A 224925-nucleotide genomic window follows, 5' to 3' on the forward strand; every position below is an offset into this window, starting at 1 on the left:
TTTAGGCGATGGGGAATTGGATGAGGGCCAAATTTGGGAAGCAGCAATGACTTCTTCGCATTACAAGCTTGACAATGTCATAGCAATTGTTGATAGGAATTTCAAGCAATTAACAGGGAAAACAGAGGAGATTATGTCAAAAGAACCCTTAGGGGAGAAGTGGAAATCCTTTGGCTGGGAAGTGTTTGAGGTTGAAAACAAAGCCGAGAAAATCCTCGAGTTGCTCTTTGAGCTCGACAAAGTAAAGGGAAAGCCGAAAGTGATAATAGCAAAGTGGGAGTGAAAAGTTATGAGTAAAATCATCGAAAGCTTTAGGGAAGCCTTTGGAAGAGCTTTAGTTGAGATAGGAAAGGAGAACGAAAACGTTGTAGTCCTCGATGCGGATGTAAAGGGCTCAACAAAAACGATTTATTTTGAAAAAGCTTTTCCTGATAGATTCTTCCAAATCGGCATAAGTGAGCAGGATTTAATTTCAACGGCAGCAGGCTTCGCGATAGCCGGCAAAATTCCAATAGCTTCTGCTTTTGCAGCTTTTATGATGAGAGCCTGGGAGCAGATAAGAAATACAGTAGCTAGGGATAACTTAAACGTCAAAATTGTTACGACTCATTCAGGTTTTTCCGATTTCATGGATGGTTCATCACATCAATGTTTAGAGGACATAGCTTTAATGAGGGTTTTGCCAAATATGAAAGTCCTTGTGCCAGCAGATGCTTATGCAACCAAAGTTCTCCTTAAACGGATGGTTGAAAGTGAAGGACCCTTTTACATGCGTTTGGGAAGGGATTACACGGTAAAGGTTTACGATGGAGAAGAGCTCGAAATTGGGAAAGCAGAAATCCTAAGGGAAGGGGAGGATGTTTTTTTGATTGCTTGTGGATTCATGGTTTCAGTGGCTTTAGAAGTTGCTGAAAAGCTTAAAGACCTGAGCGTTGGAGTAGCAGATTTTCACACAATAAAGCCCCTTGATGAGAATACTCTGCTCAAAATAGCTAAAAAAGCCAACTTAATAGTCACCCTAGAAGAGCACAGCATTTTTGGAGGACTTGGAGGGGCTGTGGCAGAAGTTCTCAGTGAAAGAATGCCAAAGAGGGTCATTAGAATTGGAACAACAGAGTTTGGCAAAAGCTCGAGGGACTACTTAGCGTTATTGGATCTCTATGGCTTAAGCGCTGATAAAATTGCAAAGAGAGTAGCTGAGGCAGTTGAGGGCTTTTAAATGCCGGGAGGTGATTTGATGTTTAAATTCAGCAAAGAATACAAAGCTAAGACCGTTATCAAAGTTGATGGAGTCAAATTTGGAGAAGGATTTACTATAATCGCTGGACCGTGTTCCGTTGAAACTGAAGAGCAGATAATGAAAACTGCGGAATTTTTGAGCAAGCTTGGAGTTAAAGTCCTAAGAGGGGGGGCGTTTAAGCCCAGAACTTCCCCCTACTCCTTCCAAGGGCATGGGGAAGAAGCTTTGAAGTGGCTCAAAAAAGCTGGAGAAGAGTTCGGCTTAGTTACGGTCAGCGAAGTTATGGATACAAGGAAAGTTGAACTTGTGTCTAAATACGTTGATATTCTGCAAATCGGGACAAGGAATGCTCAAAACTTTAACCTTCTGAAAGAGGTCGGCAAAACAGATAAGCCGGTCATTTTAAAGAGAGGCTTTGCCAATACGATTCAAGAGTGGCTCTATTCGGCAGAATACATCCTAGCTGGGGGAAATGAAAATGTTATTCTCTGCGAGAGAGGCATTAGAACATTTGAAACATCAACGCGTTTCACTTTGGATATCTCAGCGGTTCCAGTCGTTAAAGAGCTCAGCCACCTGCCGATAATAATTGACCCCTCCCACGCCGCTGGAAAGAGGAGCTTGGTTAAACCCTTAGCCAAAGCAGCGTTTGCCGTCGGAGCGGATGGAATTATGGTTGAAGTTCATCCTGAACCAGAGAGAGCACTATCAGATTCAAAGCAACAACTAGATTTCAATGATTTTAAAGAACTCTTGGAGGATTTAAGAAAATGGGGATTATAATCGAGGAAGGTGGCATTAAAAAGCTAAAAAGCATTGTTGATGAGCTTTCCCCTTACAAAACCATCGTAATAACAAACACAACCCTCGAAAAGCTTTGGTTAGATAAGATTTTGGATCAAATAAGCGCTATTCCAATCATTATTCCCGACGGAGAGGAGTTCAAAAGCCTCGAAACGGCTCAGCAGATATGGAAAAAGCTAATTGAGATCGGCTTCACAAGGAAATCCTTGATAATTGGACTTGGCGGTGGGGTTATAACAGATTTAGCTGCTTTTGTTGCTTCTACTTTTATGAGGGGAACCTATTTGGGCTTACTTCCAACGACGCTTTTAGCTCAAGTTGATGCCGCTATAGGGGGGAAGACAGGGATAAATTTTGAAGGCAAAAATATTATTGGAACTTTTTACCTGCCCAACTTTGTTCTAATTGATCCAGAAACTCTGAAAACGCTCCCCAAGGTTGAAATATTGAATGGCTTTGGTGAGGTTGTTAAGTACGGAATTCTTGATTCGGGAGTTTATGAGAAGCTCAGGTCTTTCAGGGAAATCGATGAAGAGCTAATTAGAGAATGCGTAAATGTAAAGCTCAGAATCGTTGAAGAAGACTTGAGGGAAAGTGGGAAGAGGAGGATTTTGAACCTAGGTCACACCGTTGGGCATGCAATAGAGAAAGTTTCAAATTACAAGATAAAGCATGGTCTTGCCGTCGCTATCGGCTTGATGGCGAGCGCACTAATAGCGGAAAAGATAAACGGTTTCGATTCTGGAAAAGTCGAGGAGTTATTAGATAGGTTTGGCCTCCCAAAGAGGCACAACTTTGAACCAAAAGAGCTTTTGAAAGCCATGAAAATAGATAAAAAAGCTTGGTACGGGAGATTAGTTTTCATACTTCCGGAGGACATTGGGAAAGTTTTCATAGAGGAAATTGACGAGAAAGTAGTTTTAGCTGTTCTCGAGGCGATGAGGGATGATAGCAGGGACAATTAAAGCTAAAACCGTCGATGAAGTAATTAGAATCATTGAAAAGGGTACAGCTGATCTCTATGAGCTTAGAGTTGATGCCATGGAAAGCCTTGATGGAATTGAAAAGCTGAAGCCCTTTGCTGGGAAGCTGATAATCACAGTGCGTTCTAAGGAGGAGGGGGGATTTAGAGAGACTAGTGATGAAGAGAGGCTTAAACTCTTCGAAGAGTTCATGAGGATTAACCCAGCGTTCGTTGATGTTGAATTCAAATCAAAGATCGCAAAAAATGTTATTGAGCTGGCAAGGGAGAAAAAAGTTAGGGTTATCATTTCATATCACGATTTTGAGAAAACGCCGAGCTTTGAAGAACTCAAAGCACTCTTGGAGGAAATGAAAAAGCTTGAGGCTGATGTCATAAAAATAGTCACCTTCGCTAAGCACTACATCGACAACGTGAGGATTGTAAGGCTCTATGAATACGAAAAAAATCTCATTGCTTTTTGCATGGGTGAAAAAGGGAAGATTTCAAGGGCTTTTAGCTTGATTTTAAGTCCATTCACCTATGCCTCCATAAGTGAAGCAGTTGCACCTGGACAGCTGAATGTTGAAGATATGAAGCTACTCTCAGCTATAGTTGGTGGTAGAAATGATTGACGCCAAAACGAAGCTTTATGGATTAATCGGGAAGCCTGTTGAACACTCACTAAGTCCAGCTATTCACAATGCTTTATTCAAAAAATACAACATCAACGCTGTTTATTTAGCTTTTGAAGTTGATGATTTGGAATCAGCGGTTAAAGGGATTAGAGGGCTTAAGATTTCTGGATTAAACGTTACGATGCCCTACAAAGAGCAAATTTTGGAGTTTTTAGATGGGCTTTCCGAAGAAGCTAACGCAATTGGAAGCGTGAATACAGTAGTAAACAGAGAGGGGAAACTCATTGGATACAACACTGACGGCATTGGTACATTAAAAGCTCTAAAGCGCTTTACGGAAGTTGAGGGGAAAAGGGTCTTGCTTTTGGGAGCTGGAGGTGCCGGGAAGGCAATAACCTACACTCTCTCCAGGTTAGCCAAAGTTGTTGTGCTTAACAGAACTGAGAAAAAAGCGAAAGAGCTTGAAAAGTTTGGTGTCAAAGGGGAGAAGCTGAGCAAAGAGAGTTTAGAGTATTACTTAAGCTGGGCTGACATCGTGATAAATGCCACATCCCTTGGCATGAACGAAGATAAAACCCCAATTCCAAAGGAGCTTTTGAAAGAAAAGTTGGTTGTTTTTGATATCGTTTACTCCCCCTTAGAAACCAAGCTCTTAAGAGAAACTAGGAAATTTGGTTGTTTGACTATTGACGGCTTGTGGATGCTCATATATCAAGGAGCCGAGAGCTTTAGGCTGTGGACTGGAGTCAAGCCAGACGTTGAGTTCATGCGTAAAGTTGCCTTGGAGGCGCTTAAAAGTGAAAGGCGAAGCATTTAGCGCGATAACGGTAATCAATGCCTTTGCCACTGGAAAGGGAGGAGCAATTGGAATATATTTGAAGGTTAGTGTTAGGGTTAAGCTAACTGATGAAGGGGTTAGTGGTGAAATCTCTGTCAGAGGGGAGGAGTTTGAAGATCTTTCATTAGTTAAAGCAGTTGTGGAGACAATCAAAGATAAATTCGGCTTAGATTTTGGCGTTAAAGTTGAGATAGACTCAGAGATTCCAGTTGGGAAGGGATTGAAGAGCAGTTCAGCTGTAGCTAACGCTTTAACAAAGGCAATCTTAAAAGAGCTTAAAATTGAGTTGTCCGATATTGAAGTTGTTAAGCTCGGCGTTGAAGCCGCTAAGAGGGCTGGTGTAACTTTAACGGGAGCATTTGATGATGCTTGTGCCTCCTACTTTGGAGGTCTATGCTTGACGGACAACCTGAAGCTTGAGCTCTTGAAGAGAGAGGAAGTGGAAAAAATTCCAGTAGTTTTGCTAATTCCCCAAGAAACTGTCCTGACGTCAAGTCTGAGAAGAAGGAACTTTAGAGTCCTCGCTCCATATGTCGAGGAAGCCTTTAAGTTAGCATTAAGAGGAGAGTGGAAAAAAGCTTTGGTTTTGAATGGGCTGATATATGGGTCTTTCTTAAGATACAACCTCGAGCCCATTGCTAAAGCTTTAGAAGTTAAAGCGATTGCTGGACTTTCTGGAAAAGGCCCTGCAATGTTCGCTATAACTGAAGAGCCTGAAAAAATTGTAGAAATTTGGAGAGACTATGGGGAAGTTTTGACAACGAGGCTGAGGTGAGCTGATGATAGAAATCACACCGATAAAAACTTTAGATGGAAAAATTAAAGCTCCTCCCTCAAAGAGCTATACGCATAGAGCATTATTTTTGGGATTACTTTCGGAAGGGAAAACGAAAATAGAGAACCCGCTAATCTGCACTGATACACTTGCAACGCTAAACGCTGTGAGAGCATTTGGAGCCAAAGCAGATTGGAATTTTGTCGAAAGTTCTGGAGAAGTTAAGCCAGCTAAAATTAACGCTTTTGAATCAGGAACAACCGCGAGGTTAGCCATAGGAATTAGTGCCTTAGCAGATGGAGAAAGCGTGATAGACGGAAAAGAATCTTTAAGGAAACGCCCCATGGAACCTCTACTTAAAGCTTTAAGTGATTTAGGGGTAAAAACTAAATCGAATGGATTTTTGCCAGTGCGAGTTTTTGGTGGGAAGATAAGAGAGGATTACGTGAGAGTTGATGGGAGTATTTCGTCACAGTTCATCACTGCCCTGCTTTTCTTGGGAGCTAAAGTTGGATTAAGCGTGGAAGTGCTGAACCCAGTTTCAAAGCCCTACCTTGAGATAACGCTTAGAACACTAAAGTGGGCTAATGTTAAGGTTGAAAGAGATGATGGTATTTTCCACGTTTATCAGGGTATAAAAGCTGAGCATTTCTCAATCCCCGGTGATTACTCTTCAGCTTCATTCTTTTTAGTAGCTGGAGCGATATTCGGTAAAGTTAGAGTTGAAGGATTGGATAAAGATGATGTTCAGGCCGATAAAGTGATAGTTGAGCTCTTGAGGGAGTTTGGAGCTAACGTAAAAGTTGGCAAAGACTACGTTGAAGTTGAGAGGGGTGAATTAGTAGGGCAAGAAGTTGACTGCAGGGACTTTCCTGATCTCTTCCCAGTTTTAGCTGTTTTAGGAGCCTACTCAGAAGGAAGAACTGTTTTGAGGGCAAAGCATTTGCGCTACAAAGAGAGCGACAGGATAAGGGCTATGGCTTTGAACTTGGCGAAGATGGGTGCAAAAGTAAAAGAGCTCGACGACGGTTTAATAATAAGCAAGAGCGAGCTTAGAGGCACTGTATTGAATCCGCAAAATGACCACAGGATTGCAATGGCATTAACAATTGCCGCTTTAGGTGCAAGAGGGAAAAGTGTCATCTTAAACGAGAGATGCGTCGAAAAGTCCTATCCGAACTTCTTTGGAGATTTAAGGGGGTTGGTCAGCCAATGATGGGAAGAATGCTTAGATTTTCGCTCTTCGGTGAGAGCCATGGAAGAGTTGTTGGAGTTCTAATTGAGGGAGTTCCACCAGGAATTAAAGTTAATCTAGAAAAGATGAAAGCTGAGCTTGAGAGGAGAAAGGGCATTAAGAGGTTCTCAACTAAAAGAAGAGAGAGCGACAAGCCAGTAATCCTCTCAGGGGTCTTCAACGGCTTTACGACTGGTTCTCCTATAGCTGTAATCATTGAGAACAAAGATGTTGATTCATCTTATTATGAGGAAATAAAAAACACCCCAAGACCCGGACACAGTGATTACACTGCTAAAATCAAGTATTTTGGATTCAACGATTACAGGGGTGGTGGATTTTTCTCTGGCAGGTTGACGGCTGGAATAGTAATAGCCGGCTACTTTGCGAAGGAGATTTTAGCAAAAGCTGGAATAGAAGTAAAAGCTTACATAAAATCCATTGGAAAAGTAAAAGCAAGGAATTTGAGCGTTGAAGAAATCTTTAGCTCAAAAAACAGCTTTTGCCCAGATGAGGAAGTTTTTCAAAAAATGCTCGAAGAGATGGAAAGAGCAAGGAAAGATGGGGACAGTGTTGGTGGCATTGTCGAAGTTATAGCCCTAAACGTTCCTCCCGGCTTTGGCGGTCCTTACGACGAAGATTTGGAAGGGGATTTAGCTAAAGCCTTCTTTGCAATTCCAGCTGTTAAGGGGGTTGAATTTGGTTTAGGTTTTAAGATAGCTGAGCTTAGAGGAAGTGAAGCAAACGATCCATTTGTTGTCAAAGATGGGAAAATTATGACAGAGACCAACAACTGCGGCGGCATTTTGGGAGGAATAAGCAATGGAATGCCAATAGTTGCGAGAATTGCATTTAAACCAACACCTTCAATTTACAAGCCACAAAGAACGGTTGACTTGGAGAAGATAGAAGAAACTGAGATAAAGCTCAGAGGCCGCTTTGATTCCTGCATAGTACCAAAAGCTCTGCCAGTTGTTGAATCCATGATGGCCTTGGTTTTGGCAGATCATTTGCTGAGGTGGTTGAGTTGGAAAGGCTTCATGAGCTTAGGAAAAGGATAGATGAGATTGATAAACAAATAATTGAGCTCTTGGAGAAGAGAGTTAGGATTGCTAAGGAGATTGGGGAAATAAAGAGAGAGTTAAACTTGCCCATAAGGGATGAAAAAAGAGAGGAAGAAGTCCTCAGGAGAGCTGGCAAGTTTAGGGAAGTCTTTGAGAAGATAGTGGAGGTTTGTAGGGATGTTCAACGTGTATGAGTTTTTTAACAAAATTTCATCGCTCAATCCCAAAATAAGATTAGATGCTGGACAACCGGATATAAATGTGGATGAGAGGATAATAGAAGAAGCTGTGAGCTCTTTAAAGAGGGGCGAAACAGGATATACCAAAACTCCTGGCTTAGATGAGCTTAGGGAGAAGATAGCAGAAGTTGAAGGAGTTGAAAAAGAGAATGTAATAGTTGGTAACGGCTCAAAGATTTTAATTGCTTCGCAGATTTTAAGGGCTAGGCGTATTGGAGTAATTTCTCCTTACTGGCAGGCTTATGAGAGCATAGCTAAGGCATTTGGGAAAGAAGTTAAAATCTTTAAGACTTCCCTTGAAGATGGCTGGAAGCCAAAAATAGAAAGATTAAATGTTGACTTACTCATCTTAAACTATCCAAACAATCCAACGGGAAAAATTCTGCCAAGAGAAAAGCTCAAAGAAATCCTTGAGATTGCTGAGGATGGAAATGTAAAAGTTTTAGCCGATGAAATTTACTCTGACATAACTTTTAAACCCTTCACACCAGCGAGGGAGCTTTATGACAACGTTGTGACCGTTAAAGGCTTCTCAAAGCTCTTCGCCATGACGGGATTTAGGTTAGGTTATGCAATAGCGCAAAGAGAAGATATTAAAGCTATGCAGAAGTTTTTAGAGGTAACAACAACTTGTGTTCCAATCTTCATTCAAAAGGCTGGAGTTAAAGCGTTAGAAATTAGAGAAGAGGTCAAAAAGAGGGTTGTCAAAATCTACGAGGAGAGAGCAAGACTTGCTTCAAGAATACTGAAAGACTTTGAATTTTACGAGCCAGATGGAGCGTTTTATCTCTTCGTTAGAATAGGAATTGATGGACTTAGTTTTGCCGAGAAGCTTTTAGAAAAGGGTGTTTCTGTTTTTCCAGGAATAGCCTTCGGAGATTATGGAGATTTTATCAGAATCTCATTGGTAAGTTCGAGGCTTGAAGAAGGACTCAAAATAATTAAGGAGGTTAAGCTATGCGCATCGGAATAATCGGCTATGGAAAAATGGGGAAGCTGTTTGCCAGAGAGTTCAGCACAAGGCATGAAGTTGGAATTTACTCAAACCATGCAGAAAAGAGTGAGTTTAAGCTGTTTAGCTCAATAGAGGAGCTTTTTAAATGGGCAGATTTGATTGTAATTGCTAAATCTCTTGAGGAGACACCCAAAGTTTTAGAGGAGCTTGCAAAGTTGAGTGAAAAAATTGAAGGAAAGGTCATCTTTGATATCTCGACATTCAAGAGAGATGTGATAGAGATTTACAAAAGATTTCCGGAGAGTGTTAAGGTTTGCAGTGTTCACCCGATGTTTGGTGCTGGAGCTAAGAGCTTCGAAGGAAGAAGATTCATAGTAATTCCAGTTGAGGGGAGAGAGGAAGATATAAATCCAGTGATAAATCTTTTCAAGGAATTTAAAGCTGAAGTTTTCGTTGCAGACGCAAAAACTCACGATGAAATGATGAAGATTGTCATTGGACTCCCATACTTCATTGGCATCTCATTCCTAAGCTTCCTCTCGGAATTTGAAGGAGTTGAAAACTTTGGAGGTACATCATTTGAGTATTTGACCACTTACGCAAAAGCTGTACTGAATGACTCACCAGAATTCATTGACGAGGTTTTGGAATTCTCAAAGGACAAAATCAAGGAATTCCTTAGATTCGTTGAAAAAGGAGAATTTAACGTTCAGGAGCTTAGAGAGAAGTTTGAACATGAAATTGAGGAGAGCTACAAAAGATTTTACATAGTGTTAAACAAAGAATGATTGGAATTGACAAATTTCGTCTAAATGACATTTTCTCTTTGAAAAACTTTTTATCGCCAAAGGATTTCAAAAAAGGGAGTGTCAAAAATGGAAAGGATAGCATTCATAGACATTGAAGGAACATTAACAGAATATGAATTCTGGAACGAAATAGCGAATTACGTTGAGAAAGGAAATGAAATACGTGAGTTACTTTATAATGGGCTTAGAGGAGAAATTGACTGGTTTGAAGGATTTATGAAGAGAATAGAGCTCATAAAGGGAGTTGACAAAAAGTTAATTTTAAAAGCATCTCAAAAGCTTGAGCTCCAACCCCAAGCGAGAGAATTAGTCGAGCTCTTGAAGAGTGAAGGCTTTTACGTAGTTTTGGTGAGTGGAGGTTTTAAGGAAGTTGTAAAAAAAGCCCTAACGTATACCAATGCAAACATGCTCATTGCGAATAAGTTGCTTTTCAAAGATGGAAAAGTCTGTGGAGTTTACCTATCTTTCAGGAGCAAGGATGAAATACTGGACAGATTTTCAGCAGAAAGAAGTTTTGTTTTAGCTATTGGGGATGGGAGTAACGACATTCCAATGTTTAAAAGGGCTAACGTAAGCATTGCAGTCGGAAACAACAAAAAGGCCATTGAACATGCTGACTTTAATGCTAATAACCTTGACGAGCTCATAAAACTCGTCAGTGAAGTGCTTGAAAATGGTGTAGAAATCAGAAGGGGATATGCTCTTCCTCAAGAAGGAACTCTAGAGACACCTTGAGACCATAGGAAGGTTCATAATTACATTTTTCTTTTGAAAGCCTCGCCCTTTAGGGCGGGGAGGAGGTCAGAAATTCCAGCGCAAAACTTATTATTCAAGCCTTAGATGTAGTTCTGGTGGGATTATGCAAAAAGATAAGCCGAGTATCACAAAAGTTGTTAAAGACCTTATCATGTCAAAACCAGCGATTAGGGAATGTATGATTCTGGATATTGTAAACTACAGTGCTCTGGCAAGACTCTTGTTGGAAGAATTAGAGAGTAGGGACATCAAAACCTCAGTTGGAGCTGTAAAGATGGCTTTGATAAGGCTTGGAGGCGAGCTTAAGAAAGAGAGGGAATCCCTTGAGAGACAAATTAAGAATGTTATCGCTGGAACAGTTATTGAACTCCAATCCGATTTAGTAGTTGTAACAGTCGAAAAAAGAATCCTTTTAAATAAAATTGAAAGGCTTTCGAAGGTCATGGAAAAAGCTCGTTTCTTCCAACTTACACAAGGTGTTGAGACATTTACAATTGTTGTCTCGAGTGAGGAGAAAGAAGAGATAATCAAGATTTTGGAAGAAAGCGTAGTCGATATTATCGAAGAACAAACGGCTATAATCCTCATAAGTCCCGAGGAAATAATTGAGACTCCGGGAATAGTGGCTTTCGTGACATCGGCACTCTCCTCAAATGGAGTAAACATAACCCAAGTAATCTCGTGTCATAAAGATACAATATTCGTTCTCGACAGAAGGGATGCTCCAAAAGCTTACCAAATCCTTGAAGAGTTGATTTTAAAGATGAGGAAGGCTTAAGTTTGTCAAAAATACAAAACACAAGGGGAAAAATTTATATCCATTAATGAACATAAGTGTGGGCCTAGGTGATAAAATGTTCTCTCAGAGAATACTTGACATCGATATGAGTGAAGTCAAACGAGTGGTCTCTTTAATAAAAGGTGGGAACGTAATTTCATTCGCCGGTGGAGTGCCAAGTAAGGAGCTTTTTCCTCTTAAAGAGCTGAGAGAAGCATTTCTAGAAGTTGGGGAAATTGCTGATGTGTTTCAATATGGTTCAACTTTGGGATTTGAAGGCCTCAGAGAGGAACTATTAAAGCACTTAAAGGAAAGTCAGGAAATTCATGCAAAACTCGAAGAGATAATGATAACTCACGGTTCTCAGCAGGGAATTGATATCATTGGAAGGGTTCTTGTTGATCCAGGAGATATAATTGTAGTCGAAGCACCAACGTACTTTGTCGCTCTAAACACCTTCCAAGTTTATGAAGCGAGATTTCTTCAAGTTGGGCTTGATGAAGAGGGTCTGAAGACTGAAGAACTTGAAAGCCTATTAAGAAAGGGTGAAAAGATAAAACTCGTCTATACAATTCCAACGTTCCAAAATCCTTCTGGAGTTACTATGGGCGAAGAGAGAAGGAAACACTTAGTGGAGCTTGCAGAGGATTTTGACTTCATAATAGTTGAGGACAATCCATATGGAGAGCTTCGCTATTCAGGAAGCCCTGTAAAAGCAATAAAGCACTTTGATAAGAGTGGAAGGGTAATAAACTTGGGAACGTTCTCAAAGATTTTCGTTCCGGGCTTTAGGTTGGCATGGCTTATAGCGAGTGAAGAACTCATGGAAAAGCTTGAAGTTGGAAAATTAACCACCGATGTTTGTTCAAACACAGTTGGACAGTACGTTACTTGGGCATTTATGAGGAAAGGGTTATTAAAGAAGCACATCCAAAGACTTATAGAGTTCTATAGGCCAAAACGGGATGCAATGCTTGAGGCCTTAGATGAGTTCATGCCTGAAAACGTCAGCTGGACAAAGCCGGATGGGGGAATGTTTATCTGGTTAACTATTGATGATAATGTTGATACCAAAGAAATGCTTGAGGATGCTGTTAAGAGAGGAGTTGCTTATGTTCCCGGAAAAGTGTTTTATACCTTAAGGGGTGGAGAAAACCAGATGAGGCTGAACTTCACATTTGAAAGTGTTGAACGGATAAGGGAAGGGGTAAAGATTCTAGCAAAACTTATTTCTATCTCTTAGGATTTTCGTTTTTTATTTCAAAAAGAATAAAGCTAGAAAGAGCTAAAGGGCATTTGTTCCCTTCTCTTCAGTCCTGATCCTTATAGCCTCTTCGATGGGTATTATGAATATCTTTCCGTCTCCAACTTCACCAGTCTTTGCAGCACTTATTATTGCCTTGACAACTCTGTCCACATCTTTGTCGTCAACGACTACCTCAATTTTTACTTTTGTTAGGAGCTCGACTTTCATCAGTCTTCCTCTAAATTGTATTGTCATTCCTCCTTCTTTTCCTCTTCCCATCACCGCAGTCACTGTCATTCCGAAGAATCCCTCATCTTCTAACGCTTTTATGACGTCCTTAAGCTTTTCCTCCCTGATTATTGCCTCAACCTTCTTCATTCTTTCTCACCTCCGTTCTTAACTGTTGGAAGTAATACTGCCTCAGTTGATACGAAGTTTGGATATGCTATTGTTGCATGCTCCACTATGTCCAGTCCAAGCATTTCTTTCTCTGGGCTTACCCTTATTCCGACTGTCTTCTTGAGGATGTAGAACAATATATAACCTGTTCCAAAGGCCCAGAGGAAGTTAACCACCGCTGAAATTAGTTGAGCAACGAAAAATCCAGCGTTTCCGTAAAGTAAACCTGTTACATAGGGTGGTTCAGTTGTGTAAACACCATAAGTTCCATCAGCGAACAGACCTAAGGCTATTAATCCCCAAGTTCCGTTGAACCCGTGGACAGGAACAGCACCAACGACGTCATCGATTCCTCTCTTCTCAAGGAACCAGTAGCCATAAACTGCTATGAATCCAGCGACTATCCCAATGATTATTGCAGCCCAAGGAGTAACCCACGCACATGGGGCTGTTATGGCAACTAATCCTCCAATGGCACCGTTACAGATCATTCCAACATCTGGCTTCCCAAGCTTTTTCCATGTTATTAGCATCGCTGTTATGGCACCTGCAGCTGCGGCTAAGTTAGTGTTAGCAGCGATGATTGAAATCCTAAGCTCGTGAGCTGAAAGCGTTGAACCTGGATTAAAGCCAAACCAGCCAAACCATAGGATGAGGGTTCCAATTACTGCATAAGCCATGTTATGACCAGGAATTGGTCTTGGGTTTCCATGTCTATCATATTTCCCAATCCTTGGCCCTAAGAGCATAGCGGCTGCTAAGGCTACATAACCACCTAAAGCGTGAACAACTCCACTTCCAGCGAAATCTAAAGCTCCATAACCCCCACCAAGCTTCGTCATAAATTCACTTGAGCTCAACCAACCACCGCCCCAGAGCCAATGGCCATAGATTGGATAAATTATTGCACTCACAACTGCACTGTAGATAAGATATGTTGAGAACTTTGGTCTCTCTGCTATTGCTCCACTGACTATTGTCGCTGCAGTAGCACAGAATACAAGCATGAAGAACCAAATCTCTATTGTTGAGACATCGTAGGCATCTCCAAGTAAAAACCATCCGCTCTTTCCTACTAAATCGTGCCAATCGTTGCCCATCATTAGAGCAAAGCCGACTGCAAAGAAGGCTAAGCTTCCAACTGCAAAATCCATCAAGTTTTTCATCATGACGTTTGCAACGTTTTTAGCCCTTGTAAAACCCGCTTCCAGCAGTGCAAATCCTGCCTGCATGAACATAACTAAGAATCCACATATTAAGACCCAAACGAAGTCCACTGGTGCTTCTGGAGTCTCCTTTAGGGTCTCTGCTCCCGTTGGGTCTCCTGCTAATACAAAGCTTCCACTAATTAATATTGCCACAAATATGGTAAACAAAATATTTGCTCCCCTCACTTTTTAGCACCCCCTTGAATTAACGTTCCCATCCTTGCAGCACTTCAAGTATAAGACATTTTTGCAAAAATTATTGAGATTTTGTCAAATTTGTTCAGATGGTCCCATATTTATTTGGATAATTATTCAAAAAAGTTGAGAAATTTTTGAAAACTATATCTCTATTGTTAGTTTTCACTAATTGTTATATTTGTAACAGAATTTTTCAATTTTGACACATTAGTTACAAAAAATATAAAAAGTGTTCCTTTTATTTTGGCCTAGGTGGTTTAGGTGAAGGTAGTTTTAGCATATTCAGGCGGTTTGGATACATCGGTTATCCTTAAACTAATGCAAGAGAAGCTGAACGCTGAAGTGATAACCGTCACAGTGGATGTTGGCCAGAAAGATGACTTCAAGAAAATTGAAGAGAAGGCTTTGAAGTTTGGAGCAGTAAAGCACTATACGATTGACGCAAAGGAGGAGTTTGCGAAGGAATATCTAGCTAAAGCCATTAAAGCCAATGCCCTTTATGAAGGGGCCTACCCTTTAGCCACTGCCTTGGCAAGGCCTTTGATAGCAAAGAAAATAGTGGAAATTGCTAAAAAAGAAAACGCCGATGCAATAGCTCATGGCTGTACCGGAAAAGGGAATGACCAAGTGAGGTTCGATTTGGCAGTTAAAGCACTCTATCCAGAAATTAAGATAATCGCTCCAGTAAGGGAGTGGGGTCTAACAAGGGATTGGGAGATGGAATACGCAAAGAAAAACGGCATTCCCGTTAAGGAAAAAATCTACAGCATTGACGAAAACCTTTGGGGGAGGAGCATAGAAGGGGGAATTTTAGAAGACCCCTCTGAAGAACCACCACAGGAAGTTTTTGAGTGGACGCTTTCACCAGAGAAAACTCCTGAAAAGCCTGAGTACGTAACAATAGAATTTGAGGAAGGAGTTCCAGTTGCCTTGAATGGGAAGGAAATGAACTTAGTTGAGCTTATAGAGACGCTGAACTTTATAGCTGGGAAGCACGGAGTTGGAAGGATAGACCACATTGAAGATAGGACCGTTGGAATAAAGAGCAGAGAAGTCTATGAAGCGCCAGCAGCAATAACTCTAATCAAAGCCCACAAAGACCTTGAAAAGTTTGTTCTCACAAAATGGGCTCTTGAGTTTAAGGAAATAGTTGATTCTAAGTGGTCATGGCTCGTTTATAATGGCCTCTGGTTCGAGCCACTCAGGGAAGCATTAGATGCGTTCATTAATACCGTTGAAGAAAAAGTCAGTGGGACTGTCAAAGTAAAGCTCTACAAAGGAAATGCCATTGTTGTTGGAAGGAAATCGCAGAATGCGCTCTATGACATAAATCTCGCAACATTCGAAAAGTCTGACTATGACCAAAAACTTGCCATAGGCTTCATCGAGCTCTTTGGAATGCAGAGCGTTTTGGCCTATAGCATGGCTAATAAGTCCAAACCGATGGAAGCCTTTGGAAGTAAAAAGTTGGAGGCTGAAAAGGTTATCAGTTAGGTGGTGTTATGTACAGGAAGAATCTGCTTGGTGATATAAACTCTGAAATTCTCTCCTATATTTCTTCAATGGAAGAAGATAAAGAGCTTGTTGAAGAGGTTATCGAGAGCTTAATATCTCATGTAAAAGTCCTAACATCCCAAAATCTTATCCCTAAAGAGAAGGGAGAGAAAATACTAGGGGAGTTAAAAAACCTCCTCAAAGACCCTTCTCCGCTATTTAAAATTGAGGCTGAAGATGTTCACGAGGCGATTGAGATTTACCTAAAAGACAAGCTTGGCGAAGATGAAGGATACTTGGCTTTAGGAAAAAGTAGAAACGAACACGTTGCCTCTGCTTTAAGGTTAAAAGCAAAGAAACTTTTAATCGAGCAGATAAAGGAAATGTTGGCTTTTAGGAGAATTCTCCTGGAGAAGGCTAAAAATTACCTCAATACAATAATGCCAGCATTTACTCATTTACAGCCGGCACAACCTTCAACCTTCGCTCACTATTTATGCTACATAGAGGAAACCTTAGCTACATACACGAAGGCTCTACTCTTTGCTCTTGAGATAGTTAATAACTCCCCTTTAGGCGCTGGAGCTGTAGGAGGAACAAGTGTGTCATTAGACAGGAAAAAGCTCGCTGGAGAGCTCTTCGATGGAATAATCTTTAACTCTATAAATGCAACGAGCAATAGGGACTTCTTAGGGATAGCCTGTTCAATCGATGTAAACCTATCCATCTTCCTCTCAAGGATAGCTGAAGATATAGTGGTTTTTTCGACACCACAGTTCAACTACCTTAAGCTTCCAAATGAGCATTTAGCAACGAGTAGTATGATGCCCCAAAAGAGAAATCCAGCAACAATGGAAATAGCAAGAGCTTGGGGTGCTGAGAGCATAGGGCATCTCGTTGCATTGCTGACAATTTTGAAGGGTCTTCCAACGGGTTACAATTTAGATATGCAGGAAGCCAACAAGCACGCTTTCAAAGTATTAAAAAGGACACTTGAAACGCTTAGGATTTTCACTGACCTCTTTGCCAAAATTGAGGTCAATGAAGAGAACCTGCTGAGAGATGCAAAAATTTTCCCCATTTTAGCAACGGACATTGCTGAGAAAGTCGCTTTGATGAGTGAAAGACCTTATAGGGAAGTTTACAGCGAGATAGCCAAACTCGTAAAAGAATCTGAAAGCGTTGAAGAATTTTACGCTAAGGCTCGGGAGAAGTACAACGTTAAGATCAGCTTAGATGATGGGATTAAAAAGCCCGTTATAGGCTCCCCAAATCCAGAAAAAGTCAGAGGATACATTGAAACGGCAGAAAAAGCTCTTGAAGAAGATTTCAACAAGCTCAAGCTTTTTGACATTAAATTGTTAATTTAAATATTACAAAAATGATTAATTGGACGGATTTATGTCTATAAAATATGAGGGCAAAATTAGTAGGTGGTTTAAGTGAAAGCTTATCTCTTATTGGCGGATGGAACAATTGTAGAAGGAAAGGGCTTTGGAGCCGAGGGAGTCAAGTTCGGAGAGGTGGTCTTTACAACAGCAATGGTGGGTTATCCAGAGTCACTAACAGATCCATCATACAAGGGGCAAATTCTAGTCATGACCTATCCACTAATTGGAAACTATGGCGTGCCAAGTAAAGAAATTAGGGAAAATGGCATTCCCATTCACTATGAGTCAGATAAAATTCAAGTTGAGGGTTACGTGATTTCAAAACTCATGCGACCAAGCCACTGGGCAAGCGAAATGAGCCTAGACGAATGGCTCAAGAAAGAAGGAATTCCAGGAATAGAGGGTGTTGATACAAGGGCGTTAGTTAAGAAGATAAGGGAAAAAGGAGTTATGATGGGAGCTTTGGCTGTAGGTGATTATGATAAGGAAGAGCTTGAAAAGATAATGGAAAATGTTAGAAAGCTAAGCTATGATGAAGCAAATTTTGTCGATAAGGTAACTCCAAAGGGGATAATTGTCCATTCTCCAAAGAAAGCAGATAAGACCGTTGTTGTGGTTGATTGCGGGGTTAAGTATGGCATTCTGCGAGAATTCTTAAAGAGAGGGTTTAAGGTCATAAGGATACCCTACACCTACGACCCAACAAATGCCTTCGAGGAATTTAACGCCGATGGGATATTCCTAAGCAACGGTCCAGGGAACCCTGCTTTGCTGAAAACACTGATAGAGAATGCCAAAGCCATAATTGAGTATAACGTCCCGACAATGGGGATATGCTTAGGCAGTCAAATACTAGCTTTAGCTGACGGTGCAGAGATTTACAAGCTTAAATACGGCCACAGAGGAATTAACAAGCCAGTCAAAGACCTAAAGACAGGAAAGGCCTTTGTAACGACGCAAAACCATGGCTACGCGGTAAAGCCCGAAAGCTTGAACGAATTTAAAGTCTGGATGATTAATCTCGACGATAAAAGCGTTGAGGGGATTTATCATCCAAACAAACCGATTATAGCGACCCAATTCCATCCTGAGGCTTCTCCCGGACCTTTAGATTCAACTTGGGTCTTTGATCTTTTTGCAAAACTAATCAAAGGTGATGCTCATGGTTTCTAAAGTCTTAATTTTGGGTTCTGGTGCAATAAAGATTGGTGAAGCTGCTGAATTCGACTACAGCGGAAGTCAGGCGTTAAAAGCCTTAAAAGAAGAAGGCATTGAAACTATCTTAGTAAACCCAAACGTTGCTACAATCCAGACTAGCCATGAGATGGCTGACAAAGTTTACCTCCTTCCTCTGGATGTCAAATTTGTTGAGGAAGTTATAAAGAAAGAGAGGCCAGATGGAATTTTATTAGGCTTTGGTGGGCAGAGTGCATTATCTTTGGGTGTGGCACTCTATGAAAGTGGGATTTTGGATAAATACGGTGTTAAAGTCCTTGGCACACCCATAGAAGGCATAAAGAAAGCCTTGGATAGAGAAAGGTTTAGGGAGACAATGATAAAAGCGGGACTCCCAATACCACCAAGCGGAGCAGCTAAAAGTGTTGAAGAAGCCATTGAAATAGCGGAGAAGATTGGCTTCCCTGTCATCGTTAGGGTGAGCTTCAACCTCGGCGGTAGAGGTTCTTTCGTTGCTTGGAACAGGGAGGAGTTTGAAAACTATATAATTAGGGCTTTCGCTCAGAGTGAGATTGGTGAGGTTTTGGTCGAGAAATACCTCTATCATTGGAAGGAAATAGAGTTTGAAGTTGTGAGGGATAAAAACGGAAATGCTGTTGCCGTTGCATGCTTAGAGAACTTTGACCCGATGGGAGTTCATACTGGAGATTCCATAGTTGTCGCTCCCTCTCAAACTCTCACCAATAGAGAGTATCAAATCCTAAGGAGCGCGGCAATAAAGGTTGCTGAAGCAATAGGTTTAGTTGGCGAGTGTAATGTTCAGCTAGCCTTAAATCCAAAATCAGAGGAATTCTATGTTATTGAAACAAATCCAAGGATGAGCCGCTCATCTGCGTTAGCGAGCAAGGTAACTGGTTATCCTTTAGCATATATAGCGGCAAAGCTTGCTTTGGGCTATACCTTAGATGAGCTATTAAACGGTGTGACTGGAGTTACCACAGCGGCTTTTGAGCCAAGCTTAGATTATGTTGTCGTTAAAGTTCCGAGATGGGACTTAGAGAAGTTTGAAAATGCAAACAAGAGGATAAATTCAGAGATGAAGAGTATTGGAGAAGTCATGGCAATAGGACGAAACTTGCATGAGGCATTCCAAAAGGCAATTAGAATGGTTGATATAGGAGATGAACTGATTGGTGAATATTATGAAAAGGAAGAACCCTTGGAAGAGGTCATGAAGAGGATAAGGAACTATGAACCCTACATGCCAATGCATATAGCTAAAGCATTAAAGCTTGGGGCAAGCATTGATGAGATTTATGAAATCACTGGGATAGACCGCTTTTATCTCTACATAATCGAAGACCTTGTTAGGGTGGCGGAAGAGCTAAAGAGGAACCCAACTGAGGAGCTTATTAGTGAAGCAAAGAAGCTCGGCTTCAGCGATAAGCAAATAGAGAGGTTAGTGGGTAAGAAGTTAAAGGAATTCAAGAAGCCAAAAATCTTCGTGAAGCAGATTGACACTCTGGCTGGGGAATTCCCTGCAAAGACAAATTATCTGTACATGACCTATGATGCCCAAGAAAACGCCATCCCTCACACGGAAAATCCGAAAGTTTTGGTTTTGGGTGCTGGAGTCTTTAGGATAGGTGTCAGCGTTGAGTTTGATTGGGCAGTTGTGAATTTCACAAATTCAGCAAAGAAGAGGGGCTATGAGGTTATCGTGCTTAATTATAACCCTGAAACAGTTTCAACAGACTGGGACATTAATGATAAGCTCTATTTCGAAGAGATAACCCTTGAGAGAGTTTTGGAAATCTACAAGTTTGAGAAACCTGAAGGTGTCGTTGCCTTTGCTGGCGGACAGTTAGCTAATTCCTTGGCTAAAAAGCTTGAGCAGAATGGAGTTAGGCTTTTGGGAACGAGAGGAACGAGTGTTGATGTAGCTGAAAACAGGGCGAAGTTCTCCAAACTCCTTGAAGATTTGGGAATAAAGCAGCCTCCCTGGACAGTTGCGAAAAGCCTTAGAGAGGTTTTAAAGTTCGCTGAGGAAGTTGGGTATCCGGTTATGATAAGGCCAAGCTACGTTTTGAGCGGAACTGCAATGAAAGTCGCCTACAATGAGAAAGAGCTGAGAGAATACCTCTCCTTAGCGGCAAAGGTATCTCCAGAACATCCTGTGGTGGTTTCAAAATTCTTAGATGCTATGGAAGCTGAGATTGATGCTGTGTCAGATGGAAGGAGGGTTGTTGGTGTTACTTTGGAGCACGTAGAAAAAGCTGGTGTTCACAGTGGAGACGCTACGATGGTGACACCTTACCGCTATCTAAAACCCAAGCAAGTTAAAAAGATGCAGGAAATCGCTTTAGAGCTTGCTTTGGCTTTAGGAATTAGGGGGCCGTTCAACATACAGTTCTTGGTAAACGATGACGTCTATGTCCTTGAACTAAACTTAAGAACGAGCAGATCAATGCCATTCTCAAGCAAAGCAAGAGGCGTAAATTTAATGGAGCTAGCGGCTCAGGCGGTATTTGATGGAAAGCTCTCAATTGGTGAGAAGTACAAATACTATGAGATACCTCCAAAGGCTTTCGCTGTGAAAAGTCCACAGTTCTCGTGGTCTCAGCTCCAAAACGCTTATCCCTTCTTAGGCCCGGAAATGCGTTCCACGGGAGAGGTAGCAGCTCTCGGTAGCGAATTCGAGGATTCACTGCTTAAGAGCTGGCTCTCAGTGAAACCGAACAAAATGCCCGAAAAGAGTATATTAGTCTACGGCTATGGAAGAGAAAAAGAGAAGCTAAGCGAAACAGCTAAGATTCTTGAATCTCTCGGCTACGAAGTATTTACGCTTGAAGATGCTTTAAGCATCGGAAACCCCATAAGCAAAGAGAAGGCAGTAGCGTTAATGAAAAGCAGTAAGATCGACTTGGTGATGACCTCTGGCTATGCAAAAGACAGGGATTACAAGGTAAGGAGAACTGCGGTAGACCTAAACGTCCCAATTGTTTTAGATGCAAACTTGGCTTATGAGCTTTCAAAAGCTCTCGCTTGGGCCAAGGAGAACGAGTTTGAAATTAAAGAGCTAAGCGAGTATTATGGAAAAATAAAGCTAAGAAATGTGCCCACACCTATAGAGGTGCTTATTCAAAGTCTCTGAAGCATTGACTTTTCTCACTTTATATCTTAGTTTTCTATAGCACTTCTTTTCTGAAAATTCTATGAAATATACTTTATATTTACCAAGCTTTTTCTTTTCATTTCTCAATTTCTTTCTCCAATGCTCAAAAATTTCTTCGGTAATTTTGAAGAAAAGTCGAAAAATTTTAATAAAAATCCGAATAGTCTAAAAATCTCTTCGAGAATTATCAAAGTTTTCCGAAATATTTATATACCCATTTATGAATGTTGGGAATGTTAAATCAGATGGGGGTGGTACTATTAAGAGCCATACAACTGCTGGACTCAACATTGAGGGAAGGAGAACAATCACCAGGGGTTAATTTTACCCCTGAGCAGAGATTGAGGATAGCAATAGAGCTAGATGAATTTGGAGTTGAGTTTATAGAAGTAGGGCACCCAGCAGTGAGCCAAGACGTAATGGAAGGTATAAAACTAATAACTAGCCAAGGATTGAAAGCAAACCTCCTAGCACACTCAAGAGCTTTGAGAAGGGACATAGATTTAGTTTTGAACACAAATGTAAACTGGATAGGAGTATTCTTCTGCCTCTCAAATGCCTGCCTTCAAAAGCGCTTCAACATAACCCTTGAGCAAGCTTTAGACAGGATTGAAAATGCTATCCTTTATGCCAAAGATCATGGCTTAAAAGTGCGCTTTACACCAGAAGACGCAACAAGAACGGAGTGGGAAAATCTCGAGAGGGCGTTAAGCTTAGCAAAGGAACTTAAAGTCGACAGAGTAAGCATAGCAGATACAACAGGAAGTGCTCACCCGCTCTACTTCTACGAGCTCGTTAGAAGAGTAGTTAGCTTCGGCATTCCAACTAACGTTCACTGCCACAACGATTTGGGCTTAGCCTTGGCAAATGCAATAATGGGCATTGAAGCTGGAGCAACGTTAGTGGATGCAACGATAAATGGCATAGGAGAAAGAGTGGGAATAGTGGATTTGGCTCAAATTTCAACGATTCTCTACTACCACTATGGAATCAAGCACTACAAACTTGAAAAGCTCTACGAGTTGAGCCAAATAATCCAAGAAATAACTGGAAGTAGAGTGCAGAGGAATTATCCAATAGTTGGGGAAAACGCCTTTATACACAAAGCTGGCTTGCATGTTTCCGCCGTGATAAAAGACCCCAGGTTTTACGAGTTCTTACCAGCAGAGATCTTTGGAAGAGAGAGGGTGATTTATTTGGACAAATATGCAGGAAGGGACTCGATAAGATTCTACTTGGAAAAAATGGGAATTAGAGATGAAGGAATTGCCGAAAAACTGCTCAGCATTGTGAAGAACTCTCAGGAAGTCTTCACTCCAGAAAGGCTTCTTGAAGAGGCAAGAAAAATGGGGGGAGTAGAATGACAATTGTTGAAGAGCTGTTGAATGCAAAAGCTGGAGAGGCCGTGATAAGGGAAGTTGATTTAATCTACGCTCATGACGGAACGGTGCCTCTAATCATTGAATCTTTTAGAAAGACATTCACAAGAGTAAGAAAACCAGATAAAGCTTTCATTTTCTTTGACCATGTTTATCCAGCACCAACTGTGAAAATAGCAAATTTGCAAAGAGAAATCAGGGAATTCGCAAGGGAACAGGGAATTAGAATATTCGAAGGCTACGGCATCTCCCATCAGGTTGTTCCAGAGGAAGGTCTCTTAGAGGGCGCAAAAATAATCATTGGAGCGGATTCACACACGCCAACTTTAGGTGCCTTTGGAGTGTTTGCCGTTGGGATGGGGGCAACAGACACTGCCATAGCTTTAGGGTTGGGCAAAACTTGGTTCAAAGTTCCGGAAAGCGTTAGAGTAAACCTCGAAGGAAGATTAGGCAAAAATGTTATGGCAATGGATTTAATGCTTCACTTGATTGGATTACTGAAAGATTTTGATATGAACTACAAGGCCCTAGAGTTCTTTGGAGGCCTTGACCTTTCAATTGACGAAAAAATGACAATAGCAAACTTCAGCGTTGAGACAAATGCAAAGACAGCTGTTTTAGACAACGGAACCTTCAGCGGAGACGGGGATTACTTGAGGGAAGTTACAATAGAGCTCGGCCAAATTGAGCCTCTAGTAGCTCTACCACATCACCCAAGCAACGTCGAGAGAGTTGAGAAGGTTAAAAGAAAGATTGATCAAGTTTTCATAGGCTCATGTACCAACGGAAGGCTTGAGCAACTTAGAAGAGTGGCAGAAATCCTTGAAGGCGAAGAGGTTAGTGTGAGAACCTTTGTAGGGCCGGCATCAAGAAGGATTTACCTTCAAATGATAAAAGAAGGGATTATGCAAAGGTTAATTGACGCAGGAGTTACTGTTCTTCCTCCCGGATGTGGGCCTTGCTTAGGAAGGCACATGGGAGTAGCTGGAGATGGGGAGATAATCTTGAGCACAACCAACAGGAACTTTAAAGGAAGGATGGGCTCTCCAAACGCTGAAATCTATCTTGCCAGCCCTGTTACTGCAGCGGTGAGTGCAATTTATGGAGAGATAACGAATCCGGAGGATGTCCTATGAGGGTGTGGAAATTTTGGGATAATGTTTCAACTGATGAAATAACTCCTGGAAGATACAACTTAACGAAAGATCCACAAGAATTAGCCAAAATAGCGTTCATAGAAGTTAGACCAGAGTTCTCTCAAAATGTAAAACCAGGAGATGTGATAGTTGGCGGAAGAAACTTTGGAATTGGTTCATCGAGAGAGTCAGCCGCTTTGGCATTGAAAGCATCTGGAATAAGTGGAATTATTGCAAAGTCCTTTGGAAGAATATTCTACAGGAATTGCATTAACTTGGGCATTCCTCTCTTAATTGGTGACACAGATTGGCTGAACGATGGGGATGAGATTGAGGTCGATTGGAAACGGGGAATTGTGAGAAAAGGTGATGAAGTAAGGAAGTTTAAGCCATTGGATGGATTCCTCTTTGAGATAGTTGAGAGCGGTGGAATAATTGAATACGTGAGACGGAGGGGAGACCTGTGTATAGAGTAGCGGTCATTAAGGGAGACGGCATTGGCATTGAAGTTACAGAAGCTGCAATTGAAGTTATAAACGCGGTAACTGATAGAATAGAGTTTATTGAGTTTGAAGGTGGCTTCGAGGTATTCAAAAGATATGGGGCCCCAATAAGAGAGGAGGACTTGGAAGAGATAAAGAAAATGGATGCAGTTTTATTTGGGGCAACATCAACACCTTTCGACGTTCCAAATTACAAAAGCTTAATCATAACGCTTAGAAAGGAACTTAACCTTTATGCTAACCTAAGAATAATCCCCGATTTGTGGAATGAGAGAGAAATCTATATTGTTAGGGAAAACAGCGAAGGCCTTTATTCTGGGCTTTACGATGTTGAAAAAGAGAAAGTTGTTGATTACAGGATAATAACAAGAAAAGGAGCTGAAAGAATAGCAAGATTCGCCATAAATTTGGCAAAAGAAAAAAGGGAAAAGGTTACTTTCGTCCATAAAGCAAATGTCCTAATGGGTGACAAGTTCTTTAGGAAAGTCGTCTTGAGTTTAGCCGAAAGGGAAGGAGTCGAGGTTAGAGAAAAAATTGTAGATTCCTTCACAATAGAACTCGTCAGGAATCCATGGAATCAGGAGATTATTTTAACGGAAAACCTCTTTGGTGACATTCTTTCGGACTTAGCAGCTATTCACGCAAGGAGTATTGGGATTGTTCCCTCTGGAAACTATGGTGATGATATAGCCCTATTTGAACCTATTCACGGAACTGCACCTGATATAGCTGGAAAGGGGATAGCCAATCCAATTGGGTCTATTTTGAGCGGTGCCATGCTTTTGGATTATCTCAACTTAAACGGTCAAATCATCTGGGAAGCTGTCAAATCCTACGTGAGGAAAGGCAACCTAACGCCCGATTTGGGGGGAACTGCAATGACGAAGGATGTTGTTGAAGGAATTATCGAGGAGATAGAATATCGAATTGACCCCTTGGAGTGGGACGAAGTTTGGGTTGATGAAATTAGGATCAACTTCATCCCAACACTTTTCATAAAGTAATGTTTCATTTGTAACAAAAGCCAAAAAACTTAGAAATAAATGCTACAAAAAAGATTTAAAGATTTCCAAATGTTGGAAAGAAGGAGGTGAATGAAATGGTGGAGTGTCCAGTCTGCGGAGCGGAGATTGAAGTCGGAGAGTTAGAATTACACCAAATAATTGAGTGCCCAGTCTGTGGAGCTGAGCTTGAGGTAGTTGACTTAGATCCAATAGTCTTGGAAGAAGTCCCAGAGGTAGAGGAGGACTGGGGAGAGTAACTCCCTAATTTTCTTTTTTTGGAGGCCAAACAATGAAAATCGGCATAACCTACACAATAATGCGTAAGGAGGAAATGATGCTCAAAGAGAGAGCAAAGGATTACGGAGAAGTAATTATGCTCCACGATAGCGACGTTGTTTTCCCCCAAAGCTACGACGTAGATGTTGTAATAATAAGGAATGTCAGTCACTTTAAGGCTCTATATTTAGCAAAGCTCTTCGAGAGTGAAGGCATTCCAACTGTGAACCCCTTCCATATAATACTTGAAGCAGGAGATAAACTCCTAGCAACCTTAAAGCTTAGTAAAAAGGTCAAGATTCCGAGATGGAGTGTTGCCTTTGATGAGAAAAGCGTCAAAAAAGTCGCTGAAACTCTTGGCTATCCTATAGTTTCAAAACCAGTCTTTGGAAGTTGGGGAAGGCTGATAACGAAAATAAACGATGATGATGCATTGGAAGGAATAATAGAGCACAAAAAGTGGCTGAGCAATCCACTTTACAAAATCTACTACTTCCAAGAATTTGTCAAAAAGCCAGGAAGGGACATTAGGAGCTACGTTATTGGAGGAGAATTTGTTACTGCTATTTACAGATATTCTGAGCATTGGATAACAAATACAGCTAGGGGCGGAAAGGCTGTCCCTTGTACTGACGAAGAAGTGAGGGAGATTTCCATTAAGGCTTGGGAAGCATTTGGGGAAGGTGCTTTGGCTATAGATATCTTCGAGAGTGAGGAAGGACTGCTGGTTAATGAGGTTAACCCAACTATGGAGTTCAAAAACACAGCTAAAGCTACTGGAGTTGATATAGCTAGGAAAATCGTTGAGTATGCAGTTGAGGTGGCTAAAAGATGATTAAAGCAGCTGTTGTTGGTGCAAGCGGTTATATTGGGGGAGAGTTGGTTAGGCTCTTAGCGATGCATCCTGAGGTTGAGATAACGGCAATAACATCAAGAAGATACGCTGGAAAAAAAGTTCACAAGGTTCATCCAAACTTGAGAGGGCTAAATTTGCGCTTTACAAATGATTATAACTTTGACGCTGATGTTATATTTTTAGCAGTCCCTCATGGAGAGTCAATGAAAATTATCGACGAATTCCTTGGCAGTGCAAAAATAATCGACCTCAGTGCTGATTTCAGGGTAAGCTTGGACCTCTACAAGAGATATTATGGAGAGCACGTAAAGCCAGAGCTCATTGATGAGTTCGTCTATGGATTGCCAGAAATTCACAGAGAGGAGATCAAAAAAGCCGAGCTAATAGCGAATCCTGGTTGTAATGCCACAGCAGTCATTTTAGCTCTGTATCCCTTCAAAGGAGATGTTAGCGAAGCAATAGTGGATTTAAAGGTTAGCTCAAGTGCTGGTGGAAGAAGAGAAAACGTGGCAAGTATTCATCCCGAGAGGTCCCATGTAGTTAGGGTCTATAAAGCATTCCACCACAGGCACGAAGCTGAGGTAATTCAAGAGACCAATGTAAAGGCTCAGTTCACAGTTCATTCTGTTGACTTGGTGAGAGGGTTACTGGCTACAATTTACTTCAAGATGGAAACGAGTGAGAAAGATCTCTATAAGATGTTTTTCCGCTACCTAAAAGAGCCATTCATAAGAATCGTCAAAGAGAAAGGTGGAATCCAGAGGCTCCCTGATCCAAAGTACGTAATAGGAAGCAACTTCGTTGATATAGGCTTTGCCTACGATGAGGAGAATCAGAGGGTTATACTCTTTTCCGCATTGGACAATCTAATTAAAGGTGGCGCTGGACAAGCGGTGCAAAACATGAACATAGCTTTTGGGTTAGATGAGACTCTAGGACTGAGCTACTTGCCAGTGTATCCAATTTGAAGGTGAGGAAGATGAGGGTCGTTAAAATTGGGGGGGCAGTTTTAGATAGGCTGGAAGAGTTTGATGGAATTTTAGAGGGGGATATAATAACTCACGGTGGCTCAGATTACGTTGATGAGCTTTCCAAAAGGTTAGGAATGGAGGTTAAAAGACTTAAAAGCCCCTCCGGTGTGGAGTTTAGGTACACCCCAAAAGAAGTGCTTGAGATTTACTTAATGGGTATAATGAAAGCCAACAAGAGGATAGTTTCTCTTCTCCAGAGCAGAGGGATTAATGCCATAGGATTGAGTGGGCTTGATTTAGGTCTCATAAAAGCCGAAAGGAAAAAGCTCATCAAAGCCGTAATCAATGGAAAAAAAGTTGCAATAAGAGATGACTACTCTGGTATTATAAGGGAAATCAACGTTAAAGCCTTAAAGGAACTCAGCAAGGTAGGAGTTCCTGTTATAGCGCCAATAGCAATGAGTGAAGCCTATGAGCCTTTGAACATTGATGGGGATAAGTTGGCTCATGCAATAGCTCTAAGCTTGAAAGCAGACGAGCTTGTCTTTTTAACGGACACTGCTTTTTTAGCTGATGGAGAAATAGTTGAAAAAATTAAGGTTAATCAAATGGAAAAGTTCTTGCCCTTCGCAAGAGGAGGAATGAAGAGAAAGCTGCTTATGGCTAAAAAATCCGTTGAAAGCGGTGTCAAAAAGGTGATTATCCAAGGACTCAACGGCAGGACGGTGATTGAATGAGGGAGGTAAGCGTTTACAAAAAGAGGCTCAAGCTCATCAAAGGAAAGGGCGTTTACGTCTGGGATGATAAAGGGAACAAATACCTTGATGCAATAGCTGGGATAGGCGTTGCAATCTTGGGACATGCAAACGAAGAGCTTGAGGAGACAATAAATGAACAGATGAGAAAGCTGGTAGTTGCTGGACCAATGTTCGAGCATGAGGAAAAGGAAGAATTTTTCGAGGAGCTATCTCACTTTGTCAATTTTGAATACGCCTTCATGGGGAACTCTGGGACTGAAGCTGTTGAAGCTGCTTTAAAGTTTGCCCGCCTTTATACTGGAAGGAAAGAGATAATAGCTATGACAAATGCTTTCCACGGAAGAACATTTGGCTCTCTAAGTGCAACTTGGAAGCCAAAGTACAGGCAGGGGTTTGAGCCTTTAGTTCCTGGGTTTAAGCATATTCCATTCAACAACGTCGAAGCGGCAAAAGATGCTATAACAAAAGAGACTGCTGCTGTAATACTTGAGCCAATTCAGGGAGAAGGTGGCATTGTTCCAGCTAAAGAAGAGTTTGTGAAAACATTGAGGGATTTAACTGAGGATGTTGGGGCTTTGCTCATAGTGGATGAGGTCCAAAGTGCCTTTAGAACTGGAAAGTTCTTAGCTATAGAGCACTATGGTGTTGAGCCGGATATAGTTACGATGGGAAAAGGGTTAGCTAATGGAGTGCCAATCGGATTAACATTAACGAACTTTGACGTCCCAAGGGGCAAGCACGGCTCAACCTTTGGAGGAAATCCTCTCGCTTGTAAAGCTGCATCTACAACGCTTAGAATTTTGAGAAGGGAAAGGCTAATAGGAAAAGCTAAGGAGAAGAGCATAACTGTCGAGGGAGAAAAGGTCGTGATGACAAGGGGCAAGGGATTGATGATTGGAATCGTCTTGAAAGAAAGCGCTGGAAAGTACGTTCAAGCACTGCAGGATAGAGGACTTTTAGTTGGAACTGCTGGAAATAGAGTGATTAGACTCCTACCGCCACTCATAATAACAAAGGAACAAATGCTTTGGGTCAAAGAGACCATTGAGGGTGTCCTAAATGAAAATCAGTGAAGAGGAGAAAATCGAATTTCTGAAGGAACTTGTGAGCATTTACAGCCCAAGCGGAGAAGAAGAAAAGGTTGCAAAATTTTTGGTCGAGAGCTTTGAGAGCTTTGGTGTTGAGGCATACATTGATGGAGTAGGAAATGTGATAGCTGGGAAAAGAGGAGATGGGAAGAGAATCCTCTTAGCTGGGCATATAGATACCGTTAAAGGCTACATCCCAGTTAGAATCGAAGACAATTACTTATGGGGAAGGGGGAGCGTTGATGCCAAAGGGCCTTTGGCAACTTTCTTTTTCGCTTTCCTTGAAAGCAGAGCAAATTTAATTTTCGCTGGCTTAGTTGACGAAGAAAGGTATTCCCTCGGAGCTAAAAATCTAAATGTTCCAAGACCAGACTTTATAATCATTGGGGAGCCAAGCGGCTTTGATAGCGTTACAATTGGCTATAAGGGAAGCTTAACGATGAAGTTTGTTGAAAAAGTTGAAAAGTTCCATGGAAGTTTAAGCTCAAAAGGTGCCGCAGAGCTTTTAATTGAAAAATGGCTCGAATTAAGCAGAGATTTTGGTGAAGGCTTTAATAAGCCAAGCGGAAGGATTTTGAGACTTGAAGCCTATGAGAGGGAATTCGATTTTTATGGGGAGATGATTGTAAACATTAGAACACCTCTCAATTATGAACCAGCAATTAAAGGAGAAATTTTGGATTTTGTTCCCGCTTACGAAGTTTCGCCAAGGAGTCCGTTGGTTAGGGCTTTTGTTAGGGCTATAAGAAAGAATGGAATAAAGCCAAGGTTGAAGAAAAAATCGGGCACAGCAGATATGAACATTCTGGCTCCTAAGTTTGGAGTTGATGCTGTTGCTTATGGCCCCGGTGATTCAAGACTTGACCATACTCCTTACGAGCGCTTAAACTTAGAGGAATATTTGAAAGCGATAGAAGTACTAAAAAAAGCTTTAGAGGAGTTAAAAAGTATCTAGAAGCTTTTCTATGGCTTCATTCACATCTTTGACATCTCTTCCCACCATGAGGAAACCAAAGTTCCTTCCATAATCCTTTTTATAGTTCTCTACTAAGAGTTCATCATTTACTGTATCACCGATGTATACTCCGTACTCTCCTTTCGTTAGATACCAAAGGGCTTTTGGATCAGGTTTTACATAGAGCTCTCTTGTTACAGCGTTTTCGAAATGAAAACCGAGTATTTTCCCCGCTAATTCAAGCTCTAAGGCACTTCTTCCTGTTATAACTCCAAGCTTGAACCTATCTTTAGTCTTTTCTAAAAGCTCTCTTCTTACTATTGGCTTTTCCTTCTTCCAGAGTCCATCAAAGTCGAAAGCCCTGTCTTCATAGTACTCACCAAGATAAAATGTGTTGAAAATCCTTTCAATACTCCTAGGCTCTATTGCCATTCCAAACTTTGCCCTCACCCATTCTATTCCTTCACCACTTGGGAAGTTCTCCACAAACTGCTGCACATCTCCGGCCATTGCAAAGAGTATCAATGCTTCGCTAACCTTAAAATCATCTCCAAAAGCTCCTTTCTGCCTCAGTTTTCTGATTAAATCTAGGCTAATTTCATCATCTTTGCCAAACTTTTTGAGGAAATGCTCTACAGTCATCTTTGTTGCTAAGTCGTAGCTCTCCCTCACGTCAATTAAAACGCCGTCAACATCAAATATCAGCCACATTTTCGACAAACTCCTTTAATACTTTAATAAGCTCATCATTTTCCTCCTTTTTGCCTATAGTAACTCTTATGTGTCCCTGCAATCTTCCGTCAAGTTTCCTCACCACAATCCCCCTTTCAAGCAAGAATTCGTAGGCATCAAGCTTCATTAGCAAGAAGTTAGCTTCACTGGGATATGCGTACTCCTTGAATTCTTGGTAAATCCTTTCGCGCTCTTTAATTATGTAATTAACTCTTTCCATAACTAAATCATAGTGGTTTAGCATCACCTTAGCAGTTATCATTGTAAGCACATTCAGACTAAAGGGGGATTTTATGCGATATAGTGCATCAACAATTTCCTCGCTTGCCAAAAGATATCCTGCTCTTACTCCAGCCAAGCTGAAAGCCTTTGAGAAAGTCCTCAAAATGATTAGATTCTCGTATTCATCAAGCAAATCAATGTAGCTTTTTTCTGAAAATTCAGCATAGGCTTCATCTATAACAACAGGAGCTCCAGTGTCGAGAACTTTGAGTATCTCTTCTCTTGGCTGAGTATTTCCAGTTGGGTTGTTTGGGGAAGTTATGAACACGATGCTTGCTTTTTGAGATTTTTCAGCAATTTCATCGCCGTTCATAATGAATCTTTCATTAAGGGGAACTTCTACAACAGGAATTCCATTTAGCTTTGCATAGAAATAGTACATGGCAAACGTTGGAGGCGTTGTAACTATGTAATCTCCATCAAAAAGCTTGATCAAATAGCTTAAAAGCTCATCTCCACCGTTGCCAACAGCAACGTTCTTTGGACTAACTCCATAGAACTCTGCAATTGCTTCTCTAAGAGGCATTGAAGTTATGTGAGGATAGCGGTTGAAGGGAGTTTTCCTAAGCTCTTCGAAGATTTCTTCCTTTATCTCTGGCGGCAGATCAAAGGGATTTTCGTTTTTATCGAGCCATATCTTGTAATCTCCCTCCAAAACTTTATAAGGCTGAAACGTTTTTATTAACTCCCTAATTTTCATCTCCTACGCCTCCTCAACTCGTTCATAACTTCACCGAGGCTTATGTCATTATAAGCCAGCAAAACTAACAAATGATAGAGTAAATCCGCAGTTTCGTAAATTATCCTCTCCCTGCCTTCTGCAACGAGAACTTCAACTGCCTCTTCCCCAAACTTCTTGTAAATCTTTTCTTTCCCTTCAGCGAAGAGCTTTGATGTGTATGAACCCTCAACAGGCTTTTCTTTTCTTTGTTTTATCAGCTCCTCTAGCTCTCTCAAAATTGTTAGTGAATAGTCTATTCCCCCTTCAACTTTCTCAGGTTCTCCAAGCTTACGATAGAAACATGAGTAATTTCCTGTATGGCAAGCTGGACCCTTAGGCTCAACAATTAAAAGCAAAGCGTCGCTGTCGCAGTCTATCTTTATCTCTTTGACTTTTTGAACGTTCCCGCTGACCTCACCTTTCATCCTAATTCTCTTTTGACTCCTTGAGTAGTAGTGAGCATATCCTGTCTCAAGTGTCTTTTTCAAAGCTTCTTTGTTCATGTAGGCTAATGTTAGGACTTCTCCTTTCGTGTCTTGAACAATTACTGGAACAATCCCATTATTCTTCTCCCAGTTGACTTTTTCAATAAGCTCTTCCATTTTCATCACTCCAATCTTATAGGAACGCCTTTCTTAGCGAGGTATTCTTTCAGCTCTCTAACCGTGTATTTTCCATAGTGGAAAATTGACGCCGCTAAAGCTGCTTCAGCTCCTATCTTGAAAGCTTCATAAAAGTGCTCTGGACTCCCTGCACCGCCTGAGGCAATAACTGGAATATCAACGGCTTCAACGATAGCCTTTGTCAGTGGAATATCAAAGCCTTGCTGTGTTCCATCAGTGTCCATGCTCGTGAGTAGAATCTCACCAGCTCCAAGTTTTTCAACTTCCTTTGCCCACTCTATAGCATCAATTCCTCTAGCTTTCCTTCCTCCGTGAGTATAAACCTCCCAATATTTTCCGTTCCACTTTGCATCAATTGCTATCACCAGATTTGCAGAGCCAACAACTTTTGCTGCTTCTCTCACAAGCTCAGGATTATCAACGGCCGCCGTATTGAGAAAAACTTTATCTGCTCCGCTCTTGATTATCTCCCTAATTTCCTCGACGCTCTTTATACCTCCACCGACTGTAAATGGGACATAAATTTCTTCAGCTATTCTCTTAACCAAATCGAAGAGAATTCTCCTCTTTTCAAACGATGCTGTGATGTCAAGAAAGACTATCTCGTCTATCCCTTCTTCCTCATACCTCTTAGCGAGCTCTATTGGATCTCCCGCATCTCTAATGTTCTTAAATTTTATTCCCTTAACAACTCTGCCTTCTTTTATATCCAAAGCCGCGATAATCCTCTTAGCTAACATTTTAAAGCCTCCAGAAGTTCTTCCAATCTAACTTTACCCTCATAGAGAGCTTTTCCAACGATTGCACCAGAAAATCCAATCTCTTTGAGCTTCAGCACATCACTTACGCTTGAAACTCCACCTGCATATATAAACTCCTCTTTATCCCAAAATCTCTCTATGCTTTCTATCCCAGTTAAAGTGCCGTCTTTTTCGATTGCCGTATAGATAAATCTGCTAACGTATTTTCTGAGCATTTCATAGGCTTCTTCAACTTTCAGCGAGCTTTCCTCAAGCCATCCCTTTACTGCTATTCTTCCACCTCTTGCATCCAAGCTGACAGTTATGCCATCAAAATCTTCTGTTATCTTTTCTAAAAACTCTAAATCAAAGGCTTTCGTACCAATTATGACATTTTCGACACCAATTTTATAGGCTTTTTCTACGCTCCCATAGTCTCTGAAGCCACCCCCAATCTGTACTTTAAGCTCTGTTTCTTCTATTATGCGCTGGGCAACATCGAGATTTTGTGGCTTTCCTGTGAAAGCTCCATCTAAGTCAACAATGTGGATTTTATCAACGTATTCGGCGAAACCCTTGGCTATCTCCACTGGGTCACCATAAACTTTCACTTTATCCTTTCTTCCTTTGTAGAGGCGAACTGCTTTGCCGCCCATTAAGTCAATAGCAGGATAAATCCTCATATTACAGCCTCCTGAAATTCGCTAAAAGCTTTAATCCAACTTTACTTGACTTCTCTGGGTGAAATTGAACGCCAAAGATGTTGTCCCTACAGACTGCCGATGCAAAGATCACTTCGTTTCCCTTCGATTGATAATCCGTAACTCCTGCAATTATGCTCTCATCCCTAGGATTCGCATAGTAGGAGTGGACAAAGTAGAAGTAAGCCCCGTCCCTTATTCCCTCAAACAGTGGACAGTCTTTTTTCTGCCATACTTGGTTCCAGCCAATGTGCGGCGTTCTAACTCCTCTAAATCTCACGACGTTGCCCTTGAATATCCCCAACCCTTTTCCTTCGCTCTCCTCGCTCCACTCAAAGAGTAGCTGAAGCCCAAGACATATCCCGAGAAATGGCTTCCCATCGTTTATGGCATCCAAGATAACTCCCCTCAAAGGCTCAAGCTTCTCCATCACAGCTCCAAAGTTTCCAACTCCTGGCAAGACTATTTTCTCAGCTTTTTCTATTTCATAGGGGTCGCTCGTAATGACTCCCCCTAAGGCTTTTTTCACGTTGGCTAAGTTACCAATTCCCAAATCAACTATCGCAATCACTACAACACCCCCTTGGTGCTCTCCAACCGCTTGCTTTCTCTCAAAGCCTGTCTCAAAGCAACACCGAGTCCCTTAAACGCAGCCTCAATTATGTGATGCGCATTCATTCCAGCTAATTGTTTCACGTGAATTGTAGCATTTAATGTCCTTGCTAAAGCCCAGAGAAATTCCCTAACTAACGTAACCTCAAATCCCTCTTCGCTCTCCTTCACATCAAGCTCAAGGTTCAGGTAAGGCCTTGAGATATCGACAGCTACCAGAACCAGTGCATCGTCCATCGGCATTATTGCACTTCCAAAGCGGGCTATCTTTCTGCCTTTAATTTTCTCTCTAAGCTCTTCACCCAGGACTATACCCAAGTCCTCCCACAGGTGGTGCCTTAAATCATAGCTCGCCTTGATGCTGACATTTTGTTGCATGTAAAAGAATAGAGCAGTAAGGAGGTGATCGAACACTCTATCTCCCGTTTCTATGCCTCCCTCAACGCCAATCTCTACAATAATATCAGTCTCTTTCGTTTTGCGCCTCATCTTCTAACCTCCATCGATTTCTTGTGCATCTCAAGTCCTTCAATTTCAGCCAAGCGAATCCCTAAATATCTCTCCGCCAAAAACTCCTCTCTGCTGACGTAGGCTAAGCTTATTCTCTTCATGAAGTCCATAACTGTTAAAACCCCGCTGAACTTCGCTGCTCCCCCCGTAGGCAAGACGTGGTTAACTCCAAGGAAATAGTCAGCAGCTGGCACTGGTGTGTATTCTCCCAAGTAGATAGCTCCAGCGTTTTCAATTAAATCCACAAGCTTCAGCGGTTCCTTCGTGATTATTTCCAAGTGTTCTGGAGCTATCTCGTTAGCCTTTTCGGCGCATTCCTCAAGGCTCTTACAGAGAACGACCTCGATCCCGTCCCTGCTGCAGTACTCTGCCAGCTCTCTTGAAGTCGTCAGGAGCCAGGCCTTGCTGTCCTTTCCGTGCTCAAGCTGGGAAAGTAAGTCGTAGAGGACGTATTCTTTGTTCGCGCTCTCATCTGCTATAACAGCTATCTCTGATGGCCCAGCTAAGCTGTCAATTCCCACAACACCGAAAACCTGCCTCTTTGCTTCATTCACGAACTTATTGCCTGGACCAAAGATTTTGTCCACTTTTTTCATACCTATACCATAAGCCATTGCTCCAATCGCTTGAATTCCTCCGAGCTTGTAGACCTCTTTAATGCCGAGGAGCTTTGCCACATAGAGGACGTAGGGGTTAACTTTGCCGTTTTTGGGCGGTGTTGTAACCGCTATCTCCTTAACGCCAGCTATCTTCGCTGGAACTCCAACCATCATGAGCGTCGAAGGCAGAGGCTTCCCTCCAGGGACATAGATACCGATCCTCCTTACCGGCTTGTATATTATGCCGTAAAGTGAAGCGTTCTTTATGTAGAGCTTATCGTTCTCAAGCTGTTTCTCGTGATACTCCCAGATTCTTTCTATTGTGCGCTTGATGATTTTCTTATCCTTCTCTGGAATCTGCCTCTCTGCTTCTTCAAACTCCTCTTCGCTGACAAGGAATTCCCCATCATAGCCGTCAAACTTCCTTGAGTATTCCTTCACAGCTTCAATGCCTTTTTCCCTTATGTCTTTCAAAATTTGAGCCACATAGCTTTCTAACTCAAAATTCATCTTTGACAACCTCCTTAATTTTTAAAACAAGCTCGTTAATCTCCTTAAACTTGGTCTTTTGGGAAATTCTATTCACCAAAAGCAGAGCGGAAACATCCATAATCTTCTCTACCTCAACTAAGCCGTTAGCCCTCAACGTGTTTCCAGTCTCGACTATATCAACGATGGCATCTGCAATCCCAATTTTTGGAGCAAGTTCGATGCTTCCGTGAAGCTTTATCACTTCAACCTCTACTCCTCTCCTTTCAAAGAACTTCCTTGCAAGGTTTGGGTATTTAGTAGCAATCCTAAACCCGTCCATCTCTTCAACGCTAACTACATTTTCTTTGGGCATCGCTAAGCTTAAGCGGCACTTTCCAAAAGGCAACTCAAGAGGAACAAGGACGTCACTTTCCCTTTCCTCAACGACATCACTTCCAGCTATGCCAACGTCAACGCCATACTCAACGTAAACCGGGACATCAAATGCTCTGGCAAGAAGAAGCTCATATTTACCATTTTGTACCATCAATTCCCTATTCTCTGGAGGTTTAAGCTCGATTCCAGCTTTTCTTAGAATTTCAAGTGAACCCTTGAATAATCGCCCTTTTGGGAGAACAAATCTCATTCTTCCACCTCCACCGGAATGCCAAGCTTTACGAGCTCTTTCGCAAGCTTGTATACTTCTTTTATCTCCCCTCTGATTCTCTTTCTGCTCTTCTCTATTTTGCCGTCGAAGAGCTTTGAGAGTGCATTTAAGTCAAAGGCGAATCCAAAAGCGCTGACCCCTTTAAATGTATACTCTCCACCGCCTCCGAGTGGCTTTCCAATCTTTGGAGAATAGACCTCAAAGATTACGTCACTGTAGTAAGGGAGAGGTCTTATTGTGCCGAAGTCTATGAAGACTCTCTCATCGTCAACTGCCTCGATAATCTTGTTGAGCTTCTCGTATCCACAGCTCTTTCCCCTGAAATTAAAGAGCTGCCAGAGCTCTTCTTTCTTCTCCTCGTTTATAGGCAGTCTCTCGATGATTTCAAAGTTTCTTCTCGTCAAGGCTCTGAAAATTTCTGCCTTGAATTCTTCGATCCCCTTAATAGCATTTTCCCAGACTTTTAAGCTGCCAACGTCAATGTAAAAGTCCTCAATGCCAAGTGCTTCGAGGGAAGTTATAACAGTTAAAAGAACCTCAACTTGCATTTTGATATCTTCTCCGCCAATAAACTCAACTCCAGCCTGCCATTTTCCTTTAATCCCTCCGTTCAGCACTTCGCTGATGTAGTAGAGCTTAAGTCTCCTAGGCTCCTTGAGGTTTGCAAGTATCTGAGATGTTAAGTCTGGTTTTATTACGTAAAATTCATTGTTGTAAGCAAATTTTGTTCCTTTTCTAAGCTGCTCGCTGAACTCTTCTATCGTTGGCAAAAATATCTCTCTATAACCCCAAAGCTCAAATGTTCGCCTTAAATACTTTGTAATATCTGCTAATCTCTCTGATTCGGAAAATAAATCCTTCTTCACAATAACCCCTCCAAGAACTTTTCGATAAAAATATCCCCTGCTAAATAGTGCCCAACTAAGCTAAGTACTTCAGAATAGTCAATGATGGTAGTAACTCACCAGAAAAGCGATTGAAGAGTTAATTTCTTCTCTAAAGTTTGTATTTCTTTTGTTGTCTATTCCTCCCCCTCTCATTTTTAAACACCCCAACTCCAAATGTCCTGTACTCTATATAAGTTTAACCTATTGGAAATTGTCAGTATGACAAAAGATTGCGAAAAATATTAGACCTAAAGGGAAGCCAGCTCAAAAATAAGCTCAGCTTTGGAACAGTATTTTTTCAACCTCTTCTTAACTTCTGTATGCTTCCCAAGAACGGGCCAGAGAATTGAGTCTATGTGAAGAGGAGGGATATTAACATCTTCTGCAATCCTCGACCAAAAGCTTGTGGGTAGCTCGTTTATGAATCTCTTTGTATAGGCATTTATTCTCACATCATCTGGAATTTCAATTTCCATTGGATAGGGAATGAACTCTTTAAATGCTATCCTGCCTGCATAGCCAAACATCTTCACAGCAAAGACTATTGTCTTGGCATTTCTTTTGGAATTTAGCACTTCTGCAAGGTCGTTTCTTAGGGACGTCATTGAATAGTAGTAATTCTTGAGATCTTTAAGTTTAAGCTTAATTAAAAAAGGCTCGAGCTTTTCAAGCCTTTTAATTTTTGCAGCTGTTAGCCTTCTGTTAGTTTGAGAGGCGGGTAAAAACCCTGAATAAGCATCAACAATCCCTTTTTCTGGAGGATTCGAAGAGAAATACTCGGCAAATTCCCACCACCACTCCTCTCCTGTGGCAGTCAGCTGATAGCTGACTATTGCGTTGGCAATTACGAGCTTTATGAATAGTTCATCGTTTTTGAGATTTTTGTGAAGATGCTCCAGAGCAGAGAATTGCAAATCAACTTTCTCCTCGATAGTTCTGGCACATTCTATGCCCAACTCTTTAAGGATTTCCTTTAATCTCTCGATCTTAGGCTTGTTCTCCTTGTGTTTGACTGCGATAAAGCGGTCAAGGGTCATCTTTATCCCTTCGCTACGCTGTTTATCAGCCTCAGCAGATAGGCATTTTCCATCACAATTTCTGCTCCTTTGTTCCTTGGAGTTCCAAGCTCTATCTTGGCTTTGAGGCCGTAATCCTTCAGAAAGTCATGCAGCTTTGCCTTCAGCATAGAGTATTCGCTCTTCCATATCAGCCCATAAACAGTTGGACCCCATGAACTCTGCCCGTATCCATAAGTGTTCTCCCTCAAAAACTCTAGAATTAGCTTTACATCCTCCCTAAATTCACCTCTTTGATAATCCTCAAAATGCTTTCCAACTAACCTTTGAATTTCACTCAAATGCTTTCCGAAGGTCTTAATGTCCCTTTCTTTTAGAGCTGGTAGAAGTCCAAGCAGAATTCTGTGGCTTATCTCCTTTGCAATTTCGGGCTTACCTCCAATGCTCGCCATTATAGGCTTTTCCTCCTCTTCGTCAAATCCTCTCTTAACTTGAGGAATCACTAAAAGAAAAGCCCAATTCTCAGGAAACTCTTCTCTAAGAATTAAAGGTGGGATTCCTTCCTTAACTCCTCCATCAATAACAAAGCCGCCGTATTTGAAGGTATAAATCCCAGCGCCACTGTTTTTTCCTCTCCCAAAAATTTCGGCCAGCTCTTCAATTTTAGCATTTATGTTGTTTAGCTTTGCTATTCCTACACCAACAGCTAAAGAGAGCTGAGTTGTTGAGCCCAAGCCGATATGCCTTGGGATTGCTCTTCTGACTTCAACAAGATAGTTGAAACCTGTGCTGAAATGTTTGTTCATCCTTCCAACAACAAATTCAATTGTTTTTTTATCTTCCTCATCAGCCCTAATTTCGAGCTTTTCATGGGGCATGAGCTTTATCTCGTATCCATCTTCAAGAGCAACACCAAGACTTCCAAATCTTCGCCCTAAAGAACCAGAGGGATCAATTAAACCCAAGTGCAGTCTTCTTGGTGTTTTGATTATCATGATCATCACCATTTTGGATTTGAAAGTTGCCTTTTTAATTTATTTGCATTCCATGACAAAAATGATTTAACAACAAAAATCAAAATGCAGTTTGGTGAAGATTACGCTTATCGGATAACAGATTTCTTTTGTTATACAAAGACTCTGAGGTGAACGAAAATGAAATTTGCTGGTGTCAATCTTGATGAACCGAAAATTATGGGAGTCATCAATGTTTCTCCAGAAAGCTTTTACAAAGGAAGTGTCAAGCAGAGTGAGGATGAGCTGATTAGAACGGCTTTGAAAATGATTGAAGATGGGGCTTCTTTCATCGACATTGGAGCTAAGTCTACAGCTCCTTATTTAGAAACTCAAATTCCAGTTGAGGAGGAAATTAGAAGGGCAGTCTGGGCGATATCAACGCTGAGGGATTACGTAGATGTTCCAATCAGCATAGACACGACAAATGCAAAGGTTGCTGAGGAAGCGGTAAAAGCTGGAGCGGATATAATCAACGATGTTTCTGGGCTTAAAAGTGATTCAGAAATGGTTAAAGTTGCAAAAGAGTATGATGTGCCGATAATAATCTGTGCTCATGGGGAAGTTAGGGATTTCATGGAGCCTATTCACACTGTAATTAACTTCCTTCAGGAGAGCTTGCAGATCGCTTACAAAAATGGAATTGAAAAAGAAAAGATTGCAATCGATCCAGCAATTGGCTTCTTGAGACCAAATTATCCGCCTTGGTATGAGTGGGATTCAAAGGTTATAGCAAACCTGAATATGCTTAAGATGTTTGGGCTTCCAATTTTAGTTGGAATCTCTAGGAAATCCTTCATTGGTGCAATAACAGGGAGAAAAGATCCAGATGAAAGATTATCTGGTTCATTGGCAGCGACAGCACTGGCTGTTTGGAATGGAGCCAACATAATAAGGACTCATGATGTCAAGGAGACACTCGATGCAGTTAAGGTCGCTTGGTTCATTAGAAAGTTTCAGGTATGAACTTGTCTTTTTGACTATTATTGCACCCTGAAGATTGCTCCTTGAGTGGGGAAAGGGGGCGAGTAGATATTGGGTCATGCTCTGAGACTTAAGCATGATTTAGTATCCTGTACATTAAAAATCACTAAAGGTTTTTAGGTTTTTATTGTTTATTGTATAAAGATTTGGGAAGTTTCAATGAAAGATTCTAACATTAAAAAGCTTTGAACCTTTCAGAGGCTTTAAGAAAGAAAATAGAAGGAAGTAAAAGCATTGAGGTGTCACGGAATGAATAGAATAGAGAGAGCTGTACTCGATGTCCTCAAAAAAGTGAGTGAGCACAGAGGACTGTATGAGAGAAATGAAGAAGCTGTAAAACAGCATTTAATTGGAGAAATATTCCAAGCCCTTGGCTGGGAATGGGATAATCCAAAAGAAGTACGTCCTGAGGAAAGGACTGAAGAGGGAAGGGCAGATTACGCGTTAATCCTTAATGACAGAGTTGTTGCATTTGTTGAAGCTAAAAATCTAAGCGTAAATGTTCTTAAAAAGGACAAACCATTGAGACAGCTCGGGAGATACTGCTTCAATCATGGGGTTAAGTATGGGATCTTAACAAATGGGATATTATGGGTGGTCATTAAAGCTTTTGAGGAAGGTTCTCGCTTAGAGGACAGGATTATTTTAAGTGTGGATGTGGAAAATGAGCCAATTGAGAGAACAGTCCTTAAATTAAGCCTTTTGTCAAAAAGTAAAATAGAAAAACTTGAAAGGTTTACAACCCTCTTAAGAGCTTTAGAATTCAGCTTTGATGAGCTTAAAAAAGAGGGAATCAGCGAGAGAAAGCTGATAGAGTTTTTAACAGCCTCAAAGAAGAGGTTGCTTACGTTGGATAAAATAAAAGGGAACGAGTTCCCAAAGGCCCTTTATGTGTATGATGATGGCTGGAAAATGGTTCCTCTTGTAGAAAGAAGCATTAAAGGAGTCTTGCTGTCTCTTCTTCTCTACCTTAGTGAAAGAAGTGAAGGAGAAGAAAAGGCTCAAATCAAAAAGGCTTATGCATATCTCAAAGAGATCCCAATTGATACGGAAAAGATTCTAAGGCTTCTGCGTGAGATAGAGAGAGATAAAGGGATAAGAGTTGGAATCGAGATTTAATTCTTCCAAGGAACCTCAGTTTTGATCTTCCAAATGCCTAAAAGCTTTCTTGAGCCCCATGTTGCCTGGATTTCAAAGGCAACAATTATATCCTCATAGATGTCAATTAAATTGAATGAATTTCCAAAGGGATTTCTATGTAGCTCCCAGCTTATTGAACCAGCGTTAATTACTGGGGTTCTTTCAATCCTAACTCCAAATGCATTACCGCCGTGTCCTGTCATTACAAGCTCTGTTCTTTCTTCAGTGAGTATCTTCAAAACATTACCGGCATCCTCTAGAAATCCAAGTTCTCTACTTCTTGGAATCGGCACTGGGTTGTGGTGCATTACAACAGCTGTGAATTTCTCTTTGTATTCTTCAAGCATTGACCTCAGAATTTTTTGACCAATTCTACCAACAACACCTATAGGTGTCTCGTATTGAGCAGTTAGTATGGGAATAAAAACGAAGTCTCCAATTTCCTTAACCTCAGGCTCTCCAAAGTACTCCTTAAACAAATCATATCCGAGATACGTTATGTCATTATGGCCCGGAACTATGATTTTTTCTGCCTTAAGCTTTGCATAGTAATCTGCTGCCATCTCGTAGTACCTCTCAATTCCTACATCCACAATGTCGCTGCAGTGGACTACCAAATCAGGCCTATACTTCTCGTTTATTGCCTTTATTGCATTCTCAAGAACACGTTTCCTGAAGTATATTCTATCGGAAACATTGCTCTCACTCATCTGGATTATCCTCAGGAGATGCTTTCCTTTTGGAATGAAAATCTTGGGCTTCACAGATTTGTAGCTTTTTTCAACTCATCCCCAGTCACTCTTCTTATGGTTACATCAATTTGCTCATCATCATTTAGTTTGATTATGTTATAGCTGTTCACGTCGCCTTTCCTTGTCTTTCTGCATGATGTACAGCCAGCATTCACAACGACCAAATCCTCAATATTGTAAACATTTGGAACGTGTTTGTGTCCACAAAGATACAGATTAACTTCATGCCTTAACAGCAAATCTAAAACATCTCCAGCATTGAATAAGACGTTCCTCTCCCTTCCCGTGTCTGGAAGAGGGACAAGATGATGATGAGCGGCTACAATTTTGAATCTCTTATGTGAATACTCCTCTAGCTTTTCCTTCAGCCAGCGAAACTTGTAGCCGCCGATTCTTCCATCACTTAAATCTGGTATTGTGGAATCAACCCAGATTATTACAAGATCATCTCGTTCATAAACTCCGTACAAAGGACCAATGTATCTCTCAAACAGCCCATATCCAACATTTCGAGCATCATGATTCCCAGGAATGGCTATAAGGGGTTTCTCTATCTTCCCAATCAGATAGCTGGCATGTTCGTATTCTTCTTTGAGCCCTTGATCTGTCACATCGCCAGTATGAACTACCAAGTCGAAATTGCTCTGATTTATCTCATTTACTATTAAGTCATAGGCGTAGGATTTGAATGCTGATTCTTGGGTTATGTGCGTATCACTTATGTGGGCTATTTTAATCATTAAACCTCACTCCGTTGATATCGACGTTTCAAGTTTTCTTCTTGTAGCTTCAAGTAAATCACTTAATGTGAAAATCCCAACTATTTTTCCGTTCCTCCATGAAGCTATGTTCTCATTTTTAAATAAAATTCTATAACTTGAAGCTCAAACTCACCGATTGTGAACCCACTTCCCTCTCTTCTTTCCATGTATACACATTCCCCCTTAAATAAAAGGAATCCTCCTAGTTCTAAGAGTGATAAAACCCAATTTTTGTCCTCTTCTTTTGCTTTTCTCACACTTTTTCCAATATCCATAGCAAGGCTGATTGCATTTCTTATTATGGTCCTTTTGAATATTTTTCCTCTAATTGGGTGTGAGGTTACGCCGACATTTGCTCCTGTAACTTTAACTATGCTCCTTACAAGTTTTTCGGCATGCAAATCATCTCTAGTTCTTGAAAATATTATTTTGTCCTCATATGCTGTAACAACAGAGAAGGGGCACATATTATAGCCACGTATGTAATAAACTGAGTGATGTAGCTCTGGAACCGCTCTCCCTGCCATGTCAGCATCTATAAGTGGCAATCCAAGTTCTGCTGCTGTTGTCAGTGCAGCTGCAGTGTTATGACCACCCATTTCTGTTGAAACAACTCCAAAAAATTTCTCTCCAATAAACTCTTCTAACAATATAAATGATTTAACTGCTAAGTTGTCTTTGGAATTTCCACCAAGAGAGCCAACGTAATAGGGACTTGCAACTATTTTATCATTAGGAACGTCATCAACATCAACGAGTCTAAATTTTCTACCTTTCTTCAATTCTCTTTTTATTAACTTCCAGCCCTCTTCTAAGCTACCCCCACCCCCACAGCCAAGAATCGTCGCCCCAACAAGAATATCCATGAGGTCTTCTTCTCTGAGCTTCATTTTTCTCCCTCAAAGTAAAAATTAATCAAAGGATAACCTTCTTTGTATGTTTGTCGAAAAAGTGTGCCTGCTTTAAGTCAAAACCTACTTCTATCTCTTCTCCTTCCTTAACTTTCGAATCTTTATGGAACTTTGCAACAAATTTAATGTTGCCCACGTTTAAATGGACGATTAGTTCACTTCCTAATGGTTCAACAACATCAACCTTTGCTTTGACTCCTGGATAATCTCCTTTTGTAAGTGAGATATCATAAATATCTTCGGGCCTTATTCCGAAAATAACTTCTTTTCCTGCATATCCAAGCTCTCTTAGAGCTTCGCTAATGTCGGCTGGAAGTGTTATTCTGAGGTCTCCTGCATCTAGCCATAAGTTGCCCTCAGCGTCTTCCAAGAGTGAAGCCTCGATGAAGTTCATTGGAGGGGAGCCTATAAATCCAGCCACGAACATGTTTGCTGGCTCACGGTAAACTTCTTCGGGAGTACCAACTTGTTGTAAGACTCCGTTCCTTAGAACAGCTATTCTATCACCCATTGTCATTGCTTCAACCTGATCGTGAGTTACATAAACAGTCGTGATTCCCAATTGTTTTTGAAGCTTCTTAAGCTCAGCACGCATTCTAACTCTGAGCTTTGCATCCAAGTTGCTCAACGGCTCATCCATGAGGAACGCCTTGGGCCTTCTTACTATCGCCCTTCCCAAAGCCACTCTCTGCCTTTGCCCACCACTGAGCTCCCTTGGCTTTCTGTTTAAAAGGTGGGAAATGCCAAGCATCTCAGCAACTTCTTTGACTCTCTTGTCGATTTCATTCTTTGGTAGTTTTTTGAGCTCCAAAGGGAAAGCGAGGTTTTGGTATACAGTCATATGAGGATAGAGGGCATAATCTTGGAAAACCATTGCTATGTCTCTATCTTTTGGAGGAACAAAGCGATAACTTTCTGCATCTGCGACGAGATTCTCTCCGATGTATATTTTTCCTTCAGTTGGCACCTCAAGACCGGCAATCATTCTAAGCGTTGTGGTTTTCCCACAACCACTTGGGCCAAGTAAGGTCATGAATTCGCCATCTTTTATGTGCAGATTTAGATTTTTAACAGCCTCTACTTCGTCAAATCTCTTTGTTACGTTAATAAGCTTAATCTCAGCCATTGGTAATCACCCCTTTATCGCTCCCAAAGTCAATCCTCCAATGATCCTCTTTTGCAAGACTAGGAAGTATATCAGCAATGGAAGCACGGCTATTGTCGAACCAGCCATTAAAGCACCCCATTCTGTATAGTATTGTCCTCTAAATAGGGCCAAACCAACTTCTATTGGGTATTTTTCCCACGAATTCAGCATTATTAATGGCCAAATGAAGGCTTTCCAGTAGGTTATAAAATTTAAAATTGCTATTGTTATCACAGCAGGCTTTGCCAATGGTAGTGCTATCTTGAGGAATATCTGAACCTCTGAAGCACCATCTATCCTTGCTGCTTCAATTAGTGAGTCAGGTATGGTTTCCATGTACTGCTTGAACATGAATATCCAGAAAGCGGAGACACTTCCTGGGATTATCAAGGCCCAAGAAGTATCGATTAGGCCAAGCTTTGTGTTTATGACGTAAACGGGTATTATCGTGAGTTCCCACGGTATCATTAGCATTCCTAAAATTACATAAAACACAATTCTATTCCCCGGAAATCTGATTTTTGCCAATGAATAACCAGCAAGTGAACAGAGTATGAGAACACCTAAGGTTCCACCTCCAGCGATTATTATTGTGTTGATTATCCATCTGAACACTGGTGCATAATTAAAGAGGGTTCTGTAGTTATCTAGAGTTATGCTGTGTGGTATCCAAGTTGGAGGAATTTGCCATATTTCACCTTCAGGCTTCAAAGATGATGCAATCATCCAATAAAGGGGGAAGAATGCAGCGAGTGTAGCGAAGATTAACAAAATGTGACCAATGACTGAGAGCCAAATCACGCTCCTATCCATTTCAAGTTTCATCCTTAATCACCTCAATAATAGTAGCCTTTTTCTCCAACAGCCTTCTTTTGGATTATAGCCAAAGCAAACAGCATTGCGGACATGAATACTGCCACAGCTGAAGCGTAGCCCATGTTGAAGAGTTGGAACCCCTGTTCATAGAGGTAGTACACTATTGTTGTCGTTGCTCTCATTGGTCCGCCTTCGGTAATCACATAAATTGGTGTGAACACCTGTATGGTACCAATTGTTGCGAGTATTAACACTAACAGTATAACTGGTCTCATCAATGGTAGCATTATTCTCCTGAAAATGGTCTTGGTGTCTGCCCCATCAACCATAGCTGCTTCAAAGAATGTTTGAGGAATCCCGGCTAGTCCCGCCAAGAACAATACTGTATAGTATCCAACACTTGACCAAACTCCATAGAGTATAATTGTTGGCATTGCCCACTTAGGATCGGCGTACCATTGAGGTGGATTTGAAATTATCTTCTCGAGAATGGCATTTACTAACCCATAAGTTGGATCAAAAATGTAGGCCCAGAGTATCATTATTGCAACGGAAGAAATAATATAAGGAGTAATTAGCGATGTTTTGAAAAACGAGGAAAATCTTACAATTTGCATATGAATGAGGAACGCGAAAATTAATGCTAAAGTTACAGAAATTAGCGTTGTTGCAACTCCATAATAGAATGTGTTTTTTAGGGCTATCCAAAATTCTGGGTCAGTAAACATGTTGTAATAGTTCTTAAGTCCAATAAACTCCGGCATCGTCATTCCATTCCAATCCGTAAAACTCGCAAAAACTGACCAAAATGCCGGGATTATATAATAAAACAGTAAATATTATCATCGCAGGGAGAACAAAGATGTATCCCCATTTATTCTCCTTCATTTCAACCTTTAGTATTTTCCAATTTATTTCCATTTGAGCCACCCCAAAAAGAAATAAGAGAGGAAAAAATCACTTCTTAGCTTTCTCAGTCCACCACTTGTCCACAGCCTTCTGGGCTTCTTCTTGAGCCTTCTTGAGAGCCTCGTCCAAGCTCTTCTTTCCAAGGTAGTATGCTTCAAGCTCTGGCTTGACCTTACCCCAAACTCCAGCAAATGACGCCACTGGTGGATACATCTTTCCGTACTTTGCGGATTCTGCAAAGATCTTCATGTATGGATCGTCACCAAATGGATTCTTGACTGAGTATCTTGATGGGAAGAATCTACTTACTTTACACCACTTTTCTTGAACCTCTGGGCTTACCATGTACTTGATGAATAACCATGCTTCCTCCGGATGCTTTGTGTTCTTGAATATCACCAGGCTGTCAGCACCTGCGAAGACGTATTTTCCAGCTGGTCCTTCTAAGGGTTCACTGACAATGAAGTTAATCTTTGTGTTTTCCTGTAAGTCTCCAATGAACCATGGACCATCATAGACCATCAAAACTTTCCCACTCTTGAACAGTCCCTCAACCTGCAGTCCTTTCCATGTTGGGCATGCTTTAGGAGCATATCCCTTGTCAATAAAGCTCTTGAGTAATCCAATTGCTTTCTTCCACTCTGGTGTGTCAATTGTTGCCTTTCTCTGATCTGGTGATACTAAATCACCGCCAGCCTGCCAGACCCATGGAAGCTGGTAGGAACTCCACTGTCCACCAAATGCGAAACAATATTCTTGTCCTCCGCTCTTTTCTTTAATGAGTTCACACACCTTCAAGAACTCATCCCAGGTCTTTGGAACTTCCTTAATGCCATATTTATCCATTAGGTCTTTGTTCCAGAAGGGTATTCTAACAGCAGTGAACCATGGGATGTTGTACTGCTTTCCATCGATTGGATTTATACCAGCCTTCCAAGGACCTTCATAGAAGTCTTTAACAAAGGCATCTCCCTCTTTCTTTATGAAGTCATCCAATGGCAGTAGGACTCCTTCAATTGCGAAGTTGTTTGGCAGTCCTAACTCGGCAACATCTGGGCCCTTTCCAGCTGCTACAGCTGCTTTGATCTTATCGTAATATCCTTTCCATGGGTAGATTTCATATTTAACCTTAATCATGGGTATTTCTCTTCAAAGCCTTTGATTATTTCATCCAAGAATGACTTCATATCTTGGGCAGGTAGAGACTGGGGGAACCATACAACCAATGTTACAGGCTCTTTTTTAGCTGTTGTCTCTACAGTTTTTGTCTGAGTTGGAGTTGCAGTTTTAGTAGGTTGTGTAGAGGAAGTTGTGGTGGTTTTTTCTCCAATACAACCAGCTGTTGCTACTACTAATATTCCAAGCACAAGAGCAAGAAGTTTCATATAACCCCTCTTCACTATCATCCCTCCTAAGGGGGATTCAAAAATTATAAAGTTTTTCAGGATATATAAAATTTTTGTTAAAAATGATTATATTTATTTAAAATAGTTGAATTTCAAATTAAAATTTAGTCACGAAGTCTCTTAAGATATGTCCAATAATTCGCATTATTTTGTTATTTAGAGTTTGACAAGAGGTGGAATAATTAAAAGAAAAGAGTCGTGACTATTTTGATTGTGAGTTCACGAGTTCTGAGAATATTTTTGGCGTATAAACATTTGCAAGGATTGTGTAGTGATCAACGACATTGCTTTCAATCATGAACTCCTCGATTTTCTCTTTTAATGTTCTAAAGTCCTTCTCAAAGAACCTGAACAGAAAATCATACTCACCTATGTATTCACTAACTTCGTATATCCTAGGCTCTTCCAAGGCTTTTGTTATAAAATCCTTTACTGCCTCGGCAGAACAGCCTGGTTTGAGCTTAATTAGAACATCTGCCGATGCTAGCTTTAATTTGTCGAATACTAAGAATCCCCTGACCCTTATTATGCCTTTTTCTTCTAGTGTTAATCTCCTTCTTCTCGCAGTTGGCACTGAGACATTAGCTATCTTTGCTAGATCTGTATCAGAGATTCTTCCGTCATCTCTCAAAGCCAACCAAATTAGAATATCAATTTCGTCAAGATAGTCCTTGAGAATCTCTTTGAAAAATTCAAGTTCTTTCTTATATCTTGCTTCATTTTTGTTTACCAAATTTTTCACCTCCATGAGAATAATTTGGATGTTTTTAGCACTCTGGTTATCAAATTTTAAACTATTTGGGGTTTAAAAATCTATTGGCAATTTGTCAGCAAAAATTGAAAAAGTTGAGAGATTAAATTGTTATTTGTCTATCGTTCTTTGAGGCTCTATACAATGCACTTACGGCCTTATGGACTTTCAGACCATCAACTTCATTGACAACCGGCTTTGTCCCATTTTCAATACATTCGATAAAATGCTTCAACTGTCTCAGATACATTTCTTCAACGGGTTCGCTAAAGTTGCCCTCTTCAAGGATTTGCATCTCTCTCTTTGAAATTCTGTAATTTCCCCCAAGATACCCATCAACCGTGACAGTTCCATTGGTAGCTTGAAGTCCCCATTTTCTCCATCTATGTTGAGCAGTCCATGTTTGCATTAACGTTGAAACGGCTCCATTCTTGTGAACAAACGTTGCTACGGCGTTGTCCTCTATTGTGGCATCCTCTTCAAGAGTCCAGCATCTTCCATAGACCTTCTTTATGTCTCCAGCGTACCAGAGGAAATAATAAATTACATGCACCGCGTTTTCATTTATCATTCCACCACTTTTTCCTTTATCCTTTATCCATTCATTTCTGGGTGTTCTTCCTAAAGCTACATGCCACTGGAAGAGAATATCCCCAAGTTCCTTGTCTAGATAATCCTTTATCTTCATGAAAAGTCCATGGAATCTAAGGCTGAAGGCCACCATGAGTTTATTTGTTCCCTTGGCTTTTCTGTAGATTGCTCTTGCGTCATAGATATCAGCACCCATGAGCTTTTCAAGGAGAACGTGGAATCCGTTTCTTAAGGCATATAGAGCTTGCTCCCTGTGTAGATGGGGGTGTTGCGATTATTACTCCGTCTGGGCTCTCATTTTCAAGCATTTTTTTATAGTTTGTATAAACTGGAACTTTGTATTCTGCTTTCACTTTTTCAAGGATTTCTGGCTTAATATCACAAACCCCTGCTATTTCCACATTTGCCATTTTCATGACTTTCAAATGCAACTGCCCCATGCTTCCGGCGCCGATGAGAGCAATTCTCATTCATATCACCCGAATATCTTTTTTAGAGAGGTGAATGAGTCTTCAGCGGCTTTAACTGGGTCTGCCAAGTAGGGCGGCACTTCTGGAAGGATGTATCCGTCATATTTCACTTCTTCAAGAGCTTTTCTAACTTCACTCCAGTTAACGCTTCCGCTGAGAGGAATTCCAAACTTGAGTTCGACTAAGTTGAAGTCCTTAACATGAACCTGAAGTATCTTGTCTTTGAGAACTCTTATCCAGTGCTCTGGCAGTGAGTGAGGTATTGTGTTGCCTACATCAAAATAAGCCCCAACATTCTCACAGTTTATTTCGTCTAAGAGTTGCTTGAACTCCAATGGTCCTGCAAAAACCCTGTTCCACACATTCTCCAGTCCTATCTTAACTCCACATTCTTCTGCAATTTTTGAAGCTTTCTTTACGAAGTCTGATGCCTTTTCAAAGTGCTTTTCATAAGCTAAGCTTGGAACTCCAACCCCAGGAACAACGAGTATAAGTTCCGCTCCTAAAAGTGATGCTGCCTCACATTCTGCTTTGACGACTTTCAAGGCGTTTTCTTTGTCTGTGATAGGATTGAAGCGCCAGAACAAGCCAGTTGCAACACTGGGTATTTCTATATCTATGCTTTCGGAAGTTTCTTTGATTGTTTTAAACTTGGTTTTGAATTCGTCTTTTCCAAAATGCTCAAGGTCCTCTAATGCTAGTCCGACTTCATACCCATCATATCCAATTTCTTTTGCAGCTTTGAGGGCTTCTTCTATCGGAAATGTTTTCGGGAAGCTCCAACAGTTAATTCCAAATTTCATATCTTCCACCTCTTAAAAAGCTCCTTTATTTTGAGGAAATTTTTCTCGGGAGTCCAGCCATATGAGTAAAAACTAACACCATCAATTGGAGAGTCTAAAGCTAATTTAAGCTGTTCTTCAATGTCTTCTGGAGTCGTTGGTGGCCATGATGCCAAACCAAGAATTAGGGGCTTATTTTTCAAGTATTTTCTCGCTATTCTCGTTTCATATGGTATTCTGCAGATGGATCTTCTAAAAGGTTTAACATAAATCATTATCTTCACTGCATCCAATATTTCTACGAGTTTTTTGTAATCTTGGCCTAGAAGCCAAGACCCAGAAGGAGGATATAAATCAGCACTTATCTGTGCTTTAGGATTGTTCTTTCTGATTATTTTCGAAAGCTCTTTTAAAATGATTCTTATTTGCTCTGCTCTGAACTCTAACCATTTCTTAATGAGCTCGTTTTCAATAATTTCCTTTGTAAACTCAAGATATATTGCTTCCAAGTAGTCCTCATCTTTACAGTAATATGAGTTTGGAAGGTATTCAACATGCCATTCAACAATCTCCCTAAAAGTTTCTCTAACTTCTCCTAAGTCGAGGCCATGTTTCAAGGCTTCAGCTTTGCAATGCTCACAGAAACAAGGGGAAAGAGCTAGATTTAACAAGGGAGTTCCATAGGTAGAGGGAATTTCTGGATATCTTATAAAATCGAACTCAAACTCATCAAACTCATACTTTTCTGAGAGTTCCTCCACCATAAGTGAAAGAGCATCTCTTACGAGTGGGTTTGAAGGACATAGGAACATCCTTTTATAACCTGGATGAGAGCCATAGACATCTTTAACTCCAAAATCTAAGCTGTCTCTAACAGCCTTTTCCCATCTAAGTGTGGGAAACCAGAGAACACTTTTAATTGAGTTCTCCTCACAAGCTTTGATGAATTTCTCTACAATGTCCTCCTTAATCTCTTTTGAAGGCTCAGGTCTTAGTTGGGGGGTAGGTGCGAATATCTTTCTTTGTTAGGTATCCAGTAAACTGCATTTTCTTCGGAGGTATATGTTCTCTTCTTAGAATTCTGGAAGATTATATTAGGTCCGGGCCAATTTTGTCTCTCTTCAATGTAGCGGATCGCTAGGCTTGCGTGGGTGAATCCATAATGAGAAATTTTTGATATTGCTTCTTCGTTAAAGTCCCAAGGATGAATCCAGGTGCCTTTGTACATCACACTCACCTATTTTATTTTCTGTGTCTTGCTTTAAAAATTTTTGTAATAATCACCAAATTTTAAGGTTCATAATAAAAAAGCGCATAATTTTAAATCAATATTGAAAAAGATTGAAAAACTTTAGGAGTTCTTCTCTCAAACCTTAATTTTCCTCTTTCCAAAACTTCTGAAACTTTGATCACAAGAGCTACGATACGCTTGCTTAATTGACAGATTAGATTCCTTGAATTTGGAGTCCCTTAATTATGTTAAACATAAGTATTTACCTAAACTATTTTGTTTGTCCGAAATGTTTAAATTACCCAAGGCTGGGTATTTTATGGTGGTACTATGAGAAGGCTGTTAGTTTTAATCACACTTGGAGTTCTGATTATAGGGATTGTTATTGCAAGTGGTTGCATAGGTGGAAATGAAGTCAAAGATACTGGAACAAGTGAAAAAGCCTCTCCATCAGCAACACAAACAGAGCTCAAAAAAGCAACTTTAAAGATTTTCCACGCTGGTTCTCTGAGTGAGCCACTTAAAGACGTCAGCGAAGCTTTCAAGGAATATGCTAAGGAACAGCTTGGCTATGATGTTGAAATTCAAGCAGAAGCAAGTGGAAGCGTCATGGCCGTTAGAAAAGTTACAGATCTGCACAAAACAGCTGATATAGTGGCCGTTGCTGATTATACACTGATACCTCAGCTCTTAGTTCCAAATTACACTGATTTTTACGTCCTCTTCGCAACAAATGAGATAGTCATTGCGTTCACAGACAAGAGTAAATATGCTGATGAAATCAACTCAGACAACTGGTACGAAATCTTGGCAAGGCCAGATGTTAAGTTTGGCTTCAGCGATCCCAACCAAGATCCCTGTGGATACAGAAGTGTAATGGTCATGAAATTGGCAGACCTCTATTATGGAAAGCCGATATTTGAAACGCTTGTTGAGAAGAACACAAACATCTACGCAGAAGGCAATCATGTAATTGCTCCCAAGGAAATACAGGTTAAGAATGATAAAGTTGTCATAAGACCAAAGGAGACTGATCTGACAGGTTTAGTTGAGTCCGGTTCTCTTGACTATTACTTCATCTACAAGAGTGTCGCAATGCAGCATCACCTTAAGTTCATTGAGTTGCCAAAGGAGATAAACCTGAAGGACTTCACTTTGGCTGACCATTATGGACAAGTCAGTATAACTTTAGGCTCAACAGGAAAGACCATTAAAGCGAAGCCAATTGTCTATGGTGTCACTGTTCTCAAAGATGCTCCCAACAGAGAGCTTGCACTGCAGTACCTCCGCTTCATGCTGAGCGAGAAAGGCAAGGAAATCTTCGCAGAGAATTATCAGGACTTCATATGGCCACCAGTGGCATTTGGAAATGTTCCTGATGAGATTAAAGATGAGGTGAAGATTGAAGGCTAACCTTTTTATTTTTCCTTTTCAGAGGTGAAGATATGAAGCGTGACTATGTAACAGCATTCTTTGCTCTGATTGGAACGTTCCTTGTGCTGTATATTCTTCTGCCATTAGTGGTTATCATAAGCAAGCAGCTCTTCGACTGGGGGATGCTTGTAAAAGCCCTCCACGATGAACTTGTTTTAGATTCTCTTAAAAACTCTCTCCTAACCTCAACGGCAACCATGCTGATTTCCCTTCTCTTCGGTGTCCCCCTCGGCTACATCCTTGCGAGAAAAGATTTCAGGGGCAAGAGCTTCGTTCAAGCTGTTGTTGATATTCCAATTGTAATTCCCCACTCTGTCGTTGGTATAATGCTCCTCGTGACTTTTTCAAATAGAATTCTCGACAGCTATTTAGGGATAATTATGGTGATGCTCTTTGTTTCTGCACCATTCACAATTAATGCTGCTCGTGATGGATTTTTAGCTGTTGATGAAAAACTGGAGCATGTAGCAAGAACTTTAGGGGCCTCAAAGCTTAAAGCATTCTTTACAGTTAGCTTGCCCCTAGCTTTGCCATCAATATTCAGCGGTGCCATAATGACATGGGCAAGGGCAATAAGCGAGGTTGGAGCTATTTTAATTGTTGCTTATTATCCAAAAACTGCTCAGGTTTTAGTTATGGAGTACTTTAACAACTATGGACTAAGAGCTTCAAGGCCAATTTCTGTGATTCTAATACTGCTGAGCCTAGGCATATTCGTTATTTTGAGATGGCTCGTGGGGAGGTCGAGAAATGCTTAGGGTTGAAAATGTAAGCAAAGACTGGAAAGAGTTTAAGCTCAGAAACATAAGCTTTGAAGTCAATAAAGGAGAGTATTTCATAATTCTGGGTCCAAGTGGTGCAGGAAAAACTCTTCTTCTTGAAGTTATCGCTGGAATTTTCATCCCAGATTCTGGGAGGATTTTCATGAACGATGAGGACATAACTTTCTTACCTCCAGAAAAGAGGGATCTTGCATATATTCCTCAAAATTATGCACTCTTCCCCCATATGAGAGTCTACGACAATATTGCTTACGGATTAAAACTAAGAAAAATTTCCAAAGTAGAGATTGAGAAAAAGGTTAAAGAAATTGCAGAAATCCTCGGAATTTCTCATCTTTTACATAGAAAGCCAAAAACACTAAGCGGCGGTGAGGCTCAGAGAGTTGCCATTGCAAGAGCTTTGGTTTTAGAGCCAAAGCTTCTTCTCTTAGATGAACCTTTTGCAAATCTCGATGTCCAAACCAGAGCTAAGCTCATTCAAGAGATGAAGCGCTGGCGTAAGGAGCTCAACTTTACAGCTCTACATGTGACTCATTCTTTTGAGGAAGCTGTGAGCTTAGGAGACAGAGTTGGAGTAATGCTGAATGGAAAGTTGATTCAAACAGGAGAAGTCAGAGAAGTGTTTGGAAAACCAAAGAATGAAGAAGTCGCGAGATTTCTTGGCTTTGAAAACATAATTGATGGTATTGCAGAGGGAAGAATTTTGAAAGCAAATGGAATTCTAATTGAACTGCCGACAGAGGCTAAAGGAAAGGTTAGAATTGGTATAAGGCCTGAGGACATAATCATATCTAATGAACCCATAAAGACCTCTGCAAGGAATGAATTTAAAGCAAAGGTTTTGGCAATTGAGGATCTGGGTTCTCTGATTAGATTAACCCTTGATATTGGTGGAATTGAGCTTAAAGCCTTTATAACCCGTTCTTCTTTGATTGAAATGGGGATTAAGGAAGGAAAAGAAGTTTATGTAAGCTTTAAAGCAACGGCAATCCATGTATTTTAATGCATCCATGTGTCTGTTGGTGCATTTCTTTGCCATTTGATGGCCTTAACTTTACATATAGCAAGATTTTAAAGGTGAATTTTTGTTCATGAATTTTGGTGGTGCTGAAATGAAGAAGCTGAGCTTGGCAGAGGCAAGTGCAATCTTGATCGGAACTCAAATTGGAGCAGGAGTTTTGGGTTTGCCTTATGCTCTAAAGGATACCGGACTTTTGGGGATTATCATTGTTATTGCAACGGGTTTGTTAACATTGCTTACAGCGCTGTTTGTTCTCGATTTAGCTGTTCACAACGATGGAACACTCTCCAAGATTGCAGAGGTTTATTTAGGAAAAGCTGGTGGATATTTAATGTTTCTAAGCATCTCTGTTCTGAGTTATGGAGCTTTGATAGCTTACATAGCTGGCAGTGGGGACATTCTCTCTTCTCTTGTCGGTATTAATGAAAAAGCTGGGGCTTTGATATTCTGGTTTGTAATGAGCTTAATAGTCTTTCTTGGCTTGAAAGCTTCAGGTGAAGCGGAGCTTTTACTGAATTTCCTTTTACTAGGTGCTCTAACCCTTGCGATAGCACTTGTTATTCCCAAAGCTAATGTCTCAAACTTAACGAAGATTGATTATTCAGCTATAACAAATGGCATTGGTGTTGCTGTATTTGCCTATGTGAGCCATATGGTTGTTCCGGAGATGCTAAAAGGTTTGGGAGATGTGAAGAAGACCACAAGGGCTGTTCTGATTGGATATGTTGTTCCAATGGTGTTTTATGCTTTCTTCGTGCTTGCATTTGTTGGTGCTTTTGGGCCAAAGACTCCAGAGTTAGCCACCTCAGCCCTTGAGCAGCTCTACGGTAGATTAGGCAAAGTTCTGGGCTTAGTTCTCCCATTAGCAGCAATAAGCACGAGCTACATTGGGATTGGTTTAGCTCAGATGGACAACATGAAAGAGATATTTGGCATTAAAAAGTCACATGCATGGCTTTTAACAGTTCTTCCACCTCTGTTCATATACTTTGCTGGGCTAAACAGCTTCGTCAACGCTCTCTGGATGGCTGGAACCTTTGGTGGCTTACTCTATGCGGGCATTCTGCCGACAATGATGTATATAAAAGCGAAAAAGATTCACAGAAAGCTGCATCTTCCAATACATCACGGGTTTGCTTATCTTTCAGGTTTGGTGTTCTTTTTGGTGTTCATTTACTCGATTTTGTCTGCTTAATCCTAATCTTTTTGTTTGCTTAATGATTCTCATGAGAATCATTCTTGCGAGAATTTTTTGTGAATTGGAAAATGTTCAAAGAAAAAAGGGAAACTTAAGCACTTAAGGAACTTTTGACTAAACTTTGCTGTGCAAAGTTTGCTTCACTTCAAAATTCCTAAGCTCTTGTTGGTCTTCTCTATGCTCTCCCACTTGTCTGCAAGCTCAAACATTGCTCTGATTGCGTCAATGTTCTCTGGCACAACGTCGCTCTCCTGATGAACTGCCTGAATGTAGAACAGCCTGTTGCCCTTGACATTTATGCTCTCCTTCCAAACGGCAATCTCATAGAGGTTGTTCCACTCTCTATGTAAGTCTCTTGCAAACTCTATCAGCTGGGCAGTGCTGTCAAATCCTTTCTCTTTCTCAAACAGCAGAACCCTCGTGGTGTTCTCAAAGATATCAATTACATCCTCCCTCATAATTGGTTTCTTCAGCTCGATCATTATTGAGTGGACATGCATTATTGTAGTTGGCACAACAAAAGCTGTTGTCTCAATGTTTATTGGAATAACTGTTTGGACATCGGGGCCGTGATGAGATGGAACTTCAACGGTTGGCTTTATTGCGTTGATTGGGCCTCTCTTAATGTCATTTGGATCAGCGGCTCTTCTGATCATCACAGCGTAAACATAGTCAATGTACTCTTGAATCGCACTTAGCGTCCTTGTTAATCCGGTTGTGTTGCACGAAACCACTCTAACGTAGCTCTTTCCAAGGGCTTTCTCATAATTTGCCTGAGCAACAAATGAAACTTCTGCAACATCAGCTTTTTCTCCGCCTTGAAACACTGCTTTAACTCCATACTTTTCATAAATTGGCCTATTCTTTGCTCCCATTCCCCCTGGAGTCGCATCAACGATAACGTCAACTTTCTGGAGCAAATCTTCTAAAGTTCCAGCAACTTCAAAACCAACCTTTTCAAATCTTGGCAGAAATTCCTCTGATGCTGCATATACTGGAATGCCGAGCTCCTCTGCCCTGTAAGCTTCGAAGTCTGGCTTTGTCTTTGTTACACCTATAAGTGTCATATCATCTTGCTTTGTGACAGCGTAAGCTACTCTTTTCCCTATTGTCCCGTAACCATTAATTCCCACCTTAACTTTCACAGAAACCACCTCCAGAGATTATTTTAACAAGTTGATACTTAAACATTGCTTTCACTGGAGGTGTTATGAAAAAACCGTTTGATATGTGGAACGAACATTCGGTCTATCAAATGATGGAAAACTCCAAAAAGACCGAGTACTAAAGAGGTCTATGGGTGATGCAAGTGTTTGCTGAAATTCTTACAATCGGAGACGAACTCTTAACTGGCCACACCGTTGACAGCAACTCCGCTTACATTGCTCAAAAATTAACAGAGAAAGGCTACTGGGTGAGGAGAAAAACGACTGTGGGAGATGATGTTGAGGAGATAAAAGCTGTAGTTAGAGAGATACTCTCAAGAAAGCCTTCTGTGTTGATTATTTCTGGGGGATTGGGGCCAACACATGATGATGTCACTATGCTTGCCGTGGCAGAAGCTTTAGGCAAAAAGCTCGTTTTGAGGGAAGACTGTTTAAAGAGAATTGAGGAATTCTACCGTGAGCTTTATGAGAAAGGTCTCATTGATGATCCAAACTTAAACGAGGCTAGAAAAAAGATGGCATACCTTCCGGAGGGTGTTGAACCTTTGAAAAATACAGTTGGTGCTGCCCCAGGAGCTTACATCGAACATGAGGGTGTTAAAATCTTTGTTCTCCCAGGAATGCCAAGGGAAATGAAGGCCATGCTTGAAAACGAAGTTCTTCCAAAGCTTGGTGAGAGAAAATTCGTTCAGAGAAAGCTATTGGCAGAAATCACAGATGAGTCAAAGCTCGCCCCAATTTTGAATGAAACCCTCGAGAAGTTTCCCGTGAGGATTCACTCTTCTCCAAAGGGCTTTGGAAAATATATTGGTATAATTCTCTTTGGGGAAGATGGAGAAATCATAGAAAAGGCTAAAAAGTTCATGGAGGAAAAAGGGATAAGATTTGAAGAGGGCTGGTGATTTCATGCTTCCCCAAGAAGTTCAAGCAATCATCGACGAGATGAAAGCCGAGCGAATTCGAGGGGCAAGCTACTTAGCCAAAAGAGGTGCCGAAGCTTACCTGAAGCTTGCTGAGCTTTTGACCGGAGAAGATCTTTTTGAGACTTTAAAGGAGATGAGAACTGAGATAATAGGGGTTAACCCGACCATGGCTTCTCTCTACAACTTGATTCGTTTTATTCCTTTGACAGACAATCCAGAGTTTGTTAAAGCAAAAGCCGAGGAGTTCATAAAGCTTAGTGAAGAAGCAAAAAGGGAAATCGGCAATATCGGAAGTGAACTGATTGATGAAAACGACATAATAATCACACACTCCTTCTCTTCAACAGTTTTTGAGATTTTAAAAGCAGCAAAGATGAAGGGTAAGCACTTTAAGGTAATTCTCACAGAGAGTGTTCCGGATTATGAGGGCTTGGCTTTAGCTAAAGAGCTTGAGAAACTTGAGGTTCCCTTTGAGGTCATCACTGATTCCCAGCTTGGACTCTTTGCAAAAAAGGCAACTTTGGCATTGGTCGGAGCTGATAACATAACTAGAGATGGTTGCGTGATAAACAAAGCCGGCACGTATCTTTTGGCATTAGCATGTCATGATAACGGCGTTCCTTTTTACGTTGCGGCTGAGAGCTTCAAGATCCATCCGGAGCTTAAGGCTGATGAAGTTGAAATTGTGGAAAGAAAATTCAAGAGAAACCACTTTCTGATAAGGAACTATCTCTTTGATGTAACCCCTTGGAAGTATGTGAGAGGGATTATTACCGAGCTTGGGATTTTGGTACCTCCCAAGGAAGTTTAAAAAGAGAAAAAATCACTCCAAAGCTTTTTCAATCAATGTCCTAACGTGAATTTCCGCGTATCGAGAACGTCAGCACTGATATCTCTCGGCTTTATAGTCAAAGGAAGCTCTGTGCATCCTAATACAACACCTTCGATCCCTTGTTCATTCGTATACTTTTCTATGACATCTAAGAAATAGGATTTGATTTTGAAGTTTCCAAATGTGAACTCTTCGAAGAGTATTCTGTTTATTTCCTCAATCTCATCTTCATTTGGCACTATTACATCGAAGCCCTTCTCTTTGAGAGCTTCCTTGTAGAACGGCATTGTCATTGTAGTTTTGGTTCCTAAAAGAAGAAGCTTTCTCAGCCCTCTTTTTTAGCTTCCTCAGCAACCGCATCAATTATGCTGACCATCTCAACGTTTACAGCTTTTTGAACATCAAGAAACACCATATGGGGAGTGTTTGCTCCAATCCCAATCACTTCAGCTCCAGCTCTCTCTAAAGCTTTTGCTGCGTTTATTAGGATTCTTTTCCTCCCTTCCCAGTCATCGGGATTGTCTTTGAACTCCTTGAAGTTGATGCTGTAAACAATCAGCTCTGGATAAAAATATGGCTCAAACTTTTCTCTTGAGATTTCAATGAACTTTTTATAATAGTAGAGTGTTGATTCTGGGCTCATTCCACCGATTATTCCTATCTTTTTCACACTTTCACCTCCAAGAAGAATTAGGAAAAGGAGTTTATGAGACTTTTTAATGAAAAAATCTTCACAAAACAAAAAGCTAAAGCATCTCGACAATCTTGTCCCAGATCTTTTCAGCTAGTTCTCTCTTGTTCATTCGTGGAAGTTTTTCAGCTTTGTCTTTTGTAACCCAGTAAACCTCATTCTCCTCACTGCCAAAAGCGATCTCACCCTTGTTGGCAATCACAACATCGCTTTTGGCTTTCTTAATCTGGTTTCTTGCTTGGGCAATAAGCTCTTCCTCACTAACGCCATATTCGGCCTTAAATCCAACCAAGAACACATCTGGCTGTATCTCCTTTACTCTTTGGATTATCTTTGGGGTTGGAACCAATTCCAAAATGAGTGTTTGTCCGCTTTTTATCTTCTTTTCAGCCTTTTCTTTTGGCTTGAAATCGCTGACAGCGGCAGCTAAAATTACGATATCATATTTTTTGCTCATCAGCTCATTTTCTATTGCATGTAACATTTCTTCAACGGTTTCAACTTCAATTTGATTTTCCACAAAGCTTGGCACACTTCCCTTGGTTTTGATTAAAGTCACCTCAGCTCCTCTGAAGTCAGCCTCTTCCGCCAGAGCAACACCCATTTTTCCGGAACTTTTGTTTGTGATGAACCTTATTGGGTCAATGTATTCTCTTGTAGCTCCTGCTGTTACCAAAACTCGCTTACCCTTCAAATCCTTCTTGTGAAGCTTTTTAATAACGCGGTAAACGATTTCGTCAATGCTGGCAACTTTTGCTTTGCCTTCTTCGAATTTTGGCCCTATAAACTCGACACCAAGCTTTTTGAGCTTCTCTATATTCTCCTTCACTATTGGATGTTCATACATGCTTGAATGCATAGCAGGGGCTATCATTATCGGTGTGTGGGCAAAAGCAGTTGTTACAACTGTTGTTACGGGAGTATCATCAATCCCACATGCTATCTTTGAAATTGTGTTTGCAGTTGCTGGACACACTAAGACCAAATCTGCTTTATTCTCATGCTCCCCCACCAATTCAACATGCTCTATAAACCCGGTAATCTCAGTAACTACAGGATTTCCAGTTGCAAACTCCATTGCATGGGGATGAATTATTTTCTGGGCACTTTCGCTCATAACAGCATGAACCTCTGCTCCATGCCTTATTAACTCTCTAGCGAGCTTAACACACTCAACTGCTGCTATGCTTCCGGGAATGGCAAGAACAATTTTCTTACCAACGAGTTTTCTGCTTTTGGTTGCATAAATAAGCTTAACATGATGGAGCATAACTTTCACCAAAGGGATATCATTCTTTGTGTTTATAACGTTAAGGTTCGTGGAAAAGTAAAGTAAAATCGTAAATTTTGCTTTTTTCTGATGTGAATAACCTTCTTCAGGGTAAAAAGGAGATTAAGATAATTGATTGTTTTTACTTGAGATCGTTTAATTATTGAGCATTTTAGTACTTCAGTGTTTTAAGACAGAGTCATCTTCGAGTTTTTTCATTTCTTCTTCAGTTCCAACCCATACAACTATGACGGGCTCAATGGTTATCATGCCGTCCTTAATCATAGGTTTTATTTCACAAATTGCTTTTTCTATTTTATGACCTCTATCCACGACTTCCACTATTATTGGCATGTCTGCTGAGAGCCTCAATACATCGGCAGAGTGTAGTTTGCTTTTCTTACCAAAACCCAGAATTCCCCTATAAACCGTTGCTCCAGCCATGCCCATCTCTCTTAGCTTCTCAACAATCGCTTTGTAGAGAGGCTTACCTTTGTAAGTATCGTTTTCTCCGATGTATATCTTCAATCTCAAGGTGTTCCAGTGCTCAACTTCAACCATAAAATCACCTCCTTGCAAGTATGAATCCTAAAAACACTAAGCTGATTGTAACAACAATATTTGCGGAGATATTAATCAGAGCTAAGATGTATTCTCTCTGTCTTAAGAGGACAAAAGTCTCATAGGAAAATGTTGAAAATGTGCTTAAAGAGCCGCAGAAACCCGTGCCAAAGAAGAGCCTTGTTGCTGATGAGACATCATAGCCAAAGAACATTAGTCCATAAAAGTAGCCGAGCAGAAAGCTCGCTATGCTGTTCACCAAAAGCGTTCCTACTGGGAAGTCTTTGTAGACTGGCAGAATTCCGGATATGTAGAATCTTGTCAACGCTCCCATTGCCCCTCCAAGGGCTATTGCAACTATAAGCTTAGCGTTCATTTTTCAACCCACCTTTAGGTAGTATTCCGCAATTTCCTCCACTCTCTTGCTGAGACCATTTCCTCCCAGCATTTTGTTCTCCGACGCATAGCCAAGTATTTTTATTGCAAGCAGTCTATTGGTTGTGTAGACTTCATAGTTCTCACATGTTTTACCCTCTCATTTACTCCTTTCCCTTTTTTCGAATTGGAGATAGCAGTGGATAAGCTTTTCAATTTCTCTGTAGTCTTTCTCTTTTTTCCCAAGCATCTTCCTAAGCCTTTTGTTTTCCGCAACAAGTCCAGAAAGCTGGATTGCCAAATTCTGATTGTCCATTGCTATTCCATAGGAAGCAAACTTCAGCGGAGACCACTTGCCCTCAATCTCATAGAGCTTTTCTTCAAGCTTTCTCACTTCCTCTCTCAGCTTTTTAACGTCCATGTTGGTGTTTTCATTCAAAAACTCTCCGAGAAGAATTATTTTGAGGGCTTCATCTAACCTAAACCCGTGCTTTTCAGCAATCTTCTTAATCTTCTCAAAAGTTTCGTCATCAATTTGGAATACGACTTTTCTCCAACCTACTTCAGGCTTTACTACAATTTTCATATTCTTTCATCTCTTCTCTCAGTTTTCTGTTTTCCAGGCTGAGTTGCAATCTAAGTTTTTTCATTTTTTCTTTATCTCGCTTGGCTTTTTTGTTGAACTCTAACAGCATTTTATAGTGAGCTTCAACTTCCTTGAGCTTCTTTTCCAGCCTCTCACGCTTTTCAGCTAGATACTTAATTTCGAGAAGCTCCAGAGTTCTCTCAAGCTCTTCAAGGGAATTGAACCTCTTCTGAATTTCTCGCTTTTCCTTCCTAATTTTGTGGAATTCCTCACAGCTGACTCTAATCTCTATTTCCAAGGAAAAACCTCCGTTGTTTTCGTTTCTTTACAAAATTAACCTCCAATGGGAGACCCTTAAGGCTCTCAATAGCTTTAAGCACTGATGTGGCTTCTCTTTCTGTCGGAGCTTCTTTTGACCGGTAGTCAAATTTTTCAATAAAAGCCCTCATTAGATCTTTAGTTCTCTCAAGCTTTTCTATTTGAATTTTTCTCAGCTCTTCAGCTAGTCCTGAATTTCTTTTTTTGAGGATAGATATCAGCTCTTCATAGTGCTTTTTGCATAGAATGGCTTCTGAGTCCTTATATTCTTCAATAAGCTCGCTGAGTCTGTCAGCTAGGGCTTCTATGGTATGCTGCTCCTTTATCTCGACTAAATCACAAAGGTAGCACTTCTTCTCTTCGAGATTTTTCCCGCTTTTGAGGGAATTAATGTAAATGGAAAGCATGTGCTCGTAAATAATCGCCACTCCAAGCCCACCGTAGAGAGGGTTTGAATATGCTATCTCCTTCATTTTCCATGCATGATAAGTGCATAAGCCTAAGCTCTCTGCAAACTTCTCTCTAACGCTGGGAGTGTTGACATGCTCATAAAGTATCTGGCCGATTATGTCCTCTTCGTACTTTTTGAGTATCCTGCACACTGGACAGCCGGACTCTTGAATAGCCTCTCTTAAATAAATCCCAATCAAATCCATAGCCATTCCTCAGAAGCTGAGCAAGTCGCTCAAAGCTCTCAATGCTCTGTATGTGTTCTGGAAGTTTGAGATTCCCATCTCTAATGATCTTCTAAATCCTCCGTTGGGGTTTTGGAGAGCTCTTATGAACTTGATGTGTTCTTTTATGTATCTTGGCTTTTTCCCAAGGAGCTTCAGACCTCTTATCGCATAAAACGTTGGTTCGAGATACGGTGGTAGAGATAGTGGCACCTCTGTAAAGCCCCCATAGACTTCACACTCTTCAAAGAACCTTGTTTTTGGGATTGGGTATCCCAGAGCGTTTAGAGAGTAGAGCGCTTGGTACGTCATTGTAACTGTTGGCTGGTTAACTCCATAGCCGTTACCTTTTCTAAAGCTTTCAATGAACTCTCTAATTTTTTCTTTCATCTCATTTTCTAGCTTGTAACCTAAGATTGAAACTGCTCTGAGAACCCAATAAGTTGATTCTAAAGGCGTTGCTGCTCCAAACTCTTCACTACCCCCTAGTCCAACAGAGAACTGTCCCTCAAGGGGGTTGTACTTCTTGAAGATGTAATGAAGCTTTTCCAATGCCAAATCCACTGCTCCTAAGATTGCAAGAGCTTCGCTTGCCATTGCAAGAGCAACTGTAGCTCTGTGAGCTTGTGCTGAATTGTTCAAGAATTCAATTGTCTTTTCTTTCTCGGGAATTTCAAGATTGAGCAGATCGTAAATTTTAACGGCATAATATGTGTCATTTATGTTGGTTTCATTTAGGAGTGAGACGAAGCAGTAGCCTCCATCCTCATGGCGTCTCTTTGAGATGTAATTAATGGCAGCATTAATATCCACATATCTCCCAAGTTCATAAAGCTTCGAGCCCATTCTACCGCCTCCCAGATGTTTTATAATAATTAGCGGTTAGAACAGGCGTCATCAGCCCTTTGCGGGCGGTTCGGGCTCGAAGCCCGGGCGGACGCCATCGCCCGAGTTAACGTGAGAGAGAAAACATTTAAAGATTTTGGTTCATTGTTTAAATTAAAACCAAAAATCGGTGAAATCATGAGGACGATATGGTTTGTCTACATTGGTAACAATGAGTATAGAGACATTGTTTTTAATGCATATAGTGAGGTTAATAGATATTTAGCCGAGAATAAACTTCCTATTCGTCTAATTTTTCACTTTCCGGTGGTTAAAATTGAAAATTCTAAAGTTATTGTTGAGAACGGAGAACAAATGACCAAAAAGCTGCCAGAGCAGAATTTTCACATAGGTGGGAATAAAGATAGGCTTATGGGAACAGTTAGAGACATTGTCTTGGAGTTAAAGCCCGGCTTTACAATCACGATTGAGACAGACCAAGGTAAGGTGATAGCATACCCCCTTGAAGGCATTATTGACATCCTTTATGGATGGCTTGTGAAAACTCGTCATGAGGTTTCAGAGATTTATGAGAAGTACTATAGAAAGAAGCTTTTGAAAGAAAGCAGGGAGAAAGAAAACAAACAAGAAGAAGGACAAGACAAAAGCTTGACAAAAGAAACTGCAGAGCTTAAAACTGGAGAAAGTGACACAAAAGAAACAGAAAGCTTGAACAAGGAACGTAAAGAAGAAATTTTTGAGCACTTTTATGAAGATGACATTCCAGACACCGTTATAGGCGTTGTGAGTTTACCTCTTGTTACAAGGAATCCCTATCTTGACTTCTATGAGAAATTTTTGGGAATCCAAAAACAAATTTCTGGACTGAATATTATTGTTGTTTCTGCAAGTCCCTTCTATCACGAAAACAAGCTGATTTTCTCTGAAAGGCTCTTTAAGGCTATTTTACATGAACTGGGTCATGCTTTTGGATTAAAGCACTGTTCTGAGAACTGTGTAATGAACTCCCCCTCAACTATTGAGGAATGGGATTCAAGAATTCCGGATTTCTGTCCAAAATGCTTTTTGGAGTTGAAAAGAAATGTTGAATGGAAAGCAAATAAGCGTGATAATACCAGCTTACAACGAAGAAAAGAGAATAGGGAAAGTCCTTCAGAGGATGCCTGAATTTGTTGATGAAGTCATTGTAGTTGATGACGGGAGCAAAGATAGAACTAGTGAAGTGGCAAGGAAATTTGGAGTAAAGGTCATTAGACTGGAGCAAAACCAAGGGAAGGGCAAAGCTATGAGCGAAGGCATTAAAGCGGCGAGTGGGGATATAATTGTATTTATTGATGCTGACGGACAGCACAGGCCTGAAGAGATTATAAAGCTCGTCGAACCCATTGTTAATGGTGAGGCAGATTTTGTCATTGGTTCTCGCTTAATAAAAGCTCAGGGAGAGAGACCACTGATAAGGAAGATAAGCAATTTCATAACAACTTCTCTCATTCGTTTAAAACTTGGGATAAATGTTAGAGACACTCAAAGTGGATTTAGAGCAATAAAAAGAGAGTTCTTACCTGAGATTGAGAGCAAGAGGTATGAAGTTGAGACTGAGGTTTTGATAAAAGCCGTGAAGAAGGGTGCGAGAGTGAAGGAAGTCCCAGTCTCAATGATTTACGGCGTTGAGACTGGTCATTTTAGGTTTGAAGATATTGTGAGATTTTTGAAAGCTCTAGTTAAGTACTAGATTTGGGTTTTGTCTTATTATTTGAATGGGTTCTAATTTTTAAACTATTGCCTAAGGAAAAATTTATATCGATTAAGTGACATATTTTATAAAAATTTTTGTGGTGGTAGGATGCGTTTTTTAATAAGACTCAAAAATGAGAATTTGGAATTTAAGGTGCCATATAACCATTTGTACTATCTGCAAGGCTTGATATACAGAAGGATTCAGCGTGCTAATCCTGACTTGAGTCTGTCTCTGCACAGACCAAAGGTTCCAAAACTTTTCACGTTTTCGCTCTTCATGACCAAAGAGCGGCATAAAATAAATAGCAACAGTGAATACTTCATTGGCAGAGGAGAGGCGTTTTTCTACTTTTCCACGGCTGTTCCGGAGATAGCCGAGGCTTTCATAGGAGGTCTTTTGCAGGAGCCGGAAGTCAGACTCTGGGATGAGAAGTTTTATGTTGAGACTGTTAAGGCCTTACCAGAGCCAGTTTCATTTAATGGAAAGAGATACTCAACGCTCTCTCCAATAGCAGTCACGACCTTAAAACCCCAGTTTGGGAAGCTGAAGCATTACGACTTAGGCCCAAAGGAGCCAAAGTTCTATGAGAATCTAAAAGAGAATCTCAAGCAGAAATACCTCCTGATTTATGGCAAAAAGCCTCCAGAGGATTTTGAAATTGAAGTACTGAATGCAAAGCCCAAGCGGTTTGAGGTTAAGCCCAGGATCTTCCAGAGAGCTTGGCACATGGTGTTCAGGGCATATGGGGATGATGAATTAATTAGAGCTGGTTATTTGGCTGGTTTTGGAGAGAAGAACTCCCTTGGCTTTGGGATGGTGAAGGTTGATGGGAGGCGGAGAAATGGATGAACCGCTTCGATTTACTGGAAATTGGTTCATTGATGCTGGGATTTTAGGATTTGTGAATTTGATGGAAGAAGTTTATGGCTGGGATTTGACAAAGCTTCAGGAAAAGCTCAGAGAAGATCCAGGGAAGGTTTATTATGGGTATTTTCCTTTTGCTTATTTTTATAAGTTGTCGGGATCCGAGAAAAGAAATCTAATAAAAAAAGCCCTCAAAGAAATAGAACAATCAAACGAGAAAGGCAAGAGATTATTAGAGAAGGTTTGGTGGAACTTTATTGTTGAGGCATTCAAAGACAAGTGGATAACTTGGAAGCTAGGAAAGATGCATGAGAAGGAAATATTAGACAAAAAAGGAAAGTTAAAGCCAGAGTACAATGACGAAAAGTATAGAGAACTCATCAGAAGACGAGAAGAGGCTCTTAATAAGCTTAAGAAATGCGAGAGCTACATCCAATCAATTTTTGGGAAACGGAAGAAATTTTTTGATGGGGAGAAACACAAGTTTACACTTGAAGATCTCGAATTCCTGAAGGATACAATATTGCAACGCCACGAAAAATCCGATGATTGCCTGAGATTGATAGAGGAAGCCTTAAAGATACACAAAGAACTCAAAGAGTACCTCAAAACCCTTTGGGAGAAGGTTAGAGTTGATCATGGTGTTCTGGCAGATAAATCTCGGTTCTTTAGAATACCTGTAGATAGTAGCTTCTATAAGAATTATCTGTTTTTTAATTACAGCAAGGGAATATTAGAGCAACTTGAAGACACATGGAATCTAATTGAGGGAAACGCTGAATACTCAGAGTACTTATCTAAGATTGACAAAACGCTCAGTAAGTTCCTACCATCGGATTCGGAGTTCCCAAATATCTCCTATACTCCCTTAAGAGTAGCGCCTTTGCTGAAGCAACTGCCACATCTGTTCGTCTACCTACTTAACTTCCTAAATGCATTCACCTCTATACCTTCTGTTGGACGCGTCTTTTTCTATAGTGGAGATCTTGAGTTTACGTACTATGTCAACAAAAGGCTCAAAACGTTTGTAGAACAGGCATCAAAAGAAGATAACAAAAACATCAACCTGTTCAAGATAACATGGCAAGCTGTTATTGACATTCTTGTGGAATACAAATCGAAATGGGCTCTGGAGAATATGTACCTTGTCCAGTATCGTAAGGTTCAACAACAGGACTTAATCGGAGTCGAATACATAGGCATTCCAAAGCTCCACGCATCAATACTTCTTGATGACACAATTAGGGATGCTCTGAACACATCTATAAGAGTCGGGGATGAGCGGAAATGGCTCCTCGAAGAATTTCTTAAACAAAAACCCTTGTATCCACTCGTTCAAATGCACCTCTGGACTAGTATAAAGACTGGCCCTATTGCAAGTTTGAGAACGCTCCTTTATGCTCTTGCTGTTGACGCAAAGCTGAAAGAACGGGCAAAGCCTGAACCAGTCTTCAAGCCTATCTTTGAGAACCCTGATAGAGTCGTTCAGGACATTCGAGAGTTTTATGAGGCAATGAATATTGCAAGGCTTAACATCTCTAGGGCTCTCGGCGAAGAGAGGAAGAGATACATTCATCCGCTCTTCTCGGCACTGAGGAAGCACAACAGGAACGCCTTTGTGAACATTCTTCTGAAAGCCTTAACTAAGGCAAAAGAGAAAGAAACTATCAAATATCTAACGGGCTATCTTATCAACAGAATTCTTCTAAACGATCCAGCTTGGGAGGATTTTGCCCTTGCACTCCTTGTTGGTCTTGTTGGAGGGGGTTCATATGCCGGTTCCAGAATGGAAAGTTCGGAAGATTAGGGATATTACTTCTGAGGTTTTGGGAAAGGCTGGTTCAGAAAACTACAGGCAGAAACTTGTTTTTGATCTACTGAATGCAATAAAGGCAAACGACCAGAGGAGGTTTTTCTGGATCCTCCTTAGAGCTCTAAACGCACACTCTAAGGACAGTCCCAAAGCAATGGAGCTGGCTAGGTTACTTGGTGAAACTTTTCCACTTTCTGAGTCTGATTTTGAAAAGGTTTCGTATTCCATCGTGCTCGGTATAATGGCAGGAGGTGGTGAATGATGGGAAGGTTCTTGGTTATGGACGTGGTCTTTTACGGGAGTTCTTTGAACTACGATCAAGGAAGTGGGAACTACCAAGAGCTCAAGAAGATAACCCGTTGGGACGGTAGGCAGTACACTCTCGTGAGTAGGTATGCGTTGAGGTACAGCCTTCTTGAAACTGGGCAGAAACTTGGACTTTGGGAGGTTGCTGATGGAGCTAAATTTGTAGAGAGTGGAACTGGTGATAAGACCGTTATCCAGCCTGCAGTGGACTTATTATTCAACGGAGACATCCTTTTATATCCTGAATTTGATCTCTTTGGATACTTAATAACCTCGCTGACTCCACAAGCATCACGAGTTTCTCCAACCAAGCTTAGCCATGCAATTTCGTTAACACCGTTTCAGTACGATACTCAATTTGCCGGAAATCTTGGACTCGCAAAGCGGAGACTCCCAATAAAGGGGAAAATGGACATTAACATTTTTACAATTGAAGAGCACTTCACATATTACATATACTCTATTGTTGTCGATGTGGATGCCCTCTGTAAGAATGAAGTCTACATAAGCGCTAAAGACAAGGATTGGACTGCAAAAGTCACCGAAAACAATGAAAGTTACATTCTAGAAATTTCAGGAAACAAGGCTAAGAAAGAAGGAATAAATAGCAAGTATGTTATTCCAAAAGAAAGAGTTGTGAGAATCAAAAATTCTCAAGGAAATCATGTTAACGCAATTATAAGAACCAGAGTAGAAAAAATCCTCGACAGAGACAACAAAACAGTACTTGTTTATCACTTAATCCAGGAGCTATCTTCCCCAGAGATCAATATTAGAGCAGAACGCCTTAAGAAACTCCTAAAGGCTGTTCTCCACCTCAAGCGCTCCATTAAGGGTAGAGAAGAAGATCTGAGACCAAGACTTCTTGTTCTCGGTGTATACAAGAACAAGCCTTATCAGACTTTCAAGGACAGAATTGAGCTTCTTGATGAATACACGGAAGAAGAATATGACGAAATCGAGGAAGTTGAGGAGAATGGCAAGAAAATACTCAGAGTGAAACATAGAGTCTCAAAGAGCAGAAAGCCAGTCTTTAGGATACATGGCATCAAGAACACTCCTCAAGAACTCAACGAAGAAGACATTCTTGATGCAGTAGAGAAGCTCTTCAATGAGGAAAAAGATTTCGCAGAGGTGAAGGTGTTCAAAGATCCAATGATAGAAGTCAAACTCGAGTGATGGCTTATGTCAGAGAAAACACTATTCATCGAACTTTTTCAGCCTTTTGCCCAGTATCGTAACCCTTTTACCTTTTACTATGCCCAGACTTACCCACTCCCACCGAAATCGACCATAATTGGTATGCTCCAGAATGCTCTTAACGACTGGTACGGAAATGAGAGAGGTTTAGATACATGGTGGAACTTAAAAGTCAGTATTCACGGAGGGTTTGAAAGTGTATTCTGGAACTATCAGCAATTAATCAAGGGCACAAAGGATGGTATAAGCCTTGTTAGATTCAAAGGACGGCCGATTCTCTGGAATCAAGACCGTCCACTATATTACTATCCAATAAAGTCTCAGCGTACTCCAGTCTATCAGCAGGAGCTCTTTAACGGCTGGCTCTATATTTTCCTCAGGGGATCAGTCAATTTGCTCGAAGAAATAAGGGAGGCTCTACTAGTTCCTGATAAAGTCCTCTCCCTTGGCAGGAGCGAAGATGTGATATTCGTGAGAAGGGCAGAATTTGTCGAGCCAGCCAAGCGATACAAAGCTAAGGAAATCATCTTTACTTATCCAACATACATCAGGCTTCCAAATGAGTTACTCAAGGTCAAGAGATTCCCAGCTTACTCAATTCCCGTTAGGGTGCTCTTCAGAAACGATGGCAGACCCATAATGCACAAAGCTGAAATCTCTTCAAGCACTGAAAGGGATGTCTATTTTGAGAGCGTTCTTTATGCAGGAGCTGACTATATAGTAACGTTGGCTGAGAAGGTTTGGGTTGAGAGATTTGAAGTTGATGGCTTAAGGCCATTCAAAATTCTCCTTAACTATGGGTGGTTGTGATGAGTCAGAGGACTCTCGATACCTACCTTTCAAGCAGAACGGATTCACCTTTCTTAGAATTAATAAGAGCTAAAAGTAGTGACGCTCCCGCTTATCTACTTAGAGACCACGTGATTGAGGCTCTTAAGAGATGTGCCACTCTTTATAAGTTTGTATCAGATATGAATAGCCTCTCCTATAAACCCCTAAAAGATGAAGATGGCAGAAGGGAATTCTTTAAGGCTCTAGCAAAAGCCGTGATACTCCATGACCTCGGCAAGATAAGTTATGACTTCCAGAAGAAGCTCTACGGTCACGAGGACTGGGAAGAACTGGGAGAATTCATGAAGGACACAAGAGGGATAAAGGTAAGGCATGAGATACTCTCGATCATTTGGACAGTTGGACTGCTCGGCAATTCTGAGTGGGATGCCAAGATACGGACGGCTATTCTCCTACACCACTACAATGAGTTCTTCTCGGAGGAGAAAAGCCTAGCCGATGTTGTGCTCTCCTACAAGACCGACGTGATGAAATATCTGAGATTTCTTGTGAATAAGCGGGAAGAGCTTGAAGTCTTTATCAGAGCTCTTTACACAGAACTGGGGAAGCAATTTGATGAGGACTTCATACAAAAGGCTCTAGAAGAGCTGAATGATGAAATGGACTTCTCAAGATTCTCGAAGCTACTTGATGCGATAGAGAACTGGGGAGACGACATCTCTGAATACGCTTTTATGCACGAGCCCGAACGCATGGAAGTAGACTTCCTTATTTTCCTCGGCATGCTAAGGAGATGTGATTACGCTTCAAGTGGCGATGTTAACATTGAAACTGCTGAGAATCTCGGAAAGATCTTCAGCGGAATCGAAGAGAGAATTAAGCAAGTGGTGAGAGAGAAGGCAAGTGTTGACAGACTCTGGCAGGAGGAAGTTTTAGCAAAGTACAATTATGACTATCTAATAGTTGTTGCACCAACAGGCTCCGGAAAGACAGAGCTGGCTGTGTTGTGGGCCAAGAACAGAGGAAAGCTCATCTATACTTTACCTCTACGCGTAGCCCTAAACGATCTTTATCTTCGCCTCTCTAGGGAGTACTTCGAGAAAGAGCACGTGAATTTGCTACACTCAACAGCCTTCATAGAGTACGTTAAGGGAACAGGGGACGATATAGATGTTGAGAAGAAAGTTACCTCTGCAAGACTTTTGGCGGCCCCAGTAATTCTCTCCACTCCTGATCAAGTGTTCCTAACGTCTCTCAATTACTACGGTTCCGACAAGGTTATATCGGTATATCCAGAGTCCGCTGTTGTTGTTGACGAGATTCAGGCTTACACACCCGAAATGGCGGCAGTTTTCATAAGGACGCTGAGGCTCCTTAAGGAAGCAGGGGCTAAGGTTCTCATAACAACTGCAACCCTGCCGCCATATTACCGGGAGTTCTTCGAGGAGCTCAGCTTTAGAACGGTTGATGTGCTCGAAAGTGGCGTTGATGTAAAGAATCTTCATAGGAAGAGGCACGTGATAAAGATTATCGATAAAGGCCTGTTTGAATACAATAAAGAGCTGGAGTTCACAGGAAAGGAGACAGTTCTTAGTGTTCTGGAGGAGTTCGAAAAGAACGGCTTTGGGAGTGTCATGATAGTTTTCAACAACGTTAAGAAAGCTATGAGAGCATTTGAGGAGCTAAAGGGAGACCTTGAAAATAGGGGCTACAGAGTATTCCTGCTCCATTCAAGGCTCATCGAGCTTGTAAAGGATAATAGAATCAGAGAAATCAAGGAGCTTATGAAGAATGGCAAGCGTGTTGTCTTAATCTGCACACAACTGGTTGAGGCCTCCGTTGACCTTGATTTCGACGCCATGATAACTGAGATTTCTCCTATAGACAGCCAGGTGCAGAGATGGGGACGAGTCTATAAACAGCCCGAGTTTCTTGCCCCTGAAAGAGGGGCTGGGCATTTGATAGGTCAATCCGCCTATGCACGGCTCTCAAGAATTAACCTTTTCTAGGAAGTTTTTAATTGCAAGATTTAATAGCTTCCAAAGTCATCTATTCCAAAACCAAGACCTTCTTTGTAGTTAACAAATGTTCACAATGATAACAGGTGAAAAAATCTTTAAATGAGAAAGAAGATAGGGAAGAACATGCCAGCAGTGAGAGTTCAGAAGCATGAAGCAGAGAAAGTTAAGAATATCTTGAAAAAACTTGGTCTATATGATGGGAAAAGAAGACCCAAGCGCGAAGAGACTTTTGTTCTTTTACCGGTTGTTAGCTCACCAAAACTCAAAGAACTTGGATTTGAAGTTGTGGATGTAGAACTGCCGTTTAGACCTGAGAGGCAGATATATAAAAATCTTGAGAGTGTTCTGGCTGAAAAATTTACAAAAGAAGATCTTGCATATTTAAGAAGATATGACATAATAGGAGACATAGCTGTTATTCAAATACCAAAGGAGCTTGAGCACAGACAAAAGGATATTATTGAGGCTCTTCTGATCGTTCACCCATTCATAAAGGTGATTGCTAAAAAAGGATTTCATGAGGGAAAGTTCAGAGTAAGGGAATATGAGATAATTTGGGGTGAGAAAAGGCTGACCACAGTTCATAAAGAGAATGGTGTTAAAATCAAAGTTGACTTGGGCAAAGTTTTCTTCAATCCACGAATGAAAGGCGAGCGATACAGATTAGCCCAGCTTGTTCAAGATGGGGAGAGAATTCTTTTGATGTTTGCTGGAGTCTTGCCCTATGCACTGGTTATTGCCCGCTTTAAGAACGTTGAAATTACTGCAATAGAGCTCAACAAAGATGCAGTAAGACTTGGATTGGAAAATATTCAGCTCAATAAGGATAAACTCAAGGGGAAAATTGAGGTAATTTATGGAGATGTTTTTAAAGTTGTTCCTAAGCTTGGGACTTTTGACAGGGTGATAAGCCCAACTCCAAAAGGAGTTGATGCTCTAAATTTAGCCTTGAGCAAGGCTGAGAAGTGGGTCCACTACTACGACTTTGTTCATGAAGATAAGTTTGATGAGTTTAAGAGACGGATTGAGGAAGAATGCCAAAAGCTCGGAAAACAGTGTGAAGTGAGGATAAAGAAAATAGCGGACTATAAACCGCATGTTTACAAGGTTTGTGCCGATATTAAGCTTTTTTAAAGCTCAGTAAGATGCCATACATGGCGAGGAAAAACAGCAGTGCATGGGCTGCAAAAGGTGTATATGGGATTCTTCCCTTTAACAACTCCTGAATGACAAGATAAAAGAACATACCCCCAATTAGCCCTGCAGTGCCGAGGATTACAAAAACAACAAACTTGCTATCATAGGCCGGTATAGAAAACAGCGTTAAAGCTCCTAAAAAGACCATCATCTGTCCCCAAGTGCCTCCAGCCTCATCAAAATCCTCTGGATTTTCTCTTGTATTAGTATAAGCACTATAAATGGTTACGGCTCCTAAAAGAATTTCGATGATTCCACAGATAAGGGAAATCTTTTGGAGCTTATTCATGAATTTCACCGTGAAGTAGAAATAAAAGAGGGCTCATTTCTTTAGAAAGTCAAACAGTGTCGCCTGCTTACCTTTCTTTTTAGCTTTGTCAATCTTTTCAACCTTTTCGTATTTTTCTTCTTTCTCCCATTCTGCCTCTTCTATTTCTTTCTCGATTTCTTCGCTTTCTTTCTCTTCCTCAGAAACTTCTTCCTTTGTAGTATCTACTTCTGCAGTTTTTTCCTCGGGTTCTTCTTCAATTTCTTCTTCGAGTTCTCTAGGTCCCGCTTTCTCCATTTTGGCCTTTATTTCAATCCCCGCTTTTTTGAGCTTTTTGTGAATTGAAAGAGTCTTACCTTTAATTTTTGCCGCTTTCTCTTTATCTCCAGCTAAGAACTCTATCTCTTTGTCACCTAAATCTAGGAAAACCGCTATATGCGCAGCAACGTCTAAGTTGTTTTCAAAGATTGTTTTGAATATCTGCATCGTTTCGATAGCTTCAAGCTTGCTCATATGCATTTGCTTCATGATTTTCTTAACTATTGAATCTCTAATTCCTCTCTCTTCTTTTGTATCCTTAAGCATTCTGAGGGTCTTTGGTGGATAGAATTTTGTGAATCCTTTCTTTTTTATTCCTGCTACTGCAACTCCTGCTGTCATCATATCTATGGCGTACTTCCAAAGCCCATAGTTCCCTGTTCTCTTGGCCCTTCCTAAGTAGATATCTGCTCTGCTTATGGCGTTGTAGGCCTCAGCAATGTCTTCGGGTTTGTAATAGATATATGGAATGTTCTCATCAACCCAAAGAAGCAACTCATCAGGTGTCATATCTAGGTTCCACATTGCCATCTTAGCTCTCTTTGCATTATCACTTCCAAAAATCAGCCCAAGGGCTTGAAATACAGTCTTTTCGACATCTCTGTAAGCAAGCACATCTCTTGCATCCTCTATTCCACCGGCAACTACGCTCTGCAAATCATTTATTGCAGCTCTTAAATCACCGCTTGCTCTTTTTGCTATCTCAGCAACTATTTCCTTCGGCACAAAGATGCCCTCTGCCTTAATAATTTTAAATAGGGCTTGCATGATATCTCTTTGGGTTAGTCGTTTGTATTCAACGACCTCAGCTTTATTCCTTATTTCCGCTGGCACTTCCCAGTACTTATTTGCTGCCATAATAATTGGATTCCTTGCTTTGTCTATGAGCTTTGCAATCTCATGGGCACCGCTTGGCTCTATGTTGTCGGCCTCATCAAGGAATATTAGCTTTCTTCTCTTTCCAAAGATATCCATTGTATATGCAGCATCAAGATAGCGTCTGATTTTCTCGAAAGTTCTTTCATCGCTTGCGTTAAGCTCAATAACCTCAAATTTGTACTCATTGGCTAGAGCATAAACCGTAGTTGTCTTTCCACTCCCTGGTGGACCAGCCAATAGCAAAGCTTTTTTCTTTGGTGTTCCGTGAAACCACTGCTTAATCCATGCCTCAACCTTTTCAATGGCCTGCTTTTGATTAACTATTTCTCTTAGCCTTTTTGGACGGTACTTTTCAACCCATGGGATGTCCATTGTGCTCACCTAATCATTTACCCAGCAGAGTGAACTGGGCAAGCAGAGCCTCAAGCTGAATCATTTCATTTGCTCCTTCAACCAGTCTAAAGTTATATTCTCCAATCTTATCTGCCAAAGCAACTTTCTTGGGCTCGCTTATTGGCAGGTTAAACACTTCTTTATGCATTTGAATGAGAACATCCTCTCCACTCAAACCTTGCTTGAGGAGAATTTCCCTTAGCTTTTCTCTAGCCTTGAGGAAATTGCCTTCCAATGCCATGAGCATCATTTCCCTAACATCCTCGGGTCTTGCTCTACTAGCAACCATGAAGACGTTCTCGTCTGTAATCTTTGTATCGAGTGCTGCAGCAGCCTGCAGAACGTTAATTGCCCTTCTTAGATCACCCTCGGCTACATAGAGAATTGCCTGTAATCCTTCCTCTGTTAATTCTAACCCTTCATTTTCTGCTATGAACTTAATCCTCTTTGCAATGTCGTCATCTTTAAGAGGTCTGAATCTAAAGATTGCACATCTCGATTGAATTGGCTCAATAATCTTTGATGAGTAATTACAGCTTAGAATGAACCTAACGTTATTTGAGAACATCTCCATCATTCTTCTTAATGCTTGCTGAGCATCTTGCGTTAAAGCATCAGCCTCGTCAAGGAAGATTATCTTAAAGCTTGCTCCCCCAATTGGTTTTGTCCTCGCGAATTCTTTGACTTTTTCTCTAATTACGTTAATTCCTCTTTCATCAGAAGCGTTTAGTTCGAGAAAGTTGTGCCTCCAGTGTTCTCCAAATAGTTCTCTTGTTAAACACAAAGCTGCTGTCGTCTTTCCGACACCAGGAGGGCCAGCAAATAAAAGATGGGGCATCGAACCTGTCTTAACATAATGCTTGAGTCTCTTAACTATGTGATCTTGTCCTACAATTTCATCCAGTCTCTGGGGTCTATATTTTTCAACCCATGGCTTTTCCAGAATTTTGACTTCTTTTACTTCTTTAACCTCTTCGCTCATAGCTATCACCTATCATCGTGAGCTAAAGGTTTATTATGCCTTGAGATATTAAAAACTTTGGGGAGAAAATGGACGTCCTAAAGCATGCTTCAATACCATTGCTTGCATTTTTGGCTCTAAGTAAAAATCCAAGTTTAATTTCAATTATTATCCTCGTATTTGGCTCGATATTTCCGGATTTTGATGTTTTCTTTAAGGAGCATAGGAGTTATTTCCATTCTCTTCTACTCTTGGCTCCTCTTTTTACTGTTTCGCTTTATGTTCAGAACATTTATCTCCGGCTGTTTGTCTTTGGAATTGGAATACATCTTTTCTTGGATTTCTTTTCTGGTGTTATCCCGTTTTTGTATCCGCTCAGAAAGAAGGGTTTTGGCCTAAAAGTATTGGGAGTTGTGGCTTTTGAGAGTTTACCAAGAATAAGTGTTAAGTATGAGATTCTTGTTGGATATCCTAGCAAGTCTAGAGGAAGTTATGTCGGATTTTCAAACGATAGTTTGGCAATAACTCTAATTGCACTTATTGTTCTACTTATACGGCTGAATATTTTGTCAATATGACAGTGCAAAACTTTTATACCCATGAAACTCTAATTCTATTTGGTGGTTTCTATGGGAAAGCTTGACTGGATTACTGAGGAATTAAACGAACTTAAAGAAAAAGGTCTTTACGTCAAAATTAGAGTTCTTCAAAGCGCCCAAGGGCCATGGGTTGTCGTTGATGGGAAGAAAGTTTTGAACATGTGTTCAAACAACTATCTTGGCTTGGCTGCACATCCAAAGATTAAGGAGGCAGCAATAAGAGCTATTCTCGACTATGGTGTTGGTGCTGGAGCAGTAAGAACCATTGCCGGAACCATGGAACTCCATGTTGAACTTGAGGAGAAGCTTGCAAAGTTCAAGAAGAGAGAAGCTGCAATCCTCTTCCAAAGCGGCTACAATGCTAACTTGGGTGCAATAAGTGCTCTCATCACAAAGAAGGATAATGGTGTCTTTATCAGTGAGGAACTCAACCATGCGAGCATAATTGATGGCATGCGCTTGAGCGGTGCACCAAAGGTTATCTATAAACACCTTGATATGGAGGACTTAAAGAAGAAACTTGAGGAGACAAAGAACTACAAGAAGAAGCTCATTGTTACCGACGGTGTCTTCTCAATGGATGGTGACCTTGCACCATTACCAGAGATTGTTGAGTTAGCCGAGCAGTATGATGCAATGGTTTACGTTGACGATGCTCACGGTGAAGGTGTCCTTGGAGATCATGGTAGAGGTATTGTTGATCACTACAAGCTTCACGACAGGGTTGACTTTGAAATGGGTACGCTGAGTAAAGCATTTGGTGTCATCGGTGGTTACGTTGCCGGTCCGGAGGAAGCTATAGAGTATTTAAGACAGAGAGGAAGACCATTCTTGTTCTCATCAGCACTTAACCCACCAGACGTTGCTGCTGCAATAGCTGCCGTTGAGATCCTTCAGCACAGTGATGAGCTCGTCAAGAAGCTCTGGGACAACACTCACTTCCTCCAGAAAGGTCTGAGAGACCTCGGCTATGACCTCGGAAACACTAAGCATCCAATTACTCCAGTTATGCTATATGATGAGAAACTAGCTCAGGAGTTCTCAAGGAGGTTATATGAGGAGTATAACATCTTTGCACAAGCAATCGTTTATCCAACAGTCCCATTAGGAACCGCTCGTATTAGACTTGAGCCATCAGCAGCTCACAGCAAGGAAGACTTGCAATATGTTATTGATGCCTTTGAAGATCTTGGAAAGAAAACTGGTTTCTTAAAGTAGCGTTTCTTATTTCCTCTATTTTTCTGCACTTTTCTGCACAGTAATCATCAGTTCTTTTCACGAAAACTATATATTCCCCTGAATGGTTTTATAAACTAGAGGTGAGAAAAATGAGAATAATCGCAATATCCCTTGTACTTGTTGTCGGCATTATAGCTAATATAATAGTTGCACTTAGCTTCAAGTATCGATCAGTTTTTATCCAGCATCATCCTAGGCTGAAGAAATTTTATGATTATATTCTCCTAGGTATTGTATTTTCTGTTGTGGCAAAGTTAGTATTCATACCTCTCGATTTAGATGATATGGGTTTAATCTCAATCCCTACCTCCCAGGGAGTTATACTAAACATGGCTGGAAATTTCCTCTTTATGGTTGGGGGTGTACTGTTCATTCTTGGATGGATGCATATTTTGAAAACATTGACCTCTAAATATGACCTCATTCCTATAGTTGAATTTGAAGGTAGTGATGACAATTATGAAGAAATACCCGCTGGAATTTATCTTTGTAAAGTTGATAAGTGCTACCATGCTTTTCTCAAGTTGTTGAAAGGAAGGGCTGGAGTCATAATTTCAAGAATTCCACCAGATACATTGTGCAAAAAATTCAAACTTGAAAAGACACCGATTTTGTGGCTCACAAAAGTTGAGGGTGATAAGAATATCCACCCCCACCGTCTTGAATTTTTAATGCATACATTGGTTGACTTCATGAGGCGATGCAAAAATCCAAAAGTTGTTATGCTCGATGGCATTGAGTATTTGATTTTAGAAAATGGGTTCACACCTGTTTTCAAGTTTTTAACTGCCCTAAAGGACTATGCAGTTATGAACAATACTATTATTGTAGTCCCAATTAAAGAAGAAATATTCGACACAAGAGAGCTGAGCATCCTCAAAAGAGAATTTGGAGAGCTCAAACTTTAACTTAAAACTTCACCCTCTCAATCTGGTAATATACAATGTCATTATCTTCATCAACAATCGCCATGATCATTTTCTTCCTCACTCCGTGTGCGACCCTTATTCTTGCCGTTAAATCATTTGGAAACATTTTTTGGCTCTCACTTACAACCCAAATGAGCCAATCTGAATGTTCCTCCATCCCTTTGCGATAAACTCTAAAGTGGGAGCCGTATTTGAGGGCAGTTTTTACAACGTATCCCCTATCTCTTAAATCTTTATACACTAAAAACTTCAGATCAAACTGCTCGTCTTTCTTCTTTCCTAAATCAAAAAGCTCTCCCAGGCTCAGCTCCCTATTCCCATCAAAGACTTTAATTTTCCCTTTATCCACCAAGTATGCGGCTTCAATCAGAGATAAGAAAAGCTTTCCGTTGATGACTTCTCCAAAATACCGCTTGTTGTAAAACTGATTTATTGCCTTCTCTCTTTCACTGAAAACCCTTTCTCCGCTTAGATAAAAAGCAATTGGTTCCTTCAATTCCCTCCCCTCCATTCATTCGCTGGCAAGACCATGTAATATGCATCTTCTCCATCTGAATAGTAGCCGATGATCCTCTTCACCTTTCTAAATCCAAGGGTTTCATAAAGCTTTATCGCCTTTTCATTGCTAACCCTAACCTCCAATCCTATGTATCTAGCTCCTTTTTCTATGAGTTTATTAATTACCGAAGTCATCAAGGCTTTACCTATGCCATTCCCCCTATAAAGAGGATCAACGGCTATGCTCATAACGTGTCCTTCTAAATCAGGCTTCAGATACGCCATAACATAACCCACAACTTTCCCGTTATACTCAGCAACCAAAAAAGTATCTGGATTGTTCTCTAGAAACATTATAAAAAGTCCTCTTGGATACTGTTCTCTGAATGACCGATGCTCTATCCTAACTATCTCTGGCAAATCAAAAAGCTTTGCAGGCCTAATGACAACCAAACTTAAAGGGATCCTTTTCATCTGTGGCAAGTCTCTTGAAGAGGCACTCATGTTTTAATTTACTCCCCAGGAACTTTTAACATTTTGGGAGCAAGATTTAAAAGATTCCATGGAGAGCTATGCTTAGTGATGAGTGCCCTTGATCCTGATGAAAAGATGATGAGCGGATTCCTGGCTGATTTCTCCTTTTGTTTATTGAACAAAGATTTATATTCACATCCAAGAGTAATTATGAAAAGGTGGTAACATGAAAATAACAGAAGAAGTCGTTGGTATAGTCAAAGGTGAGGCAACTGTCACAAACTACACATTCTCTGCTCAGCCTGATGCCGAATTACGATTTGGAGAATTTGTTGTTGCCCAAAATAGAGAGGGTGAGTGGGTCATTGGCAATATTAGAAAGCTTGAAAATATAAACTGGCTTCTCAGTGGAGGAAAAAGCACCTATCATGCCCTTCAACTGGATTTAGAACAATATGGAGACAGTATTGAAGCTAATGAAGAACTTATAGCAACTGTAAGAATTCTTGGTAAAATCAAAATTAACGGGGAAAAAGTTGAAGTTTTGCCAAATAGAGTTCCTATTCCCAATGGTAGGAAGGTGTATCGTCTAAGCGATGAAGTTCTCAAGGCAATATATAATCCCGGAGTTGGATATATAGAGATTGGAAATCTTCTTTTGAGAGAAAGTGTTCCAATTTATCTAAATGCTGATGAACTCGTTTCAAGGCATTTTGCAGTTTTAGCTGTTACAGGCGCTGGTAAATCAAATACTGTGGCTGTGATGATTAGTCAAATTGTTGAAAAGCTTAGGGGCACAGTTGTTGTTCTCGATCCTCATGGAGATTACATTAAGCTAAAGCTTCCAAATACTGGAAAAGAGTATGTCAAGATAATTGAAGCTAAAATAAGACCAGAGGAGATGGACAGTGAGGAATTGGCTGATTTGATTGAGGTTGCCAAAAATGCAACAATTCAGAGAGAATTCTTGGCCAAAGCTTGGGAAACCGTTAAGCATGAGTATCCGAACCTAGGTGGCAGAGAGATTATCGAAAAGCTCATGGAAACAATAAGTGATTGGATAAGGCATAAGGAGGCGAGATACTGGGACGGGGCAAAGCAGAGCTATCTAACTGAGGAGCTCAAGTCAGAGAGAGTTGATACTTTGAGGGGAGTTGTTCTGAGAATCAGAAGATTCCTAAGAAACTATGGAGCATTATTGACGAGTGAGGATTTAATTTCCCAGATTGAGCCAGGTAAAGCTAATGTCATTGATTTAGGTCCTTTAGATGAAGGGCAAATGAAAGTTGTCGTTGGTAAGCTTTTGCATGCTATATTTGAGGCGAGAGTGGATTATGAAAAAGCAAGGAAGAAGCTTGAACGCATAAAAGAAGAATTGAGAGAAAGTAAGGTTGCCAGAACTTCAAAGCTTGAGGAAGAAATGAGAGAGCTTGAGAAAACTATGAGGGATATTGAAGCTAAAAGCAAAGCTCTCGCTGAACCAATCCTTCTGATTGTGGAAGAAGCTCACATCTTCGCTCCACAAGGAGAGCACAATGACGCTGTGAGAATTTTAAGCAGAATTGCGAGAGAAGGTAGAAAATTTGGAGTTGGTTTGGGAATAGTATCTCAAAGACCAAATAAGCTGAATGAAGATGTCTTGAGCCAAACAAACACGAAGATAATTTTAAGGATTGTGAACCCAAAAGACCAAGATTATGTTCTTAAAGCGAGTGAGCAACTGAGTTCAGATTTGCTCTCAGATATTGCCTCTCTCGGTAAAGGTGAGGCTGTAATAGTTGGTCAAGCAATTACTCTACCTGCTTTGGTCAAAATACACAACTTCAAATCTAAAGGCGGAGATTACGGTGGTGAAGATATAGGAGTTGTCTCAAGATGGCTCAAGAGGGCTGAGGAAGAAGAAAAGGAGAGGGAAATTCAGCAGATTTATGAGGATGAGGGGATAGAGTATGACCTTTAAATTTGCTCACATTGCTGACGTCCATCTTGGATTTGAGCAGTACCGCTTGCCCTATAGAGCTGAAGAGTTCAGAGAAGCTTTTGAAACTGCGATAAAAAAAGCAGTTGAGGAGAAAGTTGATTTTATCTTGATAGCTGGAGATTTGTTCCACAGGAGTAATCCAAGCCCTCAGACTATTAAAGATGCTATTGATATTTTGTCGATTCCGAAAGAAGCCAACATTCCGGTTTTTGCCGTTGAAGGAAATCATGACAGAACTCAGAAAAGAATCTCCGCCTATCATCTCCTTGAGTCTTTGGGGTTGATTTATCTCCTTGGATTCAGCGAGGAGAAAAAGGAGAATAAATATCAAACTACGGAAAAAGTCAATGGAAAATTAATTGTCAAGGGAGTTTTTGAGAAAGGGAATAAGAGCATTGAGATTTACGGAATGAAGTTCATGAGTGCCGCATGGTTTGAGAGAAATAAGCTCGGCGATTATTTCAAACCGAGTGGAGATGCCATATTGATGCTCCATCAAGGAATAAAGGAGATGATGGACAAGCTTTATCTTGAAACCCAGAGAGATTACTTTGAGATAAGCCTTGAAGACTTGCCAGATGGATTTCTCTATTACGCAATGGGTCATATACACAAGAGGTGGCAGACGAGCAAGGCTCTTGGGATCGTAGCTTATCCCGGTTCACTGCAAAGGTGGGACTTTGGGGATTATGAGGTAAGATATAGATGGGATGGAAATAAGTTCTTGCCTCAAGCTGGAGAAGATAAGGGTTTTTTGATAGTTGAAGACTTTAAGCCCCAGTTCATTAAATTAGATGTCAGACCTTTCTATGATATCAGGATAAAGGCAAATGAAAGTGTTGCAAGAAGGGAACTAAAAAGGTTAGTGGCAAAGATACCGAGTGAGGCATTCTTAAGAGTTCATATTGAATGGGAAAAGCCTTTTGACGTTTCTTTCCTTCATGATGTTTTCAATGTTAAATATCTTTACATAAGGACAAAGTTCGGTAAAGTTTCTCTCTTGAAGGCAAAAGGGACAACTGCAAGCGAGTTTTTTACACCTATGGAACTTAAGGTAATTGAGAGAGTTGGAGAGAAGGACTTTGAGGAGTTTGATGAGATAATAAAGCTCATTTTAGAAGGCATGAATGATTCTATTAATGCTGTTGAGAAAGTCGTTGAGAAGGAAAAGACAGAAGAAAAGCTCCAAAAGACAGAGCTACAAGTGGAAAGAGAGGTAAAGGTTCAAAAAACTGAGAAAAAAGTGAAAAAAGTTCCTCCAAAGAAGAAATCTGACATTTTGGCTTGGTTGAAGGGGTGAGAAAATGAGAATTGAAAAAATCATTGTGAGGGACTTTCGCTCTCATGAATTTACTAAAGTAACTTTTACGTCTGGAATAAATCTGATAATAGGTCAAAACGGTTCTGGAAAAAGCTCTCTGCTTGATGCAATTCTCATCGGCTTATACTGGCCTACAAAACCAAAAGACCTCAAAAAAGACAGCTTTCTTCGTGTTAATGGAAAAAGCACAGAGATAACGATATTCTTCGAAAAAGATGGAGTGAAATATCAAGTTCACCGCAACATAACGAGAAGTATTGCCTTTGCTAAGTACTACGACGGCACTTGGCACTATGTAACCGAGGCTAATCAAAAAGCTGTGAGAGACTGGATGGAAAAGCTTATTCCTTATGACATTTTTGTCAATGCAATTTACATAAGACAGGGGGAAATTGATGCAATACTCGAGAGTGATGAAAGTAGAGAAAAAGTTGTGAGAAAAGTATTAGGCCTTGATAAATACGAAAACGCATATAAAAATCTCCTCGAGGTCAGAAAAGTAATAGACTCCAAAATTAAAGGGATTGAGGAATATCTGAACGCAATGAAGAACATAGATGATATGATTAAAGAGGCTGAGAAAGAACTAAGTAGTGTTATTAAGCAGATAAATGAGCTTTCTCCTCAAATTCCAAAACTTAGAAGGGAAGTTGAGGAGTTTGAGAAAAAGTTAGACGAGCTTGACAAGCTTGCCGAAGAGCTTGAGAAGTTAAAAGAAAACAAGTCTAGGATTGAGAAATCTCTTGAAGGAATAAACGCAAAGATGAATTCCCTTGCTACTTCTATAGCTGAGAGAGAGTCAAAGGTTAAAGAACTTGAAGAGAAATTCAAAGAGTTCGAGAAAATTAAGCCCGAAGCAGAAAGATACAAAGAGCTTGAAGAATTTTATAGAGAGTACAGCGATGTGAAAGCCAAGGCAGAAAGAGAGATTAAAGGTTATGGGGGCCAGATAGCTCAGATTGAGGAAAGACTTAAGGAGCTGAAGAGAAAAGCAGAGGAACTTGAGGAATTACAAGAGAAAATATCCCAAATTGACGAACAGCTTGGAGAACTAGAGGAATATGCCAAGCAGTATGATGAAGCCTTAAGAATTAAAAAGACAATTGAATCCCTCAGAAAAAGGCTTAGCTTAAGTGAAGATGAACTCAAAAAGCTCAAAGCTGAAATTGAAAACGCCAAGCAGAGAAAAGAGGAAATTCTTAGGGAAATTGAAGAAATTGGAGAGAAAAAGGGAGAGTTAAAAAATGCCACAAGTGAGAAGAACAAGGCTATTTTGGAGCTTAGGAAAGCTAGGGGCAAATGTCCAGTTTGTGGAACTGAACTAACGGAAAAGCACAGGGAAGATTTAATCAAAAAATACACTCTGGAAATTGAGGGCTATGCAAAAGAAATGGAGCAGCTTATGAGGAGAGAAAAGGAACTTAGGGCTGAGCTTGTAAACATTGAGAAGATACTAAAAAAGGAGAAGGATGTTATAACTAACGAGGAGATTCTCAATCAAATACGAGAAAATGAGAAGAAACTCTCTGAATTTAACCTTAAGGAACTCGAGGAGAAAGTTAAGAAGCATGAAAACCTCTCTGCTGAGAAGAACAAGCTTGAGGGAAGATTAAGGAGCATTCAAGATGAACTGAAGAAAAAAGCTGCCTTGGAGAAGAAGAAAACCTATTTGCAGAGAAAGATTTCGGAAATCAAAGCCAATCTATATGAGTATGAGGCTAAACTTAAAAATCTCGGATTTGAGAACATCGACACTCTAAAAGCCGAGATTGAGGTACTGAAGCCAGTTTATGAGAAGTATCTAAAGCTCCTGAACTCGGAGAAAGAACTCAAAGCTGAAAAAGAACGTCTTCAAAGGGACAAGAACGAATTAGAGATCCTTAAAGAGAAAAAAGCTGGGCTGGAAAAAGCTCTTTCTGAGATAAAGGAAAGGTTAGAGAGACTTGAGAAGGATTACAGCAAAGATGAACATGAAAGAGTTAGAAAAGAGTACATTGAAAAGAGAGGGGCACTTATAAAGGCAGAAACTGAGCTCGAAAATCTTGAAAAGAGGAAAGAAGAGCTGATCAAAAACTTAGAGAACTTAAAGAATGAGAAGGAAAACGTTAAAATCAAAAGAAAGGAGCTTGAAGACTTAAAGAAAGCCCGTGAGAGAGTTCAAGAGCTGAGAGAAAAAGTTAGAAAGTTCAAGAATATTCTCAAGGAAGACGCTTTGGCGAAAGTTGGGGAATATGCAAGTGAAATCTTTGAGGAGCTGACAGAGGAGAAGTATTCGGGGATAACTGTAAAGGCTAAGGAGAACAAGGTTGTTCTTGGCGTTATTTACGATGGAAAGGAAAGGGATTTATCATTCTTAAGTGGTGGTGAAAGGATAGCACTTGGATTGGCATTTAGACTGGCTTTGTCCTTGTATCTAGCTGGGGAAATTCCTCTACTTATAATGGATGAGCCGACACCGTATCTTGATGACGAGAGAAGGAGGAGGCTTGTTGATATAATGGAGCGCTACCTTAGGAGAATTCCACAGGTAATCATAGTTTCTCATGATGAGGAGCTGAAGGACGCTGCAGACAGGGTCATTAGGGTTAGACTTGAGAATGGAGTCTCGAAAGTGGAAGAGGTTGAGGTGAGCTGAATGTATCGTCTAATTTCGAAGGATCAAGCGGATAAAATTCTCAACATGCTCACTAATGAGCTCAGAGAGGCCGAGAATGTTTTGAGTGGGAAAATTGAATGGAAACCTCTGCCAGAAAAGAGAGAGAGCAAAGTTTATGCTGTTGATGGCAGTCAAGGGAAGGCAAGGCTAAGCGGAACGATAATCTATACCGTTGCATCTTTTGCCTTTGGTAATGGCAAAAGCGCACGTTTGGTTTATACTAATGCTATGATCTACAATCATGGAATCTCTGACCAGATAATTAGGTTGCAGATGGAAACCCTTGAGAACAAGCTTGGTGCTCTAGTTGGGACTGATGAGCACATGATTTTAATGGATGGAACGCTTACAGGTTCTTTAACGAGACCCCCTGTTTATCCGGAGAGTGTGAGGGGTATAACTACCGTGATGAATGCTTTAGGGGAGAAAAGCTTAGAACAGCTTATTGATGATTTTATCCATAAACTTAATGACCACTATGAAGAGCTTGAAAGGAAGCTCGCAGAAAAGAGAGAAATCCGAGAGTTCGTGATATTGGCAGATGAAGTGGTGGATGAATATTCGGAGTTTTATAAAGCCATGGAGGGATACACATACAGGGATGCGCCTCTCCCGAGTAATCTTAGAAAACTGAAAGTTTCATTAATCACGCTTCAAGAGGCTGCCGAAAGGGGAGAGACCATTGAAGATGTTATAAACCGCTATCTCTCCGAATATGGGGAAGAAAAGACATTGACTCTTGAAGATGCCAAGAACACCATCCACGTCGTTTTGGGATATCTTGAATATCTCTACTCTCTCGAAAAGCTTCTCCAGAGAGAACTTATATACATTGCAAAGAGCTTTTACAACAGAAAAATTACTTCAAAGCTCGGCATTAGTGCTGTTGATGTTCCATTCCTTGATGCTTATCTGCTCAAGGTTTATGGAGAAGAACTTCCAGGTTATTACGTAATTTACGACCCAGAGAAAACCGAGGAGAAAAAGAAGATAGCTCACCGTCTGCCGAGGGTTTTGAGAAAATACTTCCCAACTGTTCAGGAGTTCATAGAAAAAGGAGTCCCATCCGCCTATATTAGAACAATGAAAGGTGGAGTCATATATCTGCTTCAATCTAACCGCACAATCGGCGGTGAACTCATAGGAAAGCTTCTCTGGCATGAGAGTAGTGGGTATATAAGACCTCTTCAGAGGGCGCATGAAGGAGTAAAGATTGAGCAGAAGATGTTCAAGGCAGAGCTTGAGGCACTCATGAACTACTTAAAGAGGAAAAACAAAGAGCTGAGGGTTTTCATAAAATATGGAAGGTCGCCTTTGGAGTAATTATTTTTCAATTCCCCTCCTCACCTTCACAGCTAACCCTTGCTGGAATATCTTAAGTTCTTTTCCACTGAGCAGAGTCTGTCCAGTAGCTAAAAGCTCATCGTTTTTGTTGACAACCAAAACCTCATCATATGGTCTTATGTTCTCATCGGCATCAATCACGAACTTTGCAAAGACATTCTTTCCTTTTCTCGCGAAAGGCTCTGCATCTTCATTTACAACGACTCTCATTCTTGGATAGGGCAGAATCTTGTGAAGTCTCTTTGCTCCTTCAATGCCAAGCGTTAACAGTCCGTCTTCAGCTCTAAATGTTGCCAAATGTTTGCCTTTAGCTTTAATCTGCCTCGGCATTCCTGTCTTTCTTGACAGCTCAACAAATGCATCTTTGAAAGCTTCACTAGCTCCTTCGCCAAATTGGTATTCTGCCACAGCTTGGATGTAGAGCCTTGCCTCATTTTTCTTTGGCTTCTCAATTGTGAATTCCTCTTCTCCTTCACTCTGGGCAAAAGGATAGCTCAAACTCAAATACTTTGGAATCTCACCAAAGATTGGGTGGTTTATAGTTTCAGGGAACTTCTGTTTAACCATCTCAGCTTTCTGCTTGGCTCTCCATACTGTTGGGGTTCTCATTATTTCTTCGCTCACTTTGAAGAAAGCCGAGCTTTTTGTTATTGGCTCATTTTCTTCGAGGTAATCTCTGTACTCAAGCAGCCTCTTGTATGCAGAGAAAAGCTTTGGATGAGACCTTGAGCGCTCATCAACTAATCTCCAGAGTTCTCCTTCCTTTATTGCCTGCTTTACTCTGTTCAGCTCCTCTCTAATCACCCAGAGGTTGTGAAGTGCAAGCAGCTTGACTCTTTCCTCTTTTGGCATTTCTTTAAGCTCTTGGGGCATATAGCGGGAGCAGACAGGGCAGGAGCATGGGAAATATTCGAGCTCACTTAAATGCTTAGTTCCTTCTGGGGTTAAATAGCGGTCATCTTTTGCATATAGGGCGTAGCTTGCCGAATCAAACAAGTCAATTCCCATAGCAACAGCCAAAGCAAATATCATTGGATGACCGGCACCGAAGAGATGAACAGGTCTGTCAGGTCTCAAGCCGAGCTTTGAAGCGATAACAACGTCAACTAAGTCCCTGTAACGGTAGGACTCCATCAAGGGAACGACCGCCCCGATTGGATGAATCTCAAAGTTCATCTCGCTGAGCTTTTTGGCAGCATAAGTCCTTAAGTCAAGATATGTTGAACCTTGAACTGTTGCATTCATCGGAATCTGCTTTACCCCTTCAGCTTCCTTAGCTCTCTCTAGGGTTATCCTTAAGTCTTCTTCAGCTTTTTCCCTTGGAGCATCCGGAACTGTGGGAATATCGAGAAAAGTCCCAATATCAACTCCAATCCTATGCTGAAACTCGATGATTTCCCTATTAGTTACATCTATTCCGCCGTAGCGCATGAGCTGGAATGAGCCGGAATCAACTTCAATTATGCCGTCATAGTCCAAAAGCTTGTGAATTCCCATTTCAAGAGCTTTTTGCCTTAGCTCCTCGTCCTTGTAAATGATGTATGAGTTCGTGATTATTATGTTGAATCCCATCTCTTTCAGTTCTTTTGGAGTTACTATGAGCTGTTTTGGATTAACTACAGGCATTATAGCTGGAGTTTCAATTCTCTTTCCATTAACTTCGAGCTTTCCAATTCTGCCGGCAGCATCTCTCGCTTTTATCTCAAACTTGAACATTTCTCAACACCAAAAGGAAATAGAAAAGGGGGTTTAAAAGGTATTCCAAAGCCTCCTCTTAGGAGCCTTTTCCCTCAGGGCTTTGGCAGTTAAGATCGCCCCTCCAATCATTTCGAGTATTCCACTTGCTAGGATGAAATATCCAAGCTCCTCCATTGGAGTTCCCTCAATAGCCGCTCGACCCTTTGGGTTTAAAAAGTTAACGGTAAAACACTGAAAATCTTGATAAATAGCAAAGTCAATAAACAAGAAACCAAAGGTGCCAAAATCCAACCTTTTACAATATTAAAAGCCAGCTTCTTGTTGATTTTCTGCCCCTTTAGCAGTCCTAATCCTATAATCCCTCCAATAATTGCCTGCCCGGAACTTACAGGAAGTCCTATTATATTTGCTGAGGTTACGGCTAGGGCGGAACCAAACTGGGCGGAAAATCCTGCTAAAGGGCCGAGCTGGGTCAGATTTTTGCCAATGGTCATTAGTACCTCATAGCTGAAAGTTAGGGCTCCAAGGAATAACGCCAGCGCAAGGATTAGCTTTAATGTGCTGCCTTCAATATTGGTTGAGTAGGTTAAGAGACCAATTACGTTTGAGAGTTCGTTTGCTCCAAGATTAAAAGATGCATAAGCAGAGCTCAAAATTATCATCCATCTGTAGAGAATTTCAATCTCATAAATTTTTGAAATGTGGTTTATAATCCTCCCATATATGGCAAAGACCAAAATGGATAGTATAGCTGCTGCTATTGGGGAAACTACCCAAGCTAGAGCTATCTTTAAAACGATACTCCAATTTACGTAAGTCTTTTGGTAAACTCCAATTCCGACGATTGCTCCTATGATTGACTGGGTAGTTGAGATGGGCAAGCCTCTGAATGAAGCAAAAGTTACGGCTAAAGCTGAAGCTAAAAGTGCAAAGGGAATATAGCCTTTATCAAAGTCCGGGACAATATTGCTACCTACTGTGTGGGCAACATTTGAGCTGCCGAGGAATGCTCCTAAGAGTGAAAATATTCCAATTAGGAAGACCGCTCTCCTAAAGCTTAGAATCTCTGATCCTACAGCTATCCCCACGGCTTTTGCACTGTCGTTAGCTCCTATGCTCCATGCCATAAAGAGCCCTGCTGCAATTATTGCCCAATCCATTGTTATCACCTCTATATTTTATGGTGTACTATATAGACTATATAGCCAGCCAGATACATTTTTAAACTTTTTGGTAGCAATAAAGCTAACAAGACTATAGGGCTTTTGATTTTAAAATGCATAAATAACCATAGACATGCAACACTAGGTAGAAGAGCGCCCAGAACCATAAAAATGCGGGAAATAGAATGGCATTTATTATGCTTCCCCCTTCTATCAATGTTGGGATTAACATTGTTATAATTTCAAAGCCTAGAAATACTCCAAGCAAAAGCCAATTTCTATGAACTATTAGTAGAATTGGGACAATTACGTCAAGAAAAGCTATGAAATCTCCTAAAATCAAGAAAAACCACCCCTTCAAAAATCCCCCACCTAAATGTCTTAAATCTCCTAAAAACCATCTTTTTCTCTGATTCCAGAGCGTTTTTAATGAAGTTGGCATCTTTGTGTATGCTTTGGCTTTTGGAGCGTAAACTACTCTGCCAAACTTTTTAATCTCCTTCGTAGTTGCATAATCTTCAACGCTGCTCTCGACGAAGCTTCCTATCTTCTCCAAGGCTTCCTTTCTAAAGGCGCTTATTGGACCTGGAGCTACACTTAAGTCCTCAAGCTCCTTAGCTCTCCTAAACATTGCTATTCTCAGATGTTCAACATCTTGGGCTCTCTCTAAAAAGGAACTGGTTAAAACTCTAACCTGTCCGCCGACACCTAAAACGCTTTCATCATGGAAGCGGTTCACTACTTCTTTAACTGCAGAATTATGTAATAATGTGTCTGCGTCTGTTGTTATTATTATTTCTCCTTGGGCTTTAGACAATCCAAAATTTAAAGCTCTGGCTTTTCCCTTATGTGTCTTCCTAAAGACTCTCAAACGCTCATCCTTTATGGAGCTTGCAACTTCAAATGTTTTATCTTCGCTTCCATCATCAACTACAATGACTTCAAACTTCGGATAGTCTTGAGAAAGTGCAGAGATTATGGAGTCTTTAATACTCTCTTCTTCATTATATGCTGGAATGATTATGCTCACAAATGGCGTCCACTCTTTAATTCTGTAATTCCTCAATAAGCTAATTATGTAATTAAGGAAAAAATAGAGATCCCAAAATATTATAATCAGCAAGGCAGTCTCAAGTAGCATGATATTCACTATACTCAAGATTTTTTAACTTTTAATTAGAGCATCTGTTGGTGATGGTAATGATAATCGCGAAACCTTGTGTAACCATGAAAGGAATCGTGGTTCAGCTTTATTCTTGGGAGAGGGAGATAAAACTAGACTTAGCTAAAGTTTCGAGATGTCTTAAAGAGAAAGGGATTGAAATAAAGAAGCTTATTCCAAACATTCTCCTAATAGCTGTCATGAACGGATTTGAAACAAGTATTTATCCTGGAGGAAAAGTGATAATCAAAGAACTGACAGATACGAAAAAAGGACAAGAGATTGCCAAGATTATTTACGACTGTGCTGAAGGATAAAGTGGGAGTGCTTCTTTAATTCTTTTAATAAGTTTCTCTTTCTTTTCTGAGTCTTCAAGAGCTACTTCAAGCACTTGATCAATTGTTTCAACTGGTATTATCTTTATCTTTTCAGCTTTATCTGGACTTAGGAAGACATCCTTCTCATTGGCCTTTGGAATTATAACCTGCTTTATCCCTGCCTCAATTGCTGCCTCAATCTTTGGAGTTACACCCCCAACGGGTAACACTTCACCTCTAACACTTAAAGAGCCAGTCATTGCCACACTTTGCTTAACTGGAACTTCCTCCAGAGCTGATATGACTGCTGTTGCAACACTTATACTTGCAGAGTCTCCTTCAACACCTTCATAGGTTTGTAGGAACTGGACGTGAATGTCGTAGTTGCTAATGTCTTCCCCTTTGTAGCGCTTGATAATAGCGGAGACGTTTTGAACAGCTTCCTTTGCAATTTCACCGAGCTTGCCAGTAACTATTATTTTGCCCTCCTCTCTGCTTGCTGCGGGGGCAACAACGGCTTCAATTGGCAGCACAATACCACTTTGTTCTCCAATTACAGCTAAACCATTTACCCTACCAATCTCGCCACCTTCAACTTTGATGACTTGGTACTCCTTTTTCCTCTCAATATACCAATCGGCAAGTTGTTTTTCCAGAGGTTTCGCAAGCTGGAGGGCTTTAAGTACGTGTTCCCTTGTTACATATTTTGCTCCTTCTCTGATTGCAATATCCCCAGCAGCCCTGACTACACCACCCAGATCTCTAAGCCTCAATGTCAAATGTCCTTTTCTTCCAGCTCTCTTTTGGGCTTCTCTAACTATCTCCTCAACAGCATCTCTGGTAAAGTGTGGAATCTTCCCATCCTTTTTCACTTCTTGGGCAACGAATTGGACTAGTTTCTTTCTGTTTTCTAAAGTGTCAGGCATTGTTGTTCTCATGTATATCTCATAACCATAACCTCTGATTCTTGACCTTAATGCCGGATGCATTTTATCAACTGTGTCAAGGTTTCCTGCAGCAACTAATACAAAATCACATGGCACTGGCTCAGTTCTAACCATTGCACCGCTTGAAAGCTCACTTTGGCCAGTTATTGGGAACTTCTTCTCTTGCATCGCTGTTAAAAGGCTTTGCTGCATCTTCAAGCTAAGTGTGGCAATTTCGTCAATGAATAAAACACCCTTATGAGCGCGGTGTATCATTCCTGGCTCCACTCTCTCATGAGCAGGTGTTCCTAATCCACCGCTCTGGAAGGGGTCGTGTCTGACGTCTCCAAGCAATGCACCAGCGTGAGCTCCGGTAGCATCAACGAATGGAGCTTTTTTCTTTCCACAGTTATCAACTAGGAGTTTTGGAACAAGGACCTGATTCTTGAGCCTGAGATTGGAAATTGCCATTATTGAAATTATCACTACAAAGAGACCCATTAAAAGCGTTTGAGGACTGGGGTCCATTAAGACTGCTATCATAACTACAAACAGCACAAATAGAAGGAGATACGACTTAATGCTCTCTTGGTTTTTTGCTTTTTCTCTATACTTCTCGACTATTCTCTTACCTTGACATGCCGGAACTGTTCTAATTCTTGGCATATTTTCATCTTCGGGATTTGGGAATACCAGAATGTCCTCTAATTCCTCTGTCGGCAAAAGTTCAGCCATTGCCTGACCGAGCATTGACTTTCCAGTTCCTGGCTCACCTATTAAAAGTACATGTCTTTTTTGTTTTGCTGCGGTCTTTATAACTTCCACTGCATGCTCTTGACCAATGACTTGGTCAATAAGTTTATCAGGAACTTCAATTTCTTCAGTAGTCTGAAACTCAATCCCTAAATCTAGTTTCTCTCCATAATTTTGAGAAGTTTGAATTTTGACTTCTTTTTTGCTCTCCTCACTCATTCTCAAGACCCCTTTCTCGCTCTCATGAATGGTTAGGTTGTGATAATCTTATAAACTTTTTTTATGTGTAAGAAAAGCTAAAATAGAGATTGTTGCAAAGAAAATAGAGGTGGGAAAAATGAAGATTGAGGATCACATAATGTTTACAGCCAAGCATAAGAACTGGGAAGTTGGAGATAAACTACTCATTATGGGGGAGGAGAACATTGCCCATTTTTTGGCAAGTGTCTCAAATACTGTGAATACAAAGATTTCAGAATATTTAACTGATGTAATGGATGTGGCTGCAGTAATGAACTTAGCTGAGGAAATGGCTAAAGGAGCTTTATGGGAAGTGATAAAAGCACTAAAATCACCTAGAGCCTCAAGAAATCTAGGAAAGTTGGTATTTGAAACTGATAAAAAGCTCAAAAAGCATTTAGTAGAAGTTTCAAAAGCATTGTTAGTTAGAGAGACGCTTTCAAGGAAAATCAACATATATTATCCAGAAGATCCCATAAAAGAACCTAAGGTAGCTCTACCATATAGGGAGGACCACATAAACTTCACGGCTAAACATGGAAGCTGGATAGTTGTGAAAAGATTGATAATTGATGAAAAAACTCCTCCAGCTGATGTTGCAAGGCTTTTAGCCAGCATAAACGAAACTATAACTGCGAAACTGCCTGTATACGCTAAAATAGATTTAAAGGGCATTGATGACTGGTTTGCTGAAATCAAAAAGGCAAAAAGTGATGTTGAGATAAAAACAGTAGTTGATAAATATCTTCACTTTCCAGCATACAAATATGCTTCCGATGAATTCATTGAGCATGCAAAAATTTACGCTTTGAGAAAGATGCTCGAAAAGATTGGACTAAGCATAGACATTCCTGCAAAACCTCTTGAAAAATACCTGGAAAAGAAAGGCTAAAACTAACAGAGGAATGATGAGGCCGAGGACACCTGAGCGAAAGCGATGAAGATTCTTCGCTTCGCTGATTCCTCTCTTTTCTTTATTACCATAAAATTTTTAGTACCTAGATGTTATTATAATTATGGGAGGTGAGAAAGAATGAAGAGAAATGTAATATTCACTGAAAACGCTCCAAAACCAATAGGGCCCTATAGCCAAGCTATCCTTGTGGAGAATCCGGATAAGCTCTTGGTGATCTCTGGTCAGATACCAATTAATCCAGAGACTGGTGAGATTGTAAAAGGGGACATAAGAGAGCAAGCAAGGCAAGCAATTGAAAATCTCATAGCAATACTCGAGGCAGCGGGAGCAACGGTTGATGATGTAATTAAAGTTACAGTGTATCTGAGAGACATGAAGGATTTTGAGGATTTCAACAAAGTTTATGAGGAATATTTTGGGCATTCAAAGCCGGCAAGAGCAGTTATTGAAGTATCAGACCTTCCCAAAGGCGTAAAAATAGAAATTGAAGCAATTGCTGCATTTGAGTAAAGTAGAAACTCTTATATCTTCCCTTTGATTAACTTCTTTTTGTGGTTAAAATGGAGCTGAGCCCGGGTGTGTTAGTGTTACTGTTTCTCGAGGATTTTGCAAGGGAAACAGATTCTATTAGGCGGGGAGTGAAATATTTTGAGTGGCAGAGAAGATATGACGCCTATGATGTTGCTTATTCCATAGTTGGAGCAACGTTAGCCGAGCTTGTAAAAGATGGATACATTCAATTAGAGCTTAAAAAAGGACTACTGGGTAAGAAAGTTCTCCTAACTAGGATGAAATCAATTCCTAAAAAATATGGAGTGATTGTAGAAGGTATGAATAGTATGGAGGCATATAAAAAAGTTCCTTTGAGATCAGCGTTGTTTTTATCATTTCCAGTATCGAGGTTCCCTGCAGCATTTTTAGGCACATATATACTAAAAAAGGAGCTTAAGGGACAAGACGCTTTGGAGCTTAAAGAAAATCCAGAGATAGTTAGAAAAAAAGAAGAGCTAAAATCTGTCTTTGAGAGTTTTAAAATGCAAAATGAAGAGCTTTGGAAAGGAATTATAAAGGAAGTTGATAAAGCTTGTGATTTAGTTAGGGGAAAAGAGGGAATTACGTTGTATACTCCACTTGATATGTTGAGGGAGAGAAATGAAAGTAAAAATTAGAAGAGAGCTTTTTGAATACCTCCTCCAGCTTGCAAAGGATTTTTATCCAAATGAATTTGGAGGCTTTTTAAGGGAGATAAACGGTGTGTTTGAAGAAGTTTTAATTATACCAAAAGGACATTTTGGAAAACGTTCAATATTCTTTGATCCATGGCTTTTGCCACACGATGAGAACATTAAAGGAACTGTGCATTCACATCCCACTCCCTATGTGAAGCCTTCAGAGGCAGATTTGCATTTCTTTTCAAAATTTGGTGGAGTTCACATAATAATTGCTTATCCCTTTGAAAAATGGAACGTAAAAGCGTACACAAGTGATGGAAAAGAAGTAGAAATAGAGATTGTGAATTAATCACTTATTCTCTTGTTTAACTGGATATGGCATGAATTCGACAGTTCCCCTTTGCTTCATTGGCTGTGGATAGAGCTGCATCAGTTCATAGACTTCTTCTGGGACATCAGTACTTACATGTAACCCAAGCTTTTTAGCCTCTTCAACAGTTATTGGATAGTCGTGAGTCCATCTGCCCTCTGTAAGAATTTGAGCAAGTTCTTTAGCTTTTTCTTCTCCATACTTGTCCTTAAGCAATTCAAAAACAAAGTTTCTGACTTGATTGATTGCTTTTTCTGCAACATCAGCTAAAATTAGGGTTTGGTCATCAACTTTTTCTGGCCCTTTCTTCTGGACAGCTCTAACTATGCTTGGAGCTGGGTATTGACCAAGCTGTGGATCAACAGGGCCAAGAACAGCATGTGGATCCATGATTATCTTATCTGCCGCTAGAGCTATCAGTGTTCCACCACTCATTGCATAGTGAGGAACAATGACCCTGGTTTCTGCTGGGTGATCTTTCAGTGCTTTCGCTATTTGTGTTGCAGCTAAAACTAATCCTCCGGGGGTGTGAATAATTAAGTCAATTGGTTTATCTTTTGGAGCCATCCTTATAGCCCTTAAGATTTCCTCACTGTCCTCAATGCTGATGAACTTATAGAAGGGTATTCCAAAAAGACCAATGCTTTCTTGTCTGTGGATCATTGTTATTACGGTGGAATTCCTTTTCCTAGATAATCTTTGAAGAAGCCTTGCTCTCATCAGCTGGAGCTGTCTGTATTGCATTTGAGGCCATAGTAGCAAATATAGGAAAAACAACCACCATATTAGCGAGCCCAAAAATCCACTTAGAGGATCCAAATTATTCACCTCCAAATAATTTTAATGTCTTTTGATATTTTAGCTTTTCACTACTACTGGATATATTAACAAATTGTTTTTAAAAATTTTGGTTACTAAATATTTAGTTAAAAAAGAATTTCACATGAAATTTTATAAGTATTGCCTTCCTAATTAAAGTTAGGTGAGGCCGTGTGAAGATAAGGGAACTTATTGAGAAATTAAATGAAAAGCAGAGAAAGACTGTAAAAAGATGTCTTCAAAGTTGTGAGATAATTGACTTAGACGAAGAAGTTGGCATTGAAATTAATGAAGACCTTCTAAGATTTTTAAAGCTCATCTCCAATCCAATTAGATACAAAATCCTAAAAATGGTGAAAAACAGGTGGATGTGTGTCTGTTTGATCTCCCAAGCACTTGAAGAAGATCAAACTCTGATAAGCCATCACCTCCGTTCTCTTAAGGATATGAACCTGGTGCATGAGAGAAGAGAAGGGAAACTAAGATTTTATAGAACAAACCTTGAGGAACTCAAAAAGTATATTAAACTTTTGGAGGAGGAGTTTAGTTAATTTTATTATATCTTTTTGGTGAACTTCGATGAACAAATTGCAAAAAGAAGTGGATAAACTGATTAATGAATTCGGAGGGTACTGGAGACCATTTGAGATGCTAGCTGCTGTCATTGAGGAATTGGGAGAACTCTCTGATGAAATGCTTAAATTTGAAAAGGTTAAAGGTGAAGGAAGTATAGAAAAATTAGAGGAGGAATTTGGGGATTTAATGTTTGCACTCTTTTGTATCGCGAACTATTATGGAATTGATGTTGAACGGGCTCTTTTGAGCTCTATAGCGAAGTATCGGAGCAGAGACAAACTTAGATGGCAATGACAATTTGTGACTACTAAAAGTTGTACTATTTACATCACATAATGAATTATAATATTACTACTTATATTTCCATGTAACTTTAAGGTACTATTTGAGATTAAGATTCCTAAAGTAATGATAGTTAAATGTAACAACTTGTTTCATAGTACTCTGGATGAGATTTAGTATATTGGATAAGATTCGAAACATTTTTATAAATGAAGGAAAGTATAGGTACTGAGGTGTTACTGATGAGAGCTAAAATAGATAAGGTTGACATACAGCTTATTAATCTCCTAGCAAAAAACTCAAGGCTTACATACAAAGAGCTGGCAGAACAATTGAGAACAACAAGACAGAGAATTTCTAGAAGATTAGAAAAACTTGAAAAGATGGGAGTCATTAAAAAATACACTATAATCCCAGATTTCGAAAGACTTGGATATGTATACGTAATTTTGGGAATTACCCTTAAACCTGGCACCCCTGTAGATGAGATTATCGAAAAACTGAAGGATGATACTGATATTAAAATTATTGAAAGGGCTATTGGTTCACATAATCTTGTAATTCATTTGGTTGCTCCAAAAGATATGAGAGATATAGAGAAGAGAATTCACGAGATTTCCAGGAAAATAGAAGGGATTGACAAGATGGATATAACATTTATTACAGAGATCGTCAAGTTTGAAATTCTCTAGCTTACTTTCCTATACTCTTTTTCGTCAATAAACGAAGGGAAAACATAATAAAGCAGTCCAATTATCTCCAGTTAAATCATTCAGCAAGTTAAATAACACATAAAATACAAGGTGGCGAGAATGACAATAATTTCAGTAGTCCAAATAGCTATAGTCTTTGTGTTTGGAGGTCTAGCTTATATATGCCGTGCATTGGACAAGAAAGGTAGTATTGCGGCAGTTATCCTTGGGATCCTTATATTACAATTTGGAGGGGTATACCCATTTCTAGCACTGCTGGCTTTTGTAGTGATGGGAGTCCTGTCCACGAAGTATAAATACTCTGAGAAACTTAAGGCTGGAATTGCTCAAGAGAAAAAAGGAATTAGAAGTTGGGGAAATGTCCTTGGCAACGGCTTAGCTGCTGTTATCTTTGTAATTATAGAATACATCACTAGACAGGACTTCATATGGGCTGCAGTTTTTGCTTCAATAGCAACAGCAAATGCTGATACTTTAGCAAGTGAAATGGGAAAAATCCTGGGGAAGAAACCTAAGATGATCACGAACTTAAAACCTACAAAACCAGGCGCTAATGGGGCAATTTCAATTCAAGGAGAAATTTTTGCATTAGTTGGAGCCATGAGCATTGGAGTTATTGCTATGGTTGTAACTCAATATAGATGGCAGATATTTTTAGCCACTCTGTTAGGAGGCTTCATTGGGTGCAATATTGATAGCATTGTTGGAGCAACTTTGGAAAACAAAGGTATCGTTGATAACAACGGTACGAATTTCATTGCGACCCTTACTGGGGGAATAGCTGGGGCAATAATATTTTTAGCTCTTGTGTGAAAATTAAAAATGTGATGAAAAGGCGGATTGCTGAAAGATGATGATGACCTTAGGGGCTGATTCTATTTCTTTGTCTATGAACTTTTATCTTTCAAGTTGATTGAAGTTAGCTCCCAAAGATCTTCTCAATCATCCAATTTTCATCGAACTCTCTTAGGTCATTATAGCCCTGTCCAATGCCTACAAAGAGTATTGGCGCTCCAATTGCATGGCTTATACTTAATGCTGCTCCCCCTCTTGCATCAGCATCGAGCTTTGTAAGAATTACCCCATCAATCTTCACTGCCTCATTGAATTGCCTTGCCTGCTCAATTATGGCATTTCCTGCCAAAGCATCGCCAACGAAGATTACCAAGTCAGGCTTTGTAACCCTAACAATCTTTTTCATTTCATCCATAAGGTTTCTGTTCAGCTCGTTTCTTCCAGCTGTATCAATCAAAACAACATCAATGCCTCTCGCTTTTGCGTGCTGGATTGCATCGTAAGCCACAGCCGCTGGATCAGCGCCATAGCGATGCTTGATTACCTTAACGCCAACTCTCCTTGCATGCTCCTCCACCTGCTCAATTGCCCCAGCTCTAAATGTATCGCTTGCCGCTATCACTACACTTAAGCCATGTTTCTTGAGCCAATGAGCGAGCTTAGCTATCGTTGTTGTCTTTCCAGAGCCATTAAACCCAACAAATACTATGACAAAAGGTTTTTCTTTCTTTGATTTTATCATTTCAAGAAGGTTGATTTTCCTCTCGGGTGTAAGAACTTCAAGAACAGCGTTCCTTACAGCATCTTCAACGATCTTTTTCTTATCAGTTCCGATCTTGACTTTCTGCCCAACCAACTGCTGTTTGATTTTTTCCTTTAGCTCTTCAACGACCTCTAAAGCAACATCTGCCTCCAAAAGCTCCAGCTCCAAATCCCATAGAGCCTCTTCAACATCCTTCTCCTTTATCTCGGTTTGAGCAACTTTGTTGACGAATGAGCTTAACTTTTCTTTGAGCTTTCCAAACATATTTCACCACCAGAATTGAATTAGGTGGGGGGTTTATAAGGGCTATGGATTAAGTTAATCGGCTGTCGGCGATAGCTGGTATCATCACTTCTCAGCTCCGAAACCGCTCGTCATCCAGCAGTTGAGTATTCACTACAAGCGTTTTTAAGCCTTTGTATAACTTAGTTATAAAATTTCACAAAAGTGTTATAAAGATCTAAGGCAAAAAACTAATGGTGAAAAACATGGAGGCGGGCTATGATATAAAGCCAGTTTCAAAAGATAGAAGAACCTTCACACTCCTAACGCTCTTTGCGATTTGGTTTGGCGCTGGGATAAGCATTGCAGAATTCTGGGCTGGAGCTTTGCTGACTCCAGCTTTGTCTTTTCTCACAGCGATAGCAGTGATAATAATTGGACATCTAATTGGCAATGCAGTTATGGGGCTTATAGCAATTGAAGGCGAAGAAACCGGAGTTCCAACGATGGTGCTTTCAAGAGCTGCTCTGGGAATAAAGGGCTCAATTTTGCCCTCAATTCTAAACTACCTCCAGCTCATAGGATGGACAGCAATAATGCTGATCGTCGGTGCAAATGCAATGAACACTGTCTCGAAGCACTTTGGTTTTGAAAATTATGCTCTTTGGGTGGTTCTTCTCGGTCTCCTGGTAACTGCATGGACTTACATTGGACCAAAGAACTGGGATAAGCTGGAAAAAGCGGCAGCAGCTTTACTCCTTGTGCTGAGTATCTGGCTAACTTATGTAACGCTAAAGCAGTTCCCGCTTAGTGAACTACTCTCAAAACCCGGGACGGGGGAAATGGGAAAGATGTTGGCTCTTGACTTAGTTATTGCAATGCCTCTTTCATGGGCACCCCTTATAGCGGATTATTCAAGATTCGCTAGGGACAAAAGTTCGGCATTCTGGGGAACCTACATAGGTTACTTTATCTCGTCATCGTTGTTTTACTTTGTTGGAGCGCTGACAAATATGGCAATAGGAGAGAGCGACCCAATTGGAATAATAGTAGCATATGGAGTCGTAATCCCCGCAATGCTGATAATAGTATTCTCTACTGTGACCACAACTTTCCTCGATGTTTATTCAGCAGCAATAACCTACAAGAATATCTCACCAAGAGCAGATGCAAAAAAGCAAATTCTACTCGTGGGAACATTGGGGACTTTGCTGGCTTTGGTATTTCCAGTTGATCAGTATGAGAGCTTTCTCCTGCTAATTGGAGGAGCATTTGTGTCTCTAACTGCAATAATGATAACTGACTATTTCATCATCAAGAAAAAATACAACGCTGAGGAGCTCTTGGATGAAAAAGGGAAATTCGCTGGGTACAATGTGAAAGCCCTAGCAATTTGGGCAGTTGGATTTGTGTTCTACATGCTGCTTGCAGTTGAAGGGCTGTTTAACATCTACATTCCAGTTTTGAGTGATGTTGGCTTTAAGCTCGGCTCAAGCATTCCAACCTTCATTTTGGTGAGCGTTCTCTATTACCTAGTGGAGAGGTGATAATATGGAGTGGATATCTAAAGCTTTGGAAAAAGTTAGAAAAAGAAAACCGCTCGTTCAGAACATTACAAACTTTGTAGTGATGAACACAACTGCCAATGCCCTCCTCGCAATTGGAGCTTCGCCTGTAATGGCACATGCAAGGGATGAACTTGAAGACATGCTGAGGATAGCAGACTCCCTCGTGGTTAATATTGGAACCCCCGATGAGCACTGGATTGCCTCAATGGAAAAAGCTGTTAAAATTGCCAGCGAGATGAAAAAGCCCATAATTCTCGACCCAGTTGGGGCTGGGGCTACTAAGCTGAGAACCGAAACAGCTCTAAAACTCCTTGAGATAGGAGATATAACGATCCTTCGCGGCAATTTTGATGAAATAGCAGCTTTGCTTGGTGAGCATGGAAAAACAAGGGGTGTTGATTCAACAACATATGAAAAAGACAAAGCTAAAGAGCTGGCTTTCATTGCAGCAAAGGAATTCAACACTGTTGTAGCTGTTACTGGACCTGTTGATTACGTGAGCGATGGTAGAGAAGTTTATGCTATATATAACGGCCATGAGATGCTGGGAAGAGTTACGGGGACAGGATGTATGGTCACTGCAATAACTGGTGCTTTTGCAGCTGTTGAAGAACCTCTAAGGGCTGCTGTATCCGCACTGGTAGTTTTTGGAATCGCGGCTGAGAAGGCCTATGAGGAAGCCAAATATCCGGGGAGCTTCCATGTAAAGCTCTATGACTGGCTCTATAGAATTAATGGGGAGCTGATAAATAAAATGGAAAGGGTGAGAAAAGTTGAACCTTAGAAAAAGGCTCAGGCTTTATGTTATTACTGATAGAAGGCTTAGAGATGAGATAGAAACTGTGAATGCTGCACTGGAAGGGGGAGCAACTGCAATACAGATGAGGATTAAAAATGCACCAACTGGAAAGATGATCAGAATCGGAAAAGAGCTCAGAAAGATAACAAAAGAATATGACGCCTTGTTTTTTGTTGATGACAGGCTCGATGTGGCTCTAGCGGTTAATGCAGATGGTGTTCAGCTCGGTCCAGATGACATGCCAGCCGCTATAGCTAGAGAACTTGCTCCAAACTTAATTATCGGAGCCTCAGTTTACAGTTTGGAGGAAGCTCTGAAGGCAGAAAGAGACGGTGCTGACTATCTCGGTGCTGGCTCAGTCTTTCCAACAAAAACAAAGAAAGATGTTAGAGTTTTGGGTTTGGAAGGATTAAGAAAAGTAGTTGAGTCAGTAAAAATCCCAGTTGTCGCGATAGGGGGAATAAACCACGAAAATGTTAGAAAAGTGCTGGAGATTGGTGTTGATGGAATAGCAGTTATTTCTGCTATAGTAGGAGCTCCAGATGTGAAAAAGGCAACTGAAGAAATGAGAAAGATAATTGATGAATATCTAGGAGGTGAGTAGTGTGGATGCTAGAAAGTATGTAAAAACAGCTCTAACGATAGCAGGGAGCGATAGTGGGGGAGGCGCTGGCATTGAGGCGGATTTAAAAACTTTTTCAGCCTTTGGAGTTCATGGCTTGGTGGCAATAATCTCAGTCACAGCTCAAAACACTCAAGAGGTTAGAGCGATTTATGATGTATCTCCAGAGGTTGTGGCAAAGCAGATTGAAGCAGTTGCAGATGACATTGGGGTTGATGCTGCTAAGACAGGAATGCTGAGCAACGCTGAAATAATAAAAGCTGTTGCAAGGACTGTGAAGAAGTATGAATTCCCACTTGTAGTTGATCCAGTGATGATCGCTAAGAGCGGAGCTCCTCTTTTGAGAGAAGATGCAATGGATGCTCTTATCGAATATATAATCCCCCTAGCTACACTTGTAACGCCAAATAAGCCAGAAGCTGAAAAGCTGAGCGGTATTAAAATTGAAACTCTCGAGGATGCAAAAAAGGCGGCAAAGATTATTGTTGAAGAGCTGGGAGCGAAAGCGGCAATAGTGAAAGGGGGACATCTAAACCTCAGTGAAGCTGTTGATGTGCTTTATCATGCTGGAAAATTTAGGGAATACAGGGCTCCTTTTGTTGAAGGCTGTACCCATGGAACTGGTTGCTCGTTCTCAGCAGCGATAACTGCAAACTTAGCAAAAGGGAAAGGCTTAGAGGAAGCAATTAAGGTTGCAAAAGAGTTCATAACAATGGGCATCTTTTATGGTGCAAGAATTGGGAAAGGACACTGCCCAGTTAATCAGAATGTTTGGATTGAAATTCCAGCGGAGAAATGGCGGGTCTATGAAAGCCTAACAAAAGCTGTAAGGGAGCTCGAGAGAATTGGAGACAGAATTTTACCCCATGTACCAGAAGTTGGCATGAACTTTGTTTATGCATTACCAAGGCTTTATGCAAGGACTCCTAAAGATGTGGCTGGAGTTAAAGGGCGTATTGTAAGATTTGGAAATACAGTAAAAGCAGTTGGCAGTATAGAATTCGGGGCATCAAGCCATCTAGCAAGAGCAGTTCTAAAGTTCATGGAATTTTACCCAGAGATCAGAAGTGCCCTTAATTTGAGATACAGCAGAGGCTTAATTGATAGAGCTCAAAAAAATGGGTTCAAAGTTTCATTCTATGATAGAAGAGAAGAACCAGAGGAGATAAAAGCTAAAGAAGGTGCAACAATTCCTTGGGGCATTGAAACAGCAATAAAAAGACTAAGTGGAAGACCAGACATAATATATCACCTTGGTGATTGGGAAAAGGAAGCAATGGTGCTGATATTTGGGGAGTCTCCAGAGGACGTGCTGAGAAAGCTTAAGATGCTAACCGAATAATTTTTGATTCTCGTTATTTTTCTTGTTTTTGTTGTATTTGGTTCATTACAGTTTTCTTTTCTGAAATATTATCCCGAAAGTTTGTTGGAAGTTTTTAGTAATTGTTTGTTAGAAAATTACGCTATGTTGCAGATTTTATGTAAGATTGTAACATCTTAAATGTACATGTTTGGATTTGAGATTTCTAAGAGCCTCTTCGGTGTGTACTCCTCATGGAAATTGGTCATTTTTGGTTTAGAGATGTTTAATGTGAGATTTTTGGAATTAAAGGTTTGCTTGAAGGTTAGAACTCCCTTAGACATTATTGTGCATTGAGAGATTGGGGTTAGTAATGAGCTGGGTTGCGTTAAGTAGGCTCCAAGATACTTTGAATCAGAAAGTCATCCTGGCTCAGTTATTATCCCTTTGGCAAAAGGCTTTTATAATTCAAGCGTTTTTATAGTCTTATTGGGGAAATAGGGCAAAATTGCACCCTGTTTCAATAAGACTTTAGAAGAATTGAAATATGAAGAACTATTTTTGTTGGCTCCCCGTCTGGGGTAGTTTCAATAAGACTTTAGAAGAATTGAAATTAGCTGGACTTCCTTCTTATTTCTAAAGAAAACCCAAAGTTTCAATAAGACTTTAGAAGAATTGAAATTTCTTTTTGGTTTTGTATGTTGTCCACTTCTCTAAGTGTTTCAATAAGACTTTAGAAGAATTGAAATGACCTCAATTGTTTGGCTCTTTGTGGTGTTCCTAACAAGTTTCAATAAGACTTTAGAAGAATTGAAATTTTCCTAGCACCTTGCTAGCTTTTGTATTCTTGCATAGTTTCAATAAGACTTTAGAAGAATTGAAATATTGATGGCTATGAGGGTGTGGAAGTTGGAGAAAGCTGTTTCAATAAGACTTTAGAAGAATTGAAATGCTTTATTGAGCCAGAGCGGGAATTCTTTCTTTTTGATTAGTTTCAATAAGACTTTAGAAGAATTGAAATGCTTGCTATCTCTTTTGATGACAGTGGTCTTAAGGAAAAGTTTCAATAAGACTTTAGAAGAATTGAAATAATGGTTACAAAATCGAAATCTACATTATGGACTTAGTGGTTTCAATAAGACTTTAGAAGAATTGAAATGAAAAATCAAGTTTGTACCATAGCAACCTTCAAAGCTTGTTTCAATAAGACTTTAGAAGAATTGAAATGTTGAGGACCTTATCTGCATCAAGCATATCAACGACTGTTTCAATAAGACTTTAGAAGAATTGAAATGCGGCTCATCAGACTCCTTATCAAAGATTATCGAGTGTTTCAATAAGACTTTAGAAGAATTGAAATCCTACAATGCTGATGAAGAACAACGAGAATGCCACGTTTCAATAAGACTTTAGAAGAATTGAAATTTGCACCTTCAGCAAGACCTACTGTTCCCCCATCCAATGTTTCAATAAGACTTTAGAAGAATTGAAATTCCAGCAGACCTCTTAAGCCTCACATCTACACCCCTCCGCGTTTCAATAAGACTTTAGAAGAATTGAAATTTTATAGAGGAAGGCTTGAAGACACTTAGGAACGTGGGTTTCAATAAGACTTTAGAAGAATTGAAATAGTCACTTTTGTCCCCCCAACATTTAAAAACACACAAGATTAAATATTTTAGGCGAGCCTAAATTCTGAGGTGATTGCATGGAGGCAGTAAAAGCAGAGAGTGTCAGCATTTATTATGATAGCTACACAGCTGTGGAAAACTTAACATTTAAACTCGAAGAGGGTGAGACCTTACTTCTCCTAGGCCCCAACGGGGCTGGCAAGACAACACTTCTTAGAACATTGGCTGGATTTCACAGAGATTATAAAGGCAAACTCTTAATATTTGGAAAGCATCCTCTGGAAGCTAGAGACCTTATATCATATGTCCCTCAAAGCCACTATCTGAATGAAAGAGTTCCCTTAACAGCTCTTGAAGTTGTTGCAATGGGAGGAATTTACAAGAGAGGTTTTGTCCACTTTAAAATCCCAAAGAAAATTTTAAAATCTGCAGAAGAAGCTCTAGAATTCGTTGGATTAAGGCACATAAAAAACAAACTATTCAAAGAGCTGAGTGGTGGGCAAAAGCAGAGGGTTCTGCTTGCAAGGGCTCTCATATCAAACCCAAAGCTCCTCCTTTTAGATGAACCTCTCTCAGTCTTAGATCCAAGCGCAAGAGTGGAAGTTGCCAACGTCTTGGGAAAAATAAAGAAGGAAAAAGATATTACAATGATAATTACAACTCACGATATCAATCCCCTAACTGAAATTGGGGACAAGATAATGCTTCTGAACAGGCAGCTTGTTGCATTTGGAACACCAGAAGAAGTGCTGAGAGATGAGGTAATAAGCAGAGTTTATGGTCCGCTCTCAAAAGCTGTGAGAATCGGCAACAGACTGTACTGTATCATCGGAGATGTGCACATCCATAGAGGTGAGCGGAGATGATTCCCGAGTACCTTTTGAGAGCTCTTCTTGCAAGCATAATGATAAGCGTCCTCCTTGGCATGCTCAGCCCTTTAATCAACATAAAAGGTTTGGCTTTTCTTACCCATGCAACTTTCCACTCTCTTCTCTTTGGAGCAGTTTTAGGAATGATTTTGGGACTTTTAGCTGGGAATATCAACATTATAATATGGGTTGCACTGGTTGTGACAGTTATCGTTGTCATTATAATAGCGGAAATAGAGAACAGAGGATTTACAAGTGATACAGCAATTGGAATTGTCTCAAGCTTCGTTGCAGGGGCAACAGTTCTGGGCTTTGGAATTCTCTACAAAGTCATGGCATCAAGGCCATATTTTGCACTCTCAGAGAATATAGTAGCATACTTAACCGGAGAAGTCTTTTTGATAACAATCAGCGATTTGGAAATGCTAATTTTTGGTGGTTTTCTGCTTTTCCTAATGATGCTCTTCCTTTACAGAGATTTTCTCTACGTCAGCTTTGATCCAGAAGGAGTTGAAAGCTACGGAGGAAACGTTAGAGCATATCTGATGGTTCTCTACATAATTGTGGGGGCAATTGGAGCCTTAATAGTCAAAACAGTTGGCTTAATAACGCTTCAAGTTGTTGCCGTCCTTCCTGGAGCAATTGCAATGATGCTCAGCGATGATTTGAGAAAAATCGTGGGTATAAGCCTCTTTCTGACACTTAGTATTGAAATCTTATCAATATTTTTGGCCTATGTTACCAACATACCTCCAAGCGGAATAGCAACCATTTTATTGGGCATAATCTATGGAACATTAGTATTCAAGAAATGAGGTGCAGAGCTATGAAACTTGGAGGAATTGACGAGGCAGGAAGAGGGCCAGTTATAGGTCCCCTCGTCATAGCGGCAGTTGTAGTTGATGAAAAAAACTTGAGCAAGCTTGAGGCTCTTGGAGTCAAAGATTCAAAGAAGCTAACACCAGAGAGAAGGGAAAAGCTGTTCAATGAAATAATTGCACTTTTAGATGATTATGTAATTATTGAGCTAAGCCCGGAGCAGATAGATGAAAGAAAGGGAACAATGAATGAGTTTGAGGTTGAGAACTTTATCAAAGCCCTTAATTCTCTGAAAGTAAAACCCGATGTTCTTTACATTGATGCCGCTGATGTAAAAGAAGAGCGTTTTGGCGAGATAATTGGAAAAAGGTTGAACTTTTCTCCAAAAATAATAGCCGAGCATAAAGCTGATGCCAAATACCTTCCAGTCTCTGCTGCATCAATTTTGGCTAAAGTTACGAGAGATAGGGCAATTGAGAAGCTCAAAGAGCAGTATGGTGAAATTGGCTCTGGTTATCCTAGCGACCCGAGGACAAGAAAGTTTCTAGAGGACTATTACAAAGAACACGGAGAATTTCCTCCAATAGTTAGGAGAAGCTGGAAAACTTTAAAGAAAATCGAAGAAAATCTCAAGGCTCGGACTCAGAAGAAAGGCCAGCTAAACCTCCTTGAGTTTCTGAAGTGAGTTCTTGAGGTTCTTTTCCTTCAGCTTTAGCTTTCGTCGTTTTTTGAATAAACCTCTTTTGAATTAATCGGGCAATTGGACTTATAACCCTCCAGATCCAGCTCCAATAAAACTTGAGGGACTCCTCGAAGTACTCCCACTTTATCAGTTCGTATGCCATAACTCCCAAAGTCACTGCTCCGACTGGTACTAATGGTGTTGCATAGAAGCTAAACTGTGTTTTTCCCCCAAGAATCCATTGGAGGGCATAGAATGCAATTGTTGACCAAAAGATGCCAAAAGGAATTAAGATTTTTCCCCTCTTCTTAGCGGCATAGGGAATAGCAAATATAAAGACTATCATTGAGAGCATTAGAATCGGGTCAGTTGCTGCAAAAACATCAGGGTTATAGTGGAATGGAAACGGCTTTAAGCTTATGAACCACTGCCAGAAAGGCGAATTTGCTGGATGCTCCCCTTTAAAGCTCAGATGCCATGAAAAGCTAGCTATAAATTCTTCAAGCCATCTCTGAAAGCCGATTGCCATTATTATTGGAATTTCTGGGATTAAGAAAGCAATTCCAGGGATCACAAAGAGAATTAGAAGGCATCTCTTAAGGTTCATTCTATCTTTTAGGGCTTTTATCACTAAAATAGGATAAGGAAATGCACCGTTGAGCTTTGTTGCAGCAGCTAAGCCAATTGAAATACCACTTAAAGGATAATCGTCAACAATCATTACATACATAAAAATTGCAGTGAATAGGGCGACATAGATGTCAAGCATCGCTGCCAAGCTCGTTGCATACAAGAGAGGGTCAAATGCTGAAAATATCAGTGCAATGAACGCTGCCAAGTAGCTTCTCGTAATTTTCAATGCAGCAAAAAATACAAGGAGATTAATTATTGCGTGAGCAATTAGGCCAGGTAGACGCCAGAATATTGGCTTATCTTGAATTAACATGCCCAGCATTATGAAATCTTTTGCCAAAAATGGATGCTCAGTGTTGAGATAGTTTTGGATGTTCTCCTTATCGGGATACCAGAACCCCGGAATTACATCAACGCCTTCAAGTGTCTTTACATCTTTTAAGAATTCATCGAAATGCTCTTTTGGAATCTCATAGTATACAGCTGGAAAATTAGTATAGGGCATGTATTTTGTATAATTATATTCTTGGGCAATTTGCCAAACCTTAATCTTCATGAGATCAACGTTATATTCTCGAGAAAAATTGAATGGAATGTACTCAACCCTTATTCCAAGTTTTGAAGCAAAATCTGGGACTTTTGGTGGTTCGACTGCAGTATAAGTTCTTAGAATTGTAAATCTCCAAAAAGAAACCTTTACTTCTCCCTTAACTTCAGGTTCAGTGAGAAATATTATATTAACGCCTTCACTTCTGGTAGTTTCATTGATGTAATGCACATCAATCCCTAACCGATGTAAGACATTTCGAGAAGCAGAAACGTACCAAACTTCATCACCGATATAGTCGTATAAACCCTCGCTTGAAGCTTGTTTATAAGTGTAGTAAAATGTTCCAACAATGATGAGAGCGAGCAGTGCAAAGTAGAGCTTTTCTCTTCTCTTCATTTCTTCTCCCATCTCTTCTTTTCTTCTTTGCTTTAAACCTTTTCGCAAAAATTTAAAAGAATCCCTTCCTAGGGGATAGCGGTGAGAGAATGGAGGAGTACATTGAACTTGCAGTTGAGATGATAAAGAAAGGGTTTGATGAGAGAAAGATTAAGGCGAGGCTTCCAAGAGAGAATGCTGACGAGATAATTGAGATAGCGAGAGCTAGGATTAGAGCTAAGGATAAATTTTCGAGAACAGATTTATGGATGGATTTAGAAGGTCTGAGGTATGCCACTCATGAGATAGTTGCTGAATATAGAGCTGAGAGGGTTAAGCCAGAGAGCATAGCCGATGTGACCTGTGGGATTGGTATACAGCTTATATTTTTCGCCAAATATGCGAGGGAAGCTTATGCAATTGATATTGATGAGAGGAAGCTGTTTTATGCAATGAAAAATGCGGAGAAATATGGTGTTAAAGAGAAGATAAAATTCATTCATGGAGATTCTTTGAGTGAGGAAGTTATAAAGCAAGTAGATGCAGATGTAATATTCTCTGATCCTGCTCGTCCACCAGAAATGCCCGAAAGGAGACTGGAAGATTTACTTCCAAGCCCTCTCAAGATTTATGAAGCTTACAAACATAAAACAGATGCATTCATATTTGACTTGCCTCCCCAAATTAGGCGAGAAAAAGTTCCTTGGAGAGGTGAATTTGAATATATTGATCTGTATGGACAGCTGAACAGATTAACTTTTTACTTTGAGCCTCTAGCAAAAGCTGAACGTTCTGCAGTTCTTTTGCCAAAGGGTGTTAGGCTTGAAAGCAATCCTAACCTTGAAAACATCATTGAGTGGAGCGAGCCTAAAAAATACCTCTACGAGATTCCCCAGAGCGTTGATTATGCTGATTTAATAAATGAGCTATTCCATGCAGTTAAAGGAAACCTCTATATGTTGCTGAGAGAGAAAAGAAGGATATTGGCAACAAGTGATGATGAAATCAAAAGCGAGTACTTCAAAAGAGCTTATGTTATTGCTGGAATCGTTAAGTTTCACCCTCTCAGAATTAATGAATTCTTGAGGAAAGAAGGATTTGGAAGGGCAACGCTTAGAATTTCAATCCCAGACAGCGAATACTGGCGCTTTAGGAGAAAAGTTGAGAGTAACTTGAAGGGTGAAAAGAGGGCATATGTGTTCCAATATAAGGACAAAGCCATAATTGCTGAATCTCTCGAGTAAGTTTTTATGAAATTTTCAAGCTAAAGAAGAAAAGAAAGCTAGATCACTCTCTTTGCAAACCTCTTGTAGTAGTGAAAGAGGTCAAGGGCCCATTTTCTAGCTTTTGGATCATAGCTAACCAAGTCCATGGTCATGTCGTACCTACCATCAGGGAATAACAAACCAAATGAAAGTACCGAATCTGTAACTGTGAATGAAACTCTAGGATTCCAGTCTAAAGTATAAATGCGCATGTTTGGAAGCTCCTTTAAGGCTTCCACTTCCTTTGGATCAAGCATTTTGAGAAGCATTTCAAAAGTTTTCTCTGGTAATACTGCTTCAATATCTGCCTTTTTAAAAGCTAACTCTAAAAACGCTTTTGAATATTCTTCAAACACAACTGAAGAAATTGCTCTGACCCATTTTGCGTTTCTAATAAGTTCCAGATAAACCTCATGAGGAGATTTCAGCTCATCAGGAGAAGCAATTATAAGCTTAGAGTTTTTAAGATCCCCAATTGTTTTGAGGAATTCTTCTGGAACAGACTTAACATCATGAGTTATCCAGAAGCTTTCAAATTTAACTATGGAATCAAATGAATCAATGATGTTTCTAAGCTGAATGTACATTAGGTATCCAACATTTGTGAGTCCATACTCTTTTGTGTCCTCTTTTTGGTACACTATATTTTTGCTTTCTAATGATTTTAGAGCATGAAGTATTGAAGAAGGTGTTGATTTTAATTCGACTTGAAGATCTTTCAATAGTTTAGGACCATTCCCCAATGATAAAATCAGTTTGCGCCTTAAGTCTGAACTTATTATGAATTTCAATAGATTTTCAGCGTTCATTATTATCCCCCACTTTTTATTTTTCAACAGTTTTATTTAATATTTTTTCAGGCTATATAAAAATTAGTCTAATAAAATTTCGCATATGATGATAAAATAGAACCCAAGAATTTCTCAACAAGGCACAAATAATAGATTAAAATATCCCAGATTATTCATCCAAAGTTCCCTCACTAATTTTAACATTTCTTATCTTCTTTGAACCAATTCTAAGAGCTTTGAAATAATTTATGTGCTCCTCAGGAAGAAAACTGTCAAGCTTAGTTGGTCGAAGGCGCTTCTTTTTAATAGTTTTTGTACTCTTTTCCTTACTTATTTTCACTGAGGATGTAATGAATTCATCAAGTTTTTTGTCCATCTCCTCACCCGAAGAAATTGAAGATTTCGCTTATATAGGTTTTTTGATAAATACTAAAATCCATGTACAGGATGGGGATACCAGAAGTAACAAGAATGAACACTGTTTTTGCAGATGAAAGTATAATAAACAGTATTTTATCATATAAAACCTTGTGAAATGGTACTGAGCAAAATTTTGAAACGATTTTCAGAGAAACTCTTTTAATTACTAACACTGTCTAACAAAAGATAGTAACCATAAAAATGGGGGATAAAAATGTGTGGAATCATTGGATACATCGGTGAAAGAAAAGCCTGTCATGTCATCGTTGATGGCCTTAAACGATTGGAGTACAGAGGTTATGATTCTGTGGGAGTTGTAACAGAAGCAGATGGAAAGTTGCACATCAAGAAAGGTGCCGGAAAAATTGATGAGCTCAAAGAGAAGCTTAACCTCCTTGAAATGCCTGGAAAAAGAGGTATTGGGCACACAAGATGGGCAACGCACGGAATTCCAAATGATGTAAATGCTCATCCCCATACTGATTGTACCGGAGAGATAGCTATTGTCCATAATGGTATAATTGAAAACTATCTCGAGCTTAAAGAAGAGCTTCTTCAAAAAGGACATAAATTTAAAAGTGACACTGATACTGAAGTCATTGCTCATTTAATAGAAGATGCTCTGAGAGACTTTAAGAACTTTGAAGACGCCCTTAGATACGCACTCCTCAAACTTAAAGGCTCTTTTGCACTTGGAATAATTTATACAAAGGATAAGGAGCATCTCTACTTTGTGAGAAATGAGAGCCCTCTTGTTCTTGGTATTGGAGAGGGTGAGATGTTTGCTGCTTCAGACATTCCAGCATTCCTCCCGTACACTAACAAAGCCGTATTTCTTGACGACGGTGAATATGCCATTGTAACCAAAAATTCATTTGTTGTTAAAGACCTGAAAACGGGAGAGATTAAAGATAAAAAAGTCCACGAAATTAGTTGGACGCTAGAAATGGCAGAGAAACAAGGATTCCCACACTTCATGCTCAAAGAGATTCATGAACAGCCAAAGGCAATAAAGGAAGCGATATATGGGAATGCTGAGATAATAAATAAAATTGCTAAAGAAATCTCAAATTACGAGAAAATATTCATTGTTGCCATGGGAACTTCGTATCATGCTGGAATTGTGGGTAAGTATCTTTTCCAGAGGCTTGCAAAAAAAAAGTTCCAGTGGTTGAAGATGCAAGTGAATTCAGGTATGAGTTTGAAGATTTAGTTGATGAAAATACACTTGTCATAGCAATTACACAAAGTGGAGAGACTGCTGACACTTTGGCAGCAATAAAGCTAGCTAAAAAGAAAGGTGCAAAAGTTCTGAGCATAGTGAACGTTGTGGGTAGCATGGCAACAAGAATCAGCGACCTTGTTCTTTACACTCATGCAGGACCAGAAATAGGCGTTGCTGCTACAAAGACGTATACAACACAATTAACAGTCTTAACGATGCTTGCAATTGCTCTGGCTAAGCATCTTAAAACAACTGAAGAAGAATACCTCAAAAAACTCGAAGCTCAGCTGTATGAGATGCCAAAATATGTTGAGGTAGCTTTGGGTTATGAAAGTAAGATAAGAGCACTTAGTGAGGAGCTTAAAGAGAAAAAAGATTTCTTCTACATAGGAAGGGGTATAAGCCTTGCTACTGCGCTTGAAGGCGCTCTTAAGCTTAAGGAGATAAGTTATATACATGCAGAAGGACTCTCAGCTGGAGAATTGAAACATGGCCCATTGGCTTTAATTGAAGAAGGTGTTCCAGTTGTAGCAGTTGCTCCAAGTGGGAAAACATTTGAGAAAATGATATCAAACATTCAAGAGGCTAAGGCCAGAGGAGCCTTAATCATAAGCCTCGGAGATAACGAAGAGTTAGAAAAAGTAAGTGATATCTGGATAAAAATGCCTAAAGTCGATGAGGTTTTGAGTCCTATAGTTTATATAGTTCCATTGCAATTATTAGCATATCATTTGGCTGTCTTGAGAGGCAATGATCCAGATAAGCCGAGAAATCTAGCAAAATCTGTAACAGTCGAATGAGGTGGTTTGAATGGTGAAGACAAAAACCAAGAAAAAAATAGAAGAAAAATCCGAATCATCTTCTTTTAATTTTGCTAAAATTAGGAGATATGCGTTTCCAATTTTGGCACTGCTTGTGGCAGTCATAGGCTTCAAGATCAGATACCAAACAGCAAGCTACAAATATTTCATAGATCCGGATACATTTTATCACTTTGAAATTTACAAGCTCACGATAAAGGAATGGATACCAAAATATTATATGATGGCAGATGCTCCATTTGGGGCTAAAATAGCCGAGCCCCTTGGACTTTACATCTTACCTGCCATACTGTATAAGATTCTCTCAGTGTTTGGATACAGTGAAATAGCAGTGTTCAAGCTCTGGCCTCCGTTAGTAGGATTTTTCAGCATTATTGCAATCTATTTACTCGGAAAGAAGTTTCACTCAGACTGGGCTGGGCTATGGGCTGCTACAATCATGATGTTTTCAACAGCCCACTTTGTCAGAACATTTTCAGGAAATAACAGAGGTGATGGACCATTCTTAATGCTGTTCTTGTATGCAACGCTCTCGCTGTTCGCTTACCTCAAAACGAGAGATAAGAAAAGATACATCTGGGGGGTGCTTTTTATAGTTCTTTCAGTAGCTTCTCTAAGCGTCTGGAATGGTTCGCCGTTTGGCTTAATGGTTTTCCTTGGCTTTGCAAGTGTTTACGCGATTTTATTGTTCATTTTTGGAAATATTGAAAAGCTCAAAGAGTTCATCAGAGACTTTTACCCAGCGTATTTCGGAGTGTTAGTTTTAGGTTACCTCCTAACTTTCCAGAGCATCATCCAAGTTAGAGCGTTTATAAAATTTGCATTTGAAGTCTTCGTTGGCTTGGTGTTGTTGACTCTAATAATGCTCTACGGCGAGAGATTCAGGCTCAACTATTCAGACAAAAAGCACAGATTTGCAGTAGTGGCAATAATAATTCTCATAGGATTTGCAGGGGCTTATGCCTACGTGGGTCCAAAGCTTTTCAGGCTCATGAGCGGTGCATATCAATCAACTCAGATTTATGAGACAGTGCAGGAGCTGGCAAAGACAACATGGAGTGATGTCTCAACGTACTATGCAGTGAAGTCTTCCGATGGCATGATATTTCTTCTTTCACTTCTTGGCATTGGGACAGTGATAGTGCGCTTCTTAAACAGCTTACTTAGACATGGAGAAGTCAATGAAAAGCAACTGTTTGTACTGATTTACTATGTAATGTCTCTTTATTTAATGTGGACTGCAGTAAGATTTTTGTTCTTGGCTTCGGGCGCTGTCATATTAGTATTTGGGATATTAATTGGAGAGCTGTTTAGCCTCGTTGAGAATATGAAAGAAAAAACATCTACAAAAGCTTTGTACGCAGTGCTTCTAATAATTTTGTTCATACCAATCCCAATAGTTGGTGCAACCACTATGAATTCCCAGGCAAAAGCTATGGCAAAAGCAGGTTCAGTAACTCCTTCTTGGGAAGATGTCCTTAAGTGGCTCAATCAGAACACTCCAAAACTTTCAACCGCTACCTCATGGTGGGATTATGGATACTGGATTGAGAGTTCTCTGCTAGGAAACAGAAGATCTCCAGCAGATGGAGGTCACGCAAGGGATAGAGATTACATACTGGCGAGATTCCTTGCAAATGATGGACTAAAGAGTGAAGTTGATTTTGAGAGCTGGGAGCTTAACTATTTCATAATCTGGACATATGACTATGCAAAGTTCAACGCAATAAGTTACCTTGGTGGAGCAATAAGCAGAAAGGAAAGGGATAATCTTGCCATGATTCTGCCTTTCCAGAAGTATGGAGACAATCTCTATGCTCTAAGCCAGAACCAACTTATAAGGGTGCTTGAAGAAAATGGTAAAAAGAGAGTTGTAATTCAGATTGGAAATCAGCAACTTGAACCTATACAGACGATATTTGCCCAGACAGGAGAAGTTGTCAAAGGACAAGGAACTTATCCTGGAATTGTGTGGATATTCCCCAATTATGCAATCTTAACATACCAAAAAGTTGCCCTCAGCAACTTCTTCAGAATGGCATTTCTAGGTGGGAATGGAGTTCCAAACTTCCAGCTTGTTAAGTCAACAGGAGATATCAATGTGTATGAGTTCCATCCATTCATAGTGTACAGGATAGACATATACAAAAACGGAACATGGACTCCAATCAAAAAGCTTGAACCAGGAGAATATAAAGCCAAACTCTACATCTCAGCATTTGGCAGAGATGTGAAGGATGCAACAATAAAGCTCAGAGCATACAAGGATGGAAAGCTGATAGCTGATGAAACAGTAGCAACCAATGTTAACATAGACCACCTCAACGAAAAGCCAATTGAAGTAACATTAAATGTCCCAAATGCCACCAAATACGAGCTTGTGCTTACTCAAAAAGGTCCAGTGGGAGTATTAGCTGGTATTCCAATGCTTAATGGGGAACCCGTTAATCCTATATATGTTGTAAAAGAAGGCCAGAGTGGAAAGCTTAAGCTCACAGCTGAATTTGACAAAGATTACACAGTCAGCCTATACTTGAGGGCCACAATAATATATCTGGTCAGAACGCAAGGAACAAGTAATGAAGACGAAAATGCGGCATTTGAGCCCCACATGGACATCATAAAGTATGTTCCAGTTAAAGAAGGTATCTCAGTTAAAGCTGGTGTGAACACAATAACGGCAGATGTAGAGATGCCCCAGGTCTTTGCTCAGTATATAGAACAGCTCAAGCAGAAATATGGAGCTGATAAAGTAATTGTTAGAGGCAAGAGAATTGAGCCAGTGTTTATAGCAGACAAAGAGTATGTGATTTATAAGCAAGGTTAGCCCTTGTCTCTCACTATTTTTATATCGTCTAAACTTTTTAGTTTTGATCTTTGAACCGTTTCTTCAATTTTTGTCTCAATTTCTTCTCTTGGTTTTAGAATTAAGCATTCTACTTGGGAAAATCCAAGCTTTTTAAGTGCATAAGCTCTGTGGTGGCCATCAAGGATATAATACCCCTCTCGATGTTCCAACACTATGATAGGAGCATCATAGCCATGCTTAATCTCTTGGAGAACAACCAGCAGCTTCGCTTCACTGAGTTCTCTCTGGGTTGGTATCAGAATATCAAGCGGGAGATATTTGTGGTCTATGTTGAACTTAACGCCATAAATGAGTTCATTCTCCCGTTTGAGGTGCCTTGCTCTTTCAAATGCCTTCTCCCTTGTTATCAAAATGATCTCTTCTTTCTCTGTCACTTTTTAATTCCCCTAACAGCTATGAAGGCTCCAATACTTTTCAAATTTTTGTTAAATTTCTGGTCAACTTTTTCAGCAATTTCAACAAATGGAAAGAACGGTGGGAAAAATATAATACCTCTGCTCTCTACATTATCAAATCCTGTATTTGTCAAGAGTGTTTCTAATTCTTTTGGAGTATAGAACCTTGCATATCTGTATGCTGTTTCGATAAAAATGCTTTTAAATCGTTTGAAAAGGAACCATAAACTTCTTCCATTCATAGTTCCAATGACAACTTCTCCTCCCGGCTTTAATACTCGATGTATCTCATTTAGAACTTTTTCAGGTTCATAGATAAACTCGAACATTGTAACGCTTAATACCAAATCAAAGACTTCTTTTTTGAATGGCAAGTTATATGCATTAGCTCGAATAAAGAGAACATTAGGAAGCTTGGACTTGGCAATTTTAAGCATCTCTTGACTTAAATCGACTCCTATCACATCAAAGCCTCTCCTATAAAGTTCAGTGGTATAGTTTCCAGTACCGCAGCCCAAATCCAGAGCTTTTCCTCTCTTTGTTTTAATCATGGAGAAAATAAGTTTCTTTTCTGTTCTATCAACGTACTGGCCAACTTTTGTTTGATACCATGTATCGTAGCGGTGAGCAATTTTGTCGAAGTATTGTACCATCCCTTTATCCACCACCAGCTGGAGGGAATACATGAATTACATCCTCTTCCTTCAGCTCGGTATCCCAGAGCTTTAGGTGAACAATGTTATGCCCGTTCACAAGTATCATTCCGTTGACATCACCGTCTTCATCGATTAACTCTTTCTTAATCCCCGGAAACATCTTATCAAGCTTGTCTAGGAGTTCTCCTACGGTTCTTACTCCACTGATTTCAATTTCCTTCTTTCCAGTTAAGTCTCTCAATGTGGCATAAAACTTCACCTTCATTAGACTCACCAAAATCAAGTTTTAGAGTTTGGAAATAAAGATTTTTCTCTTACTCGTGCTCTTTTCTCTTTTTCTCTCTGTTATGGATGTAGTCCAATAGTGGTCTGATTCTTTCCCAAACTTCATCAATTCCTCCGTGGCCATTAATTTGGACGTAGATTCCCTGCTTTTGGTAGAATTTTATTATAGGTTCCATGTTTTTAATATAAATGTCGTACCTTCTGTTGACTATCTCAGATTTATCATCCTTCCGTTGGATTAGTTCACCGCCACATACATCACACTTTCCTGAAACTTTTGGTGGTTTATATTTAACATGGTACACAGCTCCACATCGGCTACATATTCTCCTTCCACTTATTCTTTCGATACTTTCCTCCTTTGAGATGAATATATCGATGGCAACATCGAGCCTTATGCCATGATCATAAAGATAAGTCTCCAATGCCAAAACCTGTTCAGCTGTTCTTGGATATCCGTCAATAATGAAATTATTTCTCACCCTCCTAAGTTTTGAGAGGATTAGCGTATTAACGACAGTATCTGGTATTAATTCACCCTGTGCGAGATATCTCTCCATTTCTTTACCTAAAGCTGTTCCTTTCTGTATTTCTGCTCTAATTATATCTCCAGAGGATATATACTCCAACTGATATCTTTCAACTATTTTTCGCGAATGAGTAGATTTTCCGCTTCCAGGTGGCCCAAAAATCAAGATATTCATGTAGGTCACCGATAGTGATTTATAATTCAAAGCATAAAAAGAATGTGGTGGTAAGCATGCCCCGTCTCCTAACTGGTTTTGTTAGAGCAGCTGGCTATGCAAACAAAGTGAGGAAAGTTCTATTTGCCATTACGAGGGGAAAAGTTAATCCAGAAGAGGTTGTGAGAGCTGCAGCAGAACTCAATCAGTATCTCTTCAGCAAGTTCCAAGAGATAGGAGTGAAAAAGGAGGATGTGGTAAGAATTGAAGTGGAGTTTGAAATCAAAGACGGAAAAATTGAATGGAACTATGATAGTTTGAAGATTGAAATTTACAAGAAGGAAGAAGAAGAAAAGTTAGCAGAAGCTATGCGCGAGGTAGAAGAGAGTGAGAAAGCCCTTGAGCTTGTAATTGAAGAACTGAGTAAGCTGTCAGAAAAGCTGAGAGAGTTAAGTGATGATATTTCCCAACTTGTCGAGAAAATTAAGCAAGAGCACACAACATTAAAGCTTGAATTCGAAAAGGAAGAGGAAAGCTAAATCCTCAGATTATCGAGGAATACGTTAACATAAACAATGACATGTGAGGTCAGATAACTCTTTCTACCAATGCTAACTTTTTCCGCAATGCTCTCAAGAAAAGCTTCATCTTCTTTAGGTAATCCAACGTGATCTCCGAGAACAAATGCAACGTTTCCTTTAAAGTTAACCTCAGCTATCGGTTTACCTTCTTCGTGAAGGTAGTAAAGCTTTGCAGTCTTGATAGTCTTTCTCACAATGTCTTCAAATGTTAAATTGCTGATGTAAATTCCAGGCAGAACCTGATGCTCTTTGCTGGGCTCCTTTATTTCCTCACCAACTTTTAATGCTTTAATTATCAGTTTTGCAATGCTTCTCTCATCTGGATTTATTGTCTTGGGTCTAATCTCGTTACCTTCGAATCGAATGGTTTTGGGTGGATTTGGTGGGCCGTTTAAGTTTAACCAGACTCTAACATTTTTGCGAAAACCATGAGAGAGCAGAAAAGCGGAGTTAATGCTTCGGCAAAGTAAGTCAATTCTGCCGCTTGTCCCTGGTAGGTCTTTCAGGCTGAAATCCGCTTTTGTATGAGCATGGTTTGCTTTGATGATGAAAATCCTCATTGTCATCAAAATTAAAATATAAAAAGAGCTTTAAAAATCACTCGAGAGCTTCGAGGAGCTTCTCGAGGAACATCTTCTCTGGGTAAGCACCCTCAAACTCGACCTTGTCAACGCCATCAACTTGGATGACTATCTTTGGAACTGCCATGACTCTGTACTGGTCAGCCCACTCTGGGTATTCAATAGCCTCGACCATATCTCCAAGTATTTTACCCTTTCCAGCCAATGCGTTCTCAATAGCAAATTTGTGAGCCATTCTAACTGCCATTGGACAGTATGGACAGGTTGGGGTTACAAAAACTAGTATTCTGACATCTTTGTCAATGCTCTTAAGTGTATCTTTTGTATCTGGCATTAAGTCAGTTGTACCATTTGATACATCGACTATATCCTCAAGGAATGCTCCAAATTCATGTCCAGCTGGGAGTCCAAAGTATCTAACTCCCAAATCTTTTCCATCTTGAGTGATTATTGTCGCTGGAGCTCTATCAATCCTGTATTTTTCTGCAAGTTCCTTTTCAGTGTCAAAGTCATGAATCTCGTAACTCACTAAATCACTTAGCTCGCTAATCTCTTGAACAAGTTGCTTAAGCTGCTCGCAATATTGACAGTGTTCTTTACCCACGAACACGATGAGCTTGACTGGGTTAGTTAGTTTTGAAAAGAATTCCTCTTTAATAACTTTCTTGTCTCCATCGCTTATCAATCCCATTTCAAACACCTCCAATCTTTAAGCTAAAGGTTTATAACCTTTAGAGTGCAACATTTTAACAAAGTTTGCAAATTTAAAGTTGTCAACCAAAGGTTGGATGCACACTATATAAGCTTTACGCTACAAATTTGAGTAGGTGGGGGACATGTCTGAGCCGGATATATTTTACATTTTAGGGAATAAGGTGAGGAGAGATTTACTTAGTCATTTAACTTGTACTGAATGTTATTTTAGCCTATTAAGCAATAAAGTTAGTGTTTCATCAACAGCAGTATCAAAGCATCTCAAGATCATGGAAAGAGAGGGACTTTTGAAATCCTATGAAAAAGAGGGGAAGTTCATTGGTCCAGTAAGAAAATATTACAAAATTACCTTATCTAACACCTACGTTGTCACTGTTACCCCCAATTTGTTCTGGTATAAAGGGATTAAATTAGAGGAAAAGCCAAGCCTCAGAAAATTTGAGATTAATCTTGAAAATCTCGATGCTTCTCCTGATACATTGCAGTCAATGGTCATCAATTTTATCGATGCCAACAAAGAGCTGGGGAATCTTTTAGAGGCTCTTAAGACACTCGAAAGTTATAGAGATATGCTTGTCAGAAGCATAAAAGAGCGTTATTTAGATGAAATTGGAGACATGACTCAATTAGCAATATTACATTATTTACTGCTCTATGGGGAGGCTACAATTGAAGACCTTAGTGATCGCCTAAATCTCAAAGAGAGAGAGGTTATCAAAAAAGCTGAAGAGTTAAACAAGTTTGTACCGTTAATAATAAAAGAAGATAGCATTAAAATAGACGAGGAAAAACTTAGAAAAATTGTGAAATAATAAGGGGGTTAAACTATGACGCTTCCAAGGGTTAAAATACTGATTAACAGAGAAAAGTGCTATCTTTGCGGTTCTTGTGTAGCAGTATGTCCAAAAGAGGCAATAATAATTGAAAGCGAAGAATGGAGATTCTTCCAAGAAAAATGCATTGGGTGTAAGTTCTGCATTTTGGCTTGTCCAGTTGGAGCATTGACTGCTAAGGAGGTTGAGTGAAATGGAGCTGCATTATGATGTTGTAGTCGTTGGAGCTGGCATTGCGGGGCCAATTTTATCAAGGAATTTAGCTAAAAAAGGATACAAAGTTCTCATGATTGATAAAAAAGCTGAAATAGGTTCACCAAAGAGATGTGGGGAAGGATTGGGCATCGCAAACTTTAAAAAATATGATATTCCCATGGATAAACGCTTTATAAATAGGGAAATTTATGGCGCTGCTATATATTCTCCAAGTGGCTACAAACTTGAAATCAGGTATGATAAAGTCGCTGGTGTAATCTTGGAGAGAAAGATTTTTGATAAAATGCTTGCTTATTATGCAGCCAAAGCAGGAGCAGATGTCATGGCAAAAACAGAAGCAGTTGGTCTAATAAGGAAAGAAGGTAGGATAGCTGGAGTTAAGGCTAAGCACGAAGGAGAGTCTTTGGAGATTTACGCTGATGTAATTGTCGCAGCTGATGGTGTAGAAAGCAGGGTAGCAAGGTGGGCCGGAATAAACAGCTTTTTACCACCTCACGAGCTTGATTCTGCCTATGAATACGAAATGATAATTGAGAATTTTGAGTTTGATCCTGATATAATTCATCTTTACTTTGGGAATGAAGTTGCTCCAAGAGGCTATGTCTGGATCTTTCCAAAAGACGAAGATAGAGCTAATGTTGGAATTGGAATTAATGGAGACAATCCAAAAACAGCAAAGTACTATCTAGAGAAGTGGCTTAAAGAGAACAACATAAAAGGAACCAAGATTCTAGAAGTCAATGTTGGAGGAGTCCCAGTCGGCGGCTTTTTGAAAGAGCTTGTCAAAGATAACGTTGTGGTTGTTGGTGATGCAGCAAGGCAAGTAAACCCAATGCACGGCGGAGGAATGGCTGAAGCTATGGAGGCAGCAACAATAGCAAGCAAATGGATTGATAAAGCTTTGAGCGAAGAAAACCTTGAACTGCTTAAGGGATATACGGATGAATGGTGGGCTGGAGAAGGTCAAAAGCTTCTTAGAATTCTAAAAGTTAGGCAGATAAGTGAAAAGCTCAGCGATGATGAGCTTGATGTGGCAGTCCAAGCGTTGAGTAGTGCAGATGCCGAGAAAATAGCTGCTGGAGATTACAAGGAAGTCTTCAAGGCTTTGATAAAGAACCCAAAAATCTTGCTCAAACCAAGGATGCTCAAACTTTTGAAAGAAGCCCTTTAATTTTATCAAGTTTCTATTTGTGATTTTTTGCTTTATACCTCATCTAAACCAAAGGTTTTAGAAAACTTCTTATATTTTAAGTACAAATATTTCTTAATTATTTGATTACTGGAGGGAGAAGTATGGAACTTGCATATAAGCTTGCCATTCTTCCTCCAATTGGAGCTATTGCAACAAAGGGAATAATCTTGGCCTTAGGCTCAGAGAGCGAACTTACTGTCAAGATTGCAGTGTTATTTTTTATTGTAGGTTTTTTAGCTTATTTTGGTTGGTTCCTGTACAAGATGATGATCGTGGGGGTTTATCCTGAAGAGAAGGGAACGGTGTTAAAGTCTCTCGTGCTATGGTTTGTGTGCTTAATCTTAAGCTTTTCAATAATTTTTGCCTGACCTTCTTTTCCATTTCTTACAGTTCATATTTAAGCAGACCTCATATTCCCTATTTCCCTCTCTAATCTTCACTATTGGAGCATTACCACATTCTGGACAAACTTTTCCCGTTGGAATTATTTCCCCTCTCTGGAGGAGAGGATACGTAACATCACAATTAGGCCAGTTAGAACAGCCGACAAACCTCTTTCCTGTTTTTCTGTTGTACCTCACAACTAAATCTCCACCACATTTAGGGCATTTTCCTACAATTATTTCATTATTATTTCTTTTTCCTTCTTCTTTTCCTTTTTCATTATCAGCAGCCCGCTTTATTGCTTCTTCCTCTTCTGCTGTCAGTTCTTTAGCAGTCTTTTTCTTTGATTTCTTTGTTTTCTTTTCTTCACTCTCAATAAGTTTTTCCATCAGTTCTCTGCCTATGTCAAGCTCTTTGGCTTTAAACTCCTTGAGAATTTTTATCAGCTGTTCCTTTGCTTCTTCAATAACCCTATCTTTGCTCAGTTTTCGCTTCATGATTTCTTCCATTTTTTCTTCGAATTCTCTTGTAAGTTCAACGCTGACAATTTCCGGCACGTTCTTTTCCAAAGCTTCAACTACTTTCATGCCGAGAGGAGTTACCTTAATTTTCTTCTTCCCTTCAATGTAGCCTCTTTGATAGAGTGTCTCTAAAATTTGAGCTCTTGTCGCCTTTGTTCCTATTCCTAAATCTTCCATCTTCTTAATGACACTCGCTGGAGAGTATCTCGAAGGTGGCTTTGTCTTCTTTTTCTCACGCTTGATTTGAATAACCTTGACAGGTTCACCTTCTCTAAACTTGGGCAGAATAACTTCATCAAAGCTGACATATTTGCCGTAAATTTTAAGCCAGCCTTCCTTTACTGTTCTTGCTCCGCTTAAAATGAACCTGTGATTGTTTGAGTTTATTATGACCTTCATTATCTCTCTAACTGCTGGGTCTGCAAATGCTGCCAAGAATCTTCTAACTATCAAATCGTAGATGTTCTTCTCCTCTTGAGTTAGCTCTCCAGGTTTTGGTAATTCACCAGTAGGATAAATTGCTGGATGAGCTGGGTCATCTTTTGGCCCTTCAACTGGTTTTAGCTGAGATTTACCCAAAAGCTCATGGGCAAAGGGCTTGTACTCTGTAATCTTTGCGAGGCTTTGAATTATGTATCTGTAGTTTAGGTTTTTAGGGAGTTTCTGGGAGGAGGTTCTGGGGTAGCTCGTAAATCCACGCTCATACAGCCTTTGTGCAATGTCTAAGGTCTTCTTTGGGGAATAACCAAAAGCAGAATACGCCTCTCTCTGGAGTGTTCCCAAGTCAAATGGATGGGGAGGATTCCTCTTCTGTTGCTTAACTTCAACTTTCTCGACAAAAGCTGGCCCTTTCTTGGCCTCTTGAACAATGCGCTTTGCTTCTTCTTCATCTAAGATGCGTTCTTTTTCGTAAGTAGCTGTATACTGTTTCCCGTTTTTCTCCAAAATCATCTTTATTACCCAGTATGGAGTCGGCTTGAAGTTTGCAATTTCCTTTTCTCGTTCAACTAAGAATTTGAGTGTCGGCCCTTGAACTCTACCCGTGCTTAAAATCATCCATTTGCCGCTTGCACGCTTTATGGCATGTGTTAGAGCTCTCGAAAGGTTGACACCCCAATACCAATCAAGAACATGTCTGGCTATTCCAGCATCAGCCATTCCAAAGTTTATTGTTGGCTCAATGTTGTACCATGCCTTAAGGATATCTCGTTTTGTTAAAGCTGAGAACTTCATACGCTTTGCTTTCTTTGGGTCAACACCGCAGGCGTATTTTAATGCTGTGTATCCAATGACCTCACCTTCGGTATCATAGTCACAAGCAACTACAAATTCATCAGCTCTCTTTGCGAGCTCTCTCAAAGCTTTGATATAATCTTTAGCATAACTTTTTCCTTTTTCAGCAACATAGACAGGAACCCACTCGATGTCAAAAATTGGATAACCATAAGTTTTAGTTTTTGGAGCTAGTGTATAAAGATGACCAACTGCTGGAGCTACAATAATCTTTTTTCCATCTCTTGTTAGTTCGTAGTATGGAACACCATACAAAGTTTTTCGTACTGGTTTTCCTTCAGCTAAGGCATGTGCTATCTTTTTTGCAACATTAGGCTTCTCTGCTATGATGAGCGTGACCATAGTAACACCTTAGAGCAGTTGAAGGGAGAGATATAAAAACACTGCGGAGCGCAGGATATTTATATGTCACCGACGGAAGTTTATAAAGGTGACTTCAAAATGAGCATAACTCCAGAAGTTAAAAAGCTGAAGGATATGGTGGAGTATCAAGAGAACTCAATAGTGAGCAGAACTATAATAGACAAAAAAACTGGTACCGTGACCATTTTTGCATTTGATAAAGGGCAGGGGCTGAGCGAGCATACTGCTCCTTTTGATGCCGTTGTGTATGTTTTAGATGGCGAAGCTGAAGTTATCATTTCAGGCAGGTCGTATTACCTCAAAGAAGGGGATATGATAGTGATGCCTGCCAACGAACCTCATGCGTTGAGAGCATTGGACAGATTTAAGATGCTCTTAATAATGATAAAGGAGGAATAGATGAGCTTCTTTAGCTTCTTCAATTTTTAATCTGCCTCTCTTTTTCCTGAAGTCTTTTTATGACACAGTACGAAGTCGATGGATCAGGGAGAGATATAAATTTTGGGGGGCAGTAGGGATGTCGCCCCCCTGGGGGTCCCGAGGTCATCGCAACCCAATACTCCTCGGGCATAATAATGTAGGAGCCAAAGGCTTATAACACTTAACCCTACATGAAGTATGAAAGTACAACAGGTGTGAGCAATGGCAGGAACAATAAGCAAAATTGTGAGATTTGAGGATGAGGAAGAGTTTTTAATGGATATGGAAGATATCATGGAGCGCTTTACCTATTTGGCAAGTCGGTATGGAAGTGGAAGTGTTCTTGAAGGCTTTCTTCTGTGGGACTATGTGGGGGTTCAGGATGATGAGGGGATAAAGATATTCCGCATTGGAGAGTTTCCTTACATTGAAGGCACGCTTAAAATTGATTACGAAACATTAAGAACTTTAGAACAATATTTTGATGAAATTGAAAGCCGTTGGAGTGATTTAAGCGTTGAGGAAATTGACTACTTCATTGAGATGCTCAATGAAGCATTGGGGAAGGAAATTGTGTTCTATGAGGCTTATGATTTGGGCTTGAGCAGAAATGAAGCATATCTCATCTTAAACATTAAATCACTCCATTATCTTGATAATGTCGTGGATGCTGAGGATAGGGAAGTATTAGAAGGAGCTGTGAGGCTTTTGATGAAATATATATGAGGTGGTTTTATGCTGTTCAAGAAGAAAGGACTCTTCACGGTTAGTGATGCAATGAAGGTAATTGAGATTGCGAGTAGGGAAAATGCAAAAGAGATCGTCGTAATGTGCGAGGCTATTGAGGAAGAAGCTAAGAGAAGGCTGTGGGACTATGCAAATGGAGTACGACTCCTGGCTGATTTGATGGGAGAGCAAAGAGAGGTTAGGGTTGAAATTCTTGAGGGCTATGTGAGTGATAAGGTGAAGGGAATTGATTTAAGTGAGGTGTCTCAATGAAGCTTGTCCTAGCAGAAATATTTAACAGCTGGCAGGGCGAAGGTGGAAGTGTAGAGGGCTCAGCCTTTGGGAGGAGGCAGATTTTTGTCAGATTTGCTGGCTGTGATCTCAACTGTGTGTGGTGCGACTCAAGGCAGTTCATAGATGCCTCAAGAGTTTTACAGTGGCGCTACGAGGTTGAGCCTTTTTCTGGGAAATTTAAATATAAGTCCAATCCAGCCAGCTTAGATGAAGTTGTTGAGGTTATTTTGAGCCTTGACACTGGGGATATTCATTCAATCAGCTATACTGGAGGGGAGCCAACACTACAAATTAAACCTTTAATGGCATTAATGGAAAGAATGAATGAGCTTGGCTTTAAGAATTTCCTCGAAACTCACGGAGGTTTTCCAGAGAAGATTGCCGAGATTGCTCATCTCGTTGATTACGCAAGCGTTGACATAAAAGATGAAACTGCAAGGGCAACTGAGGACTGGAGGGATTTGATCCTAAGGGAAGTTGAGAGCATTAAAGTCTTGAAGAAGGCTGGTACAAAGGTTTATGCCAAACTTGTGGTTACAAAAGACACTAAACTTGAAAATGTTGAGTGGTATGCTTCTCTTCTCAAAAGCTTAGCTCCAATGGTAATTCAGCCAAAGGAACCAATTGATTTAACACAAAACCAGCTGATGGAGTTTTACGAAGCTGCTGCTAAGATTTTGGGGAGAGAAAACGTTGGATTGAGCTTTCAAGTTCATAAGTACTTGAATGTTTTGTGAGTGCTTTTCTCAAATATTATCATCCAGATTACTCCGAATAATTTAAAAGACTAGATTGTGCTATAGTGTCATGTGGATATGTTTGCCAAGAGTAAACAATTGGGTGATTCATATGGATCCATCGTCATTGCTAGCGGTACTGTTTGTGATAATCATCGTACTGCTGCTGTGGGATAGTGTTAAAAGGTATGAGTTTGAAAAGGACGAGGTAAGGACAGTTGTATTATTTGTGGCTGTGCTCTTTCCTTTGATTCTTGCATATATTTATTTTGAAGAAAACGAACTTTTAAGTTTTGTAATCGCATTGCTTATCCTTGCAGCTCTGATTTGGAGCGTTTGGAAATCTTTAAAATCTATAAAGCTAGAAAGGATTGCTAAAAATCTTGACAAGTTCTACAGAACTAACACACTTAATGGGCTTATCTTTGGAGTTGCGATGCTCATTCAGTGGCATTTGATGGGTAGTCCGCTTTTCGCTGTTCTCGGTATACTGTGGTTTGCAGTTAGTGCTTTTGCCATGTTAAGGAAAGCTGAAGCAGTGATTGCTACTATTGGGGGCATGTTTATAATTCTCGGCATCATTCTTCTTACCTTCCATGACCTTCTGATGAAAGTTTTCGGAGTTGGAATGATTATGTACAGTTTTGTATCCATTAAAACTGCTAAGGAGGTGAGGGAATGGAAAAGAAGAGAATTATAATCGTGACAGGATGGATGTTGTTACTAATCTTGTTTGAGCTCCTCTCACTATATCTCCAAGATCAGGGAGAAGAGTTATTGGCAAAGCTTTTCGCTATAGCGATGCTTGTGGTAATGCTTGTTGGTGCTTATCTGTTAGCTAAAAGCGACGTAGAACTTCCACAAATTCGGAATGAAAAAGCTAAGTCTATTTTAATAGCTCTACCGATTATTCTCGCTATATCTCTCGGACTTACAGAAGGCGACAAAATTTATGCTATAGTCGGGATTTTAATTGTGCTCTCATTGATACTAGAAAGGTTTGAGAGCCCATTATTAGATAGCCTATCCTCAATTTTTGTAATGATTGGAGGCGCTCTTATAGCTTTTCAATGGATTACAGCTAGAGAATATGTGGCTAAGATAGCGGGGCTGTTTATGATTGGCATAGTAGGAATTGCAAGTGGAATATTGTTATACGTTACAATAAGGGGGCACAGACATAGAAGTTAAGAGAGTCTTAATAAAAATCGTGCTAGTTATATCACTATTGCTTCTAGTTGCAGGTTTGGTTAGTGTTTTCAACACCTTTAATTCCTCCAGAGAGAGCGGGATTGCTAGGCAGTGTTATGGGGGTAAGCTCTGTCCAAGTATTGGTAGGACAGTTAAAATTTTATAATAGACAAAATTAGCTCACCTTAGGCGATGATGTAGATTGGCCTTTGGGGTATTGATGCCCGGGATCGACGTAGCTGAGCCTTCACAATAATCCAACCTCTGCAAGTGCAAATTCAATCTCTTGAACAGCCTGCTCATCAAGTAGCAGGGAGGGCATCCTTGGATAACCAACGTTTAAGCCGAGCATGTTCATAGCTTCCTTTATTGCACTTATCTGATTGTATTTTTTCACAAGAACTTCATTGAGGTAGTTTATCATCAATTGCAGACGTTTAGCTCTATCATATTTCTTTTCAAGAAAAGCAGTGTAAAGCTCAACACATAAGCGGGGAGCAACATTTGCAACAGCTATAACCGCACCATGAGCCCCTAATGCCAAGGCAGGATAAATTAAATCAGCTGTTCCAGCTAAGATGCTCATGTCTTCGCCAAGCCTTCTGATAAGCTCACCTATCCTCCCAATTGAGCCACTTGAATCTTTAATCCCCACTATGTTTGAATATTCTTCAACTAAACGCTCAATAATTTTAATTGGAATGTTTATACCAGTAAATTTGGGAACATTGTAAATCAGAATTGGGGCTTCAACGCTCTGAGCTATTGCAGAATAGTGAGCAAAAAGTTCCTTTTCGTTGGGCTTGAAGTAGTAAGGTGGTGCTATCAAAAGGGCATCTACACCAAGATTCCAGGCTTCTTTTGCCAGTCTTATGGTCTCTCGCGTTGAATTTTCAGTCACACCAGCTATAACTGGCAGATTTGTCTCTTCACAAACTATTTTTAAAACTCTTAGCTTCTCTTCAAAATTCAGATATGGAAACTCACCATTGCTCCCTAGCGTTACAAAACCGCTCACCTTGGCATTTTCAAAGTAATGAATAAGATCTCTCAAAGCTTCTTCATTAATCTCCTCATCTTCATCGAAAGGCGTTACATGGGGAACGTATATACCCTCAATCAAACGGAACACCAACAAAAGTTGGATTTTTAGGTAATAAATTTTTTGATAAATTTGATGAACAAGCTTTTAAGTTCAGTTGTATAAGAGCTGAAATGGGATTCGACAATGAAATGCATTATAATAGGGCATTTAACTCACGATATAATAATAAGAGGAAACACCAAAACCGAGAGAATTGGAGGAGGGGCTTATTATTCTGCTCTTGTACTTTCGCCTTTCTGTGATGTGGAAGTTATAACTAAAATCAGCAAGAGCTTCCCAAGAAAATGGCTGAAAGAACTTGAAGAAAAAGGAATAAAGATTACAGTTCTACCATCGAAGGAAACAACAACTTACGAGCTTAGATATCTTGATGAAAACACGAGGAGTCTTAAGCTGCTGGCTAAAGCTGAACCTTTCAAACCAGAGGAAATCCCTCATGAGAATTCTGATATAGTAATTTTAAATCCCGTTGCCAATGAAATTCCAATCGAAATAGTAAACAACCTAAAGAGCTTTATATCCCTTGATGTTCAAGGATTTGTGAGAGACTTTAAAGATGGAAAAGTCGAATTCAAAAAGATTGATGCATCTTTTCTGAAAGGAGTTAAGGTCGCTCATGCCGATGTGAATGAATTTAGGATGTTAATTGATCCAAAGCTTCCAGATGTTATGCTGATTTCCAATGGTGCTGACAGAGGAGAGGCAATATATAGGGGAAATAGATATCACTTTGAACCTCTAAAGATGCCCGTCGCTGAAACAACAGGAGCTGGAGACTCGTTTTTAGCTTATTTCTCATACTTTTACAAGCAGTGCCCATTCATGCAGGCTCTGAAAAAAGCAGTATCATTCACGGCGTTCTTCCTCAAACACCGCACTCCGTTCTTTGATTTTGATGAAGCCATAGAAAACGCTAAAAACGTGGAAGTTGAGAAAATAATGACCGATGAAGAAACGTCAGCACGCTGAGAAGTGATGAGACGGGACTTCTCTGAGGTGAAAATTCGAGGTGAGGGCTATGGACAGATACGTTCTGCTAATTAAGGCTCCTAGAGGCTATAATATAACTGCGGTTAAAGAGGATATAAAAAAGCTCATTTCAGAAAAATATCCTGAGCTAAAAGCTGAGATTCATAGATGCATTGGATTGACGGTTGATTTGGTTATTGTATATAAAAATGGGGTTGTTTTGATAAAACGCAGACATGAGCCTTTTAAAGATCACTGGGCTTTGCCAGGTGGCTTCGTTGATTACGGGGAAAGAGTAGAAGATGCAGCAATTAGAGAGGCAAAGGAGGAGACAGGGTTAGATGTTGAGCTGATAAAGCTCATTGGGGTTTACAGCGATCCTAACAGAGATCCAAGGGGACATACAGTTACAACAGCCTTCTTGGCCAAAGGGTATGGTGATCTGAAAGGTGGAGATGATGCCAAAGAGGCTAAAGTCTTCAGCTTTGATGAGATTAAAAGCTTAAAGCTGGCTTTTGACCATGCAAAGATAATGGAAGATGCTCTGAGGATTTTAAAGGAGGCGAGCCTATGATTGACTCTGTGAAGTTTGGCGAGATTATTGTCGAAGGGAAGAGATACACCCACGACATCGTTATCTATCCTTCCGGAAAGATTGAGCACAGGAAGAAGGAGCTTTCAAAGAAAAAGCATGGGACAAGTCATAAGTTTGATCCAGATGAGCTGAAGGAGTATCTTACGGAGGATTTTGACGTTTTGATTGTAGGGACCGGGATTTATGGGGCTTTGAGGTTACTCCCAGAGGCTAAAGAGATTGTTAAGGACAAAGAGATCATTGAAAAGCCAACACCAGAGGCGATAAAGCTTTTCAATGAATTGAGGAAAGAAAAGAAGGTGCTGGGAGTTTTTCACATTACATGCTAATTCGAAGGTATGCTGGATTTTATTTAAATTTTTGACATGGGAATTCTTTTGTATCTTCTTCAACTCTCTCATCACGGAAATGTATTCAGTCTTTGGAATCAAAGCATCTGATACAGCACAATCAGAGCCACTGCACTAATCACAAAGCTGACTGCATACTTGAAAGGATAGCTTAAGACAAGGAGAGGCAACGCTATCACTCCGAAGAGAATTCCAACCAAAATCATCAGCACAATCATATGTCCAATGTTGAATTCCGGAATTCCAAGCTCAATCCCCTCGTATCGGAAGAAGTAGACCATCGTTAGGAATGAAGCATTCAGCGGGAGCAGAAATGTATAGGGAAGCAGAATGATAGCTTGTGGATTGTAATGAACAGCAAGCGCTAAAATCAGCTCGGAAATCAGTATTGGGATTACAGACATTGAGAGGGCTTTGCTCAATGCATATTCTCTTTTGGTGAGCGGTAATGATTTTAGGAAGTCTAGGACTTTACCTTCTACCTTAAGCACTGCATCAGCTCCCGGAACTGTAAAGACTCCCAAAGTAATGAGGAAATAAACTGCCTTTGAAACTGGAAAGTTTCCACTCTGAAGAACCATAATTATCTGGGGAAAGAGCACATAGACAGGCATGAGAAAACCCGTTATCATTGCAGTCTTTCGGAATATTATCCTCAAATCCTTGAGCGTGAGGGCAAACATTTTTCCTCCAAGAGACGCTTTAAAGCCTGTAGCTCTGACTCTCTCAGATTCAAGCTTCGGCTCAAGAATCCCGCTCCAGACCCTCTTAAGGGCAAGCCTATACAGAGGAACAAACACACCTGCATAAATTAAAAGCAGGATGATGCTCTTTTTCGGCTCAAAAATTGAGGAAATTGTGAATGGATACGCTATAGAGTATCTGCCGATGATTGCACCCACTTGCTTACTGTGCTCTTGAATGTACTCTTGCATGTAGCTTACTCCATAAAACAGTCCCATAAATGCAAATATTGCCAAAATCTTAAGGATGTTTTTTAGGCTTCCACTTTTGCTCTTTCTGTAGCTTATTCTAAGCCCAAAGGTAGAGTAGATTATCAAGCCAAGTGTATGCCCAGTCAGCATTCCTATGAAAATCCACAGCAGAGCTAAGATCCCATTCAAAGGGTACTTTATGCCAACAACAGCTATGCTTGGTAAAATCATTGCTAAAGCCGGGATTTGGTCAATCATCAAAAGCTCGCTCAAGTAGAGTGCTCCAATTCTTATTGGCAGAGCTTTTATAGGTTCAAACAAACCGAGCGAGACCACATAAGAGGATTGAACCGCAGTAACATAAAGCGAAAATATGAATGGAATTAATGCTAGAGAGGACAGCATCGCAACTATATAGGTTTTATCATCAGAGAAAGAAAGCCCTATAGCCATCATAATTCCAAAGAAAACGAAGGCAATGCTTTGAATTGTGACGTTTCTCTTTATGCTAATGGTATTCTTGAGGTGCTTTTTGAATTTCTTCTCGTCATTTGCTATCTGGGGATTTCTCTTCAAAATCTGGTAGTGAAGCTCGCGGTAGAGAATCTTAACAACTTCAAACATCTTACAGCCTCCTAGCTATGAACATTAAGACGAATAGCTCAACGAGGGCGATAATCCAGCTTGCGAAAGCCCACTTAAAGCCCCCAAACAGCAGAGGTAAACCAACAGGAATCAATGCCATCCCGATGAGGGCAATCATTATGATGTCGTGGTACCATTTCAGCTCTGGAAACCACAGCTCTTCGCTACCGTAGCGGAACACAAAGAGGAGAGAAACAAGTGCTCCTATGGGAGGAAGAAGGAGTGCAAAGAGCAAAAGATACAACCCCCTCAAGTCGTGAAGGCTAACAAACAACACAATTGCAATGTTCACGAGTATCGGCACAATGCTCATGTCAATCGCTTTAGATATTATTAAATCGAATTTCCTCAGAGGTAAGGTCTTTAAAAACTGTAAGCCAGATCTCTCGAAGGAGTCAACTCCTATAAATGTCTCAATCTGAATTTCACCCGTCAAAGTCATCGAGAATATTATGAAGGTTCCATCCACAACAAAAGAGTCTTCGCTATCCATGAAGAAGAGGTATGCCATTATCAGAGCGTAAAATACTGGCATTATAAGATAACTCAAAATCATAGGCTTCCTAAATGCCAGCTTGAAGTCTTTTATGACCAATGCTAAGCTCTTTCTCGTTGGTGATGCCTTGAATGGCCTTACCTTAACTTTCTGAGAAATCACCGGTGGTTCTAATATCTTATCCCACACTCTCTTTAGGAACACAAAGTAAACCGGTGTTAAAATGGCAAAATAGATAAAGAGCAGCGGAAAGCTTTTTTCTGGTTCGAATATCGTTAGAGCGGAAAAAGGATAAATGAGCTGATACCTAGCAACGACTGGATATACCCTTTCGAGGAAAGCTATAATTCTGCCCCTCAGCATAATCACCAAAACAAAGGCACCTCCAATGATGATTCCGAAAATGGATTCTGCAATTCTTGCAATTAGAAGTTCCTTGCCCGGTTTTGTGCTAACCTTTAAGGAAAAGACATCTGAGATAGCTAGTCCTAAAGCATGACCGAAAAATAGGCTAAGAAACAACCATAGGAAGGACAAAACACCGGCAATGAAGTTCTTATATTCTATAACGACCAGCGTTGGAATGAAAATCATGAAAATTGGCAGTATCTCGAGAGTGGTTAGATGGGTTAGGTACTTTGAGCCAATCTTTATTGGAAGGGATTTGAGAGGTTCAAAGAGCTTGAGTGATATTAGGGCTGGAACGTTCAAGAGAGTTCCGTAGATAGCGAAGAGCATTGCAACGGTGGATATTATCATAAAGGACATCACCACAGCTTTTTCGCTTCTGATAAGGAGGAGGGGAATTGCTATAGGGATTCCAAATAACACTAGGAGCAAGTTCATCATTAACTGTCTCCTTAGGTTTGAGGCATTCTTTAGCCCCGCTATTATGTCCTTCTCCGTGAGCATGGGGTCTTCTTTGGCGAATCTGTAAAAGAGCTCCCTTTTGAGAATTTTTACAATCTCAGTATTCATAAGGCATCCCTAAGTGCTTGAACTATGTGTGCAATTTCATCTTTACTCTCCGTAAGTTTAAGGAAAACATCTTCAAGGCTTTCCTCATGGGCTTTTTCTTTAAGCTCTTCAATTGTTCCTTCTGCAATTATCTTCCCCTGATAGATGACACCAATTTTGTCACAGATTATTTCAGCTAGGGAAAGAATGTGGGTTGAGAAAACTATGCTCTTCCCTTCATTCTTGAATTCGAGCAGAAGCTCTCTTAAAATTCTGGCTGATTTGGGATCTAAACCATTCATGGCTTCATCCAAGATGAGAACTTTTGGGTCATGTAAAAGGGCGGTTATCAAAGAAACCTTTTGCTGGGTTCCAAAGCTGAGCGTTCCAATGAACTGCTCGAGATATTTTTCAATTCCAAAAGCTTTAACGAAATAATTCACCCTTTCCTCAAGCTTATCCTTTGGAATCCCCCTTATGCTCCCAACGAATTTGAAAAGTTCACTTGGGGTTAAGCTTTCATACAGAATTGGGGTCTCCGGGACATAACCAACTATCTTCTTAACTTCAATCGGATTTTTAGTAACGTTTATTCCTTCAACCAGAACCTTTCCGCTTGTAGGCTTTAAAATTCCAGCAAGGATTTTCATAGTGGTTGATTTACCACTCCCATTTGGTCCCAGAAGACCATAGATTTCGCCATCATGAACGCGAAAGCTGATTCCATCAACGGCAACCTTATCTCCGAACTTTTTAGTGAGGTTTCCAACTTCAATCATCCAACTCACCTTAGTTAAAGAGGGAGCACTTGAGTTAATAAAATTTTGGGAGAAGTTTATAATCTTAGAAGCAAATTTAAAAACATGAGAATCCTCCTTGTGACAGGAAGGCTGGCTGAGCCACTGGTAAGAAAATATGGCAAAGGCTGTGATGTATTTGTAGCTCCCGTTAGCGTAGCCGCTTTTCTCACTCCTAAGCTCATAGTCCATTACCTAAAAAAAGCTGGCATAAAAAGTGAAGATTACGATTTAATTCTCATTCCTGGTCTCGTTAGGGGCTCAGCTCAGCAGATTGAAGATGAACTCAGCATTCCGGCGTTTAAGGGGCCAAGATATGCTTTTGATCTGCCTCAGGTTCTTGAAGCTTTAAAGCAGGGCTTCAAGCTCAGTAAGGAAGTTCCAGCAGATGATTTGTTTCAGAGGGATGCACTCAAAAAGGTTGAAGATATCAAAAATAAGACGAAGAACAAAGCATATATTGAAAAAGCTCTGAAAAAGCCATACAACTTTCTCATCGGTAGCCTCCCCATTGGCTTTGACTTCCCACATAGAATTCTAGCTGAGATAGTTGATGCTCCAAAGATGAGCATTGACGGAATAGTGAGCAAAGCAGTTTACTACCTCAATAGTGGAGCTGACATCATAGACATTGGAATGGTAAGCGGTGAAACAAATCTGGACTTTGTTGAGCTAATTCCAGAAATCAGAGATGCTCTAAAAGAAAGGGGGTATAATATTCCAATAAGCTTTGATTCCCTAAACACAAGGGAAATTAAGAGAGCTTTAGATTTTGCTGACTTATTCCTCAGTGTTGATGAGAGCAACCTTGAGGAGCTTGTAACAGAGAAACCAGTAGTTTTAATACCTACAAATCAGAAAAAGGGAATTTTTCCCAAGAATCCGGCAGAGAGGGTTGAATTTCTGGAAATGCTCAAAGAAAAAGCTCTTGATTTGGGTTATAAACGAATTATCTCCGACCTTATTCTTGAGCATATTCCACATCTGGCTCGTTCAATAACTGCTTTTCAACTTTATCGCGAGAGAAATCCCAATGACGTGCTTTTAGCTGGTGTTGGTAATGTGGTTGAGCTGATCGATGCTGATAGCGTTGGAATAAACGCAGTTATGGCAGGTTTTGCCAAAGAACTGAAAATTTCTCTGCTTTTAACTACAGAGGTCAGCCCAAAGTGCAGAGGCTCAGTTAAAGAGTTAAGGAGAGCTTTAGACATGATGCTCTTCGACATGCCCAAGGATTTAGGTTTTGATCTGCTGATTTTGAAGGAGAAGAGAAGTGAGAAAGTTGAGTATGAAGTCAAATCCCCCATAATTGAAGCCAGAGAAAGGGAAGTTAGGCCGGAAAATATTTACTTCAGGATTTTTACAGAAGAGAACAAAATCTGGGTGATTGCTCACAAAGGAACTGGGCAGATTTTGACGATAGTAGGAGAAGAACCAAATGCAATAATTGACACAATTTTAGAGCACTTCAAAATCTCACCGAGGCACGCTTTTTACCTTGGAAGGGAACTTGAGAGGGCCAAAACAGCTCTAAAGCTTAAACGCTCTTATATACAGGAGGTCGAGCTGTTCAAGGAGTTCTACTGAAAAGCTTAAAAATTGAGAAATAAAACAATTTAATGGCGGGCATGTGATGACCTTTCTACGGTCTGAGCTCTGCGATGATGACTACAGCCAGGGCTGATTCATTCCTCAAAAATCGGCGGCTTTGGTTTTCTGAACTTTGCGTCAAGCTCTTTTCTCTGAGTGCTTACTTTCTCAAGCAAACTCTTGACCTTTTCATTCTCAGGGTACTTGATCTTTAAAGTTGTCAGAATTCCCTCTGCAAAGCCCAATATGGAGACTTTAACAAATTCTTTGCCCTTTTTGGATTCGAACTCTTTGTTTAGGGTTATGAATGACTCAATTCTTGGGATTAAGTTCTCTTCTCCAAGCTCCTTACAAAGGGTTTTGAGCTCTTCTAAGACCTTCATCTTCTCACCTCAGCTTTAGATTGAAAAATTTAATAGCGTTCTCCTCAGTTATCCCCTCTACTTCTTCAAAAGGCAGGCCTTTAAGCTTTGCTATCTCCTCAATTGCTACCTTCACGTAGCAAGGTTTATTTCTCTGCCCTTTAAATGGACTCATATAAGGAGAATCTGTCTCCACGAGAACTGCCTTAACGTCGAGAACTTCTGCCACAGCTTTAACTTCTGGGATAAAGACAATACCAGTGTTTATCCCGATGTAATGTCCATTCTCTGCAATCTCCTTCGCCAGCTCTTTACTTCCAGCGAAAGAATGGAAGTAGGCGTTTACACCATAGCGCTGAACAATTTCATATGCCTCTTTTTCAGATTCTCTAGCATGAATGACTACAGGCTTCTTAATTTCAAGTGCTAGTTCAAGGAAGTGCTTGAAAATTTGCATCTGATTTTCTTTTTGCTTCTCATTTTCAGCGTAGTGATAGTCTAGACCTATCTCACCAACTGCCACTATCTCATCTTTATGCTCCCATATGAACTCCTCAACCTTCCTAACCTTCTCCCAATTCCCTCTTCTCGCTTCGTTTGGATGATAGCCAAGCGTTGGGAAGATAAAGCCGAAGTAAGGCTTTAGCATCTCCCAGCTTTTCCATACATGAGCTTTTCTGTACTCTGTTATTGAGTCAACAACGGCTTTAAGCTCAGCTTTGCACTCCTCTATAATTTTTGGTGCATCTCGCTTATAAAACTCGAAATGAGCGTGAGCATCTATCATTTTATCACCAAATGAAGGGTGAGTTTGATTGATTAAAAACTTAACTTGATGAAAAACATAGTATAGGAAACTTCAGAATTTAGGCTCTCTGCTTAGTCCTCTTTTCTTCCATATTACTCTCCCATCTTTTCTAACGACAGCAAGAATTCTGTGGTAAGGAATCTGCGTTTCGCCAATAAAGAAATAACCATGTCCAAGTTCAATAATTTCCACTGGGATTTTCTTCACATCACCATACGCCCCTCTATGCTCAATCACTATGTAGTAATCGCCCTCGTTTTCTCTTGGATCGTACTTTATCTTTGCCAATGCCTCTTTTACTGAGCCCTTTCTCATTCGAAGTCCTCCAGAAGGTGTTTTACATACTCAAGGTTTTCTTTCCAGCTTTTAATTACCCTCCCATGCCCCGGTAGTCCGAGATAAACATCAAGCTTTTCAAGCTTTTGGAGAGATTTTTTAAGCATCTCTAAGCTTCCTGTAGGGAAATCTGTTCTTCCAACTGTTCTGTTGAAAATCGTGTCTCCAGTAAAGAGCAGCTTTTCCTTTGGCTCATATAGGCAAGTACTTCCTCCCGTATGTCCAGGAGTGTGAATTACAATAAGCTCAAGATTTCCTACTTGTAATATGTCTCCATCACTCAGCTTTAGGTGGACTTCATGAGGAATGTAGTTCCTCCCATGGTAGAATGAAAGTATCACATAGTCATCTCCGCTTTCCAATGCCTCAGCCGTATATTTATGGGCCGCAAAGTAAACTTCGATTCCTCTCTCCTCGAAATACCTCCCAAAAGCTAGGTTTCCACCAACATGGTCAAAATGCTCATGTGTGTTGAAGATTGTAATTTTTTCAACATCTTTCAGATAGTTCTCGTTGAGCCAGACATCTATGTATTTGTGCCAGTAGACTCCAGTGCCAGTGTCTATTATCAGGGCTTCATTTTCGTCTTTAACTAGATATATGTTTGAGTCCCAGCCAAGGCCTTTGAGCATTACAGTGTTTGGTGGAATTTCGATGGGAATCATGTTCATCACCTCAAAAAGGGGCTCCAGGGGGGACCGCGTCCTCATCCGAGGGAGCGAATCTCGTCAGCAAGGGTAAAACTCTTCATCGCCCATTTGAAAATTAGCGCCAAGGTTTAAAAAGTTAGGGAGACTTTATAAAGGCTCACCACTACTAATGGTTAGGTGATTTGAATGAAAGCTGAGAGAGCCAAGGAAATTTTGATTAATCTGTTGAAAATTCCGTCTCCTTCTGGGAGAGAAGATAGATTGGCATTACATATCATGGAGTTCCTTCACAAACTCGGTTATGATGTCCACATAGAGAGCGATGGCGAGATAATAAACCTTATTGTTAATCCAGATGCTGAGCTCTTCTATGAGGTGCACATGGATACAATTGACATTAGGGTTCAACCTTTCATAAGAGGTAACATTGTCTACGGAACTGGGGCGAGTGATGTAAAAGGAGGTCTAGCGAGCATTTTGCTTATGCTTGAGAGCCTAAAGAAGGAAGGTAAGGACTTAAACGTTGGAATTGTCTTTGTCAGTGATGAGGAAAAGGGAGGAAGAGGCTCTGCCCTGTTTATGGAACGTTACAGACCAAAGATGGCAATTGTTTTAGAACCAACTGATCTTGAAGTTCACATAGCTCATGCTGGAAACATTGAGGCTTACTTTGAGGTTGATGGAAAAGAAGCCCATGGAGCTTGTCCGGAGAGCGGAGAGAATGCTATTGAGCTGACTTATAAAATGTTAGATGAGCTTAAAGCTTTGGAACCGTTTAAGAAGAAGGGTAAGTACTTTGATCCCCACGTTGGACTTCAAGAACTTGTCTGCGAGAATCCATATTACCTAATTCCAGCCCTCTGTAGAGGCCGTCTTGAAGCTCGTCTGTTACCAGAGCAGGAAGTTGAGGACATTCTCGACCTATTTGACCCAATACTTGAGGAGTACACGCTAAGATATGAATACACAGAGATATGGGACGGATATGAGCTTGATGAGAGCGAGGAGATTGTGCAGATAGCTAAGCGGGCAATGGATTTAACTGGCTTAGATGAATTTGGAGGAATGCGGAGCTGGACAGATGCAATAAACTTCATGTACAACGGAACAAAGACCATAGTCTTTGGACCCGGCAACTTGGATATCTCACACACGAAGAATGAGCATATAGATGTGAGAGACGTCGTTAAAGCGAGCGAGTTCTTAACTGCCGTGAATGATATTTTTGGGAAGAGCTGAGGTTTTTGTTTTTCTTTCTTTTCGTAGGAACTTCTCTGTCAGAGATTTTTGCAATTGTCCTGAGGAAGGAACGGTCAAAATTTCGAAACCCTTAAATAGTTTACTTGCAAGTAATTTACTGGTGAGTATACAATATGTTCATCGACAGAGAAACCGAGATGAGGCTGCTTGAGGAGAGGTTGAAAAGGGGGAGAGCAGAATTTGTAGTTGTATACGGAAGAAGGAGGATTGGAAAGACAGCTCTGTTGCTTGAGTTCATAAAGAAACATGGAGGGCTTTATCTTCTCGCAAGGGAAACGAGCGAATTCGAGAATCTGAAACGCTTCTCGGAAAAGTTAGCTGATTATTTTAACGATGAATTTCTGAGGAAAAATCCACTTCAGAGCTGGGACGCGTTTTTCGAGTATCTTCATCAAAAATCCCTCAAAGATAGGCTTATTATCATTATTGATGAGTTCCCTCACCTCATGAAAGGGAACAAGGCTTTACCCTCGATATTGCAGGAATACTGGGATTTAAAGCTCTCGCAGGAGAAAATATTTCTCATAATCTGTGGCTCCAGCGTTTCCATGATGGAAAAGCTTCTCGACTATAAAAGCCCCCTTTACGGCAGAAGAACTGCACAGATGAAGCTTAAACCCCTGAATTTTTTCAGTGCGAAGGGATTCTTTCCGCGGCATCCACTTGAGGAGTTTGTAAAGGTCTACGGGATACTGGGAGGAACCCCAGCCTATCTTCTTGAGTTCAATGATGAAAAAAGCGTTGAAGAGAATCTGCTGGATTACTTCAGAGCAGATTCATTCCTCTATGGAGATGCACTTTTCATCCTAAGAGAGGAGCTCGAAGAACCGAGGAACTACTTTGCCATAATGGAAGCGATAGCAAGGGGAAAAACTACGCTCAATGAAATCGTAAACGAAACGGGTTTGGAGAGAGCTACTGTGGGGAAATACTTAAGTGTTCTCATTGACCTCGACTTAGTGCGGAGAGAAATTCCCGTAACGGCAAGCTGGAAGAGCAGGAAGGGGAGATACTATATAACTGACCCGTATTTTGCCTTTTGGTTCCGCTATGTTTATCCCAACTCAGATTTAATAGAGACTGGACAGGGGAAAGAGCTCGTTGAACTCGTGATGGAGGACTTCAACAACCACCTCGGCTGGGTTTTTGAGGAAATTGCAAAGCAGTTTCTTATTGAGCTGAATAAACGGAAAGAGTTGCCTTTCAGGTTCATGAAGATTGGAAGGTGGTGGCACCGCGGGGAGGAGATTGACCTCGTTGGATTAAACGAAAGGGAGAAGAAGGCTCTCTTCGTTGAGGTGAAGTGGAAAAGGCTGAAGGAGAGGGAGGCGCGGGGAATTTTGAAGGACTTGGAGAGGAAGGCGGAGCTGGTCGGCCTTGAAGGGTGGGAGAAGGCTTACGGACTGGTGGCGAAGAGAGTTGATGGAAAGGGGAAGCTTGGAGAGGAGGGCTACCTCGCCTGGGATTTGGGGGACTTCGAAAATCTTATTTCGGATGAGAGTGAAGTTTGAGAGGTGGTGACTTTGTCAATTCTCGCTTTGACAGGATGTTCATATTCGGGGGGAAGAAGGAGGAGGAAAAGAAAACGGAAGACAAATGGATGAGAATGCTCAGAGAGGCCAGCGAGAAATATGGGATCCCCTTGGAAAAACTAAAAAAGGCGGGGCTGTTTAGAATCTACAACGGAGGACAAGTACGAATTCTTCAGAAAGCGCTGGGTATTCCTGAAAAGAAATTATTTGAAGTGTTAGATGCAACGTATACGATCCCAGACAAGCATATATATCATCCCACATAGAAAAAATGGCATGACACATCGAGAGAGCCATATATTGCGCACCTCGCGCAGATTCACCCAATTCTCGCGGTAGCCGCCGCAGAACACACAAAAACGTACACTCGAGACGTTGGACACGCAGTAGGAGACGCAATAGATAGAATATACAGGGAAGGGATATACCTGGAATTGAAAAAGGATCCCACGCCACTAATAGATGTCATTTACGAAGAGCTGGCAGAGAGGGGCATCCCGATTCCCAACAGCGAGAAATTCTATGAAGATATGGAAAAAGCGTTCAACGTTGCATCCAAAATCGTAGATAAGATCGTAATTATGGATAAAGATTCGCAAACGATTGAAACAGCAGCTGAAATCATGGCCGGACACGTAGAGGATCCTGTTTCAAAACTAAAAGAGGTAGGCATAGATATCACCCCTGAATTAGAAGAGCTAAAGCAAGTGTTCGCTGAGATCAGCGGGAAGAAGATAGAACCAAAGAAACCTTCCAAGGCACCAAACATTCAACCGGAGCTCCTCGCCATAGCCAAGGCCCTCCAGTTCTCGGACTTCTCCGAGAGTGCCATGAGGAAGGCCGAGGATGAGTTGATAAAGTTGATAGATGAACTCACTGATGACGAAGCCAATGCCCTCCAAGTCTTCTACGCAGTCAAACTCCTCAGGCTCGTGCAGAAGAGAGATAGGGAAGGAATCGTGGAGTTTTCCAAGAATATGTGAGCTACTTCTCCCCCTCAGCTTCCTTTTCCTCCTTCCTATCCACCCAGAATCTCCTAGTCCTTATGAACTCCCTCTCACGTTCCATCAAAGCCACAAGCAGAGCTTCACCTCTGTATTGGCTCAAAAGTCTAGCTGCGGTATCTGGCCCCGTTCCGTAGCTCGCTAAAGCCAAAACTGCATCGAAGCTGTAACTCTGAACTAAATCCGCTGCCTTTATTAGCTTTCTGTAGGCTCTCTCCTCACTTTTTTCCAGCTTTTTACTGTGTTTGAGTTTTTTAAAAGCTTTGAGGAATTCTTCTGCATCAATTGGATGAGCAACGGCAATCATTTTTGAAGAACACTTGGGACACTCCAGATACTTTAAGCGCTCCCTTAAGCGGGAAACTTTCGTTCTTGAGCTCCAGCCACAGTTTATACAGACCAGCATAACTTCAGTATCCAGTAGCCTCTCTTTGAACAGCTCAAGGATTTCGTCTTTTTCAAGCTCTCCGCTGATTAAGAACTCTCCGCCAATGTTTATATTCAGCTGAGCCAATGGTGACGGTTCAGAATTTAAGGTGGTTTTAATTCTAATCATGCCGCTTTTTATTTTGTCCAAAATTTTAGTTGCATTCTCGATATCGAGCTTGTCATGGAAAATCTCATTTAGAGTTTCCTTCTCAATTATCGTACCCTCAAAAAGCCTCTCAACTCTTCTGATTTTAGCTTCTCTCCTCAAAGCACCGATCCTTTTCGCAACGTTCAGCATTCTCCATCTGTAAACCGTGCTCTCCCTTAAGCTTTTTGAAATCACAAAGGGCAAAACCCTGCCGTCTTGGAGGAGATAACTTTTCACTTCACTCGGATTGAGCTGGAATGGAGTTTTAAACACAATTGCATGGGCTTGTGCTCTCATTGTGAAAACTTTCCCATATCTCATTGAGAGAAAACTCCATACAAATCTTCCAATGGCTTCATTAACCTGATTTCCAAAGTCTGCATGGATTACAAGAGCCTTTGGCAGGGATTCAATGCCAACATCTCTATCTGTGCTTAAAGGCTCTTGCCTTTCGAGAATTTCCTTGGCTTTTCTCAGCTCTTTCTCGTTAAATTCAACATCCTTAATAATCCTTTTCGCTCTCTCATGGTCAAACAGCAATTCCCTTTTCAGTCTTCCAACATCCAAAGTAACTTCCAAAGGAACAGGAATCATCTCACCTTCCCAACTCGGAATTGCGCTCTCAAGGCTTTTGCTCTCCCTTACTTTGAGCAGCTTTGCTTCTTCATCAATACCGAGAAGAATCCAGCTTCTACCGTGCATTATGAACTCCATTCCCTCCTCCAAGTCCATGACAAAGCTCTCATCCAAACGACCTATTATATGCCCGCTTGAAACGTCAAAAACTCTGTAAGATATCTCATCAGGAATTGTTGAAAGATTCTCGTAGTAATAAGAATAAGTTCCTCTCCTCAAGAATAGAACACCTTTATCTTCATCGTAACCTATCAGATGCGCCTCTTGTAAGAGATTTAAAACTCCTTCATAATCTTCCCATTTCAAGTTTCTATATGGGTAGGCTCTCTTGGCAATTTCAAACGGTTTATCCTTTGGCAGATGCCTGTATTCAATCAGCAAACCGACAACAAAGTGCGCCAAGACATCGAGAGCATTTTCGTACGGCTTAACTCTCTCAAGCTTCCCTTCAATAGCTCTTTGTGCTATAACTAGGCTCTCAAGGTAGTCCTCAACATTGGCTGTGATTATATATCCCTTGCTGACTTCTCCTAATCTATGTCTTGCTCTCCCTATGCGCTGAATTAATCTATTTACTTGTCTTGGACTCATGTACTGAATAACAACATCAACATCTCCAATGTCTATACCAAGCTCCATTGAGGAAGTGCACACTAAAGCCTTGATTTTTCCTTCTTTTAGAGATTTCTCAGCCTGTATCCTTGCATCTTTTGACAAACTTCCATGGTGAACTTCAACTGGTTTGCCCCAAGCTTTTAAACGGTGGGCCAAGATTTCAGCAAACTGCCTTGTATTTGTGAAAATCAAAGCCCTCTCATGCTTCTCAACAATATCCCAGAGAACCCTCAAACGAGCTGCCACATCTACGGGAAGCTTTAACTTTTCAGCAAGCTTTAAATCTCTTTCATCAGGAGAGGGGAAGAGGACTTTTACTGAATACTCCTTTTTGAGTGAAGGCTTTACAATGACATCAGCTTTTAACCACTCCTTTATCTCCTCCTCATTTCCAATTGTTGCACTTAATCCGATTCTCTGGAATTCTGCAATCTCAGCTAAGCGCTCAAGACCCAAAATTAACTGTACTCCCCTCTTATTGTCAACAAGCTCCGCTATCTCGTCAACTATAACGAATTTCACATTCTTTAAATAAGCTCTAAGCGATTTCATTGCTAAGATTACTCCCAACGTTTCGGGAGTGATTATCAAAAGGTGTGGAGGGTTTTTTGTCTGCTTTGCTTTTTTGTAAGCCGAAGTGTCGCCGTGTCTCACTTCAACTCTAATTCCAGTTTTAGCCTCCCACCATTCCAAACGCTCGAGCAGATCCCTGTTCAGAGCTTTGATGGGAGCGATGTATAGGGCGGAGATTGGTTTTAACTCATTCTTCAAAATTGCATCTAAAACAGGCAGAACAGCAGCTTCAGTTTTTCCGCTTCCCGTGGGAGCAATAATTAAAACACTCTTTCCCGAGCTAATCTCACTAAAAGCTCTAAGCTGGAGTTCATTAAGTCTGCCAAACTTTTCTTCAATGGCTTTTCTGAGGAGGATGTGCATAGTATAAAATTAGAAAGAGAATTAAAAGAGTTTTGCAAAAGTTACTCACCATAGAAGGCTCTCTTATACAGCTCTTTTATTTCCTCAACGCTTGGCTCAACTGGGTTGAAGTTTATCAGCGGATCGTGATAAGCTTTTTCGCTCATTTCGTCAAGCTTTGAAAGGAATTCTTCTTCACTTACAAGTTCACTCAGCTTTGGAACTCCAAGCATCTCATTGAACTCTTTGATGACTTCAATCAGCTCTTGAGCAGTGTTAAAGCCAAGCTCTCTTGCTATCTCTGCATAGCGTTTTCTTGCATATTCGCTCCTCATGTTGAACTCCATAACATAGGGCAAGAATATCGCATTTAACAAGCCGTGAGGAGCAATCCAAGCTGCTTTATGGCTTAAGCTGTGACACAAGCCTAAGCGGGCATTAAGAAAAGCTATTCCAGCCATTGTTGCTGCGTAGTGGACTTCCTCTCTTGCCTTTTCATCGCCTTGAACTGAAAGTGGCAGCCACTTGTAGACGAGCTTTATGGCTTTGATTGCCATTGCATCGCTGAAAGGTGTCGCTGCGGTTGTTGTATAAGCTTCAATTCCGTGCACTAGAACATCCAGTCCACTGTTCCTTGCAACTTCTTTTGGCATTGTCCTCGGTAACCTTGGATCGAGAATTGCAAACTCTGGAGCAATTTCAAAGCTTACCAAGTTGTATTTAATATCTCCTTTTTTAAGAACACTCGCTGCTGAAACCTCACTCCCAGCTCCGCTCGTTGAAGGGATTGCTATTAATGGAGTCTTAAGCTTAGGGATTGGCTTTGGCTTCTCAAAGCGGCTTATGAATGCAACCTCCTCAAACTTAAGCTCTGGGGCATCATAGAAAACCTTAACTGCCTTTGCCACGTCAATTACACTCCCTCCACCAAGAGCAATGATTAAATCAGGCTGGAACTCTCTGACCTTTGGCATTATACTCTCGACGTATTCATAGCTCGGCTCTGCTGGAACTCCTGTTATTGCTTTAACCTCTGCATTTGCATCTTCCACATAGTTCATTGCCTCATTTAAAAACCCGTGAACTCTCATTGATTTGCTTGAGAATATCAAAATTCTGCTGTGCTTTTTTGCAACGCTCTTTATGTAGCTTAAGCTCCCTTCCCCTAAAACTATCCTCGTCTTTAAGCTAAAGAACTGCATGAACATCACCAGAATAAAGAAAGATGTAGGGGAATTAAAGTTTATCCTCCAAAGCCAAATCCTCAAACAGCTTTTTCAAGTTCCTCTCGAATGGAGGATAAACAACGCCTCTGTCTGTTATTATTGCCGTCAGATACTTGTGAGGCGTAACATCAAAAGCTGGATTATAGACATCAACGTCTGGAGCAATCTTACAGCCGCCGCATGTCAGCACTTCCTCCCTGCTGCGCTCTTCAATTGGTATCTCCTTGCCGCTCTTAAGGCTCATATCAATCGTTGATAGCGGTGCAACTGTAAAGAATGGAATCCCGTGCTCCTTAGCTAATACAGCCAAAGTATAAGTTCCAATCTTGTTTGCAAAGTCACCGTTTGCAACGATTCTATCAGCGCCAACAATTATAGCGTCAACTTTTCCCTGCTGCATCACAAAGCCAGCCATATTGTCGGCAATGAGCTTGAGTGGAATACCGTCATAGTGATATTCCCATGCAGATAAGCGAGCGCCCTGCAGAACCGGTCTTGTTTCATCAACCCAAAGTAAGTTGAGCTTTCCTTCTTTGTGCATAACTCTTAAAACAGCGCCAACAGTGCCGAGATGAACAGTTGCTAGGCTTCCAGCGTTACAGTGCGTCAATACATTCCCTTCTGGCAGAATTTCAGCTCCAATGTGTCCCATCCTCAGGTTTGCCTCAACATCCTCATCCGCTATTCTCTGAGCTTCTTCGACTATCAAACGTTTTATTTCATCTAAGCTATCCTCTCTGTGTTCTTCGACAAGATTTTTTATTCTATTCAACGCCCAGAAAAGGTTCACCGCTGTTGGGCGGGTGTTTTTCAGAATTTCATATGCCCTGTAAAAGCCATCAAAAAACTCATCCTTTGTCTCTGCCTTGCTCCTCTCGGCATATAAGGCTAAACCAAAAGCAGCTGCCGCTCCTATAGCGGGAGCGCCTCTCACCTGCATTGTCTTTATGGCTTTTGCAACTTGCTCAACAGTGCTTAGATGTATGACCTTAAATTCCCAAGGTAAAAGCTTTTGGTCGATGAGGTAAACTTTTTTATCCTTATACTCAACGCTTCTCGGGAGTTTTGTAAGTTCTTCTGGTTTGTACTTAAGCTTCATTTCTACCACCTAATGAACTTCTCAAATTTCTGATTTAAGCTTTATCCATAGTCTCAGAGCTTTCATAGTGCTTTTAATCTAAATTTGTTATGTTATTTTTACCTTATTGACTCTGTACTGACGTCTCAAATGAGCTTAAACAATAATAAACGATCAAAAACGGCTATTAACGATAAAACGGACAAAAAGTAATATATGAGCTTTTTTGTAAACAAACATGAATGTTAACTGACGATTTCGTGAAAAAAGCTTAAATATCTCTTTTTCATTAGAAATAAGTGAGGTGAAGACATATGATGTTGAAAAAAACACTTGCTTTGTTGTTTGGATTTTTGATTTTAGCGAGTGCAGTGCCCCTTTCGAGAGCACAGACTGAGACAACCACCAGCTTAAATTTAGTGATTTTAGTAAGCGATAATGAAGCTGACTATGCATTAGCCCAGAAAGTTGCTGAATACTTAAACGCGTCAATAATTGTGACACCTTGGGGAGTTTATGACCCAAATGTTACATCTCAAATAGTTGCCAGAGCCCCAGATTTGGTGCTCATAATAGGAGGTCCAGCAGCAGTTTCAGAGGAGTATGAGAATGATCTTCAAGATCTTGGGATTCCCTATGTTAGAAGATGGGGAGCAAACAGATATGAGACAAACTTGGCGGTGCTCCAATACTTGTTTGAGAACTACTCAGAGCTCTTGAAAAATGTTAAAGTTGTTATTGTCTATGGTGAAGATATAACAGCAATCAGAAAGGCTGAGAACATAACTGGAAGAGCTATCATAATATATGTTGACGAAGATTATCTCGAAAACCAGACACAAATATTACAGTTGCTAAATGCTACAACGGTTCTCATAATTAACACTCCCTATTCCGAAAACATTACAGAAAGAGTTAGAGAAAGAGTGCGTGAAAAGATCAAGGCTAATGTGACATATGAAAACACAACAATAACTGCAGAAGATGCTCTACTCGCTATTCAGATCGCAGAGAACAAGACAATGCTTGCAGAATCATTGGTTGCAAACATCTCAATTCCAGCTGCTGAAAAACTGCTTGAAAATGCAAAAGAGCACTTGGAGGAGGCAAAAGAAGCCTACAACGAAACCAAATATGGAAGGGCATATGGGCTTGCAATTGCGGCTAAGTCCATTGCTGAAGTCGTAATTAGAATGGCTAGCGAAGAAAAACAGATAATGCTCCACAATAATGAGACAATGAAAATAGAAATTAAACTTGAGAAACTTGAAGATATCGTCGAGAGACTTGAAGAACTTGGGTTTAATGTTACAGAGGAGAAAGCACTGTTAGAACAAGCAGAACAAGCTTATGAAAACGGAGATTATGCATTAGCTAAGCAACTGCTAGAGCAACTTAAGGAGCTTATAAGAACAAAATATCACAATGAAAAAGAACTTATACGTGCAAGATGGGAAGAAAAGGAAAAGCACCACAGAGAAGACAAAGAGCACAAGGAAAAGAACTGCCATGGAGAATGTCACCATGAAGATGAAAATGAGAAAGAGGAAGAAGAAAACAGCTGATGTTTCTTTTCTTTTATGTCTTTTCTCATTTTCGTAATTGTTAAATTTCTTCAAAGGTATCATTTCTTGATGGGTGGTATCTATGAAAATCTTTGTAACAGGAATGCCAGGTATTGGAAAAACAACCCTCGTTCTCAAAATTGCTGAAGAACTCCAAAAGAGAGGTTTTAAAGTTGGAGGCATGATAACACAGGAAGTTAGAAAGAATGGAAAAAGGGTTGGATTTAAGATTAAAGCGCTTGATATTAACGAGGAGGGCATTTTAGCATGGGTTGGTGAGGGTTTTCCGAGGGTTGGGAAGTATGTTGTGAACGTTGAAGATTTGAATAGGATTGGTGTTTCTGCAATAGGGAGGGCGATTCAGAATGCAGATATTATAATCATTGACGAAATTGGTGCAATGGAATTTAAGAGCAGAGAGTTTGCAAAAGCTGTGGAAGAAGCATTAAAAAGTGAAAAACCCTTACTGGCAACTCTGCATAGGAGATGGGTGGATAAATTCAGAGACAAAGGGGAGCTCTATGTCTTAACAGTGGAGAATAGGGAAAAGATAAGAGAGGAAATTCTACATGAGCTCTTAAAAGTCCTAGAATCCTAGACTTCTGCCAGAACTACTGGTTTGCCTCCAATTTCAATTATCTTAGCTTTAACCCTATAGACCTTTTCTAAAATTTTCGGGTTGAGTTCCTGAACATTCCCTTTCCACTCAACTTTCCCCTCATTCAGCAGAATAATTTCATCAGAGTACTGCAATGCCAAATTTAAGTCGTGCATAACAGCAATAACAATTTTTTCTCTTTTGAGCTCTTCTAATAAATCCATTATGAGGAGTGCATGATTGATATCTAAGTGAGAAGTTGGTTCATCCAAAAGGATAACTTCGCTTCCCTGTGCTAGGGCTCTCGCTATGAGTACGAGCTGATACTCACCCCCGCTTAGGTTCGTCACAAACTCCTTTCTCCTTTCCCACATTCCGATTTTCTCTAGGGCCTCTCTTACACTACCTCTTGTAGCATAAGCCCCCATCTCAACGAATTCCTCAATCGTGAAGGCAAATTCAGGAACAGAGCTTTGAGGGACATACGTTATGAATTTTGCTCTATCTTTGGGTTTTAGCTCAAGCAAATTGACTTTATCAAGTTTTACGTATCCTCTTGGATTGAGAATTCCAACCATACATTTAAGCAGAGTTGATTTTCCCGCCCCATTAGGTCCGATAACTGCTAAAAGACGTTCCTTTTGAGTGGAAAATTTTACATCTTTCAAAACTTCTCGCCTTCCATATGAGAAAGTTATCTTGACTTCAAGCATAAAGCTCACCTCTCTTGCGCTTCATAAGGAGATAGATAAAGAAAGGTGCTCCGAATAGAGCAGTAACGATTCCTACTGGAATTTCAGCTGGTTTTAGGATTATTCTCGCAAGCAAATCTGCAAAAACCATTAACGAGCCTCCAAATAGGGCTGCTGCTGGCAAAAGCTTCTTGTGATTTGGCCCAAACACTAAACGCATAGCATGAGGACTTACAAGCCCAACGAATCCAATTATTCCACTTGTTGCAACAGCAAATGCTGTCAGCAGAGAAATCACGAATATTATTACCTTCCTATAGAAATTCAAATCTAATCCAAGTGCTATGCTCTCTTCTCCAAAGAGCAAGAGGTTCAGTTCTTTCCACTTGAACATTAAGAATGAAACCCCAACGACAGAGGATATGAGAACGAGCTTGACATCATCCCACGTTGCTCCGTTAAAAGTTCCCATGAGCCAGAATATTGCGAGATGAATTCTCTCTCTTCCAACATAGAGAAGATAGGAAGTAACAGCATGTGCAAAAAACCCAAAAGCTATTCCCGCTAATAGGAGCGTATCTACCGGGATATGCCCATTAATTTTTGAGATGTTATACACGATGGTAACTGAAATTAAAGCCCCAATTAGGGCAAAAGCTCCCATATGCATTGGGGAGTATAAAGCAGCCAAAGCTGCACCCACAGCGGCTCCTCCGCTTATTCCTAAAATATAGGGGTCTGCGAGGGGATTTTTAAAGAGGGCTTGTGAAGCTGTTCCAGCTGAAGCTAAGCTTAAACCCACCAAATATGCAAGCAACACACGAGGCAGTCTTATTTGAAGTATTATTGTCTCGGTTGTGCCAAGTTTTTCAGGGCTATATACTGCCAATTTTAAATTTTCAAGCGTGAATGCACTGAGGATTTGAGAAAAGGACAAACTAACTGATCCAAAAGTTATTCCAATGAGAATAAGCACAATTGATGAGAAAATTAATGGTATGAATTTTTTCATGTTCCCCCTCTGGATTATTTGTCCATCCTTATCTTAAAAACCTAACCCAGCAAAATGCTAAATACTGTGAGAACTAATAATTTTATTGGTGGTGAGAATGAGAAAGCGATATGTCTTATTTTTGTTGATGATAATAGTGTTGAGCGTTATCCCCTCTGCAAGCGCTCAGGTGCTCGCTCTTGTAAAAAATCCACGCCCTCCAATTGTAATTGTAGGAAATCCATATCCAAAATTCTTCACAATCCATCCAAATAACTCTTATACAGTTTACCTTTATGGCATTGATGATGTTAGTATTGCAAAAATTGGAATTTACTACAGAGTTAACAGAGGGGAATGGAAGTGGCTCTATGCTACAAGAGCCACGATAAACGAGAATGAGGCTATATACAATGAAATAACAAGCAAGTTCTTAACTCAAGATTTCGACTTCACTACTTTTTATGGAAAAGTCACACTACCCCCTCAGCCTGCGGGGACACTGGTTGAGTTCAAAGTAGTTGTTGAAGATGAGGAAGGCCATATAGTTGAGAGTCCTATAGGGTTCTACTTTGTCGCAAATCCCAATGGGAAAAAGATTCTCATTGTTGATCCCTCTTTGAAGTTCTGGGCAATGATAAAGAATCTCAAAGATTTAGAGATGATGGTTAATCTCTCGTCTGAAAGATATGATTACAATATGAGTGATTATGAAAAGCTCATTTCCCTGCTTAAGCCATTTGTAAATCATTCAAGCTTTTTAGACTTTCATAACTGGCAGTATTTAGCTGAAGATTATAATATTGCAATAATACCTCCTGAGGAATTGTCAAGTGCTTTAGAAGATTTTAAGCCGGATGTGGTTATCCTATCCAATTTGTGGATGAGTGAGTGGGGCATTTCAAAAGAAAGCATGAGTAAGCTTTTGAAGTATTTGAGAGAAAACAACGCGGGGCTGATAGTTACCCATGGAACTCTTTACGACGGCATGGTGCTTGATGATAAGCCGATCTACCTAGGGCCAACTGCTCACATTGGAGGATTTGGGGCTTATGAAAATGGCAGCATAGCCACAGCCTTGGGACTGGAGTTGCTACCTTTTATTGAGGAGGTTAAGCTTAGTGCCATTGAATTTGGAAAGCCTTATTTGGTTGAGACACCATCAATTCTGCCATTTATACCCTCAACTGCTAAGCTGGGGATAAAGAATAAGGAAATTATCAAGAGTGCCTCACTTCTTGAATTTACAGACAGAACAAGAGCCGCTTTTGGATGGGAGTATCTGCTGCCTTCCGAAAGTCTGAAGTTTGCAAAGGGCAAGATCCGGAGTTTAAAGCTTGAGGTGAAAGATGATATTAAGGAGTTTGCTGAACTCCAAGAAGAACTTTTTGGGTATTCAAACTATTTCAGGAGTATATCTGCACTTGATTTCACACTGGTTGACAAAATAGTTAATTCAAAAATCTTGGACGACAAAATTGTTGTTCCTGTGGGATTTGAAACTCTCAGCTTAACCGCAACCCAAGATGTCATTGAAAGGGTTAGGCTGTTAAAGGCAATTAATCGTGACATAATCAACATAGCAGCCCTCTCAACTGATTACATGGGAGCAATAATCACTAGAGATCAAAAGCACAGAGGCGATGGGTTTAGGAGTGCATACATTTCGTTTGAAATTGAAGCGGGAGGAAAGAAAGAATTTGAGGTTTTGAAAGATTTGATTGAGTGGACCTCACAATTCAAGCCTATTCAGACGTTTGCCCCAATTGTACAGGCAGTTGTTCTTGCCAATGACATTGATTGGAAAATAAAGGGAGAGAATCTTAAAGAACATTTGGAAAATCTTGGGGCGACAGTTGTCAGAGTAAAACCTGAAGAATTCGAGAAGTACAAAGATTCAAAGCTTATAATAATCCTTGGAGGCCCGAAAGCATACGGTGGGGTAGGAGATTATGTAAAGCAAGCATTAAGCTCAGAAGAGCAGGAAAGGATAATCAAAGGAGAGCAGGGAATATTCATTAAAAGAAATGTCTGGACAGAAAAGCAAATTGTAATAGTCCTTGCCGGAAAAGACAGGTATCAAACTGGAGAAAAAGTGACCAGATACATGAGTGGGGTAAATGAAAGATACATAGACCTTCTCGCAGAGTTCTTTGTTAGCTGAATATTTTTTCATTATTTTCTGTTTCTCTTTTTAGTCTTCCACTTCTGAAGAGGCAACATAGAAGAACTTGATAAAGCTGGTGTAGTAAGGTCTCGTTTTATAAACAGCCTCTTAAGGTGGGCTCTTTTTGGAGAAGAGCCTTCTAGAATAGTGAAGTTGCTTGTAAAACAGCAGATAGAAGGTTTTTGGTGCCCCGGCCGGGATTTGAACCCGGGGCGCGGGCTCGAAAGCGGTTTTTGGAGAATTTAGAGAGTTTGTCATCGGCTATTGAGCTAATAGACCCAGCAGAAGGCTTGTTCCCCTCTACAAACCCTCTATCATCTCAGGGATGGGTGAGAAACTCAAAGAAATTCCAGCGATACTTGAGGTCGAAAGTCACTGAAGAGACAGTGCAGCAATATATGAGTGGGCTCACAAGATTTTTTGCCAAATACAAAAAGATTGAAGGATCTCTTGATCTAAAAGAGAAAATTAGCGATGCTACAAAACCAACCCAATTAGCAATGCGTAACTACATTCACTTTTTGTATTATGACAAACAGATAACAAGACTAGAGAGAGATGAACTACTTGAAGTCATTAAAATTAAAAAGACAGGAATTAGGACAATATTCATTTCAGATGATGACATTATCGAAGCATTTAAAGTTATTACAACTCGTCGGGCAGAGAAATACAGACCAATATTTTTGCTAACACTATATAGTGGTGCTAGACTACGTACGATCATTAGGGCAGTAAACAATTTTGACGTCACAAAAATAGTGAAAATAGACAATGAACTGGGGAGATACGAAATAAATAACATTAACTCTAACAAAAAAGAATTCTACATTTATGCACCAATTGAATTGTTTTTAGAAGCATCAAAATATCAATATGATTACAAACTCGCAAGAAAGAGGATAACGTATGGAAATGTTTCCGCAAATACCTTGAGAAAATACTTCTATACAAAAGCAACAGAGTTAGGGATTCCTGAGGGAGTAATAGACTTCATACAATCACGATCCACAAAATCAGTAGGGGTACTGCATTATCTCGACAAAGTAAAACTCGCGGACAAATATTACCCAAAAATTTTTAATGCAATCAGAGAAGTGCTTCGCGAAGCAAAAAAGTAGCAATACCTCTTTCCAGTTATTTTTCACTAATTTTCGATCCAATTGCATTAATCTGCTTGGACAGTTTTTCCAAAAACTTTTTGAAATCTTCGGCATTAAACGGAATATTTAGCAAAAATAGCTCTTCTCCTGTTGCAGTAGCTTCAAGGAATGAAATTGACTGTATAATCTTTTGAAAGTTAATAGAGTACCTTTCAAATTTTAGTGCAAATCGAAGCTTTTGAGTTATCTCCCCAATATAATCTTCGATGCTCAGACCTGCTTCTTTTTCGAGATAGTACAAATCGTAAATGTCTCTAAATTTCACCTTCTTTCGAGTTAAAAGTGCTCTAACTTTTTCTGTTAGAATCTCCCGCAGATCATATGCAGAAACAGGGACATCAGAGTAATCCTCAAGGAATTCTGAGAAATATGCCTTCTCCTCCTCACTCACTTGAACATCTGAAAGCAGGGATTTAGCACTAACATTTTTGGGCCCAAAAAGGAGCGTTTCTACGAAGTTAACTTGAATCTTTATCATCTCACGCATGAGTCCTTCAGGATAATACAGCTTGAAAGTAATCATTCTAGATCCTCCGCCAAATTCTACATAATTCCTATCCCCCAAATCTGCTTTAAATTCTAGATCCCTTTTACTGGCAATGCTCTCAATTAGCTCTGCAAGTTTTATAGCTTCAGCTTTGAGTTCCCTTTCTCGGCTTCGTCTTGAAAGCTCTATCCATGTTTGAGGATTTCTACTTGTAAAGTCCAAATCAACACTGAAGCGATAGTAACCGAGATAACATTTAATCAAGCATGTCCCTCCTTTGAAGAGATAGTTGGTAGAAAAGTACTCATTTGAGTATAATTCTCTCAAAATGGAATGCAGAATGATGTCTTTTCGTATGAGATTTCCCTTTTTAATTCCTGTTTTTTGGATTATAAACTCAACAAATTCCCTCTCGTTCATGCTTTAAAACCTCCCTCTGTACACTTTTTGGGTATTTCTCTATGTAGCTACATAAAATAGCCCAGTTAATCTTGTCTCCGTATTCTACTAAAATCTCCTCTGCATGTGGTTTGAGCCGTTTGTTGTACCTTGAGAGGTATATGAAGTCTAGGATTGTTTTTTCAGGATCTGAAAACTTTATTTCGTCACTTTTGATTATTCCAAAAGTGGCTAAAGCTGGTTTTATTTTTACAAATTTGACATTCTCTCCAAGAATTTTAACTGTTTTTGATCGGATTACTTTGTCATTGAGGATGAATATCATGTTGAAATATTCGTGAGTCATGCCATTGAGCCTCAAGGCTGTAAATAGCCCATAGTACCATATCAAATTGAGCTTGTTGAGCCCTTTTGCAATTACTCTAAATACATCAGGAGCCCGTTTTAATCCAATTTCTTCAATCGTTTTAACGTAATATACCCCTCTGAGAACTCTAATTATATAGCCTCGGGATAGCAGGTAATTGACAAAATAATTAATGTCAATATTAAACCTCTCACTAACCTCTTTCAGCTCATCTTTTGTAACGGCACTACCTCCAAATCTTGAGATTATGTACCTAATTGCGAGTCGTCTCATGTTTCAAGTTGTTGAACAATCATATAAAAAATTATTGGTTGTTCAACAAAACATGGATTGATTACTATATAAAGTTTAAACAATGGGAATAATATCTAAAAACAACAACCTCAAACTCTAAACTGCGAGAAGTGAAGTACAGCCTCTGTGTCCTGTTTGTTGTGTCTTTTTAATAAAAACATAAAACATATAGTTTTAAAACCTTGAATTATCGAATCATATAATAAACAAGAACCGTAAAAAATAAATATTTCTACACATATCATAGCATATCGATAGAAATTTTATGATGCTTGAGGTGTATCCCTATGACAAAAGACTCAATAATTCAAGAACAAGAATATAGGAAAGTTTGGAGCTCCCATTGGAGGCGGGAAGATGACTAATCTGACATTGTTCTATAATGCTGATGTGCTAGGGGATAGAACTCCAAGAGCTTTGTCATTATCTAATAGTATTGAAGACAAAGGGAGGGAGTATGCAGGGAGTTGTTCAAATTCTTGGAGTTATTGAGCATTTCTTGTTAACAATTGCTCTTTTTGCTACTCTGTACATTTTCTATATTTCCATGAAAAATGAGCGGACTAGGGAATTTTACTTGATTCTAGTGGCAATATTGTCAATTTTTACAAGTATTGTCAGTGAAGTTTTATTGACTCTTTTCAATTCAATATCTTCAGCTATGAGAATCATCGTGGAAGGAAATGCTATTCTGGCATCACTTTTGTTATTAATTAGTCTTCTAAAAATAAAACAAAAATGCACCATAATTAAATTTGAATTTCCAGCTATAACTCTTGGGGGGAAAGAGATCAATATTACTCCGGGTTTGTTGTTGTTAGAGGCGAATGAGAATAATGCAGTGCTTGTTTGTAAATTGTCCAAAGACAGGAAAAGTTTGATTATTAGTAGGAGGAGAGAAGGTTATTGGAAGTCTCTAGGGTGTAATGCCCTAGTGATTTGGCTGAGCAAAATTGAGAATGTTAGAAATGTCGTCAATCCTAGAAATCTAGAGTATTTGAACCATCTCATTGTTCAGTTCATGAAAGAAGAGGGAGAGAAGTTCGTCTTTTTGGATGGGCTTGAGTACTTGATTCTTGAAAATGGTTTTGAAAGAGTTTTCAAATTTTTGACAACACTAAAAGACTATTCGCTCCTCAACAACACCATGATTGTAATAGAGGTTAGTTCAGATACTCTAGATAAAAAAGAAGTAGCATTATTAACTAGAGAGTTTCATAGACTTCATGAAAATATACAGCAAAAAAGAGGAGCATAAAAACACAATACTAAAAAGCTATTTACGATGAGTATCATCTTGCCAAGTATTCTTGAAGTTCTTGGGCTTTAACTTTAATTTCCCGTCCATACTCACTAAAGTCTACAGATTTGGTGATTCTGAGTGTTATCTCTCCTTCTTTGAGTTCAACGTCAAAAACTCTACTTGCAATTTCTGTCCATTCTAAAACTGTTTTTTTGTCCAATAGGGAAGTATTCAAGAATATGACCCCAGTCGTATTTTTATCGCCTAAAAACGGGCGAACTACCATTCCAAAAAAGTTCCCAGTTTCAAGAGGGTTCCTCTCATACAGCTTTAGCAATTTTTCAGTACCTATGACTATTCTCATAACATAACCTTTCTCTTCTTGGATTTTTCTGAAGGTTTCAATGTAATGTTGCCTCCAAATTGGAAGGTCTTCTTCTAGATCAACTCTCCTGATAATATTCCCTGTATGTAGAACACCGCCAAGTTTTATTACTTGAGCCTCATCAATAATACTTGTGTCTATCCCCACAAGTTCCAGATGAGCTTTAAAGACATGAAGCTGGTCTACTGCATCAATTATTACGAATGGAATGTTGCTTTGTTTTAGATATTTCAGGAAAATGTAGAAAATTAGATGTATTGGCTCATTTGAAGTATATTCAACAAGGAGTATCTCTCCTCTCTGGATGGTTTTTGCATAGTCAAATATTGAAGACTCAAATCTCTCACTCATAGAGTCACCACCTCTCGCTGGGGTTTAGCCTTTTGAAAAAATTAGTTGCTTGATGTTAAAAAAAGTTTTTAGAAAAGTTTTTCAGGATTCTGAAATTTGTGCAATTTTTAAAAGATATATCAGTTTTCTTGATATAATCATTTGGTTTTAATTTTGGGATAATGTTATTCCTGTGCAATTTTGCTTGCACAGCACACACATGCAATATATCAAAAAATTTGATATTTAGGAGACACATTCGCAAACCACAACTCAAACCCCATATCAAAAAATTTATAAACAGTTTTGACATTATTAATATTGCGTGAGGCGCACTCAATAAAGTACTTCTCAAAACACCCGAAGGTGGGTGTATGCTCGGAACAAAAATGAAAAATTCTAAATCTAAAAAGAAAATATGGAAGCCCCGCGCAGCTATATATTTTGATAGAAACTACACCCCAAACACTTTCGAAGATATTTTAGAACAAATCTTTCCAAACCACAAAAGAAGACAAGCTATAGCATTGTTCCTAATAAACAAACTCAAAAAAACTCCAATTCCAGCAGAAGAATGGATTTTAACAGAATGTGAGTATCTAATTTGGGAAGCAGATAATATACCATACAGCACAATAAACAAAGAGAAAGCAGAAGAACTCTTTGAGTATGCCCAAGATGTTTATAACGACCTTGAAATCAGCAACACCAAAAGAAATAAACTCATCATGGCGAAAGCAGAAGAGCTGGATTTAAACCTCTCTGGAATAAACACACAATTTTGGATAGTCAAGAGAGTTCTAAATGATTTGAGAATAATTTACAAGAAAGATAGAGTGTACTATTTGAGTAAAAAGGGTTTTTCCAAACTCCTCAAAAGAATAGCCGACATTACAGAGGATTATTTGCTCGACATTGAGGAGGAGTACGAGGAGGAGTTTTGATGAGTACTGCTATAGTGCTCGAATCTAAAAATCGAAACAATTTTGATTTTGTCATGCTATTCCACATGCTAATAATATTTGGAGTATTTATTGACCCAAAGATCGCTGCAGCTATAAACACGAGAGTACTAATGCATTTTGGCGAACTAGTGGTCGGAATTACTGCAGGATTCGTCGAGGAGTTTTTAAAAATTTTTAGTGCTTTATTGCTCTATTACATGTTCAAAAACTCGATAAACGCCCCAGCAGTGCTTTATGGTATTGCAATTGCTTCACTATTCGCTATGTATGAAGGCCTAATGGTATACTATAATACGTTTGACACACTCACTTTGAGAATAATAACGCACACTCTCTATACGGGTGTCTATTTTGAAATCGTACACTCAAGAAATAAACACCCTCTCATGGGGTATCTAGCAAGCGCATTGCTGCATGCCCTCTACAACACGAGAGCCTATCTAATAACAGTGGGGGGAACTTGAATGTTCTTGGGTATTCCCCACTCTTCTCTAAAAATACGGCTTCCGACATCCCTGATCGTATTATTTGCCTCTTTAGTTTTAATATTTGTAGGATTCGGTGTTGATACTGTCCTAATACATTTTTTGAGTGACAGTGGCAAACCAACACTCTTGCTATTGCTTTTAGTGGGTCCATACATGGAAAACCTAGAGCTCTTCGAAATCCTCGGTAAAATCTTCATGAAGAATAACTTCAGCAAACAAAAGGCAAGCATCATCTTGCTGAGTGTTACGACAGTTGAAAGTCTTGTCATAGCAAAATATTTTTCAGTCACTCCCCTGTATAGTTTATTGAACATTTTGGCTACGTGGTATTTTATAGAATACCTCTATACTTTCAGAGATACTAGGATTATCGATGCAGCAGCAAATGCAATACACTTTCGCTGTATTGTTCAATTCCCACTGGTATTATATTTAACATATGGGTGAGCAGAATGATTAGAGGCGAGTTGTACGTGAAATACTCAAAGGAGAAAATATTAGGGGGTTATTTCAGAAACAAAAAACATCTACTCGAGCATTTTGTTAAAGTCCTCTCTGCAATTACTCCACAGGTAGTCACAAAAGGGGAAATCATTTCCTTTGAGGTTTCTAAACAAGACAAATATTTCATGAGAGACATTCTGAAAGAGCGTTTTAAAAGCAATGAGTTCAAGGACAAGATCGAGAAAGCAGACGACTTCGTACTGTTTTATGACAACAAAAACCATAACGTCTTTGCAGTAGTCCTAATTTTTCAAGATAAAGTCAATAGGTAGAAGAGTAGCGTGAAGAGCTTGTATAAAGTGATAACAGCACATCAAGTGCTTTATCCTTTAATTCTTCATCTTTAATATAATTTTTTATGAGATTGTATACCCCCTCATAGTCATAATACCACGCACGTATATACCTGACGTTTTCTCCAACCCAATCTTTGGAAGTTAGTGTTGGCTTTTTTCTCAGCTCTTCATCCTTCAAAATCTTCACAGAGCGTGAATATAGAGCAACTCCTGCATTCTGTAATAGGGCGTTAAATTTGTGATATTCTTTTTTTGTGTTAAATCTCTTGTAAATCAGCCTTGATGGGACAACTAAACACTTTTTCTTTTTCCATTTTAGCATGAAAATTGTGTTCTCTGTCCTCGTCCTTGGCTCAAAGCTTTTTGCTTCTTCAATTAGGATTAAAGCAAGAATGGTTGCAGCCTTCTCAAGGTTCCTCTCGAGCGCCTCCATTCTATGGCACCTTGTTACTTTTTGTCGTGTAGATAGTTAAACTTTATTGAAAAAACATTATTAATGTTCTGCGCGCTTTCTATATTGCTATGATTGTTAATGATGCCATAAATTCTAAAAAGTTCATACTTTATGCCTTGCCGGATACGGATAATAATGAAATAGTGGCAAAGAAAGTTTTTGAGATCAAGACGGGCGACATCATAAAAACAGCACGCGATGCAAGAAATGTTCTTCAGGTGTTCTATAACACTGACTACAGTATTTGTGTGCATTTTTGTTCAAAGGAAGACCCAACGTTTCAAAAACTCAAATCCACCCTCTTTAGAATTTCTAAAGTTAGAGAGGTGCTGAAGGGAGATATGATAATACTGTATTGTATAAAATATTGGGTGGTTGGATTTGGCATTGTTGTTGGGGAACAGAAATTCATTTCTAATATGTGACAATTCTCGTAACTTTTAATTTTTAACAGTGTCATCAATGGTATAGTGCTTCTGTGATTGTTGTGGGGCTACTTTATGCCTTTAGTTCTAAACAACTTGGATATGTGGAGAAGATGTCCAAGACGAAGAATAAGAATATCAAAAAGATAAAATTGTCAGATATTATGAGAGATTTTGAGGCTTTTGAGCAGTATAAAGATGAAATCTGGGATTTAATCAAAAAAGGAGAAATAGAAGTAGACGAGCCACTTCTGTTGTTAGTGTTGAAAGCATATTTGTAGTGTTCCTGTTTTAATTTTTACAAAGCTTTTCAAGATGTCTTGGAGTTATACAGTGATTATTTGCAAAGAAAAAACAATAGAAGGTAAAGAACTTGAGGAATATCAAAAATGGATTGAAATAGACTGTACCATTATTATAGCATACAAGATGCGTGGATATTTGTTTTGGCATCCTCACTTTAGAAGATGGTACCAATGGTGTGAAGCAATGCGAGCCCATGCAAGACAATACTTTGACTTTACACCTATTTCAAGACAGTTTAGGGGGTCATTAAAAGATACTAATGAATTACATAATGTCGATTGACTCTTTGAACAAGCTTGATAATGCTATTATTTTAAAGCGCTTGAGTGAGAATGAAAAATCATGTCCTCACATGGACAGTAAACGTTATCTTTTGAAAACTATTTAGTTGTGAATGGTGAGAAGTACTGCTTGGTGCATTCTCATACAACTTTTTGCACAATATACTATCGGATAATCTTGCAAAAATAAATTTTAGAAATAATGAGATTATTATCAAGAAAGAAGACTTTGAGAAAGTTGTAAAACGTTATTTTGAGGATGTTGAGCCCTTTGAAGAAGAGTTTATAGAGGACATTAAAAGGGAAGGTTTGTTAAAGGAGTATCGTGAGAATGAGTATGTACTCTTTGCCGATCGAGTGTTTAAAACTCTGGTTCCAGATTTGGAAAACATACTTCTTTTTCTCAAGAATGCTCTTTCAGGTACAAGTGGAAGTGTTGTCATAGAGAGTGATGAGGAGAGCATGGTGGGTTTTATGTACTATATCAATGCGGTTAAAGAAGTAGCATTTAAAAAAAGAGAGGGAATGCCTGTGAGTTATGAGATAACTATTGATGTTAATGAGGTCAAAAAAGCAATAAATGAGCTTTATCCATTTTTAAAACATAGGAACTAATTCTCAAAATCTCAAAGATACTGTAGAAAATGTGTTATTAACGGAATATCTTGTCTTTGTTGAATTAATATTGTTGTGTGGGTGAATATTAATAAACAATAAACACTAAAATTCCTAGACAAGGTGGTGAATCATGAGCAAACGCTCTGTTCTCCCTAAAATGGAATCTGAAATGTGGAGACCTTTAGCATACATCTATAGAGAAAATAAAGCAATGGTGGAGTATATAATAATTGGGAATACTAGGCCAAAATTAGAAGAAGTTGTGCATTTGGGGATGAAGTTTGCAAGGAAGATACTAGAACTCGAAGATCTCGAAGGAATGCCAATTCATGTTGGCAAATATTTATATTTAATTCCCGAAAGCGACCAAAAAAGAGATGGAGATCATAAATATATTCTCTATACCCATGTGATTCTTCTAAACGATGATGAGCTCCTTCTTGAAGATGTTTATGCTACACTGGACATAATCCCTGTCGAGAGTGGAAAAAGAATACGTTTGATTTTCACGACTCCCGTAGGGTTAATATTTGACTTGCATATTATAAAAGAGAAGGATTCATGGTAGTGTGTTTGAAGTAGGGTACTCGAATAGAGTTGTGAAATCTTTGGAAAGTGATGTTGTTAATTTGTTCTCTAAAGATATTCGCTTTAATTAAATAATTACGTAATTACATAATTAAATAGTTTTTGATTATAAATTTTGATTTTCTCAAGTTCATCGCAAAATCTCGTTAATTTCATTGTGGAGGAGTGGTTGATTTTGGTTAACTCTTTATTGGCTTGTAATTTACTTGGCATCTGTTTTTGTAGATTACTAAAGTTTTAAATAATTTAATGTTCAATTTTTGTTCAAGAATTGTACAAAAGGTGTTCAAAATGCGGCGAAGAAAATGGGGTGGAGAGTTTGTCGATGTCCATGTGCAGCTCCCGAAGTGGCTTGTTCGCAAAATAAAGGACAGTGGGTTTTATTTGGGTGAGTTTCTAGAAAATGCGGCTATTTTATTGCTTGAAAGTCTTTATAATGGGGCAGTTTCCAGAAATGGAGGCTCAGAATTCTCTATTAACGAAATTATGGTGCCCCGGCCGGGATTTGAACCCGGGGCGCGGGCTCGAAAGGCCCGCATGTTTGACCGGGCTACACCACCGGGGCGTCCAATATCTTAAGCCTTAAGTCCATTTAAAAAGTTTTCGTTCACAATTCTTTTAAATTCACATTTCCCTCTGGATTTGATGGAAAATGTTTGGAGTTAAAGTTCACAAACTTGAGGGCGAAAAAGTCAGGAGAAAGCTTATTGAGCTTGGTATTCTGGATAAAGAACACAAAGTTAAGCGAGATGGAGAGTTTCTGATTTTCCCTGTAAAAGAGAAAGTCGAAGGATTTGAAATTGTTGAGACAGAATTTGAGCTAGTTGAAAAGAGACCCCACAGCTATCGGGAAGTCGTTAATGTTCCGGAACACCTGAAGCTTCTCTTGCCCTCTTCTTTTGACATAATTGGTGATATAGCAGTAATTGAACTTCCAAAGGAGCTCATGCAGTATGGAAATCAAATTGGAGAGGCAATTTTAAAAGTTCATAAGCATATAAAAGCTGTTTTTGCAAAAGGAAGTGCTGTTTCTGGAGAGTTTAGAGTTAGAGAGCTTATTCATTTAGCGGGGGAAGAGAGGACAGAGACCCTGCATAAAGAAAATGGAATAAAGCTTAGACTGGATATTGCGAAAGTTTATTTTTCCCCTCGTTTGGCCACAGAAAGAATGAGAGTCTTTAAGAAAGCTAAAGAAGGAGAAATAGTCTTCGATATGTTTGCTGGTGTCGGCCCTTATTCAATTTTGCTTGCAAAAAAAGTTAGACTTGTTTTTGCATGCGACATCAATCCTTGGGCGATAAAATATTTAGAAGAAAACAAGAGGCTAAATAAAACGCCCAATATAATTCCAATCCTGGGAGATGTAAGAAAAGTTGCTGAACAAATTAAAGCTGATAGAGTAATTATGAACCTCCCAAAGTTCGCACATGAATTTTTAAGAGAGGCTATGCTGAGTGTAAAGAGCGGAGGAATAATTCACTATTATGGATTTTCCCATGAAGATAACTTGTTTGATGAACATGAAGAGAAAATCAAAACTGTTGCAAGAGAGCTTGGAAAGAGCGTTGAATTCTTGGAGAGAAGAAAAGTAAGACCCTATGCTCCCTATCAGTATAATATTGCTATTGATTTTAGGGTGTTCTAACGTAAAATGTCAAATTGCTCCAAGGGGGAGCCTGAAGAAGCTTTTTTAATTTTCTCGATCCTTGCTTCTATGAATTTTACTAGGGATTCTTCATCAAACTTAAGCTTTCTCCCGTCTAGATAAGCCTTGTATATCTCAAGAACCTCTTCATCTTGAATTTTCTCAAGAGCATTTACAATATCCTCCTTTCTGAGACTTTTTGCTCCATTAATCAGAGCTAAAAGTCTTGCGGTTTCTCCAGCCAATATATGCATCATCTTTCTATTTTCCCTGAATTTCTCGCTCAGCTCTAGAATTCTACCGGCTCTCCAGCTCAAAAGCTCCCTGAACTCATATCTTGGCAAAATATTAGCTATGTCATTACCATAAACGACAACGTGGTTTTCAAGAAAATCCTGTTGATAGATTGTCAAAAACTTGAAAGGAATACCTTTTAACAATGGATCGCTTATGTTTTCCAGATATTCCCATGCTAGGTCAACTTCAATAGCATTGGTCTTCTTGGCACAGTCTTCTAAGATTTGCCTGAGCTTTGGAATAACTGACTCATCTTTTAGTATCACAGCAAAAAAGTCCAAGTCACTTACATTTTCGATGAAATCCCCTCTTACAAATGACCCATAGAGGATCAGGGAATAAAGTTCGTTTTTTAGTCTAGTATCTTGAGAAATCCGCTTTTTAATGCACTCTAAAAACTCCATAACCCTCACGGCTCTTTAAGCTTTGGCTTTGGTTCAGCTAAACCTATCGTCCCGTTAATCTTTTTAAATGAGACTCCATTAATAACGTTGCTTGGTGAGGGTACAGCTTTTTCCATTTCATTCTCCACTATCCAGCTTATTTTATCTCCGATTTCCACATCAAGAGCTTTGATAATCCCAATAGGTCCTTCAATGATATATTTTGCAGCGTCTCTGGGTATATAAACACGCCATGGTTTTGCTTTTTTGAAATCAACAACCTCTTTCGCTGAGTTCAGAAATATAACGTCAATGGTTTGAAACATAAAGAACATGTGTATTGAGGCGTTTGTCCTTGTTTCAGCTGGCAGAATAAATACAAGGGCATAATTTACATTAGGAGTGAGCATTAATCCTTTAAACCGTTTGAAAAAGGTGTCTGCTAATTTAACTTTTCCGTGCCAGACTTTGTTCTTGGTTTCGTTGATCAGCATGTTCTATTATTGAGAGCCAGGATTGATAAAGTTTCCGCGAAGGAGAATCAAAAAGAAAACAGAAAAATAGAATTAAAGCTCCCCTTTCAAGGCTTTCTCTCCAAGTTCAAAGCCCTTATGGAGTGCTTTCAGATTTATCTGCTCTGTTCCTTTTGGAACAGCATCCAGAACGGCCTTTTCTATGGCTTCTTTGCTAACAATTCCAGTAAGCGCTACAAAAAGCCCTAATGTTAAAATGTTCATTGTTAAACTCAACCCAGTAGTTTCCTCTGCAATCTCAGTAAGCGGGAAAGCATAAACTTTGAGCTTGAGGTTTTTCTCAACTTCTTCATTTCTATGGGGAATTAAATCTCTTTCAAGGATCAGCACAGCTCCTTCTTTCAGCTGACTGAGATACTTGGAATAAGCCTCCTGAGAGAGGAATATTGCATAATCCGGGTGCAGAGTTTTCGGATAATCAATTGGCTCATCACTTATAACCACTTCAGCTCTGCTTGCTCCTCCTCTGGATTCTGGACCATAAGATTGGGTTTGCACAGCGTAAAGACCTTCATAAACTGCTGCAGCTCTTCCAAGGATTACACTTGCTAAAATGACACCTTGACCACCAAAACCGCTGATGAGGACTTCTTTCCTCATTCTTCCCACCCCATCATTTTCTTTGCCCTTTTCTTGTACTCTTCATATTCTTCATTCAAGCTCGGCCTGTCTCTGTCAACAAACTCGCCAATAACAATCTTGTCTTTAAGCTCTTCTGGACTCATGTTCTTTGCCTTGCTTATCGGTACTGTAATCTTGTTGTACCACTTTATCAGCTCTGGAGCGGTTTTCATTCTGTTTCTCCTTCCAAAGCTGATTGGACATGGTGAGAGGAACTCAACCAAGCTAAAGCCTTTCTTTTGTAACGCTTTCTTTATGCTGTTTATCCCTTGGACATAATTAAAGACCGTCCATCTCGCGACATAGTTTGCCCCAGCAGCGACAGCTAGTTCAGCGATGTCAAAAGGATTCTCAAAGCTCCCATATGGAGCGGTTGTTCCCCTCAAACCCTTTAAGGTTGTTGGGGCTACTTGTCCTCCAGTCATTCCATAAGTGAAGTTGTTAATCAAAATCACGGTAACATCAAGATTTCTTCTGATTGCATGAATGAAGTGGTTCCCACCAATTGCTGCCGTATCACCGTCACCCATAAATGCTATAACTTTCAGATCTGGATTTGCCATCTTTATTCCAGTAGCAAATGCTAAAGCTCTTCCGTGAGTTGTGTGAAGACCATCAAAGTCAACAAATCCAGGAACTCTCGATGAACATCCAATTCCACTCACCCAGACCACTTCATCTTTGCTCCAGCCAAGCTCATCAATTGCTCTAAGCGTATATTGTAAAACTGAACCAATACCACAACCGGGACAGAAAATCGTTGGAAGCATATCCTTTCTCAGATATTTGTCCCTTATCTCATAGCTAAGCTTAAAGCGCATACTTCACACCCCACATTCGCACTTTTTAACCTCTCTAACAATTTCTTGAGGTGTATGAACTTCTCCACCAATTTTTGGAATAAGATCAACTCTTGCCTTTCCATTTGCTCCCTCTTTAACAAGATGATATAACTGACCAAGGTTCATCTCAGGAACGTAGATTGCATGAACCTGCTCTGCTATTCTTTCAATCATATCGAAGTCAAATGGCCAGACAACGTTGAGCTTAAGTAGTCCAGCTTTAATGCCCTCACTACGGAGTATTTTCACAGCCCTGACTGCAGAACGGGCAACTATTCCATAGCTTATTATAGCAACTTCGGCATCATCGAGTTCAAAAGTTTCATAATCAATTATGTCCTTCTTGTTCTTCTCAATCTTGTTTACGATTCTCTCAATAAGCTTGCGGTGAATTTCGGCATCAACTGTCTTTGGCCTCCCTTTCTCATCGTGGGTGAGTCCAGTGACATATGTGCGATATCCCTTTCCAAAGATTGGCATTGGAGGTATCAAATCGCCGTGAATATCGCCAAATGGATACTTTGCCTCTTCTTCATTTGCTGGTAACTTGCGGTAAACTAATTCTATATCTTCCGGATTTGGTATGTCAACTTTTTCACGCATGTGTCCAACCTCAGCATCTGTAAGCAGAATAACAGGAGTCCTATATTTTTCAGCTAAGTTGAATGCTCTAATGGTCATATCAAAAGCTTCTTGAACTGTTGCTGGGGTTAACACTATTAAACTGTGGTCTCCGTGAGTTCCCCAAATTGCTTGCATGACATCTCCCTGTGCTGCTAAAGTGGGCTGACCAGTTGATGGTCCGCTTCTCTGGACATCAACAACAACTATTGGAGTTTCAGTCATGATTGCATAACCCAAGTTTTCCATCATCAAACTAAAGCCTGGACCACTTGTGGCAGTCATGGCTTTAGCCCCAGCCCATGAGGCACCAATAATAGCGGCGATGCTTGCTAACTCATCTTCCATTTGGATACTTACACCATCAACGAGAGGCATGTAGAGAGCCATTGCTTCAAAAATCTCACTTGCAGGTGTTATTGGATAGCCAGCATAAAAACGACAGCCAGCTAAAATAGCTGCCCTTGCTATGGCTTCATCACCTTGTATAAAATCACTTTTGCCAACGGGAAATGGATATCTCATTTCAATCCCTCCTCATAACCAACTCTAAAAGCTTTCAAATTAATCTCTTCAGTCCCTTTCGGGACTCTCCTCCTTATAGCTTCTTCAACGCTCTCGTTCTTAACAATCCCAGTCTTGGCAACTAAATATCCGAGAGCAACCATGTTTACGGTTAGAGCAATTCCTGTTGTTTCCTCAGCAATCCTCGTGAAAGGTGCACCTATAAACTCCCTATCAGGCTTAACTAAATCCGTGTCAATTATCAAAAGCCCATCTTCTTTAAGTGAGTCTTTTGTAGTATCATAGCCGAGCTGAGCCAAAGCCACAAGAACGTCAGCTTTTGTGACAATTATGTCATAAATAGGGTCTCTTGAGATAATTACATCCGCCACAGAGTGTCCTCCTCTCGAAGCCGAGCTATAATCCTGAGTCTGAACAACGTTTAACCCCTCAATCGCAGCGGCTTCGCCCAAAATTACACCGGCCAAAACAACACCCTGTCCTCCTATACCTGCCAGCCTAATCTGCATCTTCATCACCCAGACCAAACTGCTCGGCAACTTCATCAATCAGTTTGTTAAGCTCTTCCGTAAACTCCGGTCTTTGTCTGCTGACAAATTCACCGATGATAAATTTATCCTCAAGCTCTTCTGGACTCATGTTCTTGGCTTTACTTATTGGAACGCTGTTTTTCATAAACCATCTTAACATTTCAGATGGCTCTTTCATCTTATTCCTCCTTCCAAACTGAACTGGACACTGTGAGATGACCTCAACGAGTGAGAAGCCTTTCACTTGGAGAGCTTTCTTTATGCTCTCTATAAGCTGGTAAACGTGAGCTGTTGTCCATCTTGCAACATAGCTTGCTCCTGCTTCAGCTACAACTTCAGCTATGTTTAAGGGATGCTCAATGTTTCTGTAAGGTGTTGTTGTCGTTTTGGCACCAAAGGGTGTTGTTGGAGCAACCTGACCACCAGTCATTCCATAGATGAAATTGTTCACCAAGATGACTGTTATGTCAATATTTCTTCTCGCAGCGTGGATGAGATGATTCCCACCGATTCCAGCTAAGTCGCCGTCTCCACTTATTACAACGACTTTTTTATCTGGTAGGCCAACTTTAACACCTGTTGCAAAGGCTATTGCTCTCCCGTGGGTTGTGTGAAGAGTATCAGCCAGGAAGTATGGTGACGCAATCCAAGCTGAACAGCCAATTCCGCTCACAACAACCAAATCCCTTGGGTCAATCTTGAGCTGGTCAATTGCATTTGCAAAGGCATTAAGAACAGTTCCACCACCACAGCCGGGGCATAGGGCTGTAGGTAAAGCCTCTTTTCTCAGATATTTTGCCATTTTATATCTGGTGTAAATCTCCTTGGCCATCTCACACACCCCTTATCTCGCGGAGAATTTCTTCAACCGTTAAAGGAACTCCACCGATCTTGTTAACCCCTTTTAGAATTACATCATCATTTACATAGCGCTGCACTTCGAGGATTAGCTGTCCAAGGTTCATCTCTGGGACGATAATTGCTCTGACTTTCTTTGCAAGCTCTTTAACTTTTTTACCTGGGAACGGATGAACAGTCTTTGGAATGAAGAGTCCAACTTTTATGCCCTCTTCTCTTGCCTTGAGAACAGCACCAAGGGATGGTCTTGCTGAGACCCCCCAGCTTATTACGAGGATTTCCATATCATCGGTGAAATACTCTTCCCACTTCTCTATCTCCTTTTCGTGCTTCTTAATCTTCTTGTGCAAACGGTTTACAAGTTTTATATGTACTTCAGGTGTGTAAACGTCCCTCAGACCTGTCTCCTTGTGAGTTGAACCTGTTACATGAGTAAAATAACCGTGACCAAAGAGAGGCATCGGTGGAACAAGGGAGCCATCAACATCTCCAAATGGATATTTTGCTTCCTTCTCATTTTTGGGGAGCTTTCTGTAAACTATCTCAACTTCTTCTGGATCGGGAATTCTTATCTGCTCCCTTGTATGTCCAATTACGCCATCAGCGAGAAGAACAACTGGGATTCTGAGCTTTTCGGAAATATTAAATGCTCTTATCGTTTCCCAGAATGAGTCTTCAACACTTATTGGCGAAATAGCAACAATTGGATGGTCCCCATGAGTCCCCCATCTTGCTTGGAAAAAATCTCCCTGGGCACCTTTTGTTGCTTGTCCAGTTGATGGTCCGCTTCTCTGGACATCAACAACAACTATTGGAGTTTCAGTCATGATTGCATAGCCAAGATTTTCCTGCATTAGGCTGAATCCAGGGCCACTTGTTGCAGTCATTGATTTTAATCCGGTCCAAGATGCCCCTATAATAGCGGCAATACTTCCAATCTCGTCCTCCATTTGGATGTAATAACCTCTAACTTTTGGCAACTCTCTTGCCATTGTCTCGGCAATTTCACTTGCAGGTGTTATTGGATAGCCTGCGTAGAATCTACAGCCTGCGAAGATTGCTCCGTAGGCTATTGCCTCATCACCTTGCATGAAATAGTTCCCCTTAGGGTAAAGCTTTTTCAGAAGGGCAATTTGCTCTGGTTCATCGCCTCGAATAATCATAATTACCACCTAACAGCTATAGCAAAGTCAGGGCAAAGTAGTTCACAGAGTTTGCACCTTACACACTTGTCAGCGTGAACTGGAACCGGGTAATGCACACCCTTTTCGCTCAGCTCTTTGCTCCATTCAAAGACCTTTCTTGGGCAGAGCTCAACGCAGATTCCACAGCCTTTGCATAGAAAAGTGTCAACGTCAATTTCTACGTTTTCGGTCTTCCCTATCACAAGATAGTTTTCCTTTTTAATTTCGACATCTGCCATAATCATCACCTGCAAATCGCTCAGAATTTTTACGTATGTAAAACATTTAAAGCTTTCGAAAACCAAAAGTGTGGTATTGTCTAGATCAGACACTATTCATCCTTGTGCATTAAAAAAAGAATTTTAAGAGTTTATTTGGCAGTTTTGACAATGCAAATGAATACTTTTTAAAAAAGTTTTGTAATAAAGTTATTTTGCAAATGTAAAGGGCTAATCTAAATTTCTTCTTGAGAAACATCAGTAAGTGATCAACTGCCAATCTAGAATTCCTTCTTGGACTATATAACTCCACTCAGCTTTGCATTTGTGGTCAAGATTCTTAAGATATTTAAGTTCTTGAGTTGCCGAAAACTTTCTTATTGCATCAGCAATCATCTTATCGCATTCCCCACAATTGTGAGGACCCCTCTTTGAACCAGCACCTACTGGATCACTGAGGATTCTCTTTTTTGGATATGTCTTTTTGGCCCATTTTAAAACCTCAACAACGCTCCACAACCATGGAGGTCTGTACTCATTTTTCTCCCAAAGTCTTTCATATGTGGTTCCTTTTTGAATATTTGTGACGTTTATGGAAAATGTGTCTGTATAGGGTGCTGCCATCTTTATACTCTCTTTTATATCTTCAATTCCATCTCTTTCGCTTAAGAAAATCGGCTTTAAGAGGAGATATGTTTTAACTTTTGCACCAGCACTTCTTATCTCTTCACTGGCCTTAACAAACTGCTTGAAGGTGTTTCCCTTATTTATGCTTACATCAGCTATGTTATCGTTTGCAGTCTCAAGGCCAATAGCAACTTCAAAATGTTTATCCCCAACAATATCGGCAAGCTCCTTAACAGCATCGTATCTCACGAGCTCTGACCTTGACTCAATCACAATTTCCTTAATATTATTATATTCAGCCAAAAGTTTGAAGATTTTCTTCCTTGTTTCTGGTTTAAGCTCACTGTTATCAAGAAAGCTTCCCGAAGTGAAAATTCTTACAGCAACTCTCTCTTTCCCTTCAATTTTCTTAAGGGCTTTTTCCACATATCTAACTATTTCCTCCTGGCTCCATGGATTTTTAGGCGCTGAAGCTGGATAAGAACACATATAACAAGCTTTTCCAATTCTATAGCGATAACATCCGATAGTTGGCAAGATTATGAATAATGCGACTCCTTTTTCTCCAGCAACATTGTCTTCGCTTGTCCAATAAGTCATTTTCTCACCTACCAAGGCATTGGAGTTTGGGTTTTTAAAGTTGCTGTGTTGTTTTTCAACTTATAAAGAGAAAAAGTTATATCTGTGGATTATGTAATTTAAACAGTGGTGAGTTGAAATGACTTTGAGTCAAGCAAAAACCTATGGTGGGGTTGGTGCAATTTTAGCCCTAATAGGTGGGGCAGTTCCAAAGCTAGGCAGTGTGTTGAGCATAGTTGGTATTGTGCTCATCCTCTTAGCTGTGAAAGAAATTTCAGATGAAGCTGGTGACGAAGCGATTTTCAAGAATTACTTGATTTCGTTTGTACTTCAGGTTGGTGCATTTGTTGCCTTGATAATTGCTATCATAGCAGTTCTAGGAACATCAATCATAGCAATGGGTGGTCCAAGGGCGTTTGAACATGAAATGCAAGATTTTGGAGCAATAATGGCAATCATAGGTAGCATTCTCGTCGGCTTTATAATATTCTGGATTCTGTTCTCGCTCGGCTCTTACTATCTCAAGAAGAGCTATGAACTGATAGCTGAGTACACAGGTGTTGATCTCTTTAAAACGACGGGATTACTTTATTTCATAGGTGCTCTGACTGCAATAATATTCATTGGACTGCTAATAATTCTTGTAGCGAGAATCCTTGAGATTGTGGCTTACTTCTCTCTTCCAGAGGAACTGCCATCTAAGCAGAGCGCAGTGATAACATAATTGTTTTTGTTTTTACCACATTTTCTTACCACAAATTTATAAGCAATTCTGAGGAGTTTAGTTCATGCCAAAGATACTCATAACGAACGATGATGGAATTAATTCAAGGGGAATTAAAGCAGCAGTTGAAGCCCTCCAGGGACTTGGAGATATCTATGTTATCGCTCCAATGTTTCAAAGGAGTGCAAGTGGAAGGGCAATGACTTTACATAGACCTCTCAGAGCCAAACGCGTGGCCATGGAGGGAGTTAGAGCAGCATATGCCTTAGATGGAATGCCTGTGGACTGTGTAATTTTTGCCTTGGCTCGTTTTGGAAGCTTTGACCTGGCAATTAGCGGAATCAATTTGGGCGAAAACATGAGCACTGAAATTACGATCTCCGGAACTGCAAGTGCTGCAATTGAAGCTGCGACTCATGGGATTCCGAGTATAGCGATAAGCCTTGAAGTTAATAGGGAGAAGCATAAATTCGGCCAGGGAGAGGAAATTAACTTCACAACAGCAAAATTCTTTCTGAGGAAAATTGCAGATGCCGTCCTTAGGAAAGGACTCCCCGAAGGTGTGGACATGCTCAACGTTAACGTTCCCTATGATGCAAATGAAAACACTCCAATGGATATTACACGCTTAGCAAGAAGAATGTATCAGCCATCAATTGAAGAACGGATCGATCCAAAGGGGACACCCTATTATTGGATTGTCGGGACACAGTGCCCAAAGGAAGTCCTCGAACCAGGGACCGATATGTATGTTGTAAAAGTTGAGAGAAAAGTCAGCGTAACTCCAATAAATATAGATATGACGGCCAAAGTGGATTTAGGACAATTAAAGAAGCACTTGGGAATTTAGATTTAATGCTTAACTTTTTAAAGTGCGATTAAACCTTCTTGGGGGGGATTAAGATTGATTGTGCTAAAACATCTACTCTATGCATATGCAGCACTGTTTGCGATTACGAATCCCATTGGAGCAGTACCAGTGTTTTTGAGCGTAACACATGGGGTTTCCTTACGGGATAGAGTTAGGATTGCTAAAAAAGTCATGATAACAGTGCTTTTAACATTGCTAACATTTGCTCTAATTGGGGAGTGGATATTCTCGTTTTTTGGGTCAAGTGTTGATGCTTTCTCTATTGCAGGTGGGATCTTACTCTTCAGAATGGCCCTTGACATGCTCAGTGGACAGATTTCAAAGGTTAAGATAAGCGAAGAAGAAGCAGAAGAGATAACGCTTGAGGATATTGCAATAATCCCATTAGCAATTCCCCTAATTTCTGGCCCAGGTGCAATAACAACTGTAATGCTCTACATGGCAAAAAGCCCAAGTGTAGTTGAAAAATCAATGGTTCTGCTAGCAGTCCTATTAGTTAGCATAACTACGTACTTAATTTTGCTTTCAGCAGATAAAGTTGAGAAGAAGCTCGGAAAGGTTGGAATTAAGGTCTTAACAAGAATGATGGGTTTAATATTAGCTTCAATTTCAGTTCAAATGGTCATAAATGGCATTAAAGGTGCTTTTGGAGTCTAATGACTAGAGTTCAGATGTATGCATGCAAAAATTTTTAAAGTCTCTCATCTATGTTTTTGTAGAAAATTTTTGCAAGGCTTATGCTTATAAATGCATAAGTTTAATCACTGGAGGTGATGCTCATGGCTAAGCCAAAAAGAGATAATAGGAAAGTTGAGGGTGATGAGGTTATTAGAGTTCCACTCCCAGAGGGAAACCAGCTCTTTGGAGTTGTTGAACAGGCTTTAGGAGCTGGATGGATGGACGTTAGATGTGAAGATGGAAAGATCAGAAGATGCAGAATTCCAGGAAGGCTTAAGAGGAGAATGTGGATTAAGGTTGGAGACTTAGTGATAGTTCAGCCTTGGCCTGTTCAAACTGACAAAAGGGGAGATATTGTATATAGGTATACAAAAACTCAAGTTGATTGGCTCATAAGAAAAGGAAAGATAAGTCAGGAATTCTTAACTGGCGGATTAATGTTGTGATGTTCTATGGACAGGTTAGATAGAGAGATTGCAGAAATACTCGGATTAGATGAGCGTAGAGAAAAAGACAGCGAACTGTTCAAAGTTTTCAGTGAAGTCTTTGATAAAACGACTGTTGAGACTTTAAGCTATTTCCACAGAAGGGGCAAAATAGAGCAACTTTTAGGAGTGATTTCAACAGGTAAAGAGGCAAATGTTTTTGCTGGAGTGGATAGCAGGGGCAATAAAATAGCAGTTAAAATTTACCGCACCTACACAACAGAGTTCAGAAGAATCTGGGAGTATTTGGCTGCAGATCCAAGAATTGGCTACCTTCCAAAAGACATTAGAAAGCTTGTCTTTGTCTGGACACGGAGGGAATTTAAAAATCTGCAGAGAGCTATGAAATATGCAGTTAGGGCACCAGAACCGATTGCTTTTCGCAATAATATCCTGATAATGGAGTTCATTGGGGATGAAAATCCAGCACCTCGTTTGAAGGATGTGGAAAAGGTGTTAGAAAAAAGGGACTTTGAAGAGCTTTATGAGTTTTCAATGAATGCAATAGAGAGACTCTGGAAGAGAGGAGATATGGTTCACGGAGATTTAAGTGAGTACAACATCTTGATTTGGGAGAAGCCTGTAATAATTGACTGGTCTCAGGCAACTGTAAAGAGGAATAGAATGAGTTTAACTTTACTATATCGTGATTTGAGGAATATCATCAATTACTTCGGTAGAAAAGGGGTTGCCGTTGATGATCTTGAGGAGAAGTTCAAAGAGCTAACAGGTGATTAATATGGAGGAAGAGTTTGACAAGCTACTCAAGAAGTATGAGTATGTTGATAAAGAGGGTGAGAAGGAAAGTGAATTTGGAGAGAACATAGATTATGAGGCCTTTGGTGAGCAAGAAGAATTCGTGAGGATTCCAAAGGAGAGAATTGGGGTTCTCATTGGAAAGAAAGGCTCAACCAAGAAGAAAATTGAAGAGATTACAAAGACCAGAATAGAGGTGGACAGTGAAACTGGTGAAGTGTTCATAAGCTCAACTGAAAAAACAGATGACCCATTAGCAGTTTGGAAAGCAAGGGATGTCGTAATGGCTATTGGTAGGGGATTTTCTCCAGAGAGAGCTTTCCGTCTGTTCAACGAAGGTGAAGTTCTTGAGATAATCAACTTAAGCGATATAATCATTGGAAACGAAAAGAATGCCTTGCCGAGAATTAGAGGTAGAATAATCGGTAGGAAAGGAAGAACAAGAGAGATTATTGAGGAAATGAGCGGTGCAAGCGTTAGTGTTTACGGCAAAACAGTCGCTATCATCGGGAACCCTATTCAAGTTGAGATTGCCAAGACTGCCATAGAGAAATTGGCCAAGGGTTCCCCACATGGGACTGTGTATAAGTACCTCGAAAGGAGAAAGAAGGATTTAGAGCTTGAAGGAGGCGTTTATTATGGCAAAGGCTAAAGAACTCTTTAAAGAATTTAAAATTCAGAGCGTCAGCGAATTCTTCAGAAGAAACGCCGCAATGTTAGGTTACACCGGGAAAATTCGCTCACTTACAACAGTGGTTCATGAGGCTGTCACGAATTCTTTAGATGCATGTGAAGAGGCTGGAATTTTACCCTATGTGAGGGTTGAGATAGAGGAGCTTGGTAGGGAGCATTACAAAATAATCGTTGAAGACAACGGTCCGGGAATCCCAGAGAAGTTCATAACTCACGTTTTCGGAAAGATGCTTGCCGGTACAAAGGCTCACAGAAATATACAGAGCAGAGGTCAACAGGGTATTGGTATCAGCGGTGCAGTCATGTTTGCCCAAATTACAAGCGGAAAGGCAACGCGCGTAATAACTTCAACTGGTGGGGATGAGATAATTGAGGCATGGGTTAAGATTGATGTTGAAAAGAATGAGGGTAAAATTGTCAAGAAGCTTAAGCACCCAAATCCAACGGGCTGGAGAGGAACAAGGATAGAGCTAGAGGTTAAAAACGTCAAATATGTCCGCTCAAAGCAGGGTGTTTTCTGGTATCTCAAGCTCACAGCTATTGCCAACCCCCACGCTCATATTGAGTTAATTGAACCAGATGGAAAACTTATTGTCTTTCCACGCTCAAGTGAAGAAATCCCAAAGCCTCCGGTTGAGATGAAACCACATCCAAAGGGTGTTATGACAGATGACATCTATAGAATGGCAAAGAAGACGAGGAAGAACACAGTAAAGAGATTTTTGATTTCCGAGTTCTCAAGAATCAGCGACAAGAAAATAGATGAGCTCATCAAATACATAGCCGCAATTAGGCTCATTAACCGCGAGGAGGATAAGAGAATAAAAGACCAGCTCTTTGAGAGATTAGCTAAAGGAGAAGTGGATTTAATTTTGAAAAGCTATGGAAGAAGGGCAAAGAAGGTTCTTAAAGAGGTTCAAAAGCTCATGGAAAAACCTCCAGAAAAACTTAGCTGGCATGAAGCTGAGGAGATAGTTGAGGCGTTTAAGTACATGAAGTTCTTAGCACCTCCAACCCATGGATTAAGACCAATTGGGGAGGAAAATATCGTTAAAGGTCTCACCGGAATTCTCAAACCAGAGTTTGTTACCGCAGTTACGAGATCACCTAAAGTTTACAGAGGTGGAATTCCATTCCAAGTTGAGGTTGGTTTGGCTTACGGCGGTGAGCTCGAAAGCACGTTTAATCTCCTAAGATATGCCAACAGAGTTCCTTTATTATTTGATGCAGGTGCATGTGTAACAACAATGGCTGCCCGTAGCATAGATTGGAAGCGCTACAAAGTTGAGGACTTAGACAGAGCTCCCTTAACACTTCTGATCAACGTCATCAGCGTCCACGTTCCTTACACCTCAACAGGAAAGCAGAGCATAGCCAATGAAGACGAGATTTATGAAGAGATAAGGCTAGCCATAATGGAAGCAGCGAGAAGATTGCAGACGTATTTAAGCGGTAAGCATAGGAGATTATATCAAGTCAAGAGGAAGAAAACGCTTCAAAAATATGTTCCAGAAATAGCGAGAGCTTTGAGTATCTTAACAGGCGAGCCTGAGGAGAAGATTAAGGAATACTTCCTTAGATTGATTGAGAAGAAGTTTGAAAATGTTGAGGAAACATTAGAACAAGCAGTGGAGGTTGAAGCAGATGCTGAAGCGTGAAAGGCCAAAGGAGCGTTTTGGCTACGATCCACAGAAGGTTCTCCGCAAATTGGAAGAGCTTGGAAGAGAAATCCTCAAAGAAGTTAGACAGGGAAAGAATCCCTACTTTGACATACCGACTAGAGGATTAAACAACGTTTACTTTGATGAGGTCAAGAGAGTCATTAGGATGGGAGATAAGCTCTCAAGGAGATACTTTCTCAACGTTGCTCATGCAAGAAAGTTCATGCAGACATTGCTCATAGCAGCTTATGTAAAGAGATTGGTGAGTGAAGGAAAACACGCGAGCTTGAGAGAAGCCTACTATGCCAACAAACACACAATTCCTGGAACCAAGGAGAACACATTTGAAGACCAGAGCGAAAGCGACCCAATCATCGAGGATCTGGAAAGAATGCTTGGCGTCTTAAGAGAAGAAATGCACCTAACTGCTGACAGAAGAGGGTACGTTTATGGGGATATAACAATCAGAGATGGCGAAGATGAGTTCAACACTTCAAAGCTCGGTATGGGTGGTTGGGCTGTCCCAGGAACTGTTGAGCACATCCAGTTCGTTGATATAAACGTTGACTACGCATTGGTTGTGGAGACAGCAGCTATGGCTGACCGTTTAATTGAAGAAAAGTTTCCGAAGAAGGAAAGGGCTTTAATCATAGCAACTCAGGGACAGGCTTCAAGAGGTGTGAGAAGATTAATTCACCGTCTGCACTATGAAGAGGGCTTGCCCATAATAGTTTTCACAGACGGTGACCCATATGGTTGGTATATTTACTCAACAATAAAGCAAGGTTCTATTAACCTTGCTTACCTCAGCGAGAAGCTTGCGACACCTGAGGCAAAGTTCGTTGGAATGACCATGGACGACATCAAAAAATACGGTCTGGAGAATGTCACTGAAAAGCTCAAGGGAATTCCGCCAAACAAGAAGGGTGGTCCAACAGGAGACTACAAAAGAATTATCGAGGAGATGAACTATCCATGGTTCAAGAACAAGGAGTGGCAGAGACAGCTGAAGCTGGCCTTGGAGTGGGGTGTCAGAATTGAGCAACAGGCTTTAGCAAATAAGAGCCTAGAGTTCGTTGCTAAGAAATATCTGCCTGAAAAAATTGCAAACGAGGAGTTGCTGCCATGACGACCACCGAAGAGCTGGTCGCTCAGGTAAATAAAATTTTAGACGACATTGGAATTGATATGGCTGGGTTATTTGAGAGTTTTGACATTCTCTCTCTTGTTTTTCATTTAAACAGGAATATAGAGATTTTGAGAGATTTTGAAGAAGAACTATCAAGAAGGGTTGGAGAAACTGTACCTTCAGTTAGAGGCTTGGACAAGAAGGAAAAGGATCCCCACATAAGGTGGCTGTATAAAAAGAAGCACAACAGAATTTTAGCTCTTGAGAGATTAAGAAGCGCAATAGTAGCTCATAAAATGGCCTTGGCCCTAATTTCAGCAAACTATTCGTTCTATATTGGAAACAAGGAGATAGATGTAAAAACTATTAAAAAGCATGAAGAGCTCAGGAGGATAAGGGTTGTTAAAAAGCCTGTCATCCTCGGAAGGCTTGAAATTCTACCTCATTTAGCATATTCTGGCGATGTACTGAAGCTTCTTGGCCAAGAAAGTGTTGAAGCTAGAGAGGCATTTAAGCTCATAAAGGCAAAGCTTAGGGAAAAAGGTGTTGTTAGGAAGAAGAGCTTTAGAATCGAAGTTGAGTATTGGGAAAGCGGAAGGCTAAAGAAGACGAGGCTTGACATTCCTACGGATGCAGATATAGAGAGCGAGCTCAGAAAAAGATTCGGAAAGCGCTTCCGCTGGAGAGTCTTGAGCTATGTGAAAACAAAGGGAGTTCTTATAAATAACCACTATACCGTCGATAACTTAGCTTTAGCCTATGCAACATTCGATCCGGAGAGAGGTCCGGAACTCCTTGGACTTGACTTATTTAGATATTATTTCTTGACCTCTGAAAAGGAAAGGGAAAGTCTTGGACTTTATCCGGATATCAAGCTTTGCATTGACTGTCACTATTCAATTTTTGATTTGCCCTTTATGAAAGAGAAGTGGTTTAGAACGGGCTTTGGAAGTATGATGATTATTCAAAAGTGTGAAATTGAGAAAATGCTCAGCGGAAAGAGAAGCGAGATTTCAAACATACCTAACTACCTTCTTGGTGGAGCAATCCTATACGGTGTCAGCCCATTTAATGAGGAGAAAGTTGCAGAGCTGCTTGGGCTGGATTTGGATAAGCTTACCGAGGCAATCAGAAAGCTTGTTTTATCTGGTCTTCACACATCTCTGTTTACGAATGTTGAAAAGTTTGAGAAGTTTATGCCAAAGAGCGATAAAGCAAAGAGATTTTTGGAGCTCCTTCAGGGGTGAGAAATGTGAGAGTTGAAGTAAAAGCGAGAAATAACGAGGAGCTTTTGAGAAAAATAGATGAGATGCTTAACGAAAATGTTAGAGAGGTTTACATTAACCTTAGACCAACAAAAGAAATACTCGTGAGAATTCTGGAAAATGCCCCAAATGTAAGGGTCATCGGCTGTCCACCGAGCTTGTATCCAAAAGTCTCAAAGAGAGTTGTAAACGCTCTCAGGCAGATGGGTATTGACATTGTCCCTATGAAAAAATCGAGAGGAAGGCCAAGAAAATATGATGAAACTGTTCTTCTCCAAATAAGAGAGCTTATGAAAAAAGGAAAAACTCCAAAGGAAATCAGCAGAGAATTAGGAATTCCCCTAAGAACTTTGTACTATATGATTAACGGAAAATAACAGAAAATTTTTAGGTTCCAAAATCTAAGCATACATCGGTGTGTTTGTAACATGGAGCCTCACTTGGAGGATAACAGGAGTTATAAGAGAAACCTCAAACATACAAAGACAGTTGATACTATAAAACATGCCATTGTCTTTTTACTCATGCTTTTTCTGTTCTCAATGCTTTTTAGATATGCGATTAAATCCGAAGCCTCCTCCTTTAATATTGAGTGGCTATATCTGATATGGGGATTCTTTTTCTTCATAGCCATGGCTATTGCGTTGAGATTTCTCTTTGAAACCGGCATTTCAGGTGAAAGACTTCCAAGGAAGAGAAGCAAGTGGAGAAATGTCGCTGAGTTTATTACATTGTTTGCACTTGTTGTTGCCGTTTACCTCATCCTCACAGCTAAACCTCGCTATTTACCTCGCGGGGAGGCTCCTCTTATAAGGTACCCAAAATGGATTATGGGCTTTGGGCTTAATCAGACTGTTATGGTTTACTACAAACCTCTCCCCTTGTATATGTATGTAATCCCTCTCCTTATTGCTGCCTCTATTGTTTTAACCGCAGTTAAAAGACGGAGAAAGCACACCGTAATTATGGGCGAACTTCACAGATTTAACCCACAAATGACATTTGACACGATTGAAGGAACGCCAGAGGAGAGGATAATAAAGATGTACAAGAACGTTGTCGCGGGGCTTATTTTGAAGGGCTATCCCTATCAAAAGAGCTGGACTCATTGGGAGCATGAAGAAAAGCTGAAAAATATTTTTGAGGATTTAGATGACCTGCACACATTAACAAGGATATTTGAAAAAGCAAAATATGCCAAAAAGCTTAGCGATGAAGATATAGAAGTCGCAAGAAAAAGTTATGACAACCTAATGAAATTCTTGAGATAGAGTTAAAAAGTCCAGCTGTTTAGCCTAACCTAACGGTGATAAAAATGAGTGAGATTTTTGAAACTCAAGAGGAAGTTCCGGAGATTAGAGAGAAGCTTCATAGGGTTGGTATAACTAATCTCAGAACTGTGGCAAAGATTAACTGGAAAGGCAAACTTTACACGTTTATCCCAACATTCGAAATTACCATCGACGTTCCAGAAGAGAAAAAAGGAATACACATGAGCCGTCTTGTAGAGAGCATAACAGAAACAATGAGTGAAGCAATAGAAGAGGAGGTCAGCAAAGTTCATTCATCGCTTGAAGATCTCGAACTTGCTATAATTAAACGCTTAGAGAAAAAACATCCACACAAGAGAGCTGAAATATGGATAAAAACTCATCTAATTCTAGAAAAAGAAACTCCTGCAAGCAGACGGAAGAGCCTAGAAACCTATGATGTGGAGGTTGGAGTAATAAAGGATGAAACAAAAGGAAAACTCGAAAAAGTACTTAGGGTTACAGTCATAGGAAACACAGCATGCCCACATGCAATGGCAAACAATCAAGGAAAAACACACATCCAGAGGGCGATAGCAACTCTTGAAATAAAGACGAACTTTGATGAAGAAATAGCCCTTGAGGATATGATCGAAGTCGTTGAAAGCTCTTTTAGTTCTCCAACATATACACTTCTGAAGACTGTTGACGAAAATGCTGTTGTTCAGAAAATGTACCAGAATCCAAGATTTGTTGAAGACGTTGCTAGAGAGATAATATTCAAAGCAAAGCAACGTTTCAAAGGCAAAATTCACGTGAAGGTTATCAGCCTAGAGAGCATCCACAAGCATGATGTAATAGCTGAGACTTGGTATATACCGTAAACAAGCTTTTCAAAAAATGTCAGATGTTGGTGAATTGTTATGATAATTGTCTATGAAAAAGAAATAAATACAGAGAACATCGTTGTCTCTCCCAGACCTATCTGGAAGTGTAGAACTTGCCCAGTTTATGGTAAAAGTCCCTCATGTCCTCCTTATGTTCCTTCTTGGAAAGAAGCTAAAGAATGGGTTAAACACTTCAAGAGAGCTCTTTTAATTAAGTTTCAAATCAATTATGAGAACTTTGAAGAAGAAAAGAGAAAAGTACTCCTCTATCTGCTCAAGAAGGAAGAAGAATTCTTTAAGTCAGGTTATCCCTATGCCTTTACGCTCTTTCCTGGTAATTGCAACCTCTGTAACGAATGCGAGTTCGAAAAGAGTGGCAAGTGCTTGATGCCAACAAAAGTCAGACCTTCCCTTGACGCCATAGGAATAGAGCTATCCAAGATTGTTGACTTAGACTTCAGCGAAAGTGTTTTGTATGGATTGATATTAGTAGATTAAGATAAAAATGAAAGCCTACATAACAATGCTGGGTCGTTCTACATGGGCTATGATAAACGCATATTATGCCGTTGTAATGGAAAAGAAGTACAAACCTGACGAGATTTACATATTCCTCGAGGATATATATCAAGACAAACTCCCCAAAGCCGTTAGAGCGTTTGAAATAATTTCCAACGCATTTGGATTTTCTCCCAAGATTGAATGGAGGATAATAAAAGAAGCAAATTTTAGGGAAGCACGGGGAGAGGTCGAGAAGCTCCTTAGGGAGCTCAAGAATAAAGGTGCTGAGATTGCCATAGATATAACCTCAGGAAGAAAAGCTTTAGTAGCTGGAGCACTTGTCCAAGGAGTTCCACTAAAAGTTAATCACGTCTTTTACTTAGCATTAGCCGATAAAGACATACAGTTTGCAAACAGACCATATATGATGATCCCACTTCATGCACAAAAGCTTGAGGACTTCATGGAGGAGTGATCATGGAGCTGGTCATAGACAAGCCAGAACTTCAAATTCTACTTAACCTCCTCCCTGACGACACACTTGTCTCTTATCCGCTTTATGGCAATTTTTCTCTCTTGAAATTTAGAAGAAAAGGTTATGGCTATGAAATTGAAGCCTTAGCAAATCCAGAAGCTTTTTCTGAAATTTTATCAGAAAAAAGAGATTCTCTTCATGATCTGCCAAATTACAGAGATTTCCACGAGTGTGTCTTAGCTTCGGGTATAATAAAATATGCGAACCTTGACGAGTTTAAGAAACATCTTGAGAGTTATGAGCTTTTAAGCAAGAGAGTGATTTTTGCTCCAGATACAAACATTTTTTACCACCGCTTTATTTCCACATATCCTCCCCTTAGAAGGTATGAGCTTGCGGTAGTTGATGTAGTCATATGGGAAATTGAGCAGTCCATGAACTATAAATATCATTCAAGGCATATAAGTGCTTTAAAACGTATTCTTTACAATTCCCCTCTTCTAGACGAATTTTACAATAGAAGAATGAAAAAATCAAGAAAGGCGGCATACATAGCCCTTAAGGAGTTTAAAGCCCTGAAAGACAGAATAATAGAAGTCAGAAGAGTTCATGAAAACACAGGTACAAATGACGAACTTATTGTTAAATCCCTCAAACGGTTTGACAAAGAAACTCCTTCTCTCGTTATTCTCTTAACAGCAGACGTTGCAATGACAGATATAGCGGAGCTTGAAGGGCTTGAGTATTTCCTCTTTGAGTATCCTCATGAAGAGCTCTCAATTCACTATGCAACTCCTTACCAGATGAGAACTCTGCTCTTTAATTTAGCTGCAGTTTTTGGAGTTATACAAGTTGGAGACGCTCTGATATTTGGAGAATTTGGAGGAAAAGTTAAGCTTAATGAACTTAAATTAAAATTCCTACATAATTCAATTTACCATGAGTTCACATTCCATTTAAAGCTCAGTAGAAAGCTTAGAGAGCTAAAAATAGAGAAATAATCAGCGGAGCATTCCTTCTAAGTTTTCTACGTAGCTTATGCTCCTTCTTATGTCAGCGAAGTATTCTTCGGCTTTCATGATGTGTTCTTTCTCCACTCTCTTGCTATTTGCTAATATGCTCGCTGGAGCTAAAAGCTGTACCGCATATCTTAAGCTTGTCTTCTCTCCAAGTTCTGCAAGGTATTCAACTGCTTCGTCGCTTATTTCAATTCCTTCTTCTCTAGCTCTGATCTTTACAATCTCTCTTATTTCTTCCTTCTTATATGGTTCTGTGTTGATGATGAGCAATCTATCAAGCATATCAATTGGGATTCCGTGAGGTGATTCAATGTCAGTTCCTCTAATCTTTGTTCTTCCTCTGTTGGTTGCAAGAATCAGAATTGGTGCTAGTTCACTTTCCATAGCTCTTGCAAGGAATGAAAATGCCTCAATGTCAAGCATATGACACTCATCAATGAACAGAACTCCTGGCACTAATACTGCCTTACCCTCTTCTACCCACTGTTTAACTGTTTCATCAACTCTCTCCCTAACTTCATCTGTAATCTCTAGTCCTCCTCCGAAGAAGAGGCTGAATATTCCACCTGCTCTTGCATTTACAACATCCAAATCATGAAGCGTTACTGTGTATGTAAACTCCTTAATCTTGAGCACTGGACCGCTTGGCATATCGACTTTCCTCTTTAGGAAAATTCCTTCCTCTTCTTTTGTTGTTCCAATTTTTGAAATCCTTCCGGTTTCAGCATCAATTTGGATTACATCTCCTTCCTCAATTCCAAGCTCAAGAAGCTGGTAAGCTATTTCTCTCCCGGCTCTAATTGTTTTTTCATCGTCTTTTGTCCTAAGGGTTAGCACTATGGATTCGGGGATTTCGATATAGGGATTGAATGGGTGTCTAGTTCTTCTAATTTCAATTTTCTCAACTTTTCCTTCGTAAACTTTCCTTTCCTCGCTTATTCTAACACCAATTGCTCTTCTCAAAGCCTGCTTTAAAAATTCCGTCTTCTTGATTTCAGCGGAATAAATTTCGCTTCCACTTATCTGGACGAATGGGACGTCTTCGCCGAGTTCCTTAGCAATTCCCATTGCTATGGCTGTTTTGCCGCTTCCAGTAGGTCCAGCAAGGAGGATTCCCTTTCCAGCGAGCTTACCTTTCTTTATCAGCTTAACCGCGATACCAGCGGCTTCTCTTGCTTTTGTTTGTCCTACCATTCCATCTGCGATGAACTTTGCTTTTCCATTCTCATCTAGGCCTAGCCCTTTAATGTGGGAATGACTTCCTACTCTTTCAAAGCTAACTTTTGTAATCTCTTCTATCACTGGCATGCTTTCACCTCCTGCCAATTTTAAAGTACCATTTTGTTATTAAAATTAGACATTTTAAAAGCTTAACGGAAGACATTTTGGGCAATGGGAGAATATTGTGGTTGTACAAGATAAAATTCCAGTGGATACAGCACTTCTATATTAAAAACCTTTTGGTTTACATTACGAAACAAAATGATAATACGAAACATTTAAAAAGAACCAAGCGAAAGATTTAAAAAGATTTCGGTTTGGGGTGGGGCTATGAAGCGCTTGGGTAAGGTTTCTCATTATGCAAAACAAGGGTTCCTGATACTCCGTTCTGATTGGGTGCCTTCTTTAAATGATCTAGTTGTAGATAAAAATCTTCAGACTATTGGCATCGTTAAGGATGTATTTGGGCCAGTCAAAATGCCCTATGTGGCTGTAAAGCCAAAAGTGAAGAATCCCGAAAAGTATATTGGACAAGTTCTTTATGTTGATGAAAGGAAAAGGAGAAAAAGGGCTGAACAAAAGAGTAAGGGTAAGAGTAAAAAGTTCAAGAAGAAGCGCCCTGCCCCCAAAAAGAGGGGGTGACTCACTTGCTTTCTGCTGAAGATTTTAAGAAATGCCCTATTTGTGGATCAGTTAAGTTGATTTATGACCCTGAAAGAGGAGAAATCGTGTGCACAGCTTGTGGTTACGTCGTTGCTCAAAACATTATAGATTCTGGCCCGGAATGGAGAGCTTTCGATGCAGATCAGAGAACTAAACGTGGAAGGGTCGGTGCTCCAATGACAATGATGATACACGATAAAGGGCTTTCCAGCACCATTGACTGGAAAAACAAAGACATTCATGGGCATGATATTTCAGGAACTATGAGAGCAAAAATGTATCGTCTCAGGAAATGGCAGAGAAGAATTAGAGTTAGTGATGCAGCTGAAAGAAACTTGGCGTTTGCACTAAGTGAACTTGATAGAATGGCATCCCAATTAGGCCTTCCAAGGAATGTCAAAGAAATGGCCGCTGCTCTTTATAGGAAAGCAGTGATGGAAAAGCTTATTAGGGGGAGGTCAATTGAAGGGGTCACTGCAGCTTGTCTGTATGCTGCGTGTAGAATGGCAAAAGTCCCTAGAACTTTGGATGAGATTGAAGAAGTTGCACGGGTAGATAAGAAAGAAATAGGGAGGAGTTATAGGTTCGTAGCTAGAGAGCTTCATTTAAAGCTCACTCCTACAAACCCAATTGATTACGTAAATAGATTTGCTGACCAGCTGAGATTAAGTGAAAGAACAAAAAATAGGGCAATAAAAATTCTTCAAAAAGCTATTAAAATGGGATTAACAAGTGGGAGAGGACCTATGGGTGTTGCTGCAGCTGCCCTGTATATTGCAAGCGTTCTAGAAGGTGAAAAAAGGACACAGCGAGAAGTTGCTGAAGTTGCCCACGTTACGGAAGTTACTGTGAGAAATAGATATAAGGAGCTTGTTGAAAAGCTCAACATAAAGCTTACTCTTTGACCAGATGAGGATTCAAACCCGTCGCTGATTGGTGATGAGAGGGGACCTCGCCGATGGTTGCTGTTGGAATTTTAGGTGATACTCATTATCCTTATAAGGCCTCTTACATTCCCGATTTAATTTTTAAAAAGTTCAGAGAAGAAAATGTTGAGCTTATTATTCACACTGGAGACATAAATGAGAAAATTGTCCTCGAAAAATTGGAAGAAATAGCCCCTGTCATCGCTGTAAAAGGTAACACAGATACTCTGAATTTACCTGAAGAAAAAATTATTGAATTTGGAGATATCAGTATTGGAATTCTTCATGGGCATCAGTTTCATTCTTTGGATACCCAAACTTTGAAGTATAAAGCCCTCGATATGGACGTTGATGTTCTAGTCTTTGGACATACTCACAGATTTTTCTATGATGTTTACGAATTTATGGGGCAGAAAATATTTCTTTTAAATCCTGGCTCTCCTACTCTACCTAGAATGAGCAATCCCACGTTTGCTATTGCAAAAATTGAGGGTTCTAGATTCAAAGCAGAAATTGTAGATTTATGGAAGATTTAACTTAAAAGAACAACTACGTTAAACAAGATATATTCAAAAACACAAAATACAGAAAAAGCCAAAAAGAACAAAAGAGAACTTCAGCTCTTAATAGCGAGCTTGATGTCCTCGGCCTTGACTGTCTTTCTGCCAGCGTGCTTTGCGAGGTCGACAGCCTTCTTTGCGATCTCAATAGCCTTCTCCTCGAGGTGCTCGGCTAAGAGCTTGGCTGCTTCTTCGCTAACTCTTTGTGCACCGGCCTTTCTAATCAATCTATCAACTGGGGCAATTGGTAACTCAGCCATTTCCCCTACCTCCTTAAAGTTGTTTTGTTAATATTTGCATTTTATTTTTTGAAAGAAGTCCTATATAAACCTTTCGGAAAAACACCGCTCTCCGTTGATTATCGGCCCATCTTCCTTATATCTATTGAGAGTTAAGTCAAAATAATTCAGATAGCACAAAGTTGGAAATTTTTAGGCTTGTTATTCTATAATTGATGTTAATTAGAAAAATCTTTTTTTGTCGAAATAGCATCATTTGCATTTTCCAATTTGTGCATATTTTTGTCTAAATCTCACAGAGAAAGGGAATTTATGAGAAAAACTTGGTTCGATATTTGTCGAAAAGCATAACGCTTATATATGTAAAAGATGTTATTTATTGTGCACTAACGTCTAAGGGGGTGCATGCAGAAATGGGGGCTGCAAAATTTGTTTTGTTTGTATTACCAACTTTGATCGTTTTGTGTTCTGTACTAATTTATTACATTACAGGAAGAAAAGAATAAACAGCTCGGAGGTGAAAATGTGGCAAATGCATATGAAATGTTGAAAAATCCCATAGCTTTGGTGGCGTTTTTGTTTACATTGTTATTACCAATATTTGTTGGATTTTGGGTTATGAGAAGGACAAAGACTGAAGAAGACTTCTTTGTTGGCGGTAGGGCGATGAACAAAATTGTCGTTGCGTTGTCAGCGGTTTCATCAGGAAGATCCTCATGGCTGGTGCTTGGATTAAGTGGTATGGCATATAAGTTAGGTGTCAGTGCAGTATGGGCAGCTGTTGGTTACATAACAATGGAGATGTTCCAGTTTGTTTATATGGGGATAAGGCTAAGAAAGTTCTCAGAAAAATTCAATTGTATTACAGTACCAGATTACTTTGAAGCGAGATTTAGAGACAATTCAAAAGTTCTTAGAGTATTGGCATCGATAATCATAGCGTTGTTCTTAACAGCTTATGTTGGTGCCCAGTTCAACGCTGGAGCTAAGACATTAAGCACAGCCTTAGGATTGAATCTCTTTGTTGCGTTGTTGATTTCGGCAGGTATGATACTGATTTATATGGTTCTCGGTGGCTTCATTGCAGTTGCCTATAATGATGTTATCAGAGCAGTTATAATGATCATTGGTCTTGTGCTGTTGCCTATTGTGGCCATACTCCACATTGGCGGTGTAGATATGATGCTACAAATCCTACAGCAACTGAATCCAAAGTACGTTGATCCATTTGCCTATGGTGCTGGATTAATCATAGGATTCCTGGGAATTGGTCTCGGTTCACCAGGTCAACCACACATTATAGTTAGATATATGTCAATAGATGATCCAGACAGACTTAGGGCATCAACAGTTATTGGAACTTTTTGGAACGTTGTTTTGGCTTGGGGTGCAATTTTCGTTGGACTTGCAGGGAGAGCGTTATTCCCAGAGCCAAGCATGCTTCCAGCAGGTAATCCGGAGATGATTTATCCATGGCTCTCATCTCAGTACTTTGGACCACTTTTATATGGAATTCTCATGGGTGGAATCTTTGCGGCAATTCTTTCAACAGCAGACTCACAGCTTTTAGTAGTTGCATCAACAGTAGTCAGAGACTTTTATCAAGAAGTCATAAAGAAGGGTGTAGCATTAGATGAAAAACAAGCCTTGTATTTGAGTAGAGTTGTAGTTGTTGTAACCGGCATATTTGCAATACTTCTCGCTTACTTTGCCAAGGATCTCATATTCTGGCTTGTGCTATTTGCATGGGGTGGACTAGGGGCATCAATAGGCACAACATTGCTGCTTTCACTTTACTGGAAGCGGACAACAAAATGGGGTATCGCAGCAGGTTTTATTGTAGGTACACTTACAACAATTATATGGAAGCTCTACCTCAAGGCTACAACGGGGATTTATGAATTAGTACCAGCATTCTTACTCTCACTACTAGCAGTGATAATAGTTAGCTTGATAACAGAGCCTCCAGAGAATGTGGATGAACTTATGAAGGCAATGGAATGATTTTTCTCTCTATTCTTTGAATTTATTTGACACATTTCTGACCAATAATGTTTATATATTCCTCCATACAACCTTATTATTACTCAGGAGAAGGAGGGAGTAAAAATGCCCGAGAAGTTTGAGATATATGACCAATATGTAGATAAGGAATATGAACCAAATCCCAAGAGGGATTTGATAGCGGTTTTTAGAATAACCCCCGCAGATGGTTTTACAATTGAGGCTGCTGCTGGAGCAGTTGCTGCTGAGAGTTCTACAGGAACATGGACTAGCCTGTATCCATGGTATGAGCAAGAAAGATGGGAGGACATGTCTGCTAAAGCCTATCACTTCCACGATATGGGAGATGGGAGTTGGGTTGTGAGAATAGCATATCCAGTTCACCTCTTCGAAGAAGGGAACATGCCTGGAATGCTAGCTTCAGTTGCTGGAAACGTCTTTGGAATGAAGCGTGTTAAGGGGTTAAGACTTGAGGATATTTATTTACCAGAAAGATTTCTGAGAGAGTTCAGTGGTCCAGCTCATGGTATTGAAGGTGTTAGAAAGATATTTGGCATCAAAGATAGACCCATTGTGGGAACTGTGCCCAAGCCAAAGGTTGGTTATTCTCCCGAAGAACTTGAAAAACTCGCTTATGACCTACTCAGCGGCGGAATGGACTACATCAAGGACGATGAAAACTTGACCAGCCCATGGTACAACCGCTTTGAGGACAGAGCGGAGGTTCTTATGAAAGTTATTGAGAAAGTCGAGAACGAGACTGGCGAGAAGAAGTCATGGTTCGCCAACATAACGGCCGACATAAGGGAGATGGAGAGAAGGCTTGAAATCTTAGCAGATTATGGAAATCCACATGCAATGGTTGATGTGGTTGTTACAGGTTGGGGAGCTTTGGAATACATTAGAGACTTAGCTGAAGATTACGGCATCGCTCTGCACGCCCACAGAGCAATGCATGCAACATTCACAAGAAATCCCTATCATGGTATTTCAATGTTCGTCTTAGCCAAGCTCTATAGAGTCATAGGTCTCGACCAGCTCCACGTTGGAACAGCTGGAGCAGGAAAGCTTGAAGGCAAGAAGTGGGAAGTTATACAATTTGCAAGGATCTTTAAAGAGAAACACTATGTTCCAGAAGAGAATGATGTCTTCCATCTCGAGCAGAAGTTCTATCACATAAAGCCAGCAATGCCTGTTAGCTCTGGTGGGCTTCACCCAGGTAACCTTGAGCCAGTCATAGATGCTCTCGGCACCGAGCTTGTTCTTCAAATCGGTGGTGGAACCCTTGGACACCCCGATGGACCAAAAGCTGGAGCGATGGCTGTGAGACAGGCTTTAGATGCCATAATACAGGGAATACCTCTCGATGAATACGCAAAGACCCACAAGGAACTTGCAAGAGCTTTAGAGAAGTGGGGTCATGTAACCCCAGTTTGATTTTCCTCTTCCTTTCTAAATGTTTATACAACCTTCAATATTTTTCCTTTCAAGTTGCCTTTCTGTCAAAATTTGAATAAAAAGATGTTTTAACTACTTTTCTCTCATCTATCTTGGTGAGTCAAATGCATCCAGAAGGATTTTTAGAAGTCATAACTGGTCCAATGTTTGCTGGTAAGACTACGGAGCTTATAAAAAGAATCGAGAGGCAGATGTTTGCAAAAAGGAAAGCTGCACTCTTTAAACCGTCAATAGACAATAGATACAGCGAAAGTGAAGTAGTAGCTCATAACGGTTTGAGATATGAAGCATACGTTATTCCAACCACAGAGGAAGGAGTCAAGATGATTTATAATATAACAAAAAAAGAGAAACTTGAAGTTATAGGTGTTGATGAAGTTCAGTTTTTCCCATTTTCAATTGTTGAAACCCTGAATAAACTAGCGGATGAGGGTATTTATGTCATTGCTGCTGGGCTTAATCTTGATTTTAAGGGAGATCCGTTTCCAGTTACCAAGGAACTTTTAGTTAGAGCTGACAACATAGTTTACTTAACTGCAATCTGTACTGTTTGTGGAGCACCAGCAACGAGAAGCCAGCGTTTGATTAATGGTAAACCTGCACCTAGAGATTCCCCTGTAATTCTGGTTGGTGGGCTTGAAAGCTATGAAGCGAGATGCAGAAAACATCACATAGTCCTCTAGCTTTCGTCTATCTCAATTTTTGGTTTTAGCCTATCCGAATTACTTTCGCTCTTTTAACCGAAAAGCTTAAGTTTAAACTTTTCTAACATTAAGTTAGATAAGTGGGAGGTGAGAGTATGGTATTAAATAACGAGATGGGGAAGTTGCTGGATGTATTGGGAAATGAAACCAGACGTAGGATACTCTTACTTCTCACCAAGAGACCCTATTTTGTTAGTGAGCTTTCTCAAGAGCTTGGTGTAGGGCAAAAAGCAGTTCTAGAGCATTTGAGAATTTTAGAAAGAGCTGGATTGATTGAGGGAAGAGTTGAGAAGATACCAAGAGGGAGACCAAGAAAGTATTACACAATCAAGAGGGGCTTTAGACTTGAAGTTCTGTTGACACCTTACTTATTTGGAACAGAGATGTACGAACCAAAGACTCCAAGGAAGACAGTAGAGTATGAGCAGGCAAAGGAACTGATTAAGTCTCAGGAACCAGTAGAAACAAAGATCAGAGGACTTGCAGAATTTCTGAGAGAAATTGAGGAAAAAATCAGCGAACACATGAGGGCTAAGCAGGAGCTGGAGGAAGTGAGACTTCTCACAGAGGCATACATAGAGAACTTAATGCGCAGAGTTGCCCAAGAAAGCGAGAAAGAATTTGACGAGTTGTTAAAAGAAATTGAACCTTTCCTACCGAAAGAATTCATAAATGAGCTGAAAAGAATAAAGAAAGAGCTATATACTGTTTAAAGTATTTTTCCTTCCTGCTTCATCCTAACAAGTTTTGTTAGATAGCCCGCAATTCTGTTCCTGATTGTTTTGCTTTGTACTGTTGTAAGCTCCTGAACTTTCCTTTTATTGTGCTCGAAGTCTGTTGTGAATTCGTTTGGGTACCTATCTAAAAGCTCCCTCGCAACCCTCTTAATGAAACCTTGCCTTATGTTCCCCATTTTCATCCCTCCGATAATCTTGACATCATGTCCAATAGCTCAATCAAATAAATCCGTTTTAAACTTTTCGTGAAATTCACTTCTGGCTTAATAAACTTTAATGCCGTATTTCTCGGCCTCAGCTTCGAACTCATTCTTACGCCTCTTTCTTATCGCCTCTCTTATCTCTCTCATAAGAAACGGTAGGATGCTAAGCCCTAGTATCACAAAGAAAGTAGGCAGGATCCCATAATGCACGAAAGCATAAACTGTTAAAATTATGAAGATCACAAAGAACACAGGCAGGAGTAACATGAACAGGAAAGTTCTCATAGCACCACCCCAATAGTTTAGGTAGTATGCAATTCCTTTAATATTTTTGCCCCCTATTAGTGTTATTTTTATAAACCCTCGGCTAAAGTTTAAACCATGCTGAAGGAGGTAATTCACTGTTACGGTCATGAGAATGTTAAAGCAACTCATAAATCAACTCTGGAAATTACGAAAGAAGACTTTCTAACTCCCAGGGGGGATTGTATAATTTGTATCAAAGCCAATAAGAGCTTAAAAGAACTCAATGAAGAATTTAAAAGGGCTCTTAAATCAGGGAAAAAAGTCAGAATCAGGGTCATTGTTGATAACTTTGTTGATGAAATAATTGCCTCTGGGGATGAACGTTTGACTTTTGAAAATGATATTTCAATGGTCATACGAAAAAGCACATATGTTGATGGACGAACCCTTGCAATTAAGGCAAACAAAGCAGCTAAAGATATTGATAGGAGGATAATTGAAAAATTAAAAGACCCGAATCAAAAAGCTGTCATTGAGTTAATCATAGATGATGACCCCGCGCAGCGCTGATGAAAAGATGATGAGGATTTTAAGTGCTGACCAAAAATTTAAATATCTCTTTTTGTTTTATTAACTTTTGGTGAAGAAAAATGCTTGAAGGGTATTACATAATTGAGAATTCTGGAGTGGTACCAGCAGAAAGGAGATTTAAGTTCAAGGATTTAAAAGCATGGGGTTATGATTTACATTTGGGAACGATAGAAGGTGAAAGAGCTTATTTCGTTTCAGGCGCTGGGGAAAGGGAAGAAGGTGAGACATACACAGTGAAGGGAAAAGAGTACCACATCACAGAGACACAGCAAGAGATTCCTTCAAACGCGAGACTTTTAGCTAAAATAGTTATTGAAAAAGGTCAGCCTTACCTAGTTTTCTGGCTTGAGGAAGAAGAACAAACTTTTCCTCTGGCAAAAGAAGACCCGCGAATAATTCTCAGGCGCTTCTGGGAAGCAAAGAAGTTTAAGCAGCTTTTGAAACATGTTAATAGTGTAGGCCTAACTACAGACTTTTATAAGGATAATGTGTTTACAAGAAGCATCCCACTACCTTATGAAGAGTATCCACCGAAGGTCAGACGAGTTCTCAGAGAAGTTAGAGACATCCATAGAGATTTAACAGGCTTTGGTAGGTTTGTGTTCCAATATTATGGGGAAGAGGACAAGATGCACAACTACCGTCTCTGGTGGCTTTTACCTACGATTTACCTTTTTGACGTAGAAATAGCAAATGAAATTGACAAGATTTTGGGAATGCTCGACTAAAGGTTTTTTACCTTCCTTTCTCTATTCTTTTTTGGTGAGAATAAATGAAAGTTAATCGTGATGAACTTCTAAGTTATGGTGACGTTACGGCTAAAGAAATAGCTCTAACTCTGATGGAAGAAGCGATAAAAAGTTCAGATCCCTATGAGGCCGTCAAAAGAGCTCTGAAAATGGAAGATGAGAAGATAATTGTTAATGGAAAAGAGTTCCCAATTAAAGGCAAAATCTACGTTTTAGCTTTTGGAAAAGCTGCCTGTTCGATGGCCAAAGCTGTTGAAGAGATTCTCGGAGATAAACTTGAAGAAGGAGTTGCTGTTACAAAGTATGGTTATGCACTTCCATTGAAAAAAATAGAGGTCATCGAAGCTGGACACCCAATACCGGATGAAAACTCAATGAAGGGAGCTTTAGCTGGTGTTGAACTTGCTAAAAAGGTTGACAAAGATGATATTCTTCTGGTGCTCATCTCTGGTGGCGGCTCAGCCTTATTCTGCTTACCAGAGGATGGAATAAGCTTAGAAGACAAGATAAAGACAAATGAACTTTTGCTGAAGAGCGGTGCAAAAATCTATGAGATTAATACCGTAAGAAAGCACATTTCAAAGGTTAAGGGTGGAAAATTGGCTAAACTTGTGAAAGGAACGCTGATAAGCTTAATTCTCTCAGATGTTGTTGGAGATCCCTTAGAAGCAATAGCATCTGGGCCAACTGTTAAAGACCCAACGACTTTTGAGGATGCCTACAGAATTTTGAAAGTCTATGGGATATGGGATAAGATTCCAGAGAGCGTCAAAAGACACATAGAGAAGGGTCTCAAAGGGGAAGTTGAGGAGACGCTCAAAGAGGATTTGCCAAATGTTTACAACTTCATAATCGGCAGTGTTTCAAGAGCTTGTGAGAGTGCAAAGAGGAAAGCGGAAGAGCTTGGTCTAAAAGCGTACATCTTAACGACGACACTTGAGGGAGAAGCAAAAGACGTTGCTTTAGCTTTGGGCTCAATTATAGAAGAGATTTATAATAGAAACAGACCTTTTAAGAAGCCCGTAGTTCTGATAGCTGGAGGAGAAACGACAGTTACAATTTTAGGAAAAGCTGGCCTAGGTGGGCCTAATCAAGAGATTGCTTTGAGCATAACTAGAAAAATCTCTGGATTGAGAGGGACGGCAGTTTTGGTAATGGATACAGATGGAACTGACGGTCCCACAGATGCTGCTGGAGGATTAGTTGACAGTTATACTCTTGAGATTTTGAAAAAAGAGGGGATTGATATTGAGGAGTATTTAGCAACTCACAGCACTTATGATGCTTTGAAAAAGGCGAAAGCTTTGCTCATCACAGGACCAACAAGGACGAATGTTAATTCGATTTTCATAGCTGTTCTCCTTTGATTTTCCCAAAATTAGTTTTTACACGTAGATTTCATTTTGTCAAATCAAGAATACTTAAAAATTTTGAAAAAAGTTAAAGTTATTGATTTAATTATCTTAGGAGATTAAGGTTCTATCGCATTCATCTTAGATAATGCTTCAAGAAGTTTGGATTTTATCTCTTCTTTGTCAACGAGATTTTTCAGAGGGACAACTATTTTGTCCGAACCTTCAAATTCATCTGCATGAATTACAGAAGCAACTATTATGTCTGCATCACTTGATTTTGCAGTTAAGAGTTCTGTATGTTCCACTTTTGCTGGGATCCCAAGTTCTTTCAAAACATCCTCTACAAACATCCTCATTATTAACGAACTACCTTGACCAACACCACAAACTGTAAGTATTTTTAACTGCCTATCAAGCTTATATTTCACCATGATACCACCCCTTAATATGTTGCTAATTGAAAAAATAAACTTTGCCTTTGCTAAAAAGAAAATAAGGAAAATCAGAAGATTGCACCTAGTATAGCCTTAAGGATTGCAACTATAGCGTACCAATCTGGATCTCCAAGCGTTGCGAGTTCAGCACCATATGTTAAGAATTGTAAGGTTAATGCTTGTCCAATTGCTAATATGAATCCGTTAAGTGCTCCTGCAAACACCGCACCTTTCCATCCTCCAGTTTTGTTTCCAAAGACTGCTGCTGCACCACCGGGGAAGAACAGCATTATCATTGGGGGAACTATTACTGCAAATCCTGTGGCTATGAACAGTGCCATCATTACTAAGAACATACCAAGACCGCTCAAGAAACCAATAATAACTGCTGTTGGAGCATATGGGAATACAACTGGACAGTCAACAGCTGGGATAGCTCCTGGAATAACTTTCTCCGAAATTCCTTTGAATGCTGGGACAATCTCCCCAACAAACATTTTAACACCCGTAAGGAGCACAACAATTGCTGCTGCGAAGTAAACGCCTCTTAAGACTGCCCATATTATTGGGTTTAAATCTCCTGCTAAGTTCGCTACTGTATCTGGTGTCTTGATGTATCCAGCTATAGCTGCAACAACCATAATAATTCCCAAGATGACAGCAGTGCTGACAGCATAATCTTTTAAGAATGAGAGTGCTCTTGGTAGGGTTATATTTTCAGTACTCTCCTCAGGTTTTCCAATACGTTTTCCTACATGGTATGAGATTAATGCTACAAGTGATGATGTATGTGCATAACCGATAGCATCAGAGCCTATTATATCTCTCATTGCATGGTGAATATATGCTGGCTGTATGGTCCAATAAATTGCCATTGTAACTGAACCTAGGAGTATAATTTCTTTTGCTGTAGCATTGGGGTTTATGGTCAAAATCACTGCAACAACTAACAATGATACCCACCACATGAGATGACCAGTTAGATATACATGGCGGAGCTTAGGCACGACTCTTACAAGTATTAAGTGTATGATAAAAGCAACTGTCATTATAACTGCAGCATAACTTCCATATTGGCTTATCAAGTCATTTAATGGCACATAATTAGGCGGATACTTTGGAGCAACTCCTGTTGCAGCGGTTATAAGGGATTGGAAGTTTACCAGCTCATCAACGAACAATCCTGCTCCAGCAAGCATCATAACTACTCCAATCATGACCTTTGCTGTTCCTGTCAATACTTCATTGAAAGGCTTCTTCTGGAGCACTAGTCCAACAAATGCCACTATACCCAAAAGGATTGCAGGTTGTCCAAGAATATTCGTTCCAATCCAGGTCAAGACATCCATAAAGGCAGCCATGAGGATCACCAATATTAGTTTTTGGGCTTTGTTTATATATTTTTTGGTGATTGGGTTGTTGTTATTGTCGTATTTGGCGTATAAAGCTTGTATAGTTCTTTGTTGTTGAAATAGACAGACGACGTTATCATTTGTAACTACTAAGGAATATCTAACAATCTGCTATCATTTCCTAATATTCTTCTGAGATATGTCATATCCTGTAGTTGTTATAACTACTATTTTTCGTAATACAACGGATAATCGTGTCACTTACAGTTTGGTATTTATCAAGATTTCTTCTAAAAATATTGAATAATGTAATTCAAAGACTAACTAAAATCCCTCAAATTTGCCATAATAACACTTAAATATCAAGTGATAACTATCTATATATGGGTGGTTAGTACGAGTATGAAGTTTAATCTCAAGGAAATTCTACGTGATGAGATGCAAAAAAAGACTATCATCATAAATCCCGGTGTTCTTACGGAGAGCTATGTGCCTGATTATCTGTTGTTTAGAGATGAGGAAGTTGCTCAAATAACTAGGCATCTCGGTAGGTATTTAAGTGGAATCCAACCAGGGAATCTGTTAATTCATGGACCCCCTGGAACTGGGAAAACTCATGCTATAAAAATCGTTGCAAAAAGTTATAATGAATTTGTAAACGAGACTGGCATTAATTCAAAAATAATCTACATCAATTGTAAAGATAAAACATACTACCAAACCTTAGTCGCTCTATTGCATGGATTGGGAGTTGAGTTTCCAGAGAGAGGTCTCGGTGTATCTGAAGCTGTTGAAGCTCTAACTTTATACTTAAAGGAGAGCAACGGAAGGCATGTCTTCGTTTTTGATGAGATAGATAAGCTAAAACGAACATATAGAGACAAAGAGGAGCCTATGAATGCCCTAATTTACAGGATGTCTAGATTAGATGAACTTCTAGACAAGGAAGGTCCATTAATTATCATGATTTCAAACAAAAGCAACATAATTGAGAAGATTGAACATGCAACGAGGGCAAAATTTACTCCTCAAACTATTTATTTTAGAGAATATAACATTGAGGAATTATATCAAATCTTATTAGATAGAGCTGAACGAGCGCTTGCTCCCGGAAGTTTTACTACAGAGGCAATAGCATACTTGGCAGATCTTGTAAAAAAGAATGAGCGAGATTTAAGATGGGGTTTTAGAGTCTTAATTGAAGCTGCACTAAGAGCTCATGATAAACTCACAACAGAGCTCATTGACGAAGCGGTCAATGTCGTTGATAATGACATGCTCTCACAAGTAGTTCACTCCCTAAGTAACCATCAACTGATTGTTCTTTGGGCAGTTGCATTTTTGGAAAACGTTAAAATATTACCCGTGACTGGAGAGTTGTATCATGTATACAAACTGGTTTGTGAAGAAGTTGGATTAAAGCCTAGAAGCATGAGGCATGTCATGCATTATATAACACCGAAGATTGAAAGCATGGGACTGATTACTTCTAGAGAGAAGGGTCAAGGAAGAGGGAGAGGAAAAACTCTTGTTTTCCATTTAGAAGAAAACCCAGAAAAGATACTAAAGCTGGTTGAATCTGTTCTCTCAGAAAGGATGCATAAAGAGTTCAAGCCTGAAGAGATTCCAGAGTTCATTCAGATAAGCTTTCAAAGGAGGCGGTGATGTGAATGGATCTTCTTAGAAAAGTTATAAAAGAACTCACCCCTCAAGTGATACAAGTCAACGCAGAAGTAAGGAACTGGATCGATGCTGTTAAGCTTAGCGGAGAATTGTTATACCAAGTGAGTAAAATCTCTAATACATATATCAAAGCTATGATAAAAACGACACAGAAATTAGGTCCTTATGCTGTTATTGCTCCTGGTGTTGCTTTGCCTCATGCTCGACCAGAAGATGGAGCATTAAAAGTAGGGATAAGTGTAGTCACACTTAAGAATCCAGTGGATTTTGACTCGCCCAATGATCCAGTTAGGATTGTAATTGCTTTTTCTGCCCCAACAAATTCTCAGCATCTTCAACTTTTGAAAGAGCTTGCTACGATACTAGGCAATAGAGAGTTCAGGAAAAAGCTCAGACGAGCAGGAAGTCCTGAGGATGTTATCTCAACATTTAGGTGGATTATTCAGGAAGAGGTGAGGATATGACTAAAGAAGTCATCCTTCGAGGAATCGCGGCTTCATGGGGGATTGGCATTGGAAATGCGATTGTTGTTAAAGTTCAGTCTTATAAAAATACTCCTCAATTAAGAGATAATCCTATTAAAGCACTAGAAAAAACTAAAGAGAGAACTCTGAACATGATTAATGAGCTTATCAGCGAAGTTACACCAGAAGTTGCCGAAATATTGCGAGCTCATAAATTAATGGTTGAAGCAATCATAGAAGAAGCATTAGAATTGGTAAAGGCTGGAAAAGCACCAGAAGAAGCTATAACTATAGTTACGGACAAATACATAGAACTCCTGAAAAATTCAGGTTCTGCAGTAATCCAGCTAAGAAGTGATGATCTTGTTGATATAAAGAACACTCTACTCCAGAATCTTTTGGAAGGTGAAGATTTCAATATCAAAGAAAATTCAGTCGTCGTTGCAAAAGAGATTTATCCATCCCAGCTTATTAAATACTCAAAAAAAGGTGTAGTTGGTGTTGTAACAGAGAAAGGAAGCTACACCTCGCATGCTGCTATAATAGCAAGAAATCTAAAGATACCAATTGTGTTCGGAATCAAAGACGCCACGAAGATCATCAATGACGGCAATTTGGTAATTGTCGATGGATTCTCGGGTAATCTTATCGTTAATCCTTGTGAAAGCACAATAAAGAAGTATATAAAAAGGAAGGAGATTTTTCGGGGCTTATTTAAAAAATTCGAAGATGGAAAAGATGAAATTGCTGAAACTAAAGATGGGAGAAAAATCCTCGTAATGGCAAACGTGGGGAATGAAGATGACCTAAATACCGCATTGCTGAATGGCTGTGATGGTGTGGGTCTCTTTAGGCTAGAGTTCTACTTTATGAACACCAACTCTTTACCATCTCCTCAAGAGCTGGCTCAAATCTTTGAAAAATTTGCTAAGAAGCTTGAAGGAAAGCCCCTGACACTTAGACTCCTAGACATTGGAGGAGACAAAGAGATACCCTATTTAGAGATCCCAAAAGAACACAATCCATTCCTTGGTCTCAGAGGAATTAGATATCTCCTTAAGCATGAAAAACTGCTTAAAAACCAACTTGAGGCAATAAAATTGGTGAAATATAAAAACATGAAGATCATGGTACCCATGGTTAGTACAGTTGAGGAGATTAGGGAACTTAAAAAAATAATTGAAAAAGATAAAGGTGACAAGAAGATTGGCATAATGGCGGAAGTACCTTCAATAGTGTTCATGGCAGATAAGATAATGAAGGAGATCGATTTCATAAGCATAGGGACGAATGATCTCACTCAATACATATTCGCTGTGGACAGAACAAATGAAGATGTCTCATATCTATACGATGATATGCATCCAGCTGTTTTAAGAGCCATTGCTATGCTTACAAAAGAGGCACAAAGGGCTAATGTCCCAGTAGAGGTATGTGGAGAGCTTGCAGGAAATCCCCTTGCTGTGCCAATTCTTATTGGTCTCGGCATAACTGAGCTTAGCGTTTCCCCGACTTTGATTCCAATGATAAAATGGATAATACAGAGGTTATCGTATAGGGAAGCCAAGGAATTAGTGAAAAGGGTGCTCGAATTGGAGAATGGGGAGGAAGTAAGAGAAGAGGTTAGGAAATTCTTTAAGAATATACTTAAGATTGAGCTTCCTTGGTAGTGCTTTTTTCATATGCTTTTATTATTTCCAAAACTTCCTCTGGAGTCTTTGCAGACATAATCTCTCTTCTGAAGTCTTCATTTGATAGCAATAACGCTAATTCTTGAAGTATGGTTATGTGAGAACTCTTATCGGGAGCTGAAAAAGCCATTACGACCTTAACTGGATCATTGGGTGAGCCAAAATTTATGGGATCTTTCAATACAACTATGCTGAATCCTACTTTTAATGCTCCATCTTCTGGTCGAGCATGAGGCAAAGCAACACCAGGAGCAATAACAGCATAAGGACCTAGCTCCTTTATTGTTCTAATCATTCCGTCGATGTATTCTCTTGTAATTTTCCCAGTTTTATAGAGCAGTTCACCAGCTATTCTTACACTTTCCTGCCAATCTTTAACCTTAACTTGGGTTAGAATTTCTTGGACAGATATATGCTCCTCAAGCATTATTTCCACCAAATACATTTCTAAAGGTTTAATTTATAAATATATCTTCCATAGTGTTTGTATCGATAAAATAGAGAGATTACATTTGTTCTCAGAGATATTTATCGGATGTATTACGAAAATAAATAGTTACTTTTCAGGATTATTTTAATTCTTTTTTTCCAAAACTTCAAACTCAATTAACTTACCTTGGAAGGGGCAGAATTACAAATGATAACGTCGTCTGTCTATTTCAACAACAAAGAACTATACAAGCTTTATACGCCAAATACGACAATAACAACAACCCAATCACCAAAAAATATATAAACAAAGCCCAAAAACTAGGATATGGGTGTCATCTTACTTTTCATCTCGGAATAATCTCTGGAGGAAATAACCATGATAGAAAAAAGAGTGGAAATTAAAAACAAGAGTGGACTTCACGCACGACCGGCAGCAGTTTTCGTTGAGACAACTAAAAAGTTTAAATCAAAAATAACAGTGATAAAAGAGGGCAAATCGGCAGATGCGAAGAATATATTACAGATTCTGGCACTTGGAGTAGATTATGGAGATGAAATTGTACTGCAAATTAGCGGAGAAGATGAAGAAGAAGCTGCAAGGGAGTTAATTGATTTACTAGAGCGTGTTTTACCTTCAGAAGACAAGTAAAGGGATAGAAAATGTTTGGAAATTTGGGTATACTTTGGAAGCTTGAAGACGGTTCTCACGTCCTAACATCTTTGGATTATCCTCATGACATTATTATTTTGAACAAGTCTGTTAAGATATATCATAACAAAACTCTTTCCAATGTAAACTACCCTGAGAGATTCATATTCACGAACAATCGATATGAAACTGGGCTAGAATCGATATATATCTCCAAAAATCCAAAATTAGTCGTAGCCTTTGAAGGTGTTGCAGATTTTGAAATGATATTTGATGAGATTCTCATTAGTCTAAACGATAGTAACATAGATAGTAACATGCTTAGCCTCCTAAAGAATAGTGAGGGAGTTTTCTCTGTAGTTGGATATTACAAAAAGGGAGAAGATGAGAGGATATTTGCCTTTTCTAACTATCGCCAAATCTATGTAGATAAGGGCATCATAACAACCATTAAAATACCCAAAGCAAGTTACATTTTGTCCACTAACTCCTTGATAACATGGAGTCCAAACGAGTTTTTAGGTGTAACTAAGAAAACACCTGAAGGGTCAACTGAAATACCCACATACAAACATTTCATGCTGGAAGAAATTCATGAAACTCCATACATCCTTAGGCGTCTTCACGCACTTAGCAGAGACAGGAGAATTAAGGAATCGGCAGTTTTGCTTCAAAATGCTGAAAAAACTTATGTAATAGGTAATGGCTCCTCATTAAATGCTGGTTTTGTACTTCCATATTTGCTTCAAGATTTTGATATTGTTCCAATGTCATCACTCGAGTTCATGTTATACAAGCTCGATAAAGTGAGCAAGGACGACTTAATAATAGCAATAACTCAATCAGGAAACACTTGGGGCGTGGTAGAGGCTTTGAAAAAACTAAGGGCATCACAAGTTAAGATAGTTTCTATTACAAACAATCCATTTGGTCGTGTTTCTAAGTATTCTGATGTAATTTTACCAGTTTTAGCAGGTCCTGAGCTTGCAATACCTGCAACAAAAACATTTGCTGGAACCTTAGGGGTTCTGTATCTGTTATCTTCATCTTTGCTCTCTGATTTATCAAAGGAGCACACATTACTTAAGACTGCAGAGACACTTGAGAGTTCAATTTTAGTCTATAACAACAAGGCGAGAACTATTGCAGAGAAACTTCATAGCCCTTCTGGAGGTTACATAATATCAGCTGGATTAACCTTTCCTATAGCAATTGAAGGGGCTCTCAAACTTAAGGAAACTGCTTATTCTCATGCTGAAGCGATTGAGCTTGAAGAATATCTCCATGGACCTAGTGCTGCCCTTTCCCAGGAAATGTATGCTATCCTTATCCTTCCAGTTGAAAATCTAGCAAGAGAAAGGATACTCAAGAAATTTGACAAATTTGGCATAGGTAACCAAGTCATAATTGGCAATCTAGGTGACTTCAAAGATGAAAATGTTGTTCAAATTAATGCAGATGGCATATCCTATCTATTCCATGTAACCCTATTTCTACAGTTCCTTGCATACTGGTTTGGAGTTTATAGAAAAACTCCTATAGATGCTCCTAGAGGTCTTTCGAAGGTTGTTTCCACATGAGGAGGTGTTAATATGGATGTTATGGAGAAAGCATTTAGTATTGTATCAGCCCTATTAGAAAGAGTGAAAAACGAAGAAAGGAAGAATATCAAAAAGGCTGCCAAAACTCTGGCGGAATCACTTAAACGTGATGGCATTCTACACATAATTGGAGCAGGACACTCAGCAATCATTGGAGAGGAACTAGCTTATAGGGCTGGAGGCCTTGTTCCGGTCAATCCTATAATAAATACGGATATCAACGTTTATCATGGAGCTCTTAAATCAACAGAAATGGAACATTTAGAGGGATATGCAGAAGTCATATTGAAGTCAATGAACGTCCAAAAGGAGGACGTTGTTTTGATCGTATCCAACTCTGGGGTCAATCAATTCCCAGTGGAAGCTGCCATTAAGGCAAAGTCTCTTGGATGTCCTGTAATAGCAATAACTTCGGTAGAATACTCAAAGAGCTTAGCACCAAGAAACAAATATAACAAACACCTATTTGAAGTTGCTGATGTTGTTATAGACAACAAAGTACCCAGAGGGGATGCGGCATTAAAGATCCCGGGATTTGACATGAAAGTCTTCCCAGTGTCTACAATCGTAGTAGCTTTTATAGCTCAGACTCTTGTTGCAGAAGCAATTAAAATACTTGTCGAAGAGGAAATAGAACCTCCAGTATTTTTAAGTGCACATTTACCAGGTGCTCAGGAACATAACATCAAGGTTATCGGGAAGTATAAATCACGTTTGAAGTATCTTTAAAGTTTTGCAAGGTGAGATATATGGGAAAGTCAATCCTAACAAATGTGAGAATAATAACACCATTTGAGGAAATTTTCCCAGGAACAATTGAAATTGAAAATGGAGTTATAAAGAGAGTTTATGCAGGGAAAAACCCTATAGGTGAGAATTTAGAGGGAAAAATCATTGTTCCTGGATTCATTGACATACATACTCATGGAATAGCGGGACTGGACATCACTTACAGTTCTATGAACGGGTCAGAGGACAATGTTGAAGAGACATTGCTTAAGATGAGTGAAAAATATTTGAGTCATGGAGTTACTCGGTTTCTCCCTACTACCGTAACTGCGTCACATGAAGTCCTTTTAATTGCCTCTAGAGGAGTGAAAAATGCAATCGCGTATCAGAAGAAATCTTGCATAGGAGCAATAATTGAAGGGCTTCATCTGGAGGGACCTTATATAAGCAAAGAAAAAAAAGGAGCTCAAAATCCAGAATTTATTAGATTACCAAGCATTAAGGAACTCAAAGAGTACTGGGAAGCGTCAGGAGGAAATATAAAAACGATAACCATAGCTCCTGAGCTTGAAGGTTCTGTGGAGTTTATAAGCTATGCACGGAACCTTGGTATATACATTTCATTAGGACATACAAATGCAACATATGAGAAGACAAAAGCTGCTATTTACGCAGGAGCAAATAGGGCTACTCACCTTTACAATGCAATGAGACCGATTAACCATAGAGAACCAGGAGTTATAATTGCTGTTTTAGAAAGTCCTCAAGTTTATCTGGAGATTATAACCGACCTAATACACATTTTACCTCAGATAATAAACTTTACAATAGGACACGCTGGAATTGAGAGAATTGTGACGATAACAGATTCAATAATTGCAACAGATCTACCGGATGGGGAGTATTCCTTAGGAGGACTAAAAGTTATTGTTAAAGACGGCATATGCAGATTAGAGGATGGAACTTTAGCAGGGAGTACTTTAACAATGGACAATGCCTTGAGAAATCTCGTTAGCATCGGTATTCCTCTAAAAGATGCTGTTAGGACTATGACATATAATCCAGCAAGAGCAGTGGGACTCTATAAGGTAGGTGCAATATTGCCTAGTTATTCCGCAGACTTGGTAATCATGGATGAAGAACTGAACATTGAGGCGATATACGTGAGAGGAGAACAAGCTATATAGTTTAACTTCGTTCTTCTGTTTTTACTTATACCTCAAAACTTATGAATCAAATTTTTAAAAACTCCCATCCTCTTTTATGTACCTCAATCCCCTCTGTTTTTACATTTAGCCTCTTGATTTCTCCTTTTAGTCGCTTTACGAATCTCCAAAACTTTTCATCATTAACCATAATTTCATAGCTTTCTGGATAGTTATCTCTCAAAATCCGCTGGAACTCTTTTCCACTTGCTCTTAAGTTTAATACCTCAAAGAAAAAGTAGTCTGCAAAGGATTTTGTTTCCCTAACAATTGCTTCAACATCTGTAACCTCTGGAATTATGGGACTTATAAAAGCGTATGTTTTTATCCCTTCTTCATGGAGAACTTTTAGAGCATTAATCCTTGCTCTCTGAATTGGAGCTAAAGGCTCAAAAAGCTTCTTTTCTTTTCCTTCAAAGCTGTTAACTGTCAAGCCAACTTTAATGTTCTTAAACTGCCTAAAAATATCAATGTCTCTAGTAACAAGAGGGGACTTTGTAAGGATGCTTAAGTTTATTCGCTTGCTCATATTTTGTAAAATCTTTCGTGTTAGTTTCATTTTTGCTTCAATTGGCTGATAAGAATCAGAAATGCTTGACATTACAACTTCTCCCTCTACATACTTTCTTGAAAGCTCTGGAGCGTTGACTTTTACTTCAACCCAGGTTCCCCACTCTCCGTAAGGCTTCCACTTGCAGATAAACTTTGCATAACAGTATTTACAGGCAAATTGACACCCAACGTATTGGTTAATAACATAATCAACGCTAGGAATTCTGCTTTTTGTGTAGATGCTTTTGACTCTTGTTTCTATTATCCTCACACGCACCACAAACTTAAATATTCATAGAGGATTAATACATTTTTGATACAGATGTTTAACAGTCAAATTTATTCCTCTAGACGCTTTTGGGAAGTGGATTTTGTAAGAGGACTTGGAATCATAATGATGGTTATTTCGAACTTTATCACCGATTTGCAGTATTTTCTCAATTATTCAGAGCATCAGATGTTTTGGAGAATTTTTGCCTATACAACAGCATCGATATTTGTCTTTATTTCTGGGCTATCATTTTGGATAAGCTATTCACGAAGCATAAAGAAAAACCCAAGACCGTATAAGAAGTACTTGAAGAGATTTGCAAAGCTCTTTGGATTGGGCATTCTTATAACAATCACAACAAAGGTTCTCCTAAGTTCTGGAACGATATACTTTGGAGTTCTTCACTTCCTTGGAGTTGCTAGTTTGTTGGCAATCCCCTTTTATCGCTTTAGAGAGAAGAACATCTTTTTTGCAGTATTCTTTTTGTTGGGAAGTCTAATTGTCTCTAGAATAACTGTTAACTCTCTCCTCCTGCTCCCTATAGGCATAACACCCTCTGAATTTTTCACGCTTGATTACTTTCCAATATTTCCTTGGTTTGGCGTTTATTTGCTCGGCATGACTATAGGTTCTCTTCTCTATCCAGATGGGACAAGAAGATTTAGCTTGAACTTTCCAAAGATGATGCCAGTTGAGTTCATATGTTTAGCTGGTAGACATACATTAAAGATTTATCTCGTTCATCAGCCAGTTCTTGTGGGATTATTACTGCTAATTTACGGCTCCTTGCCAAATTTAAGTCTGTGAGGTGGTTAAATGAAACTAAAAGAGATGCTAAAAGACATGTTAAAACTTGTACTTTTGATGATGGACGAGATTATAGCTGGGATATTTTTGTTTGTAATCCTTCCATCCGCGGGGATTAGAGTCCCTTTAGCATTATCCGTTACTGTTATAGCGCTTCTCATCATAAAGGATATCGCAATAGTGCCATCTTTCGGACAGATTTTAAGGAAAAAGGCAGAGGTAGGTATCGAAGCATTAGTGGGAAAGGAAGCGCTTGTTGTTGAGGATTTAACTCCTGAAGGGGTTGTGAAAATAGGAAATGAATACTGGAAAGCAGAATGCATAAACGGAAATGCAAAAGCTGGAGGGAAGGTAAAAGTTGTGGGGGCTAAAGGTTTAAAGCTTCTCGTGGAATGCCGAGAGTAGCTAATACTTGAGCGATCTCTTCTGGATTGTTAGTTGAAAATGAGACGTTCCATCGTTTTGTGTTCAACACAACACAGCCTTTTGCGGGCATATTGAAGTGAATGAATCCAGAGCAACTCATCCATCCCTCGTGCACTTCAAAGCTCATAATATCCTCAAGCTTTACTGTTTTACGTATTATCAATCCTAATGCTCCCCTAATTTTGATTTCTCTATCGTCAATTTGGATTCTCATGTAAGAGATATCAATTGTTAATGGAAGAACAAGCGCACCAATAGCAAGCGGAATTCTAATGTCTTCCCCGGCCTGATAAGTAGCCCAAACACCAATGAGAAGTGAAATCATGGCCGGAATAAAAATTAGCAAGGGAATCCACTTACTTGATACCTTTTCTTCATAGAGCATTTTACCACCCATTAATGAAAAAGTTTTCATGAATTTAAATATTATCACCGCAATAGTTTTATCCATTCATGCTAAATCAGTTTCAGGTGATTTTATGGTCAAGAAGATGCCTCTAGATAGGTTAACAGATGATGATATCCGAGAAATTCTCACAAAATACAAGCGAATTGCCTTAGTTGGGGCTTCTCCAAAGCCTGAAAGAGACGCAAACACTGTCATGCGCTATCTTCTAGAACATGGCTATGATGTGATACCAGTCAATCCAAAATATGAGGAAGTGCTTGGAAGAAAATGCTATCCTTCAGTGCTTGATATTCCAGGGGATATTGACATTGTTGATATATTTGTAAGACCAGAATTCACTGAAGAGATCGTTGACCAAGCAATAAAGAAGGGAGCCAAGGTTGTATGGTTCCAATTCTACACCTATAACAGGAACGCATTCAAAAAGGCAAAAGAAGCTGGGCTTACTGCAGTTGCTCATAGATGTATAAAGCAGGAACACGAGAGACTGTTTGGAGATTTGTAGCTGGCATTATCCTCTAAATCTCAGCACATGAATGTCTCTAACTACTTTGTGTCTTTCCTCAAAGTCAGTATACTTTGCTAGGACTTCAAAGCCAAGTTTTTCCAACCATCTTCTTTCTTTCCTGTATATCCTCCCATCTTTGAGCTTATATGCTGGAAATACAAATACAACTCTTCCATTCCTTTTGAGCACATCTCTAAAACTGTCGAAAACTTGATAGTAAAAGCGGTCAAGTTGATTTGCCATTTGTATGGCCTCTCCTCTTGTGAGATTATACTTGAGAGGCTTTCCCAACCAGGGTTCTGTAACTATGGCATCAAACCTAGTTCTAAAGCAGCGTTTAAGCTTTCTAGCATCACACACTTCTAGGTGAGCGGTTTTTTTGACTCTAAATTCTTTCTTCAACCACTTCAGATTCTCCTTTGCTCCTCTAATTGCCTTGGGATCTGAGTCGCTTCCATATGCATTTAGCCCTTGAAGAAGAAATTCTTGAACTATTGTTCCAATGCCACAAAAGGGATCTAAGAAATTTCCTTGTCTAACCTCTGTCAGATTAATCATTATCCTCGCTAATCTAGGAGGGATTGAGAAAATCGCTCTTTGAACTGGCCGATCAACATCAAGCTTTTTCAGTTCAAATGGGTCGGTAATTTTTATCGTCTCTCCTACCCAGAGTTTTTCTCCATAGATGAACATAAAATCCTTTGTCTCTGGGAATCCTTTTAGAATTAGTTCAGAGGGCATAGCATAGACCTTGGCTGGCTTAAAGAATTTAGCAGAACCTTCACTCTTGAAGGTTTTCTTTATTTGGCTTCCAAGCTTTCTCCAGAGCTTCCAGTCATCTTTCCCGTAGATGCTAACTGTAAAAAGCTTTGAATATGTAAGTTCTTGAATAGACTCTTCCCCTTCACCAACTATCTTCACAAGCTTCAGCGAACCGCCTAGCTTATGAAAGAGATGTTCAATCTTTTTGGAGCTTTCAAACACTATCCAGTTGTGAGAGCTTTCGATGATTTTAACTCTAAGCCCGAATCTATTAGTAAAGGCATGAAATTCAGCCTCACTAAGCTTGGGATTTTTCCCTAAGATTACTGCATACATGGATTGAAGCTGGAGGTTACCATTTAAAAAGATTTGGCAACTGAAGATTAATAAAGACTAACATCTAAACGGAGATAAATCGAATTAGGTGATGTTCATGCTTTATGAGATTGAAATCCGCACCAACAAGGAGTTTGAAATAATCGACATAACGCCAGAGATCCAAAAAATTGTGGAAGAAAGCAAGGTACAAGAAGGCATTGCAGTAGTTTTCACAAAACACACAACAACAGCTTTGATTGTAAATGAAAATGAAACAAGACTTCTCTCAGATATTGAGCTCCTACTTGAGAGCATTGCTCCAAAAGGAAAAGGATACAAGCATGATAAAATTGACAACAATGCCCATTCCCATCTGCGGGCAATCCTATTGAATCCAAGTGTTACAATTCCAGTTAAGGGCAGAAGACTGGAGCTGGGAACGTGGCAGAGTATTTTGTTTGTTGAGCTTGATGGTCCGAGGATTAGGAAAATTCTTGTTAAAATATGTGCCTGCTGACCAAACTTTACCTGTGGTGGTGTTTGTATTTAGAAAAGTCCGAGATAACAAAATCTATCCTTCCCAACTTTGAGCTTAAGAGCTTTAGGTATTGGGTTGTTGGGGGAAATATAGAGATCCTTTGATTTTTGCTCATTTCTAATCAAAACATCTATATGAAGTGAGCATCCAAATTGTTATTGGGAGCAATGATGCCAGAAGACAAAGATGTCGAGAAACTTGCGGAGGAGCTGAAGACATTAAGAAAAGCCATGAACGAATTAATGAAGAGCTTTGAGCTTGTGTCTCAATTAGCCCAGAACTATCTTAGACTAATAAACATTTACGCACAATATGGGGAGCTTAGCATTGATATTGTAATTCCAGAGATTAAGCATGATCCAATTGCGAGGGAGATAGTTAAGATAGTATTTGACCTTAAAAAAGCGAACATAAGTCAGATAGCAAGGGAGCTTAAGGCGAGACGTGGAAAAGGCTCGAGAAATACTGTTAGAGAGAAAGTTGAGCTTCTTTTGAAGCTCAATGTTTTCGAAGAAGTAGAAGGCGAGAAAGGAAAGTGCTACACGCTGAGAAAAGAAGTGATCAATAAGTGGTTTGATTTAATCGGAATCCCAATTAGGTTTGAGCAAAGATAATAATTATCGAGGTGATTGAGATGGAGTTTGATGAAAAAGAGTTTGAAAAGGAAATGAAGAAGAAAATCCTTGAAAGACTTGAAGCAGAAGTAGAACCAAAAAAGATAATGGAAGAGATGATAAGAGAGCTCACACAACAGCTCAAAGAGGCAAAGAGCGAAGATGACTTAGAGGTTATAGAAAAGAAAATTGAAATGCTTAAAGACATGCTAAAGGGCTACGAAAAAGTTGAAGGGGACAAAGATATCCAAGAGCTCAAAGAGGTTATGAGCGTTCTTTCAGAAAGCTTGCCAAAGATAATGGACTCAATATTTGGTCCAATCAAGGAACTCATAAACGAGGCATATGACCCAGATAAAGCTGAAAAATTCGGTAAAAATGTTGCTAACTTTTACAAAGAGCTTGTTGCAGCAGGAATGGATCCGGATAAAGCATTTGAACTTACGAAAGAGTACATGGAGAGTATGAACATTGTGAAAACATTAATAGCTGCATTCATGAAAGAAAAAATGGGCAAAATAAAAGATTTCGAAGAGTTGAAAAAGCTCGGGAAGAAGAAATTGAAGGAGGACTTTGAGGAGGAGCTGTGATGGTTCTTTCCTTTTTCCGGCTTTTGTTTTTGATTCCAAAGTTTTTGTGGAATTTGGCTGGAATTAAGAGGACAATACGTAGAAGCAAACGAAAATTTAAGAGAGCACTAGTTAGGAATGGCATCCCTAATGAGCTGGCTGAAGAGCTTGCAAATGAGTATGCTCTGGTGGATGAAATTATTTCGCTAAAAACTCTAGCCAAATTTTCAAAATATTCAAGCTTTAAGAGAGCTTAGCTTTTCTTTGCGTATTGAGCATAATACACGAGTGCCTTCAGTAGATCGTTAAATCCCTCATATGTAACTAAAGACAGAAGTATAGGTTCCTGTTCTAGGCGCTTTTTCACGATTTGTCTAAGCTCTTCTACTTTCTCTTTTGAGACTAAGTCAATTTTATTAATGACAACAATTATCGGTTTCTCATACCTGAATTTAAGCAAGTGATGAAGTTTTTCCATTCCCCTGTGTAGACCATATTGGGCGTCAATCATGTGAATAACGATGTCAGCTGACGTTATTTCATTTAAAATTTCTTTGAACTTTTCTTCGCTTAGGACTTTACCTCTAAACTCATATTGTGGATCAAAAAGGCCTGCCGTATCAATTAGCACGAATTCATCAGCCCCTCCGAAAGGATTTTTCATGCTCTTCGGAATCTTAACCTTTCCAAATGTCCTCCTTATTATACCCTTTGTGGTTCCTGGAATCTCAGCAGTCTCAGAAACCTTCTTTCCCAGAAGAGCATTCATGAGCGTGGATTTGCCAACATTTTCAGCTCCGATGATCGCAACCTTTATCATCTCTTTCACCAATAATTATATCACCAAGAGGGTAATATAAGTGTAAAGGTGGTTGGGATGCCAAAAAGAGTAAAGTTTGGTCATCACTACTATTACATTGTTCTCCCCGATGATTTAAAGGATAACAGGTTTCGTGGTAAAAATGTTGTCCTTGAGGGAGTTATAGAGGATAAACCCATAATAGAGTTCCTTCCCATGGAGCTCCCAAGCTATAGGACAATCTTTCGGATAAACGGATTAAAAATTGAGTTCTCTGGAACACCATATATTGGGATAGGAGACCAAGTAAAGGTCTATGGCAGATTTGTTGGTGATGGCATAATAGCGAGAGCTATAGAAACCGAAAAGGCATTGTATATCTCGGAGGAGTAACTATGATCAGACTTTTTCTCGAGGTGGGTAGGCTTAAAAGGCTGCCGAGAATGGGTTGGTTGCTTAGGGGAGTTTCAAATCCAGAGAGCGTGGCCGACCACAGCTTTAGGGTTGCATTTATTACCCTTCTGTTAGCTGATGAGCTCAGGAGGAAGGGCGTTAATATTGATGTTGAAAAAGCTCTAAAAATTGCCCTTCTCCATGACTTAGGGGAATCAAAGATAACAGATCTCCCATTAGATGCCCAGAGGTACATAGACAAGAAAAAAGCTGAAAAAAAGGCTGTTATGGATCTTTTACTTGAGGTTGAGGACAGAGGATTAGAGTATTTCAAGCTCTTTGAAGAATATGAAGAAGAAAGTAGCTTGGAGGGAAGATTGGTTAAGTTCGCAGACAAACTCGAGATGGTTCTTCAGGCGTATGAATATGAGAAAGCTGGTTTTAGAAGTCTGGAAGAATTTTGGTCCGCTCTAGAATATTTAAAGAAAAGCGAATTTTACAAGTACTTTCAAGAGATTATTGATGAAATTGAAAAGCTTAAGAAAAGTTAATTACCTCTAATGCAGAATTTTTTCGGTGATTTTATGGGAGTGAGAAAGTTAGGTGAAGACTTATATCTCTACCCCGGGAGTCCTTCAACCTTGATAAAGCTCCATGAGGGAAAAGCTGTTCTTGTTGATGTTGGACACGGGAGTGGAAGACATAAAGACCTACTGAGAGAAGTTAGAAAGCTCGGGAGTGAGGTTAAAGCTCTTTTGGCAACTCATGGACATGCTGATCATATAAGTGTAGCTGCAAAGATTGATACACCCATTTTCATGCATCGTTTTGAGTTTTCGATTGCTGAGAGTCCCCTCAACAGGGAACTTTTGACCTTTGGCTCAAAAGCCCCTGAAGGATTCTTAGTGTTTCAGTTTCCTCATGAAGTTAAAGTTCATGCTGTTTTTGAGTGGAACGATGAACTTTTTGGACTAAAAGCGGTAAAGCTCAATGGACACTCGCCGGGAATGACTGGATTTATGGATGAGGAAAGCACTGTTATATATGCAGGGGACAGCTTCTTTGGGGAAAGAATAATTCAAGCTGTTGGAGTTCCCTATTTAGTTGATGTCGAATTATTTAAAGCTTCAATTATGCAATTACATAATTATGCAATTGAAGGGTTTCTGCTGGTGCCATCTCATGGAAAGATCGTCAAAGGAGAAGAAGCAGAGAAGCTGCTTGAATTTAATCTCCAGAGAGTTGAAGAAGCTGAGAAGAAAATTCTAGAGTTGTTAGAGCAGCCAATGAGCATAAGCGAGCTGAGCTATCATTTAGCCAAAGCATTCGGAGCAAACGTAACACCTCAAACATTGGCTTTAAACCAGGTTCCAATAAGGGCATTTATAGCGGAGCTTTATAATAGAGGGATGATTGAAGCTGTCATTGAGAAAGATTTGAAGTGGAAAGTTAAGTAGGGTGAGAGCATGGAGAAGTTTAAAATCACACCTGTTGGAATTGTTAGAAAGAGCGACAGGGAGGTTATACTGGAGATTTTCCCTGAGTTTAAGGATGCGATTGATGGCTTACATGAGGGAGATTGGATTAAGCTTATTCTCTGGTTTCATAAGAACGACACACCAGAAAAGAGACGAGTATTGAAAGTTCACCCGTACAACAATCCACAAAACCCGTTAACTGGAGTTTTTGCTACTCGCTCTCCGGTAAGACCTAATCCTTTAGCCACCTATACAGTTCAAATCCACCACATTGATGAGAATAAACTTTACATTGATTGGATTGATGCCGATGATGAAACACCAATAGCAGATATCAAAATCCTTGTTGAACGCTTGGACTGTCCAACAGGGAGAGAAGTCGAGGGTTGGGAGCTCGATATTAGAAGTGCTCGGCAAATAGGTGGGCTCAGTTTAATCCCAAGGATAAGCGAGCATCTCGATGAGCTTGAGGAAGTTTCTCCAGAGGAATATATTGCCCTCATTGTGGAGTTAGGAACAAAAACAACGTATCTTACAGCTAGAGAGCTCATAGAACTTATAAAAGCACTTGAGGAAGTTTATGAAAAGCTGCCTGTGGAGATAAAGGATAAACTGAAATCTCATAGCTCATGACCATTATCTCCATAGCAGATGTAATAATAGGGACAGAATTTGCAGAGGTAATTATGCCATCCTCTCGGCGGCTTATCTTTTTCATAATGCTTTTTCACCATGTAGAACTGCTTTACGGTCTCCTTAAACAGCTTCTCGTCATAGGGAATTTCAAAAGCTTTGAAGTTTTTTCCTTTGACTATTGGGAAGTTTGAGAAGTCTATCCATTTAAGAACTCTATGAGGATTCTCATCAAGTTTCACATAGTATAGGTAACCGTATTCGCTTTCCGCCCATCTTAGATAGATGTTTAGCTGAGCAAGATGATATTCATAGGGTAACCTTGGAAGAGAAGTTTTGCCCTTTATCTCGATGGGGAAGTCTCGATAGGCATCAATTCTTCCATGGATTTCAAAACCCAAACGAGAAGAGCGGAGAATCATATGTTTCTCAAGCTCAAAGCCAAACCTTTTGCTTAAAATTTCACCCAAAATATTGTGGGTTTTAACACCTTGATTTAGTCTAACTCTAACGAATTCGGGCCATTTCTCTTGATAGCCCTTAAGCCTGAAGTATATTCGTCGGGGACATGTTAAGGCTTCACTTGCATAGAACTCAAGCAGTTCATCGCTCATTGCTCTGCCTCCTAAGGAAAGTTAAAGTAGCGTCAGCTAATACCGACGTCATCACCACTCAGACTGGGCAAGGCCCATCATCCGCTGAATAAAGTATTCAAAACATAAGCTTAAAATCTTTGGGGTAAGAGGAAAGAGCAGAAAAGCAAAGCAAAAATTAAAAATCACGCTTTACTCTTTCTCAAAACAGCAGAATTTCTCTTTATAGAATAGCTCAACCCATAGGCAGGCCAGAGTCCTGGAGGCATTGAGTAATGGTGCAGGTTCCTTAAAATTTTCTCTGCATCTTCTCTGCTTTTTGCGACTATCCTGAGTCTGTCCTTTGTTAGAATGACATCACCACGAGGCAACTTCAGAATAATCTTATCATTTTCAACTTCGGGCTTTGCCCTCATTAAAAGAGCCCTCAGATCTTCATAGGCATCTTCTGTGATTTTTTGCTCCAGAACTCCATCTTTTTTCTTCGATTTAAATATCTTCATGAGCCAAAAACTACTCGAGCCTTCTTCATCCATTGTTTAACTCTACCTCCGATAGGTTCTCAATATTCTTATAAGCTTCCTCTTTTTTAAGCTTTTTCAATCGCTTTTTGCCGAAACGACAAGTTACTACGAATGATTTATGATACCAAAGAGTTTTAAACATATCATAAGAAGCCTACATTTGATGAAGAAGAGAAAGACCCAGCTCATAAAGCCCCGAATAAGGGAGATATTGAGCAAAAAGCTCCCTGAAGGGTTAGTTGATCTTCTCCCTAAGCACTGGGTTCAAATTGGAGATATTTTGATTTTACCGCTTAGAGAAGAACTCTTGCCGTACAAATATGAGATAGCTAAAGTTTACGCTGAAGTTTTGGGGGTAAAGACTGTCCTAAGGAAGGGCTGGATTTTGGGAGAATTTAGAGAGCCCCATTATGAGATTATTTATGGAAGTGATACGATAACAATTCACAAAGAGAATGGTATTCTCTACAAGCTTGATGTGGCGAGAATAATGTTCTCTCCAGCAAACGTTAAGGAAAGGGTTAGGATGTCTAGTATAGCAAAGCCTAATGAACTTGTTGTTGATATGTTTGCTGGAATTGGGCACCTCTCGCTCCCAATAGCAAAGTACTGCAAAGCCAAGGTCATTGCAATTGAGAAAAATCCATATACATTCAAATTTTTAGTGGAGAACATTGAGCTTAATAAAGTTCAGGACAGGATGACAGCTTATAACATTGATAATCGTGAATTCCCTGGAAAAAACATTGCAGACAGAATTCTTATGGGTTACGTGATTAAAACCCACGAATTTATTCCAAAAGCTTTGGAGATCGCAAAAGATGAGGCAGTAATCCACTATCACAACACTGTTCCTGAAAAATTGATGCCCGAAGAGCCTTTTGCAACATTTGAAAAGATAGCAAGGCAACATGGTTATGAAGCTGAGCTTTTGGAGAGCAAAATAATCAAACGCTATGCTCCTGGAGTTTGGCACGTTGTTTTAGATGTGAGAGTGTATAAGAAGTGAAAGCGTTTTGTATAACTGTAATTATATGTTCAAATTTTATTTTTTAAGAAACTTAATCTTCAAAACATCTCCAACCTCAAATTCTCCTCCAATTAGCTTTATCTTTTCTTGGTTGCAGTAAATCCCTATACCTTTCACTTTCTGCTCATTTGCAAATATTTGGAAATCTACTCCGAACAAACTGACATCATTGAGAAGCCCTTGAACTGTTGGAACCTTTATCCCAAAAAGCTCAACTTCTCTTAATTTGCCAAAAACCGCTCCATAGTGATAGTGAGGCAAGCCACCTTCAACAGGAGATCTATTGAAAGTCGAGGGTGTCAAATTTTTCTCTCCCCTCTTTAGAGGCTTCAGCCAGTAGTAATGTTCAGTTTTCTCGACTACTTCAAACTCGTTTCCTCTAGTTGTGGGTACGAGTTTTAGAATTTTTGGATGAATTAAAAAGCCTCCCCTTGCCCGGTATCTATCTTTGCAATCTCTCAGCTCAAAGTGAGCATGCTTATCACTCCAGGGTCTAAAAAAGCCTGAAACAACTAATTCGCCAATTTCATCTCCCAAATAAATTTTCTCTTCAAGTTTGAGGCTTGGCTTAACATGAAGAACTTTTAGGCAGAACCCCTCAACTTGAAAAATCGTGAGGTAATCCTCCCTAATAGGAACGTATTGTGGAGTCCTAACTTTCCTAATTTCCAGAACCTTTCCTTCTTCAAATGGAAAAAGAGCTTTCCCCGAAAAATAAACATCAATTGCTGTTCCAAATTTATGAGCTGGATAGGGACTGTTGAAAAAACTGAACCATGCATCTTTTGGAATCTCAAAATTCAATTCATTAATCTTTGCTATCCTCATCTCTATTGCCCCATAATGGTTTCCAATCGTCACAAATAGCGTTCATGTGGGTTGTTTTCATATGCTTTCTACATATTCCTTGGGTAAGAAAGTAAGAGTCAATTGGACCAAACCATTTGCAGTTTTTGCAGGCTTTTAACTTCTCGTCCATTTCAGCCACCACTCAACACTGGCATTACCTTTATTTCATCACTGTCGTGAACTATAGCATCTCCTCTTGCAACCTTTCCATTTACGAAAATTATCTTGTCGTGAAGCTTGTCATATCCTCTGATTACTTCCCTCAGAATTTCATCAACTGTTTTTGGCTCCTCAATTTTTATATTGACTTCCTTTGCACCAGCCAAGTGTGCCATAGCCCCCATAAGCCTAATTTTTACCATAAGCATCACCTGAAAGAGAAGTTGTAAAGAAAATTTAAAAGGATTTAGAAAAGGCTCACTCAAGTGTTGTAACCTTTTCAAGCTCTGGAATGACAAAGTCCAAGCCGAGCTCTTTAAGTGTCTCCTTCTTTGGAATTCCTCTCTCGTCCCAGCCACGCATCTTGTAGTACTCACTGAGCAATGCATCGTACTTCTCCATTTCAAGGTGTTGTCCCTTATATGGTCCGCTCTTAAGTCCTTCAATGAACCATCTCTTTGGTGGATAGTCCATCTTTCTGTCCCACTTGCCGCCAAATTCTCTGACCCAATAAGCTCTGATTAGTGCATAGACTCTGTCTGCTGCCTTGTAGAGATCATCCCATGTGTACTTAACTCCAGTAATTGCTTCGAGAAGTTTTGGATAGTAGTTAATGTCTAAGCCAAGCTCAATCCATGGAAGCCTACATGCGGTGAGCATCTCAAAGAGTCCACCTCTGAGTCTCTGGAGCTCAATAACCTTTGCAGCCTTCTCTGGGTCATAGGTAATCTTGTATTCAACCTTCTTTGCTTGCTCTCCTTCAATTGGAGCCGTACCAATTTCCCAAGCGATGACCCATGCTTCCTTGTGGTGGGCACCGATTGAGGATGTTGCAAATGCAAGTGCCATCGCTGGGTAGATGAAACAGTTGTAACCGCTGACCTCCAGTCCCTTAACGTGCATTGCGAAGCTGTCATCACCGAGCTTTTGAGCCATCCTCATTACTCCCTCAGCAGCGAAGTTTCCAAGTTCGCCTCTCCTGAAAGCAATATCCTCAATAAGCTGCTTTGCACCTTTGAAGTCTCCAAACTCCACTCCATCTTTGATTAAGCCCTTCTCTGTTGCTTCCATTACGAATGCAATTGAACCGCCAAGTGAGATTGTATCGAGACCATACATATCAGCTAGTCTGTTGAGCACTGAAACTTTGTTAAGCTGCCCAATTCCTAGATTTGAGCCAAGAAGCGCAACGTTTTCGTAGTCAAGCTCACTTTCCTGTCCTTCTGCATCTAATACTACGTTTCCACATGGCATGTTACAGTAAGGACACCCTCTCTGTTTGACCTTCATACCCTCTAATGTGTATCCATCAATTGATCTTGCAAACTTGAATGAACCATCTGCAAAGTTGTATGTTGGTAGTGCTGAGTTTTCATTACACCATTCTACTGCGGCCATTGTTCCTTGTCTGTGCCAGAACTCATAGGTTGGTTTACTTAGGATTTCATCATAGGCTTCTTTGCTAAGCTTTCTAAGTTCATCCTTGTCAGCAACGGGTATGTCTTTTGTACCCTTAATAACAATAGCTTTGAGTTTCTTTGAACCCATAACAGCACCAATACCTGGCCTTCCACCTGCTCTACCTTCTTGTGACATAATGACAGCGTACTTAACTAAGTTCTCTCCACCCGGTCCAATGCTTAAGATACCAACGTTCTTTCCATGTATCTTCTTGAGTTCTTCTTCTGTCTTAAAAGTGTCAAGTCCCCAAAGTCCCTCAGCGCTAAGAATACTAACATTATCATCTTCGATATAGAGATAAACAGGTTTCTTCGCCTTGCCTTCAACAACAATGGCATCATAACCAGCTTTTCTTAAGTGAACAGTTGCCATTGTTCCTAAGTTACCGTCACCATAACCACCTGTAAGCGGGCTCTTTGCAGCAACTACAAGCTTTCCACCACTTGGAGTTGGGAGGCCGTTAAAGGGCCCAGCGGCTATAACTAACTTGTTCTCTGGGCTGAGAGGATCAACACCTTTAACCTCGTCCCACAGAATTTTTGCAGCTAATCCTCTACCGCCAATAAAAAGCTGAGCAACTTCTGGAGAGTATTCTTGTACTTTAACTTTGTTGTTGGTTAAATCAACTCTTAAAATTCTTCCCCACCAACCTTTCATAGAAACCACCGTATTTTATAATGATGAAATTCTATAAAAGCTTTGAGTTCACAAAAACCTTTAACCGCTCTGTTTTGAGAAAATGCAAACGTTTAACAAACTTTTCTCAAATAAGTTTTTCTGTTTAGCAAAATCTTTCGAAACTTTTACATAATAAAAGATGCAGAACGAATAGTTTACGTTCATTAATGACCTGTTTCGAAGCATAACGTGAGATGATGTACTTTAAAATGCACTATTTTCTTAACCGAAAACTTTATAAAGTCTAGCTACATATGTAATAATGAAGTTACATATGCAGAGGTGATCCGACATGAGAAAGAGAATATTGGGTATTGGGTTGTTAGCTTTGGCAGTTGGTTTGGTGTTTGGAGCAGTTGCAGCATATCAGGGAGTGCCTGAAAATACAGCACAAACAACAGACAGCTGCATGTGTGGAAGTTACATCCAAGCAAGATACATGCACGGTCAAAATGGTGACCATGGAAAGGGAACTCCTCAGTTTATGGGACTTGGAGTTAAGGGACAATACCTGGGAGAAGCAGAGATTAGTGAAGAGCAAGTGCAAGAGTACTTAAGCAACGTTACCA

At 39.9% G+C, this 224925-nt stretch carries 250 protein-coding genes, 1 tRNA gene, 4 pseudogenes, 1 CRISPR repeat array and 1 riboswitch (2 of these 257 only partly in view); of the genes and pseudogenes, 150 read left to right on the plus strand and 105 right to left on the minus strand.

From position 1 onward, the window contains the following. From TES1_RS02490 to TES1_RS02560, 15 genes are all read left to right on the plus strand, one after another. Window positions 1–283, plus strand: the final stretch of a protein-coding gene (locus TES1_RS02490; RefSeq protein WP_051408158.1) for a 1-deoxy-D-xylulose-5-phosphate synthase N-terminal domain-containing protein. The gene continues 383 nt to the left of window position 1, outside the view; only the last 283 of its 666 coding nucleotides appear in the window; its start codon lies beyond the left edge, outside the window; the stop codon is at window positions 281–283. Window positions 284–298: 15 nt separating this feature from the next. Continuing rightward, window positions 299–1219: a transketolase family protein gene (locus tag TES1_RS02495; RefSeq protein ID WP_042682664.1), complete on the plus strand. Its 921-nt coding sequence runs from the start codon at window positions 299–301 to the stop codon at window positions 1217–1219. 18 nt (window positions 1220–1237) lie between these two features. Further along, entirely contained in the window at window positions 1238–2023 is a 786-nt protein-coding gene (gene aroF, locus TES1_RS02500; RefSeq protein WP_051408159.1) for a 3-deoxy-7-phosphoheptulonate synthase, read from the plus strand. Then, window positions 2011–3009, plus strand: coding sequence for a 3-dehydroquinate synthase (aroB, locus tag TES1_RS02505; protein WP_042679915.1), 999 nt, complete (start codon window positions 2011–2013; stop codon window positions 3007–3009). The genes aroF and aroB overlap by 13 nt, the downstream gene beginning before the upstream one ends. Next, on the plus strand, window positions 2990–3640 hold the full coding sequence (gene aroD, locus TES1_RS02510; protein WP_042679916.1) for a type I 3-dehydroquinate dehydratase: 651 nt from the start codon (window positions 2990–2992) through the stop codon (window positions 3638–3640). The genes aroB and aroD overlap by 20 nt, the downstream gene beginning before the upstream one ends. Next, window positions 3633–4460 (plus strand): shikimate dehydrogenase, encoded by an 828-nt coding sequence (locus TES1_RS02515; RefSeq protein WP_042679917.1) that lies wholly within the window; start codon window positions 3633–3635, stop codon window positions 4458–4460. Before aroD ends, TES1_RS02515 begins: the two co-directional genes overlap by 8 nt. Next, entirely contained in the window at window positions 4441–5256 is an 816-nt protein-coding gene (locus TES1_RS02520) for a shikimate kinase (protein ID WP_084340006.1), read from the plus strand. The genes TES1_RS02515 and TES1_RS02520 overlap by 20 nt, the downstream gene beginning before the upstream one ends. 4 nt (window positions 5257–5260) lie before the next feature. Next, window positions 5261–6472: a 3-phosphoshikimate 1-carboxyvinyltransferase gene (gene aroA / locus TES1_RS02525; protein ID WP_042679920.1), complete on the plus strand. Its 1212-nt coding sequence runs from the start codon at window positions 5261–5263 to the stop codon at window positions 6470–6472. Beyond that, complete coding sequence (aroC, locus tag TES1_RS02530) at window positions 6469–7551, plus strand: chorismate synthase (RefSeq protein WP_042679921.1); 1083 nt, start codon at window positions 6469–6471, stop codon at window positions 7549–7551. Before aroA ends, aroC begins: the two co-directional genes overlap by 4 nt. Next, window positions 7509–7748 carry a chorismate mutase gene (locus tag TES1_RS02535; RefSeq protein ID WP_227738504.1) on the plus strand — a complete coding sequence of 80 codons (240 nt, stop codon included), beginning with the start codon at window positions 7509–7511 and terminating at the stop codon, window positions 7746–7748. The genes aroC and TES1_RS02535 overlap by 43 nt, the downstream gene beginning before the upstream one ends. Beyond that, entirely contained in the window at window positions 7732–8766 is a 1035-nt protein-coding gene (locus TES1_RS02540; RefSeq protein ID WP_042679923.1) for a pyridoxal phosphate-dependent aminotransferase, read from the plus strand. The genes TES1_RS02535 and TES1_RS02540 overlap by 17 nt, the downstream gene beginning before the upstream one ends. Further along, entirely contained in the window at window positions 8751–9536 is a 786-nt protein-coding gene (locus TES1_RS02545) for a prephenate dehydrogenase (protein ID WP_042679925.1), read from the plus strand. The genes TES1_RS02540 and TES1_RS02545 overlap by 16 nt, the downstream gene beginning before the upstream one ends. An 87-nt stretch (window positions 9537–9623) precedes the next feature. Continuing rightward, window positions 9624–10292 carry an HAD family hydrolase gene (locus TES1_RS02550; RefSeq protein ID WP_042679926.1) on the plus strand — a complete coding sequence of 223 codons (669 nt, stop codon included), beginning with the start codon at window positions 9624–9626 and terminating at the stop codon, window positions 10290–10292. 124 nt (window positions 10293–10416) lie between these two features. Continuing rightward, window positions 10417–11091 carry an ACT domain-containing protein gene (locus tag TES1_RS02555; protein ID WP_042679927.1) on the plus strand — a complete coding sequence of 225 codons (675 nt, stop codon included), beginning with the start codon at window positions 10417–10419 and terminating at the stop codon, window positions 11089–11091. Between the two features lie 76 nt (window positions 11092–11167). Next, window positions 11168–12334, plus strand: coding sequence for an aminotransferase-like domain-containing protein (locus TES1_RS02560; protein ID WP_084340007.1), 1167 nt, complete (start codon window positions 11168–11170; stop codon window positions 12332–12334). Between the two features lie 42 nt (window positions 12335–12376). Here the strand turns inward: TES1_RS02560 and TES1_RS02565 are convergent, their stop codons facing one another. Beyond that, window positions 12377–12715: a P-II family nitrogen regulator gene (locus tag TES1_RS02565; RefSeq protein ID WP_042679930.1), complete on the minus strand. Its 339-nt coding sequence runs from the start codon at window positions 12713–12715 to the stop codon at window positions 12377–12379. After that, window positions 12712–14130 (minus strand): ammonium transporter, encoded by a 1419-nt coding sequence (locus TES1_RS02570; protein WP_084340008.1) that lies wholly within the window; start codon window positions 14128–14130, stop codon window positions 12712–12714. The genes TES1_RS02565 and TES1_RS02570 overlap by 4 nt, the downstream gene beginning before the upstream one ends. Window positions 14131–14403: 273 nt before the next feature. Between TES1_RS02570 and TES1_RS02575 the strand changes: the two genes are divergently transcribed. The 14 genes from TES1_RS02575 to TES1_RS02640 all read left to right on the plus strand — a co-directional run bounded on the left by TES1_RS02575 (window position 14404) and on the right by TES1_RS02640 (window position 30304). Next, window positions 14404–15636, plus strand: coding sequence for an argininosuccinate synthase (locus tag TES1_RS02575; RefSeq protein ID WP_042679931.1), 1233 nt, complete (start codon window positions 14404–14406; stop codon window positions 15634–15636). Window positions 15637–15644: 8 nt separating this feature from the next. Further along, on the plus strand, window positions 15645–17006 hold the full coding sequence (gene argH / locus TES1_RS02580) for an argininosuccinate lyase (RefSeq protein ID WP_042679932.1): 1362 nt from the start codon (window positions 15645–15647) through the stop codon (window positions 17004–17006). Window positions 17007–17078: 72 nt separating this feature from the next. Further along, window positions 17079–18200, plus strand: coding sequence for a glutamine-hydrolyzing carbamoyl-phosphate synthase small subunit (carA, locus tag TES1_RS02585; RefSeq protein WP_042679933.1), 1122 nt, complete (start codon window positions 17079–17081; stop codon window positions 18198–18200). Then, on the plus strand, window positions 18181–21357 hold the full coding sequence (carB, locus tag TES1_RS02590) for a carbamoyl-phosphate synthase (glutamine-hydrolyzing) large subunit (RefSeq protein ID WP_042679934.1): 3177 nt from the start codon (window positions 18181–18183) through the stop codon (window positions 21355–21357). The genes carA and carB overlap by 20 nt, the downstream gene beginning before the upstream one ends. Window positions 21358–21623: 266 nt before the next feature. Further along, a complete protein-coding gene (gene lysS, locus TES1_RS02595; protein ID WP_042679935.1) occupies window positions 21624–22742 on the plus strand; it encodes a homocitrate synthase in 1119 nt (372 codons plus the stop codon). Further along, window positions 22739–23893 carry a 3-isopropylmalate dehydratase large subunit gene (locus TES1_RS02600; RefSeq protein WP_042679936.1) on the plus strand — a complete coding sequence of 385 codons (1155 nt, stop codon included), beginning with the start codon at window positions 22739–22741 and terminating at the stop codon, window positions 23891–23893. Before lysS ends, TES1_RS02600 begins: the two co-directional genes overlap by 4 nt. Next, window positions 23890–24369 carry a 3-isopropylmalate dehydratase small subunit gene (locus tag TES1_RS02605; RefSeq protein WP_042679937.1) on the plus strand — a complete coding sequence of 160 codons (480 nt, stop codon included), beginning with the start codon at window positions 23890–23892 and terminating at the stop codon, window positions 24367–24369. Before TES1_RS02600 ends, TES1_RS02605 begins: the two co-directional genes overlap by 4 nt. Further along, window positions 24357–25400 (plus strand): isocitrate--homoisocitrate dehydrogenase, encoded by a 1044-nt coding sequence (locus tag TES1_RS02610; protein ID WP_042679938.1) that lies wholly within the window; start codon window positions 24357–24359, stop codon window positions 25398–25400. The genes TES1_RS02605 and TES1_RS02610 overlap by 13 nt, the downstream gene beginning before the upstream one ends. Window positions 25401–25495: 95 nt before the next feature. Continuing rightward, window positions 25496–25657: a lysine biosynthesis protein LysW gene (lysW, locus tag TES1_RS02615; RefSeq protein ID WP_042679939.1), complete on the plus strand. Its 162-nt coding sequence runs from the start codon at window positions 25496–25498 to the stop codon at window positions 25655–25657. Window positions 25658–25689: 32 nt separating this feature from the next. Further along, the gene (gene lysX / locus TES1_RS02620) at window positions 25690–26511 is read left to right on the plus strand and encodes a lysine biosynthesis protein LysX (protein ID WP_042679941.1); all 822 of its coding nucleotides are present in this window, start codon (window positions 25690–25692) and stop codon (window positions 26509–26511) included. Then, the gene (gene argC, locus TES1_RS02625) at window positions 26508–27500 is read left to right on the plus strand and encodes an N-acetyl-gamma-glutamyl-phosphate reductase (protein WP_042679943.1); all 993 of its coding nucleotides are present in this window, start codon (window positions 26508–26510) and stop codon (window positions 27498–27500) included. The genes lysX and argC overlap by 4 nt, the downstream gene beginning before the upstream one ends. 11 nt (window positions 27501–27511) lie before the next feature. Beyond that, on the plus strand, window positions 27512–28240 hold the full coding sequence (locus TES1_RS02630) for a [LysW]-aminoadipate/[LysW]-glutamate kinase (protein ID WP_042679945.1): 729 nt from the start codon (window positions 27512–27514) through the stop codon (window positions 28238–28240). After that, complete coding sequence (locus TES1_RS02635) at window positions 28237–29334, plus strand: acetylornithine/succinylornithine family transaminase (protein WP_042679947.1); 1098 nt, start codon at window positions 28237–28239, stop codon at window positions 29332–29334. Before TES1_RS02630 ends, TES1_RS02635 begins: the two co-directional genes overlap by 4 nt. After that, window positions 29321–30304: a [LysW]-lysine hydrolase gene (locus TES1_RS02640; protein ID WP_042679949.1), complete on the plus strand. Its 984-nt coding sequence runs from the start codon at window positions 29321–29323 to the stop codon at window positions 30302–30304. Before TES1_RS02635 ends, TES1_RS02640 begins: the two co-directional genes overlap by 14 nt. Here the strand turns inward: TES1_RS02640 and TES1_RS02645 are convergent. The 12 genes from TES1_RS02645 to TES1_RS02700 form a co-directional block, all read right to left on the minus strand. Further along, the gene (locus TES1_RS02645; protein ID WP_042679951.1) at window positions 30290–31015 is read right to left on the minus strand and encodes an HAD family hydrolase; all 726 of its coding nucleotides are present in this window, start codon (window positions 31013–31015) and stop codon (window positions 30290–30292) included. The genes TES1_RS02640 and TES1_RS02645 overlap by 15 nt on opposite strands. Next, the gene (hisC, locus tag TES1_RS02650; protein ID WP_042679953.1) at window positions 30999–32018 is read right to left on the minus strand and encodes a histidinol-phosphate transaminase; all 1020 of its coding nucleotides are present in this window, start codon (window positions 32016–32018) and stop codon (window positions 30999–31001) included. The genes TES1_RS02645 and hisC overlap by 17 nt, the downstream gene beginning before the upstream one ends. After that, window positions 32015–32647: a bifunctional phosphoribosyl-AMP cyclohydrolase/phosphoribosyl-ATP diphosphatase HisIE gene (gene hisIE, locus TES1_RS02655; RefSeq protein ID WP_042679955.1), complete on the minus strand. Its 633-nt coding sequence runs from the start codon at window positions 32645–32647 to the stop codon at window positions 32015–32017. The genes hisC and hisIE overlap by 4 nt, the downstream gene beginning before the upstream one ends. Then, on the minus strand, window positions 32647–33402 hold the full coding sequence (gene hisF / locus TES1_RS02660; protein WP_042679957.1) for an imidazole glycerol phosphate synthase subunit HisF: 756 nt from the start codon (window positions 33400–33402) through the stop codon (window positions 32647–32649). Before hisF ends, hisIE begins: the two co-directional genes overlap by 1 nt. Next, the gene (gene hisA, locus TES1_RS02665; protein ID WP_042679959.1) at window positions 33396–34085 is read right to left on the minus strand and encodes a 1-(5-phosphoribosyl)-5-((5-phosphoribosylamino)methylideneamino)imidazole-4-carboxamide isomerase; all 690 of its coding nucleotides are present in this window, start codon (window positions 34083–34085) and stop codon (window positions 33396–33398) included. The genes hisF and hisA overlap by 7 nt, the downstream gene beginning before the upstream one ends. Before the next feature lies 1 nt (window position 34086). Beyond that, a complete protein-coding gene (gene hisH, locus TES1_RS02670; RefSeq protein WP_042679961.1) occupies window positions 34087–34674 on the minus strand; it encodes an imidazole glycerol phosphate synthase subunit HisH in 588 nt (195 codons plus the stop codon). After that, the gene (hisB, locus tag TES1_RS02675) at window positions 34674–35204 is read right to left on the minus strand and encodes an imidazoleglycerol-phosphate dehydratase HisB (RefSeq protein ID WP_042679963.1); all 531 of its coding nucleotides are present in this window, start codon (window positions 35202–35204) and stop codon (window positions 34674–34676) included. Before hisB ends, hisH begins: the two co-directional genes overlap by 1 nt. Continuing rightward, window positions 35201–36334: a histidinol dehydrogenase gene (gene hisD, locus TES1_RS02680; RefSeq protein WP_042679965.1), complete on the minus strand. Its 1134-nt coding sequence runs from the start codon at window positions 36332–36334 to the stop codon at window positions 35201–35203. The genes hisB and hisD overlap by 4 nt, the downstream gene beginning before the upstream one ends. Further along, window positions 36324–36941 (minus strand): ATP phosphoribosyltransferase, encoded by a 618-nt coding sequence (hisG, locus tag TES1_RS02685; RefSeq protein ID WP_042679968.1) that lies wholly within the window; start codon window positions 36939–36941, stop codon window positions 36324–36326. Before hisG ends, hisD begins: the two co-directional genes overlap by 11 nt. Further along, window positions 36938–37828: an ATP phosphoribosyltransferase regulatory subunit gene (locus TES1_RS02690; RefSeq protein ID WP_042679970.1), complete on the minus strand. Its 891-nt coding sequence runs from the start codon at window positions 37826–37828 to the stop codon at window positions 36938–36940. Before TES1_RS02690 ends, hisG begins: the two co-directional genes overlap by 4 nt. Window positions 37829–38097: 269 nt before the next feature. Next, window positions 38098–38886 carry an N-glycosylase/DNA lyase gene (locus TES1_RS02695; protein WP_042679972.1) on the minus strand — a complete coding sequence of 263 codons (789 nt, stop codon included), beginning with the start codon at window positions 38884–38886 and terminating at the stop codon, window positions 38098–38100. A gap of 2 nt (window positions 38887–38888) precedes the next feature. Then, window positions 38889–39860: a beta-ribofuranosylaminobenzene 5'-phosphate synthase family protein gene (locus TES1_RS02700; RefSeq protein WP_042679975.1), complete on the minus strand. Its 972-nt coding sequence runs from the start codon at window positions 39858–39860 to the stop codon at window positions 38889–38891. 159 nt (window positions 39861–40019) lie between these two features. On the opposite strand from TES1_RS02700, the gene folP reads away from it, so the two are divergent. After that, window positions 40020–40844, plus strand: coding sequence for a dihydropteroate synthase (gene folP, locus TES1_RS02705; RefSeq protein ID WP_042679977.1), 825 nt, complete (start codon window positions 40020–40022; stop codon window positions 40842–40844). A 267-nt stretch (window positions 40845–41111) separates the two neighbouring features. Further along, window positions 41112–41981, plus strand: a complete 870-nt coding sequence (locus tag TES1_RS02710; protein ID WP_042679979.1) for a type I restriction enzyme HsdR N-terminal domain-containing protein — start codon at window positions 41112–41114, stop codon at window positions 41979–41981. Here the strand turns inward: TES1_RS02710 and TES1_RS02715 are convergent. The 15 genes and pseudogenes from TES1_RS02715 to TES1_RS02780 all read right to left on the minus strand — a co-directional run bounded on the left by TES1_RS02715 (window position 41978) and on the right by TES1_RS02780 (window position 52535). Next, window positions 41978–43494: pseudogene (locus TES1_RS02715) on the minus strand (metallophosphoesterase family protein). The gene TES1_RS02710 and the pseudogene TES1_RS02715 sit on opposite strands and share 4 nt — an antisense overlap. Before the next feature lie 6 nt (window positions 43495–43500). After that, a pseudogene (locus tag TES1_RS11080) lies at window positions 43501–43584 on the minus strand (inosine-5-monophosphate dehydrogenase); the annotation flags it as partial. A gap of 14 nt (window positions 43585–43598) precedes the next feature. Beyond that, a complete protein-coding gene (locus TES1_RS02720; protein WP_051408161.1) occupies window positions 43599–44405 on the minus strand; it encodes a DUF917 domain-containing protein in 807 nt (268 codons plus the stop codon). Between the two features lie 25 nt (window positions 44406–44430). Further along, window positions 44431–45552: an ABC transporter ATP-binding protein gene (locus tag TES1_RS02725; RefSeq protein WP_042679981.1), complete on the minus strand. Its 1122-nt coding sequence runs from the start codon at window positions 45550–45552 to the stop codon at window positions 44431–44433. A gap of 6 nt (window positions 45553–45558) precedes the next feature. After that, window positions 45559–46398 carry a carbohydrate ABC transporter permease gene (locus TES1_RS02730; protein WP_051408162.1) on the minus strand — a complete coding sequence of 280 codons (840 nt, stop codon included), beginning with the start codon at window positions 46396–46398 and terminating at the stop codon, window positions 45559–45561. 11 nt (window positions 46399–46409) lie between these two features. Further along, window positions 46410–47153, minus strand: coding sequence for a carbohydrate ABC transporter permease (locus tag TES1_RS02735; protein WP_042679983.1), 744 nt, complete (start codon window positions 47151–47153; stop codon window positions 46410–46412). Then, entirely contained in the window at window positions 47131–47310 is a 180-nt protein-coding gene (locus TES1_RS02740) for a hypothetical protein (protein ID WP_042679985.1), read from the minus strand. Before TES1_RS02740 ends, TES1_RS02735 begins: the two co-directional genes overlap by 23 nt. A 36-nt stretch (window positions 47311–47346) precedes the next feature. Next, window positions 47347–48435: an extracellular solute-binding protein gene (locus TES1_RS02745; RefSeq protein ID WP_042679987.1), complete on the minus strand. Its 1089-nt coding sequence runs from the start codon at window positions 48433–48435 to the stop codon at window positions 47347–47349. Further along, window positions 48432–48704 (minus strand): hypothetical protein, encoded by a 273-nt coding sequence (locus TES1_RS02750; protein WP_144080588.1) that lies wholly within the window; start codon window positions 48702–48704, stop codon window positions 48432–48434. The genes TES1_RS02745 and TES1_RS02750 overlap by 4 nt, the downstream gene beginning before the upstream one ends. 202 nt (window positions 48705–48906) lie before the next feature. Then, window positions 48907–49437 carry an Lrp/AsnC family transcriptional regulator gene (locus TES1_RS02755; protein WP_042679991.1) on the minus strand — a complete coding sequence of 177 codons (531 nt, stop codon included), beginning with the start codon at window positions 49435–49437 and terminating at the stop codon, window positions 48907–48909. A 121-nt stretch (window positions 49438–49558) separates the two neighbouring features. Beyond that, complete coding sequence (locus tag TES1_RS02760; protein ID WP_042679993.1) at window positions 49559–50242, minus strand: Gfo/Idh/MocA family protein; 684 nt, start codon at window positions 50240–50242, stop codon at window positions 49559–49561. 7 nt (window positions 50243–50249) lie between these two features. Then, a complete protein-coding gene (locus tag TES1_RS02765; RefSeq protein ID WP_042679995.1) occupies window positions 50250–50516 on the minus strand; it encodes a Gfo/Idh/MocA family protein in 267 nt (88 codons plus the stop codon). A gap of 5 nt (window positions 50517–50521) precedes the next feature. Further along, on the minus strand, window positions 50522–51319 hold the full coding sequence (locus TES1_RS02770) for a sugar phosphate isomerase/epimerase family protein (protein WP_042679996.1): 798 nt from the start codon (window positions 51317–51319) through the stop codon (window positions 50522–50524). Further along, window positions 51316–52062, minus strand: coding sequence for a beta-galactosidase (locus TES1_RS02775; RefSeq protein WP_158505948.1), 747 nt, complete (start codon window positions 52060–52062; stop codon window positions 51316–51318). The genes TES1_RS02770 and TES1_RS02775 overlap by 4 nt, the downstream gene beginning before the upstream one ends. 227 nt (window positions 52063–52289) lie before the next feature. After that, the gene (locus tag TES1_RS02780) at window positions 52290–52535 is read right to left on the minus strand and encodes a hypothetical protein (protein ID WP_144080589.1); all 246 of its coding nucleotides are present in this window, start codon (window positions 52533–52535) and stop codon (window positions 52290–52292) included. A gap of 324 nt (window positions 52536–52859) precedes the next feature. Between TES1_RS02780 and wtpA the strand changes: the two genes are divergently transcribed. The 4 genes from wtpA (at window position 52860) to TES1_RS02800 (ending at window position 56961) form a co-directional block, all read left to right on the plus strand. Then, window positions 52860–53942, plus strand: coding sequence for a tungstate ABC transporter substrate-binding protein WtpA (wtpA, locus tag TES1_RS02785; protein ID WP_042680004.1), 1083 nt, complete (start codon window positions 52860–52862; stop codon window positions 53940–53942). A gap of 32 nt (window positions 53943–53974) precedes the next feature. After that, on the plus strand, window positions 53975–54721 hold the full coding sequence (gene wtpB / locus TES1_RS02790) for a tungstate ABC transporter permease WtpB (RefSeq protein WP_042680005.1): 747 nt from the start codon (window positions 53975–53977) through the stop codon (window positions 54719–54721). Further along, a complete protein-coding gene (gene wtpC / locus TES1_RS02795) occupies window positions 54714–55748 on the plus strand; it encodes a tungstate ABC transporter ATP-binding protein WtpC (RefSeq protein ID WP_042680006.1) in 1035 nt (344 codons plus the stop codon). The genes wtpB and wtpC overlap by 8 nt, the downstream gene beginning before the upstream one ends. Before the next feature lie 109 nt (window positions 55749–55857). Continuing rightward, a complete protein-coding gene (locus TES1_RS02800; protein WP_042682671.1) occupies window positions 55858–56961 on the plus strand; it encodes an aromatic amino acid transport family protein in 1104 nt (367 codons plus the stop codon). A gap of 143 nt (window positions 56962–57104) precedes the next feature. Here the strand turns inward: TES1_RS02800 and TES1_RS02805 are convergent, their stop codons facing one another. Further along, window positions 57105–58109: a phosphorylating glyceraldehyde-3-phosphate dehydrogenase gene (locus tag TES1_RS02805; RefSeq protein WP_042680008.1), complete on the minus strand. Its 1005-nt coding sequence runs from the start codon at window positions 58107–58109 to the stop codon at window positions 57105–57107. A gap of 164 nt (window positions 58110–58273) precedes the next feature. Between TES1_RS02805 and TES1_RS02810 the strand changes: the two genes are divergently transcribed. Continuing rightward, window positions 58274–59032: a molybdopterin-binding protein gene (locus tag TES1_RS02810; RefSeq protein ID WP_042680010.1), complete on the plus strand. Its 759-nt coding sequence runs from the start codon at window positions 58274–58276 to the stop codon at window positions 59030–59032. Between the two features lie 4 nt (window positions 59033–59036). Continuing rightward, window positions 59037–59864, plus strand: a complete 828-nt coding sequence (locus tag TES1_RS02815; RefSeq protein ID WP_042680012.1) for a translation initiation factor eIF-2B alpha/beta/delta subunit family protein — start codon at window positions 59037–59039, stop codon at window positions 59862–59864. 12 nt (window positions 59865–59876) lie between these two features. On the opposite strand, the pseudogene TES1_RS02820 reads toward TES1_RS02815, so the two are convergent. The 8 genes and pseudogenes from TES1_RS02820 to TES1_RS02855 all read right to left on the minus strand — a co-directional run bounded on the left by TES1_RS02820 (window position 59877) and on the right by TES1_RS02855 (window position 65206). Then, window positions 59877–60555 (minus strand): annotated as a pseudogene (locus tag TES1_RS02820) (aspartate/glutamate racemase family protein). A 76-nt stretch (window positions 60556–60631) separates the two neighbouring features. Next, window positions 60632–61846 (minus strand): bifunctional phosphopantothenoylcysteine decarboxylase/phosphopantothenate--cysteine ligase CoaBC, encoded by a 1215-nt coding sequence (gene coaBC / locus TES1_RS02825; protein WP_042680014.1) that lies wholly within the window; start codon window positions 61844–61846, stop codon window positions 60632–60634. Between the two features lie 180 nt (window positions 61847–62026). After that, complete coding sequence (locus TES1_RS02830; protein ID WP_042680016.1) at window positions 62027–62407, minus strand: DUF190 domain-containing protein; 381 nt, start codon at window positions 62405–62407, stop codon at window positions 62027–62029. A 4-nt stretch (window positions 62408–62411) separates the two neighbouring features. Beyond that, a complete protein-coding gene (gene crcB, locus TES1_RS02835; protein WP_042680018.1) occupies window positions 62412–62783 on the minus strand; it encodes a fluoride efflux transporter CrcB in 372 nt (123 codons plus the stop codon). Window positions 62784–62942: 159 nt separating this feature from the next. Continuing rightward, a complete protein-coding gene (locus TES1_RS02840) occupies window positions 62943–63368 on the minus strand; it encodes a hypothetical protein (RefSeq protein ID WP_042680021.1) in 426 nt (141 codons plus the stop codon). Next, window positions 63346–63666: a hypothetical protein gene (locus TES1_RS02845; protein ID WP_042680024.1), complete on the minus strand. Its 321-nt coding sequence runs from the start codon at window positions 63664–63666 to the stop codon at window positions 63346–63348. The genes TES1_RS02840 and TES1_RS02845 overlap by 23 nt, the downstream gene beginning before the upstream one ends. Further along, entirely contained in the window at window positions 63650–64348 is a 699-nt protein-coding gene (locus TES1_RS02850; protein WP_227738505.1) for a DUF6062 family protein, read from the minus strand. The genes TES1_RS02845 and TES1_RS02850 overlap by 17 nt, the downstream gene beginning before the upstream one ends. A 3-nt stretch (window positions 64349–64351) precedes the next feature. Further along, window positions 64352–65206 carry a prenyltransferase/squalene oxidase repeat-containing protein gene (locus TES1_RS02855; RefSeq protein WP_042680027.1) on the minus strand — a complete coding sequence of 285 codons (855 nt, stop codon included), beginning with the start codon at window positions 65204–65206 and terminating at the stop codon, window positions 64352–64354. Between the two features lie 35 nt (window positions 65207–65241). Beyond that, window positions 65242–65317: riboswitch (Fluoride riboswitch) on the minus strand. A 66-nt stretch (window positions 65318–65383) separates the two neighbouring features. Here TES1_RS02855 and TES1_RS10710 point away from each other — a divergent pair. From TES1_RS10710 to taw22, 9 genes are all read left to right on the plus strand, one after another. Next, entirely contained in the window at window positions 65384–66373 is a 990-nt protein-coding gene (locus TES1_RS10710; RefSeq protein ID WP_051408163.1) for a zinc metalloprotease, read from the plus strand. After that, a complete protein-coding gene (locus tag TES1_RS02865) occupies window positions 66288–66938 on the plus strand; it encodes a glycosyltransferase family 2 protein (protein WP_042680028.1) in 651 nt (216 codons plus the stop codon). The genes TES1_RS10710 and TES1_RS02865 overlap by 86 nt, the downstream gene beginning before the upstream one ends. Before the next feature lie 111 nt (window positions 66939–67049). Continuing rightward, window positions 67050–67793, plus strand: a complete 744-nt coding sequence (gene cas6, locus TES1_RS02870) for a CRISPR-associated endoribonuclease Cas6 (protein WP_042680029.1) — start codon at window positions 67050–67052, stop codon at window positions 67791–67793. Beyond that, on the plus strand, window positions 67771–69615 hold the full coding sequence (locus tag TES1_RS02875) for a hypothetical protein (protein WP_042680030.1): 1845 nt from the start codon (window positions 67771–67773) through the stop codon (window positions 69613–69615). The genes cas6 and TES1_RS02875 overlap by 23 nt, the downstream gene beginning before the upstream one ends. After that, complete coding sequence (locus TES1_RS02880; RefSeq protein ID WP_042680031.1) at window positions 69581–69883, plus strand: hypothetical protein; 303 nt, start codon at window positions 69581–69583, stop codon at window positions 69881–69883. The genes TES1_RS02875 and TES1_RS02880 overlap by 35 nt, the downstream gene beginning before the upstream one ends. Continuing rightward, window positions 69883–71106, plus strand: a complete 1224-nt coding sequence (cas7i, locus tag TES1_RS02885; RefSeq protein WP_042680033.1) for a type I-B CRISPR-associated protein Cas7/Cst2/DevR — start codon at window positions 69883–69885, stop codon at window positions 71104–71106. Before TES1_RS02880 ends, cas7i begins: the two co-directional genes overlap by 1 nt. Before the next feature lie 6 nt (window positions 71107–71112). Further along, window positions 71113–71937 (plus strand): type I-B CRISPR-associated protein Cas5b, encoded by an 825-nt coding sequence (gene cas5b / locus TES1_RS02890; protein ID WP_042680035.1) that lies wholly within the window; start codon window positions 71113–71115, stop codon window positions 71935–71937. Beyond that, window positions 71937–73928, plus strand: coding sequence for a CRISPR-associated helicase/endonuclease Cas3 (locus TES1_RS02895; protein ID WP_042680037.1), 1992 nt, complete (start codon window positions 71937–71939; stop codon window positions 73926–73928). Before cas5b ends, TES1_RS02895 begins: the two co-directional genes overlap by 1 nt. A 135-nt stretch (window positions 73929–74063) precedes the next feature. Then, a complete protein-coding gene (gene taw22 / locus TES1_RS02900) occupies window positions 74064–75074 on the plus strand; it encodes a tRNA (guanine(37)-N1)/4-demethylwyosine(37)-methyltransferase Taw22 (protein WP_042682675.1) in 1011 nt (336 codons plus the stop codon). On the opposite strand, the gene TES1_RS02905 is transcribed toward taw22, so the two are convergent. The 3 genes from TES1_RS02905 to TES1_RS02915 are packed head-to-tail and all read right to left on the minus strand — an operon-like array spanning window position 75061 to window position 77977. Further along, window positions 75061–75426 (minus strand): hypothetical protein, encoded by a 366-nt coding sequence (locus TES1_RS02905; RefSeq protein ID WP_042680039.1) that lies wholly within the window; start codon window positions 75424–75426, stop codon window positions 75061–75063. The genes taw22 and TES1_RS02905 overlap by 14 nt on opposite strands. 33 nt (window positions 75427–75459) lie before the next feature. After that, complete coding sequence (locus TES1_RS02910) at window positions 75460–76974, minus strand: replication factor C large subunit (RefSeq protein ID WP_042680042.1); 1515 nt, start codon at window positions 76972–76974, stop codon at window positions 75460–75462. 13 nt (window positions 76975–76987) lie between these two features. Next, complete coding sequence (locus tag TES1_RS02915) at window positions 76988–77977, minus strand: replication factor C small subunit (protein WP_042680044.1); 990 nt, start codon at window positions 77975–77977, stop codon at window positions 76988–76990. Between the two features lie 68 nt (window positions 77978–78045). Between TES1_RS02915 and TES1_RS02920 the strand changes: the two genes are divergently transcribed. From TES1_RS02920 to TES1_RS10715, 3 genes are all read left to right on the plus strand, one after another. Beyond that, window positions 78046–78534 (plus strand): metal-dependent hydrolase, encoded by a 489-nt coding sequence (locus tag TES1_RS02920; RefSeq protein WP_042680046.1) that lies wholly within the window; start codon window positions 78046–78048, stop codon window positions 78532–78534. Between the two features lie 51 nt (window positions 78535–78585). Then, window positions 78586–79773 (plus strand): glycine C-acetyltransferase, encoded by a 1188-nt coding sequence (locus TES1_RS02925; RefSeq protein WP_042680048.1) that lies wholly within the window; start codon window positions 78586–78588, stop codon window positions 79771–79773. A 110-nt stretch (window positions 79774–79883) separates the two neighbouring features. After that, on the plus strand, window positions 79884–80702 hold the full coding sequence (locus TES1_RS10715) for a DUF835 domain-containing protein (RefSeq protein WP_051408164.1): 819 nt from the start codon (window positions 79884–79886) through the stop codon (window positions 80700–80702). Between the two features lies 1 nt (window position 80703). Here TES1_RS10715 and endA read toward each other — a convergent pair whose 3' ends face one another. Next, window positions 80704–81219: a tRNA-intron lyase gene (endA, locus tag TES1_RS02935; RefSeq protein WP_042680050.1), complete on the minus strand. Its 516-nt coding sequence runs from the start codon at window positions 81217–81219 to the stop codon at window positions 80704–80706. Beyond that, the gene (gene rimI, locus TES1_RS02940) at window positions 81216–81725 is read right to left on the minus strand and encodes a ribosomal protein S18-alanine N-acetyltransferase (RefSeq protein ID WP_042680052.1); all 510 of its coding nucleotides are present in this window, start codon (window positions 81723–81725) and stop codon (window positions 81216–81218) included. Before rimI ends, endA begins: the two co-directional genes overlap by 4 nt. 196 nt (window positions 81726–81921) lie before the next feature. On the opposite strand from rimI, the gene herA reads away from it, so the two are divergent. From herA to nurA, 4 genes are read left to right on the plus strand one after another with little or no spacing between them, the layout of a single operon-like run. Continuing rightward, window positions 81922–83655, plus strand: coding sequence for a DNA double-strand break repair helicase HerA (herA, locus tag TES1_RS02945; RefSeq protein ID WP_042680055.1), 1734 nt, complete (start codon window positions 81922–81924; stop codon window positions 83653–83655). Continuing rightward, complete coding sequence (gene mre11, locus TES1_RS02950; RefSeq protein WP_042680057.1) at window positions 83645–84976, plus strand: DNA double-strand break repair protein Mre11; 1332 nt, start codon at window positions 83645–83647, stop codon at window positions 84974–84976. The genes herA and mre11 overlap by 11 nt, the downstream gene beginning before the upstream one ends. A 4-nt stretch (window positions 84977–84980) precedes the next feature. Then, a complete protein-coding gene (rad50, locus tag TES1_RS02955; protein ID WP_042680059.1) occupies window positions 84981–87632 on the plus strand; it encodes a DNA double-strand break repair ATPase Rad50 in 2652 nt (883 codons plus the stop codon). Beyond that, window positions 87633–88976 carry a DNA double-strand break repair nuclease NurA gene (gene nurA, locus TES1_RS02960; RefSeq protein WP_042680061.1) on the plus strand — a complete coding sequence of 448 codons (1344 nt, stop codon included), beginning with the start codon at window positions 87633–87635 and terminating at the stop codon, window positions 88974–88976. On the opposite strand, the gene tgtA is transcribed toward nurA, so the two are convergent. From tgtA to TES1_RS02975, 4 genes are all read right to left on the minus strand, one after another. Then, complete coding sequence (tgtA, locus tag TES1_RS02965; RefSeq protein WP_042680063.1) at window positions 88977–90713, minus strand: tRNA guanosine(15) transglycosylase TgtA; 1737 nt, start codon at window positions 90711–90713, stop codon at window positions 88977–88979. It lies immediately after the preceding gene. Window positions 90714–90746: 33 nt separating this feature from the next. Beyond that, window positions 90747–90869 carry a hypothetical protein gene (locus TES1_RS11160; RefSeq protein WP_265100805.1) on the minus strand — a complete coding sequence of 41 codons (123 nt, stop codon included), beginning with the start codon at window positions 90867–90869 and terminating at the stop codon, window positions 90747–90749. A 35-nt stretch (window positions 90870–90904) separates the two neighbouring features. Next, window positions 90905–91855 (minus strand): inorganic phosphate transporter, encoded by a 951-nt coding sequence (locus TES1_RS02970; protein WP_042680065.1) that lies wholly within the window; start codon window positions 91853–91855, stop codon window positions 90905–90907. Between the two features lie 94 nt (window positions 91856–91949). Further along, window positions 91950–92999 (minus strand): glycosyltransferase, encoded by a 1050-nt coding sequence (locus tag TES1_RS02975; RefSeq protein ID WP_042680068.1) that lies wholly within the window; start codon window positions 92997–92999, stop codon window positions 91950–91952. A 59-nt stretch (window positions 93000–93058) separates the two neighbouring features. Here TES1_RS02975 and TES1_RS02980 point away from each other — a divergent pair, with 59 nt between their 5' ends. After that, on the plus strand, window positions 93059–93337 hold the full coding sequence (locus TES1_RS02980; protein WP_042680070.1) for a hypothetical protein: 279 nt from the start codon (window positions 93059–93061) through the stop codon (window positions 93335–93337). On the opposite strand, the gene lonB is transcribed toward TES1_RS02980, so the two are convergent. Next, on the minus strand, window positions 93316–95235 hold the full coding sequence (gene lonB / locus TES1_RS02985; RefSeq protein ID WP_042680073.1) for an ATP-dependent protease LonB: 1920 nt from the start codon (window positions 95233–95235) through the stop codon (window positions 93316–93318). The genes TES1_RS02980 and lonB overlap by 22 nt on opposite strands. A 118-nt stretch (window positions 95236–95353) precedes the next feature. Between lonB and TES1_RS02990 the strand changes: the two genes are divergently transcribed. The 4 genes from TES1_RS02990 (at window position 95354) to TES1_RS03005 (ending at window position 97693) form a co-directional block, all read left to right on the plus strand. Further along, window positions 95354–96148, plus strand: a complete 795-nt coding sequence (locus TES1_RS02990) for a DUF2666 family protein (protein WP_042680075.1) — start codon at window positions 95354–95356, stop codon at window positions 96146–96148. A 141-nt stretch (window positions 96149–96289) separates the two neighbouring features. After that, the gene (locus TES1_RS02995) at window positions 96290–96682 is read left to right on the plus strand and encodes a RidA family protein (protein WP_042680077.1); all 393 of its coding nucleotides are present in this window, start codon (window positions 96290–96292) and stop codon (window positions 96680–96682) included. 50 nt (window positions 96683–96732) lie between these two features. After that, window positions 96733–97341, plus strand: a complete 609-nt coding sequence (locus tag TES1_RS03000; RefSeq protein ID WP_042680079.1) for a hypothetical protein — start codon at window positions 96733–96735, stop codon at window positions 97339–97341. Beyond that, window positions 97325–97693, plus strand: a complete 369-nt coding sequence (locus tag TES1_RS03005) for a Mov34/MPN/PAD-1 family protein (protein WP_042680081.1) — start codon at window positions 97325–97327, stop codon at window positions 97691–97693. Before TES1_RS03000 ends, TES1_RS03005 begins: the two co-directional genes overlap by 17 nt. Here the strand turns inward: TES1_RS03005 and TES1_RS03010 are convergent, their stop codons facing one another. Further along, on the minus strand, window positions 97694–98533 hold the full coding sequence (locus tag TES1_RS03010; RefSeq protein WP_042680082.1) for an SDH family Clp fold serine proteinase: 840 nt from the start codon (window positions 98531–98533) through the stop codon (window positions 97694–97696). Window positions 98534–98706: 173 nt separating this feature from the next. On the opposite strand from TES1_RS03010, the gene TES1_RS03015 reads away from it, so the two are divergent. The 4 genes from TES1_RS03015 (at window position 98707) to TES1_RS03030 (ending at window position 100917) form a co-directional block, all read left to right on the plus strand. Then, complete coding sequence (locus TES1_RS03015; RefSeq protein ID WP_042680084.1) at window positions 98707–99084, plus strand: ArsR/SmtB family transcription factor; 378 nt, start codon at window positions 98707–98709, stop codon at window positions 99082–99084. A gap of 28 nt (window positions 99085–99112) precedes the next feature. Beyond that, the gene (locus TES1_RS03020) at window positions 99113–99403 is read left to right on the plus strand and encodes a MazG nucleotide pyrophosphohydrolase domain-containing protein (RefSeq protein WP_042680086.1); all 291 of its coding nucleotides are present in this window, start codon (window positions 99113–99115) and stop codon (window positions 99401–99403) included. 230 nt (window positions 99404–99633) lie between these two features. Then, the gene (locus tag TES1_RS03025) at window positions 99634–100083 is read left to right on the plus strand and encodes an Lrp/AsnC family transcriptional regulator (RefSeq protein ID WP_042680088.1); all 450 of its coding nucleotides are present in this window, start codon (window positions 99634–99636) and stop codon (window positions 100081–100083) included. A 120-nt stretch (window positions 100084–100203) separates the two neighbouring features. After that, on the plus strand, window positions 100204–100917 hold the full coding sequence (locus TES1_RS03030; protein ID WP_042680090.1) for a DUF92 domain-containing protein: 714 nt from the start codon (window positions 100204–100206) through the stop codon (window positions 100915–100917). Window positions 100918–101023: 106 nt separating this feature from the next. Here the strand turns inward: TES1_RS03030 and ftsY are convergent, their stop codons facing one another. Continuing rightward, window positions 101024–101926, minus strand: coding sequence for a signal recognition particle-docking protein FtsY (ftsY, locus tag TES1_RS03035; protein WP_042680092.1), 903 nt, complete (start codon window positions 101924–101926; stop codon window positions 101024–101026). A 224-nt stretch (window positions 101927–102150) separates the two neighbouring features. Here ftsY and cytX point away from each other — a divergent pair, with 224 nt between their 5' ends. The 7 genes from cytX (at window position 102151) to rnhB (ending at window position 110177) form a co-directional block, all read left to right on the plus strand. Continuing rightward, a complete protein-coding gene (gene cytX / locus TES1_RS03040; protein WP_042680094.1) occupies window positions 102151–103431 on the plus strand; it encodes a putative hydroxymethylpyrimidine transporter CytX in 1281 nt (426 codons plus the stop codon). 4 nt (window positions 103432–103435) lie between these two features. After that, the gene (gene thiM / locus TES1_RS03045) at window positions 103436–104236 is read left to right on the plus strand and encodes a hydroxyethylthiazole kinase (RefSeq protein ID WP_042680097.1); all 801 of its coding nucleotides are present in this window, start codon (window positions 103436–103438) and stop codon (window positions 104234–104236) included. After that, window positions 104226–104855: a thiamine phosphate synthase gene (thiE, locus tag TES1_RS03050; protein ID WP_042680099.1), complete on the plus strand. Its 630-nt coding sequence runs from the start codon at window positions 104226–104228 to the stop codon at window positions 104853–104855. The genes thiM and thiE overlap by 11 nt, the downstream gene beginning before the upstream one ends. 1 nt (window position 104856) lies before the next feature. Continuing rightward, on the plus strand, window positions 104857–106215 hold the full coding sequence (locus TES1_RS03055) for a bifunctional hydroxymethylpyrimidine kinase/phosphomethylpyrimidine kinase (protein WP_042680101.1): 1359 nt from the start codon (window positions 104857–104859) through the stop codon (window positions 106213–106215). A gap of 475 nt (window positions 106216–106690) precedes the next feature. After that, a CRISPR array of direct repeats spans window positions 106691–107803; the repeat unit is 30 nt; unit sequence GTTTCAATAAGACTTTAGAAGAATTGAAAT. A gap of 78 nt (window positions 107804–107881) precedes the next feature. Beyond that, on the plus strand, window positions 107882–108670 hold the full coding sequence (locus TES1_RS03060) for a metal ABC transporter ATP-binding protein (protein WP_042680103.1): 789 nt from the start codon (window positions 107882–107884) through the stop codon (window positions 108668–108670). Further along, window positions 108667–109488 carry a metal ABC transporter permease gene (locus TES1_RS03065; RefSeq protein WP_042680105.1) on the plus strand — a complete coding sequence of 274 codons (822 nt, stop codon included), beginning with the start codon at window positions 108667–108669 and terminating at the stop codon, window positions 109486–109488. Before TES1_RS03060 ends, TES1_RS03065 begins: the two co-directional genes overlap by 4 nt. A gap of 11 nt (window positions 109489–109499) precedes the next feature. Then, window positions 109500–110177 carry a ribonuclease HII gene (gene rnhB / locus TES1_RS03070; protein ID WP_042680107.1) on the plus strand — a complete coding sequence of 226 codons (678 nt, stop codon included), beginning with the start codon at window positions 109500–109502 and terminating at the stop codon, window positions 110175–110177. On the opposite strand, the gene TES1_RS03075 is transcribed toward rnhB, so the two are convergent. Beyond that, window positions 110122–111765 carry a dolichyl-phosphate-mannose--protein mannosyltransferase gene (locus TES1_RS03075; RefSeq protein ID WP_051408238.1) on the minus strand — a complete coding sequence of 548 codons (1644 nt, stop codon included), beginning with the start codon at window positions 111763–111765 and terminating at the stop codon, window positions 110122–110124. The genes rnhB and TES1_RS03075 overlap by 56 nt on opposite strands. 77 nt (window positions 111766–111842) lie before the next feature. Here TES1_RS03075 and TES1_RS03080 point away from each other — a divergent pair, with 77 nt between their 5' ends. Next, the gene (locus TES1_RS03080) at window positions 111843–112976 is read left to right on the plus strand and encodes a class I SAM-dependent methyltransferase (RefSeq protein ID WP_042680112.1); all 1134 of its coding nucleotides are present in this window, start codon (window positions 111843–111845) and stop codon (window positions 112974–112976) included. A gap of 38 nt (window positions 112977–113014) precedes the next feature. Here TES1_RS03080 and TES1_RS03085 read toward each other — a convergent pair whose 3' ends face one another. Then, window positions 113015–113806 carry a helix-turn-helix transcriptional regulator gene (locus tag TES1_RS03085; RefSeq protein ID WP_042680114.1) on the minus strand — a complete coding sequence of 264 codons (792 nt, stop codon included), beginning with the start codon at window positions 113804–113806 and terminating at the stop codon, window positions 113015–113017. Between the two features lie 151 nt (window positions 113807–113957). Continuing rightward, window positions 113958–114164 (minus strand): PCNA-inhibitor, encoded by a 207-nt coding sequence (locus TES1_RS03090; protein ID WP_042680116.1) that lies wholly within the window; start codon window positions 114162–114164, stop codon window positions 113958–113960. Between the two features lie 258 nt (window positions 114165–114422). Between TES1_RS03090 and glmS the strand changes: the two are divergent. After that, window positions 114423–116233 (plus strand): annotated as a pseudogene (gene glmS / locus TES1_RS03095) (glutamine--fructose-6-phosphate transaminase (isomerizing)). Window positions 116234–116243: 10 nt separating this feature from the next. Continuing rightward, entirely contained in the window at window positions 116244–119081 is a 2838-nt protein-coding gene (locus TES1_RS03100; protein WP_042680118.1) for a peptide transporter, read from the plus strand. Here the strand turns inward: TES1_RS03100 and TES1_RS03105 are convergent. Genes TES1_RS03105 through TES1_RS03120 form a run of 4 tightly spaced genes read right to left on the minus strand, consistent with a single transcriptional unit; the run spans window position 119078 to window position 121163 of the window. Beyond that, complete coding sequence (locus TES1_RS03105) at window positions 119078–119497, minus strand: ParB/RepB/Spo0J family partition protein (RefSeq protein ID WP_084340011.1); 420 nt, start codon at window positions 119495–119497, stop codon at window positions 119078–119080. The two genes, TES1_RS03100 and TES1_RS03105, sit on opposite strands and share 4 nt — an antisense overlap. Beyond that, complete coding sequence (locus TES1_RS03110) at window positions 119494–120171, minus strand: class I SAM-dependent methyltransferase (protein WP_042680120.1); 678 nt, start codon at window positions 120169–120171, stop codon at window positions 119494–119496. Before TES1_RS03110 ends, TES1_RS03105 begins: the two co-directional genes overlap by 4 nt. A gap of 4 nt (window positions 120172–120175) precedes the next feature. Next, window positions 120176–120439 carry a ubiquitin-like small modifier protein 1 gene (locus TES1_RS03115; protein WP_042680121.1) on the minus strand — a complete coding sequence of 88 codons (264 nt, stop codon included), beginning with the start codon at window positions 120437–120439 and terminating at the stop codon, window positions 120176–120178. Window positions 120440–120488: 49 nt separating this feature from the next. Beyond that, window positions 120489–121163 (minus strand): adenylate kinase, encoded by a 675-nt coding sequence (locus tag TES1_RS03120; protein ID WP_042680122.1) that lies wholly within the window; start codon window positions 121161–121163, stop codon window positions 120489–120491. A 56-nt stretch (window positions 121164–121219) separates the two neighbouring features. Between TES1_RS03120 and TES1_RS03125 the strand changes: the two genes are divergently transcribed. Then, complete coding sequence (locus TES1_RS03125; RefSeq protein ID WP_042680123.1) at window positions 121220–121681, plus strand: single- stranded DNA-binding family protein; 462 nt, start codon at window positions 121220–121222, stop codon at window positions 121679–121681. On the opposite strand, the gene trmY is transcribed toward TES1_RS03125, so the two are convergent. Continuing rightward, window positions 121678–122283 (minus strand): tRNA (pseudouridine(54)-N(1))-methyltransferase TrmY, encoded by a 606-nt coding sequence (trmY, locus tag TES1_RS03130; protein ID WP_042682680.1) that lies wholly within the window; start codon window positions 122281–122283, stop codon window positions 121678–121680. The two genes, TES1_RS03125 and trmY, sit on opposite strands and share 4 nt — an antisense overlap. 37 nt (window positions 122284–122320) lie before the next feature. Beyond that, a complete protein-coding gene (gene pdo, locus TES1_RS03135) occupies window positions 122321–122995 on the minus strand; it encodes a protein disulfide oxidoreductase (RefSeq protein WP_042680124.1) in 675 nt (224 codons plus the stop codon). 145 nt (window positions 122996–123140) lie between these two features. Between pdo and surR the strand changes: the two genes are divergently transcribed. The 4 genes from surR to TES1_RS03155 all read left to right on the plus strand — a co-directional run bounded on the left by surR (window position 123141) and on the right by TES1_RS03155 (window position 125627). Continuing rightward, on the plus strand, window positions 123141–123830 hold the full coding sequence (surR, locus tag TES1_RS03140) for a sulfur metabolism transcriptional regulator SurR (protein WP_042680126.1): 690 nt from the start codon (window positions 123141–123143) through the stop codon (window positions 123828–123830). 15 nt (window positions 123831–123845) lie between these two features. Then, window positions 123846–124043, plus strand: coding sequence for a DUF362 domain-containing protein (locus TES1_RS03145; RefSeq protein ID WP_042680127.1), 198 nt, complete (start codon window positions 123846–123848; stop codon window positions 124041–124043). A gap of 7 nt (window positions 124044–124050) precedes the next feature. Then, window positions 124051–125238, plus strand: coding sequence for a geranylgeranyl reductase family protein (locus TES1_RS03150; protein ID WP_173391310.1), 1188 nt, complete (start codon window positions 124051–124053; stop codon window positions 125236–125238). A 122-nt stretch (window positions 125239–125360) separates the two neighbouring features. Next, window positions 125361–125627, plus strand: a complete 267-nt coding sequence (locus TES1_RS03155) for a hypothetical protein (protein WP_042680131.1) — start codon at window positions 125361–125363, stop codon at window positions 125625–125627. On the opposite strand, the gene topA is transcribed toward TES1_RS03155, so the two are convergent. Then, window positions 125610–127799 (minus strand): DNA topoisomerase I, encoded by a 2190-nt coding sequence (gene topA, locus TES1_RS03160; protein WP_042680133.1) that lies wholly within the window; start codon window positions 127797–127799, stop codon window positions 125610–125612. The genes TES1_RS03155 and topA overlap by 18 nt on opposite strands. Window positions 127800–127898: 99 nt before the next feature. Here topA and TES1_RS03165 point away from each other — a divergent pair, with 99 nt between their 5' ends. From TES1_RS03165 to TES1_RS03190, 6 genes are all read left to right on the plus strand, one after another. Then, the gene (locus TES1_RS03165; RefSeq protein WP_042682682.1) at window positions 127899–128219 is read left to right on the plus strand and encodes a cupin domain-containing protein; all 321 of its coding nucleotides are present in this window, start codon (window positions 127899–127901) and stop codon (window positions 128217–128219) included. Between the two features lie 243 nt (window positions 128220–128462). Further along, window positions 128463–128966, plus strand: a complete 504-nt coding sequence (locus TES1_RS03170; RefSeq protein ID WP_042680135.1) for a hypothetical protein — start codon at window positions 128463–128465, stop codon at window positions 128964–128966. 9 nt (window positions 128967–128975) lie between these two features. After that, the gene (locus tag TES1_RS03175) at window positions 128976–129239 is read left to right on the plus strand and encodes a hypothetical protein (protein ID WP_042680137.1); all 264 of its coding nucleotides are present in this window, start codon (window positions 128976–128978) and stop codon (window positions 129237–129239) included. Next, a complete protein-coding gene (locus TES1_RS03180; RefSeq protein WP_042680140.1) occupies window positions 129236–129997 on the plus strand; it encodes a 7-carboxy-7-deazaguanine synthase QueE in 762 nt (253 codons plus the stop codon). Before TES1_RS03175 ends, TES1_RS03180 begins: the two co-directional genes overlap by 4 nt. A 112-nt stretch (window positions 129998–130109) precedes the next feature. Next, window positions 130110–130697, plus strand: coding sequence for a hypothetical protein (locus tag TES1_RS03185; RefSeq protein ID WP_042680142.1), 588 nt, complete (start codon window positions 130110–130112; stop codon window positions 130695–130697). Then, the gene (locus TES1_RS03190) at window positions 130676–131188 is read left to right on the plus strand and encodes a hypothetical protein (RefSeq protein WP_042680143.1); all 513 of its coding nucleotides are present in this window, start codon (window positions 130676–130678) and stop codon (window positions 131186–131188) included. Before TES1_RS03185 ends, TES1_RS03190 begins: the two co-directional genes overlap by 22 nt. Before the next feature lie 247 nt (window positions 131189–131435). On the opposite strand, the gene dapA is transcribed toward TES1_RS03190, so the two are convergent. Beyond that, window positions 131436–132311, minus strand: coding sequence for a 4-hydroxy-tetrahydrodipicolinate synthase (gene dapA, locus TES1_RS03195; protein ID WP_042680145.1), 876 nt, complete (start codon window positions 132309–132311; stop codon window positions 131436–131438). A 105-nt stretch (window positions 132312–132416) separates the two neighbouring features. Between dapA and TES1_RS03200 the strand changes: the two genes are divergently transcribed. The 3 genes from TES1_RS03200 to TES1_RS03210 are packed head-to-tail and all read left to right on the plus strand — an operon-like array spanning window position 132417 to window position 134186. Continuing rightward, window positions 132417–133262: a carbohydrate kinase family protein gene (locus TES1_RS03200; protein ID WP_042680147.1), complete on the plus strand. Its 846-nt coding sequence runs from the start codon at window positions 132417–132419 to the stop codon at window positions 133260–133262. Window positions 133263–133311: 49 nt separating this feature from the next. Further along, window positions 133312–133836, plus strand: a complete 525-nt coding sequence (locus TES1_RS03205; protein WP_042680149.1) for an NUDIX domain-containing protein — start codon at window positions 133312–133314, stop codon at window positions 133834–133836. After that, window positions 133833–134186 (plus strand): Mth938-like domain-containing protein, encoded by a 354-nt coding sequence (locus TES1_RS03210; protein WP_042680151.1) that lies wholly within the window; start codon window positions 133833–133835, stop codon window positions 134184–134186. Before TES1_RS03205 ends, TES1_RS03210 begins: the two co-directional genes overlap by 4 nt. 98 nt (window positions 134187–134284) lie before the next feature. Here TES1_RS03210 and TES1_RS03215 read toward each other — a convergent pair whose 3' ends face one another. From TES1_RS03215 to TES1_RS03225, 3 genes are read right to left on the minus strand one after another with little or no spacing between them, the layout of a single operon-like run. Beyond that, window positions 134285–135766: a hypothetical protein gene (locus TES1_RS03215; protein WP_042680153.1), complete on the minus strand. Its 1482-nt coding sequence runs from the start codon at window positions 135764–135766 to the stop codon at window positions 134285–134287. A gap of 1 nt (window position 135767) precedes the next feature. Next, window positions 135768–137261 carry a hypothetical protein gene (locus TES1_RS03220; RefSeq protein WP_042680155.1) on the minus strand — a complete coding sequence of 498 codons (1494 nt, stop codon included), beginning with the start codon at window positions 137259–137261 and terminating at the stop codon, window positions 135768–135770. After that, the gene (locus TES1_RS03225; protein WP_042680157.1) at window positions 137258–138019 is read right to left on the minus strand and encodes an ABC transporter ATP-binding protein; all 762 of its coding nucleotides are present in this window, start codon (window positions 138017–138019) and stop codon (window positions 137258–137260) included. The genes TES1_RS03220 and TES1_RS03225 overlap by 4 nt, the downstream gene beginning before the upstream one ends. Before the next feature lie 84 nt (window positions 138020–138103). On the opposite strand from TES1_RS03225, the gene TES1_RS03230 reads away from it, so the two are divergent. Continuing rightward, entirely contained in the window at window positions 138104–139624 is a 1521-nt protein-coding gene (locus tag TES1_RS03230) for a dihydropteroate synthase-like protein (RefSeq protein ID WP_042680159.1), read from the plus strand. A 98-nt stretch (window positions 139625–139722) separates the two neighbouring features. Here TES1_RS03230 and TES1_RS03235 read toward each other — a convergent pair whose 3' ends face one another. The 4 genes from TES1_RS03235 to TES1_RS03250 form a co-directional block, all read right to left on the minus strand. Continuing rightward, window positions 139723–140010, minus strand: coding sequence for a DUF3216 domain-containing protein (locus TES1_RS03235; RefSeq protein ID WP_042680161.1), 288 nt, complete (start codon window positions 140008–140010; stop codon window positions 139723–139725). 4 nt (window positions 140011–140014) lie between these two features. Then, window positions 140015–140776 carry a YchF/TatD family DNA exonuclease gene (locus TES1_RS03240; RefSeq protein WP_042680163.1) on the minus strand — a complete coding sequence of 254 codons (762 nt, stop codon included), beginning with the start codon at window positions 140774–140776 and terminating at the stop codon, window positions 140015–140017. Between the two features lie 72 nt (window positions 140777–140848). After that, complete coding sequence (locus tag TES1_RS03245) at window positions 140849–141112, minus strand: DUF504 domain-containing protein (RefSeq protein ID WP_042680165.1); 264 nt, start codon at window positions 141110–141112, stop codon at window positions 140849–140851. Beyond that, window positions 141109–141798, minus strand: coding sequence for an MBL fold metallo-hydrolase (locus tag TES1_RS03250; RefSeq protein ID WP_096325221.1), 690 nt, complete (start codon window positions 141796–141798; stop codon window positions 141109–141111). Before TES1_RS03250 ends, TES1_RS03245 begins: the two co-directional genes overlap by 4 nt. A 171-nt stretch (window positions 141799–141969) precedes the next feature. Here TES1_RS03250 and TES1_RS03255 point away from each other — a divergent pair, with 171 nt between their 5' ends. The 4 genes from TES1_RS03255 to TES1_RS03270 all read left to right on the plus strand — a co-directional run bounded on the left by TES1_RS03255 (window position 141970) and on the right by TES1_RS03270 (window position 145558). Next, window positions 141970–143022 (plus strand): M20/M25/M40 family metallo-hydrolase, encoded by a 1053-nt coding sequence (locus tag TES1_RS03255; RefSeq protein WP_042680169.1) that lies wholly within the window; start codon window positions 141970–141972, stop codon window positions 143020–143022. Between the two features lie 134 nt (window positions 143023–143156). Beyond that, a complete protein-coding gene (locus TES1_RS03260; protein ID WP_042680171.1) occupies window positions 143157–144554 on the plus strand; it encodes an ATP-binding protein in 1398 nt (465 codons plus the stop codon). Next, entirely contained in the window at window positions 144551–144841 is a 291-nt protein-coding gene (locus TES1_RS03265) for a hypothetical protein (RefSeq protein WP_144080590.1), read from the plus strand. The genes TES1_RS03260 and TES1_RS03265 overlap by 4 nt, the downstream gene beginning before the upstream one ends. Before the next feature lie 168 nt (window positions 144842–145009). Continuing rightward, window positions 145010–145558, plus strand: coding sequence for a hypothetical protein (locus TES1_RS03270; protein ID WP_042680175.1), 549 nt, complete (start codon window positions 145010–145012; stop codon window positions 145556–145558). Between the two features lies 1 nt (window position 145559). Here TES1_RS03270 and TES1_RS03275 read toward each other — a convergent pair whose 3' ends face one another. The 3 genes from TES1_RS03275 to mtnA are packed head-to-tail and all read right to left on the minus strand — an operon-like array spanning window position 145560 to window position 150647. Then, entirely contained in the window at window positions 145560–148343 is a 2784-nt protein-coding gene (locus tag TES1_RS03275; protein ID WP_042680177.1) for a DEAD/DEAH box helicase, read from the minus strand. Between the two features lie 41 nt (window positions 148344–148384). Then, on the minus strand, window positions 148385–149524 hold the full coding sequence (locus TES1_RS03280; RefSeq protein WP_042680179.1) for an iron-containing alcohol dehydrogenase: 1140 nt from the start codon (window positions 149522–149524) through the stop codon (window positions 148385–148387). Window positions 149525–149558: 34 nt separating this feature from the next. Further along, on the minus strand, window positions 149559–150647 hold the full coding sequence (gene mtnA, locus TES1_RS03285; RefSeq protein ID WP_042680181.1) for an S-methyl-5-thioribose-1-phosphate isomerase: 1089 nt from the start codon (window positions 150645–150647) through the stop codon (window positions 149559–149561). A gap of 293 nt (window positions 150648–150940) precedes the next feature. Between mtnA and TES1_RS03290 the strand changes: the two genes are divergently transcribed. Both TES1_RS03290 and TES1_RS03295 read left to right on the plus strand, forming a co-directional pair. Further along, a complete protein-coding gene (locus TES1_RS03290) occupies window positions 150941–152191 on the plus strand; it encodes a branched-chain amino acid ABC transporter substrate-binding protein (protein ID WP_042680182.1) in 1251 nt (416 codons plus the stop codon). A gap of 73 nt (window positions 152192–152264) precedes the next feature. Continuing rightward, entirely contained in the window at window positions 152265–152789 is a 525-nt protein-coding gene (locus TES1_RS03295; protein WP_227738506.1) for an NTPase, read from the plus strand. Here TES1_RS03295 and TES1_RS03300 read toward each other — a convergent pair. Beyond that, window positions 152786–153502, minus strand: a complete 717-nt coding sequence (locus tag TES1_RS03300; protein ID WP_042680186.1) for an ABC transporter ATP-binding protein — start codon at window positions 153500–153502, stop codon at window positions 152786–152788. The genes TES1_RS03295 and TES1_RS03300 overlap by 4 nt on opposite strands. Then, complete coding sequence (locus tag TES1_RS03305) at window positions 153495–154493, minus strand: FecCD family ABC transporter permease (protein WP_042680188.1); 999 nt, start codon at window positions 154491–154493, stop codon at window positions 153495–153497. Before TES1_RS03305 ends, TES1_RS03300 begins: the two co-directional genes overlap by 8 nt. A gap of 97 nt (window positions 154494–154590) precedes the next feature. Between TES1_RS03305 and TES1_RS03310 the strand changes: the two genes are divergently transcribed. Both TES1_RS03310 and TES1_RS03315 read left to right on the plus strand, forming a co-directional pair. Then, window positions 154591–156636, plus strand: coding sequence for a hypothetical protein (locus TES1_RS03310; protein WP_042680190.1), 2046 nt, complete (start codon window positions 154591–154593; stop codon window positions 156634–156636). Window positions 156637–156824: 188 nt separating this feature from the next. Beyond that, a complete protein-coding gene (locus tag TES1_RS03315; protein WP_144080591.1) occupies window positions 156825–157760 on the plus strand; it encodes an integrase in 936 nt (311 codons plus the stop codon). Between the two features lie 16 nt (window positions 157761–157776). On the opposite strand, the gene TES1_RS03320 is transcribed toward TES1_RS03315, so the two are convergent. Further along, complete coding sequence (locus TES1_RS03320) at window positions 157777–158709, minus strand: nucleotidyl transferase AbiEii/AbiGii toxin family protein (protein ID WP_042680194.1); 933 nt, start codon at window positions 158707–158709, stop codon at window positions 157777–157779. Then, window positions 158687–159328, minus strand: a complete 642-nt coding sequence (locus TES1_RS03325; RefSeq protein ID WP_042680196.1) for a type IV toxin-antitoxin system AbiEi family antitoxin domain-containing protein — start codon at window positions 159326–159328, stop codon at window positions 158687–158689. The genes TES1_RS03320 and TES1_RS03325 overlap by 23 nt, the downstream gene beginning before the upstream one ends. A 478-nt stretch (window positions 159329–159806) precedes the next feature. On the opposite strand from TES1_RS03325, the gene TES1_RS03330 reads away from it, so the two are divergent. Continuing rightward, window positions 159807–160607: a DUF835 domain-containing protein gene (locus TES1_RS03330; RefSeq protein WP_042680198.1), complete on the plus strand. Its 801-nt coding sequence runs from the start codon at window positions 159807–159809 to the stop codon at window positions 160605–160607. Window positions 160608–160641: 34 nt separating this feature from the next. On the opposite strand, the gene TES1_RS03335 is transcribed toward TES1_RS03330, so the two are convergent. After that, complete coding sequence (locus tag TES1_RS03335) at window positions 160642–161328, minus strand: DUF257 family protein (protein WP_042680200.1); 687 nt, start codon at window positions 161326–161328, stop codon at window positions 160642–160644. A gap of 353 nt (window positions 161329–161681) precedes the next feature. On the opposite strand from TES1_RS03335, the gene TES1_RS03340 reads away from it, so the two are divergent. From TES1_RS03340 to TES1_RS03355, 4 genes are all read left to right on the plus strand, one after another. Next, window positions 161682–162251 carry a hypothetical protein gene (locus TES1_RS03340; RefSeq protein WP_042680202.1) on the plus strand — a complete coding sequence of 190 codons (570 nt, stop codon included), beginning with the start codon at window positions 161682–161684 and terminating at the stop codon, window positions 162249–162251. A 53-nt stretch (window positions 162252–162304) separates the two neighbouring features. After that, window positions 162305–162736 carry a PrsW family glutamic-type intramembrane protease gene (locus tag TES1_RS03345; RefSeq protein WP_158505949.1) on the plus strand — a complete coding sequence of 144 codons (432 nt, stop codon included), beginning with the start codon at window positions 162305–162307 and terminating at the stop codon, window positions 162734–162736. 177 nt (window positions 162737–162913) lie between these two features. After that, window positions 162914–163207, plus strand: a complete 294-nt coding sequence (locus TES1_RS10905) for a hypothetical protein (protein WP_144080592.1) — start codon at window positions 162914–162916, stop codon at window positions 163205–163207. A gap of 5 nt (window positions 163208–163212) precedes the next feature. After that, the gene (locus TES1_RS03355) at window positions 163213–163536 is read left to right on the plus strand and encodes a hypothetical protein (RefSeq protein ID WP_042680210.1); all 324 of its coding nucleotides are present in this window, start codon (window positions 163213–163215) and stop codon (window positions 163534–163536) included. Here the strand turns inward: TES1_RS03355 and TES1_RS03360 are convergent. Then, complete coding sequence (locus TES1_RS03360) at window positions 163526–163993, minus strand: hypothetical protein (RefSeq protein WP_042680212.1); 468 nt, start codon at window positions 163991–163993, stop codon at window positions 163526–163528. The genes TES1_RS03355 and TES1_RS03360 overlap by 11 nt on opposite strands. A gap of 89 nt (window positions 163994–164082) precedes the next feature. Between TES1_RS03360 and TES1_RS03365 the strand changes: the two genes are divergently transcribed. From TES1_RS03365 to TES1_RS03385, 4 genes are all read left to right on the plus strand, one after another. Continuing rightward, window positions 164083–164439 carry a hypothetical protein gene (locus TES1_RS03365; RefSeq protein WP_042680214.1) on the plus strand — a complete coding sequence of 119 codons (357 nt, stop codon included), beginning with the start codon at window positions 164083–164085 and terminating at the stop codon, window positions 164437–164439. Between the two features lie 333 nt (window positions 164440–164772). Further along, complete coding sequence (locus TES1_RS03375) at window positions 164773–165027, plus strand: hypothetical protein (protein WP_042680218.1); 255 nt, start codon at window positions 164773–164775, stop codon at window positions 165025–165027. Window positions 165028–165179: 152 nt separating this feature from the next. After that, window positions 165180–165641 (plus strand): hypothetical protein, encoded by a 462-nt coding sequence (locus TES1_RS03380; RefSeq protein WP_042680220.1) that lies wholly within the window; start codon window positions 165180–165182, stop codon window positions 165639–165641. Between the two features lie 133 nt (window positions 165642–165774). Beyond that, window positions 165775–166212, plus strand: a complete 438-nt coding sequence (locus tag TES1_RS03385; RefSeq protein WP_042680222.1) for a hypothetical protein — start codon at window positions 165775–165777, stop codon at window positions 166210–166212. Between the two features lie 507 nt (window positions 166213–166719). On the opposite strand, the gene TES1_RS03390 is transcribed toward TES1_RS03385, so the two are convergent. Then, a tRNA-Glu gene (locus tag TES1_RS03390) sits at window positions 166720–166797 on the minus strand. Window positions 166798–166884: 87 nt separating this feature from the next. Between TES1_RS03390 and trm5b the strand changes: the two genes are divergently transcribed. Further along, window positions 166885–167877, plus strand: coding sequence for a tRNA (guanine(37)-N1)-methyltransferase Trm5b (gene trm5b, locus TES1_RS03395; RefSeq protein ID WP_042680224.1), 993 nt, complete (start codon window positions 166885–166887; stop codon window positions 167875–167877). Here trm5b and TES1_RS03400 read toward each other — a convergent pair. From TES1_RS03400 to TES1_RS03445, 10 genes are all read right to left on the minus strand, one after another. Then, window positions 167874–168578 carry a nucleotidyltransferase domain-containing protein gene (locus TES1_RS03400; protein WP_042680226.1) on the minus strand — a complete coding sequence of 235 codons (705 nt, stop codon included), beginning with the start codon at window positions 168576–168578 and terminating at the stop codon, window positions 167874–167876. The genes trm5b and TES1_RS03400 overlap by 4 nt on opposite strands. 5 nt (window positions 168579–168583) lie before the next feature. Beyond that, window positions 168584–169051 carry a DUF192 domain-containing protein gene (locus TES1_RS03405; RefSeq protein ID WP_042680228.1) on the minus strand — a complete coding sequence of 156 codons (468 nt, stop codon included), beginning with the start codon at window positions 169049–169051 and terminating at the stop codon, window positions 168584–168586. A 72-nt stretch (window positions 169052–169123) separates the two neighbouring features. Beyond that, a complete protein-coding gene (locus tag TES1_RS03410) occupies window positions 169124–169690 on the minus strand; it encodes a 2-oxoacid:ferredoxin oxidoreductase subunit gamma (protein WP_042680230.1) in 567 nt (188 codons plus the stop codon). Next, window positions 169687–170532, minus strand: coding sequence for a 2-oxoacid:ferredoxin oxidoreductase subunit beta (locus TES1_RS03415; RefSeq protein WP_042680232.1), 846 nt, complete (start codon window positions 170530–170532; stop codon window positions 169687–169689). The genes TES1_RS03410 and TES1_RS03415 overlap by 4 nt, the downstream gene beginning before the upstream one ends. Before the next feature lie 3 nt (window positions 170533–170535). Then, the gene (locus TES1_RS03420) at window positions 170536–171699 is read right to left on the minus strand and encodes a 2-oxoacid:acceptor oxidoreductase subunit alpha (RefSeq protein WP_042680234.1); all 1164 of its coding nucleotides are present in this window, start codon (window positions 171697–171699) and stop codon (window positions 170536–170538) included. Beyond that, window positions 171696–172208 carry a 2-oxoacid:ferredoxin oxidoreductase subunit gamma gene (locus tag TES1_RS03425; protein WP_042680236.1) on the minus strand — a complete coding sequence of 171 codons (513 nt, stop codon included), beginning with the start codon at window positions 172206–172208 and terminating at the stop codon, window positions 171696–171698. Before TES1_RS03425 ends, TES1_RS03420 begins: the two co-directional genes overlap by 4 nt. Continuing rightward, window positions 172198–173061, minus strand: coding sequence for a 2-oxoacid:ferredoxin oxidoreductase subunit beta (locus tag TES1_RS03430; RefSeq protein ID WP_042680238.1), 864 nt, complete (start codon window positions 173059–173061; stop codon window positions 172198–172200). The genes TES1_RS03425 and TES1_RS03430 overlap by 11 nt, the downstream gene beginning before the upstream one ends. 1 nt (window position 173062) lies before the next feature. Further along, window positions 173063–174250, minus strand: coding sequence for a 2-oxoacid:acceptor oxidoreductase subunit alpha (locus TES1_RS03435; RefSeq protein WP_042680240.1), 1188 nt, complete (start codon window positions 174248–174250; stop codon window positions 173063–173065). A 2-nt stretch (window positions 174251–174252) separates the two neighbouring features. Further along, window positions 174253–174510: a 2-oxoglutarate ferredoxin oxidoreductase subunit delta gene (locus TES1_RS03440; RefSeq protein ID WP_042680242.1), complete on the minus strand. Its 258-nt coding sequence runs from the start codon at window positions 174508–174510 to the stop codon at window positions 174253–174255. A gap of 237 nt (window positions 174511–174747) precedes the next feature. Beyond that, window positions 174748–175716 (minus strand): archaeosine biosynthesis radical SAM protein RaSEA, encoded by a 969-nt coding sequence (locus TES1_RS03445; protein WP_042680243.1) that lies wholly within the window; start codon window positions 175714–175716, stop codon window positions 174748–174750. A gap of 118 nt (window positions 175717–175834) precedes the next feature. On the opposite strand from TES1_RS03445, the gene TES1_RS03450 reads away from it, so the two are divergent. The 15 genes from TES1_RS03450 (at window position 175835) to TES1_RS03520 (ending at window position 188071) form a co-directional block, all read left to right on the plus strand. Continuing rightward, complete coding sequence (locus TES1_RS03450) at window positions 175835–176419, plus strand: DUF996 domain-containing protein (RefSeq protein WP_042680245.1); 585 nt, start codon at window positions 175835–175837, stop codon at window positions 176417–176419. A 64-nt stretch (window positions 176420–176483) separates the two neighbouring features. Further along, window positions 176484–177269, plus strand: a complete 786-nt coding sequence (gene surE / locus TES1_RS03455; protein ID WP_042680247.1) for a 5'/3'-nucleotidase SurE — start codon at window positions 176484–176486, stop codon at window positions 177267–177269. Between the two features lie 54 nt (window positions 177270–177323). After that, window positions 177324–177947, plus strand: a complete 624-nt coding sequence (gene snatA, locus TES1_RS03460; RefSeq protein WP_042680249.1) for a neutral amino acid NAAT transporter SnatA — start codon at window positions 177324–177326, stop codon at window positions 177945–177947. Window positions 177948–178069: 122 nt separating this feature from the next. Next, complete coding sequence (eif1A, locus tag TES1_RS03465; RefSeq protein ID WP_042680251.1) at window positions 178070–178414, plus strand: translation initiation factor eIF-1A; 345 nt, start codon at window positions 178070–178072, stop codon at window positions 178412–178414. A gap of 6 nt (window positions 178415–178420) precedes the next feature. Next, a complete protein-coding gene (locus TES1_RS03470) occupies window positions 178421–179191 on the plus strand; it encodes a serine protein kinase RIO (RefSeq protein ID WP_042680253.1) in 771 nt (256 codons plus the stop codon). 1 nt (window position 179192) lies between these two features. Continuing rightward, window positions 179193–179861: a KH domain-containing protein gene (locus TES1_RS03475; RefSeq protein WP_042680255.1), complete on the plus strand. Its 669-nt coding sequence runs from the start codon at window positions 179193–179195 to the stop codon at window positions 179859–179861. Continuing rightward, complete coding sequence (gene top6B, locus TES1_RS03480; RefSeq protein ID WP_042680257.1) at window positions 179848–181560, plus strand: DNA topoisomerase VI subunit B; 1713 nt, start codon at window positions 179848–179850, stop codon at window positions 181558–181560. Before TES1_RS03475 ends, top6B begins: the two co-directional genes overlap by 14 nt. Then, window positions 181547–182692 (plus strand): DNA topoisomerase IV subunit A, encoded by a 1146-nt coding sequence (locus tag TES1_RS03485; protein WP_042680259.1) that lies wholly within the window; start codon window positions 181547–181549, stop codon window positions 182690–182692. Before top6B ends, TES1_RS03485 begins: the two co-directional genes overlap by 14 nt. Beyond that, on the plus strand, window positions 182689–183939 hold the full coding sequence (locus tag TES1_RS03490; RefSeq protein ID WP_042680261.1) for a DUF530 family protein: 1251 nt from the start codon (window positions 182689–182691) through the stop codon (window positions 183937–183939). Before TES1_RS03485 ends, TES1_RS03490 begins: the two co-directional genes overlap by 4 nt. 5 nt (window positions 183940–183944) lie before the next feature. Beyond that, window positions 183945–184334: a DUF1699 family protein gene (locus TES1_RS03495; protein WP_042680263.1), complete on the plus strand. Its 390-nt coding sequence runs from the start codon at window positions 183945–183947 to the stop codon at window positions 184332–184334. 51 nt (window positions 184335–184385) lie between these two features. Beyond that, window positions 184386–185228 (plus strand): DUF4129 domain-containing protein, encoded by an 843-nt coding sequence (locus tag TES1_RS03500; RefSeq protein ID WP_227738507.1) that lies wholly within the window; start codon window positions 184386–184388, stop codon window positions 185226–185228. Window positions 185229–185272: 44 nt separating this feature from the next. After that, window positions 185273–186091 carry a GTP cyclohydrolase IV gene (locus TES1_RS03505; protein ID WP_042680265.1) on the plus strand — a complete coding sequence of 273 codons (819 nt, stop codon included), beginning with the start codon at window positions 185273–185275 and terminating at the stop codon, window positions 186089–186091. A gap of 39 nt (window positions 186092–186130) precedes the next feature. Further along, the gene (locus tag TES1_RS03510) at window positions 186131–186592 is read left to right on the plus strand and encodes a DUF2284 domain-containing protein (RefSeq protein ID WP_042680267.1); all 462 of its coding nucleotides are present in this window, start codon (window positions 186131–186133) and stop codon (window positions 186590–186592) included. Window positions 186593–186599: 7 nt separating this feature from the next. Then, window positions 186600–187070, plus strand: coding sequence for a hypothetical protein (locus TES1_RS03515; RefSeq protein ID WP_042680269.1), 471 nt, complete (start codon window positions 186600–186602; stop codon window positions 187068–187070). Window positions 187071–187072: 2 nt separating this feature from the next. Then, window positions 187073–188071, plus strand: a complete 999-nt coding sequence (locus TES1_RS03520; RefSeq protein WP_042680271.1) for a PIN domain-containing protein — start codon at window positions 187073–187075, stop codon at window positions 188069–188071. Here TES1_RS03520 and TES1_RS03525 read toward each other — a convergent pair whose 3' ends face one another. Then, entirely contained in the window at window positions 188072–189397 is a 1326-nt protein-coding gene (locus tag TES1_RS03525; protein WP_042680273.1) for a RuvB-like helicase, read from the minus strand. A 243-nt stretch (window positions 189398–189640) separates the two neighbouring features. On the opposite strand from TES1_RS03525, the gene TES1_RS03530 reads away from it, so the two are divergent. The 3 genes from TES1_RS03530 to TES1_RS03540 are packed head-to-tail and all read left to right on the plus strand — an operon-like array spanning window position 189641 to window position 191435. Continuing rightward, entirely contained in the window at window positions 189641–189952 is a 312-nt protein-coding gene (locus TES1_RS03530; protein WP_042680275.1) for a Gar1/Naf1 family protein, read from the plus strand. A gap of 5 nt (window positions 189953–189957) precedes the next feature. Beyond that, entirely contained in the window at window positions 189958–190878 is a 921-nt protein-coding gene (locus tag TES1_RS03535) for a transcription initiation factor IIB (RefSeq protein ID WP_042680277.1), read from the plus strand. A gap of 53 nt (window positions 190879–190931) precedes the next feature. After that, entirely contained in the window at window positions 190932–191435 is a 504-nt protein-coding gene (locus TES1_RS03540) for a YfcE family phosphodiesterase (RefSeq protein ID WP_042680279.1), read from the plus strand. Window positions 191436–191515: 80 nt separating this feature from the next. Here the strand turns inward: TES1_RS03540 and hpkB are convergent, their stop codons facing one another. After that, window positions 191516–191719: an archaeal histone HpkB gene (hpkB, locus tag TES1_RS03545; RefSeq protein WP_042680281.1), complete on the minus strand. Its 204-nt coding sequence runs from the start codon at window positions 191717–191719 to the stop codon at window positions 191516–191518. A 504-nt stretch (window positions 191720–192223) separates the two neighbouring features. Here hpkB and TES1_RS03550 point away from each other — a divergent pair. The 4 genes from TES1_RS03550 (at window position 192224) to TES1_RS03565 (ending at window position 196577) form a co-directional block, all read left to right on the plus strand. Then, window positions 192224–193702, plus strand: a complete 1479-nt coding sequence (locus tag TES1_RS03550; protein WP_042680283.1) for a sodium/proline symporter — start codon at window positions 192224–192226, stop codon at window positions 193700–193702. 105 nt (window positions 193703–193807) lie between these two features. Continuing rightward, entirely contained in the window at window positions 193808–195139 is a 1332-nt protein-coding gene (gene rbcL / locus TES1_RS03555; protein ID WP_042680285.1) for a type III ribulose-bisphosphate carboxylase, read from the plus strand. 125 nt (window positions 195140–195264) lie between these two features. Continuing rightward, complete coding sequence (locus TES1_RS03560; RefSeq protein ID WP_042680287.1) at window positions 195265–195843, plus strand: thymidine kinase; 579 nt, start codon at window positions 195265–195267, stop codon at window positions 195841–195843. A gap of 116 nt (window positions 195844–195959) precedes the next feature. After that, window positions 195960–196577 carry an ArsR family transcriptional regulator gene (locus TES1_RS03565; RefSeq protein ID WP_042680289.1) on the plus strand — a complete coding sequence of 206 codons (618 nt, stop codon included), beginning with the start codon at window positions 195960–195962 and terminating at the stop codon, window positions 196575–196577. Here the strand turns inward: TES1_RS03565 and TES1_RS03570 are convergent. Both TES1_RS03570 and TES1_RS03575 read right to left on the minus strand, forming a co-directional pair. Then, entirely contained in the window at window positions 196574–196777 is a 204-nt protein-coding gene (locus tag TES1_RS03570; RefSeq protein WP_013467090.1) for a 30S ribosomal protein S17e, read from the minus strand. The genes TES1_RS03565 and TES1_RS03570 overlap by 4 nt on opposite strands. Window positions 196778–196864: 87 nt before the next feature. After that, the gene (locus tag TES1_RS03575) at window positions 196865–197089 is read right to left on the minus strand and encodes a hypothetical protein (RefSeq protein ID WP_042680292.1); all 225 of its coding nucleotides are present in this window, start codon (window positions 197087–197089) and stop codon (window positions 196865–196867) included. 96 nt (window positions 197090–197185) lie between these two features. Here TES1_RS03575 and TES1_RS03580 point away from each other — a divergent pair, with 96 nt between their 5' ends. The 3 genes from TES1_RS03580 (at window position 197186) to TES1_RS03590 (ending at window position 199757) form a co-directional block, all read left to right on the plus strand. Further along, window positions 197186–197620, plus strand: a complete 435-nt coding sequence (locus TES1_RS03580) for a DUF371 domain-containing protein (protein WP_042680294.1) — start codon at window positions 197186–197188, stop codon at window positions 197618–197620. Between the two features lie 80 nt (window positions 197621–197700). Beyond that, window positions 197701–198369 carry a TIGR00703 family protein gene (locus tag TES1_RS03585; RefSeq protein ID WP_042680296.1) on the plus strand — a complete coding sequence of 223 codons (669 nt, stop codon included), beginning with the start codon at window positions 197701–197703 and terminating at the stop codon, window positions 198367–198369. A 44-nt stretch (window positions 198370–198413) separates the two neighbouring features. After that, entirely contained in the window at window positions 198414–199757 is a 1344-nt protein-coding gene (locus TES1_RS03590; protein ID WP_042680298.1) for a glycerate kinase type-2 family protein, read from the plus strand. A 104-nt stretch (window positions 199758–199861) separates the two neighbouring features. On the opposite strand, the gene TES1_RS03595 is transcribed toward TES1_RS03590, so the two are convergent. Together TES1_RS03595 and TES1_RS03600 are read right to left on the minus strand one after the other, a co-directional pair. Continuing rightward, window positions 199862–200176: a PTS sugar transporter subunit IIB gene (locus TES1_RS03595; RefSeq protein ID WP_042680300.1), complete on the minus strand. Its 315-nt coding sequence runs from the start codon at window positions 200174–200176 to the stop codon at window positions 199862–199864. Window positions 200177–200247: 71 nt separating this feature from the next. Continuing rightward, window positions 200248–201540 (minus strand): PTS ascorbate transporter subunit IIC, encoded by a 1293-nt coding sequence (locus TES1_RS03600; RefSeq protein WP_051408165.1) that lies wholly within the window; start codon window positions 201538–201540, stop codon window positions 200248–200250. A gap of 393 nt (window positions 201541–201933) precedes the next feature. Here TES1_RS03600 and TES1_RS03605 point away from each other — a divergent pair, with 393 nt between their 5' ends. From TES1_RS03605 to ptsP, 3 genes are read left to right on the plus strand one after another with little or no spacing between them, the layout of a single operon-like run. After that, the gene (locus tag TES1_RS03605; protein WP_042680301.1) at window positions 201934–203196 is read left to right on the plus strand and encodes a Cdc6/Cdc18 family protein; all 1263 of its coding nucleotides are present in this window, start codon (window positions 201934–201936) and stop codon (window positions 203194–203196) included. Window positions 203197–203201: 5 nt separating this feature from the next. Beyond that, window positions 203202–203678: a PTS sugar transporter subunit IIA gene (locus tag TES1_RS03610; protein WP_042680302.1), complete on the plus strand. Its 477-nt coding sequence runs from the start codon at window positions 203202–203204 to the stop codon at window positions 203676–203678. After that, a complete protein-coding gene (gene ptsP / locus TES1_RS03615) occupies window positions 203675–205348 on the plus strand; it encodes a phosphoenolpyruvate--protein phosphotransferase (protein ID WP_051408166.1) in 1674 nt (557 codons plus the stop codon). The genes TES1_RS03610 and ptsP overlap by 4 nt, the downstream gene beginning before the upstream one ends. On the opposite strand, the gene TES1_RS03620 is transcribed toward ptsP, so the two are convergent. Beyond that, complete coding sequence (locus tag TES1_RS03620; RefSeq protein ID WP_042680303.1) at window positions 205326–205796, minus strand: PTS sugar transporter subunit IIA; 471 nt, start codon at window positions 205794–205796, stop codon at window positions 205326–205328. The two genes, ptsP and TES1_RS03620, sit on opposite strands and share 23 nt — an antisense overlap. Before the next feature lie 381 nt (window positions 205797–206177). Between TES1_RS03620 and TES1_RS03625 the strand changes: the two genes are divergently transcribed. From TES1_RS03625 to nagA, 4 genes are read left to right on the plus strand one after another with little or no spacing between them, the layout of a single operon-like run. Then, window positions 206178–206450, plus strand: coding sequence for an HPr family phosphocarrier protein (locus tag TES1_RS03625; RefSeq protein ID WP_042680304.1), 273 nt, complete (start codon window positions 206178–206180; stop codon window positions 206448–206450). Between the two features lie 11 nt (window positions 206451–206461). Continuing rightward, window positions 206462–208030, plus strand: coding sequence for an SIS domain-containing protein (locus tag TES1_RS03630; RefSeq protein ID WP_042680306.1), 1569 nt, complete (start codon window positions 206462–206464; stop codon window positions 208028–208030). Between the two features lie 12 nt (window positions 208031–208042). Then, window positions 208043–208780: an SIS domain-containing protein gene (locus TES1_RS03635; RefSeq protein WP_042680308.1), complete on the plus strand. Its 738-nt coding sequence runs from the start codon at window positions 208043–208045 to the stop codon at window positions 208778–208780. A 20-nt stretch (window positions 208781–208800) separates the two neighbouring features. Beyond that, window positions 208801–209967 carry an N-acetylglucosamine-6-phosphate deacetylase gene (gene nagA, locus TES1_RS03640; protein WP_042680310.1) on the plus strand — a complete coding sequence of 389 codons (1167 nt, stop codon included), beginning with the start codon at window positions 208801–208803 and terminating at the stop codon, window positions 209965–209967. 46 nt (window positions 209968–210013) lie between these two features. Here nagA and TES1_RS03645 read toward each other — a convergent pair whose 3' ends face one another. Continuing rightward, window positions 210014–210808, minus strand: coding sequence for an SPL family radical SAM protein (locus tag TES1_RS03645; protein ID WP_042680312.1), 795 nt, complete (start codon window positions 210806–210808; stop codon window positions 210014–210016). Window positions 210809–210859: 51 nt separating this feature from the next. On the opposite strand from TES1_RS03645, the gene TES1_RS03650 reads away from it, so the two are divergent. Continuing rightward, a complete protein-coding gene (locus TES1_RS03650; RefSeq protein WP_042680314.1) occupies window positions 210860–211615 on the plus strand; it encodes a heparan-alpha-glucosaminide N-acetyltransferase in 756 nt (251 codons plus the stop codon). Window positions 211616–211624: 9 nt separating this feature from the next. Further along, complete coding sequence (locus TES1_RS03655; RefSeq protein ID WP_042680316.1) at window positions 211625–212020, plus strand: NfeD family protein; 396 nt, start codon at window positions 211625–211627, stop codon at window positions 212018–212020. Here TES1_RS03655 and TES1_RS03660 read toward each other — a convergent pair. Further along, window positions 211983–212426 carry a hypothetical protein gene (locus tag TES1_RS03660; protein WP_042680318.1) on the minus strand — a complete coding sequence of 148 codons (444 nt, stop codon included), beginning with the start codon at window positions 212424–212426 and terminating at the stop codon, window positions 211983–211985. The two genes, TES1_RS03655 and TES1_RS03660, sit on opposite strands and share 38 nt — an antisense overlap. A gap of 94 nt (window positions 212427–212520) precedes the next feature. Here TES1_RS03660 and TES1_RS03665 point away from each other — a divergent pair, with 94 nt between their 5' ends. Then, window positions 212521–212955: a CoA-binding protein gene (locus TES1_RS03665; RefSeq protein WP_042680320.1), complete on the plus strand. Its 435-nt coding sequence runs from the start codon at window positions 212521–212523 to the stop codon at window positions 212953–212955. 6 nt (window positions 212956–212961) lie between these two features. On the opposite strand, the gene TES1_RS03670 is transcribed toward TES1_RS03665, so the two are convergent. After that, the gene (locus tag TES1_RS03670) at window positions 212962–214056 is read right to left on the minus strand and encodes a TRM11 family SAM-dependent methyltransferase (RefSeq protein WP_042680322.1); all 1095 of its coding nucleotides are present in this window, start codon (window positions 214054–214056) and stop codon (window positions 212962–212964) included. Window positions 214057–214153: 97 nt separating this feature from the next. On the opposite strand from TES1_RS03670, the gene TES1_RS03675 reads away from it, so the two are divergent. The 4 genes from TES1_RS03675 (at window position 214154) to TES1_RS03690 (ending at window position 216016) form a co-directional block, all read left to right on the plus strand. Beyond that, window positions 214154–214555, plus strand: a complete 402-nt coding sequence (locus tag TES1_RS03675) for a secondary thiamine-phosphate synthase enzyme YjbQ (protein WP_042680324.1) — start codon at window positions 214154–214156, stop codon at window positions 214553–214555. 191 nt (window positions 214556–214746) lie between these two features. After that, window positions 214747–215190: an ArsR family transcriptional regulator gene (locus TES1_RS03680; protein WP_042680326.1), complete on the plus strand. Its 444-nt coding sequence runs from the start codon at window positions 214747–214749 to the stop codon at window positions 215188–215190. Window positions 215191–215210: 20 nt separating this feature from the next. Continuing rightward, complete coding sequence (locus TES1_RS03685; RefSeq protein WP_051408167.1) at window positions 215211–215780, plus strand: hypothetical protein; 570 nt, start codon at window positions 215211–215213, stop codon at window positions 215778–215780. Beyond that, the gene (locus TES1_RS03690; protein ID WP_042680328.1) at window positions 215780–216016 is read left to right on the plus strand and encodes a hypothetical protein; all 237 of its coding nucleotides are present in this window, start codon (window positions 215780–215782) and stop codon (window positions 216014–216016) included. Before TES1_RS03685 ends, TES1_RS03690 begins: the two co-directional genes overlap by 1 nt. Here TES1_RS03690 and TES1_RS03695 read toward each other — a convergent pair. Further along, window positions 216013–216579, minus strand: coding sequence for an Era-like GTP-binding protein (locus tag TES1_RS03695; RefSeq protein WP_042680330.1), 567 nt, complete (start codon window positions 216577–216579; stop codon window positions 216013–216015). The two genes, TES1_RS03690 and TES1_RS03695, sit on opposite strands and share 4 nt — an antisense overlap. A gap of 57 nt (window positions 216580–216636) precedes the next feature. Between TES1_RS03695 and TES1_RS03700 the strand changes: the two genes are divergently transcribed. The 4 genes from TES1_RS03700 to tsaA are packed head-to-tail and all read left to right on the plus strand — an operon-like array spanning window position 216637 to window position 219062. Further along, window positions 216637–216951, plus strand: a complete 315-nt coding sequence (locus TES1_RS03700; RefSeq protein WP_042680332.1) for a hypothetical protein — start codon at window positions 216637–216639, stop codon at window positions 216949–216951. A 2-nt stretch (window positions 216952–216953) separates the two neighbouring features. Beyond that, entirely contained in the window at window positions 216954–217502 is a 549-nt protein-coding gene (locus tag TES1_RS03705; protein ID WP_042680334.1) for an HD domain-containing protein, read from the plus strand. A 33-nt stretch (window positions 217503–217535) separates the two neighbouring features. Beyond that, the gene (locus TES1_RS03710; protein ID WP_042680336.1) at window positions 217536–218408 is read left to right on the plus strand and encodes an MBL fold metallo-hydrolase; all 873 of its coding nucleotides are present in this window, start codon (window positions 217536–217538) and stop codon (window positions 218406–218408) included. Window positions 218409–218417: 9 nt separating this feature from the next. Next, window positions 218418–219062, plus strand: coding sequence for a tRNA (N6-threonylcarbamoyladenosine(37)-N6)-methyltransferase TrmO (tsaA, locus tag TES1_RS03715; RefSeq protein WP_042680338.1), 645 nt, complete (start codon window positions 218418–218420; stop codon window positions 219060–219062). Here tsaA and cas4 read toward each other — a convergent pair. Together cas4 and TES1_RS03725 are read right to left on the minus strand one after the other, a co-directional pair. Beyond that, the gene (cas4, locus tag TES1_RS03720) at window positions 219050–219676 is read right to left on the minus strand and encodes a CRISPR-associated protein Cas4 (protein WP_042680339.1); all 627 of its coding nucleotides are present in this window, start codon (window positions 219674–219676) and stop codon (window positions 219050–219052) included. The genes tsaA and cas4 overlap by 13 nt on opposite strands. A gap of 164 nt (window positions 219677–219840) precedes the next feature. After that, a complete protein-coding gene (locus tag TES1_RS03725; RefSeq protein ID WP_042680341.1) occupies window positions 219841–220191 on the minus strand; it encodes a hypothetical protein in 351 nt (116 codons plus the stop codon). Window positions 220192–220342: 151 nt separating this feature from the next. Here TES1_RS03725 and taw2 point away from each other — a divergent pair, with 151 nt between their 5' ends. After that, window positions 220343–221188 carry a tRNA(Phe) (4-demethylwyosine(37)-C(7)) aminocarboxypropyltransferase Taw2 gene (gene taw2 / locus TES1_RS03730; protein WP_042680344.1) on the plus strand — a complete coding sequence of 282 codons (846 nt, stop codon included), beginning with the start codon at window positions 220343–220345 and terminating at the stop codon, window positions 221186–221188. 36 nt (window positions 221189–221224) lie between these two features. Here the strand turns inward: taw2 and TES1_RS03735 are convergent, their stop codons facing one another. Genes TES1_RS03735 through for form a run of 4 tightly spaced genes read right to left on the minus strand, consistent with a single transcriptional unit; the run spans window position 221225 to window position 224335 of the window. Further along, a complete protein-coding gene (locus tag TES1_RS03735; RefSeq protein ID WP_042680346.1) occupies window positions 221225–222037 on the minus strand; it encodes a hypothetical protein in 813 nt (270 codons plus the stop codon). Then, window positions 222018–222188, minus strand: coding sequence for a hypothetical protein (locus TES1_RS11020; protein ID WP_173391288.1), 171 nt, complete (start codon window positions 222186–222188; stop codon window positions 222018–222020). The genes TES1_RS03735 and TES1_RS11020 overlap by 20 nt, the downstream gene beginning before the upstream one ends. 1 nt (window position 222189) lies before the next feature. After that, on the minus strand, window positions 222190–222420 hold the full coding sequence (locus TES1_RS03740; RefSeq protein ID WP_042680348.1) for a MoaD/ThiS family protein: 231 nt from the start codon (window positions 222418–222420) through the stop codon (window positions 222190–222192). Window positions 222421–222475: 55 nt separating this feature from the next. Then, window positions 222476–224335 (minus strand): tungsten-containing formaldehyde ferredoxin oxidoreductase, encoded by a 1860-nt coding sequence (gene for / locus TES1_RS03745; protein ID WP_042680350.1) that lies wholly within the window; start codon window positions 224333–224335, stop codon window positions 222476–222478. 313 nt (window positions 224336–224648) lie between these two features. On the opposite strand from for, the gene TES1_RS03750 reads away from it, so the two are divergent. Next, window positions 224649–224925: the 5' portion of a hypothetical protein gene (locus TES1_RS03750; protein ID WP_042680352.1), read on the plus strand. The gene runs 191 nt beyond the window's last position; only the first 277 of its 468 coding nucleotides appear in the window; it begins with the start codon at window positions 224649–224651; its stop codon lies beyond the right edge, outside the window.

Source organism: Thermococcus paralvinellae, from assembly GCF_000517445.1.
Classification (GTDB): domain Archaea; phylum Methanobacteriota_B; class Thermococci; order Thermococcales; family Thermococcaceae; genus Thermococcus_B; species Thermococcus_B paralvinellae.

Bases quoted from the DNA above. Each gene is read 5' to 3' on its own strand.
- TES1_RS02600 (WP_042679936.1), top strand. From the start codon at position 22,739: ATGACAATTGTTGAAGAGCTGTTGAATGCAAAAGCTGGAGAGGCCGTG.
- TES1_RS03030 (WP_042680090.1), top strand. From the start codon at position 100,204: ATGACAATAATTTCAGTAGTCCAAATAGCTATAGTCTTTGTGTTTGGA.
- TES1_RS03345 (WP_158505949.1), top strand. From the start codon at position 162,305: ATGCTATTCCACATGCTAATAATATTTGGAGTATTTATTGACCCAAAG.
- TES1_RS02800 (WP_042682671.1), top strand. From the start codon at position 55,858: ATGAAGAAGCTGAGCTTGGCAGAGGCAAGTGCAATCTTGATCGGAACT.
- TES1_RS03675 (WP_042680324.1), top strand. From the start codon at position 214,154: ATGCTTTATGAGATTGAAATCCGCACCAACAAGGAGTTTGAAATAATC.
- TES1_RS02895 (WP_042680037.1), top strand. From the start codon at position 71,937: ATGAGTCAGAGGACTCTCGATACCTACCTTTCAAGCAGAACGGATTCA.
- TES1_RS03165 (WP_042682682.1), top strand. From the start codon at position 127,899: ATGAGCATAACTCCAGAAGTTAAAAAGCTGAAGGATATGGTGGAGTAT.
- wtpB (WP_042680005.1), top strand. From the start codon at position 53,975: ATGAAGCGTGACTATGTAACAGCATTCTTTGCTCTGATTGGAACGTTC.
- TES1_RS02920 (WP_042680046.1), top strand. From the start codon at position 78,046: ATGGACGTCCTAAAGCATGCTTCAATACCATTGCTTGCATTTTTGGCT.
- TES1_RS03440 (WP_042680242.1), bottom strand. From the start codon at position 174,510: ATGGCAGATGTCGAAATTAAAAAGGAAAACTATCTTGTGATAGGGAAG.
- TES1_RS03215 (WP_042680153.1), bottom strand. From the start codon at position 135,766: ATGTTTGAAGTTGTTAAGATTCTCTACCGCGAGCTTCACTACCAGATT.
- rbcL (WP_042680285.1), top strand. From the start codon at position 193,808: ATGCCCGAGAAGTTTGAGATATATGACCAATATGTAGATAAGGAATAT.
- folP (WP_042679977.1), top strand. From the start codon at position 40,020: ATGAAATTTGCTGGTGTCAATCTTGATGAACCGAAAATTATGGGAGTC.
- for (WP_042680350.1), bottom strand. From the start codon at position 224,335: ATGAAAGGTTGGTGGGGAAGAATTTTAAGAGTTGATTTAACCAACAAC.
- TES1_RS03740 (WP_042680348.1), bottom strand. From the start codon at position 222,420: ATGGTAAAAATTAGGCTTATGGGGGCTATGGCACACTTGGCTGGTGCA.
- TES1_RS02635 (WP_042679947.1), top strand. From the start codon at position 28,237: ATGAGGGAGGTAAGCGTTTACAAAAAGAGGCTCAAGCTCATCAAAGGA.
- ptsP (WP_051408166.1), top strand. From the start codon at position 203,675: ATGACTAAAGAAGTCATCCTTCGAGGAATCGCGGCTTCATGGGGGATT.
- TES1_RS02515 (WP_042679917.1), top strand. From the start codon at position 3,633: ATGATTGACGCCAAAACGAAGCTTTATGGATTAATCGGGAAGCCTGTT.
- TES1_RS03065 (WP_042680105.1), top strand. From the start codon at position 108,667: ATGATTCCCGAGTACCTTTTGAGAGCTCTTCTTGCAAGCATAATGATA.
- TES1_RS03310 (WP_042680190.1), top strand. From the start codon at position 154,591: ATGAGAAAGCGATATGTCTTATTTTTGTTGATGATAATAGTGTTGAGC.
- TES1_RS10710 (WP_051408163.1), top strand. From the start codon at position 65,384: ATGAGGACGATATGGTTTGTCTACATTGGTAACAATGAGTATAGAGAC.
- TES1_RS03575 (WP_042680292.1), bottom strand. From the start codon at position 197,089: ATGAGAACTTTCCTGTTCATGTTACTCCTGCCTGTGTTCTTTGTGATC.
- TES1_RS02865 (WP_042680028.1), top strand. From the start codon at position 66,288: ATGTTGAATGGAAAGCAAATAAGCGTGATAATACCAGCTTACAACGAA.
- TES1_RS03515 (WP_042680269.1), top strand. From the start codon at position 186,600: ATGAAAGCCTACATAACAATGCTGGGTCGTTCTACATGGGCTATGATA.
- lysX (WP_042679941.1), top strand. From the start codon at position 25,690: ATGAAAATCGGCATAACCTACACAATAATGCGTAAGGAGGAAATGATG.
- tsaA (WP_042680338.1), top strand. From the start codon at position 218,418: ATGGAGAAGTTTAAAATCACACCTGTTGGAATTGTTAGAAAGAGCGAC.
- TES1_RS02760 (WP_042679993.1), bottom strand. From the start codon at position 50,242: ATGGGTGCTGATATCTATGACGCAAGAGCAATCTACAGAAAAGCCAAG.
- TES1_RS03255 (WP_042680169.1), top strand. From the start codon at position 141,970: ATGAAAGCTGAGAGAGCCAAGGAAATTTTGATTAATCTGTTGAAAATT.
- TES1_RS03695 (WP_042680330.1), bottom strand. From the start codon at position 216,579: ATGATAAAGGTTGCGATCATCGGAGCTGAAAATGTTGGCAAATCCACG.
- TES1_RS02735 (WP_042679983.1), bottom strand. From the start codon at position 47,153: ATGCCGGAGTTTATTGGACTTAAGAACTATTACAACATGTTTACTGAC.
- TES1_RS03325 (WP_042680196.1), bottom strand. From the start codon at position 159,328: ATGAGACGACTCGCAATTAGGTACATAATCTCAAGATTTGGAGGTAGT.
- TES1_RS03080 (WP_042680112.1), top strand. From the start codon at position 111,843: ATGGAGGAGTACATTGAACTTGCAGTTGAGATGATAAAGAAAGGGTTT.
- TES1_RS03110 (WP_042680120.1), bottom strand. From the start codon at position 120,171: ATGGTACAATACTTCGACAAAATTGCTCACCGCTACGATACATGGTAT.
- nurA (WP_042680061.1), top strand. From the start codon at position 87,633: ATGTATCGTCTAATTTCGAAGGATCAAGCGGATAAAATTCTCAACATG.
- argC (WP_042679943.1), top strand. From the start codon at position 26,508: ATGATTAAAGCAGCTGTTGTTGGTGCAAGCGGTTATATTGGGGGAGAG.
- TES1_RS03240 (WP_042680163.1), bottom strand. From the start codon at position 140,776: ATGATAGATGCTCACGCTCATTTCGAGTTTTATAAGCGAGATGCACCA.
- TES1_RS03405 (WP_042680228.1), bottom strand. From the start codon at position 169,051: ATGCTGATCAACGAAACCAAGAACAAAGTCTGGCACGGAAAAGTTAAA.
- TES1_RS03060 (WP_042680103.1), top strand. From the start codon at position 107,882: ATGGAGGCAGTAAAAGCAGAGAGTGTCAGCATTTATTATGATAGCTAC.
- TES1_RS03605 (WP_042680301.1), top strand. From the start codon at position 201,934: ATGAAGTTTAATCTCAAGGAAATTCTACGTGATGAGATGCAAAAAAAG.
- TES1_RS02750 (WP_144080588.1), bottom strand. From the start codon at position 48,704: ATGATAGTGAAGAGGGGTTATATGAAACTTCTTGCTCTTGTGCTTGGA.
- hisD (WP_042679965.1), bottom strand. From the start codon at position 36,334: ATGAATTTTGAGTTAGAAAGCTATGTGGCTCAAATTTTGAAAGACATA.
- cas4 (WP_042680339.1), bottom strand. From the start codon at position 219,676: ATGAGCGATGAACTGCTTGAGTTCTATGCAAGTGAAGCCTTAACATGT.
- TES1_RS02720 (WP_051408161.1), bottom strand. From the start codon at position 44,405: ATGAAGCTCAGAGAAGAAGACCTCATGGATATTCTTGTTGGGGCGACG.
- TES1_RS03680 (WP_042680326.1), top strand. From the start codon at position 214,747: ATGCCAGAAGACAAAGATGTCGAGAAACTTGCGGAGGAGCTGAAGACA.
- TES1_RS02725 (WP_042679981.1), bottom strand. From the start codon at position 45,552: ATGGCTGAGATTAAGCTTATTAACGTAACAAAGAGATTTGACGAAGTA.
- topA (WP_042680133.1), bottom strand. From the start codon at position 127,799: ATGGTCACGCTCATCATAGCAGAGAAGCCTAATGTTGCAAAAAAGATA.
- TES1_RS03735 (WP_042680346.1), bottom strand. From the start codon at position 222,037: ATGAGGATAGCAAAGATTAATGAATTGAATTTTGAGATTCCAAAAGAT.
- TES1_RS03485 (WP_042680259.1), top strand. From the start codon at position 181,547: ATGCTGAAGCGTGAAAGGCCAAAGGAGCGTTTTGGCTACGATCCACAG.
- rimI (WP_042680052.1), bottom strand. From the start codon at position 81,725: ATGAGTGCCTCTTCAAGAGACTTGCCACAGATGAAAAGGATCCCTTTA.
- TES1_RS03120 (WP_042680122.1), bottom strand. From the start codon at position 121,163: ATGAATATCTTGATTTTTGGGCCACCTGGAAGCGGAAAATCTACTCAT.
- TES1_RS03115 (WP_042680121.1), bottom strand. From the start codon at position 120,439: ATGAAGGTGAAGTTTTATGCCACATTGAGAGACTTAACTGGAAAGAAG.
- rnhB (WP_042680107.1), top strand. From the start codon at position 109,500: ATGAAACTTGGAGGAATTGACGAGGCAGGAAGAGGGCCAGTTATAGGT.
- TES1_RS03580 (WP_042680294.1), top strand. From the start codon at position 197,186: ATGCTGAAGGAGGTAATTCACTGTTACGGTCATGAGAATGTTAAAGCA.
- TES1_RS02605 (WP_042679937.1), top strand. From the start codon at position 23,890: ATGAGGGTGTGGAAATTTTGGGATAATGTTTCAACTGATGAAATAACT.
- TES1_RS03490 (WP_042680261.1), top strand. From the start codon at position 182,689: ATGACGACCACCGAAGAGCTGGTCGCTCAGGTAAATAAAATTTTAGAC.
- TES1_RS02565 (WP_042679930.1), bottom strand. From the start codon at position 12,715: ATGAAGAAGGTTGAGGCAATAATCAGGGAGGAAAAGCTTAAGGACGTC.
- TES1_RS03020 (WP_042680086.1), top strand. From the start codon at position 99,113: ATGAACAAATTGCAAAAAGAAGTGGATAAACTGATTAATGAATTCGGA.
- TES1_RS03500 (WP_227738507.1), top strand. From the start codon at position 184,386: ATGGAGCCTCACTTGGAGGATAACAGGAGTTATAAGAGAAACCTCAAA.
- trm5b (WP_042680224.1), top strand. From the start codon at position 166,885: ATGTTTGGAGTTAAAGTTCACAAACTTGAGGGCGAAAAAGTCAGGAGA.
- TES1_RS03175 (WP_042680137.1), top strand. From the start codon at position 128,976: ATGCTGTTCAAGAAGAAAGGACTCTTCACGGTTAGTGATGCAATGAAG.
- TES1_RS03090 (WP_042680116.1), bottom strand. From the start codon at position 114,164: ATGGACAAAAAACTTGATGAATTCATTACATCCTCAGTGAAAATAAGT.
- TES1_RS03590 (WP_042680298.1), top strand. From the start codon at position 198,414: ATGAAAGTTAATCGTGATGAACTTCTAAGTTATGGTGACGTTACGGCT.
- TES1_RS03185 (WP_042680142.1), top strand. From the start codon at position 130,110: ATGGATCCATCGTCATTGCTAGCGGTACTGTTTGTGATAATCATCGTA.
- TES1_RS02540 (WP_042679923.1), top strand. From the start codon at position 7,732: ATGTTCAACGTGTATGAGTTTTTTAACAAAATTTCATCGCTCAATCCC.
- TES1_RS03300 (WP_042680186.1), bottom strand. From the start codon at position 153,502: ATGCTTGAAGTCAAGATAACTTTCTCATATGGAAGGCGAGAAGTTTTG.
- cytX (WP_042680094.1), top strand. From the start codon at position 102,151: ATGGAGGCGGGCTATGATATAAAGCCAGTTTCAAAAGATAGAAGAACC.
- TES1_RS03410 (WP_042680230.1), bottom strand. From the start codon at position 169,690: ATGAGGAAAGAAGTCCTCATCAGCGGTTTTGGTGGTCAAGGTGTCATT.
- TES1_RS03235 (WP_042680161.1), bottom strand. From the start codon at position 140,010: ATGAAGGTCTTAGAAGAGCTCAAAACCCTTTGTAAGGAGCTTGGAGAA.
- TES1_RS02905 (WP_042680039.1), bottom strand. From the start codon at position 75,426: ATGAATAAGCTCCAAAAGATTTCCCTTATCTGTGGAATCATCGAAATT.
- TES1_RS03360 (WP_042680212.1), bottom strand. From the start codon at position 163,993: ATGGAGGCGCTCGAGAGGAACCTTGAGAAGGCTGCAACCATTCTTGCT.
- TES1_RS03665 (WP_042680320.1), top strand. From the start codon at position 212,521: ATGGTCAAGAAGATGCCTCTAGATAGGTTAACAGATGATGATATCCGA.
- crcB (WP_042680018.1), bottom strand. From the start codon at position 62,783: ATGAACGCTAAGCTTATAGTTGCAATAGCCCTTGGAGGGGCAATGGGA.
- TES1_RS03005 (WP_042680081.1), top strand. From the start codon at position 97,325: ATGAAAGTAAAAATTAGAAGAGAGCTTTTTGAATACCTCCTCCAGCTT.
- TES1_RS03225 (WP_042680157.1), bottom strand. From the start codon at position 138,019: ATGATTGAAGTTGGAAACCTCACTAAAAAGTTCGGAGATAAGGTTGCC.
- TES1_RS02970 (WP_042680065.1), bottom strand. From the start codon at position 91,855: ATGGATTGGGCAATAATTGCAGCAGGGCTCTTTATGGCATGGAGCATA.
- lonB (WP_042680073.1), bottom strand. From the start codon at position 95,235: ATGAGTGAGGAGAGCAAAAAAGAAGTCAAAATTCAAACTTCTCAAAAT.
- TES1_RS03220 (WP_042680155.1), bottom strand. From the start codon at position 137,261: ATGAATACTGAGATTGTAAAAATTCTCAAAAGGGAGCTCTTTTACAGA.
- mre11 (WP_042680057.1), top strand. From the start codon at position 83,645: ATGACCTTTAAATTTGCTCACATTGCTGACGTCCATCTTGGATTTGAG.
- TES1_RS03340 (WP_042680202.1), top strand. From the start codon at position 161,682: ATGCTCGGAACAAAAATGAAAAATTCTAAATCTAAAAAGAAAATATGG.
- pdo (WP_042680124.1), bottom strand. From the start codon at position 122,995: ATGGGATTGATAAGCGATGGAGACAAGAAAGTTATTAAAGAGGAATTC.
- TES1_RS02740 (WP_042679985.1), bottom strand. From the start codon at position 47,310: ATGGAAATAAATTGGAAAATACTAAAGGTTGAAATGAAGGAGAATAAA.
- top6B (WP_042680257.1), top strand. From the start codon at position 179,848: ATGGCAAAGGCTAAAGAACTCTTTAAAGAATTTAAAATTCAGAGCGTC.
- mtnA (WP_042680181.1), bottom strand. From the start codon at position 150,647: ATGAAGCTTAAGTACAAACCAGAAGAACTTACAAAACTCCCGAGAAGC.
- TES1_RS03290 (WP_042680182.1), top strand. From the start codon at position 150,941: ATGATGTTGAAAAAAACACTTGCTTTGTTGTTTGGATTTTTGATTTTA.
- TES1_RS03475 (WP_042680255.1), top strand. From the start codon at position 179,193: ATGGAGGAAGAGTTTGACAAGCTACTCAAGAAGTATGAGTATGTTGAT.
- TES1_RS03700 (WP_042680332.1), top strand. From the start codon at position 216,637: ATGCCAAAAAGAGTAAAGTTTGGTCATCACTACTATTACATTGTTCTC.
- TES1_RS03280 (WP_042680179.1), bottom strand. From the start codon at position 149,524: ATGCAGTTCTTTAGCTTAAAGACGAGGATAGTTTTAGGGGAAGGGAGC.
- TES1_RS03650 (WP_042680314.1), top strand. From the start codon at position 210,860: ATGTTTAACAGTCAAATTTATTCCTCTAGACGCTTTTGGGAAGTGGAT.
- TES1_RS03250 (WP_096325221.1), bottom strand. From the start codon at position 141,798: ATGATTCCCATCGAAATTCCACCAAACACTGTAATGCTCAAAGGCCTT.
- TES1_RS02775 (WP_158505948.1), bottom strand. From the start codon at position 52,062: ATGGTGGAGGAACTCTCAGAAAAGTATGAGTTTGATGAGTTTGAGTTC.
- TES1_RS03305 (WP_042680188.1), bottom strand. From the start codon at position 154,493: ATGAAAAAATTCATACCATTAATTTTCTCATCAATTGTGCTTATTCTC.
- TES1_RS02770 (WP_042679996.1), bottom strand. From the start codon at position 51,319: ATGAAATTTGGAATTAACTGTTGGAGCTTCCCGAAAACATTTCCGATA.
- TES1_RS03445 (WP_042680243.1), bottom strand. From the start codon at position 175,716: ATGACTTATTGGACAAGCGAAGACAATGTTGCTGGAGAAAAAGGAGTC.
- TES1_RS02910 (WP_042680042.1), bottom strand. From the start codon at position 76,974: ATGGACATCCCATGGGTTGAAAAGTACCGTCCAAAAAGGCTAAGAGAA.
- lysW (WP_042679939.1), top strand. From the start codon at position 25,496: ATGGTGGAGTGTCCAGTCTGCGGAGCGGAGATTGAAGTCGGAGAGTTA.
- surR (WP_042680126.1), top strand. From the start codon at position 123,141: ATGTCTGAGCCGGATATATTTTACATTTTAGGGAATAAGGTGAGGAGA.
- TES1_RS03335 (WP_042680200.1), bottom strand. From the start codon at position 161,328: ATGAGTGAGAGATTTGAGTCTTCAATATTTGACTATGCAAAAACCATC.
- TES1_RS03430 (WP_042680238.1), bottom strand. From the start codon at position 173,061: ATGGCCAAGGAGATTTACACCAGATATAAAATGGCAAAATATCTGAGA.
- TES1_RS03425 (WP_042680236.1), bottom strand. From the start codon at position 172,208: ATGCAGATTAGGCTGGCAGGTATAGGAGGACAGGGTGTTGTTTTGGCC.
- TES1_RS03420 (WP_042680234.1), bottom strand. From the start codon at position 171,699: ATGAGATATCCATTTCCCGTTGGCAAAAGTGATTTTATACAAGGTGAT.
- lysS (WP_042679935.1), top strand. From the start codon at position 21,624: ATGGGGGTGGTACTATTAAGAGCCATACAACTGCTGGACTCAACATTG.
- TES1_RS02975 (WP_042680068.1), bottom strand. From the start codon at position 92,999: ATGCTACTTGAGACTGCCTTGCTGATTATAATATTTTGGGATCTCTAT.
- TES1_RS03520 (WP_042680271.1), top strand. From the start codon at position 187,073: ATGGAGCTGGTCATAGACAAGCCAGAACTTCAAATTCTACTTAACCTC.
- TES1_RS03585 (WP_042680296.1), top strand. From the start codon at position 197,701: ATGCTTGAAGGGTATTACATAATTGAGAATTCTGGAGTGGTACCAGCA.
- TES1_RS03320 (WP_042680194.1), bottom strand. From the start codon at position 158,709: ATGAACGAGAGGGAATTTGTTGAGTTTATAATCCAAAAAACAGGAATT.
- TES1_RS10715 (WP_051408164.1), top strand. From the start codon at position 79,884: ATGAGAATAATCGCAATATCCCTTGTACTTGTTGTCGGCATTATAGCT.
- hpkB (WP_042680281.1), bottom strand. From the start codon at position 191,719: ATGGCTGAGTTACCAATTGCCCCAGTTGATAGATTGATTAGAAAGGCC.
- TES1_RS03385 (WP_042680222.1), top strand. From the start codon at position 165,775: ATGAGCAAACGCTCTGTTCTCCCTAAAATGGAATCTGAAATGTGGAGA.
- TES1_RS03355 (WP_042680210.1), top strand. From the start codon at position 163,213: ATGATTAGAGGCGAGTTGTACGTGAAATACTCAAAGGAGAAAATATTA.
- TES1_RS03655 (WP_042680316.1), top strand. From the start codon at position 211,625: ATGAAACTAAAAGAGATGCTAAAAGACATGTTAAAACTTGTACTTTTG.
- TES1_RS02915 (WP_042680044.1), bottom strand. From the start codon at position 77,977: ATGAGCGAAGAGGTTAAAGAAGTAAAAGAAGTCAAAATTCTGGAAAAG.
- hisG (WP_042679968.1), bottom strand. From the start codon at position 36,941: ATGAGATTTGTTCTCCCAAAAGGGCGATTATTCAAGGGTTCACTTGAA.
- TES1_RS02980 (WP_042680070.1), top strand. From the start codon at position 93,059: ATGATAATCGCGAAACCTTGTGTAACCATGAAAGGAATCGTGGTTCAG.
- TES1_RS02815 (WP_042680012.1), top strand. From the start codon at position 59,037: ATGCTTCCCCAAGAAGTTCAAGCAATCATCGACGAGATGAAAGCCGAG.
- cas5b (WP_042680035.1), top strand. From the start codon at position 71,113: ATGTCAGAGAAAACACTATTCATCGAACTTTTTCAGCCTTTTGCCCAG.
- TES1_RS03595 (WP_042680300.1), bottom strand. From the start codon at position 200,176: ATGGTGAAATATAAGCTTGATAGGCAGTTAAAAATACTTACAGTTTGT.
- TES1_RS03705 (WP_042680334.1), top strand. From the start codon at position 216,954: ATGATCAGACTTTTTCTCGAGGTGGGTAGGCTTAAAAGGCTGCCGAGA.
- TES1_RS11160 (WP_265100805.1), bottom strand. From the start codon at position 90,869: ATGGAGGAGCTTGGATATTTCATCCTAGCAAGTGGAATACTCGAAATG.
- TES1_RS02555 (WP_042679927.1), top strand. From the start codon at position 10,417: ATGCAAAAAGATAAGCCGAGTATCACAAAAGTTGTTAAAGACCTTATC.
- TES1_RS02925 (WP_042680048.1), top strand. From the start codon at position 78,586: ATGGGAAAGCTTGACTGGATTACTGAGGAATTAAACGAACTTAAAGAA.
- TES1_RS02545 (WP_042679925.1), top strand. From the start codon at position 8,751: ATGCGCATCGGAATAATCGGCTATGGAAAAATGGGGAAGCTGTTTGCC.
- TES1_RS03540 (WP_042680279.1), top strand. From the start codon at position 190,932: ATGGTTGCTGTTGGAATTTTAGGTGATACTCATTATCCTTATAAGGCC.
- TES1_RS03725 (WP_042680341.1), bottom strand. From the start codon at position 220,191: ATGGATGAAGAAGGCTCGAGTAGTTTTTGGCTCATGAAGATATTTAAA.
- TES1_RS02880 (WP_042680031.1), top strand. From the start codon at position 69,581: ATGCCGGTTCCAGAATGGAAAGTTCGGAAGATTAGGGATATTACTTCT.
- TES1_RS03210 (WP_042680151.1), top strand. From the start codon at position 133,833: ATGATTGACTCTGTGAAGTTTGGCGAGATTATTGTCGAAGGGAAGAGA.
- TES1_RS02710 (WP_042679979.1), top strand. From the start codon at position 41,112: ATGAATAGAATAGAGAGAGCTGTACTCGATGTCCTCAAAAAAGTGAGT.
- TES1_RS03690 (WP_042680328.1), top strand. From the start codon at position 215,780: ATGGTTCTTTCCTTTTTCCGGCTTTTGTTTTTGATTCCAAAGTTTTTG.
- TES1_RS10905 (WP_144080592.1), top strand. From the start codon at position 162,914: ATGGAAAACCTAGAGCTCTTCGAAATCCTCGGTAAAATCTTCATGAAG.
- TES1_RS03415 (WP_042680232.1), bottom strand. From the start codon at position 170,532: ATGCGCTTTAAGCTTAGCTATGAGATAAGGGACAAATATCTGAGAAAG.
- TES1_RS02560 (WP_084340007.1), top strand. From the start codon at position 11,168: ATGTTCTCTCAGAGAATACTTGACATCGATATGAGTGAAGTCAAACGA.
- surE (WP_042680247.1), top strand. From the start codon at position 176,484: ATGCCAAAGATACTCATAACGAACGATGATGGAATTAATTCAAGGGGA.
- eif1A (WP_042680251.1), top strand. From the start codon at position 178,070: ATGGCTAAGCCAAAAAGAGATAATAGGAAAGTTGAGGGTGATGAGGTT.
- argH (WP_042679932.1), top strand. From the start codon at position 15,645: ATGTACAGGAAGAATCTGCTTGGTGATATAAACTCTGAAATTCTCTCC.
- TES1_RS03365 (WP_042680214.1), top strand. From the start codon at position 164,083: ATGATTGTTAATGATGCCATAAATTCTAAAAAGTTCATACTTTATGCC.
- TES1_RS03450 (WP_042680245.1), top strand. From the start codon at position 175,835: ATGACTTTGAGTCAAGCAAAAACCTATGGTGGGGTTGGTGCAATTTTA.
- TES1_RS11020 (WP_173391288.1), bottom strand. From the start codon at position 222,188: ATGGACGAGAAGTTAAAAGCCTGCAAAAACTGCAAATGGTTTGGTCCA.
- TES1_RS02995 (WP_042680077.1), top strand. From the start codon at position 96,290: ATGAAGAGAAATGTAATATTCACTGAAAACGCTCCAAAACCAATAGGG.
- hisA (WP_042679959.1), bottom strand. From the start codon at position 34,085: ATGAGGATTTATCCTGCTATTGACTTAATGGGCGGCAAAGCAGTTCGC.
- TES1_RS03145 (WP_042680127.1), top strand. From the start codon at position 123,846: ATGACGCTTCCAAGGGTTAAAATACTGATTAACAGAGAAAAGTGCTAT.
- hisB (WP_042679963.1), bottom strand. From the start codon at position 35,204: ATGAGGCGCAAAACGAAAGAGACTGATATTATTGTAGAGATTGGCGTT.
- TES1_RS02550 (WP_042679926.1), top strand. From the start codon at position 9,624: ATGGAAAGGATAGCATTCATAGACATTGAAGGAACATTAACAGAATAT.
- TES1_RS03200 (WP_042680147.1), top strand. From the start codon at position 132,417: ATGAAATGCATTATAATAGGGCATTTAACTCACGATATAATAATAAGA.
- TES1_RS03025 (WP_042680088.1), top strand. From the start codon at position 99,634: ATGAGAGCTAAAATAGATAAGGTTGACATACAGCTTATTAATCTCCTA.
- TES1_RS03610 (WP_042680302.1), top strand. From the start codon at position 203,202: ATGGATCTTCTTAGAAAAGTTATAAAAGAACTCACCCCTCAAGTGATA.
- TES1_RS03630 (WP_042680306.1), top strand. From the start codon at position 206,462: ATGTTTGGAAATTTGGGTATACTTTGGAAGCTTGAAGACGGTTCTCAC.
- TES1_RS02765 (WP_042679995.1), bottom strand. From the start codon at position 50,516: ATGAGAATTGCTCTCATCGGCGCCGGAAGCATGGGGCAGTTGCATTTG.
- TES1_RS02745 (WP_042679987.1), bottom strand. From the start codon at position 48,435: ATGATTAAGGTTAAATATGAAATCTACCCATGGAAAGGATATTACGAT.
- hisF (WP_042679957.1), bottom strand. From the start codon at position 33,402: ATGTTAGCTAAGAGGATTATCGCGGCTTTGGATATAAAAGAAGGCAGA.
- TES1_RS03570 (WP_013467090.1), bottom strand. From the start codon at position 196,777: ATGGGGAACATAAGGCAAGGTTTCATTAAGAGGGTTGCGAGGGAGCTT.
- aroF (WP_051408159.1), top strand. From the start codon at position 1,238: ATGTTTAAATTCAGCAAAGAATACAAAGCTAAGACCGTTATCAAAGTT.
- TES1_RS02645 (WP_042679951.1), bottom strand. From the start codon at position 31,015: ATGTGGCTGATATTTGATGTTGACGGCGTTTTAATTGACGTGAGGGAG.
- aroB (WP_042679915.1), top strand. From the start codon at position 2,011: ATGGGGATTATAATCGAGGAAGGTGGCATTAAAAAGCTAAAAAGCATT.
- TES1_RS03505 (WP_042680265.1), top strand. From the start codon at position 185,273: ATGAGTGAGATTTTTGAAACTCAAGAGGAAGTTCCGGAGATTAGAGAG.
- TES1_RS03685 (WP_051408167.1), top strand. From the start codon at position 215,211: ATGGAGTTTGATGAAAAAGAGTTTGAAAAGGAAATGAAGAAGAAAATC.
- TES1_RS03710 (WP_042680336.1), top strand. From the start codon at position 217,536: ATGGGAGTGAGAAAGTTAGGTGAAGACTTATATCTCTACCCCGGGAGT.
- TES1_RS02695 (WP_042679972.1), bottom strand. From the start codon at position 38,886: ATGACCCTTGACCGCTTTATCGCAGTCAAACACAAGGAGAACAAGCCT.
- ftsY (WP_042680092.1), bottom strand. From the start codon at position 101,926: ATGTTTGGAAAGCTCAAAGAAAAGTTAAGCTCATTCGTCAACAAAGTT.
- aroC (WP_042679921.1), top strand. From the start codon at position 6,469: ATGATGGGAAGAATGCTTAGATTTTCGCTCTTCGGTGAGAGCCATGGA.
- wtpC (WP_042680006.1), top strand. From the start codon at position 54,714: ATGCTTAGGGTTGAAAATGTAAGCAAAGACTGGAAAGAGTTTAAGCTC.
- TES1_RS03530 (WP_042680275.1), top strand. From the start codon at position 189,641: ATGAAGCGCTTGGGTAAGGTTTCTCATTATGCAAAACAAGGGTTCCTG.
- TES1_RS02640 (WP_042679949.1), top strand. From the start codon at position 29,321: ATGAAAATCAGTGAAGAGGAGAAAATCGAATTTCTGAAGGAACTTGTG.
- nagA (WP_042680310.1), top strand. From the start codon at position 208,801: ATGGGAAAGTCAATCCTAACAAATGTGAGAATAATAACACCATTTGAG.
- TES1_RS03565 (WP_042680289.1), top strand. From the start codon at position 195,960: ATGGTATTAAATAACGAGATGGGGAAGTTGCTGGATGTATTGGGAAAT.
- coaBC (WP_042680014.1), bottom strand. From the start codon at position 61,846: ATGCTCCATCATGTTAAGCTTATTTATGCAACCAAAAGCAGAAAACTC.
- TES1_RS03660 (WP_042680318.1), bottom strand. From the start codon at position 212,426: ATGCTCTATGAAGAAAAGGTATCAAGTAAGTGGATTCCCTTGCTAATT.
- TES1_RS02630 (WP_042679945.1), top strand. From the start codon at position 27,512: ATGAGGGTCGTTAAAATTGGGGGGGCAGTTTTAGATAGGCTGGAAGAG.
- TES1_RS02830 (WP_042680016.1), bottom strand. From the start codon at position 62,407: ATGGTTGAAGTTGAGCACTGGAACACCTTGAGATTGAAGATATACATC.
- TES1_RS02840 (WP_042680021.1), bottom strand. From the start codon at position 63,368: ATGAAAATTGTAGTAAAGCCTGAAGTAGGTTGGAGAAAAGTCGTATTC.
- aroA (WP_042679920.1), top strand. From the start codon at position 5,261: ATGATAGAAATCACACCGATAAAAACTTTAGATGGAAAAATTAAAGCT.
- rad50 (WP_042680059.1), top strand. From the start codon at position 84,981: ATGAGAATTGAAAAAATCATTGTGAGGGACTTTCGCTCTCATGAATTT.
- TES1_RS03400 (WP_042680226.1), bottom strand. From the start codon at position 168,578: ATGGAGTTTTTAGAGTGCATTAAAAAGCGGATTTCTCAAGATACTAGA.
- TES1_RS02730 (WP_051408162.1), bottom strand. From the start codon at position 46,398: ATGAAACTTGAAATGGATAGGAGCGTGATTTGGCTCTCAGTCATTGGT.
- TES1_RS03180 (WP_042680140.1), top strand. From the start codon at position 129,236: ATGAAGCTTGTCCTAGCAGAAATATTTAACAGCTGGCAGGGCGAAGGT.
- TES1_RS03245 (WP_042680165.1), bottom strand. From the start codon at position 141,112: ATGAGAAAGGGCTCAGTAAAAGAGGCATTGGCAAAGATAAAGTACGAT.
- TES1_RS03155 (WP_042680131.1), top strand. From the start codon at position 125,361: ATGGAACTTGCATATAAGCTTGCCATTCTTCCTCCAATTGGAGCTATT.
- TES1_RS03275 (WP_042680177.1), bottom strand. From the start codon at position 148,343: ATGCACATCCTCCTCAGAAAAGCCATTGAAGAAAAGTTTGGCAGACTT.
- TES1_RS03085 (WP_042680114.1), bottom strand. From the start codon at position 113,806: ATGAACGCTGAAAATCTATTGAAATTCATAATAAGTTCAGACTTAAGG.
- TES1_RS03205 (WP_042680149.1), top strand. From the start codon at position 133,312: ATGGACAGATACGTTCTGCTAATTAAGGCTCCTAGAGGCTATAATATA.
- TES1_RS03125 (WP_042680123.1), top strand. From the start codon at position 121,220: ATGCCCCGTCTCCTAACTGGTTTTGTTAGAGCAGCTGGCTATGCAAAC.
- wtpA (WP_042680004.1), top strand. From the start codon at position 52,860: ATGAGAAGGCTGTTAGTTTTAATCACACTTGGAGTTCTGATTATAGGG.
- TES1_RS03635 (WP_042680308.1), top strand. From the start codon at position 208,043: ATGGATGTTATGGAGAAAGCATTTAGTATTGTATCAGCCCTATTAGAA.
- cas7i (WP_042680033.1), top strand. From the start codon at position 69,883: ATGGGAAGGTTCTTGGTTATGGACGTGGTCTTTTACGGGAGTTCTTTG.
- TES1_RS03075 (WP_051408238.1), bottom strand. From the start codon at position 111,765: ATGGGAGAAGAAATGAAGAGAAGAGAAAAGCTCTACTTTGCACTGCTC.
- TES1_RS03525 (WP_042680273.1), bottom strand. From the start codon at position 189,397: ATGCCAGTGATAGAAGAGATTACAAAAGTTAGCTTTGAAAGAGTAGGA.
- TES1_RS03170 (WP_042680135.1), top strand. From the start codon at position 128,463: ATGGCAGGAACAATAAGCAAAATTGTGAGATTTGAGGATGAGGAAGAG.
- TES1_RS03470 (WP_042680253.1), top strand. From the start codon at position 178,421: ATGGACAGGTTAGATAGAGAGATTGCAGAAATACTCGGATTAGATGAG.
- TES1_RS03670 (WP_042680322.1), bottom strand. From the start codon at position 214,056: ATGTATGCAGTAATCTTAGGGAAAAATCCCAAGCTTAGTGAGGCTGAA.
- hisC (WP_042679953.1), bottom strand. From the start codon at position 32,018: ATGAAAATTAGGGAGTTAATAAAAACGTTTCAGCCTTATAAAGTTTTG.
- taw2 (WP_042680344.1), top strand. From the start codon at position 220,343: ATGAAGAAGAGAAAGACCCAGCTCATAAAGCCCCGAATAAGGGAGATA.
- taw22 (WP_042682675.1), top strand. From the start codon at position 74,064: ATGCCAGCAGTGAGAGTTCAGAAGCATGAAGCAGAGAAAGTTAAGAAT.
- TES1_RS03190 (WP_042680143.1), top strand. From the start codon at position 130,676: ATGGAAAAGAAGAGAATTATAATCGTGACAGGATGGATGTTGTTACTA.
- TES1_RS02855 (WP_042680027.1), bottom strand. From the start codon at position 65,206: ATGGGCTCGAAGCTTTATGAACTTGGGAGATATGTGGATATTAATGCT.
- thiM (WP_042680097.1), top strand. From the start codon at position 103,436: ATGGAGTGGATATCTAAAGCTTTGGAAAAAGTTAGAAAAAGAAAACCG.
- TES1_RS03000 (WP_042680079.1), top strand. From the start codon at position 96,733: ATGGAGCTGAGCCCGGGTGTGTTAGTGTTACTGTTTCTCGAGGATTTT.
- herA (WP_042680055.1), top strand. From the start codon at position 81,922: ATGAAAATAACAGAAGAAGTCGTTGGTATAGTCAAAGGTGAGGCAACT.
- TES1_RS03600 (WP_051408165.1), bottom strand. From the start codon at position 201,540: ATGGCTGCCTTTATGGATGTCTTGACCTGGATTGGAACGAATATTCTT.
- TES1_RS03260 (WP_042680171.1), top strand. From the start codon at position 143,157: ATGTTCATCGACAGAGAAACCGAGATGAGGCTGCTTGAGGAGAGGTTG.
- TES1_RS02850 (WP_227738505.1), bottom strand. From the start codon at position 64,348: ATGGCTATGGATTTGATTGGGATTTATTTAAGAGAGGCTATTCAAGAG.
- trmY (WP_042682680.1), bottom strand. From the start codon at position 122,283: ATGAGGATTTTCATCATCAAAGCAAACCATGCTCATACAAAAGCGGAT.
- cas6 (WP_042680029.1), top strand. From the start codon at position 67,050: ATGCGTTTTTTAATAAGACTCAAAAATGAGAATTTGGAATTTAAGGTG.
- TES1_RS03625 (WP_042680304.1), top strand. From the start codon at position 206,178: ATGATAGAAAAAAGAGTGGAAATTAAAAACAAGAGTGGACTTCACGCA.
- aroD (WP_042679916.1), top strand. From the start codon at position 2,990: ATGATAGCAGGGACAATTAAAGCTAAAACCGTCGATGAAGTAATTAGA.
- TES1_RS03510 (WP_042680267.1), top strand. From the start codon at position 186,131: ATGATAATTGTCTATGAAAAAGAAATAAATACAGAGAACATCGTTGTC.
- TES1_RS03620 (WP_042680303.1), bottom strand. From the start codon at position 205,796: ATGCTTGAGGAGCATATATCTGTCCAAGAAATTCTAACCCAAGTTAAG.
- TES1_RS03435 (WP_042680240.1), bottom strand. From the start codon at position 174,250: ATGATTATTCGAGGCGATGAACCAGAGCAAATTGCCCTTCTGAAAAAG.
- hisIE (WP_042679955.1), bottom strand. From the start codon at position 32,647: ATGAAAATGGAAGAGCTTATTGAAAAAGTCAACTGGGAGAAGAATAAT.
- TES1_RS02700 (WP_042679975.1), bottom strand. From the start codon at position 39,860: ATGATAATCAAAACACCAAGAAGACTGCACTTGGGTTTAATTGATCCC.
- TES1_RS03560 (WP_042680287.1), top strand. From the start codon at position 195,265: ATGCATCCAGAAGGATTTTTAGAAGTCATAACTGGTCCAATGTTTGCT.
- tgtA (WP_042680063.1), bottom strand. From the start codon at position 90,713: ATGTTCAAGTTTGAGATAAAAGCGAGAGATGCTGCCGGCAGAATTGGA.
- TES1_RS02875 (WP_042680030.1), top strand. From the start codon at position 67,771: ATGGGAGGCGGAGAAATGGATGAACCGCTTCGATTTACTGGAAATTGG.
- TES1_RS03330 (WP_042680198.1), top strand. From the start codon at position 159,807: ATGCAGGGAGTTGTTCAAATTCTTGGAGTTATTGAGCATTTCTTGTTA.
- TES1_RS02990 (WP_042680075.1), top strand. From the start codon at position 95,354: ATGAAGATTGAGGATCACATAATGTTTACAGCCAAGCATAAGAACTGG.
- TES1_RS03100 (WP_042680118.1), top strand. From the start codon at position 116,244: ATGGTGAAGACAAAAACCAAGAAAAAAATAGAAGAAAAATCCGAATCA.
- TES1_RS03230 (WP_042680159.1), top strand. From the start codon at position 138,104: ATGAGAATCCTCCTTGTGACAGGAAGGCTGGCTGAGCCACTGGTAAGA.